198 protein-coding genes, 1 tRNA gene, 12 pseudogenes and 1 other annotated feature (2 of these 212 cut by a window edge) are annotated in these 230,686 nt (G+C 44.0%); of the genes and pseudogenes, 167 read left to right on the top strand and 44 right to left on the bottom strand.

Annotation, left to right across the window (positions count from 1 at the left end; all coding sequences use genetic code 11):
• From AB4124_RS17545 to AB4124_RS17570, 6 genes are all read left to right on the top strand, one after another.
• On the top strand, positions 1-369 hold the 3' end of the coding sequence (locus tag AB4124_RS17545) for an ABC transporter permease (RefSeq protein WP_430132412.1). Its footprint begins 588 nt before the window's first position; 369 of the gene's 957 nt are visible here — the last part of the coding sequence; its start codon lies beyond the left edge, outside the window; the stop codon is at positions 367-369.
• Positions 370-448: 79 nt separating this feature from the next.
• Complete coding sequence (locus AB4124_RS17550; RefSeq protein WP_213647420.1) at positions 449-1,321, top strand: carbohydrate ABC transporter permease; 873 nt, start codon at positions 449-451, stop codon at positions 1,319-1,321.
• 49 nt (positions 1,322-1,370) lie between these two features.
• Positions 1,371-3,005, top strand: a complete 1,635-nt coding sequence (locus AB4124_RS17555) for an extracellular solute-binding protein (protein ID WP_441973662.1) — start codon at positions 1,371-1,373, stop codon at positions 3,003-3,005.
• A gap of 166 nt (positions 3,006-3,171) precedes the next feature.
• The gene (locus tag AB4124_RS17560) at positions 3,172-4,929 is read left to right on the top strand and encodes a sensor histidine kinase (RefSeq protein ID WP_441973663.1); all 1,758 of its coding nucleotides are present in this window, start codon (positions 3,172-3,174) and stop codon (positions 4,927-4,929) included.
• A 76-nt stretch (positions 4,930-5,005) separates the two neighbouring features.
• The gene (locus AB4124_RS17565) at positions 5,006-6,580 is read left to right on the top strand and encodes a response regulator transcription factor (RefSeq protein WP_441973664.1); all 1,575 of its coding nucleotides are present in this window, start codon (positions 5,006-5,008) and stop codon (positions 6,578-6,580) included.
• Positions 6,581-7,134: 554 nt separating this feature from the next.
• Entirely contained in the window at positions 7,135-7,386 is a 252-nt protein-coding gene (locus AB4124_RS17570) for a hypothetical protein (protein ID WP_441973665.1), read from the top strand.
• Positions 7,387-7,820: 434 nt separating this feature from the next.
• On the opposite strand, the gene AB4124_RS17575 is transcribed toward AB4124_RS17570, so the two are convergent.
• Complete coding sequence (locus tag AB4124_RS17575) at positions 7,821-8,993, bottom strand: MFS transporter (RefSeq protein ID WP_441973666.1); 1,173 nt, start codon at positions 8,991-8,993, stop codon at positions 7,821-7,823.
• Positions 8,994-9,607: 614 nt separating this feature from the next.
• Here AB4124_RS17575 and AB4124_RS17580 point away from each other — a divergent pair.
• The 24 genes and pseudogenes from AB4124_RS17580 to AB4124_RS17695 all read left to right on the top strand — a co-directional run bounded on the left by AB4124_RS17580 (position 9,608) and on the right by AB4124_RS17695 (position 36,159).
• On the top strand, positions 9,608-10,201 hold the full coding sequence (locus AB4124_RS17580) for a TetR/AcrR family transcriptional regulator (RefSeq protein ID WP_441973667.1): 594 nt from the start codon (positions 9,608-9,610) through the stop codon (positions 10,199-10,201).
• 109 nt (positions 10,202-10,310) lie between these two features.
• Entirely contained in the window at positions 10,311-10,640 is a 330-nt protein-coding gene (locus tag AB4124_RS17585; RefSeq protein ID WP_441973826.1) for a winged helix-turn-helix transcriptional regulator, read from the top strand.
• A 216-nt stretch (positions 10,641-10,856) separates the two neighbouring features.
• Positions 10,857-10,934 (top strand): annotated as a pseudogene (locus AB4124_RS17590) (DUF2269 family protein); the annotation flags it as partial.
• A gap of 733 nt (positions 10,935-11,667) precedes the next feature.
• Positions 11,668-11,901 (top strand): transcriptional regulator, encoded by a 234-nt coding sequence (locus AB4124_RS17595; RefSeq protein WP_076106729.1) that lies wholly within the window; start codon positions 11,668-11,670, stop codon positions 11,899-11,901.
• A gap of 243 nt (positions 11,902-12,144) precedes the next feature.
• Positions 12,145-12,477, top strand: a complete 333-nt coding sequence (locus AB4124_RS17600) for a hypothetical protein (RefSeq protein WP_441973668.1) — start codon at positions 12,145-12,147, stop codon at positions 12,475-12,477.
• A 3-nt stretch (positions 12,478-12,480) separates the two neighbouring features.
• Positions 12,481-13,293: a hypothetical protein gene (locus AB4124_RS17605; RefSeq protein WP_441973669.1), complete on the top strand. Its 813-nt coding sequence runs from the start codon at positions 12,481-12,483 to the stop codon at positions 13,291-13,293.
• Positions 13,294-13,605: 312 nt separating this feature from the next.
• The gene (locus AB4124_RS17610; RefSeq protein ID WP_441973670.1) at positions 13,606-14,097 is read left to right on the top strand and encodes an NUDIX hydrolase; all 492 of its coding nucleotides are present in this window, start codon (positions 13,606-13,608) and stop codon (positions 14,095-14,097) included.
• Between the two features lie 395 nt (positions 14,098-14,492).
• The gene (locus AB4124_RS17615) at positions 14,493-15,056 is read left to right on the top strand and encodes a sigma-70 family RNA polymerase sigma factor (protein WP_430113314.1); all 564 of its coding nucleotides are present in this window, start codon (positions 14,493-14,495) and stop codon (positions 15,054-15,056) included.
• Positions 15,046-15,549, top strand: coding sequence for a DUF3600 domain-containing protein (locus tag AB4124_RS17620; RefSeq protein ID WP_430113315.1), 504 nt, complete (start codon positions 15,046-15,048; stop codon positions 15,547-15,549). Before AB4124_RS17615 ends, AB4124_RS17620 begins: the two co-directional genes overlap by 11 nt.
• A gap of 421 nt (positions 15,550-15,970) precedes the next feature.
• Entirely contained in the window at positions 15,971-16,207 is a 237-nt protein-coding gene (locus tag AB4124_RS17625; RefSeq protein ID WP_430113316.1) for a hypothetical protein, read from the top strand.
• A gap of 101 nt (positions 16,208-16,308) precedes the next feature.
• A pseudogene (locus AB4124_RS17630) lies at positions 16,309-16,482 on the top strand (IS1595 family transposase); the annotation flags it as partial.
• 434 nt (positions 16,483-16,916) lie between these two features.
• On the top strand, positions 16,917-19,991 hold the full coding sequence (locus tag AB4124_RS17635; protein WP_441973671.1) for a family 16 glycoside hydrolase: 3,075 nt from the start codon (positions 16,917-16,919) through the stop codon (positions 19,989-19,991).
• Positions 19,992-20,296: 305 nt separating this feature from the next.
• Entirely contained in the window at positions 20,297-22,051 is a 1,755-nt protein-coding gene (locus tag AB4124_RS17640) for a cache domain-containing sensor histidine kinase (RefSeq protein WP_441973672.1), read from the top strand.
• A complete protein-coding gene (locus AB4124_RS17645) occupies positions 22,038-23,663 on the top strand; it encodes a response regulator (RefSeq protein WP_430185607.1) in 1,626 nt (541 codons plus the stop codon). Before AB4124_RS17640 ends, AB4124_RS17645 begins: the two co-directional genes overlap by 14 nt.
• A gap of 130 nt (positions 23,664-23,793) precedes the next feature.
• On the top strand, positions 23,794-25,200 hold the full coding sequence (locus tag AB4124_RS17650) for an ABC transporter substrate-binding protein (RefSeq protein WP_441973673.1): 1,407 nt from the start codon (positions 23,794-23,796) through the stop codon (positions 25,198-25,200).
• 71 nt (positions 25,201-25,271) lie between these two features.
• The gene (locus tag AB4124_RS17655) at positions 25,272-26,171 is read left to right on the top strand and encodes a carbohydrate ABC transporter permease (protein ID WP_076321374.1); all 900 of its coding nucleotides are present in this window, start codon (positions 25,272-25,274) and stop codon (positions 26,169-26,171) included.
• Between the two features lie 112 nt (positions 26,172-26,283).
• On the top strand, positions 26,284-27,186 hold the full coding sequence (locus AB4124_RS17660; RefSeq protein ID WP_430113321.1) for a carbohydrate ABC transporter permease: 903 nt from the start codon (positions 26,284-26,286) through the stop codon (positions 27,184-27,186).
• Between the two features lie 216 nt (positions 27,187-27,402).
• Positions 27,403-28,422, top strand: coding sequence for a glycoside hydrolase family 130 protein (locus AB4124_RS17665; RefSeq protein WP_339289970.1), 1,020 nt, complete (start codon positions 27,403-27,405; stop codon positions 28,420-28,422).
• A 33-nt stretch (positions 28,423-28,455) separates the two neighbouring features.
• The gene (locus tag AB4124_RS17670) at positions 28,456-29,832 is read left to right on the top strand and encodes an FAD-dependent oxidoreductase (RefSeq protein WP_441973674.1); all 1,377 of its coding nucleotides are present in this window, start codon (positions 28,456-28,458) and stop codon (positions 29,830-29,832) included.
• Positions 29,829-30,839, top strand: coding sequence for an SGNH/GDSL hydrolase family protein (locus AB4124_RS17675; RefSeq protein ID WP_441973675.1), 1,011 nt, complete (start codon positions 29,829-29,831; stop codon positions 30,837-30,839). Before AB4124_RS17670 ends, AB4124_RS17675 begins: the two co-directional genes overlap by 4 nt.
• Positions 30,840-31,693: 854 nt before the next feature.
• Positions 31,694-32,098 (top strand): VOC family protein, encoded by a 405-nt coding sequence (locus tag AB4124_RS17680; RefSeq protein ID WP_076321369.1) that lies wholly within the window; start codon positions 31,694-31,696, stop codon positions 32,096-32,098.
• Positions 32,099-32,758: 660 nt separating this feature from the next.
• Positions 32,759-33,352, top strand: coding sequence for a chloramphenicol phosphotransferase CPT family protein (locus AB4124_RS17685; RefSeq protein ID WP_441973676.1), 594 nt, complete (start codon positions 32,759-32,761; stop codon positions 33,350-33,352).
• A 720-nt stretch (positions 33,353-34,072) separates the two neighbouring features.
• The gene (locus AB4124_RS17690; RefSeq protein WP_441973677.1) at positions 34,073-34,996 is read left to right on the top strand and encodes an alpha/beta hydrolase; all 924 of its coding nucleotides are present in this window, start codon (positions 34,073-34,075) and stop codon (positions 34,994-34,996) included.
• Between the two features lie 587 nt (positions 34,997-35,583).
• Positions 35,584-36,159 (top strand): dihydrofolate reductase family protein, encoded by a 576-nt coding sequence (locus tag AB4124_RS17695; protein WP_441973678.1) that lies wholly within the window; start codon positions 35,584-35,586, stop codon positions 36,157-36,159.
• A 419-nt stretch (positions 36,160-36,578) separates the two neighbouring features.
• On the opposite strand, the gene AB4124_RS17700 is transcribed toward AB4124_RS17695, so the two are convergent.
• Positions 36,579-37,172, bottom strand: coding sequence for a TetR/AcrR family transcriptional regulator (locus AB4124_RS17700; protein ID WP_339264822.1), 594 nt, complete (start codon positions 37,170-37,172; stop codon positions 36,579-36,581).
• A gap of 144 nt (positions 37,173-37,316) precedes the next feature.
• Here AB4124_RS17700 and AB4124_RS17705 point away from each other — a divergent pair, with 144 nt between their 5' ends.
• Positions 37,317-37,523: a hypothetical protein gene (locus tag AB4124_RS17705; RefSeq protein ID WP_379416583.1), complete on the top strand. Its 207-nt coding sequence runs from the start codon at positions 37,317-37,319 to the stop codon at positions 37,521-37,523.
• Positions 37,524-38,184: 661 nt separating this feature from the next.
• Positions 38,185-38,553, top strand: a complete 369-nt coding sequence (locus AB4124_RS17710) for a VOC family protein (RefSeq protein WP_339264818.1) — start codon at positions 38,185-38,187, stop codon at positions 38,551-38,553.
• 297 nt (positions 38,554-38,850) lie between these two features.
• Here the strand turns inward: AB4124_RS17710 and AB4124_RS17715 are convergent, their stop codons facing one another.
• Entirely contained in the window at positions 38,851-39,402 is a 552-nt protein-coding gene (locus AB4124_RS17715; RefSeq protein ID WP_441973679.1) for a TetR/AcrR family transcriptional regulator, read from the bottom strand.
• A 148-nt stretch (positions 39,403-39,550) separates the two neighbouring features.
• On the opposite strand from AB4124_RS17715, the gene AB4124_RS17720 reads away from it, so the two are divergent.
• On the top strand, positions 39,551-40,474 hold the full coding sequence (locus tag AB4124_RS17720; protein WP_441973680.1) for a ketopantoate reductase family protein: 924 nt from the start codon (positions 39,551-39,553) through the stop codon (positions 40,472-40,474).
• 444 nt (positions 40,475-40,918) lie between these two features.
• On the top strand, positions 40,919-41,422 hold the full coding sequence (locus tag AB4124_RS17725; protein WP_441973681.1) for an HIT family protein: 504 nt from the start codon (positions 40,919-40,921) through the stop codon (positions 41,420-41,422).
• Positions 41,423-41,917: 495 nt separating this feature from the next.
• Here the strand turns inward: AB4124_RS17725 and AB4124_RS17730 are convergent.
• Positions 41,918-42,334, bottom strand: a pseudogene (locus tag AB4124_RS17730) (DUF4158 domain-containing protein); the annotation flags it as partial.
• On the opposite strand from AB4124_RS17730, the gene AB4124_RS17735 reads away from it, so the two are divergent.
• Positions 42,261-42,464 (top strand): DUF3825 domain-containing protein, encoded by a 204-nt coding sequence (locus tag AB4124_RS17735; protein WP_083659615.1) that lies wholly within the window; start codon positions 42,261-42,263, stop codon positions 42,462-42,464. The pseudogene AB4124_RS17730 and the gene AB4124_RS17735 sit on opposite strands and share 74 nt — an antisense overlap.
• A 504-nt stretch (positions 42,465-42,968) precedes the next feature.
• Here the strand turns inward: AB4124_RS17735 and AB4124_RS17740 are convergent.
• The 4 genes from AB4124_RS17740 to AB4124_RS17755 all read right to left on the bottom strand — a co-directional run bounded on the left by AB4124_RS17740 (position 42,969) and on the right by AB4124_RS17755 (position 45,259).
• On the bottom strand, positions 42,969-43,319 hold the full coding sequence (locus AB4124_RS17740; RefSeq protein ID WP_441973682.1) for an antibiotic biosynthesis monooxygenase family protein: 351 nt from the start codon (positions 43,317-43,319) through the stop codon (positions 42,969-42,971).
• On the bottom strand, positions 43,316-44,302 hold the full coding sequence (locus AB4124_RS17745; protein ID WP_430113370.1) for a zinc-dependent alcohol dehydrogenase family protein: 987 nt from the start codon (positions 44,300-44,302) through the stop codon (positions 43,316-43,318). The genes AB4124_RS17740 and AB4124_RS17745 overlap by 4 nt, the downstream gene beginning before the upstream one ends.
• 55 nt (positions 44,303-44,357) lie before the next feature.
• On the bottom strand, positions 44,358-44,522 hold the full coding sequence (locus AB4124_RS17750; RefSeq protein ID WP_441973683.1) for an ArsR/SmtB family transcription factor: 165 nt from the start codon (positions 44,520-44,522) through the stop codon (positions 44,358-44,360).
• Between the two features lie 95 nt (positions 44,523-44,617).
• A complete protein-coding gene (locus AB4124_RS17755; protein WP_379416585.1) occupies positions 44,618-45,259 on the bottom strand; it encodes an NAD(P)H-dependent oxidoreductase in 642 nt (213 codons plus the stop codon).
• Positions 45,260-45,412: 153 nt separating this feature from the next.
• Here AB4124_RS17755 and AB4124_RS17760 point away from each other — a divergent pair, with 153 nt between their 5' ends.
• Positions 45,413-45,769, top strand: coding sequence for a winged helix-turn-helix transcriptional regulator (locus tag AB4124_RS17760; protein ID WP_430113371.1), 357 nt, complete (start codon positions 45,413-45,415; stop codon positions 45,767-45,769).
• A gap of 863 nt (positions 45,770-46,632) precedes the next feature.
• Here the strand turns inward: AB4124_RS17760 and AB4124_RS17765 are convergent.
• Positions 46,633-47,487 (bottom strand): alpha/beta fold hydrolase, encoded by an 855-nt coding sequence (locus tag AB4124_RS17765; RefSeq protein ID WP_430113372.1) that lies wholly within the window; start codon positions 47,485-47,487, stop codon positions 46,633-46,635.
• A gap of 159 nt (positions 47,488-47,646) precedes the next feature.
• Between AB4124_RS17765 and AB4124_RS17770 the strand changes: the two genes are divergently transcribed.
• The 5 genes from AB4124_RS17770 (at position 47,647) to AB4124_RS17790 (ending at position 53,763) form a co-directional block, all read left to right on the top strand.
• Positions 47,647-48,531, top strand: coding sequence for a LysR family transcriptional regulator (locus tag AB4124_RS17770; RefSeq protein ID WP_441973684.1), 885 nt, complete (start codon positions 47,647-47,649; stop codon positions 48,529-48,531).
• A gap of 987 nt (positions 48,532-49,518) precedes the next feature.
• Positions 49,519-49,965: a LytTR family DNA-binding domain-containing protein gene (locus tag AB4124_RS17775; RefSeq protein ID WP_430113374.1), complete on the top strand. Its 447-nt coding sequence runs from the start codon at positions 49,519-49,521 to the stop codon at positions 49,963-49,965.
• Between the two features lie 13 nt (positions 49,966-49,978).
• A complete protein-coding gene (locus tag AB4124_RS17780) occupies positions 49,979-50,407 on the top strand; it encodes a DUF3021 family protein (RefSeq protein WP_379416560.1) in 429 nt (142 codons plus the stop codon).
• Between the two features lie 125 nt (positions 50,408-50,532).
• Positions 50,533-51,837 carry an alpha/beta hydrolase family protein gene (locus AB4124_RS17785; RefSeq protein WP_441973685.1) on the top strand — a complete coding sequence of 435 codons (1,305 nt, stop codon included), beginning with the start codon at positions 50,533-50,535 and terminating at the stop codon, positions 51,835-51,837.
• A gap of 453 nt (positions 51,838-52,290) precedes the next feature.
• Positions 52,291-53,763, top strand: coding sequence for a serine hydrolase domain-containing protein (locus AB4124_RS17790; RefSeq protein WP_441973686.1), 1,473 nt, complete (start codon positions 52,291-52,293; stop codon positions 53,761-53,763).
• A gap of 1,086 nt (positions 53,764-54,849) precedes the next feature.
• On the opposite strand, the gene AB4124_RS17795 is transcribed toward AB4124_RS17790, so the two are convergent.
• The 4 genes from AB4124_RS17795 to AB4124_RS17810 are packed head-to-tail and all read right to left on the bottom strand — an operon-like array spanning position 54,850 to position 57,195.
• Positions 54,850-55,413, bottom strand: coding sequence for a cupin domain-containing protein (locus AB4124_RS17795; protein WP_441973687.1), 564 nt, complete (start codon positions 55,411-55,413; stop codon positions 54,850-54,852).
• A gap of 48 nt (positions 55,414-55,461) precedes the next feature.
• Positions 55,462-56,283 carry an alpha/beta fold hydrolase gene (locus AB4124_RS17800; RefSeq protein ID WP_441973688.1) on the bottom strand — a complete coding sequence of 274 codons (822 nt, stop codon included), beginning with the start codon at positions 56,281-56,283 and terminating at the stop codon, positions 55,462-55,464.
• 22 nt (positions 56,284-56,305) lie between these two features.
• A complete protein-coding gene (locus AB4124_RS17805) occupies positions 56,306-56,701 on the bottom strand; it encodes a DUF6220 domain-containing protein (RefSeq protein WP_441973689.1) in 396 nt (131 codons plus the stop codon).
• Positions 56,702-56,718: 17 nt separating this feature from the next.
• On the bottom strand, positions 56,719-57,195 hold the full coding sequence (locus AB4124_RS17810; protein ID WP_441973690.1) for a MarR family winged helix-turn-helix transcriptional regulator: 477 nt from the start codon (positions 57,193-57,195) through the stop codon (positions 56,719-56,721).
• Between the two features lie 669 nt (positions 57,196-57,864).
• Between AB4124_RS17810 and AB4124_RS17815 the strand changes: the two genes are divergently transcribed.
• The 7 genes from AB4124_RS17815 to AB4124_RS17845 all read left to right on the top strand — a co-directional run bounded on the left by AB4124_RS17815 (position 57,865) and on the right by AB4124_RS17845 (position 69,046).
• On the top strand, positions 57,865-58,362 hold the full coding sequence (locus tag AB4124_RS17815; protein WP_441973691.1) for a tyrosine-type recombinase/integrase: 498 nt from the start codon (positions 57,865-57,867) through the stop codon (positions 58,360-58,362).
• 190 nt (positions 58,363-58,552) lie between these two features.
• Positions 58,553-59,095, top strand: coding sequence for a GNAT family N-acetyltransferase (locus AB4124_RS17820; protein WP_441973692.1), 543 nt, complete (start codon positions 58,553-58,555; stop codon positions 59,093-59,095).
• Between the two features lie 1,300 nt (positions 59,096-60,395).
• Positions 60,396-62,801: an RNA polymerase recycling motor HelD gene (gene helD / locus AB4124_RS17825; RefSeq protein WP_441973693.1), complete on the top strand. Its 2,406-nt coding sequence runs from the start codon at positions 60,396-60,398 to the stop codon at positions 62,799-62,801.
• A 304-nt stretch (positions 62,802-63,105) separates the two neighbouring features.
• A complete protein-coding gene (gene ppsA, locus AB4124_RS17830; protein ID WP_441973694.1) occupies positions 63,106-65,724 on the top strand; it encodes a phosphoenolpyruvate synthase in 2,619 nt (872 codons plus the stop codon).
• 321 nt (positions 65,725-66,045) lie between these two features.
• Positions 66,046-66,516, top strand: a complete 471-nt coding sequence (locus AB4124_RS17835; protein ID WP_441973695.1) for a DUF6886 family protein — start codon at positions 66,046-66,048, stop codon at positions 66,514-66,516.
• Entirely contained in the window at positions 66,506-67,903 is a 1,398-nt protein-coding gene (locus AB4124_RS17840) for a catalase (RefSeq protein ID WP_441973696.1), read from the top strand. The genes AB4124_RS17835 and AB4124_RS17840 overlap by 11 nt, the downstream gene beginning before the upstream one ends.
• 477 nt (positions 67,904-68,380) lie before the next feature.
• The gene (locus tag AB4124_RS17845; RefSeq protein ID WP_430107943.1) at positions 68,381-69,046 is read left to right on the top strand and encodes a prolyl oligopeptidase family serine peptidase; all 666 of its coding nucleotides are present in this window, start codon (positions 68,381-68,383) and stop codon (positions 69,044-69,046) included.
• Between the two features lie 263 nt (positions 69,047-69,309).
• Here AB4124_RS17845 and AB4124_RS17850 read toward each other — a convergent pair.
• Positions 69,310-69,727: pseudogene (locus AB4124_RS17850) on the bottom strand (DUF3888 domain-containing protein).
• Positions 69,728-70,346: 619 nt separating this feature from the next.
• Between AB4124_RS17850 and AB4124_RS17855 the strand changes: the two are divergent.
• Entirely contained in the window at positions 70,347-71,018 is a 672-nt protein-coding gene (locus tag AB4124_RS17855) for a hypothetical protein (protein ID WP_441973697.1), read from the top strand.
• 867 nt (positions 71,019-71,885) lie between these two features.
• Here AB4124_RS17855 and AB4124_RS17860 read toward each other — a convergent pair.
• Complete coding sequence (locus AB4124_RS17860; RefSeq protein ID WP_441973698.1) at positions 71,886-72,446, bottom strand: TetR/AcrR family transcriptional regulator; 561 nt, start codon at positions 72,444-72,446, stop codon at positions 71,886-71,888.
• A gap of 163 nt (positions 72,447-72,609) precedes the next feature.
• On the opposite strand from AB4124_RS17860, the gene AB4124_RS17865 reads away from it, so the two are divergent.
• The gene (locus AB4124_RS17865; RefSeq protein WP_379405546.1) at positions 72,610-72,972 is read left to right on the top strand and encodes a winged helix-turn-helix transcriptional regulator; all 363 of its coding nucleotides are present in this window, start codon (positions 72,610-72,612) and stop codon (positions 72,970-72,972) included.
• A gap of 110 nt (positions 72,973-73,082) precedes the next feature.
• Here AB4124_RS17865 and AB4124_RS17870 read toward each other — a convergent pair whose 3' ends face one another.
• Together AB4124_RS17870 and AB4124_RS17875 are read right to left on the bottom strand one after the other, a co-directional pair.
• A complete protein-coding gene (locus AB4124_RS17870; RefSeq protein ID WP_441973699.1) occupies positions 73,083-74,303 on the bottom strand; it encodes an MFS transporter in 1,221 nt (406 codons plus the stop codon).
• A gap of 52 nt (positions 74,304-74,355) precedes the next feature.
• The gene (locus tag AB4124_RS17875; RefSeq protein WP_441973700.1) at positions 74,356-75,780 is read right to left on the bottom strand and encodes a hypothetical protein; all 1,425 of its coding nucleotides are present in this window, start codon (positions 75,778-75,780) and stop codon (positions 74,356-74,358) included.
• A gap of 847 nt (positions 75,781-76,627) precedes the next feature.
• On the opposite strand from AB4124_RS17875, the gene AB4124_RS17880 reads away from it, so the two are divergent.
• Both AB4124_RS17880 and AB4124_RS17885 read left to right on the top strand, forming a co-directional pair.
• Entirely contained in the window at positions 76,628-76,864 is a 237-nt protein-coding gene (locus AB4124_RS17880) for a M48 family metalloprotease (protein ID WP_441973827.1), read from the top strand.
• 174 nt (positions 76,865-77,038) lie between these two features.
• Entirely contained in the window at positions 77,039-77,482 is a 444-nt protein-coding gene (locus AB4124_RS17885) for a GNAT family N-acetyltransferase (protein ID WP_430200514.1), read from the top strand.
• A gap of 408 nt (positions 77,483-77,890) precedes the next feature.
• Here the strand turns inward: AB4124_RS17885 and AB4124_RS17890 are convergent, their stop codons facing one another.
• Positions 77,891-78,703, bottom strand: coding sequence for an alpha/beta fold hydrolase (locus tag AB4124_RS17890; RefSeq protein WP_441973701.1), 813 nt, complete (start codon positions 78,701-78,703; stop codon positions 77,891-77,893).
• A gap of 875 nt (positions 78,704-79,578) precedes the next feature.
• Between AB4124_RS17890 and AB4124_RS17895 the strand changes: the two genes are divergently transcribed.
• From AB4124_RS17895 to AB4124_RS17905, 3 genes are all read left to right on the top strand, one after another.
• Entirely contained in the window at positions 79,579-79,836 is a 258-nt protein-coding gene (locus AB4124_RS17895; RefSeq protein ID WP_441973702.1) for a hypothetical protein, read from the top strand.
• A 267-nt stretch (positions 79,837-80,103) separates the two neighbouring features.
• Positions 80,104-80,640 (top strand): dihydrofolate reductase family protein, encoded by a 537-nt coding sequence (locus tag AB4124_RS17900; RefSeq protein WP_076323574.1) that lies wholly within the window; start codon positions 80,104-80,106, stop codon positions 80,638-80,640.
• Between the two features lie 262 nt (positions 80,641-80,902).
• Positions 80,903-81,379, top strand: coding sequence for a hypothetical protein (locus AB4124_RS17905; RefSeq protein WP_441973703.1), 477 nt, complete (start codon positions 80,903-80,905; stop codon positions 81,377-81,379).
• 453 nt (positions 81,380-81,832) lie between these two features.
• On the opposite strand, the gene AB4124_RS17910 is transcribed toward AB4124_RS17905, so the two are convergent.
• Entirely contained in the window at positions 81,833-82,675 is an 843-nt protein-coding gene (locus tag AB4124_RS17910) for an arylamine N-acetyltransferase (RefSeq protein WP_441973704.1), read from the bottom strand.
• 598 nt (positions 82,676-83,273) lie between these two features.
• Here AB4124_RS17910 and AB4124_RS17915 point away from each other — a divergent pair.
• From AB4124_RS17915 to AB4124_RS17955, 9 genes are all read left to right on the top strand, one after another.
• Complete coding sequence (locus AB4124_RS17915; RefSeq protein ID WP_441973705.1) at positions 83,274-83,486, top strand: hypothetical protein; 213 nt, start codon at positions 83,274-83,276, stop codon at positions 83,484-83,486.
• A gap of 12 nt (positions 83,487-83,498) precedes the next feature.
• The gene (locus AB4124_RS17920) at positions 83,499-83,798 is read left to right on the top strand and encodes a hypothetical protein (RefSeq protein ID WP_441973706.1); all 300 of its coding nucleotides are present in this window, start codon (positions 83,499-83,501) and stop codon (positions 83,796-83,798) included.
• 226 nt (positions 83,799-84,024) lie between these two features.
• Positions 84,025-84,933, top strand: a complete 909-nt coding sequence (locus AB4124_RS17925; protein ID WP_441973707.1) for a serine hydrolase domain-containing protein — start codon at positions 84,025-84,027, stop codon at positions 84,931-84,933.
• Positions 84,934-85,044: 111 nt separating this feature from the next.
• Positions 85,045-85,707: a signal peptidase I gene (gene lepB / locus AB4124_RS17930; protein WP_441973708.1), complete on the top strand. Its 663-nt coding sequence runs from the start codon at positions 85,045-85,047 to the stop codon at positions 85,705-85,707.
• Positions 85,708-85,742: 35 nt separating this feature from the next.
• A complete protein-coding gene (locus tag AB4124_RS17935; protein ID WP_441973828.1) occupies positions 85,743-85,820 on the top strand; it encodes a hypothetical protein in 78 nt (25 codons plus the stop codon).
• Between the two features lie 298 nt (positions 85,821-86,118).
• Positions 86,119-86,658, top strand: coding sequence for a transposase (locus tag AB4124_RS17940; RefSeq protein WP_441973709.1), 540 nt, complete (start codon positions 86,119-86,121; stop codon positions 86,656-86,658).
• Between the two features lie 480 nt (positions 86,659-87,138).
• Positions 87,139-87,633: an NAD-dependent epimerase/dehydratase family protein gene (locus AB4124_RS17945; protein ID WP_441973710.1), complete on the top strand. Its 495-nt coding sequence runs from the start codon at positions 87,139-87,141 to the stop codon at positions 87,631-87,633.
• A gap of 493 nt (positions 87,634-88,126) precedes the next feature.
• Positions 88,127-88,498 carry a hypothetical protein gene (locus tag AB4124_RS17950; protein ID WP_430107897.1) on the top strand — a complete coding sequence of 124 codons (372 nt, stop codon included), beginning with the start codon at positions 88,127-88,129 and terminating at the stop codon, positions 88,496-88,498.
• A 280-nt stretch (positions 88,499-88,778) separates the two neighbouring features.
• Positions 88,779-89,309, top strand: coding sequence for a dihydrofolate reductase family protein (locus AB4124_RS17955; RefSeq protein ID WP_441973829.1), 531 nt, complete (start codon positions 88,779-88,781; stop codon positions 89,307-89,309).
• A 137-nt stretch (positions 89,310-89,446) separates the two neighbouring features.
• Here the strand turns inward: AB4124_RS17955 and AB4124_RS17960 are convergent, their stop codons facing one another.
• Together AB4124_RS17960 and AB4124_RS17965 are read right to left on the bottom strand one after the other, a co-directional pair.
• A complete protein-coding gene (locus tag AB4124_RS17960; protein ID WP_441973711.1) occupies positions 89,447-90,628 on the bottom strand; it encodes a YhgE/Pip domain-containing protein in 1,182 nt (393 codons plus the stop codon).
• 253 nt (positions 90,629-90,881) lie between these two features.
• Entirely contained in the window at positions 90,882-91,661 is a 780-nt protein-coding gene (locus AB4124_RS17965) for a nuclear transport factor 2 family protein (protein WP_430107891.1), read from the bottom strand.
• A gap of 194 nt (positions 91,662-91,855) precedes the next feature.
• Between AB4124_RS17965 and AB4124_RS17970 the strand changes: the two genes are divergently transcribed.
• Positions 91,856-92,461: a TetR/AcrR family transcriptional regulator gene (locus tag AB4124_RS17970; protein WP_430107890.1), complete on the top strand. Its 606-nt coding sequence runs from the start codon at positions 91,856-91,858 to the stop codon at positions 92,459-92,461.
• Positions 92,462-92,778: 317 nt separating this feature from the next.
• Here the strand turns inward: AB4124_RS17970 and AB4124_RS17975 are convergent, their stop codons facing one another.
• Positions 92,779-94,275, bottom strand: coding sequence for a monooxygenase (locus AB4124_RS17975; RefSeq protein WP_441973712.1), 1,497 nt, complete (start codon positions 94,273-94,275; stop codon positions 92,779-92,781).
• A gap of 24 nt (positions 94,276-94,299) precedes the next feature.
• The gene (locus AB4124_RS17980; RefSeq protein WP_441973713.1) at positions 94,300-94,701 is read right to left on the bottom strand and encodes a RidA family protein; all 402 of its coding nucleotides are present in this window, start codon (positions 94,699-94,701) and stop codon (positions 94,300-94,302) included.
• A 235-nt stretch (positions 94,702-94,936) separates the two neighbouring features.
• Between AB4124_RS17980 and AB4124_RS17985 the strand changes: the two genes are divergently transcribed.
• Together AB4124_RS17985 and AB4124_RS17990 are read left to right on the top strand one after the other, a co-directional pair.
• Complete coding sequence (locus tag AB4124_RS17985; protein WP_430107885.1) at positions 94,937-95,413, top strand: MarR family transcriptional regulator; 477 nt, start codon at positions 94,937-94,939, stop codon at positions 95,411-95,413.
• 21 nt (positions 95,414-95,434) lie between these two features.
• Positions 95,435-95,557 (top strand): annotated as a pseudogene (locus tag AB4124_RS17990) (SDR family NAD(P)-dependent oxidoreductase); the annotation flags it as partial.
• Positions 95,558-95,643: 86 nt separating this feature from the next.
• Here AB4124_RS17990 and AB4124_RS17995 read toward each other — a convergent pair.
• Positions 95,644-96,576, bottom strand: coding sequence for an alpha/beta hydrolase family protein (locus AB4124_RS17995; RefSeq protein ID WP_441973714.1), 933 nt, complete (start codon positions 96,574-96,576; stop codon positions 95,644-95,646).
• A gap of 200 nt (positions 96,577-96,776) precedes the next feature.
• On the opposite strand from AB4124_RS17995, the pseudogene AB4124_RS18000 reads away from it, so the two are divergent.
• A pseudogene (locus AB4124_RS18000) lies at positions 96,777-97,136 on the top strand (MerR family transcriptional regulator); the annotation flags it as partial.
• A 370-nt stretch (positions 97,137-97,506) separates the two neighbouring features.
• Here the strand turns inward: AB4124_RS18000 and AB4124_RS18005 are convergent.
• Both AB4124_RS18005 and AB4124_RS18010 read right to left on the bottom strand, forming a co-directional pair.
• A pseudogene (locus AB4124_RS18005) lies at positions 97,507-97,710 on the bottom strand (Dabb family protein); the annotation flags it as partial.
• Positions 97,662-98,231: an NADPH-dependent FMN reductase gene (locus tag AB4124_RS18010; protein ID WP_441973715.1), complete on the bottom strand. Its 570-nt coding sequence runs from the start codon at positions 98,229-98,231 to the stop codon at positions 97,662-97,664. The pseudogene AB4124_RS18005 and the gene AB4124_RS18010, both read right to left, overlap by 49 nt.
• Positions 98,232-98,466: 235 nt before the next feature.
• Here AB4124_RS18010 and AB4124_RS18015 point away from each other — a divergent pair, with 235 nt between their 5' ends.
• From AB4124_RS18015 to AB4124_RS18205, 39 genes and pseudogenes are all read left to right on the top strand, one after another.
• Positions 98,467-99,303, top strand: a complete 837-nt coding sequence (locus tag AB4124_RS18015) for a helix-turn-helix transcriptional regulator (protein WP_441973716.1) — start codon at positions 98,467-98,469, stop codon at positions 99,301-99,303.
• Between the two features lie 886 nt (positions 99,304-100,189).
• Complete coding sequence (gene ilvB, locus AB4124_RS18020; protein ID WP_441973717.1) at positions 100,190-101,920, top strand: biosynthetic-type acetolactate synthase large subunit; 1,731 nt, start codon at positions 100,190-100,192, stop codon at positions 101,918-101,920.
• Positions 101,921-102,832: 912 nt separating this feature from the next.
• Positions 102,833-103,294, top strand: a complete 462-nt coding sequence (locus tag AB4124_RS18025) for a hypothetical protein (RefSeq protein WP_441973718.1) — start codon at positions 102,833-102,835, stop codon at positions 103,292-103,294.
• Between the two features lie 721 nt (positions 103,295-104,015).
• Positions 104,016-104,345, top strand: a complete 330-nt coding sequence (locus tag AB4124_RS18030) for a hypothetical protein (protein ID WP_441973719.1) — start codon at positions 104,016-104,018, stop codon at positions 104,343-104,345.
• Between the two features lie 38 nt (positions 104,346-104,383).
• A complete protein-coding gene (locus AB4124_RS18035) occupies positions 104,384-104,788 on the top strand; it encodes a hypothetical protein (RefSeq protein ID WP_441973720.1) in 405 nt (134 codons plus the stop codon).
• A 271-nt stretch (positions 104,789-105,059) separates the two neighbouring features.
• Positions 105,060-105,923, top strand: a complete 864-nt coding sequence (locus tag AB4124_RS18040; RefSeq protein ID WP_076323552.1) for a MurR/RpiR family transcriptional regulator — start codon at positions 105,060-105,062, stop codon at positions 105,921-105,923.
• 178 nt (positions 105,924-106,101) lie between these two features.
• Positions 106,102-107,013 carry an N-acetylmuramic acid 6-phosphate etherase gene (gene murQ / locus AB4124_RS18045; RefSeq protein ID WP_441973721.1) on the top strand — a complete coding sequence of 304 codons (912 nt, stop codon included), beginning with the start codon at positions 106,102-106,104 and terminating at the stop codon, positions 107,011-107,013.
• 32 nt (positions 107,014-107,045) lie between these two features.
• A complete protein-coding gene (locus AB4124_RS18050; RefSeq protein WP_441973722.1) occupies positions 107,046-108,482 on the top strand; it encodes an ABC transporter substrate-binding protein in 1,437 nt (478 codons plus the stop codon).
• Between the two features lie 96 nt (positions 108,483-108,578).
• Positions 108,579-109,481, top strand: a complete 903-nt coding sequence (locus tag AB4124_RS18055; RefSeq protein ID WP_076323549.1) for a carbohydrate ABC transporter permease — start codon at positions 108,579-108,581, stop codon at positions 109,479-109,481.
• An 18-nt stretch (positions 109,482-109,499) separates the two neighbouring features.
• Complete coding sequence (locus AB4124_RS18060) at positions 109,500-110,360, top strand: carbohydrate ABC transporter permease (RefSeq protein WP_076323548.1); 861 nt, start codon at positions 109,500-109,502, stop codon at positions 110,358-110,360.
• Positions 110,361-110,703: 343 nt separating this feature from the next.
• Positions 110,704-111,675 carry a GNAT family N-acetyltransferase gene (locus AB4124_RS18065; protein WP_441973723.1) on the top strand — a complete coding sequence of 324 codons (972 nt, stop codon included), beginning with the start codon at positions 110,704-110,706 and terminating at the stop codon, positions 111,673-111,675.
• Positions 111,672-112,376, top strand: coding sequence for a PIG-L deacetylase family protein (locus AB4124_RS18070; RefSeq protein WP_441973724.1), 705 nt, complete (start codon positions 111,672-111,674; stop codon positions 112,374-112,376). The genes AB4124_RS18065 and AB4124_RS18070 overlap by 4 nt, the downstream gene beginning before the upstream one ends.
• Before the next feature lie 285 nt (positions 112,377-112,661).
• Positions 112,662-113,534 (top strand): serine/threonine protein kinase, encoded by an 873-nt coding sequence (locus AB4124_RS18075; protein ID WP_076323545.1) that lies wholly within the window; start codon positions 112,662-112,664, stop codon positions 113,532-113,534.
• A gap of 605 nt (positions 113,535-114,139) precedes the next feature.
• Positions 114,140-114,211 (top strand) — tRNA-Ser (locus AB4124_RS18080).
• A 624-nt stretch (positions 114,212-114,835) separates the two neighbouring features.
• Positions 114,836-119,146, top strand: coding sequence for an S-layer homology domain-containing protein (locus tag AB4124_RS18085; RefSeq protein ID WP_441973725.1), 4,311 nt, complete (start codon positions 114,836-114,838; stop codon positions 119,144-119,146).
• Between the two features lie 29 nt (positions 119,147-119,175).
• Positions 119,176-123,333, top strand: coding sequence for a DUF4855 domain-containing protein (locus AB4124_RS18090; protein ID WP_441973726.1), 4,158 nt, complete (start codon positions 119,176-119,178; stop codon positions 123,331-123,333).
• A 203-nt stretch (positions 123,334-123,536) separates the two neighbouring features.
• Positions 123,537-124,619: a nucleotidyltransferase domain-containing protein gene (locus AB4124_RS18095; protein WP_441973727.1), complete on the top strand. Its 1,083-nt coding sequence runs from the start codon at positions 123,537-123,539 to the stop codon at positions 124,617-124,619.
• A 345-nt stretch (positions 124,620-124,964) separates the two neighbouring features.
• A complete protein-coding gene (locus AB4124_RS18100; protein ID WP_441973728.1) occupies positions 124,965-125,243 on the top strand; it encodes a M23 family metallopeptidase in 279 nt (92 codons plus the stop codon).
• Between the two features lie 549 nt (positions 125,244-125,792).
• A complete protein-coding gene (locus AB4124_RS18105; protein WP_441973830.1) occupies positions 125,793-126,566 on the top strand; it encodes an HD domain-containing protein in 774 nt (257 codons plus the stop codon).
• A 294-nt stretch (positions 126,567-126,860) separates the two neighbouring features.
• A complete protein-coding gene (locus AB4124_RS18110) occupies positions 126,861-127,217 on the top strand; it encodes a hypothetical protein (RefSeq protein ID WP_441973729.1) in 357 nt (118 codons plus the stop codon).
• A gap of 251 nt (positions 127,218-127,468) precedes the next feature.
• On the top strand, positions 127,469-128,344 hold the full coding sequence (locus AB4124_RS18115) for an aldose 1-epimerase family protein (RefSeq protein WP_441973730.1): 876 nt from the start codon (positions 127,469-127,471) through the stop codon (positions 128,342-128,344).
• Positions 128,345-128,814: 470 nt separating this feature from the next.
• On the top strand, positions 128,815-130,554 hold the full coding sequence (locus AB4124_RS18120) for an ABC-F family ATP-binding cassette domain-containing protein (RefSeq protein WP_441973731.1): 1,740 nt from the start codon (positions 128,815-128,817) through the stop codon (positions 130,552-130,554).
• Between the two features lie 658 nt (positions 130,555-131,212).
• Positions 131,213-131,914, top strand: coding sequence for a lantibiotic protection ABC transporter ATP-binding protein (locus AB4124_RS18125; protein ID WP_441973831.1), 702 nt, complete (start codon positions 131,213-131,215; stop codon positions 131,912-131,914).
• Positions 131,914-132,675, top strand: coding sequence for a lantibiotic immunity ABC transporter MutE/EpiE family permease subunit (locus tag AB4124_RS18130; protein ID WP_441973732.1), 762 nt, complete (start codon positions 131,914-131,916; stop codon positions 132,673-132,675). The genes AB4124_RS18125 and AB4124_RS18130 overlap by 1 nt, the downstream gene beginning before the upstream one ends.
• Positions 132,676-132,677: 2 nt before the next feature.
• Positions 132,678-133,403 carry a lantibiotic immunity ABC transporter MutG family permease subunit gene (locus AB4124_RS18135; RefSeq protein ID WP_441973832.1) on the top strand — a complete coding sequence of 242 codons (726 nt, stop codon included), beginning with the start codon at positions 132,678-132,680 and terminating at the stop codon, positions 133,401-133,403.
• Positions 133,404-133,420: 17 nt separating this feature from the next.
• Entirely contained in the window at positions 133,421-134,095 is a 675-nt protein-coding gene (locus AB4124_RS18140; RefSeq protein WP_441973734.1) for a response regulator transcription factor, read from the top strand.
• Positions 134,071-135,402 (top strand): sensor histidine kinase, encoded by a 1,332-nt coding sequence (locus tag AB4124_RS18145; protein WP_441973735.1) that lies wholly within the window; start codon positions 134,071-134,073, stop codon positions 135,400-135,402. Before AB4124_RS18140 ends, AB4124_RS18145 begins: the two co-directional genes overlap by 25 nt.
• A gap of 208 nt (positions 135,403-135,610) precedes the next feature.
• Entirely contained in the window at positions 135,611-135,772 is a 162-nt protein-coding gene (locus AB4124_RS18150) for a Ku protein (RefSeq protein ID WP_441973736.1), read from the top strand.
• A gap of 191 nt (positions 135,773-135,963) precedes the next feature.
• Positions 135,964-136,173 (top strand): hypothetical protein, encoded by a 210-nt coding sequence (locus AB4124_RS18155; RefSeq protein WP_441973737.1) that lies wholly within the window; start codon positions 135,964-135,966, stop codon positions 136,171-136,173.
• Positions 136,174-136,477: 304 nt separating this feature from the next.
• Positions 136,478-136,732, top strand: coding sequence for a hypothetical protein (locus AB4124_RS18160; RefSeq protein ID WP_441973738.1), 255 nt, complete (start codon positions 136,478-136,480; stop codon positions 136,730-136,732).
• Positions 136,733-137,173: 441 nt separating this feature from the next.
• The gene (locus AB4124_RS18165; protein ID WP_441973833.1) at positions 137,174-139,183 is read left to right on the top strand and encodes a serine hydrolase domain-containing protein; all 2,010 of its coding nucleotides are present in this window, start codon (positions 137,174-137,176) and stop codon (positions 139,181-139,183) included.
• Positions 139,184-139,434: 251 nt separating this feature from the next.
• Positions 139,435-139,659: a hypothetical protein gene (locus tag AB4124_RS18170; protein WP_441973740.1), complete on the top strand. Its 225-nt coding sequence runs from the start codon at positions 139,435-139,437 to the stop codon at positions 139,657-139,659.
• A gap of 62 nt (positions 139,660-139,721) precedes the next feature.
• Positions 139,722-139,965, top strand: a binding site (T-box leader).
• A 109-nt stretch (positions 139,966-140,074) separates the two neighbouring features.
• Entirely contained in the window at positions 140,075-141,955 is a 1,881-nt protein-coding gene (locus tag AB4124_RS18175; RefSeq protein ID WP_441973741.1) for an alanine--tRNA ligase, read from the top strand.
• A 427-nt stretch (positions 141,956-142,382) separates the two neighbouring features.
• A pseudogene (locus AB4124_RS18180) lies at positions 142,383-142,550 on the top strand (IS3 family transposase); the annotation flags it as partial.
• A gap of 305 nt (positions 142,551-142,855) precedes the next feature.
• Positions 142,856-143,428 carry a sigma-70 family RNA polymerase sigma factor gene (locus AB4124_RS18185; RefSeq protein WP_339264684.1) on the top strand — a complete coding sequence of 191 codons (573 nt, stop codon included), beginning with the start codon at positions 142,856-142,858 and terminating at the stop codon, positions 143,426-143,428.
• A 1-nt stretch (position 143,429) separates the two neighbouring features.
• Positions 143,430-144,179, top strand: a complete 750-nt coding sequence (locus tag AB4124_RS18190; protein ID WP_441973742.1) for a DUF3600 domain-containing protein — start codon at positions 143,430-143,432, stop codon at positions 144,177-144,179.
• A 442-nt stretch (positions 144,180-144,621) separates the two neighbouring features.
• The gene (locus AB4124_RS18195; RefSeq protein WP_441973743.1) at positions 144,622-145,170 is read left to right on the top strand and encodes a DUF6886 family protein; all 549 of its coding nucleotides are present in this window, start codon (positions 144,622-144,624) and stop codon (positions 145,168-145,170) included.
• A gap of 160 nt (positions 145,171-145,330) precedes the next feature.
• Positions 145,331-145,582: an NUDIX domain-containing protein gene (locus tag AB4124_RS18200; RefSeq protein ID WP_441973744.1), complete on the top strand. Its 252-nt coding sequence runs from the start codon at positions 145,331-145,333 to the stop codon at positions 145,580-145,582.
• Positions 145,583-145,844: 262 nt separating this feature from the next.
• Positions 145,845-146,054 (top strand): hypothetical protein, encoded by a 210-nt coding sequence (locus AB4124_RS18205; protein WP_076323514.1) that lies wholly within the window; start codon positions 145,845-145,847, stop codon positions 146,052-146,054.
• 569 nt (positions 146,055-146,623) lie between these two features.
• Here AB4124_RS18205 and AB4124_RS18210 read toward each other — a convergent pair.
• Complete coding sequence (locus tag AB4124_RS18210) at positions 146,624-147,646, bottom strand: MBL fold metallo-hydrolase (RefSeq protein WP_430107834.1); 1,023 nt, start codon at positions 147,644-147,646, stop codon at positions 146,624-146,626.
• 162 nt (positions 147,647-147,808) lie between these two features.
• On the opposite strand from AB4124_RS18210, the gene AB4124_RS18215 reads away from it, so the two are divergent.
• The 3 genes from AB4124_RS18215 to AB4124_RS18225 all read left to right on the top strand — a co-directional run bounded on the left by AB4124_RS18215 (position 147,809) and on the right by AB4124_RS18225 (position 151,352).
• A complete protein-coding gene (locus tag AB4124_RS18215; RefSeq protein ID WP_430187528.1) occupies positions 147,809-148,819 on the top strand; it encodes a fumarylacetoacetate hydrolase family protein in 1,011 nt (336 codons plus the stop codon).
• Between the two features lie 93 nt (positions 148,820-148,912).
• Positions 148,913-149,494: a TetR/AcrR family transcriptional regulator gene (locus AB4124_RS18220; protein WP_076323511.1), complete on the top strand. Its 582-nt coding sequence runs from the start codon at positions 148,913-148,915 to the stop codon at positions 149,492-149,494.
• 1,039 nt (positions 149,495-150,533) lie between these two features.
• Positions 150,534-151,352: a recombinase family protein gene (locus AB4124_RS18225; RefSeq protein WP_441973834.1), complete on the top strand. Its 819-nt coding sequence runs from the start codon at positions 150,534-150,536 to the stop codon at positions 151,350-151,352.
• 574 nt (positions 151,353-151,926) lie between these two features.
• Here AB4124_RS18225 and AB4124_RS18230 read toward each other — a convergent pair.
• Positions 151,927-152,673: a MerR family transcriptional regulator gene (locus AB4124_RS18230; RefSeq protein ID WP_076323509.1), complete on the bottom strand. Its 747-nt coding sequence runs from the start codon at positions 152,671-152,673 to the stop codon at positions 151,927-151,929.
• A gap of 86 nt (positions 152,674-152,759) precedes the next feature.
• Between AB4124_RS18230 and AB4124_RS18235 the strand changes: the two genes are divergently transcribed.
• Entirely contained in the window at positions 152,760-153,464 is a 705-nt protein-coding gene (locus AB4124_RS18235) for a CPBP family intramembrane glutamic endopeptidase (RefSeq protein ID WP_053489874.1), read from the top strand.
• Between the two features lie 402 nt (positions 153,465-153,866).
• Positions 153,867-154,352: a hypothetical protein gene (locus AB4124_RS18240; protein WP_441973745.1), complete on the top strand. Its 486-nt coding sequence runs from the start codon at positions 153,867-153,869 to the stop codon at positions 154,350-154,352.
• Between the two features lie 485 nt (positions 154,353-154,837).
• Here AB4124_RS18240 and AB4124_RS18245 read toward each other — a convergent pair whose 3' ends face one another.
• Positions 154,838-155,224: a winged helix-turn-helix transcriptional regulator gene (locus AB4124_RS18245; protein ID WP_076323507.1), complete on the bottom strand. Its 387-nt coding sequence runs from the start codon at positions 155,222-155,224 to the stop codon at positions 154,838-154,840.
• 201 nt (positions 155,225-155,425) lie between these two features.
• Here AB4124_RS18245 and ahlS point away from each other — a divergent pair, with 201 nt between their 5' ends.
• Complete coding sequence (gene ahlS, locus AB4124_RS18250) at positions 155,426-156,274, top strand: AhlS family quorum-quenching N-acyl homoserine lactonase (RefSeq protein WP_441973746.1); 849 nt, start codon at positions 155,426-155,428, stop codon at positions 156,272-156,274.
• Between the two features lie 566 nt (positions 156,275-156,840).
• Here ahlS and AB4124_RS18255 read toward each other — a convergent pair.
• Positions 156,841-157,668, bottom strand: coding sequence for an HAD-IIB family hydrolase (locus AB4124_RS18255; protein WP_441973747.1), 828 nt, complete (start codon positions 157,666-157,668; stop codon positions 156,841-156,843).
• A gap of 76 nt (positions 157,669-157,744) precedes the next feature.
• On the opposite strand from AB4124_RS18255, the gene AB4124_RS18260 reads away from it, so the two are divergent.
• From AB4124_RS18260 to AB4124_RS18270, 3 genes are all read left to right on the top strand, one after another.
• Entirely contained in the window at positions 157,745-158,737 is a 993-nt protein-coding gene (locus AB4124_RS18260; RefSeq protein WP_441973748.1) for a LacI family DNA-binding transcriptional regulator, read from the top strand.
• Between the two features lie 158 nt (positions 158,738-158,895).
• Positions 158,896-159,024, top strand: a complete 129-nt coding sequence (locus tag AB4124_RS18265) for a hypothetical protein (protein ID WP_441973749.1) — start codon at positions 158,896-158,898, stop codon at positions 159,022-159,024.
• An 89-nt stretch (positions 159,025-159,113) separates the two neighbouring features.
• Positions 159,114-159,554: a hypothetical protein gene (locus AB4124_RS18270; RefSeq protein ID WP_441973750.1), complete on the top strand. Its 441-nt coding sequence runs from the start codon at positions 159,114-159,116 to the stop codon at positions 159,552-159,554.
• A 399-nt stretch (positions 159,555-159,953) separates the two neighbouring features.
• Here AB4124_RS18270 and AB4124_RS18275 read toward each other — a convergent pair whose 3' ends face one another.
• Positions 159,954-160,997 (bottom strand): LacI family DNA-binding transcriptional regulator, encoded by a 1,044-nt coding sequence (locus AB4124_RS18275; protein ID WP_430107816.1) that lies wholly within the window; start codon positions 160,995-160,997, stop codon positions 159,954-159,956.
• A 121-nt stretch (positions 160,998-161,118) separates the two neighbouring features.
• Between AB4124_RS18275 and AB4124_RS18280 the strand changes: the two genes are divergently transcribed.
• Positions 161,119-162,474 (top strand): FAD-dependent oxidoreductase, encoded by a 1,356-nt coding sequence (locus tag AB4124_RS18280; protein WP_441973751.1) that lies wholly within the window; start codon positions 161,119-161,121, stop codon positions 162,472-162,474.
• Positions 162,475-162,683: 209 nt separating this feature from the next.
• Here AB4124_RS18280 and AB4124_RS18285 read toward each other — a convergent pair whose 3' ends face one another.
• Both AB4124_RS18285 and AB4124_RS18290 read right to left on the bottom strand, forming a co-directional pair.
• A complete protein-coding gene (locus AB4124_RS18285) occupies positions 162,684-163,562 on the bottom strand; it encodes a carbohydrate ABC transporter permease (RefSeq protein WP_090911102.1) in 879 nt (292 codons plus the stop codon).
• Positions 163,563-163,600: 38 nt separating this feature from the next.
• The gene (locus AB4124_RS18290) at positions 163,601-164,488 is read right to left on the bottom strand and encodes an ABC transporter permease (RefSeq protein WP_430108019.1); all 888 of its coding nucleotides are present in this window, start codon (positions 164,486-164,488) and stop codon (positions 163,601-163,603) included.
• Positions 164,489-164,646: 158 nt separating this feature from the next.
• Here AB4124_RS18290 and AB4124_RS18295 point away from each other — a divergent pair, with 158 nt between their 5' ends.
• The 20 genes from AB4124_RS18295 to AB4124_RS18390 all read left to right on the top strand — a co-directional run bounded on the left by AB4124_RS18295 (position 164,647) and on the right by AB4124_RS18390 (position 193,100).
• Positions 164,647-166,389 carry a sensor histidine kinase gene (locus AB4124_RS18295; RefSeq protein ID WP_441973752.1) on the top strand — a complete coding sequence of 581 codons (1,743 nt, stop codon included), beginning with the start codon at positions 164,647-164,649 and terminating at the stop codon, positions 166,387-166,389.
• Entirely contained in the window at positions 166,386-168,011 is a 1,626-nt protein-coding gene (locus AB4124_RS18300; protein ID WP_430107809.1) for a response regulator transcription factor, read from the top strand. Before AB4124_RS18295 ends, AB4124_RS18300 begins: the two co-directional genes overlap by 4 nt.
• 105 nt (positions 168,012-168,116) lie before the next feature.
• Positions 168,117-169,796, top strand: a complete 1,680-nt coding sequence (locus AB4124_RS18305) for a hypothetical protein (RefSeq protein WP_441973753.1) — start codon at positions 168,117-168,119, stop codon at positions 169,794-169,796.
• Positions 169,797-169,963: 167 nt separating this feature from the next.
• Positions 169,964-171,046, top strand: coding sequence for a hypothetical protein (locus AB4124_RS18310; protein WP_441973754.1), 1,083 nt, complete (start codon positions 169,964-169,966; stop codon positions 171,044-171,046).
• A gap of 97 nt (positions 171,047-171,143) precedes the next feature.
• Positions 171,144-173,795: a right-handed parallel beta-helix repeat-containing protein gene (locus tag AB4124_RS18315; protein ID WP_441973835.1), complete on the top strand. Its 2,652-nt coding sequence runs from the start codon at positions 171,144-171,146 to the stop codon at positions 173,793-173,795.
• Positions 173,796-174,346: 551 nt separating this feature from the next.
• On the top strand, positions 174,347-176,122 hold the full coding sequence (locus tag AB4124_RS18320; RefSeq protein ID WP_441973755.1) for a histidine kinase: 1,776 nt from the start codon (positions 174,347-174,349) through the stop codon (positions 176,120-176,122).
• On the top strand, positions 176,110-177,582 hold the full coding sequence (locus AB4124_RS18325) for a response regulator transcription factor (protein WP_441973756.1): 1,473 nt from the start codon (positions 176,110-176,112) through the stop codon (positions 177,580-177,582). The genes AB4124_RS18320 and AB4124_RS18325 overlap by 13 nt, the downstream gene beginning before the upstream one ends.
• Positions 177,583-177,847: 265 nt before the next feature.
• Positions 177,848-178,738, top strand: a complete 891-nt coding sequence (locus tag AB4124_RS18330; protein ID WP_430107798.1) for an ABC transporter permease — start codon at positions 177,848-177,850, stop codon at positions 178,736-178,738.
• Positions 178,732-179,592 carry a carbohydrate ABC transporter permease gene (locus AB4124_RS18335; protein WP_441973757.1) on the top strand — a complete coding sequence of 287 codons (861 nt, stop codon included), beginning with the start codon at positions 178,732-178,734 and terminating at the stop codon, positions 179,590-179,592. The genes AB4124_RS18330 and AB4124_RS18335 overlap by 7 nt, the downstream gene beginning before the upstream one ends.
• A 48-nt stretch (positions 179,593-179,640) precedes the next feature.
• Complete coding sequence (locus tag AB4124_RS18340) at positions 179,641-181,149, top strand: extracellular solute-binding protein (RefSeq protein WP_441973758.1); 1,509 nt, start codon at positions 179,641-179,643, stop codon at positions 181,147-181,149.
• A gap of 27 nt (positions 181,150-181,176) precedes the next feature.
• On the top strand, positions 181,177-182,994 hold the full coding sequence (locus tag AB4124_RS18345) for an FAD-dependent oxidoreductase (protein ID WP_441973759.1): 1,818 nt from the start codon (positions 181,177-181,179) through the stop codon (positions 182,992-182,994).
• A 24-nt stretch (positions 182,995-183,018) separates the two neighbouring features.
• Positions 183,019-185,079, top strand: coding sequence for a beta-galactosidase (locus tag AB4124_RS18350; RefSeq protein WP_441973761.1), 2,061 nt, complete (start codon positions 183,019-183,021; stop codon positions 185,077-185,079).
• 13 nt (positions 185,080-185,092) lie between these two features.
• Positions 185,093-185,509, top strand: a complete 417-nt coding sequence (locus tag AB4124_RS18355; RefSeq protein WP_441973762.1) for a hypothetical protein — start codon at positions 185,093-185,095, stop codon at positions 185,507-185,509.
• Positions 185,510-185,806: 297 nt separating this feature from the next.
• A complete protein-coding gene (locus AB4124_RS18360) occupies positions 185,807-186,130 on the top strand; it encodes an ArsR/SmtB family transcription factor (RefSeq protein ID WP_430107783.1) in 324 nt (107 codons plus the stop codon).
• Between the two features lie 96 nt (positions 186,131-186,226).
• A complete protein-coding gene (locus tag AB4124_RS18365) occupies positions 186,227-187,228 on the top strand; it encodes an NADP-dependent oxidoreductase (protein WP_441973763.1) in 1,002 nt (333 codons plus the stop codon).
• 778 nt (positions 187,229-188,006) lie between these two features.
• A complete protein-coding gene (locus AB4124_RS18370; RefSeq protein ID WP_430107778.1) occupies positions 188,007-188,864 on the top strand; it encodes a class I SAM-dependent methyltransferase in 858 nt (285 codons plus the stop codon).
• A gap of 55 nt (positions 188,865-188,919) precedes the next feature.
• Complete coding sequence (locus AB4124_RS18375; RefSeq protein WP_441973765.1) at positions 188,920-189,111, top strand: spore germination protein; 192 nt, start codon at positions 188,920-188,922, stop codon at positions 189,109-189,111.
• A 527-nt stretch (positions 189,112-189,638) separates the two neighbouring features.
• The gene (locus AB4124_RS18380) at positions 189,639-190,130 is read left to right on the top strand and encodes an NUDIX hydrolase (RefSeq protein ID WP_441973766.1); all 492 of its coding nucleotides are present in this window, start codon (positions 189,639-189,641) and stop codon (positions 190,128-190,130) included.
• A 481-nt stretch (positions 190,131-190,611) separates the two neighbouring features.
• On the top strand, positions 190,612-191,988 hold the full coding sequence (locus AB4124_RS18385; protein ID WP_441973767.1) for a UDP-N-acetylmuramoyl-tripeptide--D-alanyl-D-alanine ligase: 1,377 nt from the start codon (positions 190,612-190,614) through the stop codon (positions 191,986-191,988).
• 428 nt (positions 191,989-192,416) lie between these two features.
• Positions 192,417-193,100 carry a hypothetical protein gene (locus tag AB4124_RS18390; protein WP_441973768.1) on the top strand — a complete coding sequence of 228 codons (684 nt, stop codon included), beginning with the start codon at positions 192,417-192,419 and terminating at the stop codon, positions 193,098-193,100.
• A gap of 87 nt (positions 193,101-193,187) precedes the next feature.
• On the opposite strand, the gene AB4124_RS18395 is transcribed toward AB4124_RS18390, so the two are convergent.
• The 4 genes from AB4124_RS18395 to gap form a co-directional block, all read right to left on the bottom strand.
• Entirely contained in the window at positions 193,188-194,177 is a 990-nt protein-coding gene (locus tag AB4124_RS18395) for an aldo/keto reductase (RefSeq protein ID WP_441973769.1), read from the bottom strand.
• 209 nt (positions 194,178-194,386) lie between these two features.
• The gene (locus tag AB4124_RS18400) at positions 194,387-194,626 is read right to left on the bottom strand and encodes a NifU family protein (protein WP_076323571.1); all 240 of its coding nucleotides are present in this window, start codon (positions 194,624-194,626) and stop codon (positions 194,387-194,389) included.
• 100 nt (positions 194,627-194,726) lie between these two features.
• Complete coding sequence (locus tag AB4124_RS18405; RefSeq protein ID WP_441973770.1) at positions 194,727-194,924, bottom strand: hypothetical protein; 198 nt, start codon at positions 194,922-194,924, stop codon at positions 194,727-194,729.
• A gap of 184 nt (positions 194,925-195,108) precedes the next feature.
• A complete protein-coding gene (gene gap, locus AB4124_RS18410; protein WP_441973771.1) occupies positions 195,109-196,119 on the bottom strand; it encodes a type I glyceraldehyde-3-phosphate dehydrogenase in 1,011 nt (336 codons plus the stop codon).
• A 220-nt stretch (positions 196,120-196,339) separates the two neighbouring features.
• Here gap and AB4124_RS18415 point away from each other — a divergent pair, with 220 nt between their 5' ends.
• From AB4124_RS18415 to AB4124_RS18470, 12 genes and pseudogenes are all read left to right on the top strand, one after another.
• Complete coding sequence (locus AB4124_RS18415; protein ID WP_441973772.1) at positions 196,340-196,939, top strand: TetR/AcrR family transcriptional regulator; 600 nt, start codon at positions 196,340-196,342, stop codon at positions 196,937-196,939.
• Between the two features lie 441 nt (positions 196,940-197,380).
• A complete protein-coding gene (locus AB4124_RS18420; protein WP_441973773.1) occupies positions 197,381-198,745 on the top strand; it encodes a cytochrome ubiquinol oxidase subunit I in 1,365 nt (454 codons plus the stop codon).
• A complete protein-coding gene (locus tag AB4124_RS18425; protein ID WP_441973774.1) occupies positions 198,742-199,758 on the top strand; it encodes a cytochrome d ubiquinol oxidase subunit II in 1,017 nt (338 codons plus the stop codon). Before AB4124_RS18420 ends, AB4124_RS18425 begins: the two co-directional genes overlap by 4 nt.
• A 69-nt stretch (positions 199,759-199,827) precedes the next feature.
• A complete protein-coding gene (cydD, locus tag AB4124_RS18430; RefSeq protein WP_441973775.1) occupies positions 199,828-201,603 on the top strand; it encodes a thiol reductant ABC exporter subunit CydD in 1,776 nt (591 codons plus the stop codon).
• A complete protein-coding gene (gene cydC / locus AB4124_RS18435) occupies positions 201,600-203,330 on the top strand; it encodes a thiol reductant ABC exporter subunit CydC (RefSeq protein ID WP_441973776.1) in 1,731 nt (576 codons plus the stop codon). The genes cydD and cydC overlap by 4 nt, the downstream gene beginning before the upstream one ends.
• Before the next feature lie 67 nt (positions 203,331-203,397).
• Positions 203,398-204,099 carry a response regulator transcription factor gene (locus AB4124_RS18440; protein ID WP_441973777.1) on the top strand — a complete coding sequence of 234 codons (702 nt, stop codon included), beginning with the start codon at positions 203,398-203,400 and terminating at the stop codon, positions 204,097-204,099.
• A gap of 467 nt (positions 204,100-204,566) precedes the next feature.
• A complete protein-coding gene (locus AB4124_RS18445) occupies positions 204,567-204,821 on the top strand; it encodes a hypothetical protein (protein WP_441973778.1) in 255 nt (84 codons plus the stop codon).
• Positions 204,822-205,057: 236 nt separating this feature from the next.
• Positions 205,058-205,658: pseudogene (locus AB4124_RS18450) on the top strand (type 1 glutamine amidotransferase domain-containing protein).
• 73 nt (positions 205,659-205,731) lie between these two features.
• Positions 205,732-206,931 carry an MFS transporter gene (locus tag AB4124_RS18455; RefSeq protein WP_441973779.1) on the top strand — a complete coding sequence of 400 codons (1,200 nt, stop codon included), beginning with the start codon at positions 205,732-205,734 and terminating at the stop codon, positions 206,929-206,931.
• A 95-nt stretch (positions 206,932-207,026) separates the two neighbouring features.
• A complete protein-coding gene (locus AB4124_RS18460) occupies positions 207,027-207,248 on the top strand; it encodes a TetR family transcriptional regulator C-terminal domain-containing protein (protein WP_441973836.1) in 222 nt (73 codons plus the stop codon).
• 816 nt (positions 207,249-208,064) lie between these two features.
• A pseudogene (locus AB4124_RS18465) lies at positions 208,065-208,871 on the top strand (aminoacyl--tRNA ligase-related protein); the annotation flags it as partial.
• Between the two features lie 950 nt (positions 208,872-209,821).
• On the top strand, positions 209,822-210,145 hold the full coding sequence (locus tag AB4124_RS18470) for a c-type cytochrome (protein WP_441973780.1): 324 nt from the start codon (positions 209,822-209,824) through the stop codon (positions 210,143-210,145).
• Between the two features lie 183 nt (positions 210,146-210,328).
• On the opposite strand, the gene AB4124_RS18475 is transcribed toward AB4124_RS18470, so the two are convergent.
• Positions 210,329-210,958, bottom strand: coding sequence for an SCO family protein (locus AB4124_RS18475; RefSeq protein ID WP_441973781.1), 630 nt, complete (start codon positions 210,956-210,958; stop codon positions 210,329-210,331).
• 276 nt (positions 210,959-211,234) lie between these two features.
• Between AB4124_RS18475 and AB4124_RS18480 the strand changes: the two genes are divergently transcribed.
• From AB4124_RS18480 to AB4124_RS18515, 8 genes are all read left to right on the top strand, one after another.
• Complete coding sequence (locus AB4124_RS18480) at positions 211,235-211,606, top strand: hypothetical protein (protein ID WP_441973782.1); 372 nt, start codon at positions 211,235-211,237, stop codon at positions 211,604-211,606.
• A 140-nt stretch (positions 211,607-211,746) separates the two neighbouring features.
• Entirely contained in the window at positions 211,747-212,931 is a 1,185-nt protein-coding gene (locus AB4124_RS18485; protein WP_441973783.1) for a right-handed parallel beta-helix repeat-containing protein, read from the top strand.
• Positions 212,928-213,512, top strand: a complete 585-nt coding sequence (locus AB4124_RS18490; RefSeq protein ID WP_441973784.1) for a nitrous oxide reductase accessory protein NosL — start codon at positions 212,928-212,930, stop codon at positions 213,510-213,512. The genes AB4124_RS18485 and AB4124_RS18490 overlap by 4 nt, the downstream gene beginning before the upstream one ends.
• The gene (locus tag AB4124_RS18495) at positions 213,509-214,330 is read left to right on the top strand and encodes an ABC transporter permease (RefSeq protein WP_441973785.1); all 822 of its coding nucleotides are present in this window, start codon (positions 213,509-213,511) and stop codon (positions 214,328-214,330) included. The genes AB4124_RS18490 and AB4124_RS18495 overlap by 4 nt, the downstream gene beginning before the upstream one ends.
• Positions 214,323-215,072 carry an ABC transporter ATP-binding protein gene (locus AB4124_RS18500; protein ID WP_441973786.1) on the top strand — a complete coding sequence of 250 codons (750 nt, stop codon included), beginning with the start codon at positions 214,323-214,325 and terminating at the stop codon, positions 215,070-215,072. Before AB4124_RS18495 ends, AB4124_RS18500 begins: the two co-directional genes overlap by 8 nt.
• Before the next feature lie 67 nt (positions 215,073-215,139).
• Complete coding sequence (locus tag AB4124_RS18505; RefSeq protein ID WP_441973787.1) at positions 215,140-215,679, top strand: redoxin domain-containing protein; 540 nt, start codon at positions 215,140-215,142, stop codon at positions 215,677-215,679.
• Between the two features lie 806 nt (positions 215,680-216,485).
• Positions 216,486-217,082 carry a hypothetical protein gene (locus tag AB4124_RS18510; RefSeq protein WP_441973789.1) on the top strand — a complete coding sequence of 199 codons (597 nt, stop codon included), beginning with the start codon at positions 216,486-216,488 and terminating at the stop codon, positions 217,080-217,082.
• A 141-nt stretch (positions 217,083-217,223) separates the two neighbouring features.
• Complete coding sequence (locus AB4124_RS18515) at positions 217,224-217,763, top strand: hypothetical protein (RefSeq protein ID WP_441973790.1); 540 nt, start codon at positions 217,224-217,226, stop codon at positions 217,761-217,763.
• Positions 217,764-218,274: 511 nt separating this feature from the next.
• Here AB4124_RS18515 and AB4124_RS18520 read toward each other — a convergent pair.
• The gene (locus tag AB4124_RS18520) at positions 218,275-219,669 is read right to left on the bottom strand and encodes an MFS transporter (protein WP_441973791.1); all 1,395 of its coding nucleotides are present in this window, start codon (positions 219,667-219,669) and stop codon (positions 218,275-218,277) included.
• Positions 219,670-219,785: 116 nt separating this feature from the next.
• On the opposite strand from AB4124_RS18520, the gene AB4124_RS18525 reads away from it, so the two are divergent.
• Both AB4124_RS18525 and AB4124_RS18530 read left to right on the top strand, forming a co-directional pair.
• The gene (locus tag AB4124_RS18525) at positions 219,786-220,673 is read left to right on the top strand and encodes a LysR family transcriptional regulator (protein WP_441973792.1); all 888 of its coding nucleotides are present in this window, start codon (positions 219,786-219,788) and stop codon (positions 220,671-220,673) included.
• A 315-nt stretch (positions 220,674-220,988) separates the two neighbouring features.
• The gene (locus AB4124_RS18530) at positions 220,989-221,960 is read left to right on the top strand and encodes an alpha-L-fucosidase (protein WP_441973793.1); all 972 of its coding nucleotides are present in this window, start codon (positions 220,989-220,991) and stop codon (positions 221,958-221,960) included.
• A gap of 96 nt (positions 221,961-222,056) precedes the next feature.
• Here AB4124_RS18530 and AB4124_RS18535 read toward each other — a convergent pair whose 3' ends face one another.
• The 3 genes from AB4124_RS18535 to AB4124_RS18545 form a co-directional block, all read right to left on the bottom strand.
• Positions 222,057-222,359 carry a helix-turn-helix transcriptional regulator gene (locus tag AB4124_RS18535; RefSeq protein WP_441973794.1) on the bottom strand — a complete coding sequence of 101 codons (303 nt, stop codon included), beginning with the start codon at positions 222,357-222,359 and terminating at the stop codon, positions 222,057-222,059.
• A 33-nt stretch (positions 222,360-222,392) separates the two neighbouring features.
• Positions 222,393-222,935 (bottom strand): AraC family ligand binding domain-containing protein, encoded by a 543-nt coding sequence (locus tag AB4124_RS18540; RefSeq protein ID WP_441973795.1) that lies wholly within the window; start codon positions 222,933-222,935, stop codon positions 222,393-222,395.
• 232 nt (positions 222,936-223,167) lie between these two features.
• The gene (locus AB4124_RS18545; protein WP_015735329.1) at positions 223,168-223,350 is read right to left on the bottom strand and encodes a hypothetical protein; all 183 of its coding nucleotides are present in this window, start codon (positions 223,348-223,350) and stop codon (positions 223,168-223,170) included.
• A 714-nt stretch (positions 223,351-224,064) separates the two neighbouring features.
• On the opposite strand from AB4124_RS18545, the gene AB4124_RS18550 reads away from it, so the two are divergent.
• The 3 genes from AB4124_RS18550 to AB4124_RS18560 all read left to right on the top strand — a co-directional run bounded on the left by AB4124_RS18550 (position 224,065) and on the right by AB4124_RS18560 (position 225,694).
• On the top strand, positions 224,065-224,340 hold the full coding sequence (locus tag AB4124_RS18550) for a X2-like carbohydrate binding domain-containing protein (RefSeq protein ID WP_441973837.1): 276 nt from the start codon (positions 224,065-224,067) through the stop codon (positions 224,338-224,340).
• 40 nt (positions 224,341-224,380) lie between these two features.
• Positions 224,381-224,503, top strand: coding sequence for a hypothetical protein (locus tag AB4124_RS18555; protein WP_441973838.1), 123 nt, complete (start codon positions 224,381-224,383; stop codon positions 224,501-224,503).
• Positions 224,504-224,923: 420 nt separating this feature from the next.
• On the top strand, positions 224,924-225,694 hold the full coding sequence (locus tag AB4124_RS18560; RefSeq protein ID WP_441973796.1) for an ANT(4')-I family aminoglycoside nucleotidyltransferase: 771 nt from the start codon (positions 224,924-224,926) through the stop codon (positions 225,692-225,694).
• 178 nt (positions 225,695-225,872) lie between these two features.
• Here AB4124_RS18560 and AB4124_RS18565 read toward each other — a convergent pair.
• A pseudogene (locus AB4124_RS18565) lies at positions 225,873-226,145 on the bottom strand (serine hydrolase domain-containing protein); the annotation flags it as partial.
• A 54-nt stretch (positions 226,146-226,199) separates the two neighbouring features.
• Here AB4124_RS18565 and AB4124_RS18570 point away from each other — a divergent pair.
• A pseudogene (locus AB4124_RS18570) lies at positions 226,200-226,382 on the top strand (aminoglycoside 6-adenylyltransferase); the annotation flags it as partial.
• 126 nt (positions 226,383-226,508) lie between these two features.
• On the opposite strand, the gene AB4124_RS18575 reads toward AB4124_RS18570, so the two are convergent.
• Positions 226,509-226,703: a hypothetical protein gene (locus AB4124_RS18575; protein ID WP_441973797.1), complete on the bottom strand. Its 195-nt coding sequence runs from the start codon at positions 226,701-226,703 to the stop codon at positions 226,509-226,511.
• Positions 226,704-227,272: 569 nt separating this feature from the next.
• Between AB4124_RS18575 and AB4124_RS18580 the strand changes: the two genes are divergently transcribed.
• The 4 genes from AB4124_RS18580 to AB4124_RS18595 form a co-directional block, all read left to right on the top strand.
• Entirely contained in the window at positions 227,273-227,893 is a 621-nt protein-coding gene (locus tag AB4124_RS18580) for a PadR family transcriptional regulator (protein ID WP_441973798.1), read from the top strand.
• A gap of 40 nt (positions 227,894-227,933) precedes the next feature.
• Positions 227,934-228,440, top strand: coding sequence for a pentapeptide repeat-containing protein (locus AB4124_RS18585; RefSeq protein ID WP_441973799.1), 507 nt, complete (start codon positions 227,934-227,936; stop codon positions 228,438-228,440).
• Positions 228,441-228,466: 26 nt separating this feature from the next.
• Positions 228,467-230,008 (top strand): MDR family MFS transporter, encoded by a 1,542-nt coding sequence (locus AB4124_RS18590; protein WP_441973800.1) that lies wholly within the window; start codon positions 228,467-228,469, stop codon positions 230,006-230,008.
• 84 nt (positions 230,009-230,092) lie between these two features.
• Positions 230,093-230,686, top strand: the 5' portion of a protein-coding gene (locus tag AB4124_RS18595; protein ID WP_441973801.1) for a glycosyltransferase. Its footprint extends 678 nt past the window's final position; the window shows 594 of its 1,272 coding nt (coding positions 1-594); the start codon lies at positions 230,093-230,095; its stop codon lies beyond the right edge, outside the window.

Raw genomic sequence — 230,686 nt, forward strand, 5'->3', positions numbered from 1 at the left:
ATTATCTATCTCGCCGCCCTTTCGTCCATTGATCCCAGCTTGTACGAATCCACCGCCTTGGACGGTGCGGGTAAGCTGAGACAGATCTGGCATATAACGCTGCCGGGCCTCCGTCCTACGATTATCCTTCTGCTGATCCTGGGCATGGGTCGCTTGATGGAGGTAGGGTTCGATCAGGTTTACAACTTGCAGAATCCCACAGTCCTGGAAAAAGCCGAGGTCATCAGCACCTATGTGTACAAAGTGGGGCTGCAGAAGGCCCAATTCAGTCTGACCACGGCCATGGGTCTATTCGAGTCCATTGTCGGCTTGGTGCTGCTGTTGTCGGCTAACGCACTGGCCAGGAAATTCGACCAGGGATTATTCTAGCCCATGCTTCCGAAGCGAGTTTTGTACGAAGCTTATCCGGAAAGCAAGGCTCACAAAACTTTTAGGGAGGGGAACTGCATTGAGAGAGTCGGCTAGCGGAAGGGTTTTTTCGGTCTTCGTTCACACGGTTTTAATTATCATTGCACTCACCTGCATCCTGCCTTTCCTGCATTTGATCGCTTTGTCCATAAGCGAAGGGCAGGCAGTGGATCTGGGACAAGTCTTGTTCTGGCCGGTGGGCCTTGATTTCACCGCTTACAAATATTTTTTTCAGAACACGCCAGCCTTGCGGGCGTTTGGCAACAGCGTCATCATCACATTGGGCGGAACGGCGCTTAGCATGCTGACTACGGTTCTGACGGCGTATCCTTTGTCCCGCCGCTATCTGTATGCCCGCAAGCCGCTCACAACGGCCGCGCTGTTTACGATGTTGTTCAGCGGCGGCATGATTCCTACTTATCTGGTGATGAACAATCTGCATCTGACGAACACGTATTGGTCCTTATGGTTCGTTGGGCTGATCAGTACCTATAACATGTTAATCATGAAAAGCTTCTTTGAAAACATTCCGAGTGAAGTGACGGAGTCGGCTCAGATTGATGGCTGCGGAGAGACGCATCTGCTTTTGCGCATTATTTTGCCTTTATCTCTGCCCATGCTGGCCACATTGACGTTATTCTACGGCGTTGGTTACTGGAACATGTTCATGAATGTCATTCTTTACATCAATCGGACGGAACTGCAGAATCTCACGGTCATTGTCCAGAGCATGCTGCAGATTCAGAGCATGGACAACATGATGGCGATGGATATCATGCAGCAGCAGGAGTTAATCTCCGAGAAACTGAAGGCGGTAGGTGTAATGGTGATGGTGGTGCCGATGCTGGTGGTATATCCGTTTTTGCAAAAGTATTTCGTTCAAGGGATTATGCTTGGTTCCATTAAAGGTTAGCGGAAACACATCCATTCATTATAGATCATGGGTCGAGAGGAGCTTGTAAATGTTAAAACAAACATCCAAGTGGAACAAAAGGGTCTGGTCATCCGCAGTATTGGCTATCGTGTTGACGGTGGGGACTGCCGGCTGCAGCCAGCCAAAAGAAGGGGAGGGAAGCGGAGATAAACCCGTCATTACCGTGTCAAATTATGACAGAGGCAATATCCCGGCCGCGGAGGGAACCGTGGAGGAGAATCGCTGGACCAAATGGATTAATGAACATTCTCCGGTGGAGGCCAAGTTTGTGCCCGTGCTCCGGTCGGAATCGACTCAGAAGCTAAATGTGATGTTCGCATCCGGCAGCGCACCGGATATGGTCAATGATTATGATACGGGCTTCCGGGATTCCCTATATCAGCAGAAGCAACTGCTGCCACTGGACGATTATTTGCAGTATGCCCCTGAATATGAAAAATTGCTGGAGAAGTATCCCCAGCTGCGCGAGGTGGGCACCAAGCCGGATGGCAAGCTTTACGAAATCGGCAAAATTAACGAGCCCCATCTGCAAAGCGTGGCGTTTATCCGGGTGGATTGGTTGAAAAAACTGAACCTGGAGGTGCCGAAGACGACCGAAGAGCTGATTACAGTCTTGAAGGCTTTTGTAGAGCAAGATCCTGACGGAAACGGCAAGAAGGATACGTACGGAACGAATATAAGCTATACCTCCGGAGGCATGGTGGATTCCATGTTCGGCTCGAGCGGTTGGGCCATCTCGGCTGACGACAAAATCATCCGCAGCTGGGATAATACGCTGGAGGCGACGAAATTCAAAAAAAGATTGTTCGACGAAAGACTGATCGACCCGGATTACTTGGCAGACACGAATGGCTCCAAAGCTAAGAAGGATTATTTGAATGGCAAGGTAGGCGTATTCCTTCCTCCGCAAATCAACAACTGGTTTGAGAGTACGGTCACCGATATCAAGACCATCAGAAAGATGGTCCCGGAAGCGGAAATTGCGCCGATGATGCAGCCTGAGTCCCCTATGGGACAGTTTACCCATCACGTGACCAACCCGATTCAGATGACAACCGTGGTTAACGCCGCAGCCAAAAATCCCAAGGCTGTGATGGAATATATCAACTTTATGCTCCAGCCGGATACAGCGCTGACATTGAGAAAGGGGCTGGAGGGAGAACATTGGAACAAGTCAGCGGACGGTGCGCCCATCGTGATTGATCCCGACAAGAATACGAAGGAAGTGGATTGGGCCGCGGACTACACGATGTTCTATTCACTTCCCCAAAATGAATTTTTGACCTCCGTATCGGCATTTAATGTGGAGGATCCGGATCAGAAGGCGGGGCTGGAAATGATGAAGCAAGCGGACCAGTTCTTGCTCAATCCGGATGCCAAATATCCCGCTCTGAGTCACTACGAGCATATGCCGGTTCTGACAAGCGACTTGGTGGTTATCAGTACCAACGTGAACAAAGAAGTGAGCGACATCATTGTCAAAGGAATCATAGGCGGGTCCAAATATACGGCCGAGCAGGCTATTGCGGATGCTAAAGCAGCCTGGGAGAAAGGCGGCGGCAAGCAGATTGAGGAATACATGAATACGTGGTATCAAGAAAATAAAGACACGGCCTTCCTGGGCGATGATGTACTGGAAATGGTCCGCTCCCAACTAAAGTAAAGTTCGGACGGAGCACTGGGAATAGAATAAGGACTTGGCCCGGTAGAAGCCGGGCCAAGTTTTGTTTTAAATCAGGATGAAAGGGATTACAATCGGATTACATCATCGTTTGGGGGAGGGAGCCAGACTGAATCCGATAAGTTGGCCGGGGAGAATTGCCGGAGAAATGAAGGGCAGCTTCAAGTTGAAGCTGATTGTACTGCTCTCGTGTATGGTCACATTAGCCTTTGCATTAGCGGGGTGGCTGGTCTACCGCTTAAATGTCCAATTGATGGAGGACGAGATCAGCAAGCAGTTCTCCATTGCCAATGAACAGGCTTTGGCCCGATTGGAACTCACCTTCCAAGAGGTAAGCCGGGTATCCCAATCCATTATACTGAACCCTTCTATAGAAATGTTCGTCACAGAGAGCCTTGACCCCGGAGGGGATCTCTATACGCAATACAAGAACCGTAAGTACGTGGAGGAGCAGCTGATCACGCTGCAAGTGGATACGCCGTCGATTCGTTCCATCTTTCTGTTCAATGAAAATGGAGATTTGGCTATTCGCTCCCAAAATGGGGCGTCAGGGGAACCCGGACCTGAAGAAATGGCCATGTTGATGGGCAAGCTGGAATCGCATCGGGGGAACTTGGTCTGGGGACGGGCCAGTCTGCCGAGCAGTGTCGATCCCGGCGGACGCCGGACGGTGCTAATTGCCGCCAGACGGATGCTCAATGATAAGCTGATCCCGTACGGAACCATGGTGGTGGTCATGGAGGAAAGACTGGTGTCCAAAGTGCTGCGGGATCTTACGGAGAACGGCAACGGTAAGGTACTGCTGCTGGAACCTCTGGAGGGACTGCTCTACGCCAATATGAATCAGGAGGAGACGGAACAACTCATGCGCTTGATCGAAGCCGGCGATCCCCAATATGTCAAGATGAGTGGGGTCACCTATTTATTTGTCCGCCATCGTCTGGAACCGGCAGGCTTCACGTTATATGGAGGGGTTTCTCTGGAGGAAATTCAACGCAAAAACAAAGACATCATCCATATCTTTGTTATTGCCGGAATTGGCGTCGTGCTTCTTAGCGCACTGCTGATTACGATTTCTACCAGAACCTTGCTGAAGCCACTGGCTGATCTGCTGCGGGGGCTGCGCAAATTGCGTTCGGGGGATTTCTCGGCTCTGATTAGCGTCCGTTCCGGCGATGAGCTCGGGTTCATCGGTGAGAGCTTCAACAGCATGGCGGAGCAAGTAAGCAATCTGATCAACAAAGTGTATCTGGCCCAGATCAGCCAGCGGGAATCGGAATTAAAAGCCATTCAGGCGCAATTGAACCCTCATTATCTGCATAACCTGTTCAATGAACTGTATTGGAAGCTGTATAACGACGACCAGGCGGAGGCGGCTCTACTGATCAACGCCATCTCGGAGATGCTGAAGTATTCGCTTAAATCCGTCAAGACCGATACGACGCTGGGAGAAGAACTGCAGCAGATACGGAATTACATTAAGATTCAGACCGAATTGTTTACCGGCCAGATTGAAACGATCATTCAGGCCGAAGAATCGCTTCTGGGTCTGCGGATGATGAGATGCCTGCTGCTGCCGGTGGTGGAAAATGTTTTTGTGCATGCCTTCCAAAATATGGATGAAGACCGGGTGCTCAGGGTGAAGGCGGCTTTACGGGATGGAGCGCTGCATATCGAGGTGGCTGACAACGGCTGCGGCATGGATGACAGCACTTTATATGCTTTGAAGGAAGCTGAGGATGCGCTGTCTGAGAACAACAAAACGGGAATTGGCTTTAAAAGCGTGCTGCGACGCATTGAACTGGTGTATGGGGCTCCTTACGGAGTAGAGATTTCCAGCGTCAAGGGAAAAGGAACGACCGTTCACATCAAGCTTCCCATTCAGACGATCCCGCAAGAGTACTAAGCCTATGCTTTCGAAGCGAGTTTTGCTCGAAGCTTATCATGAGATAACGCTCACAAAACTTTTAGGAGGGAAATGGATGAAAGCCAAGCTGTTTATCGCCGAGGATCAACCGAATTTTCGCAAAGGATTGCTCAAGCTGGCCGGGAAACGGTCCGCCGAGTGGGTGGTGGCGGGAGAAGCGGCAAATGGCCTGGCCGCTCTGTCTTCGATGGAGCAATGCATCCCGGATTTGCTGTTAACCGATATCCGCATGCCCCATATGGATGGGCTCGAACTGGCCGAGGAAATCAAGGCTCGAGGCTGGAGGACCAAGATTGTGATCATCACGGGATTCAAAGATTTTGCTTACGCCCAGTCCGCCCTCAAGTTTGGAGTGCTGGACTTTATCACGAAACCTTGCGTAGAAGCGGATATATTAAACATGCTCGATCGGACCTATGTACGGCTGATCGAAGAGAATCAGTCCGGGCGGCTGGTGGAGGATTGGAAGCGCCAGCATGAGGACAGCCAGCTTCGCTCAGCGATTATGGGCATGTCCTGCAACAACGGAGAGGTGGAGGCTTTGCTCGGACGGATGAAGGAATGCGAGCTTTACTTTCTTAGCATCCCTACCTATATTTCCTCAGAAAAACATTATTCCGCCCAGGATATGCCGCTATTGCAGTTTGCTCTCGGCAACATTGTCAGGGAGCATTTGCATAAATGGTATGGCGGAGGCTTCCGTTTTTTTTCCTTGAGTTCATCGGAATGGGCTTTATTGGTGGACAGGACGGATTCCCGGCCGGAAATGCCTTCTTCCTGGTTGCAGATCCTCACCGATTCGATTCAGCAGTATCTGAAACTGGCGGCGCTTGCCTGCTGCGGACAAGGACGATGCCGCATGGCGGAGGACCTGCGTCAGGCTTACGAGCGGTATTGCAGCGGGCTGGGCCGGGAGGCGGCCTCTGAGCGCAGTACTGCCTATGAATCTTTACTTAACCAGACGGCACTTTACGAAAAGGAGAAGGAAATCGTATCTTGGCTTATGTCGGGAGACAATGGCCGTTTGAACAAGGAGCTTCTAGATCAAGAGGTGCGGATCAGTAGTATGCCCCTGCAAACCGCTAAAATCGAAGCCCTGCTCCTGGCCACGGCCCTTCTCCGGCTGGTGCAAGTACAGTTTCCTGTATGGCGGATGGCCGCACGTTCCATCGAGTGGGGTTCCGTCTACAAATGCGAGACGCCCGAAGAGATTGTGGCTTGGCTGCAGGGATACATCCATGAATTCCTACTCTCCCATAACAACTGGCTTGCCGGCAAAAAAGATAATCCGGTCAAGCAAGCCATCCGGTTTATCGAAGAGAAATATATGGACGAATGCGGATTGGCTAAGGTGGCGGCGCATGTTCATCTCAACCCCAGCTACTTCAGCAACCTGTTCAAGAAAGAAACTGGCGAAAGCGTCACCGGCTATATCCAAAACCTGCGCGTGCAGAAAGCGAAGATCCTGCTCAAAAGCACCGATATGAAAATTTTCGAAATCGCCCAAGCCATCGGTTTTAACGATTCCAATTACTTCACGCATATGTTCAACAAAGTAGCAGGGCTCTCGCCCAAGGAATACCGCAAGCGGACAGCAGAGCCGCCGCAGGGAGTCGCGGATGGATTTTGATGCGAAAGGAGAAGCGCGATATTCGACAAATACAAAAATCACAAAAAAGTGCTACTCAGACTTCTCCGGGAGAATGACTTGCAGGCTACCTCGATGCCAATGACTTCGAATGAATCCGGCGTAACCATGGGGAGTATTTGGGAGCGGTCTGCAACAGGTCTTTATCCATACAGAGCCGCAGAAGCCTTGGAGAATGAGTCAAGAGAGAATAAATGTACTTAATGAAAAGATAAATGAAGCCACCGATCTCTCAAGCTATTCGCAAATTCGAACACATTTCAAGCCTTATTTCGCGGACTCATTTATAAACAAGATTATTCGAAGCAATGGCATTAACAATAACGCCATACTAACAAAAAAGGCCGATATTACCTATAGCAGTACCACAGCGGCGAGAATGCACCAATCGGCTTACTTTGAAAGTGGTCCTAGTAATCTTGAACTCGTTGATCGTTATGTATTCTATAAATTTGTTGATAACCAATGGAAGGTTAGACGATGTGAATGTGGGCAGACAAATTATTGAGCCATAATACGATACGAGAGTTGGCCAGATGAATTTAGATGTTATCGAGGAACAAGAACATATTCCGCTTGAAGTCGCTATTTTAGCGGCTTTTTTGCTTTATCGGTACAAGTTCTTATCCCGATTCGAGGACAAGGACTTGTATGATTGCCCAAAAGGACAAGAACATGGTCCAATTACCGATTCGATTAAATTTTATAAACCAGTGTCTAATGATACAAAAGTGTCTACATATAAAAATATTCAAAAGCCTGATGTATCGGGCTTTTTATTAAGGTAGTAGTACGTAAGTTTGTAGAAGGTACATATCATTTGAAGGGAAAAAACCTGAGGTTTTGGTTGAGATTATTAAGAAAGCTACAGGAAAATCTGTCGCTGAAATCATTAGTGAACGAGTGTTTAAACTTTTAGGGTTTACTCAAAGGGAGTGGAGAATAGAAGAAAAAGAAAACGCTGGTGCAGCGAGACGGGCCAGGTATTTCTTCTATGGAACCATCTATTGAATAATCACCCGTAATGACGATGCATGCATCATATCTGAAGTTTTCGAGACCTCGGCCCATTTTCCTAAACAACAAGAAACCACACCGCATTGTTGCGTCCAACAATTGGGGTGCAGTTCATTTGCAGTCTCCTTTTTTGTTAAGAATGAATAAGATCCGAGAGATCAACCTAGTGAGTAGAGTCCTTTAATATTCCATGTTTAGCATACCCTTAATCCGCTGACTGCTCCGCCGAATGCCGTGATGCCATGCTGGACAATACAAACGCGGCAATGATGGCGATGACTACGCCGAGTGCCGCGAACCAGGTAATGGATGCCAAAGAAACACGGTTAACGATCAGCCCGCCGATTCCTGCGCCGACAGCCATGGCAAGCTGCATCATGGAACTGTTCAAGCTCAGCATGACGCCCGAGGATTCAGGAACAAGCGAAACCAGGTTAAATTGCTGCGCCGGAGCGGATGACCAGGCAGCAAAAGACCAGAGGATCAAAATGGCGAATACGGCAATGACCGACTGTCCGACTAAGGATAGCAAAATCAACGAAATGACGTGAAGCACCATCCCTGAAACGAGCGTGTATTTGATGCCCCTTTTATCCGCGGTGTAGCCGCCGACTTTCGAGCCAATCAAACTGGCAACGCCGAACACGAACAGAGCTGCGCTAATCAAAGAATCATTTAAAAGAGTCACCTCTAGCAGAAAAGGGGATATGTAAGTGTAGGCGAGGGAGTATCCTCCCAACCAGAAAAAAGTAATCGCTAAAGCAACCAAAACCTGAGGTTTTTTTAACAAAGCAAATTGTTTGATCAAAGGGACAGGCTTGTCGCCCTGCATCCGTGGAAAAACCGCAGCAATGACAAACATGGCGATGACCCCGACAATTGCGATGGCCAGAAATACCGCTTTCCAGCCAAAAGCCGAGGCTACCATTCTGCCGAGCGGGACGCCGATGATGAGCGAAGCGGTGATGCCCATGGTGACGTTGGCGATGGCGCTGGCCTGCTTGCCTGGCGGAGCGATTTTGGCGGCAATGCTGAGCGCGTTAACGGTGACCACCCCGGCGCCTAACGCCGTAATCATTCTGGCGGTAATGAAGAGACCGAAGCCGGACAATATAAATGTAAGTAGATTTGCGGCAATAAAGAGGCCAAGAGAATAAAGGAGGAGCTTACGCCGGTCCATTTTGGCCGTCAGCGCCATCAAAATAGGCGTGCCGACCGCATAGGCCAGGGAATAGACCGTAATGAGCTGGCCTGCTGTCGCGACGCTTGTTCCCAACGTCTCTGCGATCCGGTCCAATATACCGGAAATGATGTAATTGGATGTTCCAACTAAAAAGCTGATCAAGGCTAGAACGTAAACTTTCCATATACTCTTCATAATTCACTCTCCTGATGTGTTTTAAATAACAACCATGTTTTTAAAAAAATATCGAAATATAAAAACAAAGCATTATGACGGTCGGTTTGGATAAATATAGAAAATCCGGATTATGCCAATATTAGAGCATATACTCATATATCGGTTTATTGTAATCATCAAATCAAAGGAGCCCCCAGCTTGTTGACTGACTCCTATAGCATTCCACGAACGATTTAGCCGTCTCTGCAGGCATGTGACCCGCATGGACCGCCATTTAGTAAATTTTCTCGGCCAATTTATAACGCTCCAAATCTCCGAGTACCGCAATGTTTCGGTCAATTCCTCCCGCGAAATCTTGATCTCGGGATCCGAACTGACCGGTGTTCTCGAATAACATCAAAAGAAAGTTGGTGCTCCATCGTTACTGACGGTAGTGAAACCGACATGGGTTCTCTCCTCCTTTTAGAAAAGTGGCATTCTGCATTGCAATACAACAGTAGTTGTTTGAACAACACATGTTGTATTTATATGCTATAATATCAACCGAATGGTGCGCAATCATCAATAACCATAAACCGTTGTATAGACAACACCATTTCTATAATGTCGTTTTATTAGGGGAGATCTTAACCATGACAATTAAAAAGAATGAAGCTGATCCTCGAGTGATACGTACACGGCGACTGCTTCAAGACGCTTTTGCTTCATTAATTCAAGATAAGGACTTTGAATCGATAACCGTTAAGGATATTGCAGAGCGGGCTACTGTTAACAGAGCGACTTTTTATGCGCACTTTGTAGATAAATTCGAAATTTTAGAGGCCAGACTTATGGAATCATTTATGACAATCATAAATCGTAGAATAAGCGGTCACGAAGTATTAAATGAAGAAACCGTTCAGAGTATTTTTCTGGGTGTATGCGATTTTCACAAGGATCTAAGTACGATGTGCAAAAGAAGGTATACATCGCTTGGAGCTGTATTTGAAATTCAAATAAAGGAAAAAATTCAAACGATACTTCTTTCCTTTATAGACAAAGACAAGATGCAATCGAGTCCAAACTCGCAATTCTTAATAAATACAGCTTCTATCATGTTAAGCTGGGGGATGTATGGGGCGGCTTACGTTTGGAACAATGAGGGGCGTCTAATAAGTGCGGAATCATTCGTTAAACAAACGATGCCCTTAGTAATGAACGGAGCCAAAGACCTTATCGTCAGTTAATCCTTGATTGCTCCCTATCAACATCATCACAAAACACCAAAATACAATTGCTACATATTTGGAAATGACTATGTTCCAATGATTGACTTGATTGTAGCGCTATCGTAAGATTCATCAGCGTGAATGTCCAGTTGAGACACTCATTCATGTTTTAGCTGGCAAATGGAAGCCCATCATTTTATGGCATTTGATTGAATCCAAGAAGAGGTTCAACGATCTGGAAAAGCTTATACCTGATGTTTCACAAAAAATGCTTTCACAACATCTCCGAGATTTAGAATGGGAGGGTATCGTCGATCGAACGGTCTACTCTGCGATCCTTCCCAAGGTAGAATATTCTCTTAGCGAATACGCCAGTACATTGATTCCGGTAGCAGAAGTCATGTGTGCTTGGGGAGAAAATCATAATAAGCGGAAATATGAAGAGTCCATATCATAAATCATGGTTCAATGAACTTGTATACAATTACAATCCACTGAAAGCAAAAGCTGCGACGGGATTTCGGGCAGCTTTTTTTGATGCTTGCTTTTAAGTAAGTACCCTACTTTAAAGTGGGTTTTTAACATCAGTTTGAAGTGATGCTAAGTTTGAGCTAATCAAATAAGAGGGGGCCGTTGAAGAGGAGGAAAGAACAATGAAAATTATTGTTTTTGGATTTTGCATATATTGGCTTCAATCGCGATCATTGGTCCCGCTTTCGTGCTACCGATCATTCGAAGATCCGCTAGAACAGCGAAGAGAAGACTCGGATAATAAATAGAGAGTCTGCGAATATGCTCGCAAAGCTTGGAGGTTCGTATGATGTGGGAAAAGTTCGGGCTGAAGAACCCTAAAATGATCAACTTTATCTGACAAAGGGTTCTCAGACCGATCCAAATGAACGCGTTTTCTTTGCTGATAAGTTGCGTTCTTGGATAAAGGAAAACATTTAAGGTCTAGGAGGAGCTAATGATAACCCTAATAGGAGATGAACCTGAGATTACATGGGCCTTACTAGAGGATCGAGAAAAAATAGCCACTTCGCTAGTTGGCTCCTTTTTGTTTCATTGAAGTATCAGCCAGGTTAGCTGGAAAGGAATGAAGAACTAATTACAAGTTAAGTGTGTCTAACAAATGGCTAATTAAGCGGAATGGGTGGGGATGAACCATTAAGAAACTCTCAAAAAAAGTATTCTTGGTTTCTGTGGTCGGTATATTATCGTTATTTGCTCTTATGTGCTTATTTGGCATCATCTTCTTTGCGGGATTATGGTATAAAGATGTATTTATGTAATTCATCATTGTGTTCTAAGAACAGGAAATGCTTCACTAACGGGTACGATAGCCCGGCGATGGAACTCGCCCAACAAATTGGCCAGACGCATGGGGAAATCCTTCGTTATGGGGCCCTTTATTAAGTATATTCATGCTGGCAATGGACAACGCTTAAGGTTAAGTATTATCTTATGCGGGAGGTCGTCGCTTCTTGAAATTTGAACTAGGACGTTGCTTACTGAATGAACGATTGATGGAATCCGGAAAGTCAGCGGAATGGCTGGCAAAAGACTTGCTTTTTAAACCGGAACGAGTTTACGACTTTATTGAAAACAAAAGAGTGATGCCACTCAAAATTGCTATATCGATCGCCGATTCCATCGGTTGTGATGTTCGTGCCTTGTATGAATTAATTCCGAACGATAATGAAGTAAAGGGAGATTAATGGAATAAGTGGTAGGTTGCATTAAGACTACAAATGTGATCGATTATGCTTAGCAATGGATCGATCCGCCTCCGATTGGTGACGGATTTGGCAATGAAAAATAGTAGTGCGGTATGGATCACAAATTATTATTATAACAATGAATAATCGACATTTTTTTTGTGGGAAATACCCTAGGGAGATGATACACTTAAATACGACATAAACTACATATCATCTCTATTAACAGGGGGAAATCGAAGGATGATTCAGTACTATCGCAACAAAACATGGCTGTGCGCCTTTCTGCTGGCGATTTTTTTGGCAGGACTTTGCATGTTCATGTCAGCAGATTCCGCACAGGCACAGGGGAAGAGCATACCTGTTGAGAAATTAAAAAAGATAAGCAGATTGTCTTTTAATTTAAGGGATACGTATCAGAACTCCTATACGGTTTATATTTACGCTCAAGATGAAAAATCATCAACCTTGACCGAAATGGACTACTGGACCGGAAATAAGCCGGGGGACAAGCAATACACAGGTACATATAAAGCAGCTCTCGTCAAAAAAGGAGCGACGTATGGTACGATATAATCCGTGAACCTTGGCCTGCATTCGGTTACGCTGCCCCAGACCTGGCATTATACGATTCGAAGCCAAGAAAAGGGCACGCCGGATATTCTGATGATTACAGAATGGGGGACATCTAATTTCAATCTGGCTACCCCTTTCATTATTCGTTCGGGGTCGCTGATGCCCGTGAAGTTCGTCGATCATAAAGGCAAAAAAATGGATAACTACTATCCTGCAGGACGGGAAGACGGCGTTCGCATGCTTGCAGATGCCCGGGTGCAGTTCAAGTTTTACAATAACGCTGTTTTCAAGTATGCCGTAAATACGTTCAAACTTAATGTGAGCAAGCTGGAATTGCGTTTGACAGAGACGCGATACATGGATTATGATCATCCATCCTGGCCAAATTCAGGAATCGGTGACCGCGCTTATCTCGAAAGCCTGAAGGCTGCTGCCAAGAAAGGGATTCTTCCCGACCAGCCAGGAATCAAGCTCGGCATGACTCATAAATCGCTCCAAAGTACGCTTAAAAAAGCCAAGCTGCGGGAAAACGGTGAATGGGGTGCATTTTATGTCTATCAGAACTATGCGATAGGCTTCGATTCCTATCTCCATGAGCTGGATTCCAGCTCAAGACTTATGATATTCAACCTTTTTGCCGAAAAGCGAAATTTGTACCCGTCAACAGTTAAATTGTGGCTTGGCAAACCGAATGATGAATTTTTCAATGAGGCTGAGGGCGTTTATGACATGATTTACAACTTTGGTTCAGGCAAGCTGTCATTTCATTACGAGGAAGAGGATGGACAAATCTTCTTGGCAACGATTTATAGATAGTTGGTTGATGAACCGGCCACTCGGAATTATCTGTTCTACAGCAAGCCTCGAGTCTTAACAATTGTCGTTTGAGAATTCGATAAATCGGCATTTACGGATTATTGGGTTAGCCAGAAATCTGGCTAGCCTTTTTTATACTCGTTTTACGATGGGATGAATTTTATGACGGGGTATCGAAAATGGCAAATGCCCGATGTAAATGTATTTTTCAACGAAAAGAAGATTTCAATGAATGGAAGAGAAGGACTTCTTCGGTATTCTTTATTGCAAATACAACAAAGATAGAGTGAACTAGTACATAGGAGGTCGAAATTGCCATTTCCAACGCAGATAGTAGCCACAGGTGGATTTGTAGAAGATGGGCAAGGAAATATACTTTTAGTAAAAACTCGTGACGGTGGTTGGGTTTACCCTGGTGGACAAGTGGAAGTTGGAGAAAATCTGATAGATGGTTTGATTCGTGAAATCAAAGAGGAAAGCGGAATTGATGTTTCTGTTGGCAGTTTAGTTGGTGTCTATTCGAATACAGGGATACAGAAATGGTATGACGGCGTGACTGATGTTCCTACGCAAGTTGGATTTGATTTCGTATGTCAGCCTATTGGTGGGGAATTATTATCTTTCTCTGAAGAAACAACCGACAGCCGTTGGGTAGCGAAGGATAGAGTTCTCGATTTGATTACACAGCCAAGTGTTCGATTTCGCTATCAGGCTTATTTGGAGTTTAACGGAGCCGTAAACTATGCGGACTACGTAAATAAGCCCGAGTTTACAATCAAACATCAAACATATATTTCGAAGTAGATTGTTTCTCGTTGCTGAACAAACGGGTACGATAATTCAATAAGGAAGTCTAAAACAGAAACACTGAAGGAGCTGCCGTAAAGTAGCTCTTTTTTACATGCTCACAAAATAAGTTGTTTGGTACAGATGTCCTGCCTGGTGCTAAGCTAACGGGCAGAATAGTCCAAAACCTTTAAGAGAAAGTTCATGTGATTGTTCTACTTGAAGGGCAATGCTCTTTTCATTGGAGGAGTACCAGCGTCCATGACAACAGGGGTAACCGTGTGCAAAAAATTGGCGATACACCTTAAGAAGTTCCTAAAATGGTGAGTATCATCAAAAAGTTTATTCTCTTACTGAACCTTTTTCTCCACGGGAGCGAATTAAGGGTTGTAACACGTTCAGGAGGGGCCCCTATGAATGATAAAGAGTTACTTCCGTGGCTTCAAAAAGCAACGTTGGGCGACGAGTCGGCCTTTCAGCTTGTCTATCAGGCGACTCACCAAGACGTCTATCGGACGGTTGCTTTTCTCGTCTACAACAAACAGGACATTGAGGATATCGTGAATGAAGTTTACATGCGCATGTGGCAGTCGTTTCACAAGTACGACCCGAACCGGCCGTTTCGGTTTTGGTTGCACGGGATCACTATCCGTCTTGTCCAGGATTGGAAAAGAAAGGCCTGGCGACGAATTCGCCTCTTTGAACGAAACCGCCAGATGACTTGTGAACAGTTCGACTGGACGGACAAAGCAGTCCAGCAGCTCGAAATGCAGCATGAGCTGTTCAGCCTTGTCCGCCAGTTGTCGTACAAACTACGTGTGGTCGTCATCCTGCGCTATTTTCACGACTATTCTCTAGAAGAAATCGCAGAAGTTCTGCAGATCCCCGTTGGCACAGTGAAATCCAGGCATCATCTGGCACTGAAAGAACTCCGGAAACGATTCGAAATGACGGGAGGAGACGCGTATGTCCATTGATAAGGAATTGCGTGAAGAGCTTCGCCAGGTGGCAGATTCGATGCACTGCCCACCCGATTTGTATGGACGTGTCCGACAGTCCTACCAACATTTTGTGAACGAAAAGAGAGGTAGATCTCCTATGAAAAAACGCATGCTCGCAAGTATTGCCGCTGTAGCAATCTTGATTCCTTCTGCCGTATTTGCTTCTTCCTATCTAGCCGATGAAATATTCGGATCTGTTAAAACCATTGAACAGCACGGCGGTTCACAGGAAAGTTATCAAGAGATTGAGGGAATGCTTCAAGTAGCAAAAGACAAGCTCACGGAAGACGAATTGAAGAAGTTTATGGAGTTGTTCAAGCAGATGGTGCAATTAAAGCTGAAGATGACCGATGAAAAAGGAATCAAACATGAGGAAAAGCTGACCAAAGAAGAACAGCAGCAGTTTGAGCAGCTCGTCTCCATGCTGGCCCCGTTCTTCGAGAAGATTAACGGAGCCGCCAAGCCGTAAGAAAAAGAAGCAGGGACCCGTCCGATGTGGATGGGTCCCTTTTTTTTCACACTTTATATGTGAATTTATCATTCAACTAACGGGACACGATAGCTCAATAAAAAGTGAAGGCAGCCGGCTTCTTATCGGCTGGCGGAACAGGTTATGGTCATGGTGGAATAGGAACAAGTATGACAGCTACCTTAGTTCTTTTCATTTTGCTGGTTATTAAAACTAGATCTTTCTTTTTCTAAACAAATAACATTTTTTAAACCCTGCCAGCCTTGTGCTGACAGGGTTTAATTTCTCAAAATTTCGTAAACTAGCGGAATCTACATTATTATCGGTAACCTTCGATCTCATTCATTGTAGAGGGTATAACTGCCGTGACCTTTTGTCCAACGCGTTCATATGCTACGTTGTCAAAGAAAGGGGTGATAAGATGGAAGCCTATTATAGCTGCATGCGATTCATGAACCAGAAAGTCCGCATTACGACAAGAGACGGTTGTGTACACGTAGGAAGAATCGTAAAAGTGGATTGTGATAATGTGTACTTGGAGACAGATCGAAGAGACGGAATTGTAACGACCTCCGCTTTCTTCCCCTTCGGATTCGGGGCTCGCAGCTCCATTTTAACATTAAGCCTGTTCACGCTGCTCGCGATTGCTCTAATCTAATGTGCCGATCTCCTCGCTACGAGGAGATTTTTTTTTGGAATCAAAAAACACGAAGTGCAGCCAAGAATGCTCTTCGTGTTGCCTCAATCCATCCTGATGAAGTCACGCACGCCACCTTGTTTAACTGGCGGCAAGAGATTCGTTCCGCATTGAAGCAGATTCCGACCGAAGCATTTCAAGTTATTGTTCAAATGGATGAGACTTACTTTCTGTACTCGGAAAAGGGCAAGCGGAATATTGCCAAACGTAAGCCACGTAAACGTGGTGGAAAAGCACATTTTCTCAGAGATAAGCCCTCAATCATACATTCAATAAAACGAACCCAAATATGAGGTCTTCTCGTTCGTTGCAGAGGGCTGTTTGTAAGATCATTTTTTTCTTGATTTAAGTTTTGATAGTCTTCACCAACAAGAACCAACTTGTTCTGTTTCGAAATTCAACAATCCCTGCGTGCATGGAGAACAGTTAAAATGTATCCCTGGAGAGTGGGCTTGCCCCACTCCTTTTTATGCAGGCAGGGATTATAATCCATCGTGACAGTGAAAAGTTTGGATGGAGGGGGGGTGAACCTCAGAAAGGGCGGCTGCTGCTTGCTTCCGATAAAATGTTAGCGCCTTCACAAAAAAACGCAAGCAAGAATACAATCGGGCGAACTGAGCTGCGCTGCCTTATTATTGTTCGGCAGATGAATAATCTTGAGGAGGTATTTATGATTACCATTACAAGAAAAGCAGTTAGTCTGTTGGTCGTGCTTGCCGTTATAATCACAGGATTGTTACCCCGAGCTGCGGAAGCTGCCAAAATCGATAGCTATTCTATTTCTTCAATGGATATGACGGATGCCGCTGATCCGACATCTTTGGTACAGAGCGCCATAGCACCGGCCACGATACAAAATTACCCGATGCCATCCATCTATACCGCATCCAGCGTGTTTTCATTGAAAGCCGATAACAAAGCGATTCCTGTAATCAGTTATCTGGCTGACTATGACTATGCCCAATTTTCTTTTTCCGGCACGGTCCGAATCGAAGTTACCAACAATGTGCCGATTACATCATTCTCCATCAGTCCTCAGGCTAAAAACATCGAAGGCACAGTTAACGGGAACAAGCTGACGTTCACGCTTTCATCCTCAACCTATGTAATCGTAAAAATCAATGACCAGAGGAAGAAGATTGTCATCGCGGCAGACCCCTTAGAAACGGATATACCCCCGTCCGCAGGTGCAGGGATTTTTAATGTGACACAGTCGCCATACCACGCGGATAACACGGGATCATCGCTGGCATCGGACGCGATTCAGCAGGCGATCGATGACGCCCATCAAGCCGGCGGCGGCGTAGTTTTCGTTCCGGCAGGTGTTTATAAGAGCGGGAACCTGACATTAAAAAGCAACGTAACCTTTTACCTGGCTGGAGGCGCCGTCATTGTCGGTACGGGCAGGGGGGAAGACTACGTGATTGATTTTCGCAAGGATTCACGAAACGCGGATGGAACGTATTTTATTCGTACTGCCGTAGATTCCACCAATATTACGATACGGGGACGGGGAACCATTGATGGAAAAGGCATTGCGATGCGAGAGCGAAAGATGCCAGCGCCTAATAAAAATGAAGGGTTCCTCAATAACCTGCTCGTTCCGATCGCAACATCCAATTTTACTTTTGACGGCTTAATATTGCGGGATGGCGGTTTCTGGTCGTTTATGGTGGTTCGTTCCGACAATGTGACCATAAACAATCTTAAGGGATTCCAGGATTTATACAAAATCGAGAATGACGTTATCGATATTAATGAAAGTCAGAACGTGCTTGTTCAACATTCGATTGCCATCTCGGATGATGACACTTATTCCACGAAAACCTGGCTGCAGACGGGGATGTCCAAAGACTGGCCGGGCGAGCTTGAACATTTGGAAAACGTGGTCTTTGATGACGCTTTTGCATGGACAAGATGTGCGGCTTTCAAGATTGGCATGGGCGTAGCCCAGCCGCAAATCGGCGTAACCATCCGAAATTCGTATGTGTATCAAAGCGCCCGAGCATTGCTTATCGATCATGGATACCAACTGAATACCCTCCCGGAGGAAGGTTACGCCCAAAATATTACGTTTGAGAATATCGACATCGAACGCGTCGGGATCAATCAATTCGGGAACTATTGGCTTGGAGTGTCCACCAGCACTTCCGGCGATGTAAGCAATGTTGTACTCAAGAACATCAATGTTCGTGAGACCGGCACCCAGAAATCCAGAATTTCCGGGAATGCCACGAAAGGCGGAAGGGTTAACGGCGTCACGTTCACAGATGTTTATGTTGGAGGGAAGCTTGCAACAACCCTGGACGACTTGAATGTTACCGTTAATAACAATGTATATGGTATCGTTTTTGCCAATTCCAAGCCGCCGCTATTCAGCGACAATTTCGAAGACGGAAATACGGCGGGTTGGACGTCGATGTCCGGCGGCTGGACCGTCCCGACAGTTGGCACGAATCACGTGCTGTCCAGCGGGAATCAGACAACCACCTCCCTGATTACCACTAATAGCGGGGGTTCATGGACGGATTACGCATATGAAGCCAGATTAAGAATGCCCATCACCAATGCCAACGCGGGCATGGTCTTCAGGGTGCAGGATGCAAACAATTATTATATGTATCGCATTCATTCATCGAATCAACAGCTGGAGTTGTTCAAATCCGTGAATGGACAACTGACGCTTGTAAACAGTACGCCGTTCACGGCTATTGAGAAGCAGTGGTATACAGTTAAGGCTGTTATGCAAGGGAACACGATATCCTGTTACGTGGATGGAGAATTAAAGATGGAATGGACCAATCCTGTCACCGAATTGACGGCTGGGGGGATCGGATTTCGGACCACCTCGGCCGGCGTCCATTTTGACGATGCCGTGGTTAGCCTCATCAATAAAGCGCCTGAGGAGATTGCCCTTTCACACAACAGTGTTGTTGAAAACACGACGGCGGGAGGCATGGTCGGAACCTTTTCTACCAGCGACCCTGATGCAGAAGAAACATTTACTTATATGCTGACAGCAGGTGCAGGGGATGTGGACAACAGCAGCTTCACCATATCGGACAATATGTTGATTCTAGCCGTAACGCCTGATTACGAAGCCAAGGACAGCTACAGCATCCGGGTGAGGAGCACAGATTCAGGCGGACTGTATGTTGAGAAGTCCTTTACGATTCATGTCACGGACGTGAATGAACCTCCCGTGTATCCGGATCCTACGGTCATCCAATTCAGCGACGATTTTGAAGATGGAAATACGGTAGGTTGGACGTCTGCTTCAGGTTCCTGGAATGTGACAACTGACGGCACAAAAGCCTTGATTCAGAATCAAGCAGCCACTGCAGTCATTACTGCCGGCGATTCGTGGACGGATTATACGTATGAAGCCAAAGCGAAAATGCCCATCACCAATGCCAACGCAGGCATTCTCTTCAGGGTACAGGATGCAGGTAATTTCTATATGTTCCGAATCCATTCCGCAGCCCAAAAGCTGGAGTTGTACAAATCCGTGGACAACGTCATGACCCTTGTATCCAGTACCCCGTTTACAGCTCAGGCGAACCAGTGGTATACGATGAAGGCTGCCATTGAAGGGAACACAATAAAAGGTTATGTGGGTGGGGAACTAAAAATGGAATGGACCAATCCCGAAACAGAACTGACAGTAGGGAAAATAGGGTTTCGGACCACCTCGGCTGGCGTAACTTTTGATGATGCTTTGGTTCTGACGCCTGACCCGATTTAGTTAGCAAAACATTCTGTACCGGTAAGAATAACGTCTATCGACTTACATTCACAGAAGACAGACCGCGTTTAGCAGTAGTTTTTCTTGCGATTATAGAATTGTTCAGCTCCGTTGAAAGCTTATAAATTCTATCATCTTCAAAAAAAGCCGATCCACAGGTCGGTCACCGTTCATGGGACCCTATTAAGGAGCTGCCCCTAAAGCCATGACATGGCTGCCCGGGACAGCTTCGTTTTTTTACGTTGTTGAACAGGGGCTGCAGTGACATAATCAAAGCAAAGAATTTAACGGAAGGCGTGAAAAGCTTGGAGTACCTCCGCAGGCAATCGTTCCGCAACAAACTCAAGGTCGCTTTTCTGGCCGTCATCGTGCTTTCTGTTCTAATGACCGGAGGACTGTCTTATTATATCTCGACTGCGACGCTGGAAAAAAATGCACTAAAGCTCACGCAGGACACGGTGGTCAGATCCGCACAGATTGTGGATGAGAAGCTGAACAAACTGATGTTGATTATGATGACGTTTATGATCAGCCAGCCTTTCTACGATATGCTGAAGGATGCCGCCTCCGGGGATGCCAGCAGATATTACATGCATCTGAACGATCTTGACAACGTTTTCTCGCAGGCTCGGATCGCTGAGCCGCTAATCCAATCGATCTACGTATTTACGCCGATTGGCGAGTTCTATCCTTCGTCCATGAACCGAAATCGGCTCACTGCATTTGAGGATACCATTCTGTATGCGCGCATTGAACAGGAGAAAAAGAATCTTTGGGTGGAAGGTCATGAGGATATGCTATTCTCCGGAAAGGAACGCGTTATCTCTCTCATTCTGGAGCCGATCTTTGACACGCCGGTCAGCGGTGTTTATATTGTCGTGAATATCCGTGAGGACGGCTTCCGCAAGCTGGTGCAGGGGAACACCGCGGAAGGGGCGTCCAGCTTCTTGCTGAACGCTGAAGGAGAGACGGTCTATCCCGTGAAGGAACCGCTGGTCAGGCAGGTGGTGGACGCGGGAAATTTAAGTGGCATAATGAACCGCTCGGAGGGAAGTCAACCCTTTGAACTGGACGGACAAACCTATCTGCTCAATTATGCCCGTATCGGCATAGCGGATTGGACGATGACCACCATCCGTTCCCGAGCCGATGTGCTCCAGGACATGGTGTATGTTAAATGGCTGATCGCTGGGGTTACACTGGCTGCTTTTACCGTCACCACGCTGATCTCGGGCGCATTTGCGCGCTATTTGCTGAAGCCGCTGCAAGGGCTGCTGAAGGTGATGAAAAGGGTCGAGAACAACGATCTGAGTGCTCGATTTGAAAGCAGCAGCGGAGATGAACTAGGTCAGGTGGGATACCGGTTTAACCGGATGCTGGAACAGATTGTGGTGTTGATTGATGAGGTCACGGAGGCGCAGACGCATAAGCGGACTGCCGAGATTAAGGCACTGTCGGCGCAGATGGACCCGCATTTTCTGTACAACACGCTCAACACCATCTACTGGAAGTTGAAATTGAAGCAGATCGAGCCGTCGCAGCAAATGGTCATGTCGCTCTCCCGCCTGTTCCAGCTCGGGCTGAACAACGGTCAGGAGATAACGACATTGTCGAAAGAACTGGAGCATTTGCGCCAGTATCTGGAGCTGCAGTTAAGCTGCTATGAAGACTTATTCTCTTATGAGATCCATGTACGTGAACCGGAGCTGTCATCGCTTTCGATTCCGCGCATCATTTTGCAGCCGCTGGTGGAGAACAGCATTTTGCACGGTTTTCGCGACCTGAAGCACGGGGGCCGGATTGAGATCGAAATCACGGAGGACGGGGAACGCTGGACGATTGCCGTACGTGATAACGGCATCGGCATGAACGAAGACCAGGTGCGCGCGCTCTTCTGCCGGGAATCGAAGAAGGGATATGCGGTGTCCAATCTGATCCTGCGGCTCCGGCTCTATTATGGGGACGGTGCGGAATTTCATGTAGACAGTGCGCCGGAGCGTGGAACCGAAATACGGATTACTTTGCCCAAGAAAGGGGAGCATTTGGATGAGCAATTCTGAGGCGATCAGTCTCTGCATTATCGACGATATTAAAAGCGTGGTGGAAGGGCTGACCGCGATGAATTGGGAAGAGCAGGGGATTCGCGTTGCAGGTGTTTCGAGCAATGGGGAAGAGGGGCTTAAGCTGATCAATGGGTTGCGGCCGGATCTGGTTATTACCGATATCCGAATGCCGATCATGGACGGGTTGAGCATGCTGCGTTTGGTGCTGGAAGAGAACCCCGGCTGCAAGGTCATTCTGATCAGCGGCTATGCCGACTTTGAATATGCGCAGCAGGCGGTGCAGCTGGGAGCGTTTGATTTTGTGGTGAAGCCCTTCTCAGAAGAAGACATGATGTCGGCTGTGCTGCAAGCAAAAGCAGAAATCATAGAAGAGAGGTCCAAGCGGATAAGTCTGAGGGAAATGGAGAACAAGCTCCGTGAGAGCATGCCTGCGCTGCGGCAGGAATACTTTGCGCTGCTCGTCAGCCACCGCACTTCATGGGAAGAGGCATCGGAACGGTGGAAGTTTTTGAACATTGAGCTGGAGCCGCGCGGCTTCGTGGTGATGCTGATAGAAATTGACCGTTTCCGGGAGCAGGTTGCCGAGCAGTCCATCCAGGAGATGGAGCTGATCCGGTTTTCGCTGTTGAATATTATGCAGGAGACGCTTGCCCATTATGCACGCAGCGTTCTTTTCCGAGCCCGTCATGACCAGTACCTGGCCGTACTGAACGATACAGGACCGTCCAGTCCGATCGAAATTGCCGAGCAGTGCTGCCGAAATATGGAACGATATACCAAGTTCACGGTCTCGGTCGGGGTCGGCGGCAGAGTGGAGGAGATCAGCGGGCTGCCGGATTCCTACCGGCAGGCTCATCGTGCGCTCTCCCATCACCTGTTCACCGAAGGCAATGCGGCCATTATGTATGACGATATCCTCCAGAGCGGCAGTCAGGAGCCGCTGGCGCTGGAGTACAAGGACGAGCTGCTGCTGGCCCTGCGTTCTGGGAATGCCGTCCGGACGGACGCGATGCTGTCCGCGATTTCGGAAGCGCTGCAGAAACGGATCTCACGGCAAAATCCGGATTATCTCCTCAGCCTGTACGATGAACTGGCCGCCTGTGCGATTCGCACCCTTTACGAAATGGTTCCGTATTCGGAGATACAGCCGCTCATTCAGAGATTCAGAACGGTGCAAGGGACGGCGGGACTGCCGCTGGCCTCTTTGCAGCGTCAGCTGCTTGCCTTGTGCACGGAGGGAGCCGAGCTGGTTCGCCGAAACAGCTTATCCGAAGGGCAGAAGGTGATTTATAAGGCCATTGGCTATATCAAGGGCCGCTTGTCCGAGGATATTACCGTCGGCGAATGCGCCGCCCATGTGCATCTCAGCGCCAGCTACTTTTCCAGCTTGTTCAAGCAGGTGACCGGAATGACGGTCACACAGTATATCACCTCGGAACGCATTCAGAAAGCGAGGCTGCTGCTGGTAGAGGGGGCGCAGGTGCAGGAAGTGGCTGCGGCAGTAGGGTATGAGGAGCGCAGATATTTCAGCGAGATGTTCAAGAAGATCACTGGCCAGACGCCGTCGGAATTCAGGGCGGGCTATCACATGGATCGGCCTGAGGCGTGAGGCTCGTGCTGCAGGAGACCATAGAATTCTATCCCTTGAGAGTGAATTTGCCTCACTCCTTTTCCGAGTACGGGATTCTATAATAAAAAACGAGCTCACAATACAAACGTTAATCAAAGGGGTAGAATGTATGCGAAAAAAATGGTTTGGTCTCGGATTGAGCCTTGTTCTAGCCGCAGGAATCGCAGGCTGCGCCGGGAACGACAACAACAATGGCAATGGTGGTACGACGAATGGCAAGTCTGACGGCGGAACGGCAGCTCCATCAACCGAGACGGGCCAACCCGTACAGCTTAAATACTGGACTGACGACCGTCATGACCAGGAGTATATCAAGGAATTAATTAACAATTTCAATGAAACAAACGACGATAACATCCAGGTGGAATTGACGGTCATGTCCGAGAATTACGCGCAAAGCGTCGATATTGCCTTTTCCAGCAACCAAGCGCCGGATGTACTTCGCCTAAAGAGCGCCAATACATCCGGATTTGTCAAAAAAGGGTATCTTGAACCGATTGACGAGTATCTTACCGATGACTTGAAAGCGAAGTTCGGCAGCTTGCTGATCGACGATGTCAACCGATTTGACGGCAAGGTGTACTCGCTCGCCAACACTGGCCTCACCATGCGTCTGGTCTACAACAAGGATCTCTTTGCCAAAGCCGGCATCGAGAATCCTCCGAAATCGCTGCAGGAAATGGTGGACGATGCCAAGAAAATTACTGAAGTTGGCAAAGCCGAAGGCATTTATGGTTTTGCACTGAACTTCAAAAATCCGAAGCAAGCATTTGACCGTTCCGTCCGGGAAATTCTTTCTTTGAGCGGTTATCAGGGACTTGGCTTTGATCTGAAGACAGGTCAATTCGATTTCGAGCCTTACTCGCAGGTCATCGAATATTTCAAGCAAATGTATAAAGACGGAAGTATTCTGCCTGGCGCGGAAGCGCTGGACATCGATCCGCTGCGAGCCCAATTCGCCGCAGGCAAAATCGGTATGTATCTTTCTTTCTCGACGGAGCCGGGCGTGTACATGGATCAATTCCCGACTGAAATCAACTGGGGGGGCGCGTTGGCTCCAACGCTGGACGGTCAGATCAAGGGAACTTCCGAAATCGTGTCCGCCGGAACGTGGCTCGGCATCAGCGCTCAATCGGCCAATAAGGAGGCAGCTTGGAAATTCATGCAGTATATGCACGGCGACGAGGTTCTGAAGACCTATCATGAAAAAGGCTTCGGGATAGCCATTGTGCCAAGCATTGTAGAACAAGCTAAAGATCCGGAGATCAATGGCATGGAAGGCTTCCTGGTCGGGGAACACGACTCGCTCTGGCCTGCTTCGCCAAACGTTACTCCAGAGGGTTCCACCTACGCTGATGCATTCTTCAAATACATCCTTACCGATGAAGATCTGAAAGCGATTACGGAAGATTTAAACACAAGATACAACGCCGCATTGTCCAAGGCGGTGGAGAAAGGCGAGGTCACTGTAACGCTGAACCCTGCCTTTGATCCAACTAAACCGCAGGGAGAATAACAGGCAAGGATGGGGCTGCCGCGCACTTTTTGGCGGATGCCCCTTTTCTTTCCCCGAAGGAGGAACGAATCGTGAGTTTTAAATGGAAACGCGTGGGGGAGAATGCTCTGTTTCTGTCCCCGAGCATCATTTTGACAGCGGCTCTTGGCATCTATCCTTTGTTATGGATGCTGCGCTATATGTTTTATGACTATGCCGGATACGGCGATGCGCTGTTCATTGGTTTGGACAATTTCCGTCGGCTGATGCGCGATGCGCTGTTCTGGGAATCGGTTGGCAATACCTTTATCTACGCCGGAGGCAAGCTTCTGCTAACGCTGCCGTTGTCCCTGCTGCTCGCGGTCGTCCTGAACGGCAAGCTGCGGGGCGGAAATCTGCTGCGAGGAATCTATTTTATGCCGACAATCATCAGCACTGCGGTTATCTCCGTGGTGTTCTATACGATCTTCAATTCCTATAACGGGATGGTTAACACCGTATTGATGAAGCTGCACCTGGTCTCGCAGCCGATCGACTGGCTCGGGCCGAAGCATGCAATGCTTACGGTCATTATTGTGGCGGTATGGGGCGCGGTCGGCAATTATATGCTGCTGTTTCTGGCCGGACTGCAGAGCATTCCGCAGGATTTATACGAGAGCGCGGCCATGGACGGCGCAAACGCCGGAAGACGGTTTTGGAGCATTACGCTTCCGATGCTGGCTCCGGTAGCCCAGTTGGTCATCATGCTCGCAATTATCGCATCCCTGAAAGGCTATGAGAGCATTATGCTCATCACGGAAGGCGGACCGATCGGCAAAACCGAGGTCATGTATCTCTATCTGTACAAACTGTTGTTCCCGGTATCCACGGGTTCTCCTGTCGAGCAGCAGCTAGGATACGGCAGCGCCGTAGGCTTCGCAACCGCTGTTATTGTGGGAGCGATCACGGGCTTGTATTTCTTATTAAGCCGTAAAATGAACAAGTTGTATTAGAAGGTTGTTCAAAAAGTCTACATTGCAACTTTGCATAGGGCCATTACGATTTCACAACAAGCCGCAGATCGGTTGATCATGAACGGCTGCAGGCGTGCAGGAGGAACAGCAAATGAACGAACAGGTGTTACCCCAACAGCCGGACGCGCGAGATAAAATCGCCGCCCGACCGCCTTCCGGTCACACTGGCAAAATAGTGGGCCGTGCGGTGATGTGGCTGTTTTTATTGATAACGGCGATACTGACATTATTTCCCCTGTTGATGACATTGTCCGGTTCACTCAAGACCGGCGCCGAAATGATGACCGGAGGAAGCTTGCTGCCGGCCAAGCTGCAGTTCGTCAATTATGCCGAAGCCTGGAAGCAGGCCAATTTTGCCCGCTATACCTGGAACAGCGCATTTGTCAGCATTATGGTTACCGTCGGCACCTTGCTGGTCGCTGCCATGGCGGCTTATGTGGTGGATCGCCGCCATTTTCCCGGCAAATCCCTGTATGTGACGACGCAGGCGTCGATGATGTTTATATCCGTTGGTGCCATTGTGCTGCGCCCGCAATTTGATTTGATGGTCGCGCTGAACTTGAATACCACGCTGTGGGGAGTGATCCTAATTCTGATCAGCGCCCATTCCAGCACATTTTTTATGCTGCTGGGATTCTTCAAAGCGATTCCCCGCGAGCTTGATGAAGCGGCCATGGTGGACGGCTCCGGGTTCGTCCGAACCTTCTTCCGGATCATTCTCCCGCTCCTAACACCGGGGCTTGGCGTGGCAGGACTGTTTGCCTTCCGCCATGCCTGGAACGAATATATTCTGCCACTGGTGTTCACAATGACGAATCCGCAGCTGCAGACGCTCACCGTCGGGCTGGCGAATCTTCGTTACGGTTCTTCCGCGGCTATGCAGATTCATTTGATGATGGCGGGAGCATGCCTGTCGATCCTGCCGATGCTTCTCGCTTATATTGTGGCGAATAAGTCCTTTATTCAAGTAACGGCCGGTTCAGTTAAAGGTTAAACTCAATTCCATATACAAGTGCGTGTTCAAAAAGTCCGGTTTTCAGCACCGAGAAGGTTGGATGAAGCCAGGGGCTGAGGAGCGGAGCGTACGTTTTGGGTACGTGAGCACCGGAAGGCACGTATGAATGCAAGATTCGATGCCGAGTTACTTCCTGATTCACTTCGTGATCAAAAGTGAACTTTTTGAACAACCTCTACAAGGAGCATGATGCAAATGAGAGATTCTATAGTGGGACCTTTGTTTTCCAGCCCGATCATTACGCGGTATGCCGGAAATCCTATTCTGACTCCGGGTGATGTACCCTACGGTCCGGCGTTGGTCTTTAATGCCGGGGTTACCAAATTTAAAGGCAAATATGTGATGGTTTTCCGCAATGACTACGGCGATGAACATCAAGGGATTGTTGCTCCTCATCACACGACGAATCTTGGGCTGGCCTTCAGCGATGACGGCATAAAATGGGATGTGCAGCCGGAACCGTGCTGGTCCTGGCATGATGAAGAGGTCATCCGCGTGTATGATCCGCGTCTAACGGTAATCGGCGAGCAATGCTATATGTGCTTTGCGGTCGATACCAAGCATGGGCTGCGCGGCGGCATCGCCGTCACCGAGGATTTCCGCTCCTTCGAGGTGTTGAGTCTGTCGCTGCCGGACAACCGCAACATGGTATTGTTCCCGGAGCGGATCGGGGGCAAGTATGTGCGGTTGGAGCGACCGATGCCTGTATACAGTCGGGGCGGGATTGACCGCTTTGACATGTGGATGAGCGACTCGCCTGATCTGAAATACTGGGGCAATTCCAAGCTGCTGCTGGCTGTTGAAGATGTAGCCTATGCCAATGACAAGGTAGGCCCGGGCGCTCCGCCAGTCAAAACGGACAAAGGCTGGCTGACCCTATTCCATGCCGTGGACATTGATCGCAGGCGGGGCAAGAACGGCTGGGAGGACAGCTGGAAGAAGCGTTATACGTCCGGCATTTTGCTGCTGGATCTTGCCGATCCCAGCCGGATCATCGGCAGGGCGGAGACGCCGCTGCTTGCCCCGGAAGCTGATTATGAGACCGATGGAGGCTTTCGCAATCATGTTATTTTTCCGGGGGGCATGATTCTGGAGGATACTGGGGAAGTCAAAATCTACTACGGCGCCGCCGATACCGTAGAATGCCTGGCAACTGCGCATGTAGATGATTTGCTGCATCTTTGTCTGGAAGGCACAGTCAATAAGCAACTATGACAAGTTAAAGCTATACAGAATGGAGAGGTTTCTATGAAAGGACATATTACGTTGCCATCCGTCAGCATTCCGGTTGCCCGCGAAGTGGATGTGCTGGTGATCGGCGGAGGAGCTTCAGGAATCGCCGCGGCCATTGCCGCTGCGAAAGGGGGAGCGCAATCGATGCTGGTGGAGCAGAGAGGCTTCCTTGGCGGCATGGGTACGGTTGCGCTCGTTCCGGCTTTCTGTCCCTTTACGGATAAGCGGAAGCCGATTATTCGCGGTCTCGGCCTTGAGCTGATGGAACGAATGAAGCAGGCATGCGATCCCCAGTACCGCGAGGAATATCAAGAGATGCTGGATTGGGTGCCGATCGATCCCGAAGTGCTGAAGCGGGTTTATGATGATGCCATTCTGGAAAGCGGTGTGACGCCGCTGTATCACACCTTTGTTTACGATGTTGTCCGGTCTGAGGACCGCCGGAAGGTTGAGGGTGTCGTTGTCGTAAACAAGACAGGACGATCTTTCATTCCCTGCCGGTATATTATCGATTGCTCGGGAGATGGGGATATTGCCGCACTAGCGGGAGTTCCTTTTCAGAAGGGAGGGGAAGCGGGCGAACTTCAGCCTGGCAGCATGTGCTATTTGCTTGCGAATGTAGACCGTCCAAGGTTCAAACAGTACCTGGAGGAGAGCGGGGATACAGGCCAACTGCACAAGACGGTGGAGCTGGCGATCGAGGACGGCGCGCTGCCGGAGGGCCGCAAGTCGATCTCCGGCCTTGCTTGGGTCAGCGACTATTTGGTTGGCGTCAACTTCGGCCATGTATTCGGCGTTGATGGCACCCTTGCCGAGGATTTGACGCGGGGGGCGATTGAAGGGCGCCGCACGGCGGAACGCCAGCTGCAGTTCTTCCGCCGCTACGTGCCGGGTTTTGAGCACGCTCATATGGTGGCGAGCGGGGAGCAGCTCGGCATCCGTGAGACTAGGCGTATCGAAGGGGACTATATCCTGACGGTCGATGATTTCATTGCTGCGCGCTCCTTCCCGGATGACATTGCCCGCAACGCATATTACATCGATATTCATCTCGCCAACAGCAAAAGCGAAATGACTTTTAACCACCTTCCGCCAGGGGTTTCACACGGCGTCCCATACCGGATCATGCTGCCGATTGGCATCGACAACCTTTGGGTTGCCGGTCGATGTGTATCTTCGGATCGAGCAGTGCAAGGCTCTCTGCGGGTCATGCCGAACTGTTTCTCCATGGGCCAGGCCTCGGGAACGGCGGCTGCATTGGCGCTGCGGGGCGGCACCGTCTCGCGCGGCATTTCCATAGCCGAGCTTCAGCAGCGGCTGCTGGAGCAGGATGTATGGCTGGGAGAAGATTTCATTCCGGCTGAGAAGCAGAAGGGAGGGAAATCGCCGTGAAGCAGCTTCCCTTAACGGATGAGTGGTTCCACGGTGCCGTTTCGCTCGAGCACCGGGAGGAGGGTATCAAGCCGTGGCGTATTCCTTATATGGATTACGAACTGTATCCACCCGCGGGAATCGATGGCAAAGCCGAGATATGTGCCGGTATTCGCCTGCGGCTGCGCACGGACTCCACCGAGGTGGCAGTATCTTTTGCACCGCTTGCGGATAACGCCGCCATGGATTGCGTGGCAGGAGGAGAATTATGCGAGACGATCAGCCTACCCGCCGGAGCGACAGAAGCCTTGTTCAGCGGACTTGGGGACGGAACCAAGGATATGGAGATTTGGCTTCCGCAAAATATAGGAATGACCGTAACCGGCCTGCGGATTGGGGCTCAAGCTATCGGAGTCCCGCTGCCGGACACCCGGCCCCGCTGGATTACGTATGGCAGTTCCATTACCCAGTGCGTCGGGGCTTCCAGCCCCTCCCGTGCTTGGCCTGCCATTGCCGCTGAAGCCGCAGGCTTCAGCTTGACCAATCTTGGCTTCTCGGGCAACTGCCATATGGAACCGATGATCGGACGGCTGATTCGCGACTTGCCGGCCGATTTCATCTCCATTTGTGCGGGGGTGAACATCTATGGAGGGGGCACCTTAAGCCCACGTATGTTCAAGCCGCTGCTGATTGGTCTGCTGGAGACGATACGCGACAAACATAGGGACACCCCGCTGCTTGTCATTTCTCCGATTTATGGCACTCTCCGCGAAACGCAGCTCAATTCGCTGGGCTTCACCCTGCCTATGATGCGTGAGCTCATCCGTGAGACCGTGGAGCTGCTAAGGGCTCGGGGCGATCGCCAGTTGTTCTATCAAGATGGCTTGAACTGGCTCGGCCCGGAGGATGAAGCCTTTCTGACGGATGGCCTGCACCCTGGTGCCGAGGGGTATGAGCTGCTAGGCTGGCGTTTCCGTGATCTTCATGAAATTGCGTTACAGGCAGTGCAAAGAAACGTGCAGGGATGAATTTCTACTATATTTGCTACGACCAATGGGAACGCCTCAAGACCTTATGACGCCAGAATAGAAACGATAGAGCGGACGTCAATTTTGTCAGCTTAAGGTGAGGTCCTCGTCCCAGCAATATCTCTAAAGCTGACTGCACGACCACATGAACCTCCTAAGCGATATCAAAGCCGACGACGAGATGATGAACGGTAATGTTTTCAAACAGTTGATCTTACTTGTCTTGTGCCTTACTTTATAGTAGAGCGACCTCCTGATGGGCTTTTTGAGGCTATGACCTCGTGCGTAACCCCATCGTACCGAGGCGCTCGTTTTTGTTCAATTACCATATTTTTAGGAGTTCTAACGGGAGACAATAGAGGAATACACACAATCCAGCCGCATAATCAAAGGCGGTTTTTCTTCTATGATCACCTCATGAGCATACCACGCAAGGATATGCATATGACTGCAGTTCAAATGTAATCCTGGATCTATTCATTTATGAGTAAAAATATTCATACTAGAGAGTCAGAGATGGCAGCGACACGGGGAATTTTAGGGGGGTACCGGTGGCAGACAGGACGTGTGCATTTCCATGTCAAGCGGAATGGCAATCAATGACCTAACGTCTGAAAGAGAACGGTCTGCAGGTAGATGAATTGGGGCCCATATCGAAAACAGGTGCATGCGACAACGGGGGGGGATCAACATTAGCATAGAGAATGCCCGAAAATGTTAAAACGCTACTGACATACCGTTGTCAGTAGCGTTATTTTATTATCGATTAAGTAAACATATTGGGGTGGAGAGCTTGTTCTTGCCCAAAAAATGATATGGTACTGTATCATTTATTATAGGAAGGATGGTATTTTATGAATTTTGCTTCTGTACGTATCATTACCGACGATGTGGATCGTCTTGTTGAGTTCTATGAGAAAGTCATGGGTGTTTCGGCGGAACGTCCCGCGGCTGCCTTTGCGGAACTCGTTGTGCCATCGTGTACCCTGGCGATCGGTCACTCCCAGACGGTGCCGCTGTTCGGCGTTGGTTCCGCTGTGGCGGCCGACAATCGCACTGTCATCCTCGAGTTCCGCGTCCACGATGTCGATGCCGAATACGAGCGCTTGAAACCGTTTGTCGACGAGTGGGTAAAGGAACCGACCACGATGCCGTGGGGGAACCGTGCTGTGTTGTTCCGTGATCCCGACGGCAATCTCATTAACCTTTTCCAGCCGGTGACCGAGGAAGCGATCCAACGGTTCAGCGGTAGGGGGTGACTCTTGGGGACATAACCGAACACCATCCCACAGAATAATTGACGTTCAACAAAATCATCAAGTTGATTTAATTGACCTGAATACAACGCACCTTACAACAACAGCAGCCAATTACTTGCGGCTTCTGTTGTAGAAATATGCACCATTTAGGTTGTAACAGTCGCAGTTTTATAGAAAACTGGTTTAAGACGACAAAAACATACACGCTTAAAAGCCGCGCAACTGCGGACTTTTGTGTTTTAACGATTAAACAAGCAGTTATGGGATCCTGTCGAGGGACAAGAATGCTCCCATAGAAAGTCGCTATTTTAGCGGCTTTTTTGTTTTATCGGAACAGTTCTTGTCCCGAACCAAAGACAGATCGGTAATTAAGCGAAGTTGCAACGAAGACGGCAAAGCATAAATGTTCTTGTTATCCAAAATCAGTACTGGTTAAAAAACGAGTTTGAAAAGTTCCAATAACTGAAGAAACGGTACAAGAAACGGTACAAGGGGAGAAAAAGTGAGGTAGCCGTGCTTCTTCGGCAGCTCGTTGAACTAACTGGCAGGATATTTCAATCGTTTCTCGAATATTTTCTGAGTTGGATAATTTTATGGAATTTGTGAATATAACGTTATCTGAAAGATACGAAATGATTATTTTTTGAAGGGATGATTTAATTGAAGAAAGGGATATTAGTTTATCTAAATGGAACCTCAAGTTCCGGAAAGACCTCTATATCGACTGAACTGATAAATCAGAAAGAGATTCTTTTTTATCATTTATCAATTGATGATTTTTTTAATAATTACAATGATTTTATTAATAATAAATTTCCAGATGAACCTGCAAGAGAAATAGATCATCAGGTTGTCTCACAAATACTTGATGATTCCATATTCTCAGTGTACCATTCGACAATTAAATTGTTATCAGAAATGGGTTTTAATGTAATAGTAGATACCGTAATCGACAATGACAAGAGGTTTAATGAGTTTCTTGATCAATTTTTCGATCAGCCTACGTTATTTATAGGTGTAAAATGCTCGAAAGAAGAACTCATAAGAAGAGAGCAAACAAGAGGAGATAGACAGATTGGACTAGCAGCTTCACAGTTTAGCAAAGTATATTGCTTTGATGAATATGACCTCGAAGTAAATACGGAAGAGATGAATCCAACAGAATGTGCCGAAAAGATATTAAGTTTTATTAAGTCCAATAAGGAATACTCGGTATTTATGAAATTACGTAAAAGAAATGTTAGTGTTTCCTAGATGGCGTATCCATCAGATAACACCATATTCAAAACAACCCCCATGATTTGATTGGGGGTTGTTTTGTTTCATTGAATAATACGGGGAGGTTTTAGAACTTATTATTTGATGATCGAAAATACATATTAGATAAATATCTAACTGATTGAAACTCGGAGACAATTTGTTGACAATTTGTTCAATAAATGATGATATCTCTGGACTATATTAATTAATATATGAAACTAAAAATTGATTTTCGTATTGTTTTGGAGAAGAAAAATCGAAGTACACGGAGGTAAAAAAAATGAAGAAAAAAATATGTTCCAATCGTTTTGCTTTCCAGTAGTAACGCTTTTAACAGCGTTCCATCTAGGAGCATGCGCATCAGATCAATCGATTTCTTCGTGAAATGAAAAGATGTTCGCCCAGATTCTAGAACGTGTAGAAGTGACGACGTTGGAAAACAATGCAAGCGACAATACAATGGACGAATCTATTTTATTAAGAGATAAAAAAGTATAAACATCCGAGGCTTAGCATCCTTATCTCGCATGAAAAACTTCTGCTAAAGTCTGTATACTGAGAAAGTACGTCGAGAGACGTTTTTGTTATAACGAGCTGGAATAAACGGTGTTCATCCCCCTATACAAGGTGACAAAGGCAGAGGATTCCAAGAAAAAAGCCAATAATAGAACACTCTGTTGTAAATTCAGTGAAAGTTGGAGGTATGGAAAATCTATGATCGTATCTTTTAAAGAAACAAAAATGGTACTCGTCTTGCTCATTTTGTTAGTAACAATTACAGGATGCTCCGAAAAAATGCCTGTATCGTCAAATGAAGACCATTCTTCAACGAATCCACCTCAAAATACATCCCCCACAACTGAGACCGGGAATGAAACACCACTTGCCGAAGTGACGAACATACCAACAAACCCACCAGTTGAGTATGATCCTGCCTGGCCGGATCGAACGGCGAGTTCTTCTAACGGGCATCTTGTGAATAGTTGTGTTCCAGATGAGTTACGTGATAAAGCAACTACATTGACAACCAGTGATGGGGTGTATCTGTCAGCACTTGTGCTTGGTAGCGGAAATAAAGGAGTCCTACTTGCACACGAGCAAGGCTATAGCATTTGCTCTTTTCTTGACATGGGAACTGAACTGGCTGACAGTGGATATCTGGTTGTTATTCCTGAATATCGTAATCACGGTGCCTCACAGAATTCTCCAGAGGATAATCAGAATATAGATCGTGATGCAGATGCAGCCTTAAGCGAACTCAAACGATTGGGTGCACAAAAAGTGTTTTTGGCAGGAGCATCATGTGGCGGTAGTACAGCAATCATTGCAGGCGTTCGTCAAGAGCTGCCTATTGAGGGGCTCATTATTCTTTCTTCTCCTGCACAATGTGGGCCCCATGATGCAATACCAAGTGTCGAAAAGATTAAAGCACCATCCTTGTTTGTTTTTTCACCTGGTGATTATGGAGGCTCAATTGAAAAAGAAGTGCGCAAATTATTTCAAGCATCCGGAGCAACTGATAAAGAGCTAATTGTGGATGAGAGTGGTTATCACGGAACAGATATGTACCATAAGGGAGAGCGCGGTGATGCATTAAAGTCCAAGCTCATTGACTTTGTTAAAAAGGAATTTAATTAAAGTAAACTCAAAATGAGGGTGTTTAATCTGAGGCGTCCGTGTTGGTCGGCATTTTCTCTTGTATCCTACGTTCAACAAAATCATCAAGTTGATTTAATTGACTTGAATACAACGCACCTTACAATAACAGCAGCCAACTACTTGCGGCTGCTGTTGTAAAAATATGCACCTTTAGGTTGTAACAGTCGCAGTTTTATAGAAAACTGGTTTAAGAGCAACACTCGGCGGGGATATTAAGCTAAAACGGACGGCGCAACCCTTTTGATCTCACAGAACAAATCTAACTTCCTTACTGTCGGGGGACAAGATTATAGTCCCATTGAAAGTCGCAATTAGCGGCTTTTTTTGTTTTTACGATACAAGTTCTTGTCCCGAGCCAAGGACAAGAACTTGTACCGATTGCCGTAATGGACAAGAACATGAGCCGATTACCGATTAGATAAGCATCTAACTATGTTTCCATGCAATTTCATTTAGCTAACGGGAACGCAATCTAGACTAATTAGCAATCCATAAGAAACAACCAAGCTGAAATGTCCTATAATATAGTTAATGTAGATATCTCTATGAACAAAGGAGAACTGAAAATGAGAAAACTTGTTCTATTTTTGCACGCATCGCTTGACGGTTTTGTAGAAGGGCCGAACGGTGAAATGGACATTGGCTGGGTTTCTTACGATGCTGATTTGGAGAAGCACGCGAAAGAAATTCTAAGTACTGCCGACACTGTAATTTGGGGACGTGGGACTTATCACATGATGCACAGTTACTGGCCATCCGTGCCTTCGAACCCATCAGCCTCGCAGCATGAAAGGAATCATGCCGAGTGGATCGAAAAGACAGCCAAAATCGTTTTTTCCACGACGCTGGAGAAAGTCGAATGGAACAATTCTAGACTGGTGAAAGAAGATGTCGAGGAAGAGATCAAGAACCTCAAACAGCAGCCTGGCAAGGATATGGTCATCCTCGGCAGTCCTAGGTTCGCACACTACCTTATGCAGCTTGATTTAATAGATGAATATAAAATTACGGTTTCTCCCGTCCTGATCGGCAGCGGGTTGCCGTTATTCCAAGGTTTCAAGGAGAAGATCAATCTTAAACTTATCGAAAACAAGACATTTGATTCTGGAGCCTTAGGCCTCGTTTACCAGACGGTTAGATGACCTTGTCTCCAAAAGTAGATTACGCTAACGGGATACGATATCTCAATGAAGACATTGAAGTTAGCCGACTCCAAAGCCGGCTAACTTTTTCGATATCTATTGCCAATCACAACTTGCTATTGAACTGAATCTGTTGGGGGACTAAAACATAATCCCATAGAAAGTCGCTATTTTAGCGGCTTTTTTATTTTATCGGACCAAGTTCTTATCCCAAGCCAAGGACAAGAACTTGGTCCGATAGCCGTAAAGGACAAGAACATAGTCCGCCGATTACCGATTAGATAAATATCTAACTATGTTTCCATGCAATTTCATTAAGCTAACGGGCAGATTAATTGAAGATCAAAACACGGAGTATCGCACCATAAGTAACGGCACGTTTTTTTCGGGAATCGTCTATGTGTTCATCCATCCGTAGCTTACGAGCATAGCTCCTGAAGATGGCGGGTGATGATCTGCTCAACGGTCTCCGGTGTGTATAGCTCCGGGCGGAGCAATGCGAGTATCGTCAAGCCTTCGACAATCGAGGCCAATCTTAATGTTTCGAGTTGAATGTCCACTGAAGAGGGGAGAAGCTTCGCCTTAGCTAGAATTTCAAGGACAGCTTTAGTCAGGTAGTGGAGTCCGTCCGTGAGCTCGTCTTTTTTAGCTTGTAATGCCAAACTCGTGAGGGATCGGATGGCGAAGATCCACCAAACGCCGACGGCAGTTCGTTTTTCCGCATCCAAAGGAAGCAGTTGTAACAGAATTTCCCTCGCAGCCTTCATCGGAATAGGGCTTATTTCCAGGCGCTCTTCCGCTCTGGCAACTCCTCTTGTCAAATAATAGTCTACGATAAATAGCAACAGTTCGTCCTGTGTTGAAAAATAATGCCGCAATGCGCCGGGTGACAACCCTGCTGCAGCTGCAACGGCACGGATTGACGCATGTTCAACCCCTTTTTCCTCAATGATATTCCATGCTGATTCGGCGATTAGTTTTCTCTTTTGAGCGTGGTCCACGACTTTCGGCAACGGTAAACGCCCCCTTGTCTTATTTAGCACACTGCATTAAAATAATTAATACAGTGTGTTATTTAGAATTTATTCAGTTATATCGCATCGCAGTTATAACGTCAATAGTACTGGGCTTTGACTTGATTGACGGGAGGAGATTCAATGCAAGAAGAAATCGATGGAGTTTTTCGTTTTCGTTCCACCTGTAATAGTTGCAGAAGAGAGTTTTATGTCATTGAGGGGACTCAAGCTTACGACCGTGTGAAACGAAATTTCAAAGGAATGCATTACTGCGAAGATTGCAAAAACAGGATCGAACTTGAAGCCCGACTGCAGTTAGGAAGACGACTGTTGACCGGCAGAGATTAGGTTTCAAGACAGAAGGGGCCATCCTGAAAAGGATGGCCTGTCGAGGGACAAGAACATGGTCCCATTGAGAGCCGCAATTTTTAGCGGCTTTTTTGTTTTATCGGTACAAGTTCTTGTACCGATTGCCGGAATGGACAAGAACATAAGCCGAGGTTACCGATTAGATATATATTTAATGAATTAACGGCCGTTAATTCATTAAGCTAATAGGCAGAATTAAATGGAGGGACTCGTAAACAAAATAACACCTCCATCACCAGAAACTTAATTTTATCTTCTAACTCATCTATGGGACTACTGACATACTGTTGGCAGTAGGGGGCTTGTATAATCAAGACATCCAAAGTGAGAGTGAGGTTATTTACATGACTCTATAATGAAACGAATGGATCGCCGATGCTTATCTCGAGGCGATGGCGGATAACCTACGAGCGAGTTATGAGTAGAGAGCTCTGGCTTTTGAGACAAAAGCTCTAGACACGAATCGTGCGTTATAGTCATGCCGTATAGTTACAAAGAGCTTCCATTGACATGTGCATTGTATTGGCGGTTTCCTTGAAAAGATCCCTGGAGAAGTATCCAAATCTATCTGTGATTGTTTTTTACTCAAGTCAGTATTACAACATAACAACCCCATATAACAAAGGAGGACATTAACATTATGTCAGCAATTGGACCCGACTTCATTTCACTTCAAGTGAGTAATCTTGAAAGCTCTGCAGAATTCTATCAAAACTATCTTGGACTGGTTCGCTCACAGGCAGGGCCACCTCATGCTGTAGTCTTTGAAACAAAGCCTATTGCATTTGCTCTTCGTGACCTGTTGCCTGAAACAGAACTCGGTTCAGGTAATCAGCCTGGACTTGGTGTCGCTCTGTGGCTTCATGCCCCCAATACGCAAGAAATCCACGACAAGCTTATTGCAGCAGGCGTAAAGATTACATCCTCACCAATAGATGGACCATTCGGACGAACTTTTACATTTGCCGACCCAGACGGTTACCTAGTTACCCTTCACAGTAAAGCCTAAACCAAAAGTATATCTAGCTTAACAATAGTGATAACTTCTTCTGTCACAGTGAGCCAAATGTTATTACAACATTAAGACCTTATTCCTAAAAGTTGTATTCTCCCCATACGGTAGACAGGTGAAATAATAAATCCTGTTACTGTGAGGGGAGTTTTTTCATATTGACGAATTGTCAAGCTATCAGCAACACTTCTTCCTGGTTATGCTATTTTGTTTTATCAACAGGTTCACGAACATATGCGTCTTCAATGCTATCTTATTGTTATACAACATATGGATTTGGTTTGAATGACAGACTCATTCTTTAAAATAGGGCGTAATCCCTCTTGTATATAGGTTCTCCACTAACTTGAAAAATTCTTCTGACGATAAATCCTTTTGACGCTGGAGCCAAAGACGGAATAAAGAAAGGGAAGTTGTCAGGTAAAACTCAATTAAGTATGGCGTTAAGGAATGGTTTTGCGGAACGTTTAATTCTAATTGATCCAAAGTGATTTCTTTTTTTAAGCGTTTTAAAAAACGGGCACTTCCATAATCGCCCAAAAGGGCACTAAGAACCAGGAGATGTTCTCTTTTGTCCAGACAATAGAGCGTATCTTGAACCGTATGCATCGATAGCTCTTTATTCGCCAATTCTTTTTTCATGTCATTTAATAAGTCATTTTCAACAGAGTCTAACAATTCGTAAATGTCAGTAAAGTATTGATAAAAGGTGCTGCGGTTATATCCTGACTTATTCGCAATTTCCTGAACCGAAATTTGCTCAATCGGCTTTTGGCTATATAACTCACAAAAAACTTCTACAAACTTTTGTCTTGTTTTCTCCGTTATTTGGGGTTGCTTTTTCATGTTTCCCTCCTACTAGCGAATAAGAATATCATCCGACAAATAATAAAAAACTGATGATTGATCAAGGAATAATAAAGATTTATGATCACATCATACAACATGTTGTCTGATAATAAAAAGAAAATGTTAATAAGTAGGGGTGGTTTTAATGTCAGCAAAACAAGATAGAATTTTAATTTTTGGTGCAGGTGTCATCGGGAGCATGTACGCAATTAAACTTATTGAAGCAGGGTTTGACGTTACCCTGTTTGCACATTCTAATAGATTTAAATCATTAATAGAAAATGGCCTGCAATATAAAGAAAAAGGTACAGTTCGATCGATACAAGTGAATGTCATTGATACGCTTGAAAATGACGATGTATACGATTTTATTTTCGTTACCGTTCGTTATGATCGGTCCGAATCAGCGTTGTTAGCACTAAAAGATAATCAAAGCAAAAATATAGTTACGATGACTAGTAATTCAATTGGATTTTCTTCGTGGCTGGATATCGTAGGGGATAGACTTTTACCGGCTTTTCCCGGCTTCGGCGGACAGATTAAAGATGGAGTATTGCATCCTCGATTTCTACCAAAGATTATAGCGGCAACGGCATTTGGAGAAATTAATGGTGTAGTGACAGAACGCATAGAAAATCTCGCAAAATTATTTAAAACAGCAAAGCTTCCCTACGTTATTAAAAAGGATATGCAAGCGTATCTAATCACACATTCCGTATCAGACATTGCCATGTTGAGCGTTTTGCAATCTGAGAATAAGATAATTGACAAAAAAACAGCCAGAACCAGAAAGACGGCACGCAAAATAACAGTCACTTTAAAAGCGTATCTAAGGGCAATACAAAAAGCTGGCGTTTCAATTGATCCACCCATGCTTAAAATGGTGCTTAAATTTCCAAACTTATTTTTGGATCTTTTCTTTATGACATGGCTAGGAACTAAAATGGTTAGCGATATGATGTTGCCGGATTATGCGAATAATGCTAACAATGAGATTGTGCAGCTGAGTAATGATTTAATGAAATTTTTAAGTCAAAATAATATCAAATCGGAAATACATGTTCAGTAATTTTTTTGTTAAAATATTATGGTAGTTTTTAATTTATTTTCATTAAATCCTTCAATTGGGCATTAATCTGAATATGAAAATCGAAATATTATTTATATGGAGATAATCAAAGATCTTTTCCGACTCCATTAGAAGCTATTTATCATGAAACGGAAGATAAGGAATGGATTTCTGTTAAAGAAGTATTTGCCAGTTCGAAAGTAACTCCAATATTTGGTAGTATTTATATTGAAGTATACGTTGTAATTAGCAGCCCTAATATAAGTGGTAAACTTGCTGTCGGGGGACAAAAACATAGTCCCATTGAAAGTCGCTATTTTAGCGGCTTTTTTGTTTTATCGGGACAAGAACTTATACCAATTACCGATTATACAAGTATCTAATTATGTTTCCATGCAATTTCATTAAGCTAACGGGCAGAATAACGCAACGAACAGAGGTTGCTTGCGTCTATATTCTCAATTGGAAAAATATGAAGGGATTGAACAAGAAAAAATGAAAACATATTCTCATAAGCCTGAAGGATACGAATGCCCATTTTGCCGTGTTAATATGGGAACTAAACAGAGAGATATCATTTACCAGAATGAATATGTAACGGCATTTATAGCGAGCAAATGGTGGCCAAACAATAAAGGACATGTTCTTGTTGTTCCTAATCAACATTTCGAGAACATTTTTGAACTCCCTGCGGATTATGCTGTTGAAATTCACCGTGCGGCTCAGCTTACCGCGTTTGCAATGAAAAGTACATATAGATGTGATGGGATTTCTACGCGGCAACATAATGAGCCTGCTGGCAATCAAGACGTGTGGCATTATCATCTCCATGTTTATCCTAGATATGTGAATGATCAACTTTATCTGACAAAGGGTTCTCAGACCGATCCAGATGAACGCGCTTACTATGCTGATAAGTTGCGTTCTTGGATAAAGGAAAACATTTAAGGTCTAAGAGGAGCGAATGATAACCACAGTAGGAGATAAACCTGAGATTACGTGGGCCCTATTAAAGAATTGGGAAAAAAATAAGGTTCTCTCATTAAGCTAACGGGAAACCATAGCTCAATAGAAGACAAGGGAAGGAGCCGTTTACGAGATTGGCTGCCTTTGTTAATGTCGAACGACAAGAACATATAGACATTGAAAGCCGCATAAGTTTGCGGTCTTTTTGTTTTAAGTATATAAGTTCTTGTTCTAGCTCAATGACAATAACTTATATACTTTACCGAATAGATGATTATCTAAGGTCAGGTGCGATCGCACCTTATTAAACTAATGGGCAGTATAGTTTGATAACTGAACTCTTATCCTCAACATGAGTTCATACTAGAGGGACGAGTTACTACGAATTCTTACTCGGATATAGTTCAAATTACTTTTAAAGCTAATTTTGACGGATACAAAGTGAGTGGTTTTCATGTTGTTAATCATTCATTGAACAAGGGAAGATGTCAGTTGTTTAAAAATTCTCTCTTCCGCTCGATGACGGGTTTCCCAGACGATCCTTTCAATTGTTGTCATGGCAGGAAGGATAATTTTTCTTTTTCGCAGTTCGACTAGGACGATACGAATCAGATGAGTTGGATTTCCGTTGTCCATGGCATGATGTAATAAAAATTGGGATGAACTACTGTATTCACGCGCAGAGAAATTACGATATCCATATTCCTGGCGGATCTCTTCGAAATGTTCGCGTCTGGTTGGGTCCAGTTGGGCATACAGAGAATAGACTTCTGGATCAACATCAATTTGCTTGGCTATGTAACGTAAGACAGTCTCAGGAATATCTTTCACATCGAACAATGACCAACCAGGATACCGTAGAGTACATAACTGTACAGCGAAGCCCAAACGAGATTTTGTACTAGCTGTACGGAAAGATAACAATTCTGAATACGTCGCAAAAACATGTTTATCTCTTGAAATGGCTTACCAAAACGCTAGGGTACTTGCTAAACCAGACAATGAATGGTTAAAACCACTTTAAATAACGATGAAAATCTATACAACTGAGAAATGCCGGTAATCCTTAGCATACAGGATACCGGCATTTTTTCTGTCAATCAGAGCTTAGCGTACAAAACAAAATCCCGCCATTGTCGGGAACGGTGGAAACCTTAGAGTTCCGAACATAGTGATGGCTCCTTTTAGAAAAGAGGGGTTTCACAAGCCAACAGCCTTTTCAGACAGATCTTGACTTTCTGTTTTGCTGCGCAAGGGACACTTCCTGCCAACCTGCGCCAAACGCATTGTAGAGTGAGATAGCGCCGCGTACTTCGCCCCATTGACTCAGCGCCAGCGCGATAGAGCCGGGTCGTACGATCGAGTGCCTTCTGACTGTCAACAACCGCTGCGGACAGCCACTGCCGCGGCGCATGACAATGTCGTTAAATGCGACAACTAGCTTGACAATGACCGATGTCGGCACAGATTCCGTTAGGCACGAAGAACGACCCAACAACGGCCCAATTGCTTTAAAGCAACAAACTCCTTAAGGTGCTAGCATTCCCATGCCAACGGCGCTGTTCGGATCATCATGTTCGCCTGTAGCAAAAGCTGCCCCTTCAATATGATAGACCCTCGGTTCTTCCGAAAAATATTCCTGTAAGCCCATCATGAACATCCGATGGTCTTCACTCGCTTCGAAGCCCGGCGTATGATCCTCGAGTGATTGCCATCGCACGATTAGATGGAATAGCTGGGGTGTTTCGATCCCTTGGGCGAGGAAGTGACCGCCGTAACCCTTTGCGCGGCTGAGCAAAGGAGCGACCTCGGCAAATGCACGTCTGAACTTTTCAATGTGTTCATTGTGAACGGGGAGTAGAGCGATCTCATAAATCATGGCGTTCCTTTAAAATGAGCCGACGGCCCGACTGCAATCGCGATTTTTCCTTGAACACCGTTGTTCCGACTCTCCAGCCGGGCATGGGCGAGCGGAATGTCGGCAAGCGAATAGACGGCGCCAACGTGTGGCCGCAGTTGACCGCGCTCTATTAATGTGCTCAACTCATCAAGTTTGCCGCGGTTTTGTCTTGTGAAAACGAAATGATAACTCGCGTTCTTGCCCCAGGCCTCAATGACGTTTTGCGGCTGTGCAATGTCCACGATCGTGACAACGCGGCCAAGTTGTGCGAGCGTGTCGGGGCTGCGCGACAATGTGTTGCCGCCGATGGTGTCGAACACGACATCGACTCCGTGGCCACCCGTTTCCCTCATGATGGCGTCGACATAATCCTCCTTTTCGTAGTCGATGACCACATCGGCACCCAAACTTCGTGCGAACTCAAAGTTTGCTTCGCGTACAGTCGTGAACACCCTTGCTCCCATGGCTTTTGCGAGCTGGATCGCCACATGACCGACTCCTCCCGCGCCGCCGTGTACTAGAATGCTTTCCCCCACTCTTAGCGCCGCACGCTCGATCAGTGCTTCCCACACCGTCCCGCCAACCAAGGACAGGCTTGCCGCCTCAAGATGGCTCAGCGAGGTAGGCTTCTTCCCAATAATGCTTTCGGCAGCAACGTGGTACTCGGCATAACTTCCTGGTCCGTCAAATATTTGCGGGGTGTACCAGACTTCGTCTCCTGGAGAAAAGTTCGTCACACCCGGCCCGACTTCTTCGATAACGCCAGATACGTCGTGTCCGGTAATGGCCGGTAGTTGCACCAAATCGGGATAATCGCCACGTCGGACCTGGTAATCCAACGGATTGATGGAGGTTGCATGTACCCGGACCAGGACTTGTCCCGTGTGCGGCACAGGCTTGGAAACGTCGCAAAGTTCGAACGATTCTGGGCCGCCAAATTTTTTAAGTATTATCGCTTTCATTGCAAATCCTCGTTTCGGCGTAAATTTTTGATATTACGTGGTAAAAAAATTACAACTAATTCCCTATGATCTCGGCAAGAGCACTGATAGTTGCTTCGTTCCTCTTGTAGTAGGTCCACTGACCGATGCGCCTGACTTCGACCAAGCCCACGCGTTGCAGAGTTGCAAGATAATCAGACACCGTTGACTGCGACAGTCCGACGCCGTCTTGAAGCAGCATCCAGATTAAGTTACTTGGTTTTTCTGCATTACTTATATAAAAGGGAGTTTTTAAAAGGGTTTTAATTGGAATAGGAACATTTTAAATGGTTTTGATTATGAAATTACTTCAAGAATCTCAGACATGCTTTGTCTTGTCTTAGGAGGTTGAACCTCATCTCGGTATCCAAAAGAAACCATAAAGGAAATACCATATTCAGACGTGTCGAGAACACCAATTTCTGAGAAGTATTGCTCTGCTTTTTCGTGGTTAAAGCCTTCAATTGGACAGCTATCAATGCCAAGAAAAGCAGCAGTTGTCATCATATTAGCAAGAGCTAGATAACTTTGTTTTGATGACCAATCAAATAAAGCACGTGGATTATTTAACAACTTAAAATCATTTTCTTGGAATTCTTGGAAAAAGTGAAGGTGTCTTTTCTTTTCCTCTAAAGTGCTACCCCATACATCTTCTATAATATGTTTCACAAGTGGACTATCGACAGTAATATTTTTCTTAATCAATCCAATTACGAAGTGACTTGCACCATTTAAAGAGTTAACTGCGCCCCAGCTAAATGGTTTTAAATCTTCACGGATTTTCTCGCTATTTATAAGTAAAAACTTCCAAGGTTCAAATCCAAAAGAGCTTGGGGATAATCTTGCTGCTTCCATAATTGTGTTAAAATCTTCATCACTAACTTTTTTCGTGCTGTCGAATTTTTTTGTAGCATAACGATAGCGGTGTGCTTCTAGAATTTGTTCGTTTTTTTTTTCATTTTAATTCCTCCTCAAGTTGATATGTGTCATACTAACACATGATTTAAAGTGGTTGAAGTACGCAAAATTTTTATATATAATATATAAAAACTACCGTTAGTATAAAAAGTATACTTTATTAGAGGTGCAATTATGAATATTGATGAATGTGAAGGTCGTACCTGTTCAGTAGCAGTTACGGTTAAATTAATTAGTGGGAAATGGAAACCTGTCATTCTATATTATTTATTAGATGGGAAACTTCGGTTTAATGAATTGCAATCACGCTTATCAGGAATCACACATCGAGCATTAACCCTTCAGCTTCGTGAGTTAGAAAAAGACGGTTTAGTCTCTAGAACGATATATCCTGTAATTCCACCTAAAGTAGAGTATCAGCTAACTGATTTGGGGCATTCAATGAAGGCTATTATTCTTGCGATGTATGATTGGGGGAGTGATTATCAAAAGATGCAAGCAAAGAAAATTCCATTTAGCAAAGAGGCATAGTGATGTGAAAACATAAGTAAGTGTCCCATTAATAGTAAATAAGTTGAATCAGTTTCATAAACTTTATATCAACGTCAATTATTATGGAAGAGATATTCCAACAAGTCGTAATTGCATCATGGGAAAAGCACTTTATTACGGACGATGCGATTGCCATTACGAGATCAAGCTCCAAGAAAAGAAACATTCTGGTACCTCCTAAAAAACGTGCTCGCAAAGCGAAACATGAGTGTGAAGCTTGGTTACTGCAACAACAGTAAGAAGAGAAGAAAAAATCCATCTTTGAGAAAATAACATCGAAAAGCAGTCGTCGAGAGAGGGAGTATTCGGGCAGTATAAATAATAATTGGTATGACAAAGGTTCATGGCGTTAAACGTCATGAGCCTTCTTCTTTTTTTTCCGATGATCTTTGGTGACTCCCCATCTGATAACCTACATACAGAACGATCGATCTAGATTTCGCTGAGTGGTACGGTCGTTAATAAAATCATAGATGAGGTGCGTAGGTATGCAGGAATATCAACTTACTTTGAAAGATGAGCGAATTGTATGGGGGAAGGATATTGAGTCTCTTATTGGCAAGTATCCTAGCGACTCCATCAGATCGGGCTTGATTCCTCTCCAGCCGTAGTAGCATATGGATGGAATCAAACCATTTTCATCATCTTTGGTGCAGCAGCGCTGCATGAGTGGCTAACGGAGAACATTAGCATAAACGGGCAACAGGCTTCCGAAAAATCGGAAGCCTGTTCAACTAACATTTTTATTAGAAAATCATTAATAGGATTGCAAGAAACAATGGATACTAAGCTGGGATCTGGTATAAGGAACAGAACATTGGATCAATCGTTTCATTGAAATTTTAGTTTGTTTTTAAGAATTGTTGAATAAGCTCGCTGATCTCTTTAGCATGTGTTTCGAGAGCGAAATGCCCAGTATCAAGTAAATGGACTTCCGCAGATGGAATATCACGCTTATAAGCTTCAGCTCCAGCAGGGAGGAAGGCAGGATCATTTTTACCCCATACGGCTAAAAGTTTAGGTTGATACTTACGGAAATAAGCCTGAAAATCAGGATAACGATCCACATTTGTTCGATAATCAAGAATCAAGTCCAGTTGGATTTCTTCAGCTTCCGGGCGCGACATGTAGGCAATATCCAAGGAATAGCCGTCTGGTGAAACAAGGCTGGCGTCAGCCCCATGTAGATACTGAAAGTTGCGAATGGTTTCGGGGGCCAAGGAATCGCGGCATGCTTCACGATTTTCAGGTGTCGGAGAGTGCCAATACGTCTCCCAGGATCCCCATGCGTCACTAAATCCCTCAATATAGGCGTTTCCATTCTGACTAATAATTGCTTGAACTCTTTCCGGATGAGCAACTGCCAAACGATACCCAACAGGTGCACCGTAATCAAATACATAAAGTACGTACTGTTTGAGAGCTAATGCTTCAGTAAAGCCTTCAATAACTTGGAACAAGCTGTCAAACGTAAATTTAAATTGACTGCGCGGTGGAGTTGTTGTATGACCGAATCCAGCGAGATCAGGGGCAATGACACGGTATTGTTCTGCCAGTTTGGGAATTAGGTCGCGAAACATATGACTTGAAGACGGAAAACCGTGTAGTAATAAAATAACTTGACCGTCTTTAGGGCCGGCTTCACGATAAAAAACTTCGACTTCTCCAACCTTTTGCTGATGATAACTAATCTTCATTTTTACATCTCCTTCTGAATATTTTTATGTTTCCTTGATTTGATGGCGTTATGGTAATTGGTTTTGAACTACGGTTATCGTATAATAAAAATACATATTTGACTAACGAATAAATCGAATATTTACTATTTCAAATTGAAATATCGAAAGGTGATCGATGTGATAGATTCATTAGAAGGTCGTTTTATTCTGGCGTTTATTGCCTTACTTGAAGAAAAAAGTTTCAGTCGAGCTGCGGATCGCTTAGGTTATGTTCAATCTACAGTAACAACTCATATCCAACACTTGGAGAAAATTAGCGGACAAAAATTGTTTCACCGATATCCACGAGGGATAGAACTTACGGAAGCGGGAAAGATATTTTCCAAATATGCATATCAGTATGTTCACTTAAGTCAATCCCTTAAAGAAAGTATGAACGAACTGGATCAACCAAGCGGAACGATACGCATTAGAACACAGGAATCATTTTTTCTTACACGTATGCTTCCCTTTGTTCAGGAATATACGAGAAATTATCCAAGTGTAAATTTGCGTATTGAACAAGGATCGCATCAAGACATCTTAAAAGGTGTACTGAATTATGAGTTGGATTTTGGGATTGTTCCTCAAAATCCGAATCGCCAAGATATTCTTTTTTATCCAATTATGGAAGAGACGATCGTTTTTGCTGCATCTGAGGATATAGCTTGGAAAGTGGAACATGCGGGAGTTCAGATTCTAAATGATGAACTTTTTATCAGTAATGGCACATCTTGTTTATATCATACGACTGCTGTAGATGTTTTAAAAGATGCCGGGATTATGGTTAAAGATGCGTTGGAGCTACCAAGCCTTGAGATGATAAAACAATATGTAAGCTGTGGAAAAGGTTTTGCCTTAGTCCCTGAAATAGCTATCAACAATGAACTAAAGATTGGTACACTAAAGATCCTTCTGTTTAATTCCAAAATGAGTTTTTCGCATGGTCTAATTGTTCATAAAAATCGTGAGCTTAGTTTTACTGCGAAAAGTTTTCAATCTGAACTCCTGTGTTTTTTTTAATAGGTATATGAGTTAGTGCGCATTTTGTCTAAAACTTCGGCAGCTTCTTACTTTTAATAGTAACAATGGTTTCATATCGTTTAAGTTGCTATAATGATCACTCACCATTGGAGTTATTTACGAAGTTGGTAGATAAGACGTAATACAAAATTTTTGCAAATCCTATTTAACTTTTCCGACTCCATTAGAAGCTATTTATCATGAAACGGAAGATAAGGAATGGATTGCTGTTAAAGAAGTATTTTCCAATTCGAAAGTAGATAAACATGCGGATTATTTTATATAACTAAGTCGGATAATATTGTGGCTGTTCAATTATCTAAAGGATTGTTTGGTTGGAGATCTAATCCCTTTATTACTGGTAGTGGATTCTAAGATTTCATAACCAATCAATGGATATACTAGAGCTGGCGATCTCGTATTTGGATTAGCAACTGAACAAGTTGACAAGATTGAAGTTAATAACATTCAGGCAAGATTAATACCTTAGAAGCAATAACTTCGTCTAACAGAGATCTTATGATAGATACGTTTGTCGAGGGAAAAGAACTTGTGCCGATTGCCGAAAAGGACAAGAACATGATCGGATTACCGATTAGATAAGTATCTAACAATGTTTCATTAAGCTAACGGGCAGATTTGCTCAATGGCGTGGGGCAAACTCACATAATTCTAATTATTTATTGGGTACTTTTTATTTTATTGCCGTTCAATTAGAATATATTAGTACCATAATTGAAACTTAATTCCATCAAATGAAACATGAGTGCTGTTTTTCCAATACTTACATCAGGCAATAGGAGAGGAGGAATTTCATGCAAACCATTTTTGATACGCACTTACACATCACAGAGCCATGTTTTTTTGTAATAGAGAATCAAGGATTCGATCAAAACTATCGGATTGATTCGTTGCTAGCGTTATCAAACAAGAAAGCAGTCGACCGAACGTTATAAACGTTAACAAGTTTAATTCGAATTTTCGAGGGTGATTTTCATTAAAATTTTCATCGAAGTAATAGACAATACAGAAGAAGAGGAGATCCGCATCAGGTGTCACCAAGTAGACGAAGAAATACATAAGCTCGTTAATAAAATAAAAACCGAAACACTCATTATACTTGGTTATCATGAGGATAAGATCAGCCGCATTAAAATTAGTGATATTTATTATTTTGAAGCTGTTGACGGAAAAGTGTTTGCGTATTGTAAGAACAACGTTCATGAAGTCAAACAAAAGCTTTATGAACTGGAGGAACTTTGCAAAGAGAAACATTGTTTTCGCGCTTCCAAATCCACCATTCTAAATATAGACAAGATTTCCAGTATTCATCCGTCGATCAGTGGCCGTTTTCAAGCATTATTGGATAACGGGGAGAAGGTAGTCATATCACGGCAGTATGTGCCAATGCTTAAACACATACTTGGATTATAAAAGGGGGACCTATATGAAGTATTCCGAGCTCATTAAAGAAATGATTAGAGATTTCTTAATTATATTCGCCTCCATCATTATAATCATCACTATTTTGCGGCAAATCTATGCTCCTGATGCAAGTTTCGAATTAAATACGATTTTTACAATTATGGCTTTCTCTTTTCTGGGTGCTTTGACCGGAATCATTTTATATACGCCGCATGCGATTAGCGAGAATAAAATGCGCCTTCGCGTGATTTTACATTTCTTTTTTCTGGAAACTCTATTAATTTCTCTGGCTGTCCTATTGAATCTCGTATACGGCACTTTCGACATACTATTATTGGCTTTGGAAATTGCCGTAGTTTACGCTATCGTTCGCCTGCTGACGTATAAGAATGACAAAAAGGAAGCTCAAAAGATCAATGAAAGACTAAAAACATTTAAAAACGAGGTTTAGAAGATATACACAATTTTTACAACCTATTGGCTCTCAGCTACAGCTTATCGTTTATGCGTATACACCTGCTCTTCCATTTATTATGATCAACTCATAAAAAGTTGGAGGAGGAGCAGAGAAGTCTTATGGAGATTTTAATACTTGTTGTTACGTTGGTCTTCGAGCTGACAATTGCCGTTTATTCCATTGTAACCAAGCAAAGCCGCAGCAAGATAAAGAGTTGGACGAGAATCGCAATGTTTATAGTATTCATGATGCTGAGCTTGGGTAAAGTTGTCGTATGGGAGTACACTTGGGGACTGTTTGCAGGCTTGCTCTTTATATTAGCGTTCAAGGAAATGGTTGCGCTCCTGCGCAAACAAAAACACCCCACGCGTTACAAAGCTTTCTCTACGGTATGGAAATTCCTTTTGTTAGCACTGACCGTAGTCATTACCCTTGTTCCTGTTTTACTTTTTCCACAGCATAGGCTGCCGCAAGTGACAGGTCCGTATGCAGTGGCGACCGCCACTTACAGCTACAAGGACAAGAATCGTATCGAAGAATTTACGGATCAGAAAGACAATCGGTTTGTTAACGTGGAATTTTGGTATCCTGAACAGGCAGACGGAACCTATCCCTTGCTTGTGTTCTCCCATGGAGCATTCGGTATTAAAACAAGCAATACTTCTACCTTTACAGAACTTGCGAGCCACGGTTATGTCGTCGTTTCGATTGACCATCCCTATCATTCTTTTTATACCGTTTCCGAGGATGGAAAGGTCGTGACGATTAACTCCGAGTACATGCAAGAATTCAACAATGCAAATAAAGGGGTTTATTCGGTTGGTGAGTTTTTCGAGCTTACTCAAAAATGGATGAAATTGCGAACGGATGATATGGATTTTGTCATGGATACGATTCTGGAACAAGCCGAGCAAAAAAAAGATTCTGTATATGAACGCATCGATACACAGAAAATAGGCGTGTTCGGTCATTCTATGGGGGGTGCCGCAAGCATAGCACTGAGCAGAGAACGCGATGACATTGACGCCGTAGTAAATATAGATGCTCCATTCTTTAGCGAGCTTGTGTATGATAAAGTTACAAACGAATTAAAAGCAAAATCCGAAGCTTATACCATCCCGCTTCTTAACGTTTATTCGGATGATGTGTGGATACAGCTCGACAGCAGTTCTTCGTATATCGCGAATAGAATTTCAAATAAAAATTTCAAAGGTGCATACAATGTTCATTTTAAAGGCGCAAAACATTTAAGTTTAACCGATCTGCCTTTATTCTCGCCTATATTGGCAAACCTGTTGCAAGAAGGCCAAGAAGCAGATATCGATAAATATTATGCGATTGAAACACAAAATGAACTTATCCTTCGTTTCTTTGACTATGCTCTAAAGAATCAAGGTCAGTTTTCTCCAAAAGCGACGTATTGAGTATCTGTTCTATAAGTTTGTAAGAAGAATCTGTAATTTGAAATGTATTGATGTAAGGGGGGGTGAAAAAATTTTCAAATAAGTTAAGAATGAGTGTGAAGAAATGATAACAGAACTGTCGGTGGACAAGAACATGGTCCCTTTGGAAGTCGCTATTAGCGGCTTTTTTTGTTTTATCGGTACAAGTTCTTGTCCCGATTGCCGATTAGATAAGCATTTAATTACATTTAACTGCTCTAGTTTATTAAGCTAAAGGGCAGATTTCTTTAATGGAAGGGGTAAATCTGATTATAATTGTCTTCTCGCTATATGCACTTTTATACCTGTGATATTGTGAAACTAAGCTTAAAATTGGCCGTGGGCTGCTTAGCTCGTACGCACTAAACAAGACATGGAAATTGCCAAGCTGAAACCGCAGTTGCAGATTCTACACAAGAGCAAAGGGGAGAGTAAATGAGAACCAGTAATGCTTCACGCACAGTAGCAAAATTAAACGATTACATGGATGCACTAGCGAATCGGGGGTATTTCAACGGGGCAGTCTTGGTAGCCGAAGGGAATAAGATATTGCTGCGAAAGGGATATGGCATGGCGAATTTTGAGCACGACGTACCCAACACCCCACAAACCAAGTTTCGTATCGGTTCTCTTACAAAAGGGTTTACCGCTATGGCGGTGTTGCAGTTGCAAGAGCAGGGAAAGCTTCGCATTGATGATCCTATCCAAATTTACATACCAGATTATCCGAATGGCGACATCATTACGATCCACCATTTATTGACGAACACTTCAGGAATACCTGATTATCCAAGTTTCCCAGATTATTGGAAAGAAACGATGAGGCTGTATGCTACTATAGAACAAACCATTGGTTCGTTTAAGGATAAACCACTTCAGTTTCCCCCAGGAGAAGGATTCAGTTACACCAGTTCGTCTTATATTTTGCTTGGTTTCATTATCGAGAAGACATCGGGGATATCTTACGAACGATATATATCTGAACGCATCTGCAAGCCATTAAATTTAGTGAATACAGGATGTGAAGACGGAAGAACACTCCTGAAACAATTTGCGTCAGGGTACTCCATATGCAAAGGAATCATTCCAACTGAGTATGTCGACATGTGCCTACATGTGGGAGCAGGTGTGATGTACTCAACGATCGATGATCTTTATCTTTGGGATCGGGCGTTATATAGGGATGATTTGATTGGAAAACATGTGCGTGATCAATTATTCGGGAGTATGACCTCACCTGTCGGGAGTTATGGCTGGGTTGTAACGGAGCAATCCATTAATAATAAGCCAAGAAAGCGTGTCTGGCATAACGGAACGATGAATGGGTTTTATGTGGAGTTTAATCGTTATATCGATGAGGAAATCGCTATTATCGTGCTGAGCAATATCAACCTCACGCCCATAGACATTATAAGTCAATGTTTAGCCAAGATCGTGATGGGAGAAGACGTTGCCCAGCCCGGAGCTATACAGCCGTTAGATATAGCCCCAAATACACTTGAAAAGTATGCGGGAATATACAGTACCGCGGAAGGAAATATAGATTCATTGCAAGCAGATCAATTGACCGAGGCTTTAGATCAACTGACTATTATCAATACGCCACGGTTTGCAGTCGGGTTGTTTTACGACACATTCTACCGTTTCGGTATTGACCCCAGATCCACCGTAGTCGTGACCTTTGAGGATGACAGACTCTATCTGTTCATGCAAAAAAATGAAGGGGCATGGTTTAAATATGAGCTAATTCCGGTTTCTCAACAAACGAATACACTAAAATGTGTTACCGTGCACATTGACGAACAACTTGAATTTCACACAGACCCCGATGGATATTTGCGACTCATACATTTCGATCCAGCTGGAAATCGAATCGATGCTGTAAAATTAACTGCTGAGATTAATTAATGGCCGACTCTTTAGTTATTAAGCTAACGGGAAACGTTAGTTCAATAGAAGACAAGAGAAGCCAGCCGTTTACGAGATCGGTTGCTTTTGTTCGACTAATGGTCAGGATAGTTGAATAACAGGACGTTCTGGGATAATCATGATCTTGCCTGATAGAGGTGAATTGACAAGTCCAACATATGGCACAAAAGAAAAAGATGTAATTTGCATTTATATCAAATATGGGGAACGAATTATGACAATCATTGAATCAAGTTTCATTAGACCACAAAAATGGAGTGTTTAGTTTTGGCTTGGGAGTGCACAGAGGTAATAGGAACAATGGATACGCATCAGAAGCAACAAGAATTATTATGCGATACGCGGCTTCTAGATGCAAAAATGCAATTCCAGCTGTGTTGAAATAAACGAAGCATCACTTAAATTCCATAAAAATCTCGGATTCATTGAAGAAGGACGAAGAAGACGAATTATTTATATGGGTGGGAAATTTTATGATAATATTTTGTTGGGGATAACAAGAGAAGAATTTGATGAAATAGAAAGTAAGTATAGCAAGATTAAACATCAATAAAAGAGAAGTTCTATCCAAAGAAAACCTCTCCATTCTCAGGAGTGACTTTGTCTTTATATACTGATGTATATTTTATGGTCAAACTGCACTTTGTGTTTAGATACAATTAAAATTCATTTATAATATCAAATTCTTGTCTTTCTCACAAACTTCTTGGTGATGTGTCGGGGGCAAAAACATGGTCCCAAAGAAAGTCGCTAATTTAGCGGCTCTTTTGTTTTATCGGTACAAGTTCTTGTCCCGAGTCGAGGACAAGAACATGAGCCGATTAGCGATTAGATAAGTATCTAACTATGTTTCCATGCAATTTCATTAAGCTAACGGGCAGGTTAGTTCAATAAACCTGCGGCAATCTAGGATTTTATTTTCGGTCCAAGTGTCAGAAGAAAAACGAACGCTAAAAAAAAAACAAGCAGAACCGCGTGAATTTGCATAAGCTAAGAGATCTTTGAAACGAAACAACATAACGAGCATGAAAAAAGCGCATTGGATTTCTCCAATACGCTTACTGTTCAAATCCGATACCCTAGCCATTTCGCTAGTTTTGCCAATCCCCCTAAAAATACCTTTTGTATAAATTTTGGAGGCCCCACTATGTAGCCATCAATACACTCCCAAGCAACACCTAGCCACAACAGATTTCGTGGAACTCCCTTTGCCGACATCTTCCCCTCACATTCCAGTTTATGAACGAGAGCAAACATTTTCCAATGCCGCCCTGGTGGACGAATCTCATGGGTCACCACCGTATCCAGTTCGCTGATATTCCAAAATTGATGCACCTGATTGGGGTATACAGTGATCTCTTCGCCCGGCTCAAGAATGATTTCCTTTTTGTCCACTAGGAAGCGCATCCGTCCTTCTTTCACTGAAAAGGATTCCGTCAGTTCCGGATGCCAATGCGGGCCATTAAGGGCCCCCCGCTGCGTCATTCGATGCTCGACGATCAAAAAATCCCCTTTTTCGTCCGTTTCACATTTCATAAAGGTGACGGTTCTGCCATCAGGATGAACGAGTTTTTCTCCAATCTTGATTTCAATTTCGTTTTCGTTTCTTTGAGGTTTAGTGACCTCCAATACATTCACCTCATTCCTGATTCTTCGTTTGACCGGGGACGCAGTTCCTTAGGTCGATACCCTATGAAGAACATCCCGTAACTCAGCCGCCCATTCCTGTGGCATATCAAAAAAAGAAAGGTGATGACCCGGAAAGGTTACCATTTCGCAGTTCAGCATCTCGGCCAAGATCGGAACCGTTCGTCCATAGTATTTCTTCTTTTCCAGCGTCATCTTGCCCGCGGCCGCAATCATTTTGACTCCGTTTTGCTTAATCCTCTCGATATCGGGCATATAGCTCACACTGGGAATCATATCGTGCCGGATAAAGAAGCTTTCATTATTAGCTTCCGTTGCCCGTTTTTGAAAATCTTTTGGAACGCTTTTATAAGCACTGAAAGGGATGGAAAGAGACAAATTGAACCTGAAGCTAGCCATTTGAACGCCGAATCGAAATGATGTCCGATAAACGTTGGCAAAAAATCTTTGCCATTTTTCAGCATCCGGTAGCACCCTGATTACGGGCGGTTCATGGATAACCATCGCTTTGACTGATTGTGGATGTCTTGTCGCCATTTCCAGCGCAAAAATGGCACCTCCGCTACTTCCGAAAACATAGGCTGACTGATGACCGACTGCTTTTAACACCGCAACTGCGTCTCTGGCCTGTTGGCTAACCTCAAAATATATCGGATCGTTTCTGGTGCTGCGTGAATTGCCGCGGCGGTCATACGTGATAACCTGATACTCGTCGGCAAGAATATCGGCCACATATGAAAAAAATCCCGCATCTCCGCTCCCGCCATAAATCATTAAGAGCGGTTCTCCTTCTCCCCTAATTTCATAATATAACTCATCGCCTTCGGTCTTAACGCGCCCCGATTTTACCATTCGGACTCCCTCCTACATCGAGCTATCTTCTTTTTATTAATAATGGATAAGAACCTCGTATCAACGCAAGTGCTCCCCAGAACAAGGCAAGGGCCAGAACGGGATGAAGCGCGCCTGCAATGCCATGTGCCGTATAATATTGAATATTGAAAAGGGCAAATAAACCGAGACTCCCCCAGGTCAACTTCCGGGAAAGCTTCCCGATGATGCCGAGAGTAAATAAGATAATCGAAATATATTCAAACATATGAACAAACGTCCTATGCCATTTCCAAGCCTCCGAATGATCGAACAATGCCACTCCGGCTAGAAATACTTGTACGACGATACAAATCATTAACACCCACGAGAGAGTGAAATACGCCAACCTGCAAATTCTCACCCGAGAAGGCTCCGTTTTATTAATTTCAACTGTCAAAGTTCAAGCTCCTTTCATCAGATGTAATTGTCCATGCCCAAATTTTTTAGTTCTTCGGCGATCTGGCCGTAAATTTTGTTTAAAATCTGAATAAGGTTATCCTTTTCCTCATCGCTTAATTGACTGAAAAATCCGCTGTCTCTTTCGATTCTCGTCTGATGCATTTTTTCGTGTTCCCAATAAATTTCTCTCCCGATGTCAGTAAGCTTGAAGTAAATCTCCTTTTTATTGTCGGGACTTTGGTATCGTTCTATAGCTCCCATCTCGATTAATCGTTTAGTCACTTTGCTGATCGCACCTCTGGTTACTTGAAAAGTATTAGCCAATTTGGTCACATTGGCGTCTTTCATCTTCTCGATGAAATCAATGCAGTGAACTTCCATAAACGTGTTCTCTCTTATAAACTTATATTTTTTCTCTTCCATCGTTTTAATCAAGTTATGTCTTTCCGAAACTCGATTAAAAATTCGGCTTAATTCCTCGTCCTTGGCCATAAGACACCTCGTTATTGTTTACTCTGGAAACAATAACATCATAACTTTTTTTGTTTCCTGCGTCAACAAAAAAGGATGACTGATACAAATTAACATGTAGGGGTACTACCAGCGAAGCCGCGAGAGTACATAAAAGTAAATAGCGCCATAGCGTACGAAATCCGAGTTTTGTTGGCGGAACCCCAATATAAAAAACGTCCGGAGATGGTTTTATAAAGACCGAATGGATCGGGAGCTTCATTGTACTAACTGGGAACGCTAGTTCAAAGAGGTCAGATTAAAACCTCCCATAAGAAGCTTAATAGCTTCTAGATGGGAGGTTTTGTTATGAATCTAAGTGAGCTGTGGCGGTCGTATGAGGCTGACAAACGTATTCAAGGATTTAGTCCGAAGACATTAAAAGCGTACGTCCTCCAGCACAAAATGCTGATGTCAGAACTTGGTGACCTCGATATAACTGAGATAACGTTAACAATGCTTAAAGAATACTTGGCGAAACAGGCAGATCGGCTAAAGCCGAGCAGCTAGGACATCGTATTCGGTTTGTTCGTTCTCTTTTCCGCTACGCTTATGAAGAAGCTTTCCTGACTTCAAATCCCTCACTAAAATTAAGAGAACCCAAATTGGATAAGCGCATTCCTAAGTTTCTAATTTGAAGATGTCATTCACTTGAAGATCTCTTGTCAGTCACTGAGGGAAAGAGCTCTGGTCGAGTTTCTCTACTGCACTGGCTGTCGTGTCGGGGAGGTAGAGAAGATCAACATTGAGGATCTGAATTGGGAACACTGCTCTGCAATAGTTAACGGCAAGGGTTCAAAGCAGAGAGAAGTTTACTTCACGACTGAGTGCAAGGTGTGGTTAAAGAAATATCTCGCCAGTCGTGAAGATACCTGTAAAGCATTATTCGTAACGGATACCCACCCCATTAAGCTAATGGCCATTCCTACGATTAGATGGGCATTAAAACGGCTTGCAGATCGGGGAGAAATCGAAGCGAATGTATATCCGCATCGCTTTAGACATACTTATGCTTGCCAGCTACTAGATAACGGTGCACCCCTGGATTTCATCCAAGGTATGTTGGGTCATGAAAAAGCATCAACTACACAAATATATGCTCAGCTCCGTGGCGAACGCCGGAGGGAACTTTACCGCAGATTCTTTTAGCTTGTAATAGCGGCGGACTTGATTGTCCGTCGCTAAACTAAATGGCAGTATAGTTTAGTTATAAACGTACTTTCCAAAAAAGTTTGTGATAAACTGTTTGAAGCACAAGCCTAACTGTCAAGTGTGTGTAAGTTATAATAGGTAAACAAATGAGCAGCGAACAAAATTTGTATTAGGAGGAGTATCTGCCATGCGCATAGAAACTCAAAATGTTGTTATAAGAACCTTGGAAAAAAAAGATGCTAAAAGATTTTATTCAATTGCCAGGGAATCGGCTGTATACCGTTATATGCCAGATTGGGCTGACGGACGCGCACATCCGAAGGATTATTATGGATTGATTGATCAGTATCAAAAGCAATCGGATAATACGGATATTTCCATTGGCCGTTCCTACGCGATTGCCTTGCCAGACACCGATGAGATGATTGGTAGCATAGGGGTGGGGCTTAAAGAGAAGCTAAATGAAATCGAACTGGGATATTTCATGTCGGAAAAACATCAAAGGAACGGATATACCAGAGAAGCGATAAGTGCCTTGGCAGAATGGTGCTTTGAGGTATCTGATGTTAAGTATTTAATCCTGACAATTAATTGTGCCAATGTTCCCTCGAACAAATTGGCTGAAAAATGTGGATTTAAATTGCTTGAAAGACGAACGCCTATAGGGGAGGATAACCAATTTTATATGGAAAATGATAGTTACTTTTATTACAGAAGCTACAGAAAATAAGCAATTGTTTCCGATGGCTCCCAATCAGCCGTAAGCGATTTGTTGTGTCCAATCAAAACTAAAAATGCTTTGATATTGTAAGACGACAAGAAAAAAAGACAAGAACGTATATGGTTAACCGTGATTGATATGGATTCTCATTACAGATGTAGTTTTTAGCATTTTATAATTCGTGGCTGAGCAGGGTTGAAGGAAGCACCGAGTGTGATAAGCTGATGCCCGCAAAAACGGAGTTACAAAGCTAAACTGGCTTCAGGCATTAAACTAACGGGAAACGATAGCACTATGACAATAGGCTGCCGAGATCATCGGCAGCCTGTTCAGCTAACGGGCAGGAAAGTTTAAACTAAGGAACAAAAAAATACAGAACGGTTATATTACAATAATAAACGATTGAAATCAGTATATCGAAGCAGCATATTTTAGACAATACGAGTCTCATAATTCCCGATATTCCTTTTACAAATACATATTCGGAACATTGTTTTTTAGAGGAATGGAGGGGTTATGCGGGGTGGAGGGCTATGGCAGGTTGCCAATTGGTAACCTGCCATAGCCCTCTTTGGTGTTCTCGTTCAACAGCTGGCAAGTTAGCCGAGAGGGGGAACCAGATTCGTCGCGGAAATCCACGGTCGGATTCAGCGTGGGCACGCCGCCCCCCTGCGAGAGGTCCTACATCACGCGGTAGGCAGGGGCGAGCTGTCGTTAAGAATCTTTTCCCTTCAGATGGATCGCCTTAAAGAAAATATCCACACGCAGCAGAAACTCTTGCATGAGCTTGAGAATGTATCGAGCCGGATGCAAAGGAACGATCTGGTTACCGTAGAGTATTTCACGAATATCATGCGAATGATGAGAATGAATCATGAGAAATATTTAGCCGAGAGGAAATCGTTCCGAACAGGCGTATTGTGTATTCGTACACGCTGGACATGGAAGACAAGCGGATGTCCGTCTGCCCGAAATGCCGCTTCCACATAACCCATTACAATTCAGAGCCAGTGGACATAAAAAAAGATGACCCTGACGAATTAAAGGGGCATCTCCTGGCAGCTTAACTCAGCGGTGTTTTGTTGAAACTGTCCACAATCCGGGCCAGTGTTCAACGCTGCCGAACAGTAACAACAAAAAAACAATTGAATGCAAATTAACGCTATGATACAATCATTAGCGTCATTGACAATCAAAATATGTACAACATTATATTGTATCCCTACTTTAATTGTACATCTGGAATTTTGATTTGTCAATGATCTTTTTTGCCCCAAAAAAAACGGAAAAAGGAGTGTGTTGAGGGGAAATGGAGGCGAAGGATTGGCAGGAGGAACAGGAGCGGCTGGAACAGGTCCGGAACAAGCTGCAGGCGAGAATCGCCGAACTGGAGCCGGATGTTGAGGGGCTGCGTGATCAGGCTTCAGACATCCGCAAGCGGTTTTGGGAAGATCTTACGATTAACACAAGCACGGGCGGAGATTTCGAAGAGACTTACTACACGATTAACCAGCAGTCCGCTTTATTGGCCGAACGGGAGCGCCGACACAAGCTGCTGACGGAGCAATGGAAAAGCATGAACCGTCTGCTCCCGTCTCCTTATTTCGGACGCTTCGACTTTAAGGAGGATGGTCTGGACTTCAGCGAGCAGATTTATATCGGCGTCTCTTCCTTCGTCGACGAAGACGGATTGAGCTTTCTGATTTATGACTGGCGCACGCCAATCGCGAGCCTGTACTACGACTATCCCCCCGGCCCGGCGTCTTATGTCACGCTGTCCGGACGATTCGAAGGGGTGATGGAGCTCAAGCGGCAGTTTCAGATTCAAAACGGGCAAATCCGCAACATGTTTGACGCGAGCGAAACGATCGGAGACGAATTGCTGCAGCAGGTGCTCGGCAAAGGCGCAGATTCGCAAATGAAGAGCATCGTGGCAACCATCCAGAAGGAACAAAACGCCATCATCCGCGACGACAGCAGCCGGATACTTATCGTGCAGGGGGCAGCCGGTAGCGGCAAGACTTCCGCGGCGTTGCAGCGAGTGGCGTACTTGCTGTACAAACACCGCCAGACGATCAAGGCCGATCAGATCGTTCTTTTCTCGCCGAATCCGATGTTTGCCGGTTATATCTCCACCGTCCTTCCGGAGCTCGGCGAAGAGAATATGCAGCAGACGACATTTCAGGAATATCTCGATTATTGGCTCGGCTCCTCGCTGCGGCCGGAGGATCCTTTTGACCAGATCGAATATGTGCTGACCTCGCAAGGAGCGCCGGGGTACGAGGCTCGCCTTCAGGGGATCGGGTATAAAGCATCCGAGGCTTTCCTGCAAGCCCTGCAAAACTATGCAATGTGGTTGGGACGGGAAGGCATGCGGTTCAACGGTATTCGGTTTCGGGACCGCGATTTGATTACCGCAGAGCAAATGAAGGCGGAGTTTTACGGCCATGACCACTCCCTGCCGTTGTTCAATCGTGTCCTACTTTTGCAGGAATGGCTGCTGAATGAACTTGCTTCGCTGGAACGCGCGGAACGAGAAGCTCCTTGGGTACAGGAAGAGTTGAATTATCTTGACACCGAGCAGTACGTGGAGGCCTTCGAAATGCTGCATAAAGAGAAGGAAGTATTCGAAATTGCAGAAAAATACGCCACTCGTGAGAACGAACGCCGGGGAGATGAAGGCGACTTTGACTTCGGCCTTAAGGAGGAAGAGCTGCTTCGCCGAAGGATCGTGAAAGAAGGCTTTAAAGCGCTTAGGAAAAACGTGAAGAAATTCTCGTTCGTCGATATCAAGAGTTTATATGGGCAACTATTTGAGGGCGAAGCCCCTTATCGGGAGAAAACGAATGGGGCCGACGTCCCTCCGCTGTGGGCTGAAATATGCGGGCAAACCAAGGAAGCGCTGCTCCGAAGCGAGTTGCTCCACGAGGATGCGACTCCGTATTTGTATTTAAGAGAACTGATCGAAGGCGTGCGGACGAACACGGAAATCCGGCATGTCTTCGTTGACGAGGGACAGGATTATTCGGCGTTTCAATATGAATATCTAAAAAAGCTGTTTCCCCGTGCCCGGATGACGGTGCTCGGCGATTTCGGGCAAGCGATTTATATGCAGTCTACAAGTTTGGACACAGCCGATTCGCCACTGGTCCGCCTTTTCGGTGAAACCGAAACACGCCTTGTCCGCCTTGTACGTAGTTATCGTTCAACCAAGGAGATTGTTGAATTTACGAAATCGATGCTTCCGGGCGGGGAAGACATTGCACCGTTTGAAAGGGGTGGCCCAAAGCCCCTTCTGACGAGTCTGGATGGCGGTGAGAAGCGTGATGCGCAAATTCTGGCAGACATCGCGGCGCTAACGGCCGAGGGCTTCGATTCCATTGCCGTCATTACGAAGACCGCAGCCGAAAGCCGGGAGGCCCATGAATCGTTACGGATTCATGGAGGTGAATCTCTGCAGCTCATTACGAAGGAGACGCCGGGCTTTGAAAAAGGAGTGATGATCATTCCCGTGTATCTCGCCAAGGGTGTCGAGTTCGATGCAGTTTTGGTCTATGATGCTTCGCCCGAAGCTTACGGCCGGGACAACGAACGCAAGCTTCTTTATACGGCTTGTACGCGGGCCATGCACCGGCTTCATCTTTACACGACGGGCGATTGGTCGCCGTTCGTGCAGGCATTGCCTGCGAATTTGTACGAGAAAGCACCCTATTAACGGATCGGGGATGACGTCGGCCGCGATAAGCTGCTCTCATGATTCTACAAATTTTGGGCGCCATGATCATGGTTATTCTGGACAGCACCGTTGTCAATAATGCCATTCCGAAACTCATAATACTTCGACACCGATCTGAAGATGATAAATGTATCGCTCATAACGACACTTTCAACTGCTGCATCATCCCATACAATCGTCGTGATAATCCCTCCAACGTTACAGCATCAACTGGCCAATTACTGCACTGGTAATCTCTTGTCAAATGTTTTTATATCAATTTAATGGTTAGGAGAGATATTGAATGAGTACTTTCGTTCTCGGCTTTCAGGAAATGGAAAAAACGCAGCTTTTACTCGTTGGCGGAAAAGGGTTGAATTTGGGGAAATTATCAAAAATTGAAGGAATACAAGTACCCGAGGGATTTTGTGTTACAACCGTGGGGTATCAAAAAGCCATCGAACAAAACGAAGCGTATCATGCTTTATTGGATCGCCTAACCATGCTAAAAGTAGATGATCGAGACCAAATTGGGGAAATCAACAGGAAGATCCGGCAGATCATTTTGGAAGTAGAAATTCCATCCGATGTAGTAGAAGCTGTTACTCGCTATCTCTCCCGGTTTGGCGAGGAACATGCGTATGCTGTGCGTTCCAGCGCGACTGCTGAGGATTTGCCGCATGCCTCTTTTGCCGGTCAACAAGACACCTATTTAAACATCATCGGCATCGATGCCATCTTGCAGCATATCAGCCAATGCTGGGCTTCACTATTTACGGATCGTGCGGTCATCTACCGCATGCAAAATGGATTTGACCACAGTCAAGTATATTTATCCGTTATCGTTCAAAGGATGGTCTTCCCACAGGCTTCAGGGATTTTATTTACCGCTGATCCAATTACCGGAAACCGAAAGCTGCTTTCAATCGATGCCAGTTTTGGACTCGGAGAAGCGCTGGTCTCCGGCTTGGTTTCTGCCGATGTTTATAAAGTGCGGGATGAGCAAATCGTCGACAAGAGGATTGCAACCAAAAAAATCGCGATCTACGGACGGAAAGAAGGCGGGACAGAGACCCGGCAGCTCAATCCTGATCAGCAAAAGAGTCAAACGCTTACGGATGACCAAATTTTACAACTGGCACGCACAGGAAGACAGATCGAAGCTCATTTCGGCCAGCCCCAAGACATCGAATGGTGTTTGGCTGATGATACCCTTTATATTGTCCAGAGCCGGCCGATCACCACTTTATATCCCATTCCTGAAGCAAATGACCAGGAGAATCACGTGTATGTGTCTGTCGGCCATCAGCAAATGATGACGGATCCTTTTAAACCGCTGGGGATATCCGTTTGGGTGTTAACAGGTGCCAGCCCCATGTTTAAAACGGCTGGCGGAAGGCTGTTTGTGGATATCACGAAGGGCTTGGCTTCGACAACTGGCAGGCAAAATTTATTGGGTGTTTTAGGACACTCCGATCCGCTCATAAAAGACGCGCTTACTACCATCATAGAGCGGGCAGATTTTATAAAGTTGGACCCGAATGACCAGAGCGAACCGGGTCCCGTAAAAAGCCATATAGGTATGTCAGCTACGGATATTCTGGCAGAAGCAGGAAGCGATCCGGCAATTGTTGCTAATTTGATTAAGAGCAGTGAGACATCGTTATCAGCGTTAAAACAGAACCTCCAAACGAAATCAGGATTGGATGTATATGATTGTATCCTGGAAGATATGCAGCAACGGAGGCAGCGTGCGTCAGATCTGAAAAATTTGAATGTGATTATGGCCGCTATGCATGCTTCTGCATGGATCAATGAAAAAATGGATGACTGGTTAGGTGAAAAAAACGTAGCAGACACACTTTCCCTATCTGTACCTAACAACGTCACTTCTGAAATGGGAATGGAGCTACTGGATGTTGCAGATGTGATTCGTCCCTATCCGGAAATAATTGAGTTTCTAGAACAGGTAAAGGATGATAGCTTTTTAGATGAATTGGTTCAATTCGAAGGTGGGCAGCAGGTACGTGATGCTATTGCTGCTTTTCTCGACAAATATGGAATGCGATGTGCCGGGGAGATCGATATTACAAGAACACGCTGGAGTGAAAAACCAAGTATACTGGCGCCTATGATCCTCAGTAACATCAAAAACCTTGAGCCTGGCGCCAGCAAACGAAAATTTGAGCAGGGGCGACAGGAAGCTTTGGAGAAAGAAGAGGATTTATTGGCCCGATTGAAACAATTACCGGATGGTGAACAAAAAGCCGAAGAGACAAAACAAATGATCGACCTGATCCGGAATTTCAGCGGTTATCGTGAATATCCGAAATACGACATTGTTAGTCGCTACTTCATTTATAAACAGGCTTTACTTAAGGAAGCGGAACGACTCGTACAAGCGGGCGTTCTTTATGAAAAAGAAGATATTTACTATCTCGCTTTTGAAGAACTTCAAGAAGTTGTTCGCACAAATAAATTAGATTACCAGATTATCAGCAAGCGGAAGGACGAGTATAAATTATATGAAAAACTAACTCCGCCACGTGTGATTACGTCTGATGGCGAAATCATTACGGGTCAGTACAAAAGGGAAAATATCCCCGCCGGAGCTATTGCAGGTCTTGCCGTTTCCTCGGGTGTTATCGAAGGGAGGGCACGGGTGATCCAGAATATGGAAGAGGCTGATCTGGAAGATGGCGATATACTTGTGACTGCCTTTACCGATCCCAGCTGGACTCCATTGTTTTTATCTATAAAAGGCTTAGTTACGGAAGTCGGCGGACTGATGACCCATGGAGCCGTTATAGCACGTGAATATGGCTTGCCAGCGGTTGTAGGTGTGGAGAACGCGACCAAATTGATAAAAGATGGGCAACGAATTCGCGTGCATGGAACAGAAGGGTATATCGAATTATTGTAATGTTAAGAAGTTGGGATACTGGAAAGCCGTTTTTAAGTTTTAGACACCAAAACACCGTCAGTATTACTGGCGGTGTTTTATTACGTTTTGATTCTGCTTTTCTTTTAGCAAGCAATGGTTCTACAGATTGATTGTGTATATCCATGTAATTAAAGTTTGATCGCCAAGCGTAATAACGCATTAAAAAAGTAGAAGACATGTCAATTGTGACACTTTGAGTGTCGAGGGACAAGAACATAGTCCGATTACCGATTAGATGAATATCTAAGTAAACCCAATGCAATTTCATTAAGCTAACAGGCATGATAATTCAATGTTCATATGGAATACAAGGTAATCGATTTGAGGAGGGGTTGCGTGCTTTTTCATTTTAGCGAAGACGCTAGTATCAAAGTATTTATTCCTAAAGAGAAACAAAATCGTCCTGATTTTCCTGCGGTAGTTTGGGCAATTGATGAAGAACATGAGTTTACATACTATTTCCCGAGGGATTGTCCTCGCATTGTGTGTAGGAAAGACGAGGAGACAACGGACCAACATTTGCAACTTTTCTTCAAAAATTCAATTGCTGATACCATAGTTACGGTGGAAAGTGATTGGTATACGAGGATTTCAACACAGACCATTTATAGATATTGCTTTGACGATGATCTGATTCCTCTCCTATGTGATGGAATGCACATTTACTCATTTCGATTCAATATACAAATTGACATGCTGTCATACCCGTACATAGCCATGCATATATATCCCCGAGAATGTAGGTATGGGAGGCGGATGAATGGACGGTAACAAAGCTAACAATCAGGCAAACGGTCGAAGCTGGCAGGGAGGCAATGCTCAATCACAATGGAGTGCTATGCAGTCGTCGGAACACCATTCGCAGACGGTAGGGGAACGGGGACCGATCCTGGAACAGGACAGCATGCTGCATGAAACACTTGAAACCTTTGTCCACGAAAAAATATTAGAGCGTCCGGTCCACGTGAAGGGGTTTGGTGCCTTGGGTTATTTTGAAGCCCTTCACTCGATGGCCGCTTATACGAACCTGTGCTTCTTGCAGCAGCCGGGACAACGGGTACCCGTTACAGTTCGTTTCTCACTTGCGGTCAGCAACAAAGGGTCACCAGATACATCCCGCAACGTGCGTGGATTCTCGACGAAATTTTATACCGAGCTTGGTGTTTTCGACCTGCTCTGTAATCATATCCCTGTGTTCCTCGTACGAGACCCGATCCGGTTCCCTGAGTCAATTCATGCTTTCCTGCCATCACCAGTTAACAATCTCATCGATCCGAATCGATTCTGGGGTTTCATTGCTACAGCGCCAGAGGCAACCCATTTCGTTGTACGTCTGTACTCGGACGAAGGGACGGTCAAGAGCTTCCGTCATACGCCAGGACACAGTGTTAACACCTATGTTTGGAAAAATGCACAGAACGTCCGCTTCTACGTCAAATATCGCTGGATTCCGTTGGCTGGAGAGCAATATATCGATGCGCAAGAAGCAGCTCGTTTGGCCTGCGAGAACCCGGATTATTCGGGTAAAGATCTGTATGACACGATTGCCAAAGGCACACCAGTCCAATACGGGCTGTATGTGCAGTTGATGAACCCACAGGATGAGGCGATGCTGTCGTTCGATCCGCTGGATGACACGAAAGTGTGGGATGTGAATCATTTCCCTCCGCTGCCAGTTGGTCGACTAGTATTGGATACGAACCCTACTAATTATCAGGAGCAGATCGAAAAGCTGGCATTCTCCCCGTCAAATCTTCTGGATGGTGCCGAGCTGTCCGATGATAAAATGCTGCAAGGTCGCAGCAATATTTATTGGGATTCACAGCGGCATCGCCTCGGATCGGATTTCCGCAAAATTCCGATTAACCATCAAGCAAACTGGTCACCGACTGAACAGGTAACGAGCGGGGCAGGTCGCTATGTAGCTGGCCGGCTCGTTCGATCCGATATTCCGAAGGCCGATAATTTCACGCAAGCGGGACAATTCTACCAATCGCTCACACAAGTTCAGCAGGATCATCTTGTTCAGAACCTCGCTGATGACTTATCGGCGGCTTCTCATGAGATTCAGAGGGTTGTGTTAGGCTATTTATTCCAGGCAGATGCAACATTAGCCGATAGGGTAGCGCGTCAGATCGCCGCACCGAAGAAGGGATGATTCACGCAATTACAAGAAGGAGATTGAGGTCAACCAATCCATTCGGTTGGCCTTTTTTGGATCATAGCTTTAGTTGTGGATGGCACTGCAGGATATGTGCTAAAAAATATCGGAAGACAAGAACATGATGACTTTGAAAGTCGTATTCTATGCGGCTTTTTTTGTTTGAAGTTTACAAATTCTTGTCATAACTCAATGACAAGAATTTTTCTCAAGAACTAACATGAGGACACACAACAAAAGAGCCAAATAATTTAAGTACATTGTGCTGATCGATTGTATTTTTAGAAGGGAGCTAAGAACATGGAATGGCCATCAAACGTTAGTTTAATAGAAGACAAGAAGGGAGCCGTTAACGAGATCGGCTGCTTTTGTTCAACTAACAGGCAGTTTAATGCAACTGAAGGAATTCCGGGAAATATGGGGAATTCTATTTTTACCCCCTATGGGAGATATCAGTAAAGTGAGGGAGATACAATGAGTCAAACCGTAAATAAATTTGAAAAAGAAATAACAAAAAGAGTCCGGATGAAATACCTCTTACATTTGCCAGATCATCATGAAAAAGAATCCTCAATTAAGTGGCCTTTAATCTTATTTCTTCACGGGGCAGGTGAACGTGGAGATGATCTGGAGTTGGTAAAAGCACATGGAATTCCTATGATAGCAGAACGCGATCCTTCTTTTCCATTCATTACGATTTCCCCTCAATGCCCGGAGGATTCTTTTTGGAATGCTGAACAAGACGGATTGATGGCATTAGTAGATGAGATTATTGCAAACTATAACGTAGATCCAGATCGGATATACTTGACGGGTCTAAGCATGGGTGGTTATGGGACGTGGCACTTAGCAGCAGAATATCCAGGAAGGTTCGCAGCTATCGCTCCAATATGTGGTGGAGGTAACCCCAACCGGATACATGAACTAATAGGAACACCCACCTGGGCATTCCATGGAGCGAAGGATGATATAGTTCCTATTGCTGAATCAAAAAAAATGGTAGACGCACTTCGCGAAAACGGTGGAAATGTCTCTTTCACAATTTATCCTAAGTCGAATCACAACTCATGGACAGAAACATACGATAATCCGGAATTATATAGCTGGTTTCTAGGTCATTCTTTAATGGTAAGGAAATGAAGTTGTTACACTAACGGAAACTTGCTCGACGGCAGCTCTTTTCGGGTGACAAACACATAGTAACATTAGAAGCCGCTGATTATGTGGCTTTATATATTTATGTTATCAAGTTCTTGTCAAAACACAATTACAAGAACTTGATAACATTCCCGACTGATGCCAAGAACATTGTTACATTCCCGATATGATTTCACGACGGGGTAGACGCCCTTTTATTAAACTAACTGGCAGAATAATATAATGCGTTAAATATAATATTGTAATTATTCTGGAGGATATTTATATGTAGATAGGTGAGTATGATTAATCAATTTAACCCTAGGTCCAGAAGAAATTTCATAGGTCATTCGGTCCTTCCCTATTGGGATCCAGTGTCCACCATCTGTAGGTTCAATTTCAAATGTAATTTCCAATATAAAGCCACGGAAATGATTTACTCTTCTTGTTTCAATCACTTCAATTTTCCAGGGAGCGATAACAGGTGAGATATCACTAAAAATCTTCGGATAATAATAGTTATGCAAATCTTTCTCAATAAAAGGAGAAAGTAAGTTCATAAGCATATCCTGTAACCTAAGCTCTTCAGAGTCTTGAGTTGATTTGTTTGAAGAAAAAGGTTGTTGTTTGAAAACAATTAATACAAACAAGGGGTAGCATAAAAGTGGGTAGGATCCTTTTCATTTTTCAATACACCTCTTAACGACTTCATCTAATTAAATTAATTTATATTGTTACCTTTTCTGAATAAAGTATGTGTTTATTGAATTAACGGGAGATAACAACACACAAAAAGACAGCTGCCGACATAATCGGCAGCCTATTCAGCCAACGGGCAGGATAGTGCGGTAGCAGTTTAAGTATTTGATGGATATATTTGTTAATATAACGGACAAAGGATGAAGGTTTTACCCACCAATCCAATGAATACTTATATAAAAATGAAATTGGAAGGAATTGAATGCTAAGTTCTTTAAATGGTACTTTTCCTACTGATAAAAAAATCTAGTTTTGTTGATGTCGAGGGACAAAAACATAGTCTCATTGAAAGTCGCTATTATAGCGGCTTTTGTGTAGCTTCCCAAAAAAGGTACATTCAAGTAAGCATCAATAAAACTACAAGTTTTGTTGTCGAAGGACAAGAACATGAGCCGATTACCGATTAGATAAGAATCTAACTATGTTTCCATGCAATTTCATTAAGCTAACGGGCAGGATTGCTCAATACAATCATAGCTTATCCAGTAGAATTAACATATAACATGTCAGGTAATTACGTCTAAACGAAAGGTGATTCATATTTATGGTGTTTAATAGTAATAATTCTAAAAAAATCCAAAAAAGTTTGTTTATCGGTATAATCGTTGTTGGTTTAACAACAATTACTGCTTGTATTCCTAAAGAAATAAAACAAACAGAGTTAATAACTGATTATAATCGCCATTTGATTGGAAAAGAAGGAAGTGGCGGTTATATGATATATCGAAACGGGGTATATATTGATTCTAATGGAGTCGAGTACTCACCAGAAGAATTAAAGAATAGAACACGAAATGGTCTTCCTGAGAACCGGATTATCACAAAGATAATGGAAGGAAATTTTATGCCTTCCTCAATATTTGAGTTAGAAACAAAAGAAAAAAACGGAGTATATATTTCCCCTGAGATAATTACTGTAAATGGTTCAATAAGCGTCTTAACAGATACTAATGGAAGGGGGTGGGAACTAAAAGCCGGTGACTATGTAGAATATGTATTTGAAAAGTATAAATCGGAGGTGGTCGAAAATCAAAATATGTTAATTGGTTACGTTAAAGACGGTGTTCTAAATCCATCGCAAGATTTCGATCAATTAAAGGGGAATTACAATTTAACTATTGAGGAATCAGGGCAATATTACTTTTACATAATAAATGCAAGTTCTGATACGATTGCCTTGAAAGAGGGAACATTAAGGCTCACAAAAAATAACTGATAAGGAACAATCCACACAATCATTATCGAGGCGGCCTTATAAAGGCCGGAGCTTTGATTCAAGTAACGGGCAGAATTATGCAACTTCCATTATTTCGTATTTCGCCAATGAAAAAATCCCCTCCGAGTAGACTTTAATGCGCTTTTTACACACTGTCTACTTAAAGGGGATAATATCAACAGTGGGTTATACCCCAAAAGCAAACCACCCTAAATATGAACTGCACCTCCAATGTTAGATGGTGTCTAACAATTGGGGTGCAGTTCATTGGACGGGTGGTCAGGATTTAAGGAATCAGGCTCTTGTTCCCATCTGAGGAAAGGAACTTGATTCCTTTGCTATAAAGACAGAACATACATATGGAACAGGCAGCTCTGTGACAACTTCAGAAAAACAAACGCCTTTTTCCTGTGTTGGGGAAAGGCACTTAAGAGGTGATGTAATCTTCACCTAGCTTCGGTATTCTTTAGAAGAAACTTAATCTTTATTCAAAACTTGACCTAACCAGGTGAACATGCGGTGGTTAGCCAATTTCAATGCTCCAAAATGGCAATGTTCTTCAGCAGAATCTTCTGCAGTAAATTTCATATATGTTTTGGAACACTTTAAAGATTGGAATAATCGTTCAGGTTGTCCTGCAAAGGCATGATCATGCTCAGCTTCGCACACGAGTACCGGGCGTCTTCAGCCAGGTGAGTAGGTCGCCAATTGTCCGACGACAAGAACATGATTGCTTTAATAGTCGCATAATATGCGGCTTTTTTTGTTTGAAGTATATAGGTTTTTGTCGTAACTCAATGACAAGAACTTGGATACTTGGCCGATTAGAAAATTATCTAATAAACTTTAATGGTTGAGTGGAGGGACTCACTTCGCTGTGGCCCCTAATCTATTAATTGAAGTAACCGATGCCTTGTCCAGCCGGGAGCAGGTTGTAATCGAAACTTGTTTGATTCGGATAAGCAAGTGATGTTTGGTTGGCCTTATTAAAGAACGGCAATAATGAAACAACCCTGACCATTTCTGCCCAGGTCTTTCCTTTGACAGAAGGTCTTGGATATGTTGTTGCTCAGGAGAACAGTTAACTGTGGACAAAACCAACAGACAACCTAAAGGGTGAGTGTTCTCTGTCTGGAACCGAGCTGCTTCTTGCAGTCCCAATTCCATGGCTGCTCTCGACGTTATGTTTGTATTTTTGAAAGTTTCCGAAGCATGTCCATACATCGATGTGTACCGATCAATCACTTCGCGGAACAGATCTTCTTTTGACTTAAACGCTGCGTAAAAACTTGCAGATGATATATCTCCCATTGCGGCTTTTAACTGAGCCAGTGAAGTGGATTCAAAACCATATTCCCAGAAAAGAATCATGGCGGCGGCAACCGCCTCGTCACGATTAAATGTACGTGGATGTCCTGTTCGCGGCATAAGATGACCTCCTTTATTAATTTCATACTAATCGGTCCAGAAGTCCTTGACAAGAATTAAGTGCTTGAACATAATATATGGAATGAATGGTATGTAATTCGAATTGGCTGAAGAGAGACAACTTACTTTTACACCATCTTTTCTAAAAAGGATGTGTCGACAGATGATAAACTTTAGAGACAAAGAATATCGGTGTACCTCGGAAATTGTACTCGGCTTAATCAGTGGGAAATGGAAGATATCCATTTTAAACCGCTTGGCAAAAGGTCCAGTACGGTATAATGAGCTGCGACGGGAACTTCCTGAAGCAACCCAACGTATGCTTACGATGCAGCTAAGAATGCTAGAAAGCGACGGACTTATTATTCGCAAGGTTTATCCTGTTTCACCGCCAAAAGTGGAATATTGCTTATCTCAGCTAGGTGAGCAACTTGCCCCTATGCTCATGATGTTATGCGATTTTGGTACCAACTATATCGAAAACTTTCCTGATGAAGTATTGTACACAAATCACAAGAATGCATAAAAGCTACAATCTGCCCATTTACCATTAACCTTGCCTTTGACCGGGCTGCTTTTGATACTCGAAAAGCAGGAGGTACTTTTCCAAATTACCTCCTGCTTTATATGTCTTAATTATATATTTCCTTCGTATTGCTCACGCAGTGCATTATTCTCTTTAATCGTACTGACAGTTGCTTGCTTCAAACGATAGTTGACCCATGCCAACACTGCCGCGAGTACGGCCACAATCCCACCAGACCAGGAAAGATCAATAAGCTTCATGTTCGTAGTGACAAATCCACCCAAAGCGGATCCGATCGCAATGCCAACATTGTTGGCAACGGAGGTTAAGGATGAAGCCAAATCTCTTGCCTCCGGAACATGCTCATCAGCAAAATCAATGAAGTACAACTGCATCGTCGAGTTCATAAGATAAACAACAAGAGCCATGAATGAGATGCTGACAAGTCCCCCAACAAGAGAGCCGGAAGTAAAATAAAGTGACACCAAGATGACAGCTTGAGCCAGAAGCACATAGCGAATTTTTCTCATCCCGTCTCCGATAGCCAGCTTTCCTCCGATTAGCGTGCTGAAAATAGACACAACACCATACAGTAAAAAGATGAGACTAATATAACGAGCCGGAACAAAAAGCACATCCTGAAGCAAAGGAGCTAAATACGTATAGATGCTATAAGTAGCTGCTATACTTAACATCATAATGGCGAAAGCAAGCACAATTCTGGGGTAAGCGAGCAATCTGAGTTGTTTTGTGAGTGAACTGTGTTTTCCTTTTAGTCCTCTAGGAATGGTTGCGATGCTTGCTATCAAAGAAATGATTCCCAACAATGTGGTAAACAAGTAGGCCAAATGCCACCCGCCCCATTGTCCGATAAAAGTGCCAAGGGGTACGCCAAGGACGCTCGCCACAGTGAAACCAGTAAAGATGATGGAGATCACCGGCCCTCTTTTTTCCGGAGGCATGACTTCACTTGCCACTGACATCGCGAGTGCAATCAAGACGCCGGTAACTACGGCCGTGATTATTCTGGACACCAGAAGCAGGCCATATGATCCTGATAAAGCCGTGACGATATTCCCAACAATAAATATGCTGAGCAAGACAAGGATGAGCGGGAATTTGGAAAATCGGCTGAATAATGCTGTGAAGACCGGGGTACCAATAGCAAAGGTAAGCGCAAAAGCCGTCACCAGAAAGCCTGCAGTCGATATGGCGATTTTCATATCTGTGGCAACTTCAGATAATAATCCGACCATCAAAAACTCACTGGTCCCCAGAATAAAGGTCAATAAAAATAAATTCATTGTCAAAAACTTTTGTTGTCTGGTCAATATAGATTCTCCCTTTCTATACAAAATGGATGGCGGATTTCATTTCATCGACTTACATTACTAGAAATTGCGTACCGAAGCCTTTGCCGGAAACATAAGCCGCTTCCAGTTCCTCCTGATCTCCTTTATCCAATAAAACTACATTCTCGGGATAGAGTTTGCCTAGTAAAGCCCATAGGACAAGTTCGTTTTTTCCAGTCGGAATGAAATGGATGCCATCTGCATTGGTGACCAATCCGGAATGCGAGAGAATGTCTTCAGCAGGGTGCCAGTTGATGTATTCTCGTTTTATAAATTCGCTCCCGGCATAGCTGCTTCTTTGTGGCCGATATAAAAAGCGCTGCCCCCTAAAAAGTTGACCAAGATCTACTGCAAACTCGTTGCCTTTCATCTCCAAACTGAACTGTAGGGTCGTTCGATCTGTACTGGTATTTGGAAGCAACCGGGCAATAGATGGTTCATAGTAATCCTCCCCATATTCAGGAAGCAATTCGTCGTCTACCGGTGTTCCTTTTCCTGCCTCTTTACGGGGCGCGGAATAATAATCATCATATTCATAATCGAAGGAGACCGCGGCCAAACCTTCTGCATCTTCTACCTGTATCGTTTGTACGGGATGCCATCTCAGGAGATAACGGGATGCCGTACGGGCAGACTCACCCAAACCAGCCGGCAAAACGGTACCTAGACGATATTGGAAGCCGTAACCGACTTTTTCCAACCCTGAACTAACCACACTTTGTGCATACTGGATGATCGATTTATGTGTCAATTTTTTCTTGAACAGTTGCGTTAAGAATACTTCTCGGGATGGCTCCAGAAAACGCAATCCTTTGAATTCCCTATATTCCTTGACTTCAAACGGAACCTCTTCCCAATTGGCAAATGGCAACAAGGCATCCCGAAGTAAAACGAATTGGTGTAAGTATTCATTATAAATCTGCATAATCCTTGGTCCGCTGAATGGTCCCCAAACCTGAGCAGTGGCTTCCGGGGTCAGCGGATGACCATAACAGTGGCTTCGAAATTCCAGTTCACTAAGCGTTTCTGACCCATACTCAGCCAATGTCTTTTTCTCAGCATTGATCTCTCTGGCCCAGCTTACCAATTGTTCTCCGATACGTACCGCTTGAGCTCTAATCTCTATACCAGCATGATCTTCAAGTTCCAATGATTTTAAGGGCAAAGAAGACAAGCGTCCGGAAATCGCCAAATTGGCTAACAGGCTATCTAAGAGTACTGTCGGATCGCTGTTCACTGGTTCGCCCAGCTGAACCAGCATAGCCTCAAGCATTTTATCGAGTTCGATAACAATCTCTTTTGCTCGATATACGCCTGCGGGCAAATTCCAATCCATGTTCGAGTTTGCGCCCTGTCTGATGGAGTTGACTGGCTTGTTGTCAATGAGCCGCTCAATATCTATGGTTTCTCCCCAAACGATCTTCTTCTCTTTCAAAATAAGTTGATATTCCTTCATTTCTTAGCACCTCACCTATGGTTTTTTTAACGACCGTGTGTCGCTCAATCAATTATGGATCGATCGTTCTGTATGTAAGGTTATCACCCTTACTAATTGGTGAAAAGTAGGCACTTTTTTGTGGGAACGGAACATTTTTGTGGGGTGGGATACATTTTGATACTAGAAATGGAGGTGATACAAAGACCGGCTCTGCATGTACCAATGTTGTCTTGAGAGGAAAGAAGGGCGGGAAAGATTTTTGAGCAAATGATGTGAAGTCAAATTTAGATACTATGTAATAAATCAAATCAAGGAACCATCATTGAACTAACGGGAGACGATAGGTCAATATAGCCTTATGAATGAAGCCGGCTTTTTACCGCCTGTCTTTGCTTAGCTTCGGCTAGATAAAGGTTAATCTCATTAGTAAATATGGTAATTACAGAAAGTCTCAATCTATGAGACTTTTTATATCGTTTAATGAGAGACTAGCTAAATTAATCCTCGATTTAGCTAGTCTTTTTTCTGGCAGAAATGTGGAGAGGTAAATTTGTAAATTGTCGGGGGACAAGAGTATGGTCCCATTGAAAGTCGCTATTTTAGCGGCTTTTTTTGTTTGTTTTATCGGTACAAGTTCTTGTCCCGAGTTGAGGACAAAACTTGTACCGATTACCGATTAGATAAGTGTCTAACTGGGTTTTCCATGCAATTTCATTATGCTAACGGGCAGGATAGTTGAAATAACACACATTAATAAGCAGGCGCTGATGCCTGCTTATTCTATTAATCAAAGTAACAATGTATATTAAGATAAAGTGATAAATAAAATTGTTGAGACAGATCAGCAGAAAAAAGAGTAACAATGATGGAGTATTTTCGTCATACTTGTGTCGCGATCCGTTGTGAAAATATTCGAAAATGCATTCAGAAAGTTAATGAACAACTGCTTAAACATGTGATCGCGCATGAACTGGCCCACTACAAACGAAAGGATACGATCTGGAATATGGTCGGCAGTCTGTATTTTCATTTAATGATAGAGCTAGGGATAACATGGTTCTACTGTAAAAAAAAGGAACGGCTATTGAATGGCATCAACTAAATATGATAGAGTAGATAACTAAAGTGTAATGTGTTTGATTGCAAATCGATTAATATAATTCCGAAAAGAGTGGTAAGCATGAAGTCATATATTAATTGGAGATATACGATCACCATCTACAAAAAAGTGATGAAAGGAGCGTGATAAATTAAAAAGAAAAAGGAGCAGAACGAAATGATACAAAACAGAAAAGCAACTGTTAATGACTATGATATGATAATAAATCTTTGGGAAAGATCGGTAATGGCCACTCATCATTTTTTGAGTTTCAAGGATAAAGAGGAAATCAAAAAAGAATTACCCATGTATTTTCCTCATCTTGATGTACGTCTTTGGTATACCGAAGACTCTATCATTGGTTTTACCGCCATCAATGAAAATCACTTGGAAGCACTATTTCTCGATCCCGATAAAATTGGCAAAGGGTATGGGAAACAAATTATGCAAATATGCATCAATGGTTTTGGGATCACGTCCGTTGATGTGAATAAACAAAATGAGAATGCGACAAGGTTTTACTTAAAAAGTGGTTTCAGAATAACCGGTGAAGATTTGACGGATGGAGCAGGCCGCCCTTACCCCATTTTACATTTGAAATACAATGAACAGCAGAAGTAATTCTTCTGTCCAGGCTGTCGAGAAATCGACAGCCTTCTAAATAACTATTGAATATCTTTTATGACAGCACACAAATGTTTAATGTTTTGCGAAACATAACGTTACATAACTATTACTGTGATTCAACAATTCTGTTAGAGGAACATCGATGGAATGATGGTTGGTGGAACAAAAAATCAAACGCGCAAAGTCAACTCGAACAAAAAAGCATTACTCTAATCATTAAGAAATGATTTTTGTTTAGTTGAACCATTACGCTAATGGGAAACGATAGCTTATTCAAAATAAGAAGGCAGCAGATCATTGTGATCGGCTGCCTTTGTTAAACTAACGGGCAGGGGAGTTGAATAACAGAACGTTCTGGGATAATCATGATCTAGACTTGTTTTTTTGGAAGTTCCAGTAGAATCAAAATGATTCAATCCTTTGCGACAGGAAATCAAGAACTACTTGATTGAATTCTTGAGGTGCCTCGACAAAGGGGAGGTGGCCACAGTCTTGCATGGTTACTTTAGATGATCGTTCTATTCTTATATGTAAAGTTTCCGCAGCCTGTTTGTTAAATGGATGGTCTTGATCAGAAATTATAATAAGAGTCGGTATAATGATCTCGTGTAATCTAATATAAGCAACTGGTTTAACAGCAACTGAGAGGCTCGGAGTAAATCTGCAGAAGTTGTTCGAGTTCTTAATATTATGGATCACCTTCGTTCGAGCTGCTTCTTTCCTTTGGGAAGGGAAGACGTACTCCCAGAAACGATTCGTTATGAATGACTCTATGGCTTTCCTGCGTCCTTTCAAACGGAGATTGATATAATTTTTTGTTCCTTGCCACATCATATTCATAGGATAAGAATTGCCGTTAATCGAGGGTGCCACTAGGATAAGAGCTTTGACTAGATGCCGATAAGCAAGAGCAAAGTCTATAGCAATGCCGCCACCCATGGAGGAACCTACTAAAGTTACATTATGAAGTTTCAAGGTATCAATCAGTGCTTTTAAATCATCTACATTGGAGAAGGAGGAGGTGGGTGTACTGGAAAGACCGTATCCCCTTAAATCATATCGAATCAATTTGTAATGTGCGGAAAAAGAGTCGATTTGTTCATTCCAAATTTGATGATCGTTAAAATTTCCATGTATCAGAACAACAGCGTCACCTTTCCCGGAAACTGCATAATAAAGCCGTCCATCATCTACGTTTAATTTGCCTTCTATCATAACATGAACCTCCAACACTTACTTCATCATAAAAAATCGGCATTATGAAGGTTATCTTCTACAATGGATCTTAGTACTTCGGAAACGGAATAATCCCCTCTGTGACAGTAGCGGTCGATTTCCTCCCAACATTCCTGCGGTAAGGTTAATGAGATTTTCCGAGTTGTGCCTATAGGCTTGCGACCTGCTCCTTTTCGCTTACCTCCTCTATTACCAGTTGAGCAATCTCCATTTTCTATACCTATTAATCTCCTCATCTTCATCACCCTACTTCATGATTCCACAATAATGCTAGACAGTCAATTTATGCTACCTTAATCAAATGTCAAGGAATCAGCTCATTTATCTAATGACGTTAGTTCAATAAATGACAAGTAGGCAGTATTAACGAGTTCGGCTGCCTTTGTTCAATTAACGCTGACTATAATGTAACGGAAATTTTATGGAATTAACTAAAAAAGACAAACAAGAACTTATATTCATAGCCGATTAGACGATTGTCTCATGTGAATTCACTTTCCTGACACCAATCTTAATAGGGGGAATGAATGTGGAAGGTGTACATCTGAAATGCTTCAAAGAATTACTAGAGTTGAGACGAAAGTAGACAATATGGATGAGAAGTTAGATAGAGCGATTCTTGCCGATGAGACTGTAGTGGAGGCACTGCAATCTGCAAATTCAGCTCACCATAGGTTGGACAAATAGTACAGGCTGCCGGGTTGGGGAAGTGGAAAAATTAAATATCGAAGACCTTAACTGGGAACTGTTCTGCCATTGTAAATGGCAAAGGTCAAAACAAAGATAGGACATCTATATTATTGGGATAAGTTCATTTTGGGAATCATGTCCCATATATGAAAGAGGGTGCAAACTTGAACGCTTTCCCTGATCATGACTTACATAATAGAGAAGCCATCGAATACATAAGTGTTTTTAAAACAACAGGTTCTTTAATAGATGAGTTTGTCCTGAATAGAAGACTATTAATTGAAGCGATATCTGGAATCGACAGTAATGCTAAGTTCACAATTGGTTCTGGGAAACGTCAATTTACAGTTGATAAATACTTGAAGATATTCATTGACCACGATATCCATCACCTTAAACAAATGAATGAGCGACTAAGCTAACGGGACACGTTAGTTCAATAGAAGACAAGAAGGCTGCCGTTAACAAGATTGGCTGCCTTTGTTGAGCTAACGGGCAGAATTGTTTAATTTACCATCCTTCGTTAAATTAAATTTGTATTCGGTCAGGCCAGGACTGTGCACATTAGCAATCCATGAGAAACCGGACATGCTGTTGGATGATAAAATGTAGACATAAAGGAGGCTGCATATGGAACGTGTAATCTTGATGATGAATGTGCGAGAAAACCAGGGAGGAGAGTCAGTCGCATGGCAAAGATCGTTTTCGCATTGAACCAGTCTCTGGACGGATTCGTCGACCACGACCACACGGCATTTCAGCCCGACCCCGTGCTATTCCGTCATTTCATCGACGACGTGCGCGGCCTAGCGGGCATCCTGTACGGGCGCCGCATGTACGAGACCATGCGGTATTGGGACGGAGACCATTTTGAATGGGATGCGCCGGAACGGGAATACGCAGCGGCGTGGCAAAGCAAACCGAAGTGGGTGGTGTCGAGGACGTTAAAGTCCGTCGGTCCGAACGCTTCTCTGATCGAGGGCGACCTCGCAGCGGCCATACGTGGGCTAAAGGCTCAGCATGAAGGGGAGATTGAAGTTGCCGGGCCGGAGTTGGCCCACAGTCTAACGGAGCTCGGTCTAGTTGATGAGTATCGACTCTATCTCCATCCAGTCGTGCTGGGTCACGGCAAGCCGTTCTTCGCCGGTCCGCGGCCGCCGCTGCGCCTCGTGGCAAGCGATCGAATTGGCGAGAAGGTGATAAGGTTGACCTACGTTCCAGCTTAGTTGTGCGTTTGACCCAGCGGCCTAAAGGGCATGTTACTTTAATAGGGATTCTCCGGCTGTAGCGGCAGTCAGAGGATCCCTTATTCTTTAAAATTTGTTCAGTTATGCGAAATGACATAGTTATTTATGGAATTGACGATTGACCTAACGGGAAACGTTAGTTGAATAAAGATGAGAAGGATGAACTCCCATTTACTGTCTTCTATATTTGCGGTGGATTATACTATCGTATTTTTGTTATTTTAAACGTGAACAAAAAGATTTGGAAGACAAAAAAGAACGCTGTCGTAACGCGTACAGCGATTACGATCGTAATTCCATGGAACGATTCTTTAAAGGGGCAACTCGCCTTGCAGATGTGATCCCGGTCAGCGAGAGAGAGCGAATCCAATTCACTCAGGATACTTTGGAATTTGTTCGTAGGGAAGATACTGCTTATACTCTCATCTATGATTTAGAAAAAATGCAAATTCATTTCACAACAAGTATTTATCCAGATATGAAGACAGTACGGATTGGTGCGTTGGATTTTTCTTCAGATGCAGCGCCGCTGGCGCTGAACCTTCAAAAGCCCGCTGTCTCCTATATCAACTACAACGTGGATATGAACCGTAGGGTTGCAGAATCGTTTTTCAGGGACCCGGTTTTGACGAAAACATTTGGTTGGAGAATTACAGATGATATGATTGATTTTTTTGCGTCATTTCCAGATAAATTTCTGAACATACTAGATTTTTAACATCATAAATGAGGGGGACTCTTGGAAGTTGATGACCGACCGAAAAAAAAGGTACTTTCAAGATCCAAAAAAGAGGTTTCAACTTAAAATTGTTGAACTAACGGGTAACGATAAAATAACTTTCCATCCACTGGAAACGTTTTAATCAATCAAAAGTTTAACAGAGAAAGATGCAAAGACTTTCTTGAATCTTATATATGCACTTTTAAAAGATAATGAAAGTCCGAGCGAACATTTGATTTCAAATGTGTTATCCATTTTTGAGAAACAATTACCGAGAGTGGCTAAAGCAAGACAGAATAAAAACTAGTCATCATGCTGCTACAAAACGCTGTGAAGATAAAATAATGGAATTTGAACAACGGATATTGGAATACCCCTTGATCCCTCGACCCGCATAACGGGTGGTTTGATGTTACTTACTAAAAATATCGCCATTCGTTAGTTCAATATCTATGTACCTTGTGCAAAAATGTCTATATTCAATGTCTTTAACACTTCAATAGCTTCTATCACTGGTAATTTGGGAAACATAAACTCTTCTGATAGCACTGCTTTTATTTCCTCTGATGAGGATAAGGTTTTAACATTTATTTCACCATTAGAATAACGTATACCGAACTTATTATTTACTAAAGATACACTTCTTTGTTTATAGGTCTGATATAGTTGGCATCTTAAGATAGTCATAAATGGGGCGTTAGGTTTATTAGATTTTTCTATAACATCATTAAAATCACTAACTTTAGCTTCTTTTCGAGAGTTGAAGCGCCATGTTTTTCCGTTTTGTTTACCGTTAGTGTAGCGGACATATTTATACCTGTTTATTTGTATCTCTTCTGGTAAAATATACACTTCATCTTTACCAAAATCAGAGATATTCTTTAAATCATTCTCAAAACGTACTGGCTTGAAAAAGGGAGCCGCAGCACCACAATCAACGTAAAAACGTTCATTATCCATTTTAACTATAATGCCCATATGCTCCTCTCCAAGCATAACATGATAACAATCAAACCCTATCTCTCGTAACAAAATCATTAGGTTGGAGTTTAAAGTATAACAAGTCCCTCCGAAGTTGTATTCGCTAAAATTCTTAGTAAATAACTCAAATGAAGGTAGCTCAAAATTACTATAATTATTATCTCTAAAATAGAGTAATTTGCTGATATTCTCAAAGGGAAAAGTATTTAATTGTGCATGACAAATTTGTTCTAAATAATTATATGATGGCTTCTCTAAATCTAAATTCAAATAATCCAGATATTTAATTCTACTATCAGTTATATTTGGCAATCCAAATTACCTCCCAAAAATTTTTATTGTCAAATCTATATCAACCTAAATTATCCTGCCTCATTAATTCAATAAAAATTGGTATCTTCTTATTGAAGAATACTGACAATTCCCTCCTTATTTTAACATTTTACCTGAGTATTCAGGTTAACTTTCCGCGGTGGAACTATAATATTGATCAAATTTGCATAAGAGTAATTAACGGAAGTTTTAGACTGCATGAAGGTAATCATCGACTCATTACATTACAGAATTTAACTTTGAAAAATATAATCTTATTATTTGGGACGATCATTCATATGGAAACATAATAAATCATTTAAAGAATTGCGGTATTGATATGAAATGATAGACATTATTGGAATGCTATTGATGTCGAGAGACAAGGGATCGTGCGATGAATCACCGAAAAACTGATCTCAAAGGGGAAGGAGGTGAAAGCGCTTTGGTTAGCAATGAAATCCTTTCGCAAGCAAGTAGAGCTTTCGATTTGATATTCATTCCATACAGTTTGTAAGTAACTCCACTAACGAAGTCTACAAATACATTAAAGACAGTAAGGCCTATTTTCTACGGTTGTCACCAAAACCGGCTGAATATGAAAATGACGATTCAGGCTGAAGTTCAATGGGTTCGTTACTTAGCTGAAAACGGTGTTCGCACCTCATTGCCAATTCAAACAATAGAAGGCAACATGACGAAAGTATGCATAGATCGTGAACAATGTTTTATTGCCGTTGTTTTTGAAGGAGTTCCTGTAAAGTTCTTTGATCGTGAACCAGAGTTATGGGGTTCGGGTTTGTTTAGTTAATGGGGCGCGACTATGGGGGCCATCCATAGTTTATCAAGATCATATGATCCAGGTGATCGAAAGTTCATAAGGAAGGAATGGAAGCCAGCAGAAATAAATAATCCTTATTTACACAACAGGTTAGATTATGAATGGATCCGACTAATTCCTTTGTTAATGGATTATAGAAATATTGGGTCTTTCTTTTGGTGGCTTAGCAATTGGGATGGGAATGAAGATAATCTGTCAGAATTTCAAAAGAAAGCTATTATTGATGCGGTTCATTTGATTGAAAGAGATATGCCGTTTGACGGATGCAATTTTGAATTATAGCAGTTATGAGGCGAATTCATAGACGTCCGGAGGCATCATTTAACACGTTGTTCACGGTGCAATCGCCTCTCGGTCCAGCCGGAGTAGGCAGTTGATTCGGAGATTACAGTAGCGAGTAAGCAGAATCAGCCGGATATATCCGCTCCGACTAAGTGCATCGCGGAAAGGATATTTTTCCAAATTTATTGAACATATATTCCTAACGATTATTGCGAGGAGTGGCAAAGTGAATCTTCCTGTATGTTATGAGAATGAGAAGTTTGAGCCAATATACAACTATATACATCAAGCACAACAGGAATTTGGAGCATCAGCATCATCAGTAATGGTTATACAAAATGACCGAATCGTATTTGAACGGTATCATGGGTTCCATCACCACAAAAAGGGAGCTCTTTCCGCATCAGATCAATCCCAATTCAATATTTATTCGACGCGAAAGACCTATGTTTGCTTAGCTATGGCGATGGCTGCTTTGGAAAACAACATCGATTTAAGTACACCTGTATACAAAATTATCAATGAACTAGGCAAAATAGAACTTGGAGAAATTACATTATGCGATCTGGCAACCGCTACTGGACCTAAGTATTTTGGAAAGGAGCAATTTGAACGCGAAGGTGTGCAAGGCTTTGTTGTAAAGGCACTGACTGGCAAAGTTATATCCCAATATCTACGTGAAAAGATCCTTAACCCATTAGAGATGAAAGGAACCGAATGGGCCAGCATACCACATCAGAATTTAGTATCTGATTACACTACTTCAGATAACTTTGCCATGGTTAGACTGGAATCAACCGATGGACATGAACGAAACTTGTATTCGAGTACGAGAGATTTGGCCATATGGGGATATTTACACCTAAATAACGGAATCATCAATGGCACTCAACTCATTATCGGAGAATTGTTTGAACTTACGGAAAAGTTAAAAAATCAATTTCAAACTAAGCGCATACTCGGTTGGTACCATCAACCTGATTGGTACTATGCTACAGGGGCAGCAGGGTGCCACTGCGTCATCCTGCCTCAGTTTAATACGGTTGGCATTCGAATGTTAAATAAATATACTGACGATTATAGAGACGACCAGTTTGCATTTAACAGTTTGTTGTTACAATGTCTAACTGAGTAACTAAGGAATGGTTAAACTAACGGGCAGATTAGTTCAATCAAGCCACTCTAATTTTTGAACACTTAACCTTAAGTTTACGTATAAAGGAAAAGAAGTCGAGGGGAGTGGGAAATGATGAAAGTGGTCATTATCGTTATTGTATTTGGACTGATATTTGCAGCATGTAGTAGTTCAGATGAAACAAGTAAAATCATCACTGATTTCATAACCAAACCAACGATTAATACAGTAACCAAACATGAGTTAAATTCCGGGCAGGTCATCTACAATCATAACTATGACAACATGGATCGTGGGAATCATGATTTAGAAGGTCAGGTTGTGATTGATTTGAAGTATTACAATGAACATGCGATTAGTCGCGGTGATATCGTATACTTTACAAATCCTGAAACTAAAAAGAATCTTGGTGAGTACAGTATTTCTAGAGTAATCGGGTTACCTGGTGAAAAAGTAAAGATTGAAAAAGGACAAATCTATATTAACGGGAAATTGCTTGATGCTTTTTACGGAAGAGCACATCGACTGGGTGCTGATCTCGATAGTTTGAAAAAAGCTTTAGAGCGTGTTGACTTAGAAGATTACATACGAAAAAACATTGAAAACAATGTGGATTATTTTCAACAACTGAGCATGGAGGAAATCGAGATCCCCGAAGACAGCGCTTATCTTGTAGGCGATGATTGGTTACGCGGCAATGATAGCAAATTGTTCGGCCCATTACCCACAGATAAAATTGAGGGGAAAGTGGTGGGGGTGATCGGCAGCCCGTAAAGCTAACGGGACACGATAGCATAACGATTAATCAAATTGCGGCAGAAGCGAATGTCAATCGAGGAACGGTGTATCTGCATTTCGATGCCGTATCCGCCATCCGTCATGGTTGAACAATTTTGGAATTTGCTGAACCGAGTTGTCGAAGGACACGAACATCGTTCCATTGGAAGTCGCTAATTTGGCGGCTTTTTTTGTGTTTTCTTATGTTTGAGAGGATAGGAGGTGATAATTGATATGTCAAATTAGGTTATTAGGAAACTTTGTCGAGGGACAAGAACATATTCCCATTGAAGTCGCTATTAGAGCGTTTTTTTATCCGATCTACAGCAAAGGCCGAGGAGTATTGGAGAACGTTTCCGGATATTTATTGTTAAAAAGGGGATTAACAGTAGAGTCTTACTGGAGCAAGTGTTCCCGACATATGAGCAGGTATTCTACAATGTGTTTTCGGCAACGTCATTGACGGTACTGGCCCGTTGTTTAGAAGGAGATGCCGAAGATTGGAACGAAGTCATTCAAGGAAGCGCAGGAAGATCCCACTCCAAACGTTGGGCAAATGAAAAAGCTAGGAAACTGGAGGAAGTGTTGGATCACTGGAAAGAAGCTCGGCGTAGTCCGTCTCAAAGCAAGGCATTGCCCGGGATGGTATCTTTATTGCTGACAATGATCCGGCAGCTGGACGAGTTGAAAAAGCAAATGGAGGACATGGCGGCAAATCTGCCCGAAGTTGAACTTGTGAAAAGCATTCCGGGAATCGGAACGAAACTGGCCGCAGCCATTGTAGCTGAAGTGTGTGATGTCAAGCAGTTTAGCGATGCAAAGCAACTCGTGGCGTATGCGGGTCTTGACCCAGGGATTTTCAGTTCAGGGAAGTTTACAGCAAAAAAACTAATCATCATGCTGCTACAAAACGCTGTGAAGATATTGAATTTGAACAACAACGGATAATGTTTGGGGAAAGTGGTGGGGGTGATCGGTAGCCCGTTAAGACTAATCATGTGACACAATCTTGTCGAGGGACAAGAACATGGTCCCATTGATAATCGCTATTTTAGCGACTTTTTGGTTTTATCGGTACAAGTTCTTGTCCCGAGTCAAGGACAAGAACTTGTACCGATTGCCGTAAAGGACAAAAACATGATCCGATTACCGATTAGATAAGTATCTAAATATGCTACCATGCAATTTCATTGATCATCAATTTTACGCTGGAAGAAACAACATGTGTGGAAGAAGCCCTGAAAAAGACGAATCTGTCCCACTATATTTTCTGCTCGTTTATTTGGGCGCATGGAAAAGCAACTACAATGCCGGTCATTGAAGAACAGTCTAAATTCCCATTAGAGGAATATGGGATTCAGAAAGCGAAAAGCGAGGAATACCTGCATAACCTTTTACCGACAGGAGAGTTTCCCGGAGACCGTTATCATGCCAGGCCAGATTTCAGGTCCAGGGTGGGTAATTATGAATCCAACGGCCAATCATGATTACTGGATATTTGACAAGATTAGGCGCGGACAAGAAATTGCGCTTCCGAATTTTGGTATGGAGACCTTGCATCATGTACATGCAGACGATGTGTCGCAGGTTTTCTTTAAAGCCATCACGCGTCGGAAAGCAGCCTTAGGCGAGAGTTTCCATGCAGTAGGCGCAGAATCGATTACTTTGCTGGGGTATGCGCAAGCGATGTACCGTTATTTCGGGCAGGAGGAAAACATCAAATTTCTTCCGTGGGACGAATGGTGCAGCTATACCAACGACAAGGAATATATTGATCATACCTACTATCACATCGTCCGAAGCGGTTATTTTAGTATTGAAAAAGGAAAACGCCTGCTTGAATATTATCCAAGACATACGCTTTTGAAAACTGTGGAAGAAAGTGTTGCCTATATGGTTGAACAGAAGTGGTTTGAAATGTAAGTGTATGATGGGGTCTATTGTCGGATATCAATTCCTAAGTGTGGTGGGGAACAAACAATTGTTCAATTAGTTGAATGGAGAGGCAATAAAATAAAGGAGCAGTCTACCAGTGATACTTGCTTTGACAGTATCAACTCAAGCATCATTTCCACTTGTTCTTCCAAGACATTTGGAGGGTATGGCATCTCATTTACACTACGCTGGCGAGTATTGGGATGATACGAGTAATATGTCGGGTGACAAAAACCTAGTAACATTAGAAGCCGTGGATTATGCGGCTTTTTATATTTATGTTTTCAAGTTCTTGTCAAAACACAATGACAAGAACAATTGTTACATTCCCGATATGATTTCATCGACGGCGGTAGACGCCCTTATATTAAACTAACGGGCAGTTTAGTGGTACAGCAAATAAGTGAAACCGTTTTAACTGGAACTTATAACTTGTCCCCAGCGTCATATTATTTAGAACAATATTATAGAGGAGGACTTAATGAAAAAACAATATGTGTTGATATTGATTATGATTTTAACTTTGGTCGGATGCAATATTAAATCAATTTCGCTTACTGGGGAGAGTGAAAGTTGGAGTGGCGAATACACAGCAAACATCACTGGAGATAAGGAAAGTGGAAAGTTCATTTTTGGTTATAAAAATGCAACGGGCAAAGAACTAAATAATTTAGAAATTACCATTAATGATGGGAAACAAGTACTTAAAGAGGGGAACTACAAAGGAGCAATAATTGAAATGCCTTCTAGTTGTTCAGGCTGTGCAGTAACGAACGAAACTATGCCTATTAAAGTAGAAATTAAATGGGATGACAAAGAAGAAACTTTTCACTTAAAAACAAAAGACCAATAGAGAAATCAAAGGATCCTTTATAGTCATATTTATCCTTGGGACGAATCGAAGGGATTGAAGTCGGAGACTATGACGAGAACTTGTACCGATTGCCGTAATGGACAAGTATCTAACTATATTTCCATGCAATTTCATTAAGTTAACGGTCAGGATAGTTATAGCAATTCATGAGAAACCGGGCATGCTGTTGGATGATACAATATACATAGAGGAGGATGCATATGGAACGTGTAATCCTGATGATGAATGTGCGAGAAAACCAGGGAGGAGAGTCAGTCGCATGGCAAAGATTGTTTTTGCGTTGAACCAGTCTCTGGACGGGTTCGTCGACCATATGGCATTTCAGCCCGACCCCGTGCTATTCCGTCATTTCATCGAAGACGTGCGCGGTCTGACGGGTATCCTGTACGGGCGCCGCATGTACGAGACCATGCGATATTGGGATGGAGACCATTTTGAATGGGATGCGCCGGAAAGGGAATACGCAGCGGCGTGGCAAAGCAAACCGAAGTGGGTAGTGTCGAGGACGTTAAAGTCCGTCGGTCCGAACGCTTCTCTGATCGAGGGTGACCTCGCAGCGGCCATACGTGGGCTAAAGGCTCAGCATGAAGGGAAGATTGAAGTTGCCGGGCCGGAGTTGGCCCACAGTCTAACGGAGCTCGGTCTAGTTGATGAGTATCGACTCTATCTCCATCCAGTCGTGCTGGGTCACGGCAAGCCATTCTTCGGCGGTCCGCGGCCGCCGCTGCACCTCGTGGCAAGCGATCGAATTGGCGAGCAGGTGATCAAGTTGACCTACGTTCCAGCTTAGTTTTGCGGTTGACCCAGCGACCTAAAGGGGCGAAAGTTCAATAAAACAGCGTAGTAAGTGCTGCATAAATTGCAAGACGACAAGAACATACTCGCTTAATAGGCATTTCGGAAACGTGGATTGTTCTTATCTTTATATTAATCACCTGTAACAGAAGAAGGGGGCGCATCTGTTGCTCGCCCGGCCTTAAATCCGGAAGCGAGCAGCAGGACCAAAAATCCCACGGCGACGCCCCACAAAATCAAGGCGTTTGAGCCAACTGCGTCCAGTCCGCCGAAGTACATTACTTCCCGTAACCCTCCTGCCGCGAACCGCAGTGGCGTCCACGAATAGATCCATTCTCGCGTCGTCTGCGACAAGAACTCCGGAGCCATGTTCAACAGCGGTATGGAGAAGAACATCAGAAGTACGAGCAGCGGTATTGCCCGGAATCCGATCCAATTTAGCAAGGAAGATTGCAACAAGAAGAACGCCGATCCAGCCAACCATAAGAACAACCACGTCTCCCCCGCGTTCGCCAGTTCCATGCCGTACCACGACGAAGCCATCCATATGGTGAAGCACGAGGCTATGCCGACGATCGCAAGCCCCCCGATAGCTTGCAGCGCGCTGACGGTCCATCTCCTTGAACCCGCGGCGACCGCCTTCTGGCTAGCCAGGAACAAGACGACTCCGGTCACCATGCTGCCGATCCAAATAATCTGGGTAAACAAACCCGGCGCATTCCCCGACGCATTATTCGCTCCCGGTGGATGCACGACTTCCTCCTGAACGTTCACCGGTGTCATTAAATCTTTAGCCGATTGAACTGGAATCTGCTCCGTTTGCTGTCCGATCTGCCCAAGCAGCTGCTGCAACAGTTCCCCGTTGATCATTTTCAACGCTTGTCCCATTGCCTGTCTTACGACCATCGAGGCTTGGGTGTTCATACCCTCGTTGGAGATGATTTTCACATTAGGGTGAATCGGCGAGTGAGTTGCTAACGAGAGTAAACCGCTGCTCAGATCCGCCGGAATCACCATCGCTCCGTAATATTCGCGTTTATCCAGTCCTTCCCGAGCCTTTTGCTCGGAATCCACGACATGCCAGACGAAGGGCATTGCCGGGTTCGACAACAACTTATCCTGGATCATTTCCCCTACCGCAAACGTTCCTCCAGTCGACATCTCCGTCGGCTGGTCCAGGATAACGAGGGCCACCGGGAGCTCCTTTGGCTTCGATCCTAGCACCGATCCCATCATCGCTAACCCGAATACGGTCAACACGATCAGGACGAGCACCATTCCCAGCCACATCATTTTTTGTGTCAGCATTTTCATGATCCTTTACTCCTCATTTCTTTATAATGAACAGATTGTTGATTATCAACCGCAATGTTCATTTGTGAAAGGTTCACCATAAATATGGCTGCACCACACGGTCACTTCATTGCAATGAATAAAAATAGCGTTGCAGCAACGCTTCTGTATCCATTTGATTACACGATTTATCACTCAAGTACATTCGTGAAGCGAAAGACATCACCGTACTTAAATTCGGCGATGTCTTTCTTCCGATTCAGTTACACAAACTTCAAAATCTACTGTTTGAATTTTTTCGTTTTTCTGCCGGCAGTATGGCCTCGATTACGTCCCAATGCTCAGCGATCTTTCCATCCTCTACGCGGAACAAATCGTAGAAAGCAGTATGTTGACCATCAAATAGACCTTCACTTACTGTAAGAACAAAATTGCCTTGTCCGATTACTTGATGGACATGAGTATATTCAAACTCAATATTTTTCTCCTTCAGAGCCTGCAAAGCAGCGTGAAGACCGGAAAGACCGTCTGCAATATGCGGACTATGCTGAATGTAGTTATCTCCATCAAAGTAAGAGGCAAGCAGGTCAGGGTTCTTCCCGAGCAAGATGTTCTCAACATAGCTTTTGACAAATGCTTTGTTGGCATCCGTCTTGTCGATATCCTTAATCGTAATCGGTCCGTCAATCATCGTATGTTTGCTTGGTGTCTTCTCCACCATCTCTTGCAAATTGTCCCAATGTTCAACGATTAGTCCATTCTCAAAACGGAAGATATCATATACGATTTTAGGGCCGTGAAAATCATATACAGAATGAAGAGCAACATAATTTCCGTCGACTAAAATCCGCTTAATGCTTACCTTAGTACCAATCTCCTTTAAATGATCAAGTGCGCCAAGCATGGCTTCACGACCATCGAGTAAGGCCTGATTGTGCTGAATATATTGATCTGGATGAACGTAAGCCGTAATCGCTTCGGGGTTGCCGCTCTCAAAACTTTCCAGTACGGCGACTGCCTTACGAACAAGCTCATTTTGATGATTGGATGTCATTGAAATATCCTCCTTGGATTTTTTTAGTCATTAGATAAATAATGAACAATATGTTGTTTATTTATCTAATGCTCATTATAATAGAGGTTAATATAACGCTCAATATTCAATATTTTTAGTTTTGAAGTATAACAGACAACTCATAAAACTTTGTCGCTTAACTACCTAAAAATAATTTAGGGGGAACGAAAACAATGAACAAGAAAACCGACCTAAGAATACTGCGCACGAAACAATCGATTCGAAAAGCGTTTTATGAGCTTATTCGGGAAAAGGGATATGAAGCGATAACGATCCAGGATATTGCCGATCGGGCTATGATCAATCGAAACACTTTTTATCTCCACTACCAAAATAAACCTGATTTATTAGATACATGTATGAATGAATTGTTGAGTGAATTAAAGGATGCGGTCGTTCTTTGTCCCATCAGCATGAATCCTTTCAGTATTTCTCTACTCGAAACAGTCATGCAAACGGTACTGAAACATATTTCCCTAAATATGACCTTTTATCATTCCATGTTAATTGAAGAGAATAGAATCTATCAGTTTCAAGCGAAAATGGAGAATATCATTAAAGAGAAATTAATGGAGGGGTGGAAACCTGCTCAGGGAAACTCCCCATTAGCGATATCCAAGGAATTGCTGCTCGAATACCTCGGATCGTCTTTCATGGGGATTGTAATTTGGTGGATTAAAAACGATAAGCCCCTTCCTGCAGATGAAGTTTCATCTCAGTTTAGTAGAATCGTTGCCTACGGGCATTTAAGAGCTGCCGGCATCGCCGTCGAGGAATAAAATTAGCGAGGGTAGAAGGAGCATGTTCAGCGCTGGGACGTCTTTTTTAGAACCATGGTAACTTTCTAAGTTGGAGGTTTTTGATCCTGCCGATAAGGCCATTGCAACGCCGATTTATATTGAAGAGGTCTATTTTAATGACATACCATCAAAACTAAGATAGCCATAACGTAGAGGGATTTAAGGAATCAAGTTTTATCCCAACATGAGGATAAGAACTTGATTCCATTGACATAAAGGACGGTGCTTGTTCAATCATCTACAGACCTTGCCTTAGCTGGGTAAGGGGGAGGCAGTTACACACCTCAAACGAATTACTAATCCGTAATGTTTCCGCACCAGCGAGTGATTCCTTCATTTATGGTTTGCATTGGATTCGGATCGGATAGAGGAATCGCCCAGGCAATATGTCCATCCGGCCGAATAAGCGCCGTGTGAACGTCGTTCCAATCCGCGTCAGCCTCAGCCAAAGAGGCATGTACAACTTGAAGATGGCTATACGTTTCCCATTGGCCGCTATTCTGTTCATTAGAATGGAAATGCAACAGAAGAAAAGTACCTTTGTGCAGGAGCGGATAGGAGTTCACCAATTGCCCGTCTTTCAGCTTTAAGCTGAGATCCTTGAACCGTTTCCCGTTTAAAGGATGGGGAGGCGCTTCGGCGTCGGGTGCATAATGTACATCCATTGCGGAAATTTGTGCAGCGATTTGATAATTAGCCTCCGGTATTTGAATCAGATCAGCCAGCATGCTTCGCAGTTCCGTGATGGGAGGAGTCACGTCCAGAAGCAGGGTTTGGACCTCGGTATTCCGGAGCAAGGCCGTATTCCATGGAAAACGTTCGGCATGATAACTATCCAATAACCAGTCCGGGGCCCAGCCTTTGATTGCTCCTGCAAGCTTCCAGCCTAAGTTCATCGCTTCTTGTAAGCCGACGTTCATTCCCTGTCCACCAGCGGGAAAATGAATGTGCGCCGAATCTCCCGCCAAGAACAATCGAACATTCCGATAGCGTCCCGCTTGCCGCGTAGCATTTCCGAAACGGGACATCCATTTCACATCGTTCAATCCCAAGTCGCTTCCGGTCGTACGGATGAGCGATGAACGAAACTCTTCCAATGTAACGGTCTCATCCTTAGAGATGTTACGTCTCTCCATATCGATCATCAAGACTCGATAGATATGATTATTGATTGGCATGATGCTGACCAATCCTTTTTCTGTAATCCGGGATATGACACTCATAGGAGCTAAATCAGATAGAACGGCATCGCCCAGAATAGCCGTGAAGGTCGCATCTGTACCTTCGAATGATATATTTGCATGTTTGCGAACCAAACTTCTAGCTCCATCCGTACCTACCACATAAGCTGATCTTAACGTTGTTTCTCCATGAGGTCCCGCGATCTTAACGTCAACCCCATCCTCATCCTGGTGCACAGATAGAGCCTCAATCTCTCTCCAGACCTCTGCGCCAAGGCTAAGCGCCCATTCCTCCAGCACCTTCTCCGTCTCACTCTGCGGTAAAAAGAGGGTGTGATTGGAAGAAGAATCCAACAGCGAGAAATCCAAAGGGGTTTCTAATCCGGCAAAATGTCCTCTCGAAAGTAAGCGGCCTTGACTGATTAATTGTGATTTCACTCCACGCATATCTAATATTTCAAGGGTTCGTGGATGTACGGTAAGCGCACGTGAATATGGAGTTGTCTCTTTTAATCGCTCAATAACGCAGACCTTTACACCGGCTAATGCCAATTCTCCAGCCAACATCATGCCGACAGGTCCGCCACCGATAAGGATGACTTCATATTTCATATAAATAACCTCTTTTCTTAAATATTATGGGAAGATCACGATAGCGTCTATTTCGATAAGCCATTCAGGATCGGCTAGTGCTTGAACGCCTATATAGGTTCTTGCTGTCTTCGGCCAGTTAGGGCCAAACACATGAAATCCGGCGTCAAAAATAATCGAAATCAGTTCCGGGTTGTGGTTTACCACAAAAATATTCATTTTTGCAATGTACAATGGATCCGCCCGCGCGGCTTCCAATGCATACTTAAGATTGGTAAACACTTGAATTGCTTGCGCGTAATAGTCCCCTGAACCGACCAATGCTCCCGTTTCATCTACAGAAACCTGACCTGAAATGAAGGCCAGTTTAGAGGCAGTAGTTACCACGACATGAGAAATTACAGATGTAACCTTATCCGTCAATGTCTTCGGATTCACGATTTCCATAGGCAGGTATGTTCCTCCTTCATTAAATATTGTTTCGTTAGAATCTTTTTTTATTGTTTGTTAAAAAGAGAGTGACAAAAGTTATATATAATTATTGTTTCATGAGAAACAATATTATTGTACTTGGTCACTCTTTATTCTGTCAACCCCAAGCTCAATATGAGTATGCCCGTTTGTTTCTCAGAGAACAATCTATGATATAATAAAACAAATAAGTCGAGGAGCCAGCATAATCATGGATACTGCCAGTAAGAACAAAACCGCCATTCATGAATTTTTCGTTCAGTTTCTTGAGCAAAAAGAGCAATATGAAACCCGAATAACTGCCACATACCTGGAGGATATCCGGAAGCATATTGAATCGGAATTCAGCTTGAATATGACGGAACTGCACACCATTGCGTGCATCGGAGAGCAGGAGCCGATCAATCTCACTTCCATCGCGGAGAGAATGAATTTAAGTAAAGGAAATATCTCCAAGATCGCAAATAAATTACTAAGGGCAGGTTGGGTGCGAAAAGCCCAGCTTAACGATAACAAAAAGGAAGTGTATTTTCGGCTAACGCCTGTCGGCAAAAAGCTATTTGCTGCTCATCATGAGCTTCACGCGAAGGAAAGGCAAAGAATGTACGGATTTTTGGAAAGATACAGCGAAAGCGAGCTTGAATTTATCAAACGGCTGTTTGGAGATATGGTTGACTTCTATCGCTAAACGTACCTCAACAAACCGTACATGAATACGCCGCCTTTTAGAAGGCAAGAAGCGATCCGGCCAAACGAGGCGGGAGATGGAGCCTCCGCCTTCAAAGGATCCCCGATCCGAATAGATGGGGGAATGGTACCGACAATCTTTTAATTTTTTGCGTGCTGATCAGAAAAAGAGAGTGAGCTCCCTCACAGGCATTGGGCCGGCGGGGGAGCTCGCTGTCTTTCTCTAGAGCTTTATTTGGATTCAATTCGACCAATTGAATGGGTCGTCTCGGACAAAGTCTGTTTCACTGCCGACCAGTTGGTCTGCTCAATATCGAGTACATGTCGAAGGTAAGCCCATGTAACCTTCTGGATCAGGGCAACTCGTTCTGGGTTTTCGTCTGTTGTTTCTTTAACCTCGTAACCAGCGATCCCTCCAAGTGAGTGTTCTGCACCAAAAAGGGTGAGCAGGCTCTCGGCTCCCGGGCTGAGGAAGTAAGGGTCGGTCATCCAATCCGGCCCGCGAACGGTCAGCTGATATTTGTTAGGAGTGTCGTCCTGATCCCCGACGACCACGAGGGTGGGCTTGGTCATGTGCTCGAAGCTCACGTTCAGATGCGGCATCTTCTCGGCCGCGAACGGTGTCAGGCTGTCCCCACCTTGCCCAGCGGTGGCGAATAGCACGCCTGCTTTGATGCGCGAGTCGGACAGGTCCTCTTCCTTCTTAGTCTCGGGGTTGAGGACTCGCAATCCTAACAGGTTGCCCGCCGTCTGGCCGCCGAAGGAGTGTCCAGCTGTGGCGATGCGGCTTCGGTCAAGGCGCCCGCTGAGGCCGGGAACGGCAGATTCCAGGAAATCAAGCTGATCAAGGATGCGTTTCATGTCTTCCACTCGGAAAGGCCATATCCGTGGTGTGCGGGGATCGTCCTGAGGGAGACCCAATGTCCTTGAGTCGAGATGGGTAGGTTGAATGACTACGAAGCCGTGTGCAGCCCAGAAGTCAACCAAGGGGCCGTAACCCTCCAACGATGAGCCAGAACCGTGTGAGAAAACAATAATAGGTAAGTTACGACCGGTCGTCGGCGCGCAGACTCTCACTTGCAGATTCTCGCCACGGCCTGGGGCTGAAAGCACTATCGGCTTCACCGAGACGACTGGAGAGGGTGCGGTAATCTTTAGTTCCATAATTAATGTTCCTGCCCTTCTTAAGATAGATTTTTGCCGGGAGTTTTCTCCCTGTCAGATCCCATAATAAAAGTTGGAGTCGAATCCAAGTCGAGGGGCGATAACAAAAAAGTTGATTAAGGATAAATGATGGAAATAAGTTTGACTTGGAGTATGCTCCAAGATGTATAATGCTCAAAACGGCAATTTAGGGAGGAGACATAATGGAAGAACAAACTTTTACGATCAAGCAAGTCGCCGAGCAAACCGGTATTTCCGAGGATACAATCCGCTATTACGAAAAGATCATGCTGCTGCCTCAGGCAGAACGGAAGGAAAACAGGCATCGCTTTTATCGAAAAGAGGACATTTATAGGATCAAGCAAATAACCTGCCTCAAAAAAACGGGAATGTCGCTCGAGGCTATGCGGCCATTTTTGGCTGCCTCAGTCGACTCCGATTCCGTTAATTATCCTGAACTGGTGGATCAATTAAGAAGTCAACGTGAACATATTATGATTCAAATTTCCTCGCTTCAGCAGATCGTTGATTTTATTGACATAAAGCTGAAAGAAGGTAGGCCCCAATAATTAAAGCTCGATGCGGGCTTTTTTATACACGAGTTGTAATCAATGTAGTTACAACTGTAGCGGTTACAACAAATCAAATATTGGAGGTAAAATGATGAAAATTTTAGTTGCAGGTGCAACATGAAAATTTGAACATTATTGTATCCGATACGATTTACGTCCAGGAGAAACCATCATCATCGTCACTAATAGCGGAATAAATGCGGTTCCGATTGAAGTTGCATTGGAGTGTAAGAAACGCGGTCTGCATGTGTCTGCCTTGACGAACCTTAAACAAATCGGAAGAGCGTTCCCGACATTCGAGCGGTATGCGACTTTTCGAGGTGGCGGATCCCTGCATAAGCTCTATTTCCTCCGTAACGTTAATCCCGGCGCTAAGTTCCACGATCCCCGGAATGTTCCTTTTAAAGTCATGTGCGCGCTTTATTGCACTTTCTTTTACTTCAATAGAAACATCGGGCTTGAATTTCAATAGCACGATATGCTCAAACATCTTACTCCCTCCAAGGTTTCTGTTTATTTTTGACTTTGGAGCTGCTTCAATTGGGAGAGCTCCTTCATCCATTTCACGAAATTGTCGGTTACAAGATCAAGGTACTGAATGGTAGGTTCATCGGTCAGCTCACCCTTCTCATCAAGCTTCTCATGAACAAGACCAATGTACATTTCATTTCCAGGCAACAGCGGTGAGGAAATACCGAATGCGAACAGAATGTCACGCAGATGGCCCTGCGCTTTGAACGATCCCAACAATCCCATGGAAGATCCGACGATCCATGAGGGCTTACCGATCATGACTCGATCCACGCGGGATAACCAGTCAATCGCGTTCGCCATGTCGCCGGGAATGGTCGAATTATATTCCGGAGTGATCCATAACACCGCGTCGGCAGCAGCGACTTTCGCCTTAAAATCGATAACCGGCTGCGGTGGAACGGACTCGATATCCTGATCGTAAAAGGGGAGATCCCGAATGTTCAGCACATCCAACTGAAAAAGATGCTGATAACGGTTTTGAATATAACGGGCTAACTTCAGGTTGTATGAATCTTTGCGAATGCTTCCGACTATGACGGCTACTTTCATTTTCATCACCTCAATGATAGGGTCTGAATGGAGTTGAACAGGTGGGGCCGATCATCACTGTCTATCCATTCTTGCTATTCCTCCTAAGGAGGACATAAACTAGTCTAAATGGACCCGAAGAGGCTAGGAAGAGATCTAGTTATCGTAGGATTGGGAATCCTACGTTCATGAATGGGTAGGAGGCATGGAGAACATGGCAAACAGATTCGACCGTTATGAGGAATAGTCCCGTTTTTTGCGTTCGCGCCGTGAACGAATAACCCCAGAGCAAGCAGGGTTGCCGGATTCCGGACGCAGACGAACACCCGGACTTCGCCGCAGCGAGGTAGCTCTGCTGGCAGACGTGGGATTGGATTGGTACACCTATTTGGAACAAGGGCGTCATATCAACGTATCCGCTGAGGTCCTTGATCGAATAGCGAAAGTGCTTCGGTTAGATGAATCGGAACGCAGGCATCTGTACCATCTGGCCCGTAAGCAATTTCCCTTAACCGGTACAAAGCAACACTCTAAGGTAACTCCGGAACTTCAACGTTTTTTGGATAGCCAGAACCTTTCCCCAACGAATGTCATGGATGCGCGCATGAACATCATTGCCTGGAATGAAGCCTACTGCGCATTGAATGGGAATCTCGCGGTTATGTCGGATCGGGAGAGGAATTTGGTCTGGATGACGTTTACTTCTCCCCGTTTCCGCTATGTAAAGGGCGACCAATGGGAACAGCATGCTCGGCGAATCGTTGCTAATTTCCATGCCGGGTATGCGCGTCACGTCGACGATCCTTGGTGGTCCGAGCATTTCGAGGCGCTTTCACAGGCTAGCAGGGAGTTTCGAGAATTTTGGGATTCCCACGAGGTTCTCGATGCTATTGATGCTCCTAAGACGCTGCATTGTCCGAATCTCGGGATCTTGAATTTTGATCTTGTTTCGTTTCATTACTTGAACGATTCTAATTTGACCGTTTCCATTCATGTTCCTCATCCAGATGGCACGGTGGATAAGATGCAGCAACTGTTAATTGATTATCAGAGCCAGCATGCAGAGCAGCTTGAATCTTCTCCAACAGTTTAGTATAAGAAGGCAACTCATAAATGGGTTAAACTTAACGGGTACAAGAACTCAATAAATACAACACGAGAGGTTACAGTGGATCGATCGGCGGCCTCGCTCTGCTTATGGGCAGGATAACTTGATCTAGTTGCTGTTGCCTCATTTTGAGGTGAGACATGAAGCAGCTTAGTATCCATTCGGTTTGAAAAAAAGTCGAGTCTGTGCTATTATCAGAAAAATCCAAATATAGCGAAGAAGAGAAGGCTATGCAATAGCGTTTATGTCCAGAGAGCAGAGGGATTGCTGGAACCTCCGTCGTAACGCATGTATAGTGTCGTCTCGGAGCTGTTGACCGAACGCGGAAGGCGTGATTGAACGCCCGCAAGTAGGATCAACCGGCCTGGCATCCGTTAACATGCTGCAGGTAAAGCATCAGCTTTACCTCATGAGACTGCAATTGCGAGGTTGCAGTAAACTTGGGTGGTACCGCGATTCCCCTTTCGTCCCAAGGCTTCTAGCAGCTGCTATGAGCCTTGGGAAGGAAGGGGTTATTTGTTTAATACCAGCAGGCGATGAAGAGAAAGCCAGCAAAGGCGCTTATGCCCAGAGAGCAGAGGAAACGCTGAAACCTTTGCCTTAACCCTTTGTATGGTGTCGTCCCGGAGCTGTTAACCGAAAGCGGCTGGACTCATTCCATGCCCGCAAGTAGACTTAACCGAAATGGTGCTCGTTAACGCACCGCAGGTAAGGCATCGGCCTTACCTCATGAGGCTGCATTCGCAAGGGTGGCAGCGAACTTGGGTGGTACCGCGAAAAAATCCCCTTTCGTCCCTGTATGAGCTTGACTGGATCGCTGTCAGTTTGCTCAGGAGGAGAGGGGATTTTATTTTGCAAAGGAGGCTGCCCAATGGAACAGCGATTAGGAATGACGAATGAAACAACGACGCCATCAGAGGAATATATCACCGGTTCGGAGGTGCTTTTGCGCGACTTGCTGCAGGAAGGCGTAGAGTGCGTATTCGGCTATCCGGGAGGTAATGTGCTCTATATTTACGACGCGATGGTACATCAGCCTGAATTCAAGCATATCTTGACCCGGCACGAACAAGGCGCGATTCACGCGGCGGACGGCTATGCTAGGTCGACGGGGAAGGTTGGGGTATGCATCGCGACATCCGGTCCAGGAGCAACAAATTTGGTGACCGGCATCGCAACCGCCTATATGGATTCGGTGCCGCTGGTAGTCATAACGGGGAACGTATCTACGACTGTCATGGGCATGGATGCTTTTCAGGAAGCGGACATTATTAGCATCACGATGCCGATTACGAAGCACAGCTACATGGTTCGCGATGTACAAGACCTTCCTCGCATCATCCATGAAGCGTTCTACATTGCAAATACGGGCCGCAAAGGCCCTGTCTTGATCGATATTCCAAAAGACGTGACCAACCAGCGGATGGCGTATCGTCCAGCGGACACGGTTCAGTTGCGCGGATACCATGGAGCCCCGGAACCGAATCCGGCAAAAATGGATGCGCTGCTTCAGGCGATTGCAGAAGCGCGCAAGCCGGTTATTATCGCGGGCGGCGGCGTTGTCTATGCGAACTCCTCGCAGGAGTTGATCAAATTCGTCCACACTACCCGGATTCCGGTCGCGACGACCCTGCTTGGCCTCGGCGGGTTTCCGAGCGATGACGATTTGTGGCTGGGCATGCTCGGACATCATGGCGTATATGCTGCGAACATGGCGGTGCAGAATGCGGATCTCATTATTTCGATCGGCTCGCGTTTCGATGATCGGGTCACGATGAGACTGGACGGATTTGCGCCTCAGGCCAAACGTATCGCCCATATCGATATCGATCCGGCGGAAATCGGCAAGAACGTCAAGACAGATCTCGCGTGCATCGGCGATATTAAAAACGTGCTGGCTTATGCGAACACGAAAGCGCAAGCAGCCCAGACGGTCACCTGGCTCGAGCAGCTTCAAGAGTATAAGGTGCAGCATCCGCTTCGGTATACCGATTCGGATACCGTCATTAAACCGCAATATGTGCTCGAAATGATTAGCGAGACGACGCAAGGTGATGCGATCATCACCACCGATGTAGGCCAGCACCAAATGTGGACCGCTCAGTTTTACCGCTTCAAGCATCCTCGCTCGCTCATCACGTCGGGCGGACTTGGCACGATGGGCTTTGGCTTTCCGGCAGCGATCGGCGCTCAAGTCGGAAATCCAGATCGTCTCGTCGTCTCGATCAACGGCGACGGGGGCATGCAGATGTGCGCGCAGGAGATGGCGATTTGCGCGATTCATCAGATTCCGGTCAAGATCGTGGTCTTGAACAACCAGGTGCTCGGCATGGTTAAGCAGCAGCAGGAATTGATGTACGAACGACGCTACAGCCAGATTGATCTTTCGGGCAGTCCGGACTTCGTCAAGCTTGCCGAAGCATACGGAGTCAAGGGATTAAGGGCAACGAACAAGGCTGAAGCCACCAAGGTCTGGCTTGAGGCGCTGCAGACGACAGGACCTGTGCTCGTCGAGTTCGTCATCCCAACCAATGAGAACGTGTACCCAATGGTGCTTGCCGGCACGCCGCTGGACAAAATGATTCTAGGGTACGGCGAATAATTGCGCTGAAGAGAGTCGTTACGCCTCCGGACCGCTCCCGCGGTGCTCAGGCATGGAACGCGGTGGGGTTTGGCTGGTCCAGCACCGAAACTGCGAAGTACTATGGGGTAAATCTTATTCTGTTGAAGATAAGTGCTAACTCATTAAGTTAACGGGGATGATAGCTCGGAAACATACGGCAGCCGGCAAGACGATCGGCTGCCGTTTCCGTTGAAGTGACAGGGAGGATAGCGAAGTAGCGATTCGTTCGGTAACTTGAGGGAAAACCTGGGGCGTGAAAGAGTTTGGACAGTTCAACTATAGTAATAGACCTCTGAAGGAAATACAAAGCGGACAAGAAATGGAAATAGCAAAGAGGGGAGGAGAACCCTCTTTTTTTTCATCGTTGTAAACTAGTGGGCATTTGCCCATTTTGCTTACCTGTAACTAGGCAGTTGCATAGGATAAAGGTCAATAAGAAAATCACTAGAAGGAGTATAAGTATGTACCCTAATTCAGGTTATCAGCATCCATGGCAGTATCCAATGCAATGCAATTGGTATAACAATTGGAATCCCCACTGGGAAGACGTCTAGCAATGTAGTCCACAACGGAATCGGATATGGACGCCTTCACTTATGAAATGGCTTGTAAAATACTAACGATTTTCCTTTCAATATTGGAATTGTTGTCGGGGGACAAGAACATGGTCCCTTTGAAAGTCGCTATTAGCGGCTTTTTTTGTTTTATCGGTACAAGTTCTTGTCCCGAACCAAGGACAAGAACTTGTACCGATTACCGATTAGAGAAGCATCTAACTATGTTTCCATGCAACTTCATTAAGCTAACGGGCAGTTTGCGTAATGGATGGTCATTATTATCAGGCAGATGGGGAATGTTACCTTTATAATAATGTGGAGGTATCAATCTGATATGAAGATGTTTTGTATGCTGCTTGTAGTGGGAATAGTTTGTTGCTATACTTCTCAAACACTTGACGCCACAGAGGGACCAGAAGTGTTTGATATTAAAAAAGGTGAGGTCGTACTTACCCTCCCCAATTCAAATTCTTTACAAAACCAAGTTAAAAACTGGTTGTCTTCATCTGTAAGCGGTATAGCAGGGGCATTAAGAATCGAACCAAGCGATGGCATAGCGATTAAGGTCCCGCTTACTCCTCCTTACATAGTTCAGAATAAATGGATAACGGGAACAGTTACGGAAGTCGTTATTTTTGTTGGGAAGATACAAGCTTATAATCCAACCATGCTGGTTTTTACTAAGGAAAAAAATGTTGTGGCTGTCAATATTCAAGGCGACACTTTAAAAACATTTCTTAAAGAAAACAATCTGTACAATTCAGAATTATATTTAGGTGACACTCCATTGCACTAACGGGACCCGTGCAATTTAACACAAAGAGAGCAAGATAAGCGATTGGCTGTTTTTTTATCGCAATTTAATCCAATTGGTCAATGAATATTTAACTAGGTTTAAGAAGTTAAAAGGATAAGGGGGAATGATGTGCCAAATGATTACGTATGGGGAATTTTCGTTGTTGCTGAAACAACTGCTTTACCAATAGGTTTATGCCACTCGTGAGTTAGCCGTGAATGAAATCAAGGGCTTGCCAAGAGACTACAATTATCAATTGCTTCGAATGCCTCTAAATCATAACTTCGCATATTACCACAAAAAGAGTGGTAAGTTGGTTGGGATGGATGCGGTTTATCATGAGCATTTTCATATCAAAGATGAAAGTGAAACCGATTGGTTGTTACGCTAACGGGATAGTTTACATTTTCAGATATAAAAAGGGTGAAGCCAGAGAAGAGAAGGAAATAATGGAGGGATACAAATGATAAACATAATTGAAGAGCTTAAGAAAATGTCCCAAAAAGAGGGTTTGAAAATAAAGACAATTTTCATCAGCTGCTGGAAAGATGTAAGGATATAACGTTGTCAAATGAAGATGTTGAATTTTTAATAGAACTATATTTTAAGGCTATAAATTTGTACATTCGCAACACAATATTGAAAGCGCTTGTGTTCTGTAAAAGATATTGATTTAAAGGAATTCTTCTTAAAAGCGTTTAAAAAAGAGCGCTACCTAGATATGAGATTGACTGCAATTCGAGGCTATGCAAAGTATGCGACTGAGAAAGAAGTAGAGAAACTGATGTCTATATTCGTAGAAATTCTGATGAAGCGTCCTGAAAGCACCCCTAATAACTTTCAAGAATATGAGCTGCTTCGTTCTGATTTTGGGCTGCCGTATTTAGTAAATCAATATGGATATGCATGTTTTATTCAGGCATATGAGCAGGAAGAAAAACAATATAATGCCATGCCAGATGCTTTCAAAGGACATTTTACTTTAAATGAAAGAGGGGATATTGTCCGACTTCGCTCAATAGGAGAAAGCAAGAAGACGCTTGATGAATAGGAGCAGAGGTAATTGAAGTTTGAAAGGAAGTGACACTAATGATAAAGCAACATCTGTTATTTAAATTCAACAGATTCTCAACAAATGAAGTTTTGACAGCATGGGAAAACGCAGATAAATCAAAAGATGTAATATTATTAGAATCCGCCAATTCGGATTGGTCAATAGAAGTAGACGGTATCCAAAATATCTCTGATCAAATGTTTGAACACTTTCTATCTAAAATTGATGTATTTGATAATGGAGTGCAGCTTTATTGTAAAGAGGTCTATGAAAACAGTAATTTTAAAATAGAAAATTTTATCGTGTCATTGCAGTGGATTTCATTACTTGAAAACTCTATTACAATGGAATATTGGGGAGATTATATGAACGTAGAGCTAAGATCCAACATAGAGTGTGACAATGGCATATGGAAGCAGAAAGACATCTATTATCAATAGTAGCAAGATGCTTATACATACATATCGGAGGACAAGAACATGATCCCATAGAAAGTCGCTAATTAGCGTCTTTTTTGTGAATTTTCATTATCACAACTTTTAGATGAAATAAAATTTCGAGAGGACGACAATGCAGCGCACTGCTGGTAGCGGTAGATTCATCTTGTTTTTTGCCGCCTTTGAGATTATGCTTTAATTAATTTTGCGGTGCTTGGGCGCCGCTGGCAGGCTGTTTTACTATTACAGACGATGAGGATGAGTAGATACACATATGTCAATTAATGATAATATTTTGATCAAGATCAGAGATATGAAGGACAGTCTGACACCTGTGGAGAAAATGCTCGCAGAGTACATTCTTGAAAATTTAGAGGAAATCCCTCATCTCTCGATCAAAAGCCTCGCTCAGCTGACCAAGACAAGTGATGCTTCCGTGCTCCGTTTCTGCAAGACAATGGGATACAGCGGCTACCGCAGCTTCATTGTCAGCATATCGGCTTCGCTCGGTTCTATGGATGAGGAGCAACGGCACCAGTATACGGATATTCAGCCCGGTGATGATCTGAACACGATTATCGCGAACATATCACATAATAATATCAAATCGATAGAAGATACACTGAGTGTAATTAACAAGGATGAGATTGATCGTGCGGTCAAGGTGCTGAGGCAGTGCAAGCGGATCGTATTTTTCGGTATTGGCGCTTCAGGGCTTGTGGGGATTGATGCGGAACAGAAGTTTACGAGAATCAACAAAATGTGCCATACCTATACGGACGGCCACAGCCAGCTGACAGCCGCGACACTGCTCGAGAAGCAGGATGTTGCTATTTTCATTTCCAATTCCGGGCAGACGGTGGACATTCTGGATTCACTTGAAATTGCCAAGAAGTCGGGAGCATGTATCATCGCCATCACAAAATACAACAAGAGCGAGCTTGCAGAGAAAGCCAATATCGTGCTCAGCATCTCGACGCCGGAGCTGACGATCCGGAGCGGCGCGATGGGCTCGCGCATCGCCATGTTGACGGTAATCGACATTTTATTTGCTGGCGTCGCCAGTGCAGATTACAGAAATGTTAAAAAATATCTAACAAGAACCCACAACATTATTACTAGCAAAAACCGCAAATAAATAGGAGAAACACCGGGAGGGGAATGATTCTGCCGGTGTTTTTTTATGTCTTTGTAAGAAATAAAAAATCAAAGTAATATTTTATCATAAAATTTTATTTCAAAAACTATTGACCAAATTGTGGATTCTCGCTAAGATGCAATTAAGAAATTCACATAACATGGATAGGGGGATAGCCATGGATGAGTATCTGGCGGGCCTGACGACAGAAGAGATCAATGAGGAGACTCAGATGATCGACGAGTTAACAACAGAACAAATGCTGCGTCTTATGAACGAGCAGGATGCCAAGGTGCCTGACGCCGTAAAAGCTGAAATACCGCGAATTATGAAAGCGGTTGATATTTTGCACCATGTGCTCAAAAACGGTGGTAGGATGTTTTACATAGGAGCTGGGACATCCGGCCGACTTGGTGTTCTTGATGCTTCGGAATGTCCTCCTACTTTTGGTACTGACCCGTTGCTGGTGCAGGGTCATATCGCCGGTGGCGATGTGGCGCTGAGGCTGGCAGTTGAAGGTTATGAAGATAACGCAGAGGAGGGGATAGCACTCATTGAACGCTGCGGCGTGACGGACAAGGATGCAGTGGTTGGCATCACAGCCAGCGGCAGTGCACAGTTTGTGATCGCAGGACTACGGAAGGCTGGAGAGATTGGAGCAGCCACCATCGGTGTGGTTAACAACAAGAACTCTAAGGTCGAGCCGGTCTGTGATGTGTGTATCGCTCCGGTCGTGGGGCCTGAGGTCATTATGGGATCAACCCGATTAAAGGCGGGCACGGCACAAAAGCTGGTTCTGAACATGCTGACAACCTGCACCATGGTAAAGCTCGGCAAGACCTACAACAACCTGATGGTTGATTTGAAGGCGAGCAATATCAAATTGTACGACCGCTCGGTACGAATCATTAGGGCAGCTACGGGGGTAGACGACAAAACAGCTATTGCTTATTTGGAAAGCGCTTCCATGAGCAGTAAGCTGGCCATCATGATGATCAAGACAGGCCTAGACGCCGAGAAGGCGAAGCAGGTACTGAACGAGAATGAAGGAAGCTTGAAGAAGGCTTTCGCACAACTGCAGAAATCGTAAATTTGTATATTCTAAGGGAGGTTTGTGATTTTATGAAAAAGAAATTGCGTGTGTTGGCACCTGTTCTTGCTTTATCTCTTGCATTATCGGCTTGCGGCGGCGGCAGCGAGCCGAAGGCCGCTGATCCGAACACCGGGTCAAACGGCGGCGGCTCAAAAGCCGAGGCCAAAGATACGATCACAGCCCTTCTTCCGCCAATCTCTCCTAACTTCCAAGACAACTTCGCTCAGATGGAAAAGGACTTTAATGCTCTTTATCCGAATTTGACCTTGAAAATCGAGCCCGCCAGCTGGGAGGATATGACTCAGAAGCTGGATACCCAGGTGAACGCAGGCAGCCCGCCTGACATCGCCTTCATCGGCTCCGGCGGTCTTTCCAAATATGTTGAGCAGGAAATGCTGATGGACATTAAGGATACCGCTACTCCTGAAATGCTTGAGGATTTTGATGCGGCTCCGCTGGAATATATGAAGCTTGGGGACGCCCTTTACGGCTTCCCGGGATATATGGAGGTTCATGCGATCGGCGGAAATAAGCAGTTCCTTGAAGAAGCCGGCATTGATTACAAAAAGGTTCAAAAAGAGGGATGGACCTATGAGGAATTCCGGGAGCAGATCAAGAAGGGTGTAGTCAAGGAAGGGGATAAAACATCCCGTTACGGCTTCGTATTCGCAACTTCTGGCGTTGCCTCCAAGGACTATCTGAACATTCTCATCAAGAACGCAGGCATGCCGCACGCTTTCGATAAAGATCTGAAGTATGCTTACACAAGCAAAAACTTCCTTGAAGTCCTGAAGGCGATCCGACAAATGATCGACGACGGCTCCATGCCGAAAGAGCTCAGCTCCGTGGATGCTGGCAAGCGCTGGAATATGTTCCTGACCGGTCAAACGATGATTACCGGTAAAGGTCTGGCTACGTTCGAGAACTCTGCGAACAAGAACAATGAGAAGATTAAAGCGAACGACGGAAGTGCCGTTCAAGGAAGTATTCCAGTTGAGTATATCGTGCTGCCGGTTCCGACCTTTCTTGGCGAGAAGCAGCAGGCCAGCGTTGCCGTTGACGGTTATGTCGCATTCCGCGGTAAGAAAGAGCCGACTCCTGAGCATAAAGCCAATGTCGTGAAAGCTGCTCATTTCCTGGCTTCCGGTAAAGTATCCGCTACAACGAACAATGATCTGTTCGCTGCTCATATTACAAAAAGCGGCAGAGAAGCTGCGAAGGAAATGACAATTAACAGAAATCCAGACAACGTGGCAGCAGTAGAGACCTTGCTCTCTCAAGCTACACCGGCACGTACCGACATTCCAACGGATCTCGGTGCTAAATCCATCAAGCTAGAAGACGAAGTTATGATCCCTAAACTGCAGGCCTTGATTGCCGGCGAAATCACGCCAGAACAGATGTATGATGCTGTGAAGACCGCTGCTGTTGATGCCTTCGGAGAAGATGGAATCGTAAAAGACTAATTCTTTGCACCCTTGGTGGCCGTATGCTGTGGCATGCGGCTGCCTTGGTTCTTACATGCAGGTTGTTGAACCGCGCAGTGAAAGGAGCTTTGCATAATGTCCCCAATCGCCAAACCTGTAAAAAGACGCCGGATTAAAGGTGACAGCGGATATGGCTACGCCTTTATCGCCGTTGCACTTATCGTCTTTGCGATGTTTACCGCTTACCCCGTTGTAAGTGCGTTTATCATCAGCTTTCAAAAGTATAAACCGCTAGGCTCCAATTTTATCGGATTTGAGAATTACGCTGCCACATTTGCTGACAGCCTGTTCTGGAAATCCATTAAGAACACGCTGGTTTACACGGTGCTTACCGTACCGGTCGGCCTGTTCATATCATTTGCCGTAGCGATCCTGATTCTGCCGCTGCGCAAGAAAACTCAGAGCGTGTTTAAAGCCATCTACTATTTGCCTGCAGTTGCGTCCGGCGTGGCCTTATCCGTGGTATGGCTGTGGATTTTTGATCCGATGCCTTCCGGTATTCTTAATCAGTTACTCGGCCTGTTCGGGATCAGCAACAACAACTGGCTCGGCTCCAGCTCCACCGCGATGTTCTCTCTCGTTCTGATGTCATGGCTTTCCAGTCACGGAACGAGCATTATTATTTATCTCGCCGCCCTGCTCGGTATTGACGAGAGCTACTATGAAGCTGCTGAACTGGATGGGGCAAGCTTTCTCAAAAAGCTGTGGTATATCGTCATTCCTTGTCTGAAGCCTACGACCCTATTCCTCCTGGTTACAGGCGTTATCGGATCCTTCCAGGTATTCCAGAACGCTTACCTGATGACAGGCGGAGGTCCGGATAATGCAACAACGATGGTCGGCCTGCTTATTTTCAACAACGCCTTTAAATATTTTGAATTCGGCGAAGCAGCTGCCCAATCGCTTGTTCTGGCCTTGATCATTGCTACAATCTCATTCATTCAATTCAAATTTATGGGCAAAGAAGTGGAGTATTAAGGAGAGGAGGGCACCGATATGGCTTTATACAACAGTCACAACGGCAAGCCTGTTCGCAGACAGACACGCAATATAGCAGTTATGGTTATTCTGGTTATTTTCGCTCTGGCTACACTGTTTCCGATTTACTTCATGTTTATTTCGTCATTCGGAGATCCGGTGGAAGCAGGGGCGATGAACTATGCACTGTTTCCTACCAAAATATCGCTGGATTCCTATAAATTCTTCTTCGATTATAGTGAACATTCCGTACAGTGGCTTCTCAACTCGCTGATTGTGGCATCCGCAGTTATGGTGTCTAACGTATTCTTTGCGAGTCTGGCGGGATACGCATTCTCCAAAATCAGATTCAAGGGCAGAACGGTCCTGTTCTCCGTATTGCTCGTTTCCATGATGATTCCATATCAGGTGACACAGGTGCCTCTTTACATCCTGATCGTTAACACATTCCAGATTCAGAACACCTACGAGGCGATGATTGTTCCCGGATTAGTTACGGTGTACAACATCTTTTTGGCGAAGCAGTTTATGTCAAGCATTCCTTCAGAAGTCCTCGAGTGTGCCAAGATTGAGGGATGCAACCAGTTTCAGATTTATTTCAAAATCATACTGCCGCTATCCAAAACCGTTCTTGCCGTCATGGCAATCCTTACCTTCATGGACAGCTGGAATACCTTCTTCTGGCCTTTCCTCGTAACGAATACGATGGATATGCAGACCATACAGGTAGGGCTTAAAAACTTCCGGTTCGCCAACACAACCTATTTCGCACCGATGATGGCCGGAGCAACGATATCCGCCATTCCGATGTTCATTCTATTTTTCAGCCTGCAGAAGTACTTCCTGGAGGGGGTTACCGTTGGGGCTGTAAAAGGCTAAGAAGTAGCGAATGAACCGAATGCCGGCAACAGAACGATGAATATGAGGAAAGAGCCAAGGCTGCAGACCTCGCGGAACATAACGCCTATCTTCTTCATGTGCTCCAGCATAAAGGCAAGGTTTGACTCCGCCGTCCTGATTCATGCGGCATCAGCGGTTCTTCTTATATCCGTATTTTGCTTGCGGTGACTTTCCTGCTGGATTGTCTGCAAAATACCATATAGAGGAATTCAAGCCTGTCGGTAACACAGCATTGAGAACTGCCGGGAAGCAGGAGAAGCGATAACCCGGCTTGCCTATTATGAATCAAAATTCTTGTTTGAGCATGGAGGTGTCGCGCCGTATGCTGACGACTTGGGATCATCGTTATGCAGAAGCCGTTATCGAATTTTGGAATACGGAAGCGGTGAAGGATGGCTATAAGGAGCTTACACCTGAAAGCCTGGACCGTATATTTCTATCGAGCCCTTATTTTGATCCAGAGAATACCTTCCTCTGGATGGATGACGGCCAGGTGAAGGGCTTTGCCTGCGGATGCACGGGGGATGATCTTCCGCTGGGGCAGGTTGCAGGTTATCTGACTTGTATTGTGATAGCTGAGGAGCTGCAGAGTGACGAGATTTACTCAGAGCTGCTTAAAGCGATTGAGAACCGGTTCAGGACACTGGGAAAGAAGCAATCCGAGGTACTTTTTTTCAATCCGATGATGCTGCCCTGGTATATTCCGGATACGCCGAAGCATGAACATAACAATGCACCGGGCGTTCCGATCGGCAGCAGACTTCATTCGTTCCTGGCAGCGCAGGGTTACATAGAACGGGCTACCGAATGTGCGATGTATTTGGATCTGTCCGCGTTCACCTACCTTGATGAGATGATAGCGAAAGAACAGAAGGCCGCTTCAGAGGGGTATGCCGTGGAGCTGTTTGACGCAGCAAAGCATCACGGTGTAGCCGAAATGCTTCAAGGCTTCGACAATCCGCTGTGGCAAAAGGAGATTACGGCTTCAACGGAGCAGGGAACTCCGGTTGTGATCGCCGTCAGAGACGACAAGGCAGCAGGATTCGCCGGACCCGTTATTCGTCAGGACAACGGAAGAGGATATTTTGCAGGGATCGGCGTACACCCGGACCATGAAGGTCATGGTCTTGGCAGTGTATTATTCTTCAAGCTTTGTGAGGCGTTCAAGAACATTGGCACGGACTATATGTCACTATATACAGGCAAGGACAACCCGGCCCTTCGGATCTATGAGAAGGCTGGGTTCAGAACTGTCAAATACTTTGCAGTTATGCGAAAGGAGTTATCACTATGAGCGATCAGAAATTAACGATTCTCGCCATTGGCGGGCATGTCGGCGATGCGGAGCTAACAGCAGGAGGTGTGCTAGCCCACCATTCCTTAAAGGGAGATCATATCGTAACGCTTGCCCTGACGGCTGGTGAGCGCGGTGTCCCTGCCGGGCAGGATATGGCAGAATACCGAGAGCAGAAGGTAAGGGAAGCCAAGGCTTTTGCAGACATGCTGAACGGGGAAGCCATTGTGTTGGATACGCCGGATGGTGAGCTGAAGGATGATGACGATAACCGCTGGGCTGTGTGTGATGTGATCCGCAGAGTACGGCCGAACGTGATTATTACACACTGGAAAAACAGCATGCACAAAGACCATATGACGACACACCGCATTGTGAACGATGCCCGTTTCTATGCAGGTCTGCCTTCCTTCGAGCGTGAGCTGCCAGCCTTCTTCGCCTCCACGCTGTATTATGCGGAGAATTGGGAGGATGCCGTTGACTACAAGCCTTATGTATATGTCGATTTCTCTCAAGAAGCGTTCGATCTGTGGATGAAGGCTGTATCACAGCACTGGTTCGTAACGAGCAGCAAGTCGTTCCCTTACCTTGAATATTACAAGCATCTTGCCCGTGTCCGGGGGATTGAAGCCCGTAAAGAATACGCAGAAACATTCATGATTCCCGAAGAAAGCAAGCGTGTGTTGAAGAGCGAGCTGTAAGGGAGGCTGCTATAATCCATTTGATAACATGATCTAAAGGTACAGTAATCGTTTCGCATATCAAAATCAGCGTTGGTTAAGAAATGAATTTGAGAAGTTTATAAATGAATGAACACAACCTTGGTTTGCAAATCATATTTATTGGATATTTGTGTTTTTAGAAATGAGAGGAGTGATGTCTTATGGGAAGACATTTAATCGATAATAGGGCAAATAAAAAATCAGGGGATAACGTATAAATAGCCCTGGAAACTACGTGAATCCCCAAGTTGAGGGGACGATTATATGAATCAACAGCCGATTAAGTTCAAGATCGACAATGTATCTTTTGAACTTCAGGATCAGCACGATTTCACATGGCTTCAATCTATTGGTACCGTTTTTTGTGTGTTTGATCAGCAAGATTCTGGTAACATCAGTTTCGGAATCGAAAAGAACGATAAAAAGCTATTTGTTAAATACGCGGGTTGTAGACCAATGGAGTTTTCCGGAAACCCTAGAGATGCAATTTCTAGGTTAAAGGTTGCCGTTCCGTTGTACAAGACCTTAGGACATCCAAATCTCATTAGTCTTATTGATCATTTTGAAACGAAAGATGGGTATGCTGCTATATTTGAATGGTTTAATGGCGAATGCCTGCATTCACATTGGTTGTTTGCCGTTCAACCAAAACATAGTCATCCTGAATCGCCTTTCTACAGGTTCAAACAGTTATCCATAGAGAAAAGGTTGCAGTCACTTGATACTATATATGAGTTCCATAAATATGTGGAGTCCAAAGGCTACATTGCGGTTGACTTCTATGATGGTAGTATTCTGTATGATTTTTCAAAGGATTTAACCAGGATCTGTGACATCGACTTCTACAGGTTGGCACCTTCTGTAAATGACATGGGAGAGAGCTTTTGGGGAGCAAGACGTTCGAAATCTCCTGAAGAGTTTATATTAGGTGCGCCTATTGATGCAAGAACGAATGTTTTCACGATGGGAGCTATCGCTTTTGGATTACTTGGTGGCGAAATGGATCATTCATTTTCAAAATGGGAAGCAAACAGATCACTTTACGAAGTCGCTTTACGAGCAGTTAGGAAAGATAGAGAACAACGATATCAAACTATTTATGATTTTAAAAATGCTTGGGATTCAGTTAAAAATTAAACTACGGACCACACACTCCAGAAACATTGTCATCTAGATCCGATCCAATCCACATGAACAACACACAAGACTGCCGTTCGCAAAACGGCAGCCTTGTTTCAATCAGTTATATATTGTCAGGGGACAAGAACACAGTCCCATTGAAAGTCGAGCCGATTACCGATTAGATAAGCGTCTAACTATGTTTCCATGCAATTTCATTAAGGTAACGGGCAGGATTACTCACCAATCTGAATTGATTGAAGAATCGCTTGTGAAAGATACATTAAATCTGGCTTATGTGGCGTTTAGTAGACCACGCTATTTCGCAGGTGTAGCGATGCATAAAGAAAATGTTTCGGATGAAACCATTTTGGTCGCAGCAAGACATGGTTAGAGGATCGTAAAAGTTGAAAAGGCATACGAATCCCTTTCAGAGGAGTTGTCGCATCTGACTTTACAATCCGTTAATTGATTTTGGAGAAAAAACTATTTGAAGTGCATATCAAGCTGTCTATATGCCATGAGACACAATTCTAATCCGACTTATTATGTCGTTGCATCTGATAAGACCTTTAAGATAACTGTGAAAACCTAGACAAGGAAAGGCTTCAGCAGTATTAATCGGATCTTTTCGGAAAGCAGTCCTATCGCTGGCAGCGATGAGGTCAGGGGTTCGATCCCCCTAGGCTCCACCAAAATGCCGATAAACCCTTACGTAAAAAGGTTTTTTTTTGTTTCTCTCTGTACGTTTCGGTTTTTGCGTTCGTAACATTTTTGGCTTGTGTCCTCACTTCTTGAAAAATTGATTTTTTTAGTCGTGGCCACACATTTGGTCACACTAAGATATTTTTTAGCGGCGTTGCGGCTTTTTCGGAAGCGAGCATGCTCCGTTCAGACCATTATGTTTCCTTAAAGCAAAGCAACCGCCCTATCCTCTGTCGAAGGCAGGGCGGTTCAATTTGTTCTGCTCCGAATACTCTGCTGCAAGGCGGTCAGAAGCTTGAAGGCGAATAATTGAATCGTCGTTGACGATTCAGAATTGGAATCGAACAAGCTGCTCGAATGCGTTTCTTTATGCGTCTTAAACCCGAAATTAGTGGAAAGCGCCTTGATAGTGACACCAGATATGATCGAAATGCTGGCATGCTTAGCCTTGATTCACCGTAGAAGGCCAAATGTCCACATTTGTATATGGAATGTAAACACATGTATATCGATGCTTCATTGCCCTCTACCTATAATGAAGTTGCCGCAGCAAATAGCATGGAAGGTCATGCGGGTTGCTTGTGGTAATTCAAATTACAATGGGAGGGATATTCGTGGGTTTACGGCAGAGGGTTATTTTTTTAGTTATTTTTGTTAGCGCTTTCATAATGGTGACCACCCCTTCGGAGATGTCCAATGCCGCAACAGGGAATATGGCTCTAGGGAAGACGGCTTATTCGTCGTCGAACGAAGTGGATTTTTTCGGACCTGAGAAAGCGGTCGATGGGGGCACCGAAAATGCAAGCCGCTGGTCTTCGGAAAGAACGGACGATCAGTGGTTTTACGTTGATCTGGGTGAGCCTGTAGAAATCGGAAGAGTAATCATCAACTGGCAGACTCCGGCGGAGCAATATCAAATTCTCGTATCAGACGATGCGGTATCCTGGCGGAACGTATTCGCGGACAACCGCGTGCTCGTCGCGTCCGGGCCGGGTGAAGATACGATCGATTTCGAGCCGACAGTGACGCAATACGTCAAGTTTCAAGGGGAGACACGACGTCCTATGGAGGGCGTTTATTACGGATACTCCTTCTGGGAATTCGAGGTATACAAAGGCAGACCGCAACTGCAGCCAATAATGGACGCGGTGAAAAACAGCATCGTCGTCTCCGAAGGGGATACCCTGCTGAATCTGCCCGCTGTACCGGAAGGTTATACGCTGACGCTGGTGAACACGGACAGCTTGCCGGTGATCGACGTGCAGGGCAATTTTCATGCGCCGCTTGTCGATACTCAGGTTCAGCTGCTGCTGCAAATCCAGAGCGACAGCGATCCGACATATCTCTTAACGGATAATGCGCTAGTCACCGTACCCGGTCTCTACGAGCAGACGAGCGATCGGAACCCGGAGCCGCGCGTCATTCCTTCTTTGCGTGAGTGGCTGGGCGCAACCGGCGAGTTCCGCTTGTCGGACAAATCCAAAATCGTCATTCGTGCAGATGATGAAGCGGCTCTGCGGGGAACGGCTGACATTTTGCAGCAGGACTTATTGGATTTAACGAAGTTGTCACTGACAGTTGAGGTTGGTTCTCCTCAAGAGGGAGATATCTATTTGATGCTGGATGCCGCGCAAGCGGGATTGGGGAAAGAGGGATATGAGCTGAATATCGGCGAGTATGCTTCTGTTGCTGCGTCCGAGCAGACGGGAGTCATGTTCGGCACGAGAACGATCTTGCAACTGCTCGGTCACGCTGCCGATCATAAGGCGATGCCTAAGGGGCAATCGCGCGATTATCCGAAATACCCAGATCGGGGTTTTATGCTCGATGTGGGCCGCAAGTTTTATACGATCGAGTTTTTGCAGGACTATGTCAAGCTGATGTCCTACTATAAGATGAACCGGTTCCAGATTCACCTGAACGATGATGTCGGCGATGTCGGTTACTTCCGTCTGGAGAGCGAGAAATTTCCGGGAGTGACGAGCAAGGACGGCTATTATACGAAGCAGCAATTCAGAGACCTGCAGCTGCTTGGGATGGAATACGGCGTAAACGTCGTGCCGGAAATTGATACGCCGGGCCACTCCGGCGCGTTCATCGCCTACGATTCTCGATTGGGCAGCAACAATGAGCTGGATATCAATCGTCCAGAGACGCTCGACTTCATTAAAGCACTCTTTGACGAGTATCTCGACGGCAGCAATCCGACCTTCGTCGGCCCGGATGTGCACATCGGCACGGATGAATATTTCGGCGACGACAAGGAGGCGTTCCGCAGGTACGTGGATATGCTCCTTAACCACATTAACAGCAAAGGCAAACGCGCCCGTCTATGGGGCAGTCTGTCCGCATACGACGGCACGACGCCGGTCATCAACAATGCGACGATGGACATCTGGTATGAGCCGTACGGAAGCGCTCAGCAGGCCGTGGAGCTCGGCTACGATATTATCAATACCAATACGAATTTGCTCTACATCGTTCCGCAGCTGTACCGCAGCTATTTGAATTACGATTTTATTTACAACGAGTGGGAGCCTAACGATTGGCTGGAGACGAAGCTTCCTTATGCGCATCCGCAGGTCAAAGGCGGCATGTTCGCGCTCTGGAACGATGTGTCAGTAGAGAAAGGCGTATCCATGGCGGACTCGCATCAGCGGATCTTGCCTTCCATGCAAGTGCTGGCGGAAAAGCTGTGGAGAGGCAACCGCATCGATCGGAACTTCGCAAGCTTCCAGGCGGATGCCGCAAGGTACGTGGACCCGCCGGGTGTTCATCAGTCACACAAGCTTCAAATCGACAATGAGCGGCATCTCGTGCTGGATTATACCTTCGACGAAGGCTTCGCGGACCGTTCGGGGAACGGCTTTGACGGCAACGCGGTGAACGCAGGCACAGAGAAGGGAATCTTCGGTCAAGCCGTGAGGCTAAACGGCGGGGCCAGCTACGTGGAGACGCCGCTTCGCACGCTTGGTTTCGGCTGGACGATGTCCATGTGGATCAAACCGGACGCTGACAACCCGCAAGGAGTTGTGCTGCTGGAATCTCCGGACGGACAGCTGAAATACAACATTGGGGGCAGCGGCAAAATCGCCATCACAAAAGAAAATTACGTCAGCGAATTCAATTATAAGCTGCCGACCGATCGCTGGACCCATGTCATTATGATCGGCGACGACACGGGGACCTCCATCTTCATTAACGGCAGTGAATATACGGCTACTCTCAAAGACGGCTCCAAGCTGGAAACATTCGTTCTGCCGGTAGCCAAAATCGGCAGCGAAACGAATGCTTTTAAAGGCTTGATTGACGAACTCATCGTAAGGAACACCTACTTGGACCTGCATGGAAATCTGGCTTTGCATAAGCAAGCTGAATCCTCGCAACCGGAATCCTCGTCCTACACGGCGGATAAAGCGGTGGACGGCAGAGGGGATACCAGATGGTCCAGTGATTGGGTGGACGATACCTGGTTCATGGTGGATCTAGGTGAAGTGAAGAACATTGATGCTGTATCTATTTTGTGGCAAACAGCTTATGGTTCGAAGTACCGCATTCTCGTGTCCGAGGACAAGGAGAACTGGACGAACGTTGTGAAAGACAACAACGGGGAGATTAACGGAAAGCCGGGACGAGTCGTGACTACCTTCCAGAGCACGCCAGCCAGATACGTGAAGTTCGAAGGCGTGTCCAGAGCTACTATGTTCGGCTATTCCTTTGAGGAATTTGAAGTGTACGGCGAGGAGTATAAACTCGGCAATCTACGGCCGATTATCGACCTGTTGACGGCTATCGAGGCCGACAAGCTTGTGGAGGACAATTACTCTCCTGAGGGCTGGGCACAGCTTCAGCAAGCGATTGGGCAAGCGACTGCGGCTATTCAAACCGCCCAGCTGTCTCGTCCTGAGGCCGAACAGGCGTATGCAGGGCTGAGCGTTGCGCGTGATCGTCTAACGATCGAAGACGTAATGGGTCTGATCGAACTTAATGTAAATGGAAGTATCGCATCCAACCTTTACCTCCCGCAGAAAGGGCAGCTCGGTACGCGCATCGTCTGGAGCAGCTCAAAACCCGACTACCTGAATGCGAATGGACAGTTGTTGAAACGTCCGTCAAGCGGGTCAGGCGACATGGAGGTCGTGCTGACCGCCACGATCAGCAAGGGAGCTGCATCCGCGGAGAAAACGTTCAAGATAAAAATCAAAGCGCTACCTGGCTCCGGCGGCGGAGGATGGGTTCCGACTCCAGTAACTCCTGATCGGGAAGAAGGCCGTAACGGCGGTTCGAATCCGGGAGGTGAAGATCCAGGCAATGGCAATGAGAACGGCAGCGGCAGCGGCGGGGAGTCCGGCGGTTCGACAACGGTTCGGCTGAACGATATTGCGAGCCATTGGGCAGAAGCGTCCATCAAACGGGCGGTTGAGCTTGGATTCGTAGCGGGCTACACCGACAAAACGTTCAAGCCGAATAAGACGGTCAGCAGAGACGAATTCGTCGTCATGCTGGTCAAAGCGTTGAAGCTGCAAGGTGCGAACAGTTCGCTGGACTTCGCGGACGCAGGTTCGATTCAAACCTGGGCGAAGCCTTATATTGCGCAAGCCTTGGCATCCGGCCTGATCAGCGGCTATGCGGATGGGACATTCCGACCGAAGGTTTCGATTAGTCGAGCAGAACTGGCAGCAATGATTGTTCGCGGCTTGGGTCTGAAGACTGCGGAAGGGCATGAGCTCTCTTACACGGACGCGGATCAAATCCCGGCTTGGGCGAAGCCGTATGTGGCAGCAGCCCAGGAGGCGGGAGTGATGAACGGTCGCAGGGACAACCGGTTCGCGCCGGCCGCCTCGGCGACGAGAGCTGAAGCAGTGACCGTTATTCTGAATATGCTTGATGCGCTTGCGGAGTTGAAGGAACAGGAGCAGAACTAATTATGCATAGAAAGAGAGTGTGAGATTAGGTGAAAACTAGACGAAGTTTGACTGCTTTGCTGCTTGTCCCAGTCATGCTGTTATCGTTAATATCGTCTGTGAATGCGGAGGAGGCGGGCAGAGAAAGCGCCGGCTTTTATAATCTGGCCCAAGGGAAAACGTACACATGGTCGGAACAGCCGGAGGGCGCTTTCCCGGATGACGGGACGAAGCTGACGGACGGCAATGCCGCCGACCCCTCGCGTGACAGCGGCAACTGGGTGGGCAACCGCAACAAGAAATCCCGTTCGGTTGTGTTTGATCTAGGCGAGCAAAAGACGGTTCAGGAGGTGAGCGCGAGTTTCCTGCACGATTGGCCGAACAACGAAACGCTTGTGCCGCTCACCGTTTCGTTCTACGCGTCGGACGATGGGGTGAGCTGGGGCGTATTGTCTCATAATGCAACTCAGTTGTTATGGGGCGACCAGACCAACATCGAGACATTTGCATGGGACGGCAGCCCTGAAATGGGAGCTGTCAAGCGTGGCGATTATACCGAAGGACTCGTATACGCTCGGTATGTGAAAGTAGTGTTCTCCATGCATCCGAGGGCATGGAGCATGATTGACGAGGTGACGATTACCGGTGCGGATGGCTTGATCGCCGGAGCGCAGCCGGTACAGCCTGAGCCTTACGCCCTCCTGCAGCCTGGAGATGCTACTGGCGGGATTCAAAACCTGGGCTTGCTGTATAACGGACACTACGCGGACGGCACAGGAAATTGGACGAAGGAACGGGCTATCCCTAATATCAGTTATGTGAACGAGCAGGGAGAGCCTGTCGATTGGCTGTTCGACGGCGTGCTGTATCTGGGCTTGACATCGGATAACGGCAGAGGCTTCGGAGCAACAGAAGCGGCCGGCAAAGCCAGAAAACAGGAATGGGAATGGTATTTGGATAAAACGTTTAACGCTGGCGGCGATATGAGCGCGTTGAACGAGGCAACGGTCGAGGCAGGCGTGAAGCTTGGCGAGCCCGACCATAAGACGAAGGTTGTTCTGATGATTCCAGAACCGGGCGAGTATCAGTCCGACTTCGGCAGCATTGACGGCGAGGATCTGAACTTCGATGTAGGTGCGGTCGGCGATGCCGCATCGCTGGATAACAGGGCCAAAGCGATTCAGTGGTGGGTCGATGAAGTGCAAGCCAGATGGACGGCTGCGGGCTACTCGAACCTGGAGCTCGTAGGCATGTATTGGCTGGAGGAACAAATCAGCACGCATGCGACCGGGCCGGAGATGGTCAACAGAGCGAGCGACATCGTTCATAACGCAGGCCTGAAGCTGTTCTGGCTTCCTCATTTTATGGCCTATAAGGCATTCATGTGGAAGGATGTCGGCATTGATGCCGTATCTCTGCAGCCGAACTATTTCTTCGAGAAACTGGACCCTTCGCGTCTGGAGGATACAGCGGATATGGCGAAGCGGTATGGCATGTCGCTGGAGCTGGAATTCGACGACCGGATGATCAACGACGCCGTCTTCCGGGAGCGGTTCATCGAGTACTTGAACAGCGGCGTGGATACCGGTCTGATGCAGCATGGATATAAAGCTTACTATCAAGGCAACAACGCCGTATACAACGCGGCGAAAAGCACAGACCCTGCTACCCGCGTGCTTTACGACTGGCTATACCAATTCTCTAAAGGCACTTATCAGAAGCAAGACGCTGCTCCGCCTGATGTTGTAGCGCTCATGAACGGGCAGCCGATCTCGGAGCATACGATCGTGCCTGATACGACACAAGCCTCCTTCACCTGGACCATTCCGGGAGATGACGGGAGCGGGATTGTTAAAGTTACGGCCAAGTATGACGGCAAGCCTTATACGGAAGGAACCGTTGTAGATCTGACGGGTAAGCCGGGTAAGCATGTGCTGGAACTGACGGTGGCGGCTGCCAAATCCAAGACGGTTAAATTCGTAATAGAAGCTCGTTTGGGCGCTGAAGGCCTATTGGCTCTTGTTGATAAGTACGCGGACAACAAGCAGCTTAGCAATGCCGATACGGTACGCGCTATGCGCAACGCCTTGATCATGATGGAGCGCACGCAAGAGAGCGATCCTGAGAAAGCCAGGGACTATTTGCTGGCATTCAATGCGAAGCTGGAAGAAACTAAAGGCCTTGAGTTTGTAACGGAAGGTGCTTATACGGCGCTGAAGGAAGGTGTGTATTACGAGGCTGGCAGCATCGCACAAGATAAAGAAGCGGAGGCATCCTCGACGGAGGCTGCAGGTCTGGAGCCTGCGAAGGCGTTGGACGGCGCACCGGCCACGCGTTGGGCGAGCGAAGTGCGCGATACGGCTTGGTTCCAGGTTGATCTGGACAGCCAGCAAACCTTCGATACGATCCGCATCGATTGGGAATATGCGCGCGCGGACCAATACCGTCTGAGCGTCTCGGATGATAAGCAGACGTGGGAGCCCTTGAAAGTCGGCAACAATGGCGTGGTTAAAGCTGCCGACGGCAAGAACACCCTGGTATTCCCGGCAACGACGGCAAGATACATCAAGTTTGAGGGATTGAATCGGGCAACGTTTTACGGTTATTCCTTCTATGAATTCGGCGTATACGATCTTGCCCCGCAGCAAGAGCTAAAGACGTTGGACGGCATACAAGCCGCTGTGGACGCTTCCACGAAGAAAGTCACGATTGACGGTCTGGTCATGAACGGCAAGAAAGAACGTTTGTATGTGAAAGTGCTTGACCCAAAAGGCAACATTCAATATACCGGTCAGACGGGCACTGAGGATGACGGAAGCTTCCGCATCACCTTTACGTTGACCGGAGAAGAGCAAGGGAAGTATACGGTCGAGCTTGAAACGGATGACATGACGATTCCCGAGCTGGTAACCTTCGAATACCGCAAGCCGCCTACGAGTGGTGGAGGCAATGGAGGCGGCGGTGGAGGCAGCAGTGGTGGTGGCAGCGGTGGAGGCGGTCAGGCGCAAGATCCGTATACGTTGCAATCGGACGGTTCAGTCAAAGCCGTGCTTGTCCCGACGATGAACGGCCAGCAGGCTGCCGCTGCGGTCGGGGCGTCGGATCTGAATGCCGCCATTCAGAGGGCAGTGGCCGACAGCAAAGGTAATAAACATGTTCATGTTGAATTGAAGTCGTCGAACGCGGCTGGGAGCTATGCTTTGGAGCTTCCGGCGGCTAATCTGACGAACCAGTCTAATCTGATTCTGCATATCTCCACGCCGTACGCTCAGCTTGTTTTGACTGGTGACATGCTGGCAGGAGTCAAGGAGAATGCTGGAAAACTGCTCGTAATCGTAAGCGATTATGCGGGCGAGTATCGCAGTAACGAAGCGGCCGGGCGGATCGGCAACAGGCCAATCGTAGAAGTTGCATTGCAACTGGACGGTGAGTCTCTGTCTTGGAAAAATGCGAAGGCACCGATTTCGATTGCCATTCCGTATTCGCTTCAAGCGGGAGAGCAAGCTGTTGATCTGCAAGCTTTCGAGCTGATGGGCGATAGCGCGGCGGCAATTAATGGCGCGTCTTATGACAAAGACAAGGATATGCTGCGATTCTCCATCGACCATGTCGGCGTTTATGCTATCGGCGGCAAGAATCCGGCTGCATTTACCGACCTTGGCAAGCATGAATGGGCGCGCGAGGCGATCGATAAGCTGGCCGAAAGAGGCATCGTCAAAGGCACCTCGATCGATAAGGGCACTTTCAGCCCCGCAAATCAGGTAACGCGAGCTGATTTTATCTTGATGCTCGCAAACATGCTTGACCTGCATGCCGAAATCGCCTCGACGTTCGCCGATGTGAAACCGAATGATTATTACTACGATGCGGTGTCCATCGCCAAGCAATTGGGAATCGCTTCGGGAGTGAACGAAGTTAACTTCGCTCCTCGTGATTCAATCAGCCGCCAGGATGCTATGGTTATGCTGACCCGAGCGCTGCAAACGACGGGGGCAATAAAGCCGTCCGCATCAGGTTCAACACTTGAGGGCTTCCGTGATGCGAGCCAGATTGCGCCATATGCTGCGGACAGCGTGGCAACGATGTTCGAGTATGGGCTGGTTACGGGCTCTAACGGCTATATGAAGCCGAAGAGTACGACCAGCAGGGCTGAAGCGGCGACGTTCTTGTATCGCGTTCTTCAATTAATCGAGGGGCAGCTGCAGTAGTAGACGCGGGAACAATTGATTTAAAATTATTTATAAAAAGAACTAATGAAATCCGCTAAATCGTCAGATCGACGGCTTAGCGGATTTTGTGCAAAGATGAATTAAATCAACTTATACATAGCAACCGCACCTCTAAATCGATAGACTCTAGTTAAAGGTTGTTGTAATGAAGGACGGCCGGCTCATATAAAGGGGTGTAATGAATGAACGAAATCATAAAGAAGAAGCTGCTGGACAAAAATGAACTGCTGATCAACATGGTGATCGAACGCGCAAGAAGAGATTTTCGAGACGATATCGCAATTATTGGGCTTACTGGTTCGTTTAGCACCGGAGACTTTCACGAGAAGAGCGATCTTGATTTAATTATCATAAATAATACAGAAAGGGGATGGGGAATATCCGATTGCTTCATCTTAGATGACGTTGGCTATGACATCTATTGCACACCATGGGATACAAGAATACACGCACAATCCATCTTAGAGAGTCCCAACGTATCAAGCCTAACCGAGCTTAAAATTCTCTATTATGCAAAGCCTGAGGATTTGGAGAAATTGAACGACTTTATGCAAAAAGCTCTTGATGCGCTTGCGGAGCCGATAGGAGAAGCGTGTCTTAATCGAGCAAAAAAATGGATCGATCTGGCTAAGCAAGCATACAGCGATACGATGCTGGGTGATAATATCGGTTCAGTGAGACATGCATCTGCCGGCGTTCTGTACAATCTGGTCAATGCCTTGGTCAACATGAACAACACGTGCATCAAACGAGGAATCAAGCGATATTTAGAAGAAATACGCTCGTATCGCTATGTTCCAGATGATCTCGAATCCTTATACATGTCAGTCATCGAAGCTCATACCATTGAAGAGATCCGAATTGCTTCTTTTAATATGTTGAACAGCGTTACGAGGTTACATAGCAAGATGTGTGATAACTTCATTGTTAAACCCGCTCCGACTTTTGATAATCTGAGGGGGACTTACGAAGAATTGTGGTGCAACTACCGCAATAAAATCTTGAACAGTGTTAAAACGAACGATGCCTCCTATGCCTTTCTTTCGGCCTTTGGAGCACAAGGATATCTTGATGAAATGGCTGCGGAGAAAGGAACCAAGAAATTTGATCTCATGCAGTACTTTGATGCAAGTGATTTACCAGTAATGAAAGAGAAGTTCCTTGAAATGATGGATGAATATGTAGACGAATATGGTAAGGTCGGCAGAGAAGTCGAACATTTTACAACCTTCGAGCAATTATATGCCCATTATATCAATCATTGATCTTATATCCCGGTTCGTAATAAGTCCGCGGAAACGTGACTGTTGACAATCTATCCAATAAAATAGGATTTTTGAAGGGTCGTGTAGAATTAGTTTCTATACGGTCTAATACGAGTTTTAGAACAGAACCCGCGTTGGGTACAATCTCGGGCAAGATATCAGAAGGCCGAATTGATATTAAATCAAAAACGTTGGGAGTGAAAAGAACCACTTCCACGATTAACAATTACAAGGCAACTTGGAGCACGTTTAGGAAGTGGATGCTTCGGACTGATCCGGATCTGCAGGATGCCGGTCAAGCCACCCAGAAAGATATTGCTGACTTTAAGCGACACATGATGGAGCATGGAGGGAAGGGAGGATACTAGAGCGAGTTCGATTACATTTCTGCGTCCAGATGGGGTTCGAGTTTACTACGCGCACGTAATGGATATAATTGTTTGCGAAGGTGATAAGGTAAAGGCTGGCGATGTTATTGCAAGAGTTGGAAACAACGGATACGCAAGACACCCGCACATTCATATCGGTGCATGGAATGATGAAGGACCGCTACAGATACGTTTTGATCTGAAGGCAATGGGAGACTATCTAAAAGTCCATGGAGACAAGGGGTTTTATCTTTAGTTGGCCCATTGAATTATTAAGGCAGCCGGTCATAATGATCGGCTGCCTTGTGCAGGGCCGACATTATATAATGTGGCACATCATATAAGAAGTGTCTAATGACACAAAAGTGTCTACATTTATTATTTGCGAAAAGCTTGACATATCAGGCTTTTTTATTTTTATGTAGAATAATTTGTGTCATCAAAAAATGCACAAAAGTGGCCACATTGTAGGATTTTGACTCAAATGTGACTACATTATAGAGTAGCCTCCATAAAAGTACTAAAAGAAGACACTGAATCCACCTTCCTGAAAGGAGGATTCTTGAGATGTGGGTTGTAAGTGCAGCCGTTTGTTTGTATGACAAAAACCAGAAATAGTAGGGGGATTTAATAAAATGGACTATCGGTTAAGACTTGACGGTGCTCTAGACGAAGTCTATGAGCCTCTATGGCGGCTACCAATTCAACTACTCGATGAAGAATAAGCGCTATTGAGAAGCATAATGTTGCGGCGGCTTCACTTAGTTCGGCATGGCGGTGCGTTTTTCATCAACTCCCACCATACATTCAGTCGCTTGCAGCATACACTAGGGGTATTTGCACTTACTTTGAACCGGACAACCGTGTGCTGCGGGTAGCGGCGCTGCTGCATGACATCGGGCATCCACCTTTCAGTCAAACGTTAGATTCCCTAGAGGGGGTTGATCATCATAAATGGACGCGAGAGGCCGTATTTTCAGATGAGATCGTTAACATTCTTTCCCAGGCGAATATCGACGCCGTCGAAGTCATGGACTATATTGATGGTTCACGACGCAGCATTTTAAGGAATAAGGAAGGCACAGTCCATGCTGATCATTTGGACTCTTGGGTTCGGAGTGCTTATATTGGTGGTTATTTGCCTATTTCAACTGGTGAACTTTTAAACGATATGAATTATAGAAATGGTAGCCTTCAGTTTACACCAGAAGGAGGCAAGCTTGTCACTGAGTTAATATGGGAAGAGGCTCGTATGCAAGTATCCACGGCCAATATCGGCATAAACGCGATGATGCGAAAGCTGGTTCGCTGCTTAATAATCAATGGTGATCTTGATGTAACTAACTTGCCTAACATGACGGATATGCATATCGAGCAGTTGCTTTGTAACGATGGAAGAAGCATACGTGAAGAGTATGAAAGGCTTCTTATGGAATCGTGGCGAATCCGCTTAACACGGGAAAAACCTAACGTTACAGCGGAAAAAACAATTTTGAGCAAACTCTATCTCGCGATGCCGGTTATAGGGAGACGTTTCGATTGCCGAAACTTCGCAAGACATCCTGGCGACGATCAATGAACTCAAACAGATGCTTGGCACATACTACGTATGGTAGGGTAGCTAGGGTGAAACTTAGCTTTGAATTTACTTCCGCTAACAGGGGACATTAGTTGAATAAAGAAAATAAGGCAGCCGGTCATTGTTATCGGCTGCCTTTGTTCAACTAACGGGCAGTTTAGTTTAATGACGACGAGACGGGATTTTAGAAAAAGGTGCGCCATAAAGGTTGCCTACTACTTCCTCATCGCAACATAACTACTTGTTCTTTCGTTTGAACAGTAAACGTCGTTATTTAAACTGGGGGTGTTAAATTTGAAGAAATTTCTACTGCCCTTTGTAATGACTCTCGTTCTCATGGGCTTAGTTGGTTGTTCTAGCGCTCAACCAAATGGTGATGATTTAGTGCCAATGGACAAGGTGCTTGAGGAAGAGCAACCGCCTAAGGCTGAAATTCAGATTGGTGAACAAATGTATGAGACAAAACTCGGCACATATTGTTGGGACTCAAAAAACCAAAGCAGATGTGTGGATACAATTGGTCCAGTTGAGCTTTTAAAAGGTGAAAATCCAGTTACTGTACAGCCTGGTGAAGTTATTACATTTGTGATGAACTATGAGCCGCAACCGAACAAACACCATGTCAACCAAATCTATGAAGACATATCTTAAGAAGTTGAAGTGAAAGAAAATAGCTTTCATGCACCTACACAAAAAGGGACATATTTCTATTCATACGGGGTATGGTGGATGGATGAACATGTAGAGAACCTGTCTCACGGTGATTCAACTAACGGAGAACTATAGCTCAATAAGCACGAAGAAACGGCAGCTGATGAATTGGCTGTCGTTTTCTCAACTCCCTCAAGAATTTTGATATAATATGGGTATCTGGACTATAAGTATGAAAGGGGAGTACAACAATGAATAAAATTTTGCGTAGCAGCTCGGCGGAAGCTGAGATTAATACCCTTGGGGCGGAACTGATCAGCTTCAGAAAGCTGGATCCGGAAGCTGAATACATCTGGAGCGGTGACGCCACGTATTGGACAGGCCGTTCTCCGGTGCTGTTTCCCATTATTGGTGCGGCCCGGAACGGAGAGATTAAGGTGGACGGCAAAGCCTATAAGATCGGCAATCACGGATTCGCCAGACGCAGCGAATTTACGCCGGTCCAAGAAAGCGACACCCACGCGGTTTACCGCCTCTCTTATGATAAGAAAACCCTGGCCAGTTATCCTTTTAAATTCAACCTATATATTACATATAAACTGAATGCAAGCACACTGGAACTTAGTTACCGGGTGGAAAATAGCGATGAACAGGATCTCTTCTTCCAGCTCGGGACCCACCCGGCGTTCAATTGTCCGCTTGATGACAACGGTAGCCTGAGCGATTACTATCTGGAGTTCGCTGAAGCGGAAAACCTTGAAAGGTTGTTCTTGACTTCGGACGGCCTGCTGATCAGTGGCAAATCGGAGCACGTTCTGAAACAAGAGACCATCCTGCCGTTATCCCATGAAATGTTCGCCGAAGGCGCATTGATTTTCCGAAATGTGAGCTCTCGGCAGATTTCGCTTAGAAGCAAGCACACCGCCAAAAGCGTAGTTGTCACCTCTAAGGGTTTTCCCGATCTCGGCATCTGGCAGCCTTTGAACGCTCCCTTCATATGCATCGAGCCTTGGCAAGGAGTTGCGGATATGGACGTCTTCGAAGGTGAACTTCAAGCTAAGGAGGGAATAATCACCCTGAAGCCGGGGGCGAATTTCACAAGCTCCCTGACCATAGAAATCAACTGACGATCCGAAGGGAGCTGCAGTGTTCTCAACTGGTTAAGCTCGGCTTCATACCATTGCAAAAAGCTTCAATCTATAGGAGAGGGCACTGAAGAACTTACGTTTTTCTTAAGGAGTATGTGTAAACTTCAAAAAAGAAGACATTCAACCCCATTTTTAGGAAGGATGTCTTCTTTTCTAGTTCTATTTTATTCAATTTATCCCTATGTTTTCAATCTGTTCATTAATAATGTCGGGGGACAAGAACATGATACGTAGGGTGGATCATTGTCATGATTTTGTTTGATGTATTTTCATGGGATTGGATAAACGGCCAACAAGCCACCATTCTAAAGTAAGTATTAGAATATCGAAGTGAGGGTAAGGGGTGAAAATGAATTGTACTTGGTAGTAAAGAGTGTTACTCTAAAAGTCTGTGTTCGACAGTACATTTAATAATAGTCACCATTTTAGTTATAAAGAAAGGCACTACTATGATAAAAGTTGAAAACTTATCCTTCTCATTTCCACAAAAAGAACTATATAAAGACATTTCATTTACGTTAGAAGAGGCACAGCATTGCGCTTTTATTGGAACAAGTGGCAGTGGTAAAAGTACACTGATCGATATACTGATGGATCCAGAAAGATATTTGTTCGAAGGCACGTTAGAGATAGATCCAACCTGCAAAATTGGGTATGTAAGTCAGTTCTCCCAACTAGACAGAACTAAAGAAACAACTGTTTTTGAATATATCGGAGAAGAATTTATTAAGCTACAAAATGAAATAACATCTATTTGTAATGAAATGGAAACATCATCGGATATTGAGCCGTTACTCGAAAAGTATCAATTCGCTTTAGACGCATTTGATGCAATGGGCGGAGATAATTTTGAGAGTAACATTAATAAGAAATTAAATCTAGCAAACCTCTTGAAGCTAAAAGATGTTAGGGTATCCGACCTGAGCGGCGGGGAATTCAAACTTATTCAAGTAATGAAGGAAATGCTTAATAGTCCAGACTTAATGATCATGGACGAGCCGGATGTATTTTTAGATTTTGAGAACCTAAATGCGCTTAAAAAACTTATTAATACTCACAAAGGCATACTGCTAGTTGTTACGCACAATCGATATCTATTGAATCATTGTTTCAACAAAATTATTCACCTTGAAAACACGGAGATCCAAGAGTTTGATGGGCGATATATTGAGTATAATTTCTCATTACTTCAGACAAAAATTGAGTTGCAAGAAATCGCAGTCGCTGAAGCTGAAGAAATTGAGAGATACGATAACATTATTGATAATCTTAGAGCTATCGCAACTATTAATTCAGAAGCATCTAGAGGTAGAGCGTTAAAAGCTAGAGTTAGATTTCAAGAGAGATTGGAAGCGCGTAGAATTAAGGCACCATTTGTTGATATTAAGCAACCGAATATCAGTTTCGGTATTGAGAATGAAATTGAAGACAGCATTGTTGTAAAAGTCAATAATTATAGTGTTGCCTTTGATGAACTGCTTTTAGAGAATGTTAGCTTTGAGATAAAATCTACGGATAAAGTAGCCATTATTGGTCCAAACGGTACAGGGAAAACGACTTTACTCCGAGATATCTTTAACAATAATCATGATTCCATTGAAATAAATGATGATGTTAGAGTGGCTTATTTATCTCAGAATCAAGGCGAAATGCTAAAGGATTCTAATACAATACTAGAAGAATTCATCGATGCTGGGTTTAAAACTTATGATGAAGTTAGATCGTATATTTCAAACTATGGCTTTGAAGGCGAAATCGTTAATCAAAAGATTGAATCACTATCTGGTGGAGAAAAAAACATACTTCAATTGGCTAAAGTTTCTGCTAGTAATGCAAACGTATTGCTTCTTGATGAACCGACAAGCCATTTAGACACATATACACAAATTGCACTGGAACAAGCCATTGAAGACTATAAAGGTGCAATTCTCATGATATCTCATGATTTCTATTCTGTTGTAAATGGTATGGATTATGTATTAATCATTGACCATAAGACGATTAGAAAAATGACTATGAAAAAATTTAAACAGATGATTTATGCTAGTCACTTTGATAAAGACTATTTAGAAGCGGAACAAAACAAAAAAGCAGTTGAAATGAAAATAGAAATGGCTTTAAAAGATACTAATTTTGAATTTGCAAAAGTATTGGTTGATGAGCTAGAAGAGCTAATTAAGTTGCTTTAATTTACAACTCTCTGATTGAAATGATTACAAGAAAGTGAAGTCAGTTACAGCGAATAGGGCTAAAGTGATTTAGTCTCTGGTGAAAAAGTATCAACAAAAACAGACACTGATGAATAGAATATCAGTGTCTTTTTACTACATTGATTTCTTGTTAGCTCTTGCTTTAGGGGGGGAGAGATGTTACGGAATATTCAATACCAACTTGGTATCATCATAATTTTTTATGTCGAGGGACAAGGACATGGTCCCATCGAAAGTCGCTATTAGCGGCTTTTTTTTGTTTTATCGGTACAAATTCTTGTCCCGAGCCGAGGACAAGAACAACCGATTAGATGAATAATCCTAATGCTACTTCATTAAGCTAACGGGAAGGATGACGTAACTAACGGTAAGCTGATTTCCTTCCACGAGTGTGGCCCCAGCAGAGTGGCAGGGGAGTTCACGCTTATCAGGAGTAAAGGGCTCAGAGGTAGGTTCTGTTCAAACTGATTTCCCTCGGGTCCCTGGAATATGTACAAACGCATACCACAACTCTCAATATGCCTTGGTTCCGTCAGGAGTTCAACGCTGGCGCCTTATACCGTAGCCCTCTTCCTTATAAATACCTTAAAAATAGCTATTACCATAGTAGTAACAAATCAAAAGGAGTGAAGTTATGATGTATGAGTATATAATAAAAACCAATAATGTTTCAAAAAAATTCAAAAAGACATATGCAATAAAAGATTTATCTATGTCTGTAAGAAAAAATTCTGTCTACGGTTTATTAGGACCTAATGGTGCTGGCAAATCAACATTATTGAAGATAATTACAGGAATTATCAGACCAACTTCAGGTGAAATATTATTCAACAATCAGCCTTGGATGCGAAAAGATTTATTGAATATTGGTTCATTAATCGAATCACCTCCACTGTACGAGAATTTAACGGCATTTGAAAATTTAAAAGTGCGAGCGACTCTTTTGGGGATTTCAACAAATAAATGCAATGAAGTTTTACAAACAATGGACTTAATGGATGCTAAAAATAAAAAGACATCCGATTTTTCGTTGGGAATGAAACAGAGGTTGGGTATCGCATTGGCGCTGTTGAATAACCCCAAATTATTAGTCTTAGATGAACCTACAAACGGGTTAGACCCTTTTGGTATTGAAGAATTAAGGAAAATGATTCGGACTTTTGCGGAGTCCGGGATATCTGTGATTATATCCAGTCATATTTTAAGCGAAGTAGAGCAAGTTGCCGATGACATAGGGATCATATACAATGGATCACTGTTGTATCAAGATAAAATTGATGTAAATGGAAACCTGGAACAACTGTTTATGGATATCATTAGACAGGTGCGTGTTTCCTGATGTTGCAAACTTATTTGAAAGCAGAAAACCTAAAATATAAACGCTCCCTGTTCAGAAAACTTATTATATTGATTCCGACAGCTTTAATTATGATATCTATGGTTTTCATATTTATTGGTATTGGTTTAGGCGGTTTTTCAAGTGCTATGGTCAGCAATTGGAGTATGCCGATTGCATCTTTGTCCATAGTGATTTTATGTCATTTAGTAAATAAGAAGGATCAAAAACACAAATACCGAACTATTTATAGTTTGCCCATCGACTTGAAGAAGACATTTATTTCTAAAACAATTTTGATAGTACTTAATCATTTGATCATTTCATTATTCCTATCGCTTATCACTATTATCTCCGAAGGCATATCGTCAGGTGTTTCAGTTTCAATGGGTCATAGCGGATATTATATTTTAGGATACTGCTTATTGTGGCTCTCTTTATTATGGCAGATTCCTTTCTGTTTATTTTTGGATCAAAAAATCGGATTTATTGGTTCTGTGATCATTAATTTGTTTGCTAGTGCGTTAGGTGGATTGTTTTTTTCCTTGACGCCTTTGTTTTGGTTCTTCCCATATAGCTGGCCTGCAAGGTTTATGGTTACATGTTTTGGAGTCTTGCCAAACGGATTATTGGTCGAAGCCGATTCAAGATACATTTTGAATTTAGGAGAATGCTCGTTGCTGGTATTGATTTCTGTGCTTGCTGTGCTGATTCTTTCCGCCTTGTTATCGCGCTGGTATAGAAGGCAGGTGTATCGCAATTGACGATGATAAGGGAGTTTTGTTCTAACTTTACCAAAATCAAACGAACTCCAATAATTTTATTGCACTTGTTACTGCCTATAGTGATTACAACATTATTTTTAATTTATTTCGCTTTTGCTGGATATCATATTATTTCTGATGTGAGGTTATTTTTCGTTATATTACAAATAGGCTATCCGATTTTTGTTGGTATTGTTGTGCCAATTTTAATTCAATTAGATCGGAATATAAACAATATTCAAAATGCTCTAGGTTTAGTGGAGTCTCGAAGAAGTGTATATCTGGGGAAATTGTTCTTTCTACTATTTCTTTCAAGCATAAGTATCATAACATATGAGCTTTGTTTCTATATTGGAGTCAATTTGTTTTTAGATATCAGCGTAACGCACTTTGATTCATATCTTGATCTATTTTATATATTTTTATTTAGCAACTTATTCTTATATTTATTACACGTACCAATTGCTTTTAGGTTTGGTTCAAGTATTTCTGTTTTGTTAGGGATATCTGGTACAATTTTAGCGGGTTTCTTCGAAAATGCGATTGGTGATAAAATTTGGCCGATCATTCCTTGGGAATGGGGTGTTCGGTTTTTAAAAAATGCTTTTGACTTTTCAAGTGCCCCTATTTTTTGGGGGATTATTTCTCTGATTATGATTACTTCAATGATTCTAGTTTTATCAATACTTTGGTTTAGTAGATGGGAAGGTAAAGTCATACAAGAGTAAAACAAGGGGGATAGACAATGCCGAAACTGTTAGTGGTCGATGATGACCTTGATATGCTGGCCCTGGTGCGTGCTGCCCTGGAAAAGGACGGCCACCAGGTAGACATCGAGGCGGATTCCACTACTGTGCAGCCCGCACGATGCCATCTGTATGACCTGCTGCTGCTCGATGTGATGATGCCCGTTGAGGATGGTTTTTCCCTTTGCAGCCGTATTCGTGCCGAGGTGGACTGCCCCATACTGTTCCTGACCGCCAAGGCAGAAGACGCGGCTCTTGTTCAGGGTTTTGGCTTGGGCGCCGATGATTACATTAAAAAGCCCTTCAGTATTGCGGAGCTGCGCGCACGGGTAAACGCCCATCTGCGGCGGGAGGTGCGGCAACCGACCCACACCCTGAGTCAAGGTGGTGTGCGCTTTGATATGCAGGCAAAAGTGGCCATCGCGGGCGAACACACACTGCCTTTTACCAAGGGAGAATACGCCATCTGTGAGCACCTGGTCCTGCACGCCGGGCAGGTGTTTACCAAAGAACAATTATACGAAGCTGTTTTCGGCTTAGACGCCGAGGGCGATTCGTCCGCCGTTGCGGAGCACATCAAAAATATCCGCGCCAAGCTGAAAGCGAGTGGACTTAGCCCCATAGAAACCGTTTGGGGGGTAGGCTACAAATGGCGAAAAGACAGCGTTCGGTAAGCCTTTCTTTTGTGCTTTTACGCTTTGCCATAGTTATGCTTTGCTGTATGCTGTTATGTTGCCTGGTATGGTATTTCGTCATGGTGCGCTTTCAAAACACTGGCGTTACTTACCAGGGAGCCGTCTCCAACCAACAGGTGGAGCAAATGCTGGCTGGAAAGCCAACAACCTTTGTTTCTCCTGGTGATGATTTCCTGGCCGAATACGCTTTGTTTGGCCGGAACGGCGAAGTGTTGGAAAGCAACGTAGAGGGAAAGAAGCTGGAAGTCCTGGCCGGTTTTTTACAGGAGGACGCCAACAGCATAGATGTTTCGCGGCACACCTACGCGGATGGAAGCACCGTGATCCTTCGCTGGCATTTCAGGGCGGAATTCGTCAATCCTGTACTGCGCGACATGCTTCCCCCCGCGGAATACCTAGGGCTGGCCACACTTGTTGTGGCATTGTTGCTTTGTCTGCTGTTTAACACCCTGTGGCTTCGTCGGCGCCTCGCCGCCAAGCTGAAGCTGTTCAGTGAGGTGAGCAAGAAGGTAGGCGCGCAGGAGCTAGATTACACAATTCCTCACGCCGGCATACGGGAGTACGATCAGGCGCTCGATGCTATGGAGCATATGCGGGAGGCATTGTACAGATCCCTGTCATCCCTATGGGAGGCACAGCAAGAACGCGAGGCGGAAATGGCAGCACTCGCGCATGATTTAAAAACCCCACTCACCCTGGTGGGAGGCAACGCCGAGCTTCTGCTGGATGAAGAACTGCCTGAGAGCAGCCGCAAAATGGTGGAAACCATTGTGGTAAGCAACGACCGGGCCAAACAGTATGTTGCCAGCCTGTTAGAAACCTCCACCGGTGCGAATGAGGCATTTGAAAACACCTGCCTGCCCACTATGTTTGACGAGCTTTGCCAGAGCACAATAGCTTTTGCAGAAGCCAAGAGAGTTTGCCTGCAAACCCAAAACGGCCTGAAGGGTGCTGCGAGCATTCGGAAAGATCAATTACTTCGTGCCCTCGGTAATGTGGTGCAGAATGCCATCGAGCATACACCGGCAGGGGGAAACGTGTATTTGGAAAGCAGCATGATAGATGGCGGCTGGCAAGTTACTGTATGTGATGAAGGCCCCGGTTTTAGCAAGGCGGCGTTACACCATGCGACAGAGCGTCTATGGCGCGGAGATGTAGCACGTGGCGCCGATGGACACAATGGCCTTGGCCTTTGGTTTGCAGCACAAGTAGCTAAAACGCACGGAGGACAACTAGAACTGCGCAACTGTGATTCTGGTGGGGTGGTTACAATGAAGTTCTGCTAAGCCGCCAGGGATTATTCGGAACACTTGAAAATATGAGAAGCTAGGTTTGCCTAAGATACCTACCATTGCTGACAAACAAAAATAGGGGCACCCAGTGTAGATAATATAATCCGAGTATTGTATTTCAACAATGCGAACATCAAATAATGCATATGTGTTAACTGCCAAACAGCCGGACGCAATGCCGGTTGATTGAAATAATATATTATTGGTATATGCGCAATTTCAAATACCTGTGAAATTGTTTGCTGCTACTGAAGATAAGGAATTGTCTCTTAGACAAACCCATAGAACTTGTGGTTACAATATATCTCATTTAAAGTTTTGCAATACATGTAACTCCGCCGTAGAATCCCAAAGTTATGGTTGACCTTTTTTAATACTTGTTTCACGGCCAAAAGATACTTATTGGGAATTGAAAATGATTTAAGTGAGAAACTGACAAATCGACGACGATTCAGCAAATCACAACTAGACGTTTTAATCAAGGGAACTAACTTGGAAAGGCATAAATATTTTGTAACGGAAGAATAAATGATATTTAAAGATGGAGGAATAATTATGGAGACGAAGGAAGAAAATTTTCCAAATGATAGCACCATGGAATCAATCAAAAGTTTAACAGAGAAAGATGCTAAGACTTTCTTGAACCTTATATATGCACTTTTAAAAGACAACAAAAGTCCGAGCGAACATTTGATTTCAAAAGTATTATCCATTTTTGAGAAACAATTACCGAGAGTGGCTAAAGCAAGACAGAATAAAAACTAATCATCATGGTGTTACAAAACACTGTGAAGATAAAATAATTGAATTTGAGCAACGGATAATGTGTGGGGAAAGTGGTGGGGGTGATCGGTAGCCCGTTAAGCTAAAGGGACACGATAGTTTAATAAAGAAGAGAAGGCAGCTGGTCAGAGTGATCAGTTGCCTTTTTAAGCTAAAGGGCAGGATAACACAAAGCAGAAGTAATTTAACGGCCGTTCAGTATGGATAGTTGAAAATGGTTTAGAATTGTTTAGAGGCAAGTAGAAAGAGGGAAACGAACTCACCCATAACAAGGGGGCAGGAGAACGTGGCAAACATGGACAAGGACAAAAGGGATTTGGCGAAAGCGGGAACAGTATATGTAACAGGAGAGATCATAACGACGAAAGTGTACAAGGTTAGCCCGGAGCAGAAAGAGGGACTTGATCTTCTGTCAGTTGAGAGGCTCGAAAGGTTACGGGAGGAGGCAATACCTAAGATCCGCGAGAGGTATAAGCAAATGATCAGATCCCGGCAGCAACATCCAAAGAATGACAACGTTGGCCAGCATCCGGAGGATTAACCTAACGGGACACACTAGTTCAATACATCATGCAGATTAGAAGTTGTGATAACATTCCCGACAGATGACATGAACATTCTTACATTCCCAATATGATCTCATCGACGACGCCTAATAAAGATGATTAGACAACTTTTATTAAACTTACGGCCAGATTAGTAACTAACTCTTTTATGTTAATATGAGAATAAATCAGCTAATTTTCAAGGGAAATCAAAAGTTCATCTGCTATACTTTCCTAAAATACATGTAAAGGAGATATAACCTTTGAACCATTTGCCACAGAGATCTAAGAAAAATCGTCTGGCCTTTCTACTGGCTGTGGGACTTCTCGTATTGCTGATTGCAGGCGGTGTGTTATGGCAGACACAGTATCAGACAGCACCAACAGAGACGCAGAACATAACAGGGGTTCTGAATACATCTGAGCCAGCGGCGGCAATGGACTCGCCTACGAACAAGGCTTTGATCACCTACGAAGCGACCCTGAAAGCTGCACAGGAAAAGGCTGACACTCTCACTAAAACATACAGCACGAACAGCGTGCAGTACGCCCTTATTGATCAAGGGAAGATCGTCGTAGCAGGTCAAGCCGGGAAGAATGATGAACAGGAACAGAGAGCGCTCACGAAAGAAACGATGTACGGAACTGGTTCCACCAGTAAAATGTTTACCGCTGTTGCGATTATGCAGTTGGTTGAGCAAGGGAAAATCGACCTCGATAAGCCGGTCGTCCAGTATATACCCGAATTTGTGATGAAGGATGAACGCTACAAACAGATTACGCCGCGCATGTTGCTGAATCACTCTTCCGGTCTGAATGGTTCATCGGTGACGAACAAATATTTATTTGAAGATAACGATACATACGCTCACGATACACTGTTGAATCAACTGGCTGATCAGCCTTTGAAGGCGGATCCGGGGGCTTTTTCGGTTTACTGCAATGACGGATTTGCGCTAGCGGAGATTGTGGTCGAGCGAGTTAGTGGCATGGACTTTACTTCTTATATCCATAAATATATTACGGAACCGCTGGGTATGACCAATACCAAAACATCGCAAGATCCTCTGGACACAGCGAGGATGGCGGAACTCTATTATCCTACCTATACAGGACAACTTCCCAACGAGACAAACAATGTAATCGGATCAGGAGGTATTTATTCCACTGCGGAAGATTTAGCTCGATTCTCGCAAGTTTTCACGGGGAAAGCAAAAGGAGTCTTGTCCGATAGATCGGCTTCGGCCATGGCACAAGACGAGTATAAGACGCCGCTGTGGCCTGATGATGCGGACAACAGCTCATTCGAATACGGTCTTGGCTGGGACAGCGTCAATCTGTATCCCTTCAGCGAATATGGGATAAAGGCGCTGACAAAAGGTGGGGACACGGTTCTCTATCACGCATCACTCGTTGTGCTTCCTGAGTATGGCATGGCAGCAGCTGTCGTCTCTACAGGCGGGGTAAGTACGACCGACCAGCTTCTGGCGAACGAAATCTTGCTTCAGGCTCTGAAGGAGAAAGGCACCATTACCGAATTTAAGCCTGAGAAGTCATACGGCAAGCCGGTAAAGGCCGATATGCCGGAGTCCATGCTTGAGTATTCAGGGATCTATGGCTCATCACGTGCAACAACAAATATAGATATTAGCGAAGGTGGCATCATGTCCATCACTTCGGAGCAATCGCCAGTTAATCCAACCGAGATCTATTATTATTCAGCGGACGGCACGTTCCGGAGTGGGGATGGGAACAGGATGATCAGCTTCGTGACGGAGGAGAACGGACGCACCTACTCATGGATGCGCCAATATGCTTCGTTTCCAGGTCTTGGGCAGATAGCTATATCAGAGTACAACGCCGAGAAGCTCGAGTCTCAGGATCTCCCAGCAAAGACAATAGAGGTATGGATGAAGCGTGATGGAAAGAAGTATTATCTGCTGAATGAAAAATACACGTCGATTATGTATTTGATGTCTATAACCATCCCTTTGAATATGTCGAAACAACTTCCAGGGTACGTGCTGGATGGGCGAATAACCGACCCGAATTCAGCCATCTCCGAATTGCAAATTCCGGGAATAAATGGGAGGGATCTCTCAAGGTATACGTTCTTTACACAAGACGGCGTTGAGTACATGAATCACAATGGGAGCATTTTAGTGAACGAGGATGCCGTGAAGCCTTCTAACTTCGCTAAAAAATCAATCGTTACAATTCCGACCAACGGATACGCGCAATGGTATAAGATAAGCGACAAAGACAAGAGTAAGTCCATTAAGGTGAACATGCCCCCGAACTCTTCCTATGCCGTTTATGATGCAAAGGGATCATGCACCTATTTTAGTGTCATTGGAGGCAAGGATCAGGTTGTTGAACTATCTGCTGGAGGATCTATTGTTTTTGCCGGAGATGCCGGCACGAAGTTCGAGGTTTCCGCTCAGTAACTTCGCATAGGGACGAACGAAAAACATCCTATTAATAGTAACAAATCCCCCCAAGTGAATTATACACTCGTTAACAGAGATTATTTTGGAAAGCCAGTCCTCATCTATGGAAGATTTACACACACGAACACCACAGCAGAGATATGGAACGTACCTCCTGGTACATACCAAGTGAATTTGAGAAGTTTATCAACGAATGAATCCTATCTCTATCTCTTTAACAAGCAATAACCATCAAAGAAAAGGGCAGAATGGTTGAAGAAATTGCTGCAGAAAATGGTTCGTTCCTAGCCATTTCATACGAAATGTCTCTTGGAAAAGAAGTGTCGGATGAAGATTGGAATGAATCGCTTTACGAAAAATGGGGCGAATTTCTGGGGAAAATCCATCATGCCACAAAGGGTTATCACCTCCGCTCCGGAGGCAATACTTCCCCACCCAAGTTTGTTGTACCTCCTGAGACTTATACCTTATAAAAAATAGTGGAATTAAATTGACGGAGCAAGTTGAGTGTGATAGCATTGGTTTAATTTAAAACGAAAAGGCTATGATGAGAAATAGTAGCTATTAGGGATTTCACAGAGAGAAGATGGTTGGTGCGAATCTTCATTGATCTAATAGTGAAGCAGTCTCGGAGCTGTGAACCGAACAGAGGAATCTTAGTAGGCTTCAACGGAGTTCCACCGTTATTCAGGAAACAATATCGGAGATATCCCGTATTGATAGAGTGCAGAGAAATCTGAAATTAGGTGGTAACACGGACATAATAGTTCGCCCTAAGTTGACAAGAAATATGTCAGCTTAGGGCTTTTTTGTTTTATTTCTTCTCGTTTGAATATTTGCAAAATGATTTTCCAAGATTAAATAATAATTAAAATGGAGGTATTGAGCATGGTGAAAATGACACCAGATGAGTTAAGAAAATCATATATTGATTTTATGAAAGGAATAGGGGCTAGCCAAGTGCCCTCTTCTAGCTTGTTACCAGAAAATGATCCCTCAACGTTGTTTACGGGAAGTGGAATGCAACCTATGGTTCCCTATTTATTGGGGGAAAAGCATCCGATAGGTAATGAGATAACTAATATTCAGAAGTGTTTAAGGACAGTGGATATTGATGAAGTAGGAGATACGTCGCATCTGACATTTTTTGAAATGATAGGTCGATGGGAGTTTAAAGCAAATGAAAATAACTATAAGAAAAAGCAAATCGATGCCATTTGGAATTGGCATATTATCGAATTAGGAATTGATCCTGGCAGGCTGTATATCAGTGCTTTTATAGGAAGTGATGATTTGAATATACAGAAAGATACGGAAGCCATTCAAATCTGGTCAGAAAAATTTAAATCAGTTGGTATAGAACCTATCATTGAAGATGATCCCTATCAATATGGGGCATCTAGAGGTGGAAAAATATTCTTATACGATGAAAAAGAAAATTGGTGGAGTCGAGCCGGAAGTCCATTGGATATGCCTGTTGGTGAACCGGGTGGGCCTGATAGTGAAATGTTCTATGATCTTGAACCAGGCGGTGATTCACTGGATCATCCTGCTTCTGTAAGCGAGAGGTTTTTAGAAATTGGGAACAACGTATTTATGTGTTACAAAAAAGAAGCCACAGGATTTGTAAAAATGCAAAATCCCAATATTGATTATGGAGGCGGATTAGAAAGGGTTGCAACAGCCCTTAATGGTGACAAGGATATTTATAATACGGCTTTCTTCCTTAATCCCAAGAAAAAATTGATGGAGTTAAGTGGTAAACAATATACTGACGATTTAAAGTCGTTTAGAATCATACTTGATCATGTGAGAGCGGCTACTTTTCTAATTAATGATGGTGCGGAGCCAGCTAATAGTGATGCAGGGTATATAACAAGAAGGTTATTAAGAAGGGCGATTCGTGCAGGTAAAAAAATAGGTATACAAGGAAGTTTTGTGGGTGAGCTGTCTGAAGTTTATATAGATGAAGCAACAGCTTATGAAGATTTGATCGGTAATAAAAAGAAAGTTATCGAAATAGTAAATAAGGAAGAAAATCTTTTCTATAGAACTTTACAGCAAGGAGAATTTGAAATACAAAAACATCTTAAGAATAAGGGTAAAGTTACAGGTGCAGATGCCTTTTATTTTTACGAAACATATGGGTTTCCCTTGGAGTTGACGGAAGAGTTTCTAACTGAAAGTGGATATAGCCTGGAGGACAAGGCCTCTTATATAGAGGCGGCAAAGAAACATGCTGAAAAGAGCAGAACTGCTTCTGCGGGTAAATTTAAAGGTGGATTAGCTGAACATTCAACAGAAACAACAGCGCTGCACACGGTATCTCATTTATTACTTGCTGGTTTAAGGGAAGTTTTAGGTGATCATGTTCATCAACAAGGAAGTAATATTACTTCAGAACGATTACGGTTTGACTTCAACCATGATGAAAAACTTACGCCAGAGCAAATAGCTGAGGTGGAAAAGTATGTGAATGATGCGATTTCATCAAAAGCAGTTACCTATATTTCAGAGATGCCTAAAATTGAAGCGAAAGAAAATAATGTTGAAGGGAATTTTTGGGATAAATATCCGGATATCGTTAAGGTGTATACAATCAAAGATAACGAAGGGAAAGTTTGGAGTCGAGAAGTATGTGGAGGACCTCATGTAGAAGATACAACAAACTTAGGAAAGTTCAGTATTAAAAAAGAACAATCTTCTGCTGCTGGAGTTAGAAGGATTAAAGGAGTAATTAATAAATATTTCCAGAACGCGGAACAATAGCTGATGTTTTAGGATTGCCATTTGTAACAACGTTATGAGTTGCCGGGAATCCAGGATGAATGATAAATCCGGCAATCGAAGAGGGTTTGACATCGCTTGGCCTTTGTTGGCGGTACCGGAGCACAGTATTCAAAGAAAAAGCAATTCGGATTAAATCCGAATTGCTTTTTTACTGCAAGAAAGGGGATAAAAAAACAGAACGAAAATCGAGCTATGTCGGGGGACAAGAACATGGTCCCATAGAAAGTCGCTAATTTGATATTATCCCCTTTAAGTAGACAGTGTGTAAAAAGCGCATTAAAGTCTACTTGGAGGGGATTTTTTCATGGGCGAAATAAGAAAGACATATGACATCGAATTCAAGAGTAAGGCTGTTGCGATGTTCCTGGAGGAAGGTCTTGGCTACCGTCTTGTAGCCAAGACCTTGAGCTTCTTTGGACACCTTAAGTCGGAATGTTTTCGACTCGACACGTTCTCGACCGAGGAAGAGCTTATTATGGCGATTGAACAATATATCCATTTTTACAACCACGAACGTTTTCAACAAAAACTAAATAACCTTAGTCCAATTGAGTACCGAACTAATGTTGCTTAAGGCTTTTTTTGGGGCTGACTTGTAATCATAGCCGATTGTGTGAATAATATTATCTTCTTTTGCTTTTCCGATATTTAGAAGTAGTGAGTGGCGATTAGTTCCTGTTCTCGCTTTTTCAAAATAGATGGATATGATTTAATCATTTGCTGGATTAATTCAATAACGCCAGCGGATATTCCGATAGGACAGAAACAAACCATTTTCCGGTCACAGCTGAATTCTTGTCCTATATTTTGAAATAATTCGAACGATATCTATAATTATTACCAATATATACTGTAAGACCGAAGGGGAGGAGGTAGCAGATGAATCATCCATCTGAATATGCAAGGCTTATTTCGCTTACGTTGGCCGGGAACCGTGATGCGTTTGGCGAGTTATATGAAGCAACCATTAAGGACGTTTACAATACTGTTTATTTCCTTATTCGGGAACCATCAGATGCAGAGGATGTCATTCAGGAGATTTATATTCAATTATACCGGTCTCTTGAAAAGTTTGACGTAAGCAGGCCGTTTCGGCCTTGGTTAATGGGAGTTGTCATGCGGCAAATTCAGGCTCACCGCAGAAAGAGTTGGACACATATGCGGATCATCAAAAAAGCTGAACAGATTGATCAAGCCGTGGTCTATGATATCTCAAGTGAGGTGGTCAACAAACTATCGAATCAATCGCTACTTGAAAGCGTAGATCGACTTCCTTATAAGCTAAAGCTAGTAGTTATTCTGCATTATATGAATGATTACACGCAAGAAGAGATTGCAGCCACATTAGAAATCCCTCTTGGGACGGTAAAATCACGGATTCATGCTGCTCTGCAAAAGATGCGCAAAAAACAGAAAATTAGCATTCTGGCTATGGGAAAGGTGGAGGGGTAAAATGAGTTTCGATGAAAGATTGAAAACCGCTTTTAAGGAAGAGACCAAAGAATGGAACGCACCAACGGAGCTCAAGGAAAAAATACTTAACAAAGTCGGACACATTCAAGAAGGAAGACGAATGAAAAAGTGGGTCGTTGCATGTATTTTGGCCGCTACATTGTTAATCCCAACAGGTGCTTTTGCCGGTTATAGCTACATAGCTGATTCCATCTATGGTTCGCGGGACAATATCGGAGTAACTCAAAAGCAATATGATGAGCTGGAGGCAAAGCTGCAGACCGCCAAACAAAACCTCAGTGAAGAGGAGTTTACAAAATGGATGTCCTTACTAAAAGAATGGGGCCTCCTTAATTTGAAAATTGCCGATACAAAAGGGGATTTTCATATTGAGAGATTGAGCGTAGGAGAGCAAAAAAACTATAGAAGGTTAACCGCAGAGCTAGAGCCACTCTTTCGCAAATTAAATGAAGTTCAATCAACGAAGGGAGAAGTTAAACTTATAGATAGCACTACTTTTTGGAATGGAGTGCTAGATGAAGCAGGGCAAATATTCAGCAAAGAAGAATTTGATGAGTTTCAAAAATTATTAAATGAATTGAGGGCTTATGACGAGAAAAAATATGATCCGGATGGTAGTGTTCATATTGAACGGCTGTCAAAGGAAGATCAAATGAATATAGAGCAATTGTTGCAGCAGATACAACCTTTTTATAAGAAGTTGGGCATAACAGTTAAGCCGAAAGCTTGATCTGTCGAGGAACAAGAACATGTAAAACTCCACGTTAACGAAACGTTAGGAGCAACCATAGTTCACCTAACTCAAGAAAAACTGAAGCCTTTTCAAACATGATTTTAGAATTGTAAAGCCACTCAACTAACGGAACTCTATAGCTTAATAAACTAAAACGCGGCTGTCGGCATAGATCGGTAGCCGCGTTAAGCTAACGGGCAACTAATCCCGAAATGACACTTGTCAAGTGACAAAAATATAGTAACATTAGAAGCCTTGTCGGGGGACAAGAACATGGTCCCATTGAAAGTCGCTAAAATAGCGGCTTTTTTGTTTTATCGGTACAAGTTCTTGTCCCGAGTCGAGGACAAGAACTTGTACCGATTGCCGATTAGATAAGTATCTAACTATGTTCGATGCCATATCATTAAGCTAACGGGCAGGATAATTCAATATTTTTATGGAATATAACAATAAATGGGATGGGGGGGCGCACATGCTTTTTCACTTCAGTGAAGACGAAAGTATCAATATATTTGTACCAAAAGAGAAGCAAAATCGTCCGGATTTTCCTGCGGTAGTTTGGGCACTTGATGAAGAGCACGAGTATACGTACTATTTCCCTAGGGATTGTCCCCGAATTGTGTGTAGAAAAGATGAGGCGACAACGGACGAACATTTACAACTCTTCTTTAATAATTCAATTGCCAATACCATAGTTACAGTAGAAAGTGACTGGTATACGAGGATATCAAAGCAAATCATATTTCGATATCGTTTTGACGATGAGGGTTTTGAGCTTTTTGATAAAACAGCTGGCTACTACATTTCTCGCCAAGTAGTGAAACCCAAATCAGTTGAAAAATATGAGAATTTGTTGGAGAGATTACTCCAAAAAGGAATTGAATTAAGAATCACATCAAATTTATATCCGCTTAAGGAAGCAATATTAGCTTCCGACTTCACAGGATATGGGATACATAGATTCAATAACGCCAAAAGACTCTAATCAATTAGCTTATTGCGAAATGTTAGTTTAACAAAGACACGAAGGCAGTCGGTCAGATTGATCAGCTGCTTTGATTAATCTAACGGGCAGTTTTTTGGAAATTTTGTGACTCTAAAGTATTGCTTTAAATTCCAATGTATTGAAGAGGTGAAATTTTGAAATGAAAATTATCAGAGAAGAAAAAAACGTTAGAGGGCTCCCGTTGCCTAACGAAACACAATTAGTATTGTCTGAAGTTATTCCTCGTCAAGAATTAATAACGTGCTCGTTTGTACTTGCATTTCAAGAAGACGCATTGTTATTAACTAATTTGAATGAAAGAGGATGGGATATACCTGGAGGGCATATTGAACCTGGGGAAACGCCAATGGAGGCAATGAAAAGGGAACTTTATGAAGAACAGGTGTTTTGATTGAATCTCCTCACGTTCTCGGATATGAATTGATAACACTATATAACAAGCCAGAGAATTATAAGTATCCATATCCAGAGAGCTATATGGTCTTTTATTCTGCTACGAAGAACAGCTAGCAATAGGTGATTAAACTAACGGGAAACAATAAATCAACTTTCCAACCACTGGAAACGTTTTAATCAAGGGAGCTAGCTTGGAAACAACGCATTAATATTTTGTAACGGAAGAATAAATGATATTTAAAGATGGGGGAATAATTATGGAGACGAAGGAAGAAAATTTTCCGAATGATAGCGCCATGGAATCAATCAAAAGTTTAACAGAGAAAGATGCAAAGACTTTCTTGAACCTTATATATGCACTTTTAAAAGACAACAAAAGTCCGAGCGAACATTTGATTTCAAATGTGTTATCCATTTTTGAGAAACAATTACCGAGAGTGGCTAAAGCAAGACAGAATAAAAACTAGTCATCATGCTGCTACAAAACGCTGTGAAGATAAAATAATTGAATTTGAGCAACGGATAATATGTGGGGAAAGTGGTGGGTGTGATCGATAGCCCGTTAAGCTAACGGGAAACGATAGTTGATTAAAGAAGAGAAGGCAGCTGGTCAGTGAGATCAGCTGCCTTTTTAAGCTAACGGGCAGCATAACACAACAACTGTCACAGGACAAGAACTTAGTCCTTTAAGAAACTGCGTCCCGCGCGGTTTTTCTAATTTAAGGGATCAATGACAAGAACTTTGTTACATTCCCGATATGATCTCATCAGCAGAAGATGCCATTTTTGTTAAACTAACGCGCAGTTTAGTGATGGTGGCTACCGCGAAAAGACTTGGAATCCCTTTAAAGAAGAGAAATACACTTAACATCAAATATTAGTTATATCGTTTAAATAGAGTTCTACTAGTAAGTCATTAGTCCATCTCCATGGTTCTAAGCGCCAATTTTATTTCCGTGGATCATTCAAAAGAACGGCCACTGTTCGCATCGTTTGCGACAGGGCCGTTTTTTGTTTTTGTAGGCTCCTCAAATTGCTATTCTTGCCAAACACTCATAGGGTCCCATGGCTTGATCTGATTGCCATATTTCCCGACCAAAAAAGCTTTCATGTCTTCCAGCTTAGCAGGAACCTCGTTCCAACTTGGAAGGGGTGGTAACCCTCGTTTGCTTTTCAATAGGATATCCACTGTTACATACAAGCGTTCTGGCTGTATCCAATGAAGGAAGCGGGAAATATCAATTTGCTTGGTCAGGGACAAGGAATCAATTTCGTCATTGTAATGCTTGTTGAACTCGCTGATCAGGTTCAATAGGTATTCTCTTTGCTCCTTCACGAAGTCCAGGCCGCAGATGGCGCCATGTCCTGGGACAACGATTTCGGGTTTAAATTCATCAATAATGCGATCAAGTACTTTAACCCAATTGAGGGTTCCCTCTTCACTGTACGCTGTACAACCGTTAAACACGACATCGCCAGCGAATAGCACTTTTTCTTTTGGCATCCACAGCAGCAAGTCACTGTCAGAGTGGGCCGGAGCTACGTTGTAAATCATAACTTCCGTATCGCCAAGACGGATGTTGATATCGTCCTTTATCTCAATATTCGGGAGTACCCATTCTACGCCTTCCAGGTCGAATCCTTCAAATTCCGCTGCAAAAAACCGCTCGCCCGAAGTCGATTCCGGAGAATCCTTTCCTCTTCTGATGACGCTGTCCATCCAGGCGATATTTTCGGTGAGACGCTCTCTGGAGGCTTCCTTGTGCATAATAATGCAAGCATCTTCAAACACTTTGTTGCCCCAGGCATGGTCGCTGTTATAGTGCGAATTCACCACATATGCGGGAGAGCCGCCGTTGCTTACTTCCATAAAAGCCTCCCGCATTTCCCTCGCATGGAACAAATCGAAGAACGTGTCATACACCAGCCCTTCACCCTTGTTGATGAACCCGGCATTGGCCCAACTGATGCCGCGATATGGCGAAATACCGGCAAAGACGCCATCTGCAACTTCAAAAAATTTAACGCGAGGTTTTTGGATAATACGTCCATACTTCATAAAAATTCTCCTTTGAGTATATGTTTTTGGATAAGGCCTACTGACTAAGTCTTATTATAGAGAATGGAAAGAAAAATGCAAGCATGTACTTGCATGCATTCATTCTATACTATATGATAGTAACAGAACAACATCACACTACATGGATCGAGGCGCTTAACCATGAAACTAGTAACTTTTCAGACCAATACATCCCAGGAACCTTTGTTTGGGCTTGTAATTAACGAGAAATTTGTCGTGTCTTTTGTCGCAATCATGAAAAAGCAGGGAACATTCGTTGACAGTCTCGAAAGTATGGACAGCTATCTTCATTATTTACCGGCAAGTTATGATGCCGCTAAGGAAATGATGCAATATGCTGTCGAACAGTTGCATCAATTCAATGAAAATGAAATCAGCCCGATTGCAGCGGTAAACCTGCTGCCGCCGGTTCCGAATCCGGCTGCGCTTATCGATTTCGGGCTGACGCCAAGACATCTGAGAAATGCTGGCGTAAATCTGCTGCAAAGAGAATATACAGGGCCGGAACGAGAAGAGCTTATAAGTCAAATCTCCGAAAAATTCCAGCAAGATCCGAATAAAGTAACTTTCAGTTATTATAAGTGTAACCATAATGCATTAATTGGCGATGGGGATACGATTCATTGGCCTTCGTACTCTTCCTATCTGGATATCGAGCCGGAGCTGGCCTTTGTTACAGGGAAGGGGAACTGTATTGCAGGTTATGTTATTTTTAACGACAGTACTATCCGTGATGTGCAGTGGCTGGATTTCCAGGCGATGACCGGACCGACGCGCTGCAAAGATTTTGATCGTAGCAAAGGAATAGGACCCTATCTGGTTACGCCGGATGAAATCGACAACCCGCTGGCATTGGATGTGGATGTACGCATCGGGGAGAGACTGTATTGGAAGGGAAGCACATCCGAGTATTCTGCACACCCTGCAAAAGTGATGGAGGAAGTTCTCAAAGTTTTCACACCGCTCCCAGGCACGATTATAGGAATGGGGACGATACCGGATTGCTGCGCAATCGAGACCGAACAATGGCTATTGCCTTCTGACCGAATCCAGATTACATTTGATAAATTAGGCACGCTCACGCAATTGGTGCCTGATTATGTCAAGATTACGGAACCAAGCCGCTGGGAACAAAGAAGCGATTTTCTTTAAATAAACGTTTATGAAAATGATGAACCCCGATCCTGCTGCATATTGCAAAACTTGTAGTAGAATAGGTTTAACATATGCAAAAGGAGAAGTACAATGCAAACTTCAGACAGAATCATTGAAGCCGCGACACGGCTCATCAAAACGAAGGGCTATCGGGGCGTTAGTACCAAAACCATTGCAACGGAAGCTAAAGTCAATGAATCTACGATTTTCCGGCAATTTGGAAGCAAACAAGGCATATTGGAAGCCATCATTGAAAGACATTCGGATATCCCGCAATTTGAGAAGCTGTTAAGAGAGGATGCGACCGATAATCCGGAAATCGATCTTCTAAATGTAAGCCAGCAGTACCGTTTGTTTTTCCATAAAAATGCGGACATCATTTTAATTGGGATCCGCGACAAAGGAATGCTTCCCGAATTGGACAGAGTGCTGGCCGATCCGCCGGTAAAGCTGCACTCCTTGCTGGTTGAATATTTTGAACGACTGCAGAAGAAAAAAGTCATAGCCATACAAGATGAGCGTCTTTCCGCTATGTCTTTTCTCTCGATGTGCTATGGATTTCAGATGAGCGAGCTGATTCACCGGGATTATCAGTCCCAACTCGTCACCGAGGAAGAGTTCTACAAGCACAGTGTCTCATTGTTTGTAAAAGGGATGTTATCTCAGGCATAACGTTGGCTCATTGAATAATGCTTAGATAAGAAAATATGATAAAATCATTGACTTGGTTAAGTCTTCACGGCTCCATGCTTGAATATATGCTGAAAAGCTAGCTCCCGATCCAAAAGATCATTATAGTTATTCTGTCCATTGACGGCGTTTGGCGTTGTCCAGTACACTGTGAGAAATGCTGAAGGAGGCGATTGTATATGAGTAAACAGATATTTGCTGAGTGGATTGGTTTGGTCGTATTTGTTGCTGATAACATAGAGTCTCCCGAGCGGACTGCAGTCTTTTGATGGAGGTAGGCTGCTTATTTCACGATGTGAAATAGGCGGATTATCGTATACACAAGCTGTGCATGGAGCATCCGTAGAGGGATTTCTGCGGGTGTTTTTTGGTGTGTCTGTGAGATCAGTCCTGTATAACTGATAACTGCCTGTCGACTGTATGTCGCTAGGACGGGGTGAATCGATGGGGCTAGTGTGAAGTGGCCATGCGCAGAAATGACCTCAACTAAGGGACCAAGTACTTGACCTAGAAGGGACTATGTTCTTGTCCCATGACAACAAACCGCAGCTAAAGCCTGTCGGGGGATGTCGGGTGACAAGAACATAGTAACATTAGAAGCCGCTAATTATGCGGCTTTTTATTTTTATGATATCAAGTTCTTGTCAAAACACAATGACAAGAACTTTGTTACATTCCCGATAGGTGAATTTCTGTGTAGTTAATACGGTAGCTGTAATGGTTCTAGAATACAAACACATTAGAGACTATGAGCTGCTTCCAAACTGGCAAGACATTCTTCGTTGAGCTAACGGGGAGGATAACGTAATCATTTCGCGAATCTCAACATATGGAATTATTTACGAAGTTCGTGAATAAGGCGTTAGGGGAAATACACGTAAAGGAAGAATGCAATAATGACCAATGAAGCAACTGAACATTTTGTTGTTGATTATGGATATTATCAAAGAAATATTGATGGGGTTGGCAAAAGATTGCAAACTATCTAACCGACAAGAAGATTCCTTCTCCGAGGAAGCTTATCGGAGCTAAGAATGCCGGTAGTGTCTGGCATGAGACGGCAGTTAAGCTCATATTGCTAAATCGCCATTATACAGGAGACTTGGTACAAGGGCGTTCGAGTGTAGACAGGAGCAATAAACTGTTTCATCAAGAGAAGGGCTACAAGCCACGTCAGCAAGTTGATGAAAGTAAGTGGTTTGTCGTAGAGAATGCGCATCCTCCGATTATTTCACACGAAGAGTTTGCCGCTGTGCAGGATCGGATGGCGGTTAAAGCTAGAACAGGGTTTGGTGGTCGGGGTAAAAAGTCGTTGTTTGCCCACCTTGCATACTGCGCTCATTGCGGCAAAGGGATGAATTATAAGAATGACCGCGAAGGCTATGTTTGCGCTACTTATCAGAAGCGCGGCAGAAAAGGATGCCCTTCCCATTTCATTCGGCATGATGAGTTAAAGAAATCTGTTTTAGTGGATTTGCGTCAATTGTCAGTGAATGTGCTGGATCAGAACTCTCTGGTGGAGAAAGCGCTCAAAAAGGCGAGTGAAAAATCGAACCAAGCCGTGTCTGAACTGAAAGCGAACCAGAAGAAGATGCAGCAGCTTCAACAAGAGCAATTGGAACTGGTTCGCGCCATGACTCGTAAAATGATCGATGATGATACGTTCCAGATGAGCAATGCAGATCTAAAGGAGGAGCAGCACACCTTGAAAGAACGAGCAACCATCCTTGAGATTGTTGTCAGTCAGGGCGAAGCCAAAGAACGTATTATGCAGCAATTCAGGGAAGAAGTTAGGCGCTTTGCGGAGTTGCAAATCGATGACGAGGAAGCCCTTCGATAAGTGCTTCAGCGGTTAATTGTACGAATAGAGATTGAGTTGGATGGTGGAGTTATTATCCACTATAATTTTGGAAATCCGTTGTCAGCGGGGGCGTAAATTAGCCCCCTGTATTTACGTCAATATTAAGCACTCGACACATGTTGAATGCTGTGTGTCGCTCGTGAGAACATAGTGATTTAGAGCCACATTAACCTAATGTTTTTCTGTAAAGTTCAAGCAGTCACTTGCTTGGGCTTTTTTTATAAGTACCCGAGTTCATGGAAGATACTTGAAACTGTAGGCACTAGAAATGCCATTGCTCTTTTCATTCCAGGATTTCGCAGAAGCCGGTTTGCTGATACCGTATTTCTTGGTTGCAGTCTTAACACCAATTTTCCCACTCTCGACTTCACCATAGATAACGAGTTTCTCTGACGCACCATATTTTTTATTATTCCACCTGTCTACCGTAAGGGGAGCATATCAATTATCGGCAGCATTTTCTGTTACATCCACATAGTTTGCTGAGGATATATGCAACAATGATCATTGGTGGATGAAGGAATCACTCAGATATATAGTGTTAAGAAACCAATCATTCATTTTCTTTATTCAGCAATTGCTCTGCATAGATAATACAACGTTCTGCAAATTCCAGTGATTGATCTGTTATAGGATACAGTCCAGTTGTCTCTGACGGCATTTTTCTTACTTCCCAAAACTTATTCATTAACTCTTCATTTCCATCAAATGTATCATTGGAAACTGCAATCAACTCACAACCAATCTGATAGCCAGCTTCAGATTCAGGTAATATGCTATGCTGCTGACACCATTCAATTCTCCGTAATAGTGAAATATATTGTTGGGTGATTCGGTCGCTTTTACTAAGACTAGGAAGCACTTGTTCTAAAAAATCCTTCTCGTCATCTTCAAAATATTCAATCCATTTTTTCGAATTATGTTTGGCTGTCTGTACTAAATGTGAAATTCGTTTCCACGATAATTCTCCCTCAAGATCAAACATGTTGATGAGCGAGGTCGTATTGGAGATGCTAGTTTGGAGCGAAGAAAGTTGTTCTTGAAGATGATTATAGTGAGCTTTTAGTATTTCTCGGTAGGATAGCTTATCCAATAAATTCTGAATCTCTTCGAGTGGAAGCATGAGAGATTTTAGAAGTGTGATCTTTTCCAAAGTAAACAAGTTTTCTTCGGAATAGCAACGGCGTCCGCTTTCGTCCTTAAAGCTAGGTGTAAGGAGCCCAATTTGATCATAATAGCGAAGTGTTCTTACAGAAACATTGCTTTGTTTGGATACTTGTCCTGTTGTCCAATGACTCATGATATTCCTCCAAAAAAAATGCTTGCAGGTGACGTAGCGTCACCCAATATATTTGAATTATATCACAGAGACAAAGGGGTAAGGGAATGACTGATCACTTAACGCATTGGAAACAAAGGGATAATTGGACATGGAAAGAGTTTGTAGCTTTGCTGTTGCTAGAGTTTGTATTTGTTATCGGATTTATTAAATTTGTAGTAAAACCCGTATATGCGCAATGGCTTGGAGATGAGCTGTATTCAGGAACATTGACAGGGCTTACAATAGCAATAGTATTAATGCTGGGAGTGTATTTCATAGGGCTACGTCCTAAAAAGCTTTCTTGGAGTGAAGTGGGTTTAAGATCCTTTCCTGCGAAGGATTGGTGGCGAATTCTGTTATGGACGTTCTTGCTGATTATAGGCAGCACCATCGTAATGATCCTTACCAGCTATATCGGCAATACATTTGAAAATTCTAAGACGGAATCAATTCAGCAGAATGTTACGGTCTTCAGTGTATTCATTGCGTTTGCATCAGCAGTGATCATCTCGCCTATATACGAAGAGATATTCTATCGCGGTTTTATCTATCGCTGGCTGCGAACCCGATTAGGCATTGGTTGGGCAATGTTTTTGAGTGCGAGTCTCTTTACGATAGTCCATATTCCTACCTATAACGCGATGCCTGCGAATTTTCTTGGGGGGATCATATTTGCATGGGCGTATGAACGAACAAATTCTGTTTGGCCTGCAGTATGGGTACATGGCTTAACAAATGGACTATTTTTATTATTGACTCTGGTAATGTAACGGGAGAAAGAAAAAGAGTTACCTAATTCGTAAACAAGCACTTCGAGGCAATGACGACAAATGAGACGGGACTCATCACATGGCTAGTAGAGTTTAGGATTAGAAGAGATGAATTATAAGTGGGGCTGCCATTTGGTAGCCCTTTTTGCTCGGTTTTGTATTTACCATTTACTATATCTATATGATTGAAAGGCATTAGAAGAAAATTTGGCTTTCCTCACAAACGGCACAAAACTGAGCTAGTATATGGTTATGGTGAGTGACGTTTTATTTCCTCCAATATGTCCGTATGCATACGCATATGTGCTATGGAAACATACGCTTCTCCAGACTACAAAGTTCTATAATCAGAATTCAAAGTTTAATGAGTTTAATTTATGCAGGTATGATGGAGCCGAATATGTGACACAACTAATTGTGAAGAAGATTAATTACATAAAGGATAAATTATTCTTTCATACGAACTACTCTGATGTAGATAATAGAAGAATGTTGCATATGATTTTAAATCGCTATACATCAGAAATATGCCTCAATTTTTTTTATCAATGGCTGTCTATTGCAAAAGAAGGGTCTAGACGTGCTGTTGCACCACCCTGGATTCAAATTGAACAAATGATCGAAATGAGCTTACCATCGTTAATCTTTAAACTTGACTCCGATACTAGAAAAAAGGCTTCGATAATTCAAGTTTACCGCTCGAAAAACGTAAGAGAGCTACCGGAGCTGATGTGTACGATAGGTTCAAAACAAATGAAGAAGGAAATTCGTAATATGAAATCCTACACACCTTCAAGAGTTGCTATGAAAGTATTCGATAATTCTTCCCAAGAAAATATATCGCAACGAGACTACGTTAATAAGTATGTAGCCAAGTTTTCTTTTTAAAGTGTAAAAAATAACATATCCCACCAATGGTGGGTTATTTCTTTTGCCCAAAAATGAATAATAAAAGAGGGGAAGAAATTAGTGCCGACAGAGAGGAATGATATCAAGTTCTTGTCAACTGTCGGGGGACAAGAACATGGTCCCATAGAAAGTCGCTAATTTAGCGGCTTTTTTGTTTTATCGGTACAAGTTCTTGTCCCGAGTCAAGGACAAGAACATGTACCGATTGCCGTAAAGGACAAGAACATGAGCCGATTCCCGATTAGATAAGTACCTAACTATGTTCCCATGCAATTTCATTAAGCTAACGGGCAGATTAGTTGAATAAAGTTAGATCAAAGAAAAGGCCATCCTGCAAAGGATGGCCTAAGATCGTTGTCGGAGCCGATGCGAAATCGTTGGCTGTGGACGACATCATAACTATATTCATTAGGATCGTTTAAGTAAAAGCCCCGGCTTATATGGACCTTAACTTATTGAGATAGTTAATCATCACTGTAAGTTAGATCGAAGTTGACTCTTGCTGCTTCGACACGTACATAATTTTCTCTTCCCCATTGCCGTAGCTCTCTCATCGGCTGGAGTAAAGATTCCCCTAGAGGAGTGAGTGAATATTCAACCATTGGAGGAACCGATGGTGTGATATGACGTTGGACCAGTCCATCGCGTTCAAGCTTACGTAGGGTTTGAGTCAGCATTTTTTTGGAAATACCCTCGATTCTTCTCGCCATTTCCCCGTAACGGATGCTTCCGTCTTCCATTGCGTAAATGATGAGCGCGGTCCATTTATTAGAGATAATATCAAGCACTTTACTGTAGCCACACACCGCAAGCGCGATGTTGGGGTGTTTTGGTTTGACCAAAGATGTCAAATGATTTCCCTCCTCTGCACCTTGAAGTTCCCAGGACACTTTAAAGTGCCTACTTACGTAGGTTTAGTTTATGCATTATTGTATGACTATATCAAGGGCAAAGCAAGCATTGAGCTTTACGCCAAAAGCGCCTGATTCATTACGAAGGCTGACATTTTGAACAGGATGATAACTAAATTAATCTAGTGGGAGGAAATGAACATGTCGAATATTATAAAGCCCCGCCCTAAACTGTATGTGATGGATAACGGCCGTATGAGCATGGATAAAAACTGGTTGATTAACATGCATAACCCAGCCACGGTTAGCAATCCTAACGCGGCGACGCAGTTTGTGGAATTTCCGATTTATACGGTGTTGATTGACCATCCGGAGGGGAAGATTCTATTTGATACGGCTTGCAATCCGAATTCCATGGGCGTTGAAGGACGCTGGGCGGAATCCACCCAACAAGCGTCCCCTTGGGTGGCGTGTGAGGAATGTTATCTGCATAACAGACTAGAGCAGCTCCGCGTAAGACCTGAGGACATCCGATACGTCATTGCCTCTCATTTGCATCTGGATCATGCGGGTTGCCTAGAGATGTTCACGAATGCTACGATAATCGTCCACGAAGATGAACTGAATGGCACACTGCAGAGCTACGCCCGTAATGAAAAAGAAGGGGCCTATGTTTGGGCAGACATCGATGCTTGGATCACAAACCATTTACACTGGAAAACGGTCAAACGCAATGAAGATTATCTCGATCTGGCTGAAGGAATCCAAATTTTGAATTTTGGAAGCGGACATGCTTGGGGTATGTTAGGCTTGCACATTGAAATGCCCGAAACAGGCGGGATCATCCTCGCTTCGGATACCATTTATACGGCTGAGAGTTACGGTCCTCCAGTTAAGCCACCGGGCATTATCTATGATTCAATCGGTTACCGGAACACAGTTGAAAGAATCCGTACGCTGGCTACCCGAACAAACTCCCAAGTGTGGTTCGGACATGATGACAATCAATTCAAACAATTTCGCAAATCAACCGAAGGATACTACGAATAATTATCAATAAGTAGATCATCCCAAGGTTAAGCTAACGGGAAACGATAGCGTAATAGACACGTAGGCAGCCGGCGACGCAATCGGCTGCCTTTATAATACAACTAACGGGTAGGCATAAGAGATTGTTGCAAAAAAAATTCAACAATCTAGATAGGTCTGTTTTACTACAGATAACGTATCTGGTACAAGAGTGTAGTGCTTCAACGAATTTTAATCTGTGATTTGTTGGATGAGACAGTACTATAGTTCATCTTGTAATTGTATAGTATGACGTAAGCGGAGGGGAACATATGAATTATGGACAGCTTGCGTTTAGACAGGCAGATGCGAACTATAGATGATCTCACCGCTCTCACTACCGCCCTGCGCGGACTGCACCCCTCCAATGCATACAGAGGTCTGGAGGAAGACAGCAATTGAATATGGGGCATGGAACTTTAAAAGGGACCATGGGTGGTCTGTTGGTAGGCTTGTTAAGCCGTCAATATGTCAATACCGCCCTTCTCCGTAGAGGAAAGCGGCGGTATTTGTATTGTACAATAGCTGAGCAAACGCCATAATATGAATTACTCCCCAAAGAAATTTCTGCATACATGCAAAATTCCCTCGGCGTAAGGATAAGGGGCAACGTTGTTGTGGCATGACTTTGCCTCTGCCGTTGCGTTCTGGAGAAGATATCCATGGGCAACCATCCGAAGCATCTCGATGTCATTTCCACTGTCACCGAAGGCCAATGTTTTGGACAGGAGTACCTGACTATAATCCATCAGGAATTGCACAGCTGCTTTCTTTCCAGTTCCTGCGGGGATAAAATCGACATCATATGCGTGCTCCGGATCACCTGCCTTGGGATTGCAAATATTGATATTAATTCCGATCCCGTGATTTACAGCCAGGTGCCTGATGATACTTATATCATATTGGGTTCTAGCTGCTGATACCGGATAATAATAGTAGTTCATTTTATATCCGGATTGACCAAATTGAGTCTGTTCGTGAAGGACAATGTTGAATGTTGATTTTAATTCGCTAATTAAATCTTCTACATCTCTTCGAGAGAATCCGGATGCGCTTATAATCTTTGCCCATGAAGGAACAGTGACCAGTTGTCCGTCAAGCTCGACTTCCCACATCTCTGTGCCCAGATTGCTCGCTATAAAATGGGGGAGCTGCGTCATACCGGCTATTTTCATTTTTGCTTGTATTTGCTGAACACTGCTTCCGGTGACCCAAGCTATCTTTACTTGATGTTTTCTGGCAAGCTGCTGGAGGTATTGTTCCAGTTCGTACACCATGTTGAGTTGTTCAGGCAAACATTCATGCGGGTAATACGTTTCGTCAAAATCAAACAATATCAGATATTCGGTTACAGCGGGGGTATAGATGACTTCCATGAGTGTGACTCCTCCTACAGTTTGTTAACGATATCATAGTTGCAGGGAACGTTCCCAGGTCAATACTTTAGATGAGGTGTTAATTTTGCCCACCATAATTGATATTTCACGTGTAAGCGGTCTCTCCAAGTCGACGGTATCACGTGTGTTAAACGACCATCCTCATGTATCTATTGAAAGCAGACAAAAAGTACAGAAAGCCATTACGGAGCTGGGATATGTCCGCAATACGCAGGGGGTTCAGTTGCGTCTACAGGCAAGCAATCATATCGGTGTGCTTGTCCCGGATGTGGAGCATCCCTATTTCAGTCAGCTTGTTAGTGCATTAAGTCGATCTTTAGGCTCAATGGGGTATCAACTTGTCATCTATCAGACCGAATTATCCCGCGAGTATGAACGTGATGTGTATGCCCGATTGTTACGTCGAGAAATGGATGCCGTGGTTATTGCTCATTCCCATTTCTCGGAGAGAGAAATTAAAGAATATATAGGTTCTTATATTGGAATCATATGCAACGAAGCGATGGACGGAGAATTTCTCGATGTCTTTCGATTGGATGAAGAAGATGCGGTCTTTCAAGCGACAGCATATTTGCTGTCCAAGGGGCGCCGTCATCTGTTTTTCTGTATGGATCACCTGACACTATTGCAAGAGAAAAGATGGAACGGGTTTCAACTGGCTCACCAACAATTCGGCCTAGAGTGTACGAAATCACAATGTTATACGGGTCTGGTGACTATGGAAGATGGTTATGACTTGGGAGAACAATTATTTACTTCTGATCAATTACCGGATGGAATGATAACGGGTAGTGACTTTGTAGCTACAGGTTTATTGAAAGCAGCAAAGGAAAAGGGGATATCCGTGCCTCAAGAAATGTCCGTCATCGGATTTGATAACCATCCTGTGGGATTGATGACTAATCCAGAACTGACAACATTAACCAATTGTATTCCCGATATGGTCAGGGATGTTACAGAATGTCTTACCCGGAGATTGAAGGGGATGCGATCTGCTCCTATAGCGAAAACCTACAAGACTTCGCTGATTATACGTAATTCTACTTAAAAAAAATGAAGTGAAAGACAAAAAAGAAGGATAGTGAAATCCTTCTATCGGTCAGGAATGATACATGTCTGAAGAGGTATTGAAGCGTTACTAGATCTCTCGTTGTGGTACTTGAATGTCTAGACAAAATGGAGCATTTCTAAACAAGAAGATATTCAGTGTTCTTTTACACTGAAGGAGAAAGGAGATGCGAGATCCTGGAGATGCTTAAGCTGCTTCGCCAATCCATCGATGATGTGGAACAACATCTGCACTCGCCGATTGAGATTGAGGACATTGAACCGTAACCTCAATAAATCCTTCTGCTCTCCGCAGGTGGATTTTTTTCATTTATATTGACCGACAGTGAAGATGAAGGTGGGGAGGAGGGAAGGAAATGGCTTCGTTTTTCCATGTAAACTGTCCGGAAGAAGTGAGCAGCAAATATCGCCTCATAGTATTTGACGATTCGAAGGAGGCGTTCATTCCTCTGACTGAGTATTATCACGATCAGGTCAACAGGATCAGTGAGAGCTCCGTGATCGCTTATTTAAACGTCCTGGAACCGTTCTTTTATTGGTTAAAGTACAAAAGTTACCACAAGGCCAGAAAGGTCTGGTGGGATGACGAATCAGAAGCTGGTAAGGAAGCCGTAAGGCAGTATTTGATAGAACTGATGCGCTGTAAGATCCGCAGCAGAGAGGGCCATGAAGGCGTGTATTTGACGATTAAAAGTTTCAAAACAGTGCAACTGTTTCTGTCCGCCATTAAAGGGTTTTATAAGACCATGATCCGCTTAAAGGGGGTCCGCCAACATTTTAACGAAAATATACGCTAAGCGGATAATAGGCTGCTGATGATTCAGCAGCCTATTAAGATCAAGATGCGTTTTTAATTACTTGCACTCGTATAGGGGGCTTTCCGCTGTCCATTACTCAATAACATTTCCTGGGTTAAAAAACAAAAGCTTGCCGACTATTTCCTTCAACGGTACCTAAGTGTCGAAGGACAAGAACATAGTCCCATTGAAAGTCGCTATTTTAGCGACTTATTTATGTTATCGGTACAAGTTCTTGTCCCGAGCCGAGGACAAGAACTTGTACCGATTACCGTAAAGGACAAAAACATGTTCCGATTACCGATTAGATAAATATCTAACTGTTTTTCCAATTTCATTAAGCCAACGAGCTGGAGCTTGGGACAATTAACGGATTTCTTTGTTTGAAGTTATTTCTTTTTAGTCTCCGGCGATATCCAATACGGTTCCTCCTTCATAAAAGCCTCCTTGTAGCCGGATATGCTCATATGGAAGACTCGGATTGGATAGTCTCCATAACATTCGGTCAGCTCCGCGCACGCCTACTTCCTTGATTGGCAGCTTCGGCCGGGTCAGATCAGGGATACGCTCGTTAGGGGAATGCTCCAGGCCGATAAGTGAGTAATCGATCGGGATCTTCCGGCCAAGCAAACTGCATGCATAATACACCCAGGCCAGATCGTGCTCGATTCCTGCGAGGATGGCAGTAGGCTTCTCCTGCGTGAGAATATCCGTCAGCATTTGGATATACGTATCCTTCGTACCCATACGGGTTAGATGCTGTTCCTCATTTACAGATATCCCGGCATTAAACATCGCTTCTTGAAATGCCTGCCAGCGTAATCGAAACCCCCGGTGCAGACGAATGTCTCCTATATATAATATCCGCCGATGCCCTTTGGCGGTGAGGTGACGTACGGATTGATGGACCGCTGAAGAGACATCCCAGATGACACTGTCTACGCTGGCTACCGGCGGGGGGTAATTAAGCAATATTTTAGGGATCGGTAAATGGATCAAATGTTCTTCCGTTCCTGGAGAGATCATCGGGGCTAGGAACAGACCATCCGTAAAGAATAGGTCATGCTTGTCTGCCCACTCGTCGAATTCCGAATCGGATGCGGCTTCTCTCGGGGCAAACAACATCTCCAGTTTATGACCAAATTCCGAGAGTCTTGATTGGATTCCTTCGTATAATGATTGGTGAATAGACACAAGCCCGGTATTCGGAACAATGAATGCAAACCTTCGGGACTTCGAGGAATAAATCGGAATCTGTTCAACAGCCATAACCCGCTCTTGCTCTTTGGTTCTATATCCCATTTGTGTGGCCAACTCAATGACCTGACTGCGTGTCTGTTCGGACATTCCCGGCAACCCGCGCAGCGCCTTGGATACCGTATGAACCGTCAAACCGAGCTGATCGGCGATCGTTTTTAACGTGATTTTCTTCTTAATCGGCATATAGACCACCTCGAATGTACATATATTAGATTTTATCATAAGGATAATGAAACAAAAATGAAACTAAAATTAAAGGAGAAATGAATCTACAATGAAATAAATCCATTGGAGGTGGTTATGAATGACTGATACAGTACTCACAATTCAAATACCTGAACGCGACATTCCTATCTACGCTGAAGTAGACGTAGTGGTGGCAGGAGGGGGACCGTCAGGGGTCGCAGCAGCACTCGCAGCAGCAAGAAACGGGGCATCCGTCTTGCTGATTGAGCAAAGAGGATACTTGGGAGGCATGGCGACGGTCTCACAAGTTCCCGCATTTTGTCCTTATACTGATCATATCAAGCCGGTAATCCGGGGAATTGGACTTGAAATTCTAAACGATATGAAGAGTAATATGGAGGAGACGTTTCAGAACGAATGGAGGGAACAGCTTGATTGGGTTCCGATCGATGCGGAAATTTTAAAGCGTTTATTGGACGAAAAAATGGAAGAGGCCGGGGTTAAGGTGCTTTATCATACGTTCGTGGGGCATGTTCTTCAACAGAGTGGCATCATTGAAGCGGTTGTCATCCACAACAAAAGTGGAACACAAGCGGTGAAAGGAAATATTTATATCGATGCGACTAGTGACGCAGATCTCACATATCTTGCGGGCGGGGAACTCGTCAAAGGCGGAGATGACGGAGAACTCCAGCCGGGTACAATGTGCTTTGTACTTAACAATCTGGACAGAAAAAATTTTCTCTCTAGTGTCGAGATTCATGGTCGAGATTTGAAGCATGCGATCAGCAAGGCGAAAAGTGAAGGACGATTACGTGTGGCGAGAGAATGGGCCGGTATTTCCTGGCTGAACGATCACACGGCAGGCTTTAATTTTGGGCATGTTTTTGGCATTGACGGTTCTAATGCGGATGATTTGACCCGTGGAGCGATTGAAGGGCGCGCACTTGTTGAACACATTACCGGGTGGCTGCGGGAATCGATTCCCGGATTCGAGAATGCTTTCCTGACCTTGACGGGAGAACAGATCGGTATTCGGGAAACCCGCCGGATCATCGGGGATTACATCGTTACAGCGGACGATTTTCTAAAGTGCCGTTCGTTCCCGGACGACATTGCACGAAATGCCTATTTTATTGATATTCATATGACTAAGCCCACGAGCGGAATGACGATGATTCATCTCGCACCCGGAGAGTCGCACGGTATTCCGTATCGAGCATTACTTCCAGTCGGAATTGAGAATGTAATCGTGGCCGGGAGAGCGATATCAACAGATAGAGCGACTCAAGGCTCTGCACGTGTCATGCCGAACTGCTTCGCGATGGGAGAAGCCGCCGGTACGGCTGCAGCAATACTGGCCGAGAAGGGCTCCCGTCGAACGCGCAGTATCGAAATTCCGTCCCTGCAGAGCAGGCTTGTTCATCAAGGCGCATGGTTAGGCGATCTGATAAATGAGCAATACAAGGAATAAATGAGCAGTATAAGGAAGGTGGAGAAACGATCAGTGAGGAATAAACCGAGATTTGTATTGTCTGGAAATTGGGCTGGCCGGCCTTCGCTATACTGGCGAGCAGGTTGCTAATGTAGGAGCGACCAACATCAGAACTAGCGGTGCAGGAATGTCCTTCCTTGCACCACCTGTTCTTTGTACTCATGTATCTATATAAGGTAAAGCTTCCTCTACTCCTTAACAGCACCCAATACAATCCCTTTTACGAAATACCGTTGAAGGAACGGATAGACCACCAAGACCGGCAGCATTGCAATAAAGATTTGCGCCGCCTTTACGCTCCGGTTCGACAGCATCTCCAATTGCTCAGGATTAATACCAGTCTTGCTGAAATCCTGTACCACGACGATGGTTTGCAGAAGCGTAGCCAAAGGCCATTGGTCCGAGCTTCTTAAATACAACATACCGTCAAACCAACTGTTCCAATGGCCAACGAGGGTAAATAAGGAAAGAGTTGCAATCGCTGGCAAGGAAATGGGCAAATATATCGAGATAAAAATTTTGAAGTAAGACGCTCCATCCACGATAGCCGCCTCATCCAAATCTTTGGGAATTGCCCGAAAAAAATTCATCATGAGTATCATATTCCATACATTGACCAAATTCGGCAGAATGAGCACCCAGAAGGAATTCACCAAACCAAGTTTTTGGTTCAGCATATAGTGGGGTACAAGCCCTGCGTCGAAGATCATAATGATCAGAAAAAACCAAACATAAAATGTGCGGGCTTTGAATTCAATGCTATTTCTAGACAGGGAAAAAGCAGCAAGCATTGTTACGATCATACCCATAATCGTACCAGTTAAGCTTCGGATAACCGAAACCCATATTGAGGATATGAAATTAGCATTTTCAAAGGTTTTTGCATAGCTTTCTAACGAAAAGTCAATAGGAATTAGTGAGACCAAATTGGAATCGGCAGCGGATTTTCCGCTCAAAGAAACGGCAAATATATGGACCATCGGCAAAATGCAAAGGATGGAAACTAGCATAAGAAGCGCTAGGTTGCAATAGTAAAATATCCGATATGACGGATTTTTATAATACATGGATTTGTCCTCCGTTAGTCGTTGTCAGTTGTCAAAAGTTAAAAAATACGGTAATTCGCTACTCGGTATGCAAAATAGTAACCACCACTAATCAGAACAAAACCGACCAGTGATTTAAAGATGCCTACTGCGGTTGCCAGACTGTATTGCCCTCCCTGGAAGGTACGGTATACGTACGTATCGATAATATCGCCTTTCTCCAGAACCAGTGGATTAATCAAATTGAAGATCTGATCGAAGTTGGCGTTCAGCACATTTCCTAAGGATAAGGTAAATACGACAATGATGATCGGAAGTAATGAAGGCAAGGTAATATATAGGGTTTGCTGGAATCTGCCAGCGCCGTCGATTTCGGCAGCTTCATACAGAGCCGGATTGATGCCTGATAATGCGGCAAGGAACACAATGGCTGAGAAGCCGAATTCTTTCCACAAATCGCTGATAATAACGGTGGCACGGAACCAGTTGCCGTCACCCAGAAACATGATCGGCTCCCAATGAAGGGAGGTGATTAACCGATTAAGAATGCCCTCAAGAGAAAGTAAATCTAGCAGTATACCTCCCAATATGACCCAGGACATAAAATGGGGCAGGTATACCAAGGTTTGAATCGAGCGTTTCAGGCCTATATTGCGGACTTCATTCAGTAGCAGCGCGAATGTGACCGGTATGACCAGACCAAAAATGATTTTCAAAACGGAAATGGTAATCGTGTTCCATATAACCTGTACGGAATCGTGCATGGAAAACATGAGATTGAAATTGTCCCAGCCAATCCAGGAAGATCCGGATATGCCGAGCCACGGTTTAAAATCTTGGAATGCCATGATGATTCCGGGCATCGGGGCGTATTTGAAGATGAGAGCAACCAGTATGGCTGGTAATAGCATGAGATGCAGCCTCCAAGTTAAGCGGAAAGGGCGTATATGTTTCGCTGCAGATGATGACTTAGGCGATGATTTAATCTCCAATCAGACTCCTCCTCAATGGTTGTTTAACGACTAAATATATTCTATTCTGGAAGGATTTTATTGTATAGAATACATATTTAAGGTCGCTGTCAAAATATTAAGGGGGTTGTTTAATGAAACGGCACAAGCCGATATACCTTAAAATGATAGGGGTTATTCTCATTCTGCTGATTCCGGCTATCCTTCTGTACACCTACTTTAGCAGAGCCAGTATCCAGGTCATAAATACACAGATGACGGATTACAATGATAGCCAGCTCATGTTTCTGAAGAATCAGATCGAAGCGAATATCGAACGGCTTTCTCTATCTTCCAGCGTCTTGGTACAGGATTCATCTATCTTGAATCTGCAACTTAGTATTCTAACTAAAGACTATTACCGGATGCTGGATTTTCAGACACATGTTAAGGAAAAGCTGAATCTGCAAAGCCTTTCAAGTAATTGGTCCAATCACCTGTCCGTATACTTGCCGACTATCCAAACCAGGGTTTCGACGGATCTGAGTGAAAGTTATGATCAAAAAATCCTGGATGAAGCCAGTAACGGAAAATGGCGATTTCATCCGGGAGACTCTCGGAGTACCGCTTACTACCAGCTATTTTTGTGGGATCCGTTCTTATCGAAATTCGATTCCCAATCGATCAATGCGATCTTTGAAATCCGCTTCGGGTTGGATAATATCCGTAAAATGTTGCAGCATTACAAATTGGAAAGTCCAGGATTCTGCTTTTTACTGACGGCAGACGGCAGGGCATTCTCAAACACGGATTCTAATGATGAGGAACATGAAAGATTCGGTGCGGATCTGCTAAACCAAGGATTAAGCGGAAGCGGGCATAAAAACGTGCAATTTAATGGCCAGAAAATTTTTCTAAGTTACGCGTATCTTCCGGAGCTGGATGCTTTTTTGATTGATTACGTCCCAACCCACATGTTTCACGAACCGATTATCAAAAGCAGAAATTTGTTTTATTACAGTATGGGATTGTTGATCCTTCTTGGGTTTGCCGCGTCATATGTGCTTTATTTGAATGTGCAAAAGCCGGTGGCGATGATCATGAAAGGATTGAAGCATTTTGAAATGGGAAACTATTCCTTCCGGATCGATCAGCGATTCAATAATGAATTCGATTACATGATGCAGCGCTTTAATGATATGGGAACGAGAATTCAACATTTGATTCAAAATGTATATGAAGAACAAAATCGATCACGGCTTGCCACCCTCAAGCAGTTGCAGTCCCAGATCAATCCTCATTTTTTGTACAATTGCCTGTTCTTTATTGCAGGATGTGCGAAGGTTGGCCTCACGGAAACCATTAAAGATATGGCTTATCATCTGGGTGGCTATTACCGCTATATAACACGAGTCGAAAATCAAATGCCATTATTGAAAGAAGAAGTAGAGTTGGTTACCCATTATCTCAAGATCTACTCGTATCGGCTGGAACGTTTGGAGTACCAAATTAATATTCCGCAAGAAATGTTGAATGAACCGGTAATGAGGTTAGTAGTACAGCCCGTCGTGGAAAATGCCATTGTGCATGGAATTGAACCGAAAACAGGACATGGAACCGTCTTGATTACCGGCTACAGAGAAGTAGGATGGAACATTTTGCTCATTGAGGATAGCGGTGAAGGAATGACGAAGCAGGAGATCCAAGAATCCACGTTACGTCTGGATCAGCCTATGAACAACAAAACAGGATGCGGTCTTTGGAATGTTCACCAGAGGTTAATGCATCGTTATGGGCAAGATGCGGGGATCATCATGAAATCTTCGGAACGGTTGTCGGGGTTATGCGTGATGCTTCGTTGGAAAAGAGAGCAGGATTCGGAAGGAGAGAACGTATGATAAGTCTTCTATTAGCCGACGATGAGCCGGTATTGTTGAAAAGTATGGTAGCCAATGATTGGGAACGTATCGGTGTCGAATATGTATTTCAGGCTGCGTCCGGATTGGAGGCAGTGGAAATTCTGAAGCAAATATCCATCGATATCGTCGTTACGGATATTCGGATGCCGGGAATGGACGGGCTTCAGCTATGCAAACATATACAGGATTATTATCCGAGGACCAAATGTATTCTGCTGTCAGGATATGGGGAGTTCGAGTATGCCAGGGATGCCATCCGATACGGTACGGTAAATTACCTGCTAAAGCCTATCAAGGATGAAGAGTTGATGAATGAAGTTGCCCGTGTTAAATGTCTCATAGAGCAGAAATGGGAAGAGATTGGTTCACTCGAACGGGCCAGACAGACCCTTCTTGCTCATATGCCCTTATTAAGATCGAATCTACTTACTGATCTTTTAACAGGTACAGTATTACCTTCTTCCATGTTAGCCGAGAGAATGAGCGAGTATATGTTGCCGTTTGAATTGGGCAGGGAGTGTGCTTTGCTGATGCTGAGGATGGACGGAACTTTCAAAGAGTCCAAAGAAGACTCCTTGTTGTATGAATTTGCCGTCCATAATATCGTCTCTGAGATACTGGATGCGGATTATTATGTGTGGTCAAGCAAGGATCCCTTTGGATATTTGTGTTTTTTGGTTCAGCCCAAAATTGGCGCTCTTTCAGGCTCCGGTGAGCGTTTAAATGATAAATCCTTGGAAAAGGCGGCACAAGAGTTGCAATCCAAAGTTTCCGGATTTCTTAAGGGACGAGTCTCCATTCTAATCAGTGAGAGCAGCCAATTTCCTGAGGATGTTGCCGAACGATACCGCAAATCCTTGAACACCTTCCGGAAATTGCCCCGAAGCGAACGCGGAATCATTATCGGCGCCCAAGAGTCTCATTCCCTATCCAACACGCTTCATTCCTTATACACTCCACCCAGCTTTCAACAACTGCTGGAAGCCGGACGATGGGAGGATGCTCGTGCAAAACTAAGAGACATATTTGAGGAAATGAAGGACAAGAGGTTGGATACCGAAGAGCATATGCTGGAAATTGTCTGTTCTTTGACGAATTCCTTTCTGTATATTGCCCACTTGCAAAGCAAGACACTGATGGAAGTATCGGAACGAGATGCGGACATGGCGGCGGACCCCCGGAAGTTAAGCCAATCTGGCCGGGTCATGGAATGGGGCGAGAAGATGTTGGAAAGTCTTGAACTCGGAAGCATTCGCGAATTTAATCACACCAAAAACCAACTGATCATAAAAATTCACCGCTTTATTGAAAATCGGAATGCCGAGGATATATCGTTGCAGACGATTGCCGATCATGTCAATCTTCACCCAGTGTATTTGTCATCGCTGTATAAACAGGAAATGAAAGAGAACCTCAGTGACTTCATTATGAGGTACCGTATGGAAAAGTCAGGATTACTACTTCGGACTACGAATATCAAGATTTATGAACTGGCAAGCCAGTTGGGGTTCCAGAACCCTCCTTACTTCAGCAAGTTATTCAAAAACTATTATGGAGTCTCCCCGCAGGAATATAGAGACCGATACCAGACGAAATCTTAAGATCTTCGTATATCATCTTAAAACTTTGTCTCTTACTCGGTTGTAAGCGCTGTAATAAGATGAAATTGCAACTTACTTTACCGAAAGGGGATTCAGGTTAAAAACATGATTAGAAAATTTCTTTCGCTTTCGTTGATTATGATGATCACCTTTGTAACAGCTTGTTCCGGAAACAACAATACAGTTAGCGAGGCGGAACCGTCACCAACTAACAGGGAATCGGAGGATTCCAATGCTGAAGCGATTCAAAAAGGGACTTACAAATTCGATACACCTGTAACAATTACAACAGTAAAAGCGACGGACACCACCATGAAGTTCAAGAATGGGGAGACAGTGGAGAATAATGTGCACACCCAATGGGCTCGTGAGCAACTGGGAATCAATATTAAATATTTATGGCAGGTGCCTGGCGATCAATTCGCCACGAAAATGAGGTTAATGCTGACATCAAACGAAGATTTGCCTGACGTGCTGATGACCGAAGATATGACTTTGCTTAACGAACTGATTCAGTCCGGTAAGTATAAGGATATCTCGGAAGATTATGATAAATATGCTTCTCAGACCATCAAGGACATTTATAGCTCCCATCCGTTAATGTGGAGTCAGGTTACATTTGACGGCAAAAAAATGGCGTTTCCCAACTTTGCCCACGCCGGGAATGATAACGGCGTTATGTGGATCAGGCAGGATTGGCTTGATGAATTGGACATGAAAGCCCCAGCAACCGTAGAAGAATTGGAAGCTCTTATGCAAGCCATTCTGGATAAGAAACCGGGCGGATCCGATAATATGATTCCTCTTGGAGTTAGTCTTGGAGCCGGTGGTTCCAACCCTTACGTCTTCGGTGGTTGGCTTGGAGAGAGCACCTGGGTGTTTGGGCCTTCAGGAACCGTTCCTAACCAGTGGCTTGAAAAGGATGGAAAATTAGTTCACGGCTCAACGCTACCGGAAATGAAAGAAGGCCTGGCTAGGTTGAAAGCCTGGTATGAAAAAGGTTATATCTCGAAAGAAGCAGGTCTGCATGACGAAAACAAACTGGCAGAGTTGATCGGACAGGGAAGGGTGGGCATTGTCGTTGCGCCTTATTGGATGGCTGGCTGGCCGACCCCGGACCTGGAGAAGAATGTGCCAGGTGCAACAATGAATCCTTATCCGCTGCCTACACTAAACGGTAAAGCGGCTGCCCGAGATACGAACTTCCTTCGAGGAGGGATGATTGTCAAGAAGGATTTTAAACACACCGACGCGCTGTTCCTCTACCTGAACCGTATTTTTGAAAAGGGGAAGGTAGGAAGCGAGTTTGAAAATGGATGGTATCAAGATTATGACTATACCATCAAAGCGGATAAAACCATCTCTGTGGATGAAAACGATATCCCGGGTGGAAAGGTGGGACCGGCCAAATACTTACTGATGGAACCAAAGAATCCCTTCACTAATCTGAAAAGATTGGCGAAAATGAGCCGTGGAGAGGAACCGAGCAATGTAGAAGAGGAGAGAACTAAGAGGACGTCGTCACCTAATCACTTGAAAGCGGCTGAAATCGTAGATAATGGTTGGAATGACAATACGTATATCCCAAACGCGTTCACAGGTTCTCCTACAAAAACGATGCAATCCAAAAACGGCATTCTGGCCAAATTAGAAGGCGAGACGTTCCTAGGCATCATCTATGGTAAAAAGCCGTTGAACGAATTCGATAATTTTGTCAATGAATGGTATAAAATTGGCGGCGAACAAGTCACAAAAGAAGCGAATGAATGGTTCCAATCACAATAACTTAAGGATATAGTTCTGTGTACTGCATAAGAGAGTAGGCAGCGAAGGGAGTTGATCGCTAGTGGCCAATTGGTATTTTAACGATAATCCTTTCCTGCCTAAGGATTTTAATATTGTGAAATTAGATTTTGTAAGCGCTGTACATAGATCGTTGAGGGGGGATGATATTGAGGCAGAAACTGTTGGTGATTGCTGTTCTGACGATCGTGTTCATTGTCAGTGTTTCCATCTACTCATTATGCACCAGCGCATTGACGGAAGAGGAGTTTGTTGCAGAGGTAAACGGTAGCCCGGTTACGGTGATGGAATTTAAGCGGGAATTGGAACGACATAGGGCTTCTGTTATCGACTACTTCCACCGGACCTATGGCGCGGATTATAGCAAGGATTTCTGGAAGACTGATTTCGATGGGGAGAAACCTGTAGCTATATTAAAGCAGCGTGCTCTGGAGGAACTTGCTAAAGTTAAAGTAGAGCTGGAACTTGCTAAAAGCAAAGGTCTGATTCGGGGAACGGGCTACGATGATCTCATGCAGGAAATGGATAAAGAAAATAAGCGAAGATTGGCTGCAGTCAAGTCGCATATTCCAGTATATGGACCTGTCCAATTGGATGAAAATACATTTATGAGTTACTACTTAAGTAATTTGCGGAACGAGTTGAAAGACAAACTGGCTGAGAATGAACTAAAACCAACGGATAAAAAGCTACAGCAGCATTATGAGATGGTTAAAGATGAAATTCTTATTGATGAGGACATTGTCCGATTCGAAAAAATATCCGTTTCCTACAAGGATGGTAGCAGTGACACGACTCGCGAGCAAAAGCAGACGGCGGCTAACCTGATGGAGTCCGCACAATTGCTCTTGGAGCAAGGAATGGAGATGTTTGAAGCAGCGAAAGTCCTTCAGATCAGTCACGAAGGATCCTTGATTCGTTATACAGAAGCAGAATTGAACGATAAGACGGCCAGTACCTATTTTAAATCCCAGCCTGTTCTTTATTCCCTTCTACAAGGAGATTTGAAGACCGGGAAGATCAGTACGGTGATAGATGAACCTGTGCAAGGTGAATATGGCCTAGTCAGGATTACGGGGAGAGAAGCACGCGATTATAAAAGCTACGAAGAAAACAGAGAGCTTGTTTTGAACAGTTATATAGACACGGCCTATACCGAGTTTATTCATCGGCTCACCGCCGATGCTCAAGTCAAAGTGATGGATAACCAGTACTACCATATTGAGTTGTAATCCTGTTCAAGGTGATCTTGAAAGCGGTTACCTCATTGAAGATGATCTTGGCCGCATTTAAGATAAATAACAATTACCGAGGAGGGAATTGAAGTTGATGAAGAAGAAGTCGTACAGGTTTTTCAGTTTGTTTGTGGCTGTGGCTATCATGGTCTCATGCTTCATGCCGATGAACGAACCGACTGTTGTTCAAGCAGCAGAAAGTGGGAATGTGTATTATGTGGATTCGGAGGAGGGAGATGACGTCAACACCGGTACCGCTCCGGGATCAGCTTGGAAGACGCTGAACAAAGTAAATGCTACTGAATTCCAGCCAGGCGATGTGATTCTGTTTAAGGCAGGCGGCGTATGGACCGGTACGCTCTCCCCTAAAGGTTCGGGTGTCGAGGGCAGCCCAATCCAGATTGACAAGTACGGTGAAGGCAGCAAACCTCTAATCGCCGGAGCAGGAGCCGAGGCGGCGGTCTATTTCTACAATCAGGAGCAATGGGAAGTCCGCAATCTGGAAATTACCAATGACGCAGAGGCGAAGGCGGTCCGCAGAGGCATTCATGTGGACGGCAGCAGCGGCACCTGGACGAATCCGAGGGTGTACAAGCACTTTCTCTTTGAAAATTTGGACATTCATAATGTGAAGGGAACTACCGACACGGATTATGTTCATAATGGCGGGATCATCGTCTGGGGAAAGACGTGGGACTATCACGTATCGGACGTAGTGGTCAATAATTGCAAAATCTATTCCCTCGACAGTGTAGGCATCTATTTGAACGGGGCACAAACAAAATATTCGTCGGGTTTCAAAGTAAGCAATAGCCTCATTTATGATGTAGCGGCAGACGGTGCCTTATTGTTGAATACAACGAATGGCTTGATTGAAAATAATGTGGTCCATGATACGCACGTGCGCGCCAGCGGCTATCATGTGCCGTTGTGGGTCTTTTCGGCCAAAGACAATGTAATACAGTTTAATGAGGTTTATAATACAGCTCCGGGCGGGGACGCCATGGCTTATGATGCTGATTACAACAGCGATGGGACCATTATCCAATATAACTATAGCCATCACAATGCCGGTGGCGGCTTCCTAGTGGTTAACAACGGAACGAATGCCACTAACTTCAATCGTAATTCGGTCATTCGGTACAATATCAGCCAGAATGACAGCGGAGCCGTGTTTAATTTCAGCGGAACGCCGAACACCACTTATATCTACAACAACACTGTCTATCTACCCAAAACCTCTAATACGAAGGTAGTGGATTACTTGGATTGGGGCGGTTATGCCCAGAATACGTACTTCTATAATAATATCATCTATAATCTTGGTTCCGGAGGTTACAATTTTGCCGGAAGTACGAACAATGTGTTTGAGAATAACTTGTTCTATGGATCTCATCCGAGCAGCGAACCCGCAGATCCCCATAAGATTACTGAAGACCCGCAGTTGGCATCCCCCGGTTCAGGCGGCATAGGTAAGGATACGCTGGTTGGGTACCAACTGTTGAATACCTCGCCGGCGATCGGAGCAGGCAAGCTGATCGAGAACAACGGAGGGCGCGATTACTTCGGTAATCCGGTTCCGGCTGATGTCTCTCCAAAAATTGGAGCTTACCAGGGTCCGGGATTGGATCCCAACAATCTGCCCCCGCTTCCGGAGGCGCCTTCTGAGGAGAATCTGCTGAAAAACCCTGGATTTGAAACGGGTGACTTCACCGATTGGCCGACCCATTATAACGGAATCAGTATTGAAAGCAATGACCCCCATTCCGGGGACTATGCAGTCAAGCTGACGGGAAGTACCACGGGCGCGGAGCAGATTGTCGGCGGATTATATCCGAATACCATGTACAAAGTGTACGGATGGGGCAAAAGTGTCGGTGGTGGCAGTGCGGTAATCGGTGTGAAGAACTATGGTGGAGCTCTTAAAGATGTCCATGTGAGTTCAACCGGTTATACCCGGAAGGAGCTTACCTTTACAACCGGGAGTACCAACACAAGTGCGGTCATTTATTTGTACAAAGCTGGCGGAAGCGGCGATGTATATTTCGATGACCTGGAATTGATCCAGTACAGCGCAGCGCCGGGTCAGGGGGAACCTCCGGTTGAGTATCCAGAAGGCTCGAATGACGAGTTTAACTCAACCCAATTGAACGAGCAGTGGCGATGGGTCCGGGAAAATCAGGCGAATTGGTCGCTTAGTGCCAAATCAGGATATATGAGAATTGTTAGCGAACAAGGCGATATTTCGGGCAGCACCGGTGATGCGAAGAACATTCTGCTCACAGGAGCCCCTTCGGGTGACTGGGCTATCGAAACAAAGCTGGATGGCAAACCGACTAGTAGATGGTCGCAGGGCGGCTTGGCTGCGTATGTGGACGATAACACATATATCCGGATGACACGATTGTACGGGGAAGGAAATAAATTCCAGTTTGACGTCAAAATTGATGGGGTCCGAAACCATGTTGAGGTTCCGGATACGATTGATTCAGCAGTATCCTATCTGCGCCTTGCAAAGCGGGGAAATACTTACGCCGGGTATTACTCGGCAGATGGAATTAATTATACCCAGGTAGGAGAGCCTCAGTCCGCTGATCTGGAAGAACCGAAAATCGGCCTGATCGTATGTGCAGGGACGGGACTTGTGGCGAATTTTGATTATTTCCATATCGTAGGCGGCGGAGATACGATCCCAGTGAACGCTATTTCAGTTGAGGGGTCGCGGATATCCTTCTCAACGCACTGAAGATGATTAAGGGTGAAGCAGCAAAATGGATAGGTAATCCGGGGGCTGTTCCTAAAGGCTATGGTCTTTGGGGCAGCCCCTGTTAATTGTTTAAGTTGTCAATATGAATACATAGGAGCTTATTATCAAAGAAACCGGAAGTTGAAGTGAAAATGCATGAACAAATATACAAGCCGAATATGAATGCGAAGTTGCCGGGTTTGTCAGATCAAAAGGGACGAGGTTGGTGAATGGCGAAGGCGGGAAATCCTACTGAGAGGAGTAGGTTTCGGAAAAAACCATCGCGCACGTTAAACATCACACGACCTCATTCTTAATTATAAATTCTATTTTTTCACTCAGTTTATTAGGAAGTAGTATGTACAGTATGACCTTGAAAACGAAACCAAAATGGCACTAGCCTTCTGTTCTTTCTTAGAATACGATTAACTAAGTTTTGGAGTGGCGAACGAATGTGAAGAAGATAGTAACAACTAAACATACGGAAGGATTGTGAACAGTGAAATGGTTTGGAAAAAGTTAGTTTTTCCTTTGTGACTGGAGGCAGAAGAATGAAGGTGTTAAGGAGAATGAAACCCAAATCACTACGGTATAAGCTATTTATTACTTTTGTTCTGCTTATACTGGTACCCTATGCACTAATTCAGATTACCTATTTCCATAAAACGAGGGAAGTGATCGAGGAACAAGTCAGCCATTTAAACCGTGATCAATTGATCAATGTAAAGGACGACTTCAACAAGGTAAGTATTGGTGCATTGAAAAACATGATTCAACTTGATCAAAATTCTGAGATGGAGCGGTTTCTTGAGAACCCGGAACATCACAGTAAAGAAGAGCGGGAGATAGGAATACAGAACTTCGTATCACAGATAAAACAGCAAAATATGAACAGTCAGTTTCTGAATTATATTTTACTAGATACGAGCGGAAATTATTATTTATCTTTTCCTGAACCATCCCATCGACTTAAACTGGATGAATTTAGAGATATTTATATGTGTGAGGAGAATTCGACTCTGAATTGGAGGCTTCATGAGGGCGGGTCGCTTTTTTCCAATGCATCGTCAAGTAAGCGTTTTTATTCGTTGTGTGACGTTAAACAAAATGATGAAGGAGAAGAATACTTTTTAGCGATTAGCCTTGATATTGAAGAATGGCTGAAATCAGAAGTGAAACTGGCATGGACTAGAAGCAACTATTACATTGTGAATACTGAGGGTGAACTTATTACCGGAACAAACAGCAACTATCGGATCCCTTATGAAATACGGACTCAAGTAGTCGGAGAACAGGGTCAGAGCAATGGGTATTTGGATGAAAAAAATTCAATTTTGTTCAACAGCACGTATCTGCCATCGAGCGGGTGGTATATTGTTAGCCGCTTTCCGCTTGATATGTTTTTAGGTGATATTCGAAGCGAAGAACATAGATCGCTTATTATGATACTCTCCATTACCATTTTGTTTATTGTGCTTACCTATGTTTTGCTTAGCAATTTAACGCAGCCTCTTAAGCAATTAAGCAGAAAAATGTCTGAAATGGTTCGTCAGAACCTCAGATATCGTATTACTGAAGATAAGCATGAGGGTGAATTTCTGGAGTTAGCCCAGTCATTCAATAAAATGGTAGATGAAATCGAAATGATGATCGCCAATTTGAAACAGGAAGAGAAGCAGAAGCAGGCAATCCAATATCAGATGCTGATTTCCCAAATGAACCCGCACTTTCTTCTAAATACATTAAATACGATGAAGTGGAATGCCCGCAAGCACGGTGATGAGGGAACGGTTGAAATCAGCAAGTCGCTTGGCATAATTTTGGAGACGTCACTGGATATGGAGGCAGATCTGGTTCATTTACGCAGCGAACTGAATATTGCAAAGGCTTATCTGTACATTCAGTCGTTCCGTTATCAGCATAGCTTTCAAACCATTGTTGAAATTGAAGAAGAACGACTAAATTTTGCCCTGGTTCCTAAAATGATGTTGCAGCCGTTGATTGAAAACGCTATTTACCATGGCTTGGTTCATACAAAGGAGGGAAAGGGCATTATTACGATCCGCGTCTATCCACGAGGAGATGAGCTGTTCCTTGAAGTAGAAGACAATGGGGTGGGACTCGAGTATGCTAAGCAGCATAAAGACAGCACCAGGCGTGGGGGGATCGGGCTCAATAATTTAAGGGAGCGACTAAGATTGTTATTTGGAGATCAAACTGGCTTGAATTTGATGGACTTGAAGGAAGGTACACGTGTACAGATTAAAATTCCATTTTTACTATCGGTCCCCTATAAAAGTAGGGAGGGAGTACCATGTGGAGAGTAGTGTTGGTGGAGGATGAGATTTTTGTACGTGAAGAAATTCGGGATGCCGTACAGTGGGAGCAAGAAGACTTCGTAGTAATTGGAGAAGCTTCAAATGGGGTAGAGGCCATGAAGCTGATTGAAGAACAGGAGCCGGATCTGGTCATCACGGATATTCGAATGCCCTTCATGAACGGAATTGAGTTGTTGCAAGCCGTTCGGGAGGGAGGTCGCAAAATAAGATTCGTTATGCTTACCTGTATGAATGAATTCGAATATGTCCGGCAAGCACTTGTCGGGGGGGCGTCCGATTATATCCTGAAATTGTCTATGTCTGAAGATGATATGCACCGCATCTTGCAAAAAATTAGACGCGAGTTGGAGGAAGAACAAGTATTCCAGCTGGAAAAGGCATCCGAGACGTGCAAGTATTGGCTCCAAGCGGGATGGAAACAGCTGCTTGAGGAAGCAGAAGGGCCGCTAAGTACACTTGGCGGTAGAGGCTTCCACCCGGTTTGGCAGCGGTACTTTTCTACAGTAACAGTGTGTGTCTTGCTACAGGATCTGGAGGAGGTAGAGTGTAGAGTACGAAATAAACTCATGGAGAACAAGACATCTCGTTGGCTTATTTCCTCCTTCACTCGATTGGGGATTGTCACGATCTTGATCTGGAGCGATCAAAAAGCGGATTGGATAAGTGAGGTAGCAGCGTCATGCCAATTTCATCGAACCCTCTGGCTGGATGATTCCACAGACCTGAATCAGGATTTGGTTAAAGCATGGAAAGAAGGGATACAGTGTTTGGAACAAGATTGGTATAGCCCGTCAACAGCCAGCTTTCCATCCTGCAATCGACTTCATATTGCAAAAATATCTTGGGAGGAAGAAAGCGAGATACTTCGAGCCTTCGAACAGTTTCGCTCTGCAGACTGTCTTCGAATAGTAAAGAGAGTGTGGAATGCTATGGAAAACGAAGGTTTCTCAGTTCCTAGCGTCAAAGCAACAGCATTACGACTAAATGAAGCATTCGCCCGTATTTCACAGCAGGAACCCCAAGATATCGATAAATTGATTTCATCCCCCAAACATGCTGAGTTGTTGAACATACTGAACGAAACGCTTCAGAAGTATTTGACCTCCTCACATCGAATAAACCGGATCCGTTCCGATCACCCCGAGATTAACAGGCTATTGGACTATATCTATCATCACTATAACCAGAATATTACGCTAAAAGAAATGGCTGCATTGACTCACATGGACGAGCAGTATTTGAGCGGTTTGTTCAAAAAGAAAATCGGGGAGTCTCCCATCCGCTTTGTACAAAGCGTCAGAGTGAAGCAGGCAGAGTTCTATTTGCGTCAGACTAATTTGACAGTGAGTGAAATAGGGAAGAAGGTTGGCTTTGCCAATGACAATTATTTCTTCCGGATTTTCAAACGTTGGACCGGAGTTACACCGAATGATTTCCGGAATAAATGAATTGATATACTCCTTTATCTCTAACTCGCTACTTGCGCTTTTTATATTTCATAAGGCGGATTTCAAAGAACGTTCTCTGAAATCCGCCTTTTTGTTGCAGGAACAGAAAAGTGTTCATTCGTTATGTGAAAACTGTTCCTTATGTTTCTCTTATGAAGTAGCTAAGATGATACTAAAGAAACGGAAAGGAATTGATATCATGCAACGGGGATTAGAACAGTCTATGAACGCTATCAGACCCCCAAAGACTAGGTTACTCTACAAGATGTGGCAGCAAAAAGTTTTTTACCTTATGCTGCTACCATGTTTGGTTTGGTACATCATCTTCAAGTATGTACCAATGTATGGAGTGGTCATTGCTTTCAAGGATTATAATCTGGTGGAAGGAGTGTTAAAGAGCCCATGGGCAGATCCGTGGTATACCCATTTTAAGTACTTTTTTAATTCGCCTTACTTCTCTCAGCTCCTGACCAATACCTTGCTGATCAGTTTGTATAAATTGATTTTTGGTATAGTGCCGCCGATCATCTTGGCCATTCTATTCTTTGAATGCCGGATCGTTTGGGTAAAGCGCTGGGTGCAAACGATCAGCTACATGCCACATTTTCTGTCATATGTCATTATTTACGGCATTGCAATTGCACTGTTGTCAGAATCCTCAGGTTTGTTTAATCGGTGGATCGTTGAGGGTGGAGGCCAGGCTATTCCCTTCTTGAATTCAGAAAGCTGGTTCCGGAGTGTGCTGGTGACCACGGATATATGGAAGGATATGGGTTGGGGGGCGATTATCTACTTGGCCACCATGAGCGGCATCGATCCTACCTTGTATGAGGCTTCCAGAGTAGATGGGGCTAGCAGGCTGCGCTGCATCTGGCATATCACGCTTCCAGGTATCCGCAATGTATTCATTTTACTGCTAATTCTTCGGCTTGGTGGAATACTGGATGCGGGTTTTGACCAAATCTTTATCTTCTACAATGTCCGGGTGCTTCCAGTTGCCGACATTATCGATACCTGGGTGTATCGAACAGGTGTGGAACAAATCAATTTCAGTCTGGCCACTGCCGTCGGCTTGTTCAAATCCGTCATCGGCTTCGGATTAGTGCTTGGTTCGAACCAATTAGCCAAACGCTGGGGAGGAGGGGGGATATGGTAAAAGGAACCAATGACCGTTTTTTTAACTCGATTGTTTATGTACTATTGGCGATCGTTGCGGTCTCTTGTCTGTTTCCGATCCTGTATGTCGTATCCGTCTCCCTGACGCCGTATAGTGAAGTGATTAAGAACGGCGGTTTTCAGGTGATTCCGCAGAAACTGACCTTTGATGCCTATCGTAGTCTGCTTATTGAGCGAACGCTTCCTAAATCGATGGGGGTCAGCGTAGTGATTACAGTATTAGGCACGGCACTTAGCCTATTGCTTACGCTGCTAGGCGCATACCCGCTCAGCCGCAAGAATCTTCCGGGAAGAACGCCGATTTTGCTCTTTATTGTATTCACTATGCTGTTTAGCGGCGGTCTTATACCAACTTATCTCGTGGTTAAAGATCTCGGATTAACCAATACAATTTGGGCAATGATTGTCCCGAATACATTGGCCACTTTCAATATGTTGATTATGAAAACCTTCTTTGAAAGTTTGCCAGAGGAACTGTTCGAATCTGCCCGAATCGACGGAGCACGGGAATTCCGCATTCTATGGAAAATCGCAATTCCGTTGTCTATTCCTTCTCTTATGACGATCGGCTTGTTTTACATGGTTGCACAATGGAACACGTTTTTTTCGGCCATCATATATATCACCAATCGTGAACTGCATCCATTGCAAGTCGTGGTTAGAAATATGCTGACAATGAGCCAATCTACAGAGATGGTTGCTGAGGCGATCATGCCCACGATGACCTTGCAGATGGCCGCTGTTGTTATTGCAAGTCTACCGATTATTCTTGTCTATCCGTTTATACAGAAGCATTTAACAAAAGGGATGATGATCGGAGCCATCAAGGGTTAACACAGGGATAACAACTAAAATAATTATTTATTGAAGGTGGGAATTAGAATGAAACGCAAAACAATGAAACGGTTTGTAGTCGTCCTATTGGTTATCTCCATGTTGGCAATAGCTGGATGCGGATCGAAATCTACAAACACTGAACCTGGAAACAATAACGTGGGAGAACCAGTCAAAATTGAAATTATGGCGAACAATTATGGGACGAATCCACCTCAAAATGATTTCGTGAAAAAAGCTTTGGATGAAGCACTCGATACTGATATAACCCTTACTTTGGGAAGTGCAGACTATGCTACTCAGCTTGGGACTCGTATAGCAAGTGGTGACTTTCCGGATATGTTCATGTTGGGTAGCGAGGAACTTCGCAAATATTCAAAAATGGGTGTTCTGCTGGATATGACACCATATATGGATCAATTATCCGGTTATAAAGAGTTGGTAGATGCAGATACGATCAAACTGGGATTGATAGATGGCAAGCAGTATTCTCTTCCGAAACCCATTGCGAGAAAACCAGCCGGAATATTGTGGATTAGAAAAGATTGGTTGGACAATCTGGGACTGAAGGTGCCAACAACTACGGATGAGCTACTGAAGGTGTTGAAGGCGTTTACTGAAAATGATCCTGACGGTAACAAAAAGAAAGATACTTATGGCTTCACAGGCAATGATCTGACCGCATTCAATGCGTTATTCGGTGCTTATGGTCTGACTAACGGCGGAGCTCAATTTATTTCGCGGGATGGAAAGGCTATCAATGTGCTGGATCAGCCCGAAATGAAGGATGCATTAGAACTGATCAAACAGTACATATCCTCTGGTGTCGTAGATCCAGATGTGATGAGTAATACTGTCTCCCAGCTTTTCGAAAAAGCGTCTCAGGGAAAAGCGGGTGTGATATATACCGATTGGACCAACATTATGAAAGATGATAAAGTTGCTATTTGGAAAAATGCCAACCCCCAAGCAGATTGGATTGCACTTAATCCTGTAGCAGGTCCTACCGGTGTTGCCTATGATGGACACTCTGATATTGGAGCGCCCTCGGAAATGTTTGCTATCTCCAAAAATGTAGGGAAAGATCCGGAAAAGCTGAAAAAGATCATTGAAATGTTGAACTATGTTTCAACCGGAGAGGGAGCGCATCTTGTTCAATTCGGGATCAAAGACACACACTTTACTGAAACGGACGGCAAAATCACGATCACAGATCTGGGACAACAAGAGACGAACTACACCTTCTTGTATCAATTTACAGGACGTCCGAATCTAGAATATTTGAAAGTGAAATTTCCAAATCAGGTGCAGTATATTGAAGAAACATTCCGAAGGGAATTTATTGAAGCCTTGGATGGGTTTATTGTTCCTCCAGACGGTTTTAATAAGGCGGACTCGGACCGTTATATCACGGAGGAATTTATCAAGTTCATCTACAATAAGCGTCCGATTTCAGAATATAACGACTTCTTGAAGACGTTGGATTCTACTTTTAACTATAAACTATATAAAGAATCTGCATTTGAACAGCTTGCAAAACTTGGATACAGTCAGTAATACCAACAAAGGAAGGTGTGTTTAGTTGTGGTCATAGAACAGGTGCGCACTGAAGTACTAATTGCTGGAGGAGGCATGGCCGGTGTTGTTGCGGCCCTAGCAGCCGCACGAAACGGTGCAAAAGTGATCCTCTGTCAGGAACGGTCGGTGCTTGGGGGGAATGCATCTTCAGAAATCCGCATGCATATTGTTGGTGCGGCACATTCCAAACGTGGAAAGACTTTAGAGACGGAAGCCAGAGAAGGCGGCATTGTCGAAGAAATCTTGCTGGAGTGCGCTATTCGGAATCCGCAACGCAGTGCCTCCATGTTCGACCTGATTTTATATGAGAAATGCAGAGCGGAGCCGAACCTGACGCTAATGTTAAACACGACGGTGATCGATGCCAACAAGAGCGCCAACCGTATTGTGTCGGTAATAGCTGCCAGGGAGAGCACAGAGCATCGCTTTGAAATTTTTGCGAATATCTTTATTGATTGCACTGGCGACGGACGTCTAGGTAAAGAAGCAGGGGCTTTCTATGTCACGGGAAGGGAAGCCTCGAACCAATACGAAGAATCTCTTGCAGGAGAAGAGGCAGACACGTATCGGTTGGGCTCCTCCCTCCTATTCACTACCAGAGATATGGGGAAGCCGATGAAATTTCTTCCGCCCTCCTGGACGAGGCATTTCTCGGAAGAGGATTTGAAATTCAGGGGGCATTCCTCCTGGGAGTACGGTTATTGGTGGGTGGAATTCGGAGGTACAATGGATACGATCGCCGATAATGAGACCATACGCGACGAATTGCTTGCCATCATGCTTGGTGTTTGGGATCATATCAAGAACAGCGGACAACATCCGGAGTCCGAGAATTGGGCACTCGACTGGTTCGGATTTGTGCCTGGAAAGCGGGAATCACGCAGATTTATCGGACAACACGTTTTAACTCAATCGGATTTGGAAGAAGCAGTACACTTTGAGGATGTGATAGCATTCGGAGGGTGGCCGATGGATACGCATCCACCGCAAGGCATTGATGCGGCAGATCGCGACCCTGCCAGACAGCCTCACACCAACTATGTCTATGGTATCCCATTAAGGGCACTGGTAAGCGCTAATGTGGACAATCTGATGTTTGCGGGGCGCAACATTTCGGCTACCCATATTGCTTTTTCGAGCACGAGGGTGATGGCTACCTGCGGTGTAATGGGTCAAGGGGCTGGTACTTTTGCGGCTGTTGCGGTGAAGGAGGGTCTGCCCCTGGAACAGGCTGTTCATGACCGAGAAATCATTTCGCGAACGCAGCAGCGGTTGATCCGTCAGGATGCATATCTTCCCGGTATTGCCGCTAACGGAAATTTGGCGAAGAGCGCTGTTGTCCGCGCTTCTTCGGAACAGCCGGAAGGTGCGGCATCCTTTGTCCTCAATCGCCACACACGTTCCATGCACGGACCGAGAGGTATCCGGCCGGATTTGGCAGAAAAGGGCACTCATCGCTGGATGTCGCAACCTGACGACGATAGCCCCTGGATCGAACTGGAGTGGACGACGCCGATATCGCTGCGCGAGATTGTCGTCGTGCTCGATACCGGCATGCATCGAAGATTGACGCTAACACATGAAGATCATTTGTACAAACAGCTTGTTTGGGGACCCCAGCCGGAGACCTTGAAAGATTTTCGGATCATAGTCTATAGTGCGGAATCAAAGGAAGATGGCCAAGAGGTGCTATATGTATGTGATAACTATCAACGGCTAATAACCTGCCAAGTTGATCTTAAGCAGGTAAATCGCCTTCGTCTTGAAGTAATCGCAACTAACGGTCTGGATCATGCCAGGGTTTTCGAGATTGGATGTTATTAATCGCTAAAGGAGTGAACGTCAAGAATGTCAGGGCAACAAGGGCTTTTCAAGGGAGTAGAGGGTTTGCTTCACGGTGCGGACTATAATCCGGAGCAATGGATTCATGCACCGGGAGTCTGGGACGAGGATATACGGCTCATGCGCCTTGCAAGCTGCAATGTTATAGCCATCGGAATGTTCTCGTGGTCCAAACTGGAACCAATTGAAGGACAATACGAATTCGGCTGGATGGATGAAATCATAGACAAACTATATAACGGCGGCATACGCATCATATTGGGCACGCCAAGCGGAGCCCGCCCGGCCTGGCTTGCCCGGATATATCCGGAGGTGCTACGAGTCAGACCAGATCGTATACGGAATTTGTACGGTCATCGGCATAATCATTGCTATACATCGCCGGTATATCGTGAGAAAATCAGGCATATTAATACACTGCTCGCGGAACGATACGGCCAGCATCCTGGTCTGCTTCTATGGCACATTTCCAATGAATATAACGGTGAATGTCATTGTGACTTGTGTCAGGAAGCATTTCGCATCTGGTTACGAAGGAAATACGACAATAATTTGGAACGTTTGAACGAGCGGTGGTACACCACTTTCTGGAGTCACACTTATTCCGAATGGGAAGAGATTGAATCTCCATCGCCGATCGGGGAAAACAAGCTACATGGTTTGAAGCTCGACTGGAACCGGTTCGTCACTGAACAGAGTATTGAGTTTATGAAAGAAGAGATCGAACCTTTACGGCAATTTTCGCCAAATGTACCGGTGACCACTAATTTTCTGGGTGGATGCAATATCAATTATGAACAAATGGCGGAGCATGTTGATATCGTTTCATGGGACAGCTATCCGAGTTGGCATAGCCCACAGCCGGACTGGCAGACGGCTTGCCATAACGCATTTGTGCATGACCGTTACCGTTCATTCAAGAATGGAAAACCGTTTCTATTAATGGAAAGCACACCTAGTGTTGCTAATTGGCAGATGGTCAGCAAGCTGAAGCGTCCTGGAGCACACAGCCTTTCCTCCATCCAGGCAATAGCTCACGGTTCGGATTCCGTGCAATATTTTCAGTGGCGAAAGAGCCGCGGAGGCTCTGAGAAGTTTCACGGTGCTGTCGTCGATCACGGAGGGCATGAGAATACCCGAGTATTCAGAGACGTGGCAGAACTGGGTGCTACCCTAGAGCGAATGGGTCCTGTTGCAGGAACGACGGTTCCGGCCGCAATCGGGTTGCTTTATGATACAGAGAACAAATGGGCGGTAGAAGGCGCGGACGGTCCACGCAATCCGAATCTTGGATATGACGGTGAGGTGCTGCGTCATTATGAACCGTTCTGGAAGCGGGGCATTCCGGTTGATGTCATTTCGATGGATCGTTCTATGGATGATTATAAGCTCGTGGTAGCTCCCATGCTGTATATGTTGAAGCCGGGAACAGCAGAGCGTCTCGAAAAGTTCGTCAGCCGAGGGGGTACGCTTGTGCTGACATATTGGAGTGGGATTGTTGACGAGCATGATCTTTGCTTCCTTGGCGGGTTCCCAGGCCCTCTTCGTAAGCTTGCCGGGGTATGTGCGGAAGAGATTGATTCTCTATATCCTGAGGATTACAACTCGCTCATCATGAAGGACGGTGGATTGGAAGGTTTGAATGGAGTGTATAAGGTGTCTCTGTTGTGTGATTTGATTCATGCCGAGACGGCTGAAGTGCTTGCGGAGTACGGTGACGATTTCTATCGGGGACGTCCCGCACTTACAGTTAATCGATTTGGAAGTGGAGAGGTTTATTATATAGCAGCGCGGTCCGAGTCTGCGTTCTTAGACGACTTCTATGCAACAATAGCCTCCAGGTGTGGTCTGAAAAGTGCATTGCAAGGGGAATGGGGAGAAGGCGTTAATGTTGCAGTGCGTAGCGATGGCATGACCGACTATATTTTCCTGCACAATTTTACAGATCATGAGCAACTGGTGACGTGTAAGGAGCCTCTTTTCGATTGGGAAGGGAAGTCGGTGGGGGAACATATTCGACTGCCCGCTTACGGATTCCGCGTGATGTGGAGGTCGGTCAGCCGTTAAGGCTGCCAATTTCATGGAAAAATCTTTCTCTGTCGTATCACCGGGCATGCCGTGCACTACAGGAGAGGCCATTTATGGAAGTGAAATTTTTATTCCTTACCTGGACGTGAATAACAGTGAGCTGCCGATCTATTTCGATTCCGAATTTGAGAAACAGCTTGAGATTGCGATCCATACGGATTATTACGCAGACGTTGAGGCATTGATCGAAGACTATTTTGTGAAGGTTTATTCGCAGGCTGTGTCCACTACAAGAGTATATGAACATTTACTCTACTTGGGTAGCTTATTTACACGAATTATTCAGTCACGCGTGTGGTCAATGCAGGAGGTCCTTCGTGAATCACTTCTTTCCAAAGAACAAATCGTAGAATGGGCGAAAAGAGTTGCCGGCCGTATTGCTCTGTATCGAGAAAATGTAAGAAGATAGAAATAATGTGGAAGGACTAGAACATGGTCCCGATGAAAGTCGCTATTTTAGCGGCTTTTTTGTTTTATTGGTACAAGTTCTTGTCCCGAGTCAAGGACAAGAACTTGTACCGATTACCGTAAAGGACAAAACATGTTCCGATTACCGATTAGATAAATATCTAACTATGATTCCATGCAATTTCATTTAGCTAACGGTCATAAGGACAGTCAATCTTATCTTACGCTTGATTTTATTTAGCAGATAATTATAATTATGTTTAAGTGATTAAACAAATCAACGGAAAGGATGGATCGCATGAGCCAAAGAACCGAGCAAGTTCTGCAACAATTCAAAGAGTCCATCCCACTGTTGGAAGTACTGACCGATGAAAACCGTCAAGCTATTATTATGGTGCTAGCACAAAACAAATCGGGACTTAATGTTAATGCGATAGCAGGCCACATCAGCTTATCTAGACCGGCTGTCTCCCATCATTTGAAGGTGCTGAAACAGTCTGGTTTTATCCAATCCGAGAAAAAGGGCGTAGAAAACTATTATATATTGACTGTCCGCAAACCGCTCGAACAACTCAAAACCTTGATTACTGCCATTGAAGCAGAGTGCACTTGGCCTCAGTGACTACAAAAGACTTAAAATGGAATTACTGTAGAGTAGATTGTTTTCGCTCTATTAGTTTATTTGTTTAAACCAATAATCATAATGGGAGTGATATAAATGAAGGCTATAACCATTGAGAAATACGGTAAAAATGTTCCCTTAGTGTTGACAGAACAACCAGTGCCTCATATCGGAGAACATGATGTGTTAGTGGAAATTCATGCAGCCAGCTTAAATCCAATCGATTATAAAATTAAGGAAGGGAAAGTAAAACTCCTGTTGAGTTACAAGTTCCCTCTAATCTTAGGCAATGATTTCTCCGGCATTATCGTTAAGGTTGGCGAACGGGTGAGTGCATTTAAACCTGGTGATGAAGTTTATGGCAGACCGCGCAAGAGCCGTATCGGTACATTGGCGGAATACATTGCTGTACATGAAGAAGATATTTGGTTAAAGCCGCAAAATCTAAGCTTTGAAGAATCTGCATCTATTCCACTGGTCGGACTTACGACTTACCAAGCCTTTACCGATTTTTTGCATCTCCAAAAGGGTCAAAAAATTCTGATTCATGCTGGTTCAGGAGGCGTGGGGACGTTTGCCATTCAACTGGCCAAATTGATGGGAGCTTTTGTTGCAACAACAGCAAGCGAAAAAGGGTATGCTCTGGTCAAATCAATGGGCGCCGATCTGATCATAAATTATAAAAAAGAGAATTTTGAAGAAGTGCTTACTGGATATGACGCTGTTTTTGTTACGCTAGGAGGAGCGGCACTGGAAAAATCGTTCCGTGTCCTGAAGCCAGGCGGGCAAATCGTTTCCATCTCTGGCTTGCCAAACGCAAGATTTGGAAAAGAAGCAAAGTTGTGTTGGATGAAAACAGCCATTTTGTCCATCGCGAGCCGTAAGATCGCATCGCTTGAGAAGAAGTACCATACAAGATATCATTTTCTTTTTATGAAATCGAGTGGAGCACAATTAAAGGTTTTACAAGAGTATATTGAAGGTGGCCAAATTAAGCCAGTTATCGATAAAGTGTATCATTTGGAAGAAACTGCGCAAGCATTCTCGTACCTGCAAGGCGGAAGTGCAAAAGGAAAGGTAGTCATTAGAATAAAGTAACTCCTATGCTTTGTCGCTATGTATACGAACATGTTAACCATCTATGATTCGAGAAAATGTAGGTATTAATGAAAAGTGAGTTCTGGAATAAATAATCAGGGTTGGCCGAGACAAACCATCATTCAAGAAATACAATGATGGTTTGTTTTTTGATGTCGAGGGACAAAAGCGCTGCATCATACTTACTATGAAAGCGGAGTTCGAGCCGTTCCCACTTATATCATTGGTAACCAAGTGCTCCAAGGGTTCCACCGTAAAGAGGCCATTGAAATGGCAATTCAAAAAGAGTTAGATACATCTGATTTGTCTAAAACAGAAGGGGAAATTTGCAGGATGGATGATAATTGTTTGTAAACGATGATAATATAATGCCTATCCAGTAGTAATGACCTCCAATCTTCATTGCTGTAAAGGAGAGTGGGTACTAATTCGGTTCAATTTTAATTAATATGGTCATCACTGTTCAGGACAAGAACTTTTACCTCTTGCCGTAATCATTGTTAAACCACTAGGGATATCTGTTTGGATGCTAACAGGTACCCCGCCCATGTGTAGAATTGGTGGTGGAAGCTGTATGTGGACATCACGAAAGACCTGTCTACATTGGCTTGCAGGCAAAATTTGTTGGATGTTTTAGGGCACATCGATCCACTAACAGAAAGAAGATAGAGTAGACCCAATTGGTTATGGATGTAGTTATTCAAGACAGAAAATAGGGTAAAATGCCTAAAAAAGATTTAAAACGAGTGATCCACTCGAAAGGAGGAGAGTGAACATTATGCATGAAAAGCAATATACTGAACCTGACCATACGGCAGTCCGGGTTGCATTGTGGCGAGCTTTGCATGTTCTTGTCGATTCACCACCGTATGTGCTTAAAGATGAGGTTGGTCTACGACTGGTTGACTCGGATGATGAATGGCGACAACGACCTGACATGGATCCTATGTTTTCCAGCGGATTCCGGGCATCCATTGTCGCCCGTGCTCGGTTCATTGAGGATTTGGTCACCGAAAAGATCGACCACGATGTCACTCAGTATGTAATCCTCGGCGCCGGCCTCGATACCTTTGCACAGCGCCGACCGGAGATCGCCTCCCGGATACGAGTCTTCGAGGTCGACCAACCTGGCACACAGGCATGGAAGAGACAACGTTTAATTGATCTTGGCTTTGGCAACCCCGAGTGGCTGCGCTTCGTTCCAGTCGATTTCGAAGCAGGCTGGTCCTGGTGGGAGCAACTGAGGGACGCTGGTTTCGACGTTAGCCGTCCAGCTGTGGTGGTCTCGACCGGCGTCACACAATATCTCACTAAGGACGCGATCACTGCGACGCTGCGTCAGGTTGCGAAACTCGCCCCCGGCTCCACGCTGGCCATGACATTTTTGTTGCCTTTTGAGCCGACGGAACTCGAGAAGAATTCTGAGGTTGATACGGCAGAGAAAGGGGCACGAGCTAGCGGCACGCCTTTCATAAGCTTCTTTACGCCGCCGGAGATGTTGGAGATGGCCCGAGAGGCAGGTTTCCAAGAAGTTCAGAATGTATCTTCGTCCGATCTTAACCAGCGCTACTTTACCGGACGAAACGATGGCATTTGGCTACCAAGAGGAGAGGAGTTCTTGGTAGCAACTACTTAGAGTTAAGTTTATCGAGTAAAAAAGCCCAATTTCTCTGCATTTTAATATTGAGTAATTGGTTTTTTTATTGCTGGAGATGATCATTGAGGCCACGATTCGTTTGCCGAAGAATATCGGTCCCACCATTACCATGATTGGAGGCATATTGCTAGGACAGGCGATCGTTCAAGCCAAACTGGTCAGCAATCTCTTGATCATTATCCTTGTGGCATCGGCCATTTCCAATTTCGCATTGACCAGTTACTAGTGTTTTTATTCCTGATGGACGAGCGATTAATCCCATTACCCAAACAAATTGGGAGGGAACAGGCGTGACGCCTGATGTTAAGACATCTCATGTCGGGGGACAAGAACATGATCCCATAGAAAGTCACTAAAATAGCGGCTTTTTTGTTTTATCGGTACAAGTTCTTGTCCCGAGCCAAGGACAAGAACTTGTACCGATTTCCGTAAAGGACAAGAACATGAGCCGATTCCCGATTAGATAAGAAATTTCATTATGCTAACAGGCAGTTTACTGTCGAGGGACAAAAACATGGTCCCATTGAAAGTCGCTATAATAGCGGCTTTTTTATTTTATCGGTACAAGTTCTTGTCCCGAGCCAAGGACAAGAACTTGTACCGATTGCCGTAATGGACAAGAACATGAGCCGATTACCGATTAGATAAGTATCTAACTATGTTTCCATGCAATTTCATTAAGCTAACGGGCAGGGTAGTGCGAGAAGGCTGTGGAATAAATATACAAACATTACTGCATAAGGAGGTCGTAATATGCCATTTCCAACGCATATCGTTGCCACAGGTGGATTTGTAGAAGATGGGCAAGGAAATATACTTTTAGTAAAAACTCGTGACGGTGGTTGGGTATACCCTGGTGGACAAGTGGAAGTTGGAGAAAATCTGATAGATGGTTTGATTCGCGAAATCAAAGAGGAAAGTGGAATTGACACTACGGTTAGCTACTTAATTGGTGTCTATTCAAATACAGGGATTTTTAAATGGTATGATGGTGTGACTGATGTTCCTACGCAAGTTGGGTTTGATTTCGTATGTAAACCTGTTGGTGGGGAGTTATTAGCTGTTACTGAGGAAACAACCGATAGTCGCTGGGTGGCGAAGGATAAAGTTCTTGATTTCATTGAACACCCCGCTATTCGCACCCGCTATCAGGCATATTTGGGCTTTAATGGAGCGGTAAATTACATGGCGTATTTAACGAAACCTGAGTTCATAATCAAACACCAAACATTTATTTCGAAGTAAATTTTACGTATAAGGCAACATCAGGAATTTAAAAATGTCACCGCTGACTTCTATTTATGGAGGGAGGCGGTGATCTTTTTTGGGACGTCATAGTATAGATGACTCTTAGAATTGGTTATACAATGATGGTTTGTTGGTTAGCTTATGTTGTTTATTCTGTGCAACAAATTGATGCATGGAATGGAGATTACCATGTGAATTGCAGCGGTAGGGTTGAGAATTTTTCATGCTTACTGTTTCCTTGTTTATTTATTGTAAGACATAAAAACAAGTTGCACCGCTAATTTTAAGCATCAGCTGATTATAATGACCGGCAGACTTTTCTCAACTAAAGGGAGGATAGTTGATTAAGAACCACCCTTTAAAGAAAAAGCCTTAGTGATGGATCTTTTGATCTCTTCTCACACATGGCATTATCTAGAATAGGTAGTATTAGTATTGAAAGCACTGGGTATAAAAATTTAAATTATTTGGTGGTGCAATGATGATTACACATGAACTCAAAGTTATTGAACGAATGTCTGAAGGCGTTGGGTTATCTTTGGAGCTTGAGGGACTTTTGATTCAAGGAGTGTCTATTGACTCCAGAACCGTAAAGCCAGGTAATTTATTCATCCCAATTATAAGGGAGTTAGATGGGCATAATTATGTTAATGAAGCAATAACCAAAGGAGCGATTGCTTCTTTTTGGCAAAAGGATCACCCTAACCCACCAGATCATCTACCGTTAATTTATGTAGATGATTGCTTAGAAGCTTTACAAAAATTAGCAGCACAATATAGACGAGAATTACCAGTCAAAGTTATTGGTGTTACGGGTAGTAATGGTAAAACAACTACAAAAGAGATGCTAAATTCTGTTTTACAGACAAAATTTCGAGTTTATAAAACAGAAGGAAATTTAAACAGTCAAGTAGGTGTTCCATTAACGGTATTAGGGATAAAAAAAGATGCTGAAATTGCAATAATTGAGATGGGAATGAGTGAAAGAGGGCAAATTGAGCAACTTTCTCGTATTACCAATCCTGACATAGCTGTAATTACAATGATAGGGGTTTCCCATCTATCAAGCCTCGGCTCTAGAGAAGCAATAGCAGCAGCAAAATTAGAAATCGTTACTGGTCTAAAGAGTGGTGGATGTTTCGTGTTCAACGGTGACGAGCCATTATTAACTAAAGAACTCTTAAAAATTAAAAAAAATAGCTCATTAGAAACCATTAGTTTTGGTCAGGGGGATTTTAATGATGTGAGCGTCGAGTATGCATTATCAAACTCCGATGGTTCCCAATTCTCTGTTGCAAACGATATTTACAACCTTCCACTTCTCGGTGCCCATAATATTAATAATGCACTTGCTACAATAGCCATTGCTCTAAGGTTGGGTTTAAACCCTGCAGAAATTAATGAAGGATTTCTTCATTTGAAATTGCCTGATATGAGATTAGAGAAGATTACTTCACCATCGGGATTTACCATAATTAACGATGCTTGGAATGCTAGTCCGGATTCGGTAAATGCAGCAATTAAGACTTTTCAAGAACTGACGGGTTATAGTGATAAGCATTTAGTAATTGGTGATATGCTTGAACTTGGTGATCATGCAGAAGAGTTCCACCAAGTAATTGGTAGAAACCTTGATCCGGATAAAATAAACTATATTTATACATTAGGTGATCTCAGTTACCATATTGCATCAGAAGCAATAAAGAGATATCCAACAGGTGCTGTAAAAACATTTAAAGATAAAGTGGGGTTGGCAAATGCGCTAAACCAAGCAATTAAGAAAAATGATGTGATTTTGATAAAAGCATCAAGAGGTGTACAGATTGATTCAATTATCCCATTCTTAATAAAGTAATCACTAAATTAACGGACCACTTTAGTTCAACAAATAAAGTGAGCAATCTTGCCGACGGCAACTGCTTCATTTTTTATTTCGCTAACGGGCAGGCGGTATTTTGAAAAGAATCGATGTCGAAAAAACTTCCTAATTGTCGGGGGACAAGAACATATACATGCAATTTACAGGCATAGATTATCTTTGGACCACAAGTAAGGTGGCGGAATATTCTCTAAATGGGGGGGCCTGGACTCAGTTCCCGTTCGATCAACAGGTAAGATTTCAACCTAGAGATGTTGTTGAAGTGCGTGAAGCTGCCCGTGGGTTTTTCCCAGCAGGTGCAATAGAGACATTTACATTTTAATTTTGTAAAGATTTTAAAGCCTGGCTGTTATATCACCCAGGCTTTTATTTTACCTATTAGAGATTGGAGTGAGGTTTCAAGGATGATTCAAGATGGTTCGATGGAAGTTCGGATAACGACATCTGAGGGGAAATTAGATATAAATCAGCTAAGAGAAAGATGGAGAAAACAACTGAAAATTAGTTCTATAAGACATAGCAGCTTTATGGTAGGTGAAGTTCAAAAAATCAGTCCTATTGCAGAATATACAAGGGAGATTAGTGAAAAGATTAATGTGGAATTTGAACACATTCTAAATGCCTACAATAAGAACCCGAAAAACGAATCTATATTAATTAAAGCGACCGAATTGTTAAAACAATGTATAAATGAAATTAGACTTGCTACTGTGCAATTCAATTTAGAAAACAAAGCTGAGATTCCCTGTCAAGTTTTTCAAAGCCAAATTAGTGGCTTGTTTATGGAATACTTTATATTTTATGAATTTATCATGAGAGAAGCATATTCTTATATATTTTATGATCAAAAACCTAACAAAGGAAAGAATATTCATAAAATTTCAGAGAGTATCTATAATTTAGCCAAAGAAATTTCAGTAGAAACAGAAATATGGTTTCATAAATTTAAAGAAATTAAAGAGAGAAGAAATAAATTAGCGCACCCTGAGACAGAATGTGCGGATTTTACAAAAGATGATATCGTGCTAATTATCGAAAATATAGATGAGTTTTTGTCTTTATGTGAAAGATATCCAGTACGAGTTTAATTAAACATGTAAATAATGGTAGGGGGCCTAAGTGGATAAAATAGAATAAGCGGGGACCATGTCCCCGCCCTCCATATTAAAAGTAAATTATCCGCGCAAAATCGCTTCGATCTGCTCAAGTTCTTCCGCGCTAAGCTCCGGTGCATTTAAGGACGCCACCGCATCCTCAATTTGACTAACTTTGCTGGCGCCGATCAATGCAGAGGTCACTCTACCGCCACGAAGCACCCAGGAAAGGGCCAACTGCGACATCTTCTGCCCGCGGGCTGCGGCAAGGTCGTTCAGCTTCCGCACTTTGCCGAGGACATCTTCGGTCAGTTCCTTTTCAGAAAGAAAGACACTTGGTCCAGCGGCACGGGAATCGGCTGCGATACCGTTCAGATAACGGTCAGTCAGGATGCCCTTTTCCAGTGGGGAGAACACAATGCTTCCAATACCTTCTTCGTCCAATACATCCTGCAAGCCGCCTTCAATCCAGCGAGACAGCATGGAGTAGTTCGGCTGATGAATCAGACATGGAGTCCCAAGCTGGCGCAGGATTTCCGATGCTTTGCGTGTATCTTCTGCACTGTAATTCGAAATACCGACATACAGCGTCTTGCCTTGGCGAACAAGTAGATCCAGAGCGGCCATCGTCTCTTCCAACGGTGTATTAGGATCAGGTCGGTGGTGGTAGTAAATGTCCACATAATCCAGTCCCATCCGTTTCAGACTTTGATCTAGACTGGAGACGAGGTATTTCTTGGAGCCCCATTCCCCGTATGGACCAGGCCACATGTAATATCCTGCTTTGGTAGAGATGAGCAACTCATCACGGTAAGAAGCTAAATCCTTCTGAAGAATTTGTCCAAAAGTCTCTTCTGCAGAACCAGCAGGCGGACCGTAGTTGTTAGACAAATCGAAATGAGTAATTCCCAGATCGAAGGCTCTTCTGACCATGGCTCTGCCGTTCTCGAATGTATCGATCCCGCCAAAGTTATGCCACAGACCTAGTGAGATAGCTGGCAGACGCAGACCGCTGCGGCCAGTACGGTTATATGTCATCTTGTCATATCGGGTGGAGCTGGCATTATACATGAATGTTCCTCCTAAATGTGATTTGAAGCGCGATCACTTCATGCACTTGGAAAAGCCAATCTTTTGGGAAGCACATACTTTCGTTGGATCTAGCGCAATCTTCTACATGAAGCTGCATGCGTTTCAAGTTAGTTTACAATCTTATTGTAGCGAAAAGGCAGGTCCAAACGTATGTCAGCAAGGAAGCAGTTTGTTTGGTCACCCTTTTCCTAGAAGACTTGAACGACTTCATGAATGCCATCCACTTCTTCAAAAATGGCACTTTCAATGCCAGCCTTCAATGTGATCGTTACACTAGGACAGCCGTTACACTCTCCCAAGAATTTTAATTTAGCCACTCCATCCTTAACCTCAACCAATTCAGCATCCCCGCCATCGCGCATTAAAAAAGGACGCAGTTTTCTCAATACATCGTCTACCTCTTCGAACAATTCCTCAGAATCTCTCATTTTATGACTCCTTTCATAGAGGCTGTGCTATCAGCTTCACTGTTCGCATTTCCTTAATCACTGGCCTTTCTCTCGATCATTCTTTCCTCTAGTTCATCAATCATGTCTTGATAAATCGCTTGATAAAACTTAATTCTTCACTAGTGTAACGTTCTAGAAATCGGAAGTACCGATCTTGCTCCTGCTTATGCAACTTTCCGCGCAGTACATATAATTCCTGCGCTTTTGCCGTTAATCTGAAATGGATTTCCTTCTTGTTATCGTTAAGACGGATACGCTCAATAAAACCATCTTCCAATAATGTGGTCGTTATCTTTGTTATGCTTGCTTTCGTTAATCCATTTTTTCGGCAAGTGCTGTATTGTTGATGGGCTCATTATAGCCAATACAGTCAACGTGTACAGCTGTAAGATCAGCAGAATATTCGGAAATCCCCTGCTCTTTGACGCTTGCAGCTAGAATCAAGAAGAATTGCAGCGATGTTACTTGGCGATTTTTGCGAAATATTCTAATGTTCTAACCAGTTGCGCGGTGTAAGACATTTCATTATCGTACCAGGCTACAGTTTTCACTAGTTGCTGGTCGCCAACTGTTAGAACTTTTGTTTGAGTGGCATCAAAAAGAGACCCGAATGTCATTCCTCTAACATCGGAAGATACGATCTCGTCCTCCGTGTATCCGTACGTTTCTGGATCTGATGCTTCTCTCATAGCGGCGTTAACTTCCTCAACCGTTACCTTAGTGTTCAAAACGGCTACGAGTTCTGTTACGGAGCCTGTTGGCACAGGTACACGCTGAGATGCACCATCAAGTTTGCCCTTCAGTTCAGGAAGAACGAGGCCAATGGCTTTAGCAGCACCGGTGGAGTAAGGAACAATGTTCTCTGCTGCAGCCCGTGCTGCGCGGAAGTTTCCTTTTGAATCTGGCGCATCAAGGGTATTCTGGTTGCCTGTATAGGCGTGAACGGTTGTCATCAACCCGGATTGAATTCCAAATTTATCGTTCAGAGCTTTAGCCATAGGGGCCAGGCAGATGGTTGTGCAGGAAGCGCCGGAAATGACGGTTTCCGTTCCGTCCAGTGTGTCATGGTTCACGTTGTATACGATCGTTTTCATGTCGCCTGTAGCAGGGGCGGAAATGACGACTTTCTTCGCTCCGCCTTTCAGGTGAAGCTCGGCCTTTTCTTTCGTGGTGAAGAAGCCTGTACATTCGAGAACAATATCAACGCCAAGCTCTCCCCAAGGAAGCTCTTCAGGATTCCGCTTAGCCAAAACCTTAACCTCTTTGCCGTTTACTTTGAAGGTTCCGTCATGGACTTCAATGTCACCGTGAAAAGTGCCTTGCGTCGTATCATATTTGAGCAGATGAGCTAACATTTTAGCGTTCGTAAGGTCGTTAATCGCTACAACCTCGACGCCTTCCACATCTTGAATTCGGCGAAAAGCGATTCGTCCGATTCGTCCAAAACCGTTTATACCTACTTTTACAGTCATTGAAAAATCCCCCTATAAGTTTTATTTATTCCAACAAGCGAATGCCTGTGATGAAATAAAAATGGCCCAGCGCTATTTCATTCTAGAATGGCTTGTTGTATAATGCGAAAAGAGACCGATCGGTATCTTTATATTAGCATGATATTAGTGAATTGCAAGGCCGAATTGAATAATTCGTTTAAAACAAATGAAATAAAATAAGATTCATACGGAGGAGCTCATGAAAAAAGGGGACAGAACACGGGAACATATCATTATGAAATCGGCTGAAATTTTTAACCAGAGAGGATATGCCGGTACATCGCTAAACGATATTATTGCCGACACCGGAATTAAGAAAGGGGGCATCTATCGACATTTTGCCAGTAAAGACGAGATCGCGCTTGAAGCCTACAATTATGCTGCCAGTATGGTCGCCAGAAAATTTTCCGAGGCGGTCGATCAAGAGCAGTCTGCGTCAGGAAGGTTGGTTGCTTTTTTTCGTGTCTATGAGGATGTCGTCAACGATCCACCATTTATTGGCGGATGTCCCATGCAGAATACAGCTGTAGAAAGTGACGATACTCATTTGGAGCTTTGTGGTCGAGCAAGGCAAGGGTTGCATACCTTCTTGGATATGATGAAAAGTATTATTCGTGACGGCATTCAAGCTGGGGAGTTTAGGGAGGATCTGGATGTGGATGCGCTAGCATCATTTGCATTTTCCTTGTTGGAGGGAGGGATTTTGCTCAGCAAGTTGGATGGGGATAACAAGCACATGCTAATGAATAAAAAAATCTTCTCATCCTATTTGCAGCAATGCTGCTTAAAGACCTGTTAATCTGGTGTCCTGGCACATCGGAATGGAGCTGGGCATCATCGATGACAACTCAAGTTCAGAATTTTGAATTTCGATGGATCGTTTCTTTTAAGTATAAGCTGTCTTAAGCAATAGCCCGAACGGGTGGTTTTTATATTTTTCACGGAGTTGTAAGAAAGAATTGATCTTTACTTGAACGTTTAGAGGAGAAGGCGTGACCACGATTGCAAGGCTAAACGTCGAATATATAATAAATTTTAAATATCAGGTTTTGTAATATTTCAACTGCATTTCTCACAAATTTGGGGAAATGCCAACTTACTATGTGAAAAAGTTCTCTTTTTATTCACGAAGGAGCAGAGCATATGTTAGCCCCCGAAGGTCGTAAAGTTTTACGTCTAAACCTGATGTTTTAATTTTTCATTTTGTAGACAGGAACAGCGTTGGAGGGAGGAAGTAAATATGGGAATCGATACGGTACTATGGAGTAAACTGGTGACTGGAATGACACTAGGATTCCACGCTATTTTCGCGACACTTGGCGTGGGTATCCCATTAATGATTTCACTCGCCGAGTTTATCGGTATTCGTAAGAAAGATCTTCACTATATTCTAATGGCAAAGAGGTGGTCACGAGGGTTCGTTATCTCTGTTGCAGTAGGCGTAGTCACAGGAACAGCAATTTCGTTACAACTCTCCTTGGTATGGCCCAATTTCATGAAACTTGCGGGAAATGTTATTGCGCTCCCATTGTTTATGGAAGTGTTCGCCTTCTTTTTTGAAGCCATTTTCCTAGGGATTTACCTGTACACGTGGGAACGGTTTAAAAACCCGATGATGCATTGGTTACTAACGATTCCTATTGTCGTCGGTGCAGGGATGTCAGCAGTATTTATCACGACAGTAAACGGATTTATGAATCAACCAGGGGGATTTACGTTTGAAGGAGGACTATTCACAGCCGTTGACCCCGTTCATGCAATGCTGAGTACAGCAACATTCTCCAAGGTGTTTCATGTATTAAGTTCGGCCTATCTAACAGGAGCTGCTCTGCTGGCAGGTGTTGCAGCATTTGCAATACTTCGAAAAGGGGTTTCAGCATACCACAAAAAAGCATTAAAGCTGATGATGGCTGTCGTTTTGGTGTTCAGTTTAGTAAACACCTTAGCCGGAGACGTATCAGCTAAGTTTTTGGCCGAACATCAACCTGAAAAACTCGCAGCAGCCGAATGGCATTTTGAAACTGAAAGCGGCGCAGATTTGATATTTTTAGGGTGGCTTAATGTTGAGCATGAAATTATAGGAGCACTCCACCTTCCCAAATTTCTAAGTTTCTTGGCTTTTGGAGATTTCAATGCAGAAGTAACGGGTCTTAATGAGTTTCCTATCGACGAACAACCATCACTCGTGGTTCATTATTTTTTCGATTTAATGGCAATCATTGGATTTTTATTATTAGGCATTTCCTTTCTGTATTTCTTATTTGTACTTTGGAAAAAGCGTAATGAACTCAACAAGTGGATGCTGCGAATGATTGCATTAGGAGCACCGCTTGCTTTTTTAGGAGTTGAACTGGGGTGGTTTTACGCAGAACTCGGCAGGCAACCTTGGATTATCCGAGGATATATGCGTGTAGAGGAAGCGGCTACGACATCCCCAAGCGTCAGGATCCTTTTTTTCTTTTTCCTTCTACTATACATTGTATTGGGAACCGTTAGTGTTCTTGTGCTTCGTCGCATGTTCAATAATAATCCGGCGGAAGTTGAGATGGAGACGTGGACGCAGCATGCAAGCGACAAATCAACATTGAAGGGTGAGCACACATGATGAATTACGAATTGATTGGAATTTCAGTGCTCTGGTTGTTTTTGTACGGATATATCATCATCGCTTCCATTGATTTTGGCGCAGGTTTCTTTGCGTTTTATGCTCGTTTAACCAAACAGGACCATGTAATCAATAAACTGATTTCTCGTTACTTATCGCCAGTTTGGGAAATCACGAATGTATTTTTCGTTTTTTTCTACATTGGCATGATCGGCTTTTTCCCGGAAACCTCCTATTATTATGGATCAGCCATGCTTGTCCCAGGAAGTCTTGCGGTCATTTTGCTCGCTATACGCGGTTCATTCTATGCATTTGAAAATTATGGCTCCAAAAATAATATTATTTATCTATTTCTGTATGGAGCAACCGGAGTGCTTATTCCTGCTTCATTGTCAGTGGCACTGACATTATCCGAAGGCGGATTTATCTTGAAACAAGGAGAGACGGCCTCGTTGGATTACTGGGCACTCTTGAGCAGTCCACTGTCTTGGAGCATCGTTGGCCTGGCCATTGTATCTGTTTTATTCATTAGCGCTGCTTTTCTGGCTTTTTACGCTTCGCGTGCTGAAGATCATGCTGCATTGAAATTGATGCGAACCTATGCGCTTTTTTGGAGCACGCCTACAATTGTTATCGCACTGACAGCATTTATTTTTTTGGGTCAACACAATGAGCGGCATTTCCAAAATATGATGGATTTATGGTGGCTACTCGCGCTCTCAGTTGCATTTTTCATGATTGCAATGTGGTTATTATACCGAGGAGGTCGTTACGGGATGGCGTTTATATGCATCATGCTGCAATTCTTCAGTGCTTTTTTTGCTTACGGCATTGGACAATATCCTTACATTCTTGATCCATACATCACCATTCAAAATAGTGTCACCTCTTCGTCTATGGGATTCGCACTGGTTGTGGCGTTTATCGGTGGTATGTGTCTCTTAGTTCCTTCATTGATCTTGGTCTTCAGACTTTTTCTGTTTGATGCGGATTATGTGAAAGGAAACAAATAGAATAGTACATTGTTTTCTTAAGGGAATATTTCCCTCAAGGCCACTTTCCGGAAGGAGGAGAGTTTTTACGTGAAGAGAAAAAAAACCCTCATTGCTCAACACATGTCTGCACAACGAAAATATCTTGTTCTTCTTGGCATCATATCCTTTGCACTTGGTACAGCCATTGTTGGTCAGGCTACATTGCTTGCAGAAGCCGTCCAGCGTATCTTCGTGGAAAAAGCCTCCTTCTCATCCGTGGCTATGATCCTTGGCATGCTTTTGGCGATTATGGCTTTACGTACATTGTTATCATTTGTTAATGGAAGAATTGGTCTCCATATGGCTGCCACTGCAAAGACCAACATGCGAGAATCTGTTTTGCAAAACTTGACCCGTGTTTCCATGGGTTTAAGTCTTCAGGGACAGACAGGAGAGAGGGTCAGCGTAGCATTGGATGCAGTAGATGAGGCGGATAGTTATTTCAGTCAGTACATCCCTAAAATGGTGGAAGCAATGATAATTCCCATTTTGGTCCTGATCGTTACATTTACTCAACATGCCAATTCAGGTTTGATCATGATGACTACGGCTCCGTTTATTCCGATATTCATGATCTTGGTGGGGCTAAAGACGAAAAATAAATCGGAAGAAAAATATGCGCAGCTGGCCAACTTTTCCGGTACGTTTTTGGATTCCCTTCAAGGGTTGGTTACATTGAAAATATTCGGGCGAACTCAGCGTCAGCAAAAGGAGATAGAGCGCAGTAGTCTCAACTATCGTGACACAACCATGGATATTTTGAAAATCGCATTCATGAATACGTTCATGTTGGAATCCATTGTGATGCTTAGTATCGGTGTTGTTGCCCTTGAGTTGGCCATTCAGTTGGTTGTATACAAATCAATGACGTTTCACACCGCTTTTCTCGTTCTGTTACTCGTTCCAGAATTTTATAATCTCTTAAAAAATACAGGCACCGCTTTCCATAGCGGGCGAACAAGCATGGGAGCGATCCGTAAGATTGAGAGTATGCTTGAGAAGAATATGGTGGAAGCGTATGTAAGCGATGGAATCAATCGGATGCCAAATTTTCAAATGTCACATGCAAATCCACTTCCAGTACCCCCTTCGATAGAACTGAAAAATGTACGATTTAAGTATGCTCCTGATTCATTTGAATTCCACTCGGGAAGTGTGTTTCTTAAACCGGGGGACAACATTGCCATTGTAGGTAAGAGTGGAGCCGGTAAAACGACACTGCTTCATCTTATTGCCGGTTTGCTAAAACCGGATTCGGGGATCATTCTGGTTAATGGAAACCCACTCTCTCAAGATAATGAAGAAGTATGGTTTAAACATGTTAGCTACATCACACAGCACCCTTACATTTTTGCAGGCACATTCGAAGAAAATATTGCGATCGGTGCAGGTAGGGACGTTTCTAGGGCAGAAATCGAGAAAGCGGCAGAGGAAGCCGGACTTACAGCGGTTGCAGCACAACTGGATAAGGGGTTTGATACATTCGTTGGCGAGGGCGGACGTGGACTATCTGGTGGTGAAAAGCAACGTCTGGCCTTGGCACGCGCATTTTTGAAGCGACCTGCCATCATATTGTTCGATGAGCCTACAGTAGGGCTCGATTTGCACACCGAAAGCATACTACAACGTTCCATTTCCACATTGTCGAAAACGTCTACCATGATTACTGTGGCACATCGTTTATATACGATTCAACATGCCACCAGCATTTTGTTTGTAGACCATGGATCGATCGTGGATTCAGGGTGTCACGAGGAACTTCTGAAACGCTTGCCCCAATATGCTGAAATGGTCGCTGTTCAACAAAAAGGAGGATTAGCATGAGTGAGCTGGCTATGTTTTCAAAAGCGATGTTTCAAGAGCGGAAGGATATTATCTTTTCGATAATAGGAGGGTTTATTGCTGGAATAGCCGGTGTAGCTCTCTTTTCCGCAAGTGGGTATCTGATTTCTCAAACGGTATTTGCGCCACCGCTCTATACATTGATTATCCTTACATCTCTTGTGAAATTTCTTGGTTTTCTCCGGTCGGTGAGCCGTTATGCAGAACGATTGTATACCCACCGGGCGACGTTCTCCATCCTCAGCCGCTTGCGAACTTCCTTTTTTGCTAAGCTCATCCCTTTGACACCTGGAATACTGAATAAAAATAGAAGTGGGGACTTACTTGCACGGATAGTTGGAGATGTAGAAAGTTTACAAAACTACTTTCTGCGCGTTGCATATCCGCCGCTTATTGTAATTATGGTGTTTTTGGCAACAGTGCTTTTTACAGCTTCCTATTCCTTCTGGATTGCTGGTTTGATGGTATTGGGAATGTTGATGACTTCACTGGTCGTGCCTGGAATCGTTCTGTTGGGACAACGAAAAATACATGAGCGTGTCCGCGAGCAGCGATCGAAACTGTCCACGGAAATCACTGAAACACTGTATGGATTTCGTGATTTAAAGATTTATGGGCAGTTGGCACAGCGTGAGGAGCAACTTCAGCGCTATTCAGCTTCATTGGCAGCTGAACAGCAACGAGCTGCTGTCCAATTGTTACTGGGACAATCCATGCATGTTTTTGTTACATTTTTTATTGCTTGGGGTGTGCTGACGCTCAGTGCCTATTTGATTATGGACGGAAGACTTGCTGGCGTATTTCTTGCCATGCTGGTTATGGCCACGCAAACCGTTTTCGAAGAGGCAGCTGCTTTGGCCGTATTACCTGCATATAAGCAAGATAGCGAACATGCAGCCAATCGGCTGACGGAAACAATACCATCTCAAGCTACAACATTGCGATTAAGTAAGTCTGAGTCTTTGCCAACCGATTTACCTGTATCAATTGAAATAAGCAACGCTACTTTTCAATATGAGGGGGAGTGGAGGCCAGCACTAATGAATTTCTCACTACATCTTGCTGCAGGTTCTAAAACAGCGATTGTTGGGCCGAGCGGGTCAGGAAAATCTACGTTAATCGAGTTGTTGCTCAAACTGCGGACAACAACATCGGGGAATATACGCATAAACAAAGTCTTGATTAACGAATTGGAGGAGGCAAACCTCTGGGAATTGACAAATGTAGTGTTGCAACCAAGTCATTTTTTCAAAGGGACGCTTCGCGAAAATCTGTTGGAAAATGCAGATGAACATTCTGACGAGGAGCTAATGGAGGTACTTGCTAAAGCCCAATTACCAAATGTTTCGCTAAACCAGGTGGTCTATGAGAAAGGTGAAAACTTATCCGATGGAGAAAAACAGCGTCTTGCCTTAGCACGAGCCATGCTACGCAAAGGACAACTTTGGTTGCTGGACGAACCAACGTCTTCTCTGGACTATGTAACCGAGCAACGCGTTCTAAAGCAATTGTACGAGCAAGCGAGCGGAGATACACTTCTTCTCATTTGTCATCGCCTCACCGGTCTAGAGAAGATGGATCAGATTGTTGTCATGGAGCATGGCGAAATTGTGGAGATCGGCTCATTTACGGAATTGATGGAACAGAAGGGATACTTTTATAAGTTAAAACAGATTGAACTACAGATGATTGGTGAATCAGGAGTTTAAAACGCTTGAGCTCCTGTAAGCTAATCGGTTGGTTCGGTTCACTCAGGCCGTAGGAGGGCGTTTAAAAATGATGACAAACCATAGAAGAGTTTTACTAGTTGATGACGAGACGCGTATTCGTACCATCCTACGAATGTATTTGGAGTTAGAGGGATTCATAGTCGAAGAAGCACCGAGTGGTATAGAAGCCATCCAAAGATATTGGGAGAACCATGCAAATTATGATTTGATCGTGCTGGATTGGTTACTGCCTGACATGAATGGGATTGAGGTTTGCAAGTATATGAAACAGAGACAACCTGATATACCTATTCTGATGTTATCTGGGCGATCGGAAGAAAGGGACCGTATTGAAGGTTTTGAAGCCGGAGCAGACGATTACGTCATCAAGCCATTTAGCCCAAGGGAAATAGTGCTGCGTATCCAAAACATGATAACCCGTGTATATTCTCTAAATAACGCTATCATGATTGGTGAAATTGTACTTTATCCTTCAGCACGCCGTGTTATGGTGAAACAAAATGAGGTCCATCTGACTCCCAAAGAATATGATCTGCTCTATTTCCTGATCACACATCAAGAAAAAGTATATTCTCGTGAAGTATTGCTTACAGAAGTTTGGAAGTCATCGCACAGAGAGATTTACGACACGCGTACAGTAGATACCCACATTAAACGCCTGCGTGATAAGCTATTCTCCTATTACCCGGAAGGAAATGGATGGATTCGGACATTATGGGGACATGGGTATATGTTCAAAAAAATTTAAATTTGGGGATATCAAAAATGCATTAAAAATAGACGAATGAGGCACCATTTGACCTTGTTTTTAACGGATTCTTATAGAAGACAGACACGCGTGGAGTTATGTAAGACGACAAGAACATACACGCTAGTAGCCACTGAAGTGCACCTCTTAGAATAGACATTGGAAAAACCCCGGCGTTACGGACTATGGACGTACTACCGGCTAAACGAAGAAACGCTTATGCAGCTAGCTGATTTTATTAAGAATGAAATATAAGGCAGGCAGTCGCCATCGTGAGGTTTCCTGTTCACTTGAAATAAATATCTATAAATACAGATATGCAGATATAGCTAAATGAATTCGTGGAAAGAAAAACATTGAAACGCGGATTGACATCGAGGACATCAGCGGCAAAAACGAAGACAACAGCGCCTGGATGACGATGTTTACCGTGAACGGAGGGAATCTTGTCGTGGGGCCGATCAGCGGTGTCAACGAATATTACGGTGCGCGACGCGGGCGAAAGCTTCGCCAAGATCAATGGGCAGGATGGGGCAATGATCACTGGCCTGTTGTTTGAGAACGTGTATATGCCGGGAAGTAGCACGCCCGCCACCACGCTTCAAGAGATGAACTTTCTGAGCAAGGCATATTACAGCGGTGCGACAATTCTTCCGGTGCAGCATGAGGAGCTGCTTCCTCGCAATTGCCTTGAACCGGCCAACTGTCGGATCATCGAATGATGGAACGGAGGACACTGCACCCTACGCCATTGACGGGAATATGTCCACTCGGTTTGGATCTAAGCGCGGGGTATTGGGGCGAAAGCAAGCCGATCGATGAAGTGAGGCTTTATTGGGAAACTGCCTATGGAAAAAGCTATAAAATTCAAGTGACTTATAAATTTTTTATGGATATATATCACATTAATCTAATTTGTTTTATTGGTTATTGGGTCGTAGAATAATTTCTGTAACCAATCGACAATCAAGAAGGAAGAAAAACGGGCATTTGATTATCCGAATTCGCTGAAGCTTATCTAGAATTTATTAAACAGGGCTAAAAAGTTATAGTAGCAAGCCCGCTCGGAGGCCAAAGTCCAGTCGATCCGAACAGCGAGAATGATGAGACTCCAAGCGAAATTTTGGAATCCGCAGAGCACCTTGAAAACACAGTTCTTATCGATGCTGTATCTGTTAATGACTTTGATGCTGTTTTCCTGCCGGGTGATCATGGAACGATGTATGACCTGCCGGATAATCAACTCCTTCTTCAATTGGTTCGTGACTTTTATGAAGCCGGAAAAATTGTTGCTGCAGTGTGCCATGGCCCTGCAGGATTCACAGGAGTCGTTAAATCGAATGGGCAGCCCCTTGTAGCAGGGAAACGAGTGAATGCATTTACAAATGGAGAAGAGGGGCAAACTGGCTTCTTGAGAGTAAGCTTCGTGAATTGGGAGCCATTTTTGTGGTAGCACCAGATTGGTCATCCCATCATGAAGTTGATGGGAATTTGATTACAGGTCAGAATCCTCAGTCTCTCTGGCTGTAACCAAAACCGTTATTGAAAAACTAGGGTAAAGGTATGGGGCTGCTATTTGAAATAGTTGTCCCATGCTTTCTTTTTGAAAAATTTGGATAGGTGGTTATTTATTTGGATGCAGTGAATATAGAAAATAAACCAGCAAGTAAAAGCCCGACTTTGGCGTTACTAGCGCTTACAATAGGGGCATTTGCGATTGGAATGACTGAATTTATTATTATGGGGTTACTTCCTGAAGTGGCCGAAAGCTTGCAGGTGTCCATCCCCTTAGCGGGGCTACTCATTACCGGATATGCACTGGGTGTGGCTATAGGAGCTCCCATCATCACAGTCGCCACTCATCGAATGAAGCGAAAGCAGTTGCTTCTCTTTCTTATGATTCTGTTCATAGCAGGTAATGCATTGGCTGCTCTTGCACCGAACTATGGAGTATTAATGGTAGCTCGTATCGTATCTGCATTAACTCATGGGTCCTTTTTTGGTGTTGGATCTGTTATTGCAGCTGGACTGGTTCCTAAGGAAAAACGGGCTGGAGCTATTGCCATCATGTTTACCGGTCTGACACTTGCAAATATTCTTGGCGTCCCAATCGGTACATTTATTGGTCAAGCCTATGGATGGAGATCCTCCTTTTGGACGATCACTATAATAGGACTGATTGCTTTGAATGGGATTGCCATACTCGTTCCAAAAGTAGAGGCATCTTCATCAAGCCTTAAGCAGGAGCTTAGTGTACTGCGTAAGCCAACCGTTTATATTGCTCTTTTGATGACGACGTTTGGTAATGGAGGGCTCTTTACGGTATTCACTTATATTTCACCCATTTTAACTGATATTACTAAGTTCCCGGTAAATTCCGTTTCTTACATCCTTGTTTTATTCGGAGCCGGCAGCACGCTTGGAAATATTATTGGGGGCAAACTGGCTGACCGTAAATTAATGCCATCTCTCCTTGGGATACTCGTTGTGTTGGCCATAGTTTTAGCAGTATTTTCAATTACGGATCAGTATAAAGTGACTGCTTTGATTACTATTTTTGTATTGGGAATGGCCGCTCTTGGAACTGTACCGGGATTGCAACTCCATATGCTGAATACGGCCAAAGAAGCTCCAACGCTAGCGTCGACTTTAAATGTTGCGGCTTTTAACTTGGGTAATGCGCTTGGTGCGTATATCGGAGGTTTGGTTATAGATTTACAATTTGGGGGAGGCCTAACAGCCGTTCCTTGGGTTGCTTCCATCGTAACCGTCGTGGGAATTTTATTTACTCTCTGGGGTGCTCAACAACAAAAGAAGAGAATTAGGCCTTAATTTTAGGGTAAGCTTTGCTTACCGCCCACGACAAATCGTGGGCTTTTTTTTCTTTTACGGGAACTAAAATTGTTTTTGCCACGCCTGGTTGTTATTTGAAGCTTTGTGGTCGGGCAAGGCAAGGGTTGCATACCTTCTTGGATAAGATGAAACGTATTATTCGTGACGGCATTCAAGTTGGGGAGTATAGAGAGGATCTGGATGTTGATGCGCTAGCATCATTTGCATTTTTCTTGTTGGAAGGGGGGATTTTGCTCAGCAAGTTGGATGGGGATAACAAGCACATGTTAATGAATATAAAAATATTCTCATCCTAATTGCAGCAATGCTGGTTAATGACCAGTTAATCTGGGGTATTGGTACATCGGAATGGAACCGGGTATAATCAATGACAGCCCATAAGGCTGCATTCAAAATATATCAAGGTATAGATGAATTATGACCTCTCGGTGCGGCCAGGCACGGGGCTGTCAGCTGAATATTTAATGCTTTAGAGGGATGGATTTATCGGGGAGTCCGTCCGTATTGAACCATTTACGATTTACAAGTTGATCGCCACGAATCGCACTTAAATTTTGTAAGACCACAAGAACATAAATGCTTAATAGCCGCATAGCTGCGGCCATTTTTATGTAAAGACAAGGAGGATTTCAATATCAACGTCGATCGTTTATGGAACACATACGATCAGTCGTAGAGCCGTGTTCCGATGACACGATTGGTACTCGACGACCGATGCGAAGATGGTCGGTTTCCAGAACAGTTTGGTACAAGGCTGGTTATTTATCAAGCTTTTTATGGATAAGGAGATTTGCAAGTATCAATCGTAGTCCACGACTTGCATCACGATGGTGATATAAGCATATCCCCCCTTTAAGGCATTCATGCTAAAGGGGGATTTGCTGTGTTTTGACACTGGGGAGGCATCTTGTTTTTTTCGCGGTTTTACTTAATTATACAAACAAATCAATCCGGAGGAGGTACTTCTAACGCTAGCAGTCCGGTGTAGCCGTTAATCGTCGTTGACTCGGCTGTTGTCCTTGGCAAATATACACTGCCACGGATTATGATAGAAGCATCAAAAAAAGCAAAGATTGAGGCTGACATGATTCATGAACGGCAACAAAACGGTTGCGCTTAATGAAATGATGCGGGTCCGTACATTCTGCCAGGATGACGCACACCTTTTCGTATTACCTGAACAAATTGAGGATGAAATTAACCGTGTTATTTCCCTAATTGACCATGTTTATCAAGTGCTTGGCTTTGAATACAAGGTCGAACTATCCACCCGCCCGGAAGATTCTATGGGTTCAGAAGAGCTATGGAACCAGGCTGAACAATCATTGAAAAATGTCTTGGACAAACTCGGTATTGATTATTTTGTCAATGAAGGCGACGGGGCATTCTATGGACCCAAGATAGATTTTCACATTTTAGATGCACTTAAACGGAGCTGGCAGTGTGGGACGATTCGACTGGATTTTCAGATGCCCGAAAAATTTGATTTGTCTTACATCGGTGAGGACAATCAGAAGCACCGGCCTGTCGTTATACATCGTGCGCTTTATGGATCAATTGAGCGATTTATCGGCATGCTAACCGAGCATTTTTCCGGAGCCTTCCCGTTATGGCTTTCCCCAGTCCACGCGAAATTATTGCCGATTTCGGAGAACTATATCGACTATGCCTTTCAAGTGAAGAAAGCACTTGAAAATGGCGGGATTCGTGTTGAAGTAGATGTGAGGAATGAAAAACTCGGCTATAAAATTCGTGAAGCCCAACTCGAAAAAATACCGTACATGCTCGTTCTCGGTGAGAATGAGAAGAATTCCGAAAGTCTGTCTGTGAGAAAACGGGGTGAAGGAGATCTCGGATCAAAAAGTATCCTAGAGTTTATTGGGCAAATAAATGAAGAGATTCGTGCCAAAAATAAGTAGATATTAGTATTTGGGGGCTGTTCTATAATTGGAACAGCCTCACTTTAATTTTTTGGCTATGTTAAACTTAGTTGTTGATATTTGAAGATTGCGAACTAATGTTCTAAAGTTTGGATGTCGTTGGTATCGTAATGGGGAACTTCATCGGCTTGAGCAGCCCGTCGGTAAGCAGTATAGCATTGGGAATACACCTCAGAACTTGAGCAAGTAAAGGCAGAGAATCGGTTTCAGAAACAAGATCAATAATTGCTATCCAGAAATTCAGTGATGTATTGTTAGTACGAACATATGTCTGTAAAATACCATATTAATATCAATGTCTAAGATTTATTGACGAAGCTATGAAACTACTGTATTTTCATATAGTGTTACACATCATATGCGGACATCCGTTTCATTGGAACGGAAATGTCCTTTTTTTGTGTAAATTGAGGTGGAGGTAGTGGAGGAAATGACTTCGTTTTTTCAAGGTGAAATTACGGGCAGAATAGTTGTCTAATTACACAAAAGTATCTACATTTATTATTTAGGAAAAGCTTGATTTATCAGGCTTTTTTATTTTTAAGTAGATTAATTTGTGTCATTAAAAAATGCATAAAAGTGGCCACATTGTGGGTTTTTGACGTAAATGTGACTACATTGTAGGGGAGCCTCCTTAGAAGAACTAAAAAGATGGCATCGAATCCACCTGCCTGCCGATGGGAAAGAAACCGAAGGTTTATTAATTCACATGAATATAAACTCTTTTGTTGAGAGATCTAAAAAAGGTAAAGTAAATATCCCTATTGAAGCAGCAATAATTACATAGTGAATTTATATAGGGCTGCTCCAAAGTGAACTATTAATTCTTTAATATATAGCCCCAAGGAGTCATTTTAATCTATTTACAATTGAGAGAAAATGAGAAAATAATCTATTGGAATTGAAAAGCATTGGTATGGGAGGGCAACGTGAGAAAAAATTTTGGGAAGTATGTGAGCGCATTAATTATAGTTGGATTAATGACAGCATGTGGAAGTGAAACGACTAAAGAAAAAACAGCAACAACTGAGAATTTGATACCCACGGTTTACAAGCAAAACTGTTTGTCCTGCCACGGTAGCCAGCTCGAAGGAAAGTACGGACCCAGTTTGCAAACAGTAGGAAGCCAACTTACCGAGGAAGAAATCAAGACCATTATTTCCAAGGGGCAAGGAGGCATGCCAGCCTTCGGTAAGCGTTTAGATGAAGACGAGATAGCATCCATTTCTGCATGGTTGTCTGAAAAGAAGTAGTATAAAGAAATGAACATAACAGGCTCATCGTTATTTTTAAACGAAGGTTTTGCTAAATTCAATTATGATTCCGAATGAGTCCGATTGACAGTTAATGACTCCTTGACGATAGTAGTCATGATACAGTTGCGACCAATTGAAGCATGTACACAATTCCATAAAAAATAAGAACAGCAGAAGGATTTAGGAATCCCGCTGCTGTTCTTTTAATAATGTCTTTATATCTGTCAGAATCTGTTCATTCTCCATATCTTCACCCATCCGGTAGATCTGGCGCACACGCTGCTTACCATCGATTAACAGCAATGAGGTGATGGAATGCGCAAATAATCCATCATCGAGACGCACAATCGATAGATTATATTGAGAAGCCAAATCCTTTACTTTGTTTTCATCTCCTCGCAGCAACGTCCATCCGCTCTGATCAATTCCCATCCGCTCCGCATATTGTTGCAATACCTCAGGTGTATCGTTATCAGGATCAAATGTAATGGAAACGAACTCGACTTCATTGCCAAACTGTCCTTGCTTCTGAAGCTCGGTCTGGAGTGCAACCATATTAGCGGTTGTAGCAGGGCAAATATCCGGACATCGGGTGAAAATAAATGACGTCAATCGTATTCTCCCGTCAAATTGTGCTTCAGTTACAGTTTCTCCATGTATATCAGATAAAGAGAAAGCAGGAGAATTCATTTTAACTGGCAGAGCAGGTTTAAAAAAGGATGCAAATAACCAGTAACCGATGGCAATGGTGATAATGATTAAAGCTAAAATAATATACGAACGCTTTGAAGCTTTGCGAACAGGGATCATATTTTTTCTCCTTCGCTATATTGGTAAATTGCGGTTTTTATTGTATCGAATATCAAGGATTGTTTCTATGACTCTATTGAGCTATGTCATGCATTTGATTACCATGATCTTTCGGTTCTAGATCTTCAGCAATCATAGAATATATCTCGTTTTCTTTTGCATGTCACAAATTTGTCGATTTCAAGCCCTTGAAATGGCTCCATGGAGTTATAGGAAAGAAGCATTTGAATTGCTAAAATGTGAAAGATTGACAACGGGTTGGAGGGTGGTGATGGTATGGAGCAAAAATTAATTTCATTTATGGCAATGGTTATCCTTTTGGGTATCGTAACAGCATGTTCAGGCGAGGAATCCGTTGATTTGGAAGCTGTAGAAGTGGAGCTTTCTACAAAACCTGAAACCGTTATAGCGGGAAGCCAGGTCGATTTACAAGCTTTGTTCACTGGAATGAATGTATCGGACAAGGCACAGGCTACCTTTGATTTCCGGATTGGAGATAAACCGATACTCATTGAAGCTGTGAATGAAGGGGATGGTGTGTTTAGCGGGTCGTTTACTTTTACAGAAAAGGGGAACCAGACGGTTTTTATACACTTGTATGAGGACGATATCCATATTACTAAGAAGAAACAGGTAGAGGTGCAATGACAGTCAGAAGAAGTGAAATGGCCCTTATTTTACTATGGTTTTTTTTGGCGCTATTGCATAGCAGCTCAGTAAGAGCTGAAGACAAATGGCTTGAATTGCAAGCTATTTTGGACCAAGCCAAGCCAGGAGATACGCTTATATTGAAATCTGGGAATTACCAAGGCCCAATTACCATTAACAAGCAGTTGACGATACGTCCGGAAGAAGGTGGAACGATAGAACTGAGAAATATGAGTGACCTACCGGCCATCACGATAGAAGCTGACAATACAACGATAGCCGGACTCCGTATCACCGATGTAATGGTCAAGGAAACGCCGACTGTGCTCGTCAAGGGTCATCGTGCTGTCATGGAAAGGCTGCATATCCGGACTGGTGGAGATGGAATTTCAGTACGTGACGCAAACGAAGGTACCTTGACGAATAATACAATCGATTGGATGGCAGATGGCGTGCAAATGGCCGACAAAGGCAATGGGGTGGATATATTTAATGGCCATCGTTGGAAAATAACCGACAATACGATTCGTGATGTACATGATGGCATTTATATGGAAAGCAGCGATGATATCCTCGTCTCAGGTAATGTGATCGAACGCTCACGATATGGTGTTCACTGCATGTACACAAATCGGACCATCATCGAGCGGAACAAAGGCAACCTGAATGTAACCGGTGCCATGGTGATGACCGCTCGACAAGTATCTGTGGTCGGGAATGAGTTCACGAAGCAAAGTGAAAACGTAAACTCGCAAGGAATTCTGCTATATGACACACACGAGACGACCGTGACAAACAATACGGTTGATGGCAATCGGGTTGGCCTGTATGTGGAACTATCGACCGGAAACTTTTTGAAGAACAACCGAGTGAGCTACAATTTTGTCGGCATGCAGTTGTTGGAGTCAAGTGCCAATGCCATCAAAGGCAACCAATTTATTGGTAATGTGTCAGATGCACAGGCACGAGGCAGTGAGGAAAATTGGATTACTGAAAATTATTGGGACAATTTTCGAGGCATCGATGCGAATGGAGACGGGATAAGCGATATTACATATGGAATAAATCCGTTTTTCCAGGGGCTCACAAAAAAGCGACCCGCATTCCAACTGTTTTTTCAATCACCGGGCATGGTATTCCTGGAAGGACTCTACCAGACGGATCGAGAACGCTGGACTATGGATAAGGCCCCGCTAATGGTTCCGCCCGGTAGCGATTATCGAGACGGAGAACAGAAAGGTTTAATCAAAACCGGACTTATGGGGTTCATATTGCTAGGATGCACAGCCATTCTAATCTTATCGATGAGGAGACGAAATACATGAGAAAAGGGATTCAGTTAACCTTAATTATGATAGCTATGTTGCTGGTACTATCTGCTTGCGGAGGAGAGAAGTATGAGCCGCAGGCAATCAACGAAAATACAGATGTATGTGTCATCTGCAAGATGGCCGTCAAAGACGACCAATATGCGACTCAAATCATAACAAAGGACGGTCAATCGCTCAAATTCGATGATATCGGCTGTTTAAACACGTGGAAGAAAGAGAACGGAACCGATACGATCGGAGCTGAATTCGTCCGAGATTATAACAGTAAACAATGGCTCCGTTATGAAAAAGCATACTATGCCTATGATCCTTCATATAAAACACCTATGGCTTACGGAATCGTCTCGTTTGAACAAGAGGCGGATGCCACAGCTTATATTGAAGAACAAGGCAAAGGTAAACTCATGACGGCAGATGATCTCGCCAATCACTCGTGGGAGGTCAATCGGGATATGATGGATATGGGAGGGAAGCACGGTCACGATCATGATCATGCGCCGGATCAGGATCATGGTGATGATATGCCAGACAAGAGTGCCGATGAGCAACCAGCAACCGGAGGACACGGCTCGTGAGTGAAATGGGTTATGTAGCCGTAAGAGAAATGAAGATCGGATTTCGAAATCCATGGGCCTATTCATTCATGGCCCTTTTCGCCATGTTTATGGTAAGTTTATTGATTATTAACTCGCAAGGTTATGTAACCGGATATTCCGGCACTAGCGGCACCATGTTAAACCTGGCGTTATATTTGCTTCCTTTGATGGCGCTGATGTTGGGTTCTTTTTCCTTAACAGGCGAGAAGGAAGAGGGCAACTGGGAGCTTCTCTCAACTTATCCGCTGGGTACCTGGTCTTTACTGGCTGGCAAGTATATCGGGCTTTCCATCGTCTTGTTATCCATTGTTTCCTTTGGATTTGGATTGTCGGGAGCAGCCAGTTGGCTTTCAGGTAATGGTTTTGATTTTTTGACTTATAAGCAACTTCTGGTCTTTTCGATAGGTTTATCCCTGTTTTTCCTCGGATTATCCATGCTGATCGGTACAATCGCCCGCAATCGTTGGCAAGCACTTACGATCGCGGTGGGCGTCTGGTTTTTTGCCATCATTGCATGGCCATCTATTCTCATTGCATTGCTCGGCATGATGCCATATCCCTGGATCAAACCGGCTGTCACTACATTGACGTTTCTTAATCCTGCAGAATTGACGCGTCTGTTTACCGTCGTCGAATTAGGCGGAGGCTCGACGCTCGGGCCGGAGTATTACGATTGGATGGTATGGATTCGTTCCACTTGGGGTACCCCGGTGTTTATTGGCGTAATGTTGCTCTGGATCAGCACCATGTTGACCATCTCTTTTGGATTATGGGAAAGGGGAAGACGTCGTGGATAATTATCTGGTTCGGTTCGATGGGGTTCACAAATCGTTTAAGGGAAAGACGGTCATTGAGGATTTACAGCTGTATATCAGACAAGGGGAGGCCGTTGCTTTGTGCGGGGGGAACGGTGCGGGAAAAAGCACGTTGCTTCGCATGGCGGCTGGTATTCTGCGTCCGACGAGGGGATCCATTTCCGTCAACGGTCACGATTGGCAGGAAAACAGACAAAATTATGCTCGGCAAATCGGATATATGCCGGATGATTATCGGTTTAGTCCAGGATTAACAGCGATGGAGACTATGTTGTTTTGGGCAAGGCTTCGCGGTCTTGGGAAAACTCGCGCCAAAGAGGTGCTCTCGATGGTCGGCTTATCGAATACAGGCAGTAAACCCGTAACTTCCTTCTCCAAAGGCATGAGGCAACGGGTGTCGTTTGCACAAGCGCTGTTAGCAGAACCACTGCTGGTGGTTATGGATGAACCAACCAACGGTCTGGACCCTTACTGGATGAACACCTTCGTAATGCTTGTGCGTCAAGCAGTATCTAATGGGCAAACGCTTCTCTTTTCAACACATCAATTGGAAATTGCAGAAGCATTGGCGGATCGCATCGTTTTTTTACGGGATGGGAACGTGATTCTGGACAGAAAGAGGGATGACATCCGCCTAACAAACGATACCAAGGGGATACAGGAAGTATTTAGAGAGTTGTTCGGGATCTCTGGAGGATTCTCCAGACACGAAGAAAAAATATAGTAGTGACAATTCCACTTTTTCTAAGACTTTAATTAGGAGATAAAAGTTCAAGGAGTTTGACTTCCTAGTGGGCGAGGAGTTTATATTGAATATTATAATACGCAGAATCATTCAGTACATATTATTGGTTGTTATCCTGCTGGGGGGGCTGTATGCAGTATTCCGATTCCAAGATGCTCCCCGAAGTCATGTAGGTGTGGGGGATATCGCACCGCTGTTTTCCTCAATGGATCTTAAGGGAAATCAAGTGCGATTAAAGGATTATAAAGGTAAAGGCGTAATAATCAATTTCTGGGCATCTTGGTGTAATCCTTGTGTCAATGAGCTGCCGCTACTGAACGAGGCATATAAGCTTGCAGGCGTTGACATGCTTGCAATTAACGTGGGTGAGAAATCAGGAGCAGTTCAAAGATTCGTTGAACGGTATGAACTTGAATTTCCAATCGTTATGGACAGCGACCTCAAAATTAAACAAGCATATCAAGTGGTCGGCATGCCGCTAACACTGCTGATCGATGAGGAGGGTACAATTATTGACAGACACGAAGGTGAACTGACTGAAATGGAGGATATTTTGAATTTAATGAATCGGATCAAACAGGAGTAAGGTAACAAAAACCTGTAGATTATCAAGCATAGCTTCTTAAAGCGGAATTTTTGGTTGTGTTGAACATATAGAGCAACCATAGGGGCAGTAGAATGTAAAACATCTTGGAATTAGAAGCTGATATAAAATCATGAAACAAAAAAGGAAGAACCTTTGCTAGGCTAAGGTTCTTCCTTTTTTGTTTCAACTGCTTAACGCTTCGGCAAATAGCCAAACACATGCATTAATTTGTTAACAATTTATCCTGCAGCGCTTACGTTTTTATTCTTAGTAGAGTAATGTCGGGGGACAAGAACATGGTCCCATTGAAAGTCGCTATTGTAGCGGCTTTTTTGTTTTATCGGTACAAGTTCTTGTCCCGAGTCGAGGACAAGAACTTGTACCGATTGCCGTAAAGGACAAGAACATGAACCGATTACCGATTAGATAAATAAACGAAAAAGACTGATGAATATGATTTAATGTTTTTTTCAGAAAAAATCAGTATTTCCGAGCAATTAGTCAGTACATTCAATTTTTTTGTAACTTTGTTTGCTTTATTGGTGTTTACTAAAGTGTAGGAAATAACTTTCATGCAAGAAGAGGATCGTAAATCATATTGGGAAGTGAACGTACACATGGTTAAATTACTCATCCTATACGGTTTTCTTTCTCCGGTCTAACATTCAAAGATGAAGGACTAGAAAGTGAAAAGGTTTTGTTTATCGGAACAAGTTCTTATCCCTGGAAGTGAAAAGGACGGGACGAACGTTTACAGAGTGAAGAGTTAGAAAGGAGTGAAAAATGTGAGGGTGTATTCTAAAGGCATGAGAAAATTGATTGGTCTGGTTATTATCGTTTGTGTAGTAGGAGGTGTACTGGGGTACCAAAGCACATTTGCTAAAAGCACGAATAATCAAAGCCCCGCAATTTTTCCTAACTATCCTGAAAATGAAAATGGGCAGACATACGGTTCTGTTAAAGAAGCCATTTCCGTTGAATTGCTACCTGACTTAATTCATATGGGAAGTATAAATGACATTGCAGGATATGTGCTGAAAAAAGATTATCTCGGTGAACTTAGTCGTAATGTTCCACTGTATGATGTTGATGGAGTAAACATAATTGGTTCTTTTCATATTGGAGCTAAGAATATGAACTATCCTATAAATAAAAAAGGACAGACATACGGTTCTTCCGCAGATGCTGCTTCTCCAGAGACAGAACCTGAATTAATCAGCGCAATAGGTGTAGATGGCACTGCAGGATATGTGTTGAAAAAAGATTTAGACGGTGAACAACCAAAGTCACCTCAGGATGCCATTGCGATACAGAACAGTAGATCACCAGGTGGTCGCGCTATCCCTCTGTATGATGTTGAAGGTGCAACCGTAATTGGTGTGTTTCATGTTGGAGGAAAATAATAATAAAGTATGCCCAGTGTTAAACTAACGGGCAGGGTAGTTCTATAATTTACGAATACTTTACATATGGAACTATTTACGAAGTTGGTAGATAAGACGTTATACGAAATTTTTGCAAATCCTACTTAACAGGGAGAGATCATGAGAAGTAGAATAATCGGAATAGCAGTTCTTATTGCTTTGGTAGGTATTATTTATTTATATGGAGATAATCAAAGATCTTTTCCGACTCCATTAGAAGCTATTTATCATGAAACGGAAGATAAGGAATGGATCGCTGTTAAAGAAGTATTTTCCAGTTCGAAAGTAAATAATCATGCGGATTATTTTTATATAACTAAGTCGGATAATATTGTGGCTGTTCAATTATCTAAAGGATTGTTTGGTTGGAGATTTGATTCCTTTATTACTGGTGGATTAAATATAAACCATAAGATTTCAGAACCAATCAATGGATATACTAGAGCTGGTGATCTCGTATTTGGATTAGCAACTGAACAAGTTGATAGAATTGAAGTTAATAACATTCAGGCAATATTAATACCTTTAGATTTTTATATCCAAAGTAAAGAAATCAAAGGTAAGAAGTTATGGTATGTTCATATTAAGACTAATACCGGTGAGATTTTTGGGATTCGTGCTTATGACAAATCGAATAAAAAACTATATGATAATCCTTAGAAGCAATAACTTCGTCTAACAGAAAGTTCATAATAGATACGGCTAAAAGCTGTCGAGGGACAAGAACATGGTCCCATTGAAGTCGCTATTTTAGCGACTTTTTTATTTTATCGGTATAAGTTCTTGTCCCAAGCCAAGGACAAGAACTTATACCGATTACCGGAATGGACAATAACATAGTCCGATTGCCGATTAGATGTATATCTAAACGTTGAGCATATTACTTAACTCCCGCCATTAAGTACCTTAACACATGAAAATGTTCAAATTGTTTTAGACCAACTTACACGATGAGAGGTTAGACACCGGAAGCTATGTATTAAAAAAGCGAAATATCGGACTGAAACTAACTGTTGAGGACAAGAACTTGTACCGATTGCCGAAATGGACAAGAACATGTTCTCATTTACGATTAGGTATATATCTAATTAGTATTCTGCTTAGCCGATTCTCACGATCAGCTACCGCTTTCTGTTGAGGTACCGAAGGGTAAGCTACATCTGTCAGATAACTAGGACTCATGCAACTGCCCGGACTCCTTGTGACGCCAATTTACGAATACCAAGGACAATGCAATTAACGTGAGGATAATCCCAAGTACTCGAAATCCCTCGAAGCTGAAGTTATCTCCCATTACGCTGCTAATGAGTAATGAAGAGAGAATGGTTCCCAGGTATCTTGAGGTATTAAATATTCCAGATGCTACACCTATAATTTCTTTTGGTGAACTTTTGAATAAGGCCGCTTGCATAGCGACACTGTTTAACCCGTTGCTAATACCGAATGCAGCTAAAGCCAGACACACACTGATAACCGGTGAAGTCTGATCCAGTGTCATGATCACGATCCATACGGACCCAAATGTCATCAGCATTCCGGACATAAGCAATGCTGGTCGAGGTCCTGATTTATCGATCCATCGTCCTGCCATTGGAGAAGCAACGAGCGAGCACAAGCCTAAGCTTAGCATGAGCATCCCGGTATGGAACTCGCTGACATGACGTACGATTTGCAAGTAGGACGGAAGCCCGAAAAAGAGAGAGTAAAAAAGCAAGTTAACGACCATGAATTCGACATTGACCCATGTCATTGCAGGATATTTAGCGAATGTGCGTAAAGGAATAAAGGGTGCCTTCGCTTTTAACTCATGTCGCACGAAAGCTCCCAGTCCAACAAAGCCAATCAGCCCGACAATAACGTTACTAAATGAAATTTGACCAGATGATTTTGCGGACAATAATCCAACGAGCAGAGCAACCAGACCCACGGTGAATAGCAGAACTCCTGGCGCATCAATCAAATCAGACCATCTGCGAAAGGACATGTTGCGAGCAACGGATGTCATAGACGGAACATCATTAGGAATATGCCTCCAAGCTAATAAAAAGCTTGTCATTACGAAGGGGATATTAACCAAAAAGATAGCAGGCCAGCCCCACCAGTAAATGATGACCCCGCCAATAAAGGGGCCAATCGCAGCCGCTCCGGATAGGAATATGGACAAGACTGACAGTGCAGTCGCTTGTTTCTCCCTAATATGAATTCGCACAATGGCCATTCCAACCGCAACCATCATGCTTGTTCCGATGGATTGCACAATGCGGAACACGATGAGCCAACCAAAGTTTAGGGATAGTGGAGCTAATAATGATGCAACGAAGGATACAACAAGCCCGCTAAGAAATATCCTCCTCCTACCGAATAAATCGCTGGCTTTTCCCATGATAGGTTGAGCGATAGCACTCGCAATGTAGAAAGAAAAAATGATCCAGGATACCACTGTAAAGTCGAGTTGGAACACATTTTGTAGCCTTGGAATAGCAACTGAAATCATTGAAGAATTTAATGGGTTCAATAGAATCCCTAGTCCAACGGAGATCATCAACCACCTATTGCGAATACTCATTTTTATCACTCCGATCTGTATGTTAGTGTCATCATCGTACTTGAAATCATTTATTTATTCCAATGCATTTTATGTTATGATTTCATTGACTCAAGGGAATGAAAGGAGAGTGTGAAATGGAACTTCTTCAACTGAAATATTTTCTCGAGGTAGCTCGTTTGGAACATATGACTGAAGCAGCACGAAGTCTGCATGTCACTCAATCGTCACTAAGCAAAACGATTGGGCGCTTGGAGGAGGATTTGGGGGTCCCGTTATTCGATCGAATAGGGAGGAAACTGCGATTGAATGAGTTTGGAAGCAGATTCTATCGCCGTGCTGAAAGGGCGTTGTTTGAATTGGAACAGGGGAAGCAGGAGATTAGCGATGTGTCCAGCCAAGAACATGGCACACTCGAATTGGCGGTGACCACCGCAAGCACATTGCCTCAGATCCTTCGAGAGTTTCGGAACAAGCGTCCCGATATCCAATTTCATGTGCAAATGCTCACCACGCAGGAAATGGTTACGCTTCTTCATAGAGGAGAGGTTGATTTTTGCTTGTCCTCACCTCCTATAAAAGGGGAAGACATTGAATGTCAAATCATGTTCATCGACCCCATTCTTGTAGCTGTTCCCAAAGGGCATCGGCTTGCTCACCGAAACAGCATATCTTTGACTGAGCTAAGGGATGAATGTTTTGTTGGTGTAAAAAGAGGCTACGGTACTCGTGATCTGGTGGATTCTATATGCAAATCGGTTGGATTTGTACCTACATATGTGTATGAGGGTGACGAACCTGCAAGGCTAAGTTCTCTAGTAGAAGCGGGAATTGGCATAGCCTTTATACCAAGTACGGCAAGGCATTCTGGGGAACATATCAAATATCTCAAAGTAGAGAATCATGAATTGGTACGGGAGATAGCTTTGTTATGGCACAGGAGTCGGTACATTTCGCGGGCTGCTCTCGAATTCCGTGAGGTAGTTGTGGAATATTTCGGGACGATATCCAAACAGACAAATTAATTATCCTTCTTAAACCCAGAGAATGTTGTACGACAAAAACATAGTGTCCAGTGCCAAGGATAAGAACTTGTACCGATTGCCTTAAAGGACAAAATAATAGGCCGATTTTCGATTAGATAAGCATCTAATTACTGCTGAGTTTCAGTGGGTTCGTTACCTCGCCGCGAGAATAAATAAATCGTTAAAATCCTAAAGAAAAGTAGAAATTGTATGGTAAAATGTCGTTTTTGATAGATGTATCAAGGATGATAATCCATTAAAGTGGTAGATATCATATGATGGTGAGTATTCACCGGAATTAGAGGAGGTTATCATTTGGATAATCATGATTTGGTACAACGACAACTATGGTTTGTGAATCAGAGACTCGGGATGTTTATTCACTTTAATAGTGCTACATTTCAGTTTGCTGAAACGGAAATTAAGGATTGGGAATACGGGCATGAGAATCATGATGAACCTCGCAGATTCCCATTTGATCCAAAACTCTGGAATCCTGAGCAGTTGGACTGTGCGCAATGGGCGAAAGCGGCTAGATCCGCGGGGATGAAATTCGCTGCACTGACAGCAAAGCATCATGAAGGATTCAGCTTGTGGCCTACCCGATATACGGAGCATTGCATCCGTAATGCACCCGACAAAAGAGATGTCGTCAAAGAATATCTTGATGCATTTAGGGAGGAAGGTATTAATGCGGGTCTTTATTTCTCTATGCTAGACTTGCATCATCAAATCGGTCGAAAAAAATGCACAGCGGAAGATAAGCGGTTCATTAAAAATCAAATCGAAGAATTGCTGACAAATTATGGCGAACTTCCGTTTTTGATCATTGACGGATGGAACGCCCATTGGGGAGGCCCTAATTATGAGGACCTTCCGTTTGAAGAAATTAATGAACTCGTGAAAAGTTTGCAGCCTCAGTGCTTATTGATGAATATTAGCTGTGAATCGACTTTGGATCATACAGATATCGTTTTTTATGAAAATGCTGCTGGGCAAGAAATTGAAGAATCCTTTGTAGGTCCTGGTGCGAGCTGCAATATCTTAACTGAAACGTGGTTTTGGAGAGCTTCGGATACAAAAATGGAACTCAAAACCCCTGATTGGGTATTGGATAAAGTACAGGATGCGAACAACCATAACGTGTCATTTTTATTAAATGGAGCTCCAGATCAGCGCGGCTTGTTGGATGCCAATGTTTTAGAACATTTTAAAGAAATCGGAAAACGATATCGTCATCCGGTGGAACTCCAAACTATTCCAGCAAACTGGCTGATTAGAAATTAACTTGATCATTATTAACGAAGCACACAGCTTAAAAAAGCGCTTGACCATTGAATGGTAACAGCGCTTTTTTCAATTGGGAGGACGTTTATTCTTGTGTTAATCCATTCGAAATACCTGATACCGCTTCCGGTACTCTCCAGGTGTAAACGAAGTTTGGCGTTTGAATAGGCGCGTAAAATAATTGTTGTCACGGAATCCGCATTGTTCACCGACTTGGATTAAAGGTAGTTCTGAATTCGCTAGGAGTTGTTTAGCACGTTCGATCTGGAGACGATGCCTGTATTGCAGAGGACTCATTCCCGAATACTGTTTCAGACAGCGCGCCAAATAATCGAAGTGGTAATGCAGGTCGTTCTCCATCTGTACGGAATCAAAAGGATCTTCTAAGCAATCTGCCAAATAGGAGGCAACTTTCTCCCCAAGAAAAAGGGATCAGGCCTGTGGGCTGCTTTTTTTCATGCTGCTTTGAATTTCAATGAGGAATCGGCCAAATAAAATTTGCAGCTCGTAAGAGCGGTATGCTGAAAGGATGCTGTGTACTTTTATCATTTCCTTCAGAAGGGGGACGACCGTACGAAAATCTATCCCGGTAAATTTGGGGATGTCCACCATGCCTGGAGGAGCCTCGGTATCCTGGTCCGTCCTGTTCAGCAGAGGCTGCTGCCAATTGTTTTTATCGACTAGCACAGGCTTCGACAATAGCGGATATTCAAAATGAATCCAATACACCTCCGTATTTGTATCAGTTGGGCGATAGCCGCGATGCATCTTTCCAGGCTCAAGCACCAATACCATGCCTTTTTTGATTTCATATTGAATCCCGTTTTCCTCCATATAGAGTGTGCCACTGACGCAAATAATAATGTCAAAAACATCAAATTGACGCCTTGCATGGACAATTCCCGGCGGCCATAAGGTATGGCCGACCGTGGCTAGCAGGGGGAATGGGGGAACTTTCAGCTCAAGCACCAGCATTATCAATCACCTACAAAATTGGATGTAGAGATTGTACTATAATAAAGGCGCATTGTCAGCATCATCAAGGTCATCCATACAATAGTCAGTCATTATCGTGTATTTTGCACCAATTCAAGATTTTAATGAGGCAATTGGAAGCCTAATTATTGTATAAAGTAGACTATGATTATGAATCTTAACCCTATTCCCAAATGTCAATATATCTCTATCTTAGTAGCGAGATAATCCGTTACGCTTTGCTTATCAAGGAACGCACACCATTGACGATTAAGGCGATGGAGAACACAATCACAGATATGATGCCTACTGTGTCAAGTACAGGTTCCAGGCTTGACAGTAATTCCGAAACTGGGACGTAAATTAGGCCGAAACCACCAATGACTCCGCCGAGATAGCTAAGAAACTTAGACATAGCGTCTTCACCTCCTCTATTAATAATACTTAGCTTATGCATGCAAGATCGGTAATGCGATAGACAAATAAATGTTTAATATTTTAGAACGCGATAGGAGCCCTACAATCTAAAACGAATAAATGGTTCACGAGAGTTATTGCTAACCGGCAGGGAAGCCAATACAATGAGGTTGTGAACAACCGACAAGTGGGTGGAACCATGAGATCCTTTTCGATAAGCAAAAAGATTATCGTTATGTTTGTCATTCTATGCATACTGCTGACAGGGGTGGGATTTTACTGGTGTATCACAGGAGGGGGTTGCCACTTCAAGCTACAGCAATTTATTCGCGCAGAAACGGTTTCCGCGAATATAAGCTGCTAAGATGGCCGTGAAATTTTCAACCGGGTACACAGCATTGGGGCGAAGACGTGACTTTAGGCGACACAGGTGTCGGAGGATAAGAACATAATCCCATTGAAAGTCGCTATTATAGCGGTTTTTTTGTTTTATCGGTACAAGTTCTTGTCCCGAGTCGAGGACAAAAACTTGTACCGATTGCCGTAAAGGACAAGAACATGAGCCGATTACCGATTAGATAAATATCTAACTATGTTTCCATGCAATTTTATTAAGTTACGGGCAGTTTAACCCAGAGACGTCTTTCCAGCGATAGTAGAGGGGCAAGGTAACCAGCATAATCGTCGCATATTGATTGTCTCGCCCGTTCAAGTGAAACTCGAACTAAATGGGAACGAATTAAAACACTTGACTATGGATTGGGGGAAATTAAAGGCTGGCAACGATTACTTGCTCGAAGGCGACATATTGACACTCAAAGCTCAACTGCTTAAACTCTTTGATGATAGGGGCTTAGGAACGAAAGGGAAACTCATCGTTGGATTTAATCGAGCCGTTTGGAGCGTCCCCAATTGGACAAATCGACGGGAACCACACACAACGGAGGCGGTTTATGCTAATGGCGAAAATGATGGACCGAGTGATTAGATAAGATCCAATTACCCAAGGCTTTTTCGATGCGTTACTGCTGACCGCGAAAGTGAAGCATGCAAATTGGGGTTCGGGTGGTAATGGAATTCAAGCAAAGCTTTATATTAAAACAGGAGCGGGATATACGTTACGATTAACTCCGCCAATGCTACAACACTGACATTGAATCTGTCCAGAGTAGGCAAATTTGACAGAGTTCAAAGAATCTCCTGCCAATTCTAGCAGACAAACTTCAATCTACTTAGAGATAGTGTAAACTTGCAATAATTCATATAGAGCAACCAGGTGGTATAATTCGTCCTCATGGTGTGATCATTTTTTTAGATATGCTAAAAAACTTTCTTTAATTTATGGAAAACATTTAAGACCAAGCTATTTAGGCAAGGATAACTAAATCAAAGAACTGATAACTTGTTATATTGTTCCAATTTTTGTTAAAATGAAATTAATTAGGTGCCTTACTATAAATTTATTGGAGGAGTTACCATGCATCCCAAAATCGTTCCCCGTTAACCCCGAGGTCCTCCATTCATGTGTTTGTGTCAGCCCACCCCAAATTTAACCAAGGGAGATGTACCGAATGAACATGAATGGACCTGTAAAAATTTCTCGAAGTGAAAGATTTCAAAACTGTCAAGATATTGCTGAAAGATTGCACGAGGTATACAAAGAAAAAATCCTGGCCATGGGAGTCTATGGTTCTGTTTCCCGAGGCACAGACGGTCCTTTTTCTGACATTGAGATGTTTTGCGTGCTGGATGAATCTAGCGAGAAAATCGAATTTAGTCATGAGTGGTCAGTGGGACCTTGGAAAGCTGAAGTGAATGTATGTAGTGCGGACCTCCTTCTGAACACAGCCGCCACTGTTGAAGATGATTGGCCGCTGACGCATGGACCATTCTTTTCCCCGCTTAGTCTGTATGACCCTAAGGGATTTTTCCCCAGGCTAAAAAAAGCGGCAGAATCACCAGCAAACGAAGATTTCACGCAGGCAATCAACGGGATTCTTGTAGGTGAAATGTACGAATTTATTGGGAAGCTTAGAAACGTAAATCTGAACGGCCCTCAAACCTATTTGCCCTACTTGGCCATGCAGTTTGCCCAATACGGTGCCATGTTGATCGGGTTGCACAACCGTAAACTTTACTCGACCGGGGCCATGGTTCTGCCCGAATCTTTGGAACTGCCGAATCGTCCGGCAGGATTCGATAAAGTAGCCGGACTGGTGATGTCCGGAGATTTGATGGAACCGTCGAAAATAGTTTTCGCCTGCGAAGATTTCTGGAATGGTCTCGCAACCTGGGCAGCTGAACATGATTACGTGATTCATTCAGAAAGAATTCCTTTTTGATCAATGAAAACGAGCTCCCTTTCACGAGGGCTCTCAGATTTTCGAGAAAGCCTCGCTTCTCAGCGGGGCTTTCATTCTTAGTAGGTAACGCTGCTGCTTATTTTCAAGAAAAGCGTGTTCCTGAAGCAAAGCAACATGGCAGCGTGACTTGGTGACTGCCAGACTACATGAAAAGAGTTTAGTCCGTGATAGCCGGGATAATATAATCCATAATCAGTGACCATCGATCCCGAGGATTCATGATGAATTCTGATGTTATGGCTACGACCAAATCTTTTTCCGAAATGCAGCAAATGTCATTGCCACCATCGCCTACCGCCAGGTATGCAAAAATGCCGTCCTCTTCGCGTAACCACCATAGATAACCGTATTTATTGAGGTTCATCGCCGTTGATTCGTCAATCCATGTCCCCGAAATCATCTGTTGATTGTCCCAAATGCCATGGTTCAGAAGCGTGTAAAGGTGTGTACCATATTCAGAATGTCAACAACTACCACAGCCGTGGAAAAACTCCTATCAACCTTTTCTGAGAATAGGTACCAGAAAATGTGGCAGTCTTTATTAACTTGCTATGAGTATTTTGGAAAATATTCAACAGCTGTGTCAGAAAGTCTCGGATATAAGTATCCAGATTACGATGGAGCCATTACTAAGTATACGGATCATGTTTATACTTCATTAAAATGAACTATGTAAATGACCGCCTTTTTGTGGGCGGTTTTCTTTTGAAACAAAAATCAACAACAAGTTTTAACATAGCTCTTTGAATAAAGGCATCTACTTCTTCTCTGCTTTCAGCGCCAATGGAAATTATTACTTCTGCGCTATGGAAGCATCTGCGGTTTTCGAACCTCTGAATTTCTCAAGCGCCGCATCCGGGAACAGCAGAATGGCAAGTTTGGCTCTCTCGTTACCAACGCTCACCGCATGGAATCGAATCTCATTGAAAAAGGCAGTTGACCTCTCAACATCTTTGACCAGCAGGTTAATCCAAATCTCATGTGACATGGCTGTAGCCTCCTGGAATATATTTTCAACTATTCCTAGTATACTTTACTTCTGGCAGCAGAAGTGATTCTTATAAAAGAAACCGCAAGGTATGGCATTCCTGTCATACATCCTGCGGTTTCTTTAGTAAATTTACTTACTTACCTGCTCCAGGATCTTTCTGTCAAGGTATCGATCTGGCCAAGAATGGATTTCGCATCAAAGAAGAAGTTGCGTTTTATGTTTTAGAGCAGAATTGAGGAAATCCAGAGGATTAACGAGACACGATAGAGCAATAAAAACAGCAGCAGCCGAGGACTTTAATTCCAGGGCTGCTGCTGTTGCTGCGTCTTCGTCAACATGATTGTTTTGTGTCAAGAACATGGAACCGATGTTTGAACTCTTGCATCATTATTACGCAAGCAGACAGCCCAATTGACTGAGAATCTTCCTCCTTTGCCACTGAAAATCCACTCGAAATATTCCCGACATTTGATTTCGATTAAAACAAACAGACTACACGGTATGTTTTAAAGGGATGTGAATATAGCTCTTGACAAGGTTATATTATAACTAGTAATATTATGACTATGAAAAAGATAATAAAAACACAACGTTCCCCACTAGCCATGGCCATTCTCGCACTTCTTGCAGAAGAACCCATGCACCCGTACCGAATGCAGCAGCTCATCAAAGAAAGAGGAAAGGATCAAATAATTAACGTACGCCAGCGTGCGAGTATTTACCAAACTATTGAGCGTCTACTGCGGGACGGACAGATTTCTGTTAAAGAAACGTTGCGAGAAACCGGAAAACCTGATCGAACTGTCTATGAAGCAACTAAGGAAGGAAGAGAAATATTAATAGAATGGCTTCGTGAGGTGCTATCTACACCAATACAGGAGTTTCCTAATTTCCCGGTTGCAATATCGTATATCAGTATATTGTCACCGCAAGATGCCCTAGAAAAACTCGAACAAAGGTTAGATGTACTAGAAAAAACAGTACATCAGATCGATAATAATCTCCAAACCTACAAGAGTATCATTCCAAGACTGTTTATGCTGGAATCTGAATATCAAAAGGCGATATTAGCAGCAGAATTGGAATGGGTTCGTTCTGCCAGCGAGGATATCAGGAATGGCTCTCTCTCCTGGAACGATGAGTGGCTCCGTGATATTGCGGAGCGACTGACCAGCAAAGAGGAGTAATTTTCAAAAAATGAAGGGAATTATTAAGGAGGAGTTTCGCATGACAAACAAAGATGTAACAGCAAAAGGAATGGATTTAACCAAAAGCGACTTGAAAAATTCTGATCTTCAATCATCGGACCTAAAATATGGAAAGTTTGACTGTAGTAATCTGAAAGCAACTGATTTTAGTCAATCTGATTTAACAGGATGTTCCTTTAAATCCAGTAACTTGGAGGACGCTGTATTTGATGGTGCCAATTTGAATGAGGCTATATTCGTTAAATCCAACTTGAGGGGAGCAAGCTTTAAAGAATGCACGTTAGACAACGCTAAGATATGGATGTGCAATGTATCCGGCATAAGTTTTGATAACTTGACGTTGAAAGGTACTAAATTTGATTATTCCGACTTAAAAGATGCATCTTTCCAAAATGCCTTTTTAATCAATGTATCATTCAAATCGGAACTGAAGAAAGTGATTTTTGATGGTGCAACGATGGATAAAGTGACGTATGCGATACTAAAAGGAAATAAAGCAAACCTTGATCATGTAAAGGTCATATAACAACCCTACTTTGGAGGAGCACTATCTTGAAACGAAAAAAGAGTAACTTAGGCATCGTCATTGCAGGACTTTTACTTGGTATTTTAATGGGGTCAATGGATAACACTATAGTCTCAACTGCTATGGGCACTATCGTCGGTGAGCTTGGAGGGTTAGACAAATTTGTTTGGGTTACATCGGCCTATATGGTTGCGGAATTGGCCGGCATACCGATATTCGGCAAGCTGTCAGATATGTATGGTCGCAAAAGATTTTTCGTTTTTGGTCTTTTAGTATTTATGATAGGTTCGGTTTTGTGCGGGACAGCGGGTTCCATGACGGAACTGGCGCTTTACCGCGCTATTCAAGGTATCGGCGCAGGAGCCATCATTCCAATCGCTTTTATAATCATGCTTGACGTTGTTCCGTTTGAATCGCGCGGCAAATTTGGTGGCATCTTTGGTTCCATTTTCGGTTTATCGAGCATATTTGGACCGCTGCTCGGCGCGTACATTACAGACCATATCAAATGGCAATGGATATTTTACATTAACCTGCCTGTAGGCGTACTGGCGGTTTTAATGATTGTGCTTTTTTACAAAGAATCGCACGAGCATTCGAAGCAACCAATCGATTGGGTTGGTGCGTTTACACTTATTGGTGCAGTCGTCTGCCTGATATTCACGCTGGAGCTTGGGGGCAAACAGTATGCATGGGACTCCGCTGCTATTTTGGGACTATTCGCCGGGTTTATCCTGTTAACGATTGCGTTTCTTATTACCGAGGCAAAGGCAAAGGAACCAATAATTTCGTACAGCTTGTTCAAGAACGGTTTGTATACAACAAGCATCCTAATTTCCTTATTTAGCAGTGCGGCGTTCATCGTCGCTTCAGTATACATGCCGATTTTTATTCAAGGTGTTTTTGGGGGGAAAGCAACGGATTCCGGACTTGTGCTGCTCCCTATGATGCTTGCCTCTGTCGTGACTGCAATGATTGGCGGTTTTGTGATAACCAAAGTACCTTATAGAAATGTTATGATTTCAACTTTGCTTGTATTAGTCGCCGGTGTTGTGCTTGCATCGACCCTTAAGAGTAATTCGACACGATGGTTAATTACATTAAGCATGATTTTAATTGGATCAGGTATCGGATCGTCGTTTTCTGTGCTTGGCAATGCTGTCATTCACGGGGTAGTGGCGAGACAACGGGGAACTGCGAACTCCACACTTACATTCATTCGTTCGCTTGGCATGACTATCGGAATAACAACGTTCGGCATCATTCAAAGCCAGCTGTTTTCGAATAAATTAGCGAATTATCTTCAATCCATGGGTGATAAAGATGCACCTTTGCCAAAAGGTCTTGACATGAAAGACGCGCATATACTGCTTTCACCGGAAGCGCGTGAACACATTCCGCACGAAATTTTGGACCAAATTAAGAGTATGCTTTCCGACTCGATTACGCATACGTTCGCATGGGCGATTATTCCCGCTGCTCTTGCATTTTTCATCTCCTTTTATATGGGACGATCGAAGCTTGATGCGTCTGCAAATGCGGATGAAGAATATGTTGCAGGACATTAAGGAGTTTTGCAACATGAACTGCATACCCGCTGCAGTCAAAATTAAATATTGTCTAAAATGATTCAAATAGGAGGTCGTAAAGCAATGGCAAAATTTTTAATCAGTACGATGCCTGCTACTGGACATGTAAATCCAATCTTGACAACTGCAACGAAAATGGTTGAAGAAGGGCATCAAGTAGTATGGCATTCAGGACCGGCAATGGAAGAGAAAATAAAAGCCACCGGAGCAAGTTTTGTTCCATTCAAGCATACGCCTGATATTATTGAAAGTGCGATAGATAAACAGGAAAATGGCCTTGCTGCAGCAAATGCTGCTGTGACAAGCTTATTCGTCGACCCCATGCTTGGCCAGATGAAAGATTATCAGGAGATTATAAAAGACTTCCCTGCAGATGTATTAATTGTTGACATGTGTAGTCTGGGAGCTTACCTTTTTCATGAAAAAGGAGGTCCGGTTTGGGCAAGCATAGGAATGATTCCTTTGAGAACCGAAGAAAGCGCCTTGCATGGATCTGGAAAACCTCCCGCTAAAAGTGCTCTTGGAAGGCTTAACAATCGTATGATAAATTGGATCGGGACTCACGTTATGTTAAAAGATGTTACTAAAAAAATGAATAACGATCTTAGAAGTATAAAAGGGCCTGAGCTCCCAAAAGGTAAAGCCGCTTTTGATTGT

Origin of the sequence: Paenibacillus sp. 2KB_20 (genome assembly GCF_052115765.1) — a bacterium.
In the GTDB taxonomy this organism is placed as follows: Bacteria; Bacillota; Bacilli; order Paenibacillales; family Paenibacillaceae; genus Paenibacillus_AQ.

What these genes read in the sequence shown, in the direction of transcription:
- AB4124_RS17555 (WP_441973662.1), top strand. Translation starts at nt 1,371, where the DNA reads ATGTTAAAACAAACATCCAAGTGGAACAAAAGGGTCTGGTCATCCGCA.
- AB4124_RS17560 (WP_441973663.1), top strand. Translation starts at nt 3,172, where the DNA reads ATGAAGGGCAGCTTCAAGTTGAAGCTGATTGTACTGCTCTCGTGTATG.
- AB4124_RS17565 (WP_441973664.1), top strand. Translation starts at nt 5,006, where the DNA reads ATGAAAGCCAAGCTGTTTATCGCCGAGGATCAACCGAATTTTCGCAAA.
- AB4124_RS17570 (WP_441973665.1), top strand. Translation starts at nt 7,135, where the DNA reads ATGAATTTAGATGTTATCGAGGAACAAGAACATATTCCGCTTGAAGTC.
- AB4124_RS17575 (WP_441973666.1), bottom strand. Translation starts at nt 8,993, where the DNA reads ATGAAGAGTATATGGAAAGTTTACGTTCTAGCCTTGATCAGCTTTTTA.
- AB4124_RS17580 (WP_441973667.1), top strand. Translation starts at nt 9,608, where the DNA reads ATGACAATTAAAAAGAATGAAGCTGATCCTCGAGTGATACGTACACGG.
- AB4124_RS17600 (WP_441973668.1), top strand. Translation starts at nt 12,145, where the DNA reads ATGATTCAGTACTATCGCAACAAAACATGGCTGTGCGCCTTTCTGCTG.
- AB4124_RS17615 (WP_430113314.1), top strand. Translation starts at nt 14,493, where the DNA reads ATGAATGATAAAGAGTTACTTCCGTGGCTTCAAAAAGCAACGTTGGGC.
- AB4124_RS17620 (WP_430113315.1), top strand. Translation starts at nt 15,046, where the DNA reads ATGTCCATTGATAAGGAATTGCGTGAAGAGCTTCGCCAGGTGGCAGAT.
- AB4124_RS17625 (WP_430113316.1), top strand. Translation starts at nt 15,971, where the DNA reads ATGGAAGCCTATTATAGCTGCATGCGATTCATGAACCAGAAAGTCCGC.
- AB4124_RS17635 (WP_441973671.1), top strand. Translation starts at nt 16,917, where the DNA reads ATGATTACCATTACAAGAAAAGCAGTTAGTCTGTTGGTCGTGCTTGCC.
- AB4124_RS17645 (WP_430185607.1), top strand. Translation starts at nt 22,038, where the DNA reads ATGAGCAATTCTGAGGCGATCAGTCTCTGCATTATCGACGATATTAAA.
- AB4124_RS17650 (WP_441973673.1), top strand. Translation starts at nt 23,794, where the DNA reads ATGCGAAAAAAATGGTTTGGTCTCGGATTGAGCCTTGTTCTAGCCGCA.
- AB4124_RS17660 (WP_430113321.1), top strand. Translation starts at nt 26,284, where the DNA reads ATGAACGAACAGGTGTTACCCCAACAGCCGGACGCGCGAGATAAAATC.
- AB4124_RS17665 (WP_339289970.1), top strand. Translation starts at nt 27,403, where the DNA reads ATGAGAGATTCTATAGTGGGACCTTTGTTTTCCAGCCCGATCATTACG.
- AB4124_RS17670 (WP_441973674.1), top strand. Translation starts at nt 28,456, where the DNA reads ATGAAAGGACATATTACGTTGCCATCCGTCAGCATTCCGGTTGCCCGC.
- AB4124_RS17680 (WP_076321369.1), top strand. Translation starts at nt 31,694, where the DNA reads ATGAATTTTGCTTCTGTACGTATCATTACCGACGATGTGGATCGTCTT.
- AB4124_RS17690 (WP_441973677.1), top strand. Translation starts at nt 34,073, where the DNA reads ATGATCGTATCTTTTAAAGAAACAAAAATGGTACTCGTCTTGCTCATT.
- AB4124_RS17695 (WP_441973678.1), top strand. Translation starts at nt 35,584, where the DNA reads ATGAGAAAACTTGTTCTATTTTTGCACGCATCGCTTGACGGTTTTGTA.
- AB4124_RS17705 (WP_379416583.1), top strand. Translation starts at nt 37,317, where the DNA reads ATGCAAGAAGAAATCGATGGAGTTTTTCGTTTTCGTTCCACCTGTAAT.
- AB4124_RS17710 (WP_339264818.1), top strand. Translation starts at nt 38,185, where the DNA reads ATGTCAGCAATTGGACCCGACTTCATTTCACTTCAAGTGAGTAATCTT.
- AB4124_RS17715 (WP_441973679.1), bottom strand. Translation starts at nt 39,402, where the DNA reads ATGAAAAAGCAACCCCAAATAACGGAGAAAACAAGACAAAAGTTTGTA.
- AB4124_RS17720 (WP_441973680.1), top strand. Translation starts at nt 39,551, where the DNA reads ATGTCAGCAAAACAAGATAGAATTTTAATTTTTGGTGCAGGTGTCATC.
- AB4124_RS17740 (WP_441973682.1), bottom strand. Translation starts at nt 43,319, where the DNA reads ATGATTTATGAGATCGCTCTACTCCCCGTTCACAATGAACACATTGAA.
- AB4124_RS17745 (WP_430113370.1), bottom strand. Translation starts at nt 44,302, where the DNA reads ATGAAAGCGATAATACTTAAAAAATTTGGCGGCCCAGAATCGTTCGAA.
- AB4124_RS17750 (WP_441973683.1), bottom strand. Translation starts at nt 44,522, where the DNA reads ATGCTGCTTCAAGACGGCGTCGGACTGTCGCAGTCAACGGTGTCTGAT.
- AB4124_RS17760 (WP_430113371.1), top strand. Translation starts at nt 45,413, where the DNA reads ATGAATATTGATGAATGTGAAGGTCGTACCTGTTCAGTAGCAGTTACG.
- AB4124_RS17765 (WP_430113372.1), bottom strand. Translation starts at nt 47,487, where the DNA reads ATGAAGATTAGTTATCATCAGCAAAAGGTTGGAGAAGTCGAAGTTTTT.
- AB4124_RS17780 (WP_379416560.1), top strand. Translation starts at nt 49,979, where the DNA reads ATGAAGTATTCCGAGCTCATTAAAGAAATGATTAGAGATTTCTTAATT.
- AB4124_RS17785 (WP_441973685.1), top strand. Translation starts at nt 50,533, where the DNA reads ATGGAGATTTTAATACTTGTTGTTACGTTGGTCTTCGAGCTGACAATT.
- AB4124_RS17790 (WP_441973686.1), top strand. Translation starts at nt 52,291, where the DNA reads ATGAGAACCAGTAATGCTTCACGCACAGTAGCAAAATTAAACGATTAC.
- AB4124_RS17800 (WP_441973688.1), bottom strand. Translation starts at nt 56,283, where the DNA reads ATGGTAAAATCGGGGCGCGTTAAGACCGAAGGCGATGAGTTATATTAT.
- AB4124_RS17810 (WP_441973690.1), bottom strand. Translation starts at nt 57,195, where the DNA reads ATGGCCAAGGACGAGGAATTAAGCCGAATTTTTAATCGAGTTTCGGAA.
- AB4124_RS17820 (WP_441973692.1), top strand. Translation starts at nt 58,553, where the DNA reads ATGCGCATAGAAACTCAAAATGTTGTTATAAGAACCTTGGAAAAAAAA.
- helD (WP_441973693.1), top strand. Translation starts at nt 60,396, where the DNA reads ATGGAGGCGAAGGATTGGCAGGAGGAACAGGAGCGGCTGGAACAGGTC.
- ppsA (WP_441973694.1), top strand. Translation starts at nt 63,106, where the DNA reads ATGAGTACTTTCGTTCTCGGCTTTCAGGAAATGGAAAAAACGCAGCTT.
- AB4124_RS17835 (WP_441973695.1), top strand. Translation starts at nt 66,046, where the DNA reads ATGGAATACAAGGTAATCGATTTGAGGAGGGGTTGCGTGCTTTTTCAT.
- AB4124_RS17840 (WP_441973696.1), top strand. Translation starts at nt 66,506, where the DNA reads ATGGACGGTAACAAAGCTAACAATCAGGCAAACGGTCGAAGCTGGCAG.
- AB4124_RS17845 (WP_430107943.1), top strand. Translation starts at nt 68,381, where the DNA reads ATGAGTCAAACCGTAAATAAATTTGAAAAAGAAATAACAAAAAGAGTC.
- AB4124_RS17855 (WP_441973697.1), top strand. Translation starts at nt 70,347, where the DNA reads ATGGTGTTTAATAGTAATAATTCTAAAAAAATCCAAAAAAGTTTGTTT.
- AB4124_RS17860 (WP_441973698.1), bottom strand. Translation starts at nt 72,446, where the DNA reads ATGCCGCGAACAGGACATCCACGTACATTTAATCGTGACGAGGCGGTT.
- AB4124_RS17865 (WP_379405546.1), top strand. Translation starts at nt 72,610, where the DNA reads ATGATAAACTTTAGAGACAAAGAATATCGGTGTACCTCGGAAATTGTA.
- AB4124_RS17875 (WP_441973700.1), bottom strand. Translation starts at nt 75,780, where the DNA reads ATGAAGGAATATCAACTTATTTTGAAAGAGAAGAAGATCGTTTGGGGA.
- AB4124_RS17880 (WP_441973827.1), top strand. Translation starts at nt 76,628, where the DNA reads ATGGAGTATTTTCGTCATACTTGTGTCGCGATCCGTTGTGAAAATATT.
- AB4124_RS17885 (WP_430200514.1), top strand. Translation starts at nt 77,039, where the DNA reads ATGATACAAAACAGAAAAGCAACTGTTAATGACTATGATATGATAATA.
- AB4124_RS17890 (WP_441973701.1), bottom strand. Translation starts at nt 78,703, where the DNA reads ATGATAGAAGGCAAATTAAACGTAGATGATGGACGGCTTTATTATGCA.
- AB4124_RS17900 (WP_076323574.1), top strand. Translation starts at nt 80,104, where the DNA reads ATGGCAAAGATCGTTTTCGCATTGAACCAGTCTCTGGACGGATTCGTC.
- AB4124_RS17915 (WP_441973705.1), top strand. Translation starts at nt 83,274, where the DNA reads ATGAAAATGACGATTCAGGCTGAAGTTCAATGGGTTCGTTACTTAGCT.
- AB4124_RS17920 (WP_441973706.1), top strand. Translation starts at nt 83,499, where the DNA reads ATGGGGGCCATCCATAGTTTATCAAGATCATATGATCCAGGTGATCGA.
- lepB (WP_441973708.1), top strand. Translation starts at nt 85,045, where the DNA reads ATGATGAAAGTGGTCATTATCGTTATTGTATTTGGACTGATATTTGCA.
- AB4124_RS17945 (WP_441973710.1), top strand. Translation starts at nt 87,139, where the DNA reads ATGCCAGGCCAGATTTCAGGTCCAGGGTGGGTAATTATGAATCCAACG.
- AB4124_RS17950 (WP_430107897.1), top strand. Translation starts at nt 88,127, where the DNA reads ATGAAAAAACAATATGTGTTGATATTGATTATGATTTTAACTTTGGTC.
- AB4124_RS17955 (WP_441973829.1), top strand. Translation starts at nt 88,779, where the DNA reads ATGGCAAAGATTGTTTTTGCGTTGAACCAGTCTCTGGACGGGTTCGTC.
- AB4124_RS17960 (WP_441973711.1), bottom strand. Translation starts at nt 90,628, where the DNA reads ATGAAAATGCTGACACAAAAAATGATGTGGCTGGGAATGGTGCTCGTC.
- AB4124_RS17965 (WP_430107891.1), bottom strand. Translation starts at nt 91,661, where the DNA reads ATGACATCCAATCATCAAAATGAGCTTGTTCGTAAGGCAGTCGCCGTA.
- AB4124_RS17970 (WP_430107890.1), top strand. Translation starts at nt 91,856, where the DNA reads ATGAACAAGAAAACCGACCTAAGAATACTGCGCACGAAACAATCGATT.
- AB4124_RS17975 (WP_441973712.1), bottom strand. Translation starts at nt 94,275, where the DNA reads ATGAAATATGAAGTCATCCTTATCGGTGGCGGACCTGTCGGCATGATG.
- AB4124_RS17980 (WP_441973713.1), bottom strand. Translation starts at nt 94,701, where the DNA reads ATGGAAATCGTGAATCCGAAGACATTGACGGATAAGGTTACATCTGTA.
- AB4124_RS17985 (WP_430107885.1), top strand. Translation starts at nt 94,937, where the DNA reads ATGGATACTGCCAGTAAGAACAAAACCGCCATTCATGAATTTTTCGTT.
- AB4124_RS17995 (WP_441973714.1), bottom strand. Translation starts at nt 96,576, where the DNA reads ATGGAACTAAAGATTACCGCACCCTCTCCAGTCGTCTCGGTGAAGCCG.
- AB4124_RS18010 (WP_441973715.1), bottom strand. Translation starts at nt 98,231, where the DNA reads ATGAAAGTAGCCGTCATAGTCGGAAGCATTCGCAAAGATTCATACAAC.
- ilvB (WP_441973717.1), top strand. Translation starts at nt 100,190, where the DNA reads ATGGAACAGCGATTAGGAATGACGAATGAAACAACGACGCCATCAGAG.
- AB4124_RS18025 (WP_441973718.1), top strand. Translation starts at nt 102,833, where the DNA reads ATGAAGATGTTTTGTATGCTGCTTGTAGTGGGAATAGTTTGTTGCTAT.
- AB4124_RS18030 (WP_441973719.1), top strand. Translation starts at nt 104,016, where the DNA reads ATGAGATTGACTGCAATTCGAGGCTATGCAAAGTATGCGACTGAGAAA.
- AB4124_RS18035 (WP_441973720.1), top strand. Translation starts at nt 104,384, where the DNA reads ATGATAAAGCAACATCTGTTATTTAAATTCAACAGATTCTCAACAAAT.
- AB4124_RS18040 (WP_076323552.1), top strand. Translation starts at nt 105,060, where the DNA reads ATGTCAATTAATGATAATATTTTGATCAAGATCAGAGATATGAAGGAC.
- murQ (WP_441973721.1), top strand. Translation starts at nt 106,102, where the DNA reads ATGGATGAGTATCTGGCGGGCCTGACGACAGAAGAGATCAATGAGGAG.
- AB4124_RS18050 (WP_441973722.1), top strand. Translation starts at nt 107,046, where the DNA reads ATGAAAAAGAAATTGCGTGTGTTGGCACCTGTTCTTGCTTTATCTCTT.
- AB4124_RS18055 (WP_076323549.1), top strand. Translation starts at nt 108,579, where the DNA reads ATGTCCCCAATCGCCAAACCTGTAAAAAGACGCCGGATTAAAGGTGAC.
- AB4124_RS18060 (WP_076323548.1), top strand. Translation starts at nt 109,500, where the DNA reads ATGGCTTTATACAACAGTCACAACGGCAAGCCTGTTCGCAGACAGACA.
- AB4124_RS18065 (WP_441973723.1), top strand. Translation starts at nt 110,704, where the DNA reads ATGCTGACGACTTGGGATCATCGTTATGCAGAAGCCGTTATCGAATTT.
- AB4124_RS18070 (WP_441973724.1), top strand. Translation starts at nt 111,672, where the DNA reads ATGAGCGATCAGAAATTAACGATTCTCGCCATTGGCGGGCATGTCGGC.
- AB4124_RS18075 (WP_076323545.1), top strand. Translation starts at nt 112,662, where the DNA reads ATGAATCAACAGCCGATTAAGTTCAAGATCGACAATGTATCTTTTGAA.
- AB4124_RS18095 (WP_441973727.1), top strand. Translation starts at nt 123,537, where the DNA reads ATGAACGAAATCATAAAGAAGAAGCTGCTGGACAAAAATGAACTGCTG.
- AB4124_RS18100 (WP_441973728.1), top strand. Translation starts at nt 124,965, where the DNA reads ATGGAGGGAAGGGAGGATACTAGAGCGAGTTCGATTACATTTCTGCGT.
- AB4124_RS18115 (WP_441973730.1), top strand. Translation starts at nt 127,469, where the DNA reads ATGAATAAAATTTTGCGTAGCAGCTCGGCGGAAGCTGAGATTAATACC.
- AB4124_RS18120 (WP_441973731.1), top strand. Translation starts at nt 128,815, where the DNA reads ATGATAAAAGTTGAAAACTTATCCTTCTCATTTCCACAAAAAGAACTA.
- AB4124_RS18125 (WP_441973831.1), top strand. Translation starts at nt 131,213, where the DNA reads ATGTATGAGTATATAATAAAAACCAATAATGTTTCAAAAAAATTCAAA.
- AB4124_RS18130 (WP_441973732.1), top strand. Translation starts at nt 131,914, where the DNA reads ATGTTGCAAACTTATTTGAAAGCAGAAAACCTAAAATATAAACGCTCC.
- AB4124_RS18135 (WP_441973832.1), top strand. Translation starts at nt 132,678, where the DNA reads ATGATAAGGGAGTTTTGTTCTAACTTTACCAAAATCAAACGAACTCCA.
- AB4124_RS18140 (WP_441973734.1), top strand. Translation starts at nt 133,421, where the DNA reads ATGCCGAAACTGTTAGTGGTCGATGATGACCTTGATATGCTGGCCCTG.
- AB4124_RS18145 (WP_441973735.1), top strand. Translation starts at nt 134,071, where the DNA reads ATGGCGAAAAGACAGCGTTCGGTAAGCCTTTCTTTTGTGCTTTTACGC.
- AB4124_RS18155 (WP_441973737.1), top strand. Translation starts at nt 135,964, where the DNA reads ATGGAGACGAAGGAAGAAAATTTTCCAAATGATAGCACCATGGAATCA.
- AB4124_RS18165 (WP_441973833.1), top strand. Translation starts at nt 137,174, where the DNA reads ATGGACTCGCCTACGAACAAGGCTTTGATCACCTACGAAGCGACCCTG.
- AB4124_RS18170 (WP_441973740.1), top strand. Translation starts at nt 139,435, where the DNA reads ATGGTTGAAGAAATTGCTGCAGAAAATGGTTCGTTCCTAGCCATTTCA.
- AB4124_RS18175 (WP_441973741.1), top strand. Translation starts at nt 140,075, where the DNA reads ATGGTGAAAATGACACCAGATGAGTTAAGAAAATCATATATTGATTTT.
- AB4124_RS18185 (WP_339264684.1), top strand. Translation starts at nt 142,856, where the DNA reads ATGAATCATCCATCTGAATATGCAAGGCTTATTTCGCTTACGTTGGCC.
- AB4124_RS18190 (WP_441973742.1), top strand. Translation starts at nt 143,430, where the DNA reads ATGAGTTTCGATGAAAGATTGAAAACCGCTTTTAAGGAAGAGACCAAA.
- AB4124_RS18195 (WP_441973743.1), top strand. Translation starts at nt 144,622, where the DNA reads ATGGAATATAACAATAAATGGGATGGGGGGGCGCACATGCTTTTTCAC.
- AB4124_RS18200 (WP_441973744.1), top strand. Translation starts at nt 145,331, where the DNA reads ATGAAAATTATCAGAGAAGAAAAAAACGTTAGAGGGCTCCCGTTGCCT.
- AB4124_RS18205 (WP_076323514.1), top strand. Translation starts at nt 145,845, where the DNA reads ATGGAGACGAAGGAAGAAAATTTTCCGAATGATAGCGCCATGGAATCA.
- AB4124_RS18210 (WP_430107834.1), bottom strand. Translation starts at nt 147,646, where the DNA reads ATGAAGTATGGACGTATTATCCAAAAACCTCGCGTTAAATTTTTTGAA.
- AB4124_RS18215 (WP_430187528.1), top strand. Translation starts at nt 147,809, where the DNA reads ATGAAACTAGTAACTTTTCAGACCAATACATCCCAGGAACCTTTGTTT.
- AB4124_RS18220 (WP_076323511.1), top strand. Translation starts at nt 148,913, where the DNA reads ATGCAAACTTCAGACAGAATCATTGAAGCCGCGACACGGCTCATCAAA.
- AB4124_RS18230 (WP_076323509.1), bottom strand. Translation starts at nt 152,673, where the DNA reads ATGAGTCATTGGACAACAGGACAAGTATCCAAACAAAGCAATGTTTCT.
- AB4124_RS18235 (WP_053489874.1), top strand. Translation starts at nt 152,760, where the DNA reads ATGACTGATCACTTAACGCATTGGAAACAAAGGGATAATTGGACATGG.
- ahlS (WP_441973746.1), top strand. Translation starts at nt 155,426, where the DNA reads ATGTCGAATATTATAAAGCCCCGCCCTAAACTGTATGTGATGGATAAC.
- AB4124_RS18255 (WP_441973747.1), bottom strand. Translation starts at nt 157,668, where the DNA reads ATGGAAGTCATCTATACCCCCGCTGTAACCGAATATCTGATATTGTTT.
- AB4124_RS18270 (WP_441973750.1), top strand. Translation starts at nt 159,114, where the DNA reads ATGGCTTCGTTTTTCCATGTAAACTGTCCGGAAGAAGTGAGCAGCAAA.
- AB4124_RS18275 (WP_430107816.1), bottom strand. Translation starts at nt 160,997, where the DNA reads ATGCCGATTAAGAAGAAAATCACGTTAAAAACGATCGCCGATCAGCTC.
- AB4124_RS18280 (WP_441973751.1), top strand. Translation starts at nt 161,119, where the DNA reads ATGACTGATACAGTACTCACAATTCAAATACCTGAACGCGACATTCCT.
- AB4124_RS18285 (WP_090911102.1), bottom strand. Translation starts at nt 163,562, where the DNA reads ATGTATTATAAAAATCCGTCATATCGGATATTTTACTATTGCAACCTA.
- AB4124_RS18295 (WP_441973752.1), top strand. Translation starts at nt 164,647, where the DNA reads ATGAAACGGCACAAGCCGATATACCTTAAAATGATAGGGGTTATTCTC.
- AB4124_RS18300 (WP_430107809.1), top strand. Translation starts at nt 166,386, where the DNA reads ATGATAAGTCTTCTATTAGCCGACGATGAGCCGGTATTGTTGAAAAGT.
- AB4124_RS18305 (WP_441973753.1), top strand. Translation starts at nt 168,117, where the DNA reads ATGATTAGAAAATTTCTTTCGCTTTCGTTGATTATGATGATCACCTTT.
- AB4124_RS18315 (WP_441973835.1), top strand. Translation starts at nt 171,144, where the DNA reads ATGAAGAAGAAGTCGTACAGGTTTTTCAGTTTGTTTGTGGCTGTGGCT.
- AB4124_RS18320 (WP_441973755.1), top strand. Translation starts at nt 174,347, where the DNA reads ATGAAGGTGTTAAGGAGAATGAAACCCAAATCACTACGGTATAAGCTA.
- AB4124_RS18325 (WP_441973756.1), top strand. Translation starts at nt 176,110, where the DNA reads ATGTGGAGAGTAGTGTTGGTGGAGGATGAGATTTTTGTACGTGAAGAA.
- AB4124_RS18330 (WP_430107798.1), top strand. Translation starts at nt 177,848, where the DNA reads ATGTGGCAGCAAAAAGTTTTTTACCTTATGCTGCTACCATGTTTGGTT.
- AB4124_RS18335 (WP_441973757.1), top strand. Translation starts at nt 178,732, where the DNA reads ATGGTAAAAGGAACCAATGACCGTTTTTTTAACTCGATTGTTTATGTA.
- AB4124_RS18340 (WP_441973758.1), top strand. Translation starts at nt 179,641, where the DNA reads ATGAAACGCAAAACAATGAAACGGTTTGTAGTCGTCCTATTGGTTATC.
- AB4124_RS18350 (WP_441973761.1), top strand. Translation starts at nt 183,019, where the DNA reads ATGTCAGGGCAACAAGGGCTTTTCAAGGGAGTAGAGGGTTTGCTTCAC.
- AB4124_RS18355 (WP_441973762.1), top strand. Translation starts at nt 185,093, where the DNA reads ATGGAAAAATCTTTCTCTGTCGTATCACCGGGCATGCCGTGCACTACA.
- AB4124_RS18360 (WP_430107783.1), top strand. Translation starts at nt 185,807, where the DNA reads ATGAGCCAAAGAACCGAGCAAGTTCTGCAACAATTCAAAGAGTCCATC.
- AB4124_RS18365 (WP_441973763.1), top strand. Translation starts at nt 186,227, where the DNA reads ATGAAGGCTATAACCATTGAGAAATACGGTAAAAATGTTCCCTTAGTG.
- AB4124_RS18370 (WP_430107778.1), top strand. Translation starts at nt 188,007, where the DNA reads ATGCATGAAAAGCAATATACTGAACCTGACCATACGGCAGTCCGGGTT.
- AB4124_RS18380 (WP_441973766.1), top strand. Translation starts at nt 189,639, where the DNA reads ATGCCATTTCCAACGCATATCGTTGCCACAGGTGGATTTGTAGAAGAT.
- AB4124_RS18385 (WP_441973767.1), top strand. Translation starts at nt 190,612, where the DNA reads ATGATGATTACACATGAACTCAAAGTTATTGAACGAATGTCTGAAGGC.
- AB4124_RS18390 (WP_441973768.1), top strand. Translation starts at nt 192,417, where the DNA reads ATGATTCAAGATGGTTCGATGGAAGTTCGGATAACGACATCTGAGGGG.
- AB4124_RS18395 (WP_441973769.1), bottom strand. Translation starts at nt 194,177, where the DNA reads ATGTATAATGCCAGCTCCACCCGATATGACAAGATGACATATAACCGT.
- AB4124_RS18400 (WP_076323571.1), bottom strand. Translation starts at nt 194,626, where the DNA reads ATGAGAGATTCTGAGGAATTGTTCGAAGAGGTAGACGATGTATTGAGA.
- gap (WP_441973771.1), bottom strand. Translation starts at nt 196,119, where the DNA reads ATGACTGTAAAAGTAGGTATAAACGGTTTTGGACGAATCGGACGAATC.
- AB4124_RS18415 (WP_441973772.1), top strand. Translation starts at nt 196,340, where the DNA reads ATGAAAAAAGGGGACAGAACACGGGAACATATCATTATGAAATCGGCT.
- AB4124_RS18420 (WP_441973773.1), top strand. Translation starts at nt 197,381, where the DNA reads ATGGGAATCGATACGGTACTATGGAGTAAACTGGTGACTGGAATGACA.
- AB4124_RS18425 (WP_441973774.1), top strand. Translation starts at nt 198,742, where the DNA reads ATGATGAATTACGAATTGATTGGAATTTCAGTGCTCTGGTTGTTTTTG.
- cydC (WP_441973776.1), top strand. Translation starts at nt 201,600, where the DNA reads ATGAGTGAGCTGGCTATGTTTTCAAAAGCGATGTTTCAAGAGCGGAAG.
- AB4124_RS18440 (WP_441973777.1), top strand. Translation starts at nt 203,398, where the DNA reads ATGATGACAAACCATAGAAGAGTTTTACTAGTTGATGACGAGACGCGT.
- AB4124_RS18475 (WP_441973781.1), bottom strand. Translation starts at nt 210,958, where the DNA reads ATGATCCCTGTTCGCAAAGCTTCAAAGCGTTCGTATATTATTTTAGCT.
- AB4124_RS18480 (WP_441973782.1), top strand. Translation starts at nt 211,235, where the DNA reads ATGGAGCAAAAATTAATTTCATTTATGGCAATGGTTATCCTTTTGGGT.
- AB4124_RS18490 (WP_441973784.1), top strand. Translation starts at nt 212,928, where the DNA reads ATGAGAAAAGGGATTCAGTTAACCTTAATTATGATAGCTATGTTGCTG.
- AB4124_RS18510 (WP_441973789.1), top strand. Translation starts at nt 216,486, where the DNA reads ATGAGAAAATTGATTGGTCTGGTTATTATCGTTTGTGTAGTAGGAGGT.
- AB4124_RS18515 (WP_441973790.1), top strand. Translation starts at nt 217,224, where the DNA reads ATGAGAAGTAGAATAATCGGAATAGCAGTTCTTATTGCTTTGGTAGGT.
- AB4124_RS18520 (WP_441973791.1), bottom strand. Translation starts at nt 219,669, where the DNA reads ATGAGTATTCGCAATAGGTGGTTGATGATCTCCGTTGGACTAGGGATT.
- AB4124_RS18525 (WP_441973792.1), top strand. Translation starts at nt 219,786, where the DNA reads ATGGAACTTCTTCAACTGAAATATTTTCTCGAGGTAGCTCGTTTGGAA.
- AB4124_RS18540 (WP_441973795.1), bottom strand. Translation starts at nt 222,935, where the DNA reads ATGCTGGTGCTTGAGCTGAAAGTTCCCCCATTCCCCCTGCTAGCCACG.
- AB4124_RS18545 (WP_015735329.1), bottom strand. Translation starts at nt 223,350, where the DNA reads ATGTCTAAGTTTCTTAGCTATCTCGGCGGAGTCATTGGTGGTTTCGGC.
- AB4124_RS18560 (WP_441973796.1), top strand. Translation starts at nt 224,924, where the DNA reads ATGAACATGAATGGACCTGTAAAAATTTCTCGAAGTGAAAGATTTCAA.
- AB4124_RS18575 (WP_441973797.1), bottom strand. Translation starts at nt 226,703, where the DNA reads ATGTCACATGAGATTTGGATTAACCTGCTGGTCAAAGATGTTGAGAGG.
- AB4124_RS18580 (WP_441973798.1), top strand. Translation starts at nt 227,273, where the DNA reads ATGAAAAAGATAATAAAAACACAACGTTCCCCACTAGCCATGGCCATT.
- AB4124_RS18585 (WP_441973799.1), top strand. Translation starts at nt 227,934, where the DNA reads ATGACAAACAAAGATGTAACAGCAAAAGGAATGGATTTAACCAAAAGC.